Here is a 230,686-nt window from a genome sequence, read left to right on the forward strand (position 1 = left end):
CATTACGCCTACGCCTTTGATGAAAATTTTCCCCGTGCTGTGCAACGTTTTCTTAACGAGTTCCATATCGGTGTAACCATCTTCTTTGTGCTGTCGGGTTTTTTGATAGCCTTCAGGTATTTCGACAGCTTTAAGCTCACCGGCAACTGGTTCAGGCAGTATCTTAAAAACCGTGTGGCGCGTATTTACCCCATGTACTTTTTGCTTACGCTGGGGGCCTTTGTAGCCTACTATTTTACGCACGACCAAAAGGTAACCAACGGATTTGCCAACCCCATCGGGCTGTTTTTTATGCATATCACCTTTCTACGCGGCTTTTTCGACCAGTTAAAGTTTACCGGTATTGCCCAGGGCTGGAGCCTTACGGTTGAAGAGTGCTTTTACTTTTCGGCGCCTTTTATATTTTACTTCGCCCAAAAGTACCGCAAGTTTTATGTGCAGCCGGTGGCCATTACTTTGGCGGGCGTTACGCTGGTGCTGATATTCAGGCACGTTAACTGGTACGGCTTTTTCGGCAACTTTACCTTCATGATGCTGTATACCTTTTTGGGCCGGTGTTTCGAGTTTTTCGCGGGGATACAGCTGGCGCTTATCGTACGCAAAAAAAACCTGACGGGGCAAAGCAAAAGCAAATACACCTACCTGGGTTTCGGGCTGATATTTGTTTGCGTGTGGATCATGAGCCTGCTGCCTATCCCCAAAGGCGAGGTTGCAGGGCTGCACCACCCGCTGGGCATCATCACTAATAACTACCTGCTGGCAGCCGCTATAGCGCTGTTCTTTTACGGCTTGCTTACCGAGACGACCATCCTCAAAAAAATACTATCAAACAAATTTGTCGAGCTGCTGGGCAAAAGCTCGTATATATTTTACCTGATCCATTTGGGCTGGATGTACGATATTTTACACAACGCCTTTAACAAATGGAACGACGATATTTTTGAGCTGTACGATAAATGGGGGAAGGACTGGAACTCGCCCTTCCAGTACGATAACCTGAACGTACTGTACGCCTTTATCATCCTTAACGGGGTATCTATCCTGTTGTTTAAGCTTATAGAGGAGCCACTAAATCATTATATTCGCAGGTCGGATTTTTTGATCAAGAACCAACCACGTAACCCCGAAAACAACTCAGCAGCAATTAAGGCTTAATATGGCTACCAGATATAACAAGATATTTTTTATACTTTTTTGCCTGATAACTTTAACGGGAATAAACCAGGCCTTAGCGCAGGACGACGAGGAAGGTATATCAACCGTACTTACCCCCGCCAATAAAAACGCCATTTTTGACAGCAACGCCAAATACACTTTCGAGGTAAAAAACCCTACGGATGTTGTGCAGGAGGGCACGGTATCGTACCTGATAACCCAGCATGGCAAAAAAATAGGCTCGGGCACGCAAAAAGCCCATATTGGTAAAAAAGCTGCGGAAAAATACACCTTTGAGCTGCCCGCGCTAAAGTCGGGTTTTTACAAGGTGAACTTTATGGTGAACATTAGCGAGTATGACGATACCACGCGCCGTGTTTTCGGCATCAAGCCCGAGGAGATACGATCGAAATACCCCAAACCTGCCGATTTTGACGCCTTCTGGAAAAAAGCTAAGGACGACCTGGCAAAGGTAAAACCAAACTTTAAGGTTACCCCCATGCCCAAAATGAACACCGATAACCGCAAGGTGTATCTTATCGAGATGCAATCGCTGGATAACTACACCATACGGGGATGGATGACGGTGCCCATCAGCAGTAACAAGAACCGCAAGTTTTCCGTATTACTGGGTTTACCGGGTTACCAGGTCAACTTATTGCCTATAACCGGGCTGGACGAGGACCTGGCCATTATCACCCTGAACGTAAGGGGGCAGGGCAACAGCCGCGGGCCAATTGATACCCGCCGCGACGAGTTTATTTTTTACCGTATTGAAGACCGCGACAAATACGTAATGCGCGGCGTGATAATGGATTGCATACGCGCGGTTGATTTTGTGTACGCGCAGCCCAACCTTAAGCACGATAATATACTGGTATCGGGCGGCAGTATGGGCGGGTACCTGGCCATAGCCACAGCAAGCCTTGATAAAAGGGTAAACCTGTGCTCGGCGCAAAACCCTATATTATGTGATGTAAATAATTTAGACGGCGAGGTTACCTGGCCAATAAACGATATCAAAAAATATGTACGTACACAGCCTGGCTTAACCTTTGCAAAGGTGCTTGATAACTTAAACTATTACGACGGGAAGAACTTTGCTGCCAACTTAACCTGCAATACCATTATGGGTATCGGGCTGTTAGACCCTTACGCCCCACCCTATAATGAGTACGGCACGTTTAACATCATCCCCGGCAAAAAAAAACTGCTGGTGTTTAAAGATCTGGGGCACGAAGTAAGCCAGGTGTACAAAGACCTGGAGGGCAGATGGATGCGCGACGCGTTTGCATTATTTTAACTTTAAAAGATGAATTTACCTAAAACTCACTTAAAGTATTTACTAATTGCCATCGGCATCATGATGCTGGCGCCAAACACCAGCCATGCGGGCGGTTTCCCGGTGCGGCCAAAACGGTTGCTGCTATCGCCATCGTTCAGTTATTTTTATGCCGACAGGGGCTGGGATTCGCTGCGCCGCAAAACGCTGTTTCCCGAGGGCGGGCAGTTCGAGTCGCTTGGGTTTTCGTTATATGCCGAGTATGGTTTAAGCAGGCGCTTTACGTTGGTGGCGCTGCTACCCTATGTAAAAAACACTTACGAGGATAACACCGCCAAAACCGTTACCATGGGCTTCACCGATTTGGAAGTGGGCCTGCGCTATTACCTGGCCAACATCAACTACATTTATTACTTTACCATACAGGGCACCTTTGTACAACCCCTGTATACCGACCCCGGCCTGGGCTACAACCAGCAGGGCGCCGAAATTAAGCTGGCCTTTGCAGGCAGCGGCAAGGTGCTGGGTAAAAATTATTATTTTACGTTAGAGAACGGTGTGCGCCAGTACTTTGGTCCCGAAGGGCCCATACAAGACAGGTACACCGGCTCGTTCGGCCTAACGCTCGACAGGAGGTTCCGTCACCAGGTATCGGTATCGTTAGGCGGGTTTTACTCGGCCAGCAGCTTTACCAGGTTTTCGCCCATACAATCCACCAATAAAAATTTCGCGTTCAACCAGGCATCGTTTACTTACGGGTACACGTTCAGCAGGCGGTTCTCGATATTTTTATCGGCGGGCCATTTCATAAACGGCCGCAATACCGGCGATGGCACAACGGCTTCGGCATCGTTCTTATTCAAGCCTTTCAGATAACAGCCATGGTCAGATTACTTTTGATATTCTTCCTTTTCCCGGTTTGCTGCGCCGCGCAAACCGCCGAAAGCTTTATGCAAAGCGGTAACGCAAAGGCAGGCCAAAAAAACTATAACGCCGCCGTTGCCGATTTTACCAAAGCTATACAGCTTGACCCTAAGAACGGCCGCGCTTACTTTTATCGCGCCAACGCCTATAACGACCTGAAGGAGTACCCCATGGCCGTACAGGACTATGACCGCGCTATCGAACTTGACCCTAAAAACCCCTTCGCCTATTTTTATCGCGGCAACGCAAACAACGCGCAGCAAAAATATGCCGACGCCATAGCCGATATTACCAAAGCCATTGCCCTGGCGCCCAATGCGGATATGTACCATTACCGGGCCAATGCCAAAGCCAACCTGGGCGACCACGCCGGCGCGGTTGAAGATTTTACCAAAGCCATTGCGTTAGACCCTAAAGACCCATCTTTGTATGAGTATCGCGGCGTAGCCAAAAGCAACCTGAAGGATAACGAGGGCGCCATTGAAGATTACGACAAAGCGGTAGCGCTCGACCCAAAAAACTCCGACCTGATCTACTACCGGGCCAACTCAAAAGGCAACATCGGCGATTTTAAAGGCGCTATTGCCGATTATACAGCGGCCATAGCCCTGAACCCTAAAAACGCCGAAGCGGTGTTTTACAGGGGCAATGCTTATGGTAACCTCAAAAATTATAAAGCTGCCATTGCCGACTACAAAAGGGTGATTGTACTTAACCCAAAAATGCCAAACCTGTATAAATACCTGGCAAACGCGTTGAGTAACAGCAACGACAAGAAGGGCGCGCTGGAGTATTTTGCGCAAGCTATAAAGCAGGACCCTAACAACTCGGAACTGTACCTGTACGATGGCATGGTACGCCGTAACCTGGATGATAAGGAAGGGGCCATTACGGATTTTGATAAATCGATAGAGCTGAAAGCAAACTCCGATGCCTACCAGAACCGCGCCGACCTTAAACTTGACCGGAAGGACTACGACGGCGCTAAGGAAGATGCTGATAAGGCAATTGAACTGGATGCCAAAAACAGCTACGCCTATATCACCCGTGCCCGTGCCAAACTGGAACTGAAGGACACCGCTACCGCCTTAACCGACCTTAACCTGGGCATAAAAATTAACCCGGGCAACGATTACGCGTATGTAGTGTTGGGGATGATCGCTTACGACCGTAAGGATTATGATACTGCGGTTAAAAATTACAGCAGATCGTTAGAGATACAGCCGGGCAACGTGGAAACCCGCCTGAGGCGCGCCAATACCCGCTTAAAAATTGGTGACAGGCCGGGTGCCTTAGCCGATTTCAAAAAGATAGCTGATATTGGCACCGACGATGATGACTTTTACGCCCGCATGGTAAAAGCCATGATGAAGGCACGCTTTTACAGCGAAAGCCTGCCCATACTAAATGCCTTGATAGCCAAAAACCCCAAAGTAGCTACTTTTTATGTTGGCCGGGGTGCGGCCAAACAAAGTACCGGCGACCTCAACGGCGCTTTATTAGATTATAACGCCGCTTTAAAGCTGGATACGGCATCTGTTGATGCTTACAGTAACCGGGGCAGCGCTAAACTCGATCTGAAAGATTACTCTGGCGCATTGGCTGATGTAAATAAGGCCATAAAAATACACGAGGGTGACGAGGAACCTTACCTGATACGCGCCGCTATACGCATGGCCATGAAGAACTACCAGGGCGCTGTGGATGATTATAACAGCGTTTTGTTTATCGATCTGGACAACAACATTGTATTTGCGAAACGTGGGCTGGCGCGCAGCTTTTTAGGTGATAACGACCGCGCTAACGCCGACTTTAACTACGCCCTTAAGTTTGAGCCAAAGAATGATGAGATATACGCCCTGCGCGGGCAGGCCAGGTTAAACATGAAAGACCCAACAGGCGCCTGCGCCGATTTTAAGCAGGCTATAGCCTTAGGTTCAAAAGAAGCGGCTGCCTTGGCTAAGACGTACTGTAAATAGTTCCTATACCTCGCTATCTATCTTCGCCGTTGTTGGTGTTGTCACCAACAACATTTAAAAGATAGCAGACATGCTTTTAGCTTGGCGGCTTATTGGTGACAACACCAACAAGGGCGAAAATGGTGCAAAAGTAATGGTTTCCGGGCTTGCCGAACCGTTAGCTGCGCGCGCAAGTTTTCGACAGGCTCAGACTTACATAATCGCTTCTCATGTTGGCTTATTGAACCTTAATCGTGCCTACAGGTCTTTGACAAGCTGAGACTGGCATAGTCATTTGTCATGATGAGCTTGTGGAACCACTAACCGCGCGTCGTAATCAACCATGTCATTTTGAATGAACCCGGGCCGGTACTGCGATGGCGCGAAGAGAAATCTTCTACGCCATGCATTTAATTATCCAGAGTTCATTACTCATCTCTTCGATAAGATTTCTCCTCGCTGCGCTCGTTCGAAATGACAGGTGGGGGTGGCCTGAAAAATTAAAAGGCCGGTCATCCTGAACTTGTTTCAGGATCCTGTTGGGCAGGTTGGCTACTTTTCATGTGGGATGCCAAAATAGATTCGGCATTACGGGGTATAATGATGGGTCGCAATGCGCTGTGCCTATAAATTCTTTCCAAACTTTTGGTGGCACCATATTGTCAATACCTAAAAAGTCAACTATCTAATTATCAGGTGTTCACATATGTTCACGGTGGTCATGTGTGCCGAACGTGAACACTTAGCGTATTTAAACCACTCTCTACTCACCTAATTAACCACTCACCATTACCGGTTCCGTACCAGCACGTAGGTGCGGGCTATCTTATCGTGCCAGGCCTGCTTGTGGTCGTCCCATAAAATGGCAAGGTAGCCCACCAGGAAAACGATCTGCGATAGAAATTTGCTGAGGTTACGCACCAGCGCCCGGCCCATACTTAACCTTCGGCCGTCGGTATCTACCACTACCAGGCGGCATATTTTTTTGCCAGGGCTGCCTTGCAGCGGGGTGGCCTCAAAAATGGCGTTGTAAAAGGCAAACACCAAAAAGTTCATGATCGTAACCTGGAAAAAAAGGGGCATATCCTCTTTGGTGAGGGTATTATCTAACATCTTTTTATAAATAGGCGCAGTAATATCACCCGTAACAAGCGACAGCAGGTTGGATACGATCACCGAATCGATAACGTAGGCCAGCAGGCGCCACCAAAAACCGGCCAGGTTATCCTCGGTAGGGAAATAAAAGCCCTGCGCCTCAAAATAGTTGAACAGCTCGGGCAGGTCAGATGCCCGCTGCCAGTCGCTGCCCAGCGGCGATAGCACCATGGTATCCAACTCAAGGTGCATACCCAGCAATTCTTCAAGCGTGTAGGGTCCTTCTTCGCGTTCGTTTATAGATATATAGTAGCCTTCTGTCATGTAAATTTTAAATCCCGATAAATATAACGCTAATTACGAATTCATGGCGTAAACAATAATGTTTACCCCAAATTTGGTATTGTCTTCGGCCAGGAAACGCTTGTTGCGGAAATCGTAATCCCACTCGCAGCCGTAATCCTTACTGCTGTACAATACCCCTATTCGGCCGTTTATTTCAATGGCTTTCAGGTAATCGTGCACCAGGTCGTCCCCCCATCCGTTCAGTTCAAAGGCGGTTGTTGGCGGCCCTTTATCAAACTTAAAGAACGAACTGTACAGCTTGTGGTTATTGGGTATCTTCTTCAGGGCCGTTGGCCCAAACAATGCCGCCATTTGCGCCTCGAATGATTTGGCGAACAGCCCGTCGATATCGTGGTTACAATCGTCGACAAAAACAAAGCCGCCGTTTTGCACATATTTTTTAAAGTTGGCTTTCTCCTTAGCGTCAAACTGCACCAGCTTGTGGCCGCTCAGATAACAAAAAGGGTAATTAAAAATGTCCTCGCTGCTCAGTGGAATCACCTTTTCGGCGGTATCAATGGGGATGGTGGTGTACTCCAGCAAAGAGTTAAGCAGGTTTGACGGCATGCGCTGGTCGGTGTCCCAATCGCCGCTGTGATAGCTTAACCTTGTAAAAGTGAATTTTTGCCCGTATGCCATTTGCCGCCGATCCCGATAGATATCGGGACTAAAATTAAACAAAAATATTGCCCGCTATTATTAATAAACATCACAGGGTGTAAAGTTTTAGATACTTTAGGGTGATTTTCATAAAAAAGCATGGTATTTATTTAAAAGCGTAATATCTTGTGAGAGGAATTACTCACCCCTTTCCCTCTCTGCTTCGCAAAGAGGGTCGGATTAAGGAGAAACCTCTGTACGCGTAGCGACGAGCAGATGATCGGGCGAAGCAAGGACCGGGTGAGGAAATAAAACGCTGATAGGCATATAATTAATAATAAATTGGAACTGACCGAAAAAAATATAACCGCCCTGCTGCAAAAATTACCGGCATTAAAATCCGAGATACAAAAGGTAATTGTTGGGCAGGATGCTATACTGGACGAACTGCTGGTTGCATTTTTGGCCGGAGGGCATTGCCTGCTGGAGGGTGTGCCCGGTCTGGCTAAAACGCTGATCGTTAAAACCATGTCGCAGGCGTTGCACCTGTCATTCAGGCGCATACAGTTTACGCCCGACCTGATGCCTACGGATATCATAGGTACCGAGATACTGGAGGAAGACCATGCCACCGGAAGGCGCTTCTTTAAATTCAATAAGGGCCCGTTGTTTGCCAACATTATACTGGCAGACGAGATAAACCGTACGCCGCCCAAAACGCAGTCGGCCTTGTTGGAAGCGATGCAGGAGTTTGAGGTAACATACGGCGGGCAAACCTACCCATTAGATAAACCTTTCTTTATTTTAGCTACCCAAAACCCCATTGAACAGGCTGGTACATACCCATTGCCCGAAGCACAGCTCGACAGGTTTTTACTGCTGATCAAGATCGGCTACCCTACCCCGGATGAAGAGTTCGCGATATTGAATCGCACCACCGGCAGCCAAAAAGCCGATGTACAGGCGGTTATTACTGCCGACGAAATCATACAGGCCCAGGCGCTGGTAAGGCAGGTAACTATCAATGAAGACCTTACCCGATACGTTAGTGAGGTGATCCGCGCTACCCGGCCCGATACCACAACTACAGCTTACGTAAAAGAATGGGTACGCTGGGGTGCAGGCCCGCGCGCAGGTCAGGCACTTATACTTACCGCTAAAGCGAGGGCATTACTAAAAGGCCGTTATTCGGTGTTGATGGAGGATATCCACGCCATGGCGCCTGCTGTTTTAAGGCACCGTATATTAATGAATTTTAAAGCCGAAGCCGAGGGCATCACATCAGATAAAGTAACTGCCGAACTGCTAAAGGTAACAGAACGTAAAGGCGGCCTATAAACCCGGCCTTATTTGCCACGCGGTTTACCGCAGCCTGTCGGCCGATTTTACCAACTTTTCGTCGCGTTGGATGGCTTTAACCGCGAATATGATGAGTATGATGCTCAGCGAGGTTAAAAACAGGCCTATGCCCATATTCTTGTATTCCAACTGAATTTGGCCAACTACTTTTTTAACGGTTTGGGCCATCCAAAAGCTATAGCCTATAAGCAGCAATATGGCGCTGTAACATAGTGCTATTTGCTGTTTGCGGTTTTTGTATAAAAAGATAACCGCAAAAGGTATCAATGCGGCAATAACAGTAATAATGGTAAGTGCCAAAAATTGCTGTATTTGCTTATCCTGCCCGTTAACAATTTCGTAAACGCCGGTAACCGATACGTTCACCAGTTTACCGTCCACAAAAATGTTATGTGCGAGCGGGAATATGAACAGCCCGAAAAGAACCAGCGAGGCAAACAGCAGGTATATAGATTGGATACGTTGTAGCATGTGAAATTTATAATGTTGCTGCTGCAAATATAACAGATATCGGCAGCTTACAATTTGAACTTTTACAACATTTTTAACCTTTACTACCAAATAACAAACTTAACTTTGCGCTGTGGCCAACATCCAGCGATATTTTATTGAACTAAGTTACGACGGTACCAACTATCACGGCTGGCAGGTGCAGCCAAATGCCGTTACCGTACAGGAGTTATTAGATAAAGCGCTGACAACCCTGCTGCGCCAACCCATAGAAACCATCGGCTGCGGCCGTACAGATACCGGGGTGCATGCGAAGGAGTATTATGCGCATATTGACGTAAAGCCCATAGACCATGGACCATGGACCATAGACAAAAGAAGCCTCAACGCCCTGCTGCCGCATGCTATCGCCGTAAAAAATATCATCCCTGTACACGCCGATGCGCATGCCAGGTTCGACGCTACGCTGCGCTCGTACGCGTACCATATCCACTTCGAAAAAGATCCATTTTTGCACGGTTACTCCTGGCTGCTGCGCGACAGGCCAAATTTGGAACTGATGAACCGGGCGGCGGCAATTATCATGGAATACTCAGATTTTAGCTGTTTTAGTAAAAGTAATACGCAGGTTAAAACCAATAATTGTAAAATTGTAAAAGCGGAATGGGCGGAGACGGAAAACGGCATCGTTTTTCATATCTCTGCCGACAGATTTTTGCGTAACATGGTGCGGGCCATAGTGGGCACGCTGATCATGGTGGGTCGTGGTGAAATGCAGCCGGAGGATATCCGCAACATCATCCAAAGTAAAAGCCGCAGCAACGCGGGCATAAGCGTACCGGCGTGCGGCTTATATTTAACGGAAGTAAAGTATCCTTATATAGCCCCCTAACCCCTGAAGGGGGAACAAATTTGACTAAATAAATGAGTAAAGACAATAAAAAAGATACTTCAAGAACTCCGCCTTCAGGGGGTGGGGGGGCTGCTGTAGTTACAGGTAAAGCGCTCGACTGGAAATTGCTGGGCAGGGTTATGCGCTATGTTAAGCCCTATAACGGCACATTTATTATAGCGGCATTGCTTACCATTTTTTTGGCGGGCATTGCTTTGGTACAACCCATCCTGATCCAAAAAACGCTTGATAAGGAGATATTGGGCAACAACTACAACGGCCTGGTTTTTATGGTTGGGCTGATGATCACCCAGCTGCTTGTCCAAACTGTTGCGCAATATTACCAAACTTATTTAACCAACTCGTTGGGGCAGTCGGTTATTCGCGACCTGAGGATAGATATTTTTAATCACATCACCAGCTTGCGGTTAAAATATTTTGACCGTACACCTATCGGGATGCTGATTACACGTACCGTATCCGACCTGGAGACCATCGCCGATATTTTTTCGGAGGGGCTGATATCCATTATGGGCGATATGCTGCTGGTGTTTGCCGTTATCGGGTACATGCTTTGGCAGGACTGGAAACTGGCGCTCATTACCCTGATACCCATGCCCCTGCTGTTTGCCTCAACCTATGTGTTTAAGGAGGCCATTAAATCGTCCTTTCAGGAAGTGCGTACGCAGGTGGCGCAGCTTAATACCTTTTTGGCCGAGCACATTAGCGGCATCAGCATTATCCAGTATTTTGCGCGCGAGGAGCAGGAGATGCGCAAGTTTAAGGCGGTAAACTTAAAATACCGCGATGCCAACATCCGCTCAAACTGGTACTATTCTATATTTTTCCCGGTGGTAGAAATTTTGTTTGCTATATGCATTGCCCTGCTGGTTTGGTACGGCTGTAAACGCATCCTTAACGATCAGCAAATGCACGCGCTGTCGGCATCGCCTAATGGTATCACTCCAGGCGTTATTACTGGGTTTATTGTGCTGCTCAACATGCTTTTCAGACCAATACGCCAACTGGCTGATAAATTTAACACGCTACAAATGGGTATGGTGGGCGCCGACAGGATATTTAAGGTTTTAGATACCGATGAGGTTGCTATTGACGAAGGTAAGCTTGCGCCGCCGGCCTTAAAGGGTGAAATTGAATTTAATAACGTTTGGTTTGCTTACAATGATGAGAACTGGGTACTAAAGGACATAAACTTTCATATTAAACCCGGCGAAACGCTGGCATTGGTTGGCGCAACCGGGGCGGGCAAATCGTCCACCATCAATATCCTGAACCGCTTTTATGATATTGGACGAGGTGAGGTTAAGGTTGACGGGCACGACATACGCGAGTATAAGGTAGATTACCTGCGTTCGCGGATAGCCACTGTTATACAGGATGTATTTTTGTTTACCGATACCATCGGCAACAACATCAGTCTGAATAACCCGGGCATCACGCGTGAGGAAATTATCGCGGCAGCAAAGGATGTAGGTGCGCACGAATTTATTGAGCGCCTGCCCGGCGGATACGATTATAATGTGATGGAGCGCGGGGCAACCCTTTCGGCAGGGCAGGCGCAACTGATCTCGTTTATCCGCGCGCTGGTTTACAACCCCGCTATTTTGGTACTGGACGAAGCCACGTCATCGGTTGATACCGAAACCGAGCTGCTGATACAAAATGCCATTAACAAACTGATGCAGGGTCGTACGGCTATTGTAATAGCCCACCGCTTATCAACCATACAAAATGCCGACAAGATCATTGTGCTTGACCACGGCGAGATAAAAGAAATGGGCACCCACCAGGAATTGCTGAGGATAGACAACGGCTACTACCGCAAACTATACGACCTGCAATTTAACTCGGCCGGTATAGCAAAGCCCTTGTTATAGTTTAAAGGTTAGATGAAAGTCCTCTCCTTTGGAGAGGATTTAGGTGAGGCTTTCCCGAACGCTCGTTATTTAGATTCCAGTCGGCGGGCGTCATCATCTGATGCGTCGGGTTGATCATCAGCGGGCGGGGTCTTAACCGGCGTTACAGGCTGTTCGCGGTTCTCGTAATACTTCGCTACGTTTTCCTGCTCCGGCTCGTCAGCATGGTATTCCTTATCCCTATTTTTCACTACACTTTTGTGGCCTTCATCGTTAGGTCTATCTGTAGGCGTATCAGATGGCGACGGTTTATCGTGGTTGTTTGCAGGTGTTGTCATGATAGCATAACAGGCAAATCAAAAAATTGTTGATTTGCTTTCGCAGCTCATTAAAATCTTTTTAAATATTTAAAATTCACCAATTCGCCATAAGGTATGTCTGCTATCGTATCCAGGCTAAACCATGGCGAGCCGTTTTGCAGCACCTGTATGTTTTGCGCGGGCATAAAGCTTTGCGCCAGCAGAAACTGCTTTTTATGGGCGGCATTCTCGGTAACATCCATCACTATAAAACAATGCCCGGGCGAGCCACCTTTTATAAAAACGTCACCAGCTTTTATATCGTTAGGGTTGGTAACCGGCTTTAATTCGTTTTGCAGCGATAATGTACCGGCATAAGAGAATACCAGGTTCATATACCGTAAAAAGTTAAGGTAGCTATAATCCTTTTTACCACGCAACACCCACCGCTCGTTAACGTAACGATAACCATTTGCATAGTGGATATAATCGCATTTAAAACCACTGGTAAAGTTAAAGGCGATGGCTTTGTAATTTGCCTGTTGGTACAAGTATTCGGCGCGCAGGCGCATTACGGCATCGGCGCATTGCTGGAGGTCTTGTGGACCTATGCTCATATCAATTACTGCGGCGGTATAAGGGTCGGTACGGGCAATACTGCCGGTGTACGTTCTCGTGTGCGTTCCCGCCGGTTTAAGCCGAAGGGTTTGCAGGTAAGCCCCAAAGCTACCCGGAGCAACAGCAACATGGTTATACCCTGCCGATGGCTTAAAGCGGGTGCGCACGTTGTCCGGGGCAAATGCCATGGGTGCAATTAGTAATACCAGGGCTAAGATATTTTTCATTGTGCTGTTGATTTAACCAGTTGCCGGTAAGGGTTAAAAGGCACCGGCAGCCCATCCTTTATATGGAAGGCAGAAAAGTGCAAATGTGTTGGCGAGCGTTTCTTATAAGCGTTAAACCCTGTACGGCCAACCTCGGCAATTTTTTGGCCTTGCTTTACCTCATCGCCGGGTTGCACAAATATGGCGCGGTTATGGGCGTAGTAGGATATAAAACCTTCGGGGTGATACACCCAGATAAATTTACCACCACGCATAGTACTTGCCGGTTGCCATTGGTTAGTACAAGCTATTACAACGCCATCTGTTACAGCTAATACATCAACTGCTTTGCCCGTTTTGTCATCAATACCGTCCTGATCTTTATCATGTATAAAAATATCATGTGCAGGATGCGCGGTGTGTTTATTGCCATCCAAGTAGTTGTAGCCTTTATCGCTGTAGCCATTGCCATTAGTTCCGCCTATCGCATTGGTTTTATAGCCTTGTAAGGGGAATGTCCAAGGCTCAGAGGTACCGGGAGCATGCATCATTTTACTTAACTGGTTAATAAGCGTTTTAAATTGTTTTGCGGCATCTGCCCGTTTAACGGTGCCGTTTAAAACGCGTGAATTAAGTTCATTAATTTTAATGCAGACAGACCTCGTATCCTGCGCGAATAACGGGGACGTAAATAGAACTGCAATAAATAGCAGCAGCAGCTTTTTCATAATTGGTGACTAAATTTAAGGAAAAGCCGGATGGGATGCAATTCTATTAACACAACCTCAATAATAGTCAATGGAGCCATCTAAATACACAACAGAATTAATTTCAAGGCTCGATAGCGCTAACATGTTAATATTCAGCTAAATGTTAACAAATAATTTACTGCGCATTAACGTTTATAAAATAGTTTATCGCTTATTTTTATAGACCTGTAAAAAGGCCGTACTAAAATAACTCTAAAACTATTTTTATGACCTGGAGAAAATTTAGCGGAGAGGTGATCCAAACACCTATACTGGAAGAAGTTGAAGCTGCCATTGAACGGGAAACCAACCTGGGCAATAAACTAAAAGTTTGTATCGGTACAGATTCGCAGGTGAAAGGCTCGGTTACCGATTTTGCCACTGTTATTGTTTTTATTCGCGAACAGCGGGGCGCATTCATGTTCATCCACCAGGAGCGTACCTCGCAAAAAATGAGCATTAAAGAGCGGATGCTTTACGAAGTGCAAAAGTCTATTGACATTGCCTATAAGCTTTGCGACCTGCTTGACCTTTACGATGTGGGTCTTGAAGTACACGCCGACATCAACACCAACCCTATGTTTAAAAGCAACGCGGCCCTGCACGAGGCTATGGGTTATATATTAAGCATGGGCTTTGTATTTAAAGCCAAGCCCGAAGCCTTCGCAAGCTCGTGCTGTGCCAATAAGATGGTGCAGTAGTCATAGAATAAAGATTGGTGATCAGAGATTAGTTATTGGCAATTTTATTTATGCCGGGCTTTTTCTAACTTGCCTTGCGAAGTGATTAAAGAGTGTCGCTAATCTCTAATCACTAATTAACTAATCACTAAAGAATGTCGCCATTAATAGAAATTACCGATCCCCGGGTATTTGACCCGGCTACGATATTGATTGATGTACGCGCAGGGGCTAATGCGCACGAGCGTTACCTTGCCGGGCACCTGCCCAACGCCATTTTTGCCACGTTGGATGATGATCTGGCCGCACACCCTAAAGACCCTGCCTTTGGCGGCCGGCACCCTTTACCATCATTAAAAGATTTTACAGCCACTTTGGGGCGCTGGGGCGTACGGCCCGATAGCCACGTGGTAGTATACGACGATAAAAGCGCAGCGATGGGCGGCGCGCGACTTTGGTGGATGCTGCGATCAATAGGGCATACAAATGTGCAGGTACTTAACGGCGGCTTAAAGGCCGCTACCGATGAAGGTATTGAACTAAGCACAGATGCTTATGAGCCTGTTGCAGCTACGCCTTACCCGGTACCCCCTGCATACCGCAATACGGTAGATATTGAAGAAGTAAAAGCTGCCGCCAAAGCCGACGACCGCATGGTAATCGACGTACGCGAAGGGCAGCGTTACCTGGGCCATACCGAACCGCTTGACCTGGTGGCAGGGCACATACCCGGCGCGGTTAACCTGTTTTACAGTAACAGCCTATCGCCCGAGGGCAAGTACCTCACATCGCAGGCACTGGCTACCCTGTACAATCAAACTTTTGGCGGTGTAAACCCGGCGAATGTTATTGTGCATTGCGGATCGGGCGTTACAGCCTGCCACACCTTGCTGGGCATGGAACACGCGGGTATTACCGGGCCAAAGCTGTATGTAGGATCGTGGAGCGAGTGGAGCCGCCGGGGCCTGCCAATTGCTACGGAAGCGAACGGACTATAATTAATGGAGCTAACCATATAACAATTACCTACCCAGCCTGTTATCCCCTCGTGAAAACATACGCCTTAAAACTAAAACAGCAAATCCCCATCAGTTTAGATGAGGCCTGGGATTTTTTTTCGTCGCCATTGAACCTGGCAAAGATAACGCCGCCTGATATGCGTTTTGTGGTAACATCTGATTACACCGCCGATACCAAAATGTACCCCGGCATGATCATTACCTACAAAATATCACCGATGCTGGGCATCAAACTAAACTGGATGACAGAAATAACCCACGTGCAGGAAGGTAAGTATTTTGTAGACGAGCAACGTTTTGGCCCCTACGCCCTTTGGCACCACCAGCACCACTTTAAAGAAATACCCGGCGGCGTAGAAATGACCGATATCCTCAACTATGCCATCCCCTACGGCGCTATAGGCCGTTTAACCAATAAGCTGCTTGTTGCCGGTAAGATCAGGAAGATATTTGAATACCGTGTAAAGGCGATAGAAGACCTGTTTGGGAAGATGTAACCCCGTGTTATTGCGTAGCGAAGCGTATCAGATCTTAGTTATAAAAGTAGGAAATAAGCTTATTGAGGGATCCCTTTGCACTTGCAAGGCCGGCTTGATTATCTACAAATCGGCATCCGCACATCTAAAACCATATTTGCATATCCGCATATCAAATTATTATATTTAGGCAATAAATACTGACCCATTTTGAAAAGAAAAGATTTCCTTTACCTTACCGGCATGGGCATAAGTGCTTCCATGCTTAGCAGGTTTACCGCGGCTGGCTCGCCCATTGTGCCCGGTACCCGCATGCGCGATGTTGATGTGGCCATAAAAAAGCGCATGAGCGATGTGGCCCTTAATGCCGCCCGCGCTAAAGGCGCCACTTATACCGATGTGCGCCTGGGCCGCTACCTTAACGAGTACGTGGTTACGCGCGACAAAAATATCGAGAATATTGTTGATACCGAAAGCTACGGTATGGGCATACGCGTTATTGCCAACGGCTGCTGGGGCTTTGCCGCTACCGACAGGCTGGATAACGACAGTATTGCACGCGCGGCCGAAACGGCCGTGGCCATTGCTAAAGAAAACTCGCGCCTGCAAACCGAGCCGGTACAACTGGCCCCGCAAAAGGGCTATGGCGAGGTTAGCTGGAAAACGCCTATAGAGCGCAACGCCTTTGAGGTGCCGATGAAAGAGAAAACCGACCTGCTGCTATCGGTTAACGATGCCGCGTTTAAAAACGGCGCCAACTACGTTAACTCGGTACTGTTTATGGTGAACGAGCAAAAGTATTTCGCGTCGACCGATGGCTCGTACATCGACCAGGACATTCACCGCATCTGGCCGGTGTTCGGCGTTACCAAAATTGACGAAAAGAGCGGCAAGTTTGAAACCCGCAGCTCGTTAAGCGCTCCCCGTGGCATGGGCTACGAGTACCTGGTACCGCGCGAAAACGATAAGATAAAAAGCCAGACCACCCTATACCGCGACCGCTACGATATGCTGGAAGACGCCGGCGCGGCTGCCGTGCAGGCCGCCGAAAAGCTGAAGGCGAAAAGTGTTGAGCCGGGTAAGTACGACCTTGTGCTTGACCCAAGCCACCTGTGGCTTACCATCCACGAATCGGTGGGGCATCCGTCCGAGCTAGACCGCGTGCTGGGCTACGAAGCCAACTTTGCGGGTACAAGCTTCCTTACGCTGGATAAATGGAAAACAGGCAAATTTAACTTTGGCAGCAAGCATGTAAACATTGTGGCCGATAAACTGCAGCCGGGTTCGCTTGGCGCTGTTGGTTACGATGACGAGGGCGTGGGCACCAAACAATGGGATATCATCAAGGACGGCATACTGGTAAATTACCAGGCCATCCGCGACCAGGCGCACATTATCGGCTTAAAAGAGTCGCAGGGGTGCTGCTACGCCCAAAGCTGGCGCGATGTGCAGTTTCAGCGAATGCCAAACATATCGTTACAGCCGGGCAAGGAAACGCTTGCACCTGCCGATATGATCAAAAACGTTGAAAAAGGTATTTACATCATCGGCGACAGTTCGTTCTCGATAGATCAGCAGCGTTACAACTTCCAGTTTAGCGGGCAGCTTTATTACGAGATCAAAAACGGCAAAATTGTGGGCATGCTAAACGATGTGGCCTACCAGGCCAATACCCAGGAGTTTTGGAACGCCTGCGCAGCCGTATGCGATAAAAATGATTACCGCTTAGGCGGGTCGTTCTTTGACGGTAAGGGCCAGCCTATGCAGGCCAGCGCGGTATCGCACGGTTCATCAACAGCCCGTTTTAACGGGGTTAACGTAATTAACACAGCAAGAAAAATATAGATATGGCTATTTTAACAGAAGATGAATGCCGCGCGATACTGAAAAAAGCGCTGAGCTATTCAAAAGCCGACGAGTGTGAAATTAACCTTTACGGGTCGGATTCGGCCAACATCAGGTATGCCCGCAATAACGTATCAACCAGCGGCGCTATCGGCAGCACCGGCATGGTTGTATCATCGGCATACGGTAAAAAACTGGGGGTTATCACTTTAAACGAATACACCGACGAGGCCATACAACATGCTGTAAAACGGTCGGAAGAACTGGCGCAGCTGGCACCCGAAAACCCGGAATACATGCCGTTTTTAGGGCCGCAAACCTACGGTCCGGGCGGCAAAACCTTTATACCGGCAACCGCGGCCTTAACACCTGCGCAGCGCACTGCAATGGTTGAGCAAAGCCTTAACATTGCCAAACAAAACAAACTTACCGCGGCAGGCTTTTTGCAAAGCAGCAGTGGGTTTAGTTCGGTCATGAACTCGAAAGGGTTATTCCTTTACGATACCTCAACCAATGTTAACTTTTCGGCAACACTGCGCACAGCAGACGGACAGGGATCTGGCTATGTAACCAAAGATTATAACGATGTAGCTAAGATGGATGCGGTTGGGTTTACCAAAATTGCCGCGCAAAAAGCGGCCGCGTCAACCGGTGCCAAAGCCCTTGAACCGGGTAAGTACACCGTGATACTGGAACCCGCGGCAGGCATTGTACTGCTTGAGCAACTGTACGGCAGCCTTGACGCCCGCAGCGCCGACGAAGGCCGCAGCTTTTTAAGCAAACCGGGCGGCAAAACACGTCTGGGCGAAAAACTGGTTGACGAACGGGTGAACATTTACTCGGACCCGACCAACCCCGAAGTACCATCGAGCCCCTGGGCTGGCGACGGACAGCCATTGCAAAAAATGAGCTGGATAGAAAAAGGTGTGCTAAAGAATGTAAGCTACTCGCGCTATTGGGCGCAAAAAAAAGGCGTAAAGCCTGTCCCCGGCCCTTCTAATATCATCATGGAGGGCGGCACCCAAAGCCTGGAAGAACTGATAAAAAGTACCGAAAAAGGTATTTTGGTTACCCGCCTTTGGTACATAAGGCCTGTTGACCCCCAAACCTTGCTTTATACCGGCCTTACCCGCGATGGTACTTTTTACATCGAGAACGGGCAGATCAAGTTCCCGATAAAGAACTTCAGGTTTAACGAAAGCCCGGTTATTATGCTGAACAACCTGGATGCCCTTGGCAAAGCAGAACGTACTGTAAGCGGCGAAAGCAGCCAGAGCGCCCTGATACCGCCAATGCGGATAAGGGATTTTACGTTCAGCTCGTTGTCTGACGCGGTGTAGTAAGCATGCATAACAAACATCAGTAACATAGTATAGCGATGGATTTTACCCATCGCTATTTTTTTTCCGTTTAATAGTTAAGATCTCCCACAGTTTTCAAATGACCTCGCCAATACTACCGAATGAGAAATAATAATTATCTTTCCTAAAACTTTAAAGATGTCTTTTGCAAACGGCACACTTATTACAACTCCCAACGGCACAACAGCCATAGAACAATTAAAAATCGGCTATACTGTATCGGCATGGACACCTACAGGTGTAATACCAAAAGCCGTTGTACATAGTCTTGGTGAGACGGGCCACCAGTCGCTTACGCTTATGCAGCTTGGTTTCAACGATGTTACCTTGCTGGTTACCCTGGATCAACCTGTTGTACTGGCAGATAACAGCTTAAAAAAAGCCGGGCAGCTTAACCCGAGTACCGACCACCTTATGGGTACAAACGGCCAGCCGGTAGAGTTGACCTCGCTAAATATGGGGATGTATAACCTTGGCATACATTCCATAATTATTGACACGCCGGCCAAAAGCGGCCAACACCTTATTATAGCTAACGGCATTGTTTGCGGCGATTATTTGATGGAAATAATGCCCTCGACTGATAAGGATTATGATTAGCGCTGGATACAAAACCTTGCACCGGGCCAAACGGTAACCGACGGTATAACTTATCTGGCGTTCAAGTCTTCGACAGGTTCATGACTGACAGATTTTACGCATAACCCATTTTACAAATTAAACATCACCTTAGCCAGCAAAAACCTGCCGGGGATGGTGTACGAGCTGCTGGTAAAGGTATTGGCCGACAGGTACAGCGCGCTGTATGTTTTGGTGTTGAACAGGTTTTGTGCGCTCAGTTCAAAATCCAGCTTTAGCTTATCAAACTTGTACTTCATGGATGCGTCGGCAAAAATGTATTTAAGGTCATTGGCCTGCTGCTGGTGCGTATAATAATGGTCGGCAGCAATGCTAAAGAACAAAGTGTTAAGCGGGTTATAATTTACCGATGCCTGTTGTATCAGCCGCTGAAACTTACTGGCGCCTGCCACAGCCGGCGACTTGCTGGTTGTTTCGTCGTAATTTGCCTTATAGCTAAAGTTTACGGTGCTGCTCACCTTGGTATCAGCACCGGCACTAAACGTTGTAGAAATGGTGTTATAAGGCAATATAATATTGTTTTGTATCTGGTTAAGCTTTGTAGTTTGTACCGATACACCAGCGCTAACGGTGGTGCGCAACCCAAAAATATATTTGCTGACGTTGCCGCTGCCCGTCCATGAATCTACATTATTGTTATATGGCAATACAATACGTTGCTGGATGTTATCGGTTAATATGCTCGATGCGATGTTATTGGCATTGATGTGGCTGTACGACGCATTTACACTAAAAAAGAAAAGGGTAATGGCCTTGCGGTAATTAAAGCCCAGCATGGCGTTTTGCGTTTTGCGCTCGGTAAGGTCGGCGTTATTGGCATACAATGAGCGGTAGTTTTTTAGGATATAGCCGTTATAAACATGCTGTATGTTGCCAATATCGTTACGAAAATTATAACCCGCAGAAATATAGTTCTCAACCCCGGTTTGGTATTTAAGCGATACGCGGGGGTTAAAATATAAACGGGTAAGGTCCTTATCCAGTTTATAATAATTATCGTTATAGCTTATCTGCTGCAGGTTTAGCGGCAGCGATATGCTCATTTTTAATTTATCGCCGGGGACATCAAAACCCGCTTCGGCATATGCTTTACGTCGCTGCCAGCTCAGGTTGTTTACAGCGCTGTCTGACAACAGGTTTACCGAATTATCTGCCTGCGTAACATTTAACGCTGATTGCAGGTCCTGCGATTGCAGGCTGAACCCGGCCTTGTAGGTTTGCGTTAAATAATTACCCGGTACTTTATAACTTATGTAATTATTGGTGAACCAAGTGGGTATATCTACCGTTTGGGTTAGCTGCTTATAAGCTAAGCCGTTGTTAAAGATATCCGGATTAAGGCCGGGGTCTATCACCCGGTTTTCGGGCTCTGTGCTTCGGTTAACGTAGCTGTAAAACTCCAGTATCTTGTTGCTTTTACTGGTTTTCATCAGGTTAAACTCGTTGGATAGGTCCATCAGGTTATCCTTAAAAACCTGGTTAACAAAAGTGCCGTTGGTAGTTAGCGCAGAGTAACCGGTATTACGGCTATAATCGGCAATAAAGTTATTGGTAAGGTAATATTTATCGCGGTTAACATTTGCCGATAGCTGGGTATGCAGAATATCCGGGCGGCGGCGGTTGTTCTGTACTTCTGCGTAGCGGATGGTATCGGTTGGCAGATAATACTCGCTAAACCTGGTGTAGTTTTGCTTCTGACTATCGTGCAGGTACGATATATTGGCCTTTAGCTGTACATCGTTTTTCAAATTTACCAGGTTATTCAAATTTAATATACCTGCCTGGTTAAAGAGGTAGCGGTTGCGCGGCAGGTCGGGGTCGCCGGCGGTGCCTAATGACAATACAGTGTTCGGCTTGTCGTTATCAAGCCTTGACAGGTAGCTGGACAGATTGTGCGATACCAGGTCGTAAGCCACATCGTTACCGGTGTTATTGGCCTTTAAGTAATTTATGGCCTTGTATTTATCCTTAAACATCATGGCGTTAAGGTCGGCATAGTATTTATCGGGCAGGCCTGCACCAACGGTCTCCTGGCCAACTAATTGCAGCTTGGCATCCTTTTTTATAGTGAGGTTTAAAGCTACGTCTTCGCTCACTACCTTATCCTTCAGCATTTTTACCGGCTGGTGGTTTTCCATCACCTGCACCTTATCAACCACTCCCTTAGGGATAGAACTTGTGGCTATATTGTATTTATCATCCAGCAGGTTATCGCCGCCAATATACAGGTTGGATATGGCCTTGCCGTTGTAACTGATCTTGCCGTCTTTAGCCACATCAATACCGGGCAGCTTTTTTATCACATCGCCAATTACCCTATCCTGCGGACTGCTAAAATCTGATACCTTATAATCGGTGGTATCTCCATGCACCCGTAAGCGCGGGTTATTATCCTTCACGGTTACAGCCTTTAACTGGTTTACCGAGTGGGCGAGCTTAAAATTGTAGGTTGCGGCAGCATCGGTAACCGGTTTGGCCTGCCTTGAAAACCCTACGCAGCTTACCTCTATAGCCAGGCCGCTTTTGTTTGCATCGGCAGGTATTTGCAGGGTATAATTGCCCTTGTCATCGCTGCTGGTGTAGGCAACGATAAGGTTACTACTGCTTTTAAGATTTATGCTTGCAAACGATATGGCTTTGCCCAGGCTATCAGTAACCGTACCTTTTAGGCTTTGGGCAAAACCCGCGGCAGAGCACAGCATACAGAAAACGAATGCCGCTCCCAGTCTTTTTAATAAACTCATTTCTTTTCGGGCAGTTCTAACGGGTTATTAATTACCGGCCCGCTGGCCACCTGGAACTTCATGTTGGTATTTACCCCCGGTGCTATACGCATTGTTGTACCCGACGCTGCCATTGCGCTTTGCATAAAGGCGGCGGGATCTTTTTTCATGGCCTCTTTCAGTTTGGTAAATTCCTTTTCGGTGGTTTTTATACCGGTTGATGGCAGCGCGATAATACCCGGATCTTCATTGGCATCTTCCATACCTATCATTTTAACAACCATCCCGCCTGATTGTATGGTGCTGCCATCGCCGGCGCCGGGGGCCGGCTTTTCAAGTTTACTGGCATCATCCATTCCGTCAAATTTGAAAACAACCTGTTTGTTGGTATCGTAAGCTTCAACAATCAAACCGGGCAAGCCGTTCAGTTTCCAGGGGCCGCTGTGAAAAGGCAGGTCGGGGCAAAACCAGGCGGTGTAATCGCGGCCGCCGAAATGGCCCGTCGCCTTCTGGCATTTCAGGCCCGAAAAGCTGGCGGTATCGGCACTAATCTTCCAGTTAATAACGGGCAGCGGCTCTTCTATCAGGTAATTATTTACCAGGCGCTCTTTACGTACCAGCTTTTTTTGCGCCGGGTACATAAAGTACTCGTTATTGGTAATTCCCGGTCCGCCGCGTTTAATATTAATATTGCCGCCTGTGCCGGCGTTTGCTTTTATCTGATCGGCAATTTGCTTACGCATCATGGCATCCTGCATTTTACGGTCGTAGCTTTTGTAGACGCTTGCGTTACGGCCTAAAAACAGCACCATGTTTTCTGTATAAGGTTCATTAGGCTTAAGCGTATCGCGCAGGTGCGAGAATTTATAATGAACTATAGCCTGTGTAGTATCGGGCTTTTGTGCATGGGCTGCGAGCGCGGCAGTGCACATGCATAAGATCAGCGTAAATAATTTTTTCATAAACCGTGATATCTTGTAAGAGGTTGATTAATATGATATCACAAATATAACTAACAGATTAGTCAAATTACGAATACTTCGTAGTATTTAACATTTTTTAACTTATTATGGCTGGGAGAGGTTAAGAGTTGTAGATGTTGTAAAGTTAAATGATGTGACCTTGTTAACCCTGATAAGCTTTGATAACCCTTTACAATCAAAATCAACTATCCAGCCTGTCCTTTATTACTACCGTATCGGCCAGCATATCGTGAAGGCATTGTTGTTTTTGGCTAAAAAAACACATCAGGTAACCTATAAAAAAAGTAGCTGTGGACAGGTATTTACCCAGGTTACGGCCTATGGCCTGTGCAGCAGTAATTTGCTCGCCGTAAAGGTCGCATACACGTATCTTCATCAGTTGCTTGCCAAAGGTGCCACGTGTAGGGGCGGCCTCCATTTTAACGTTATAGATGATCTTACCGATGGGTGTTAATGCCACAATGCCCGCGGTAATGCCAATACGTATAATTTTATTTTCGTCGCCGGGCAGGGCAAGCAGCAATATAAGCAAAACAACCAATGCCGCCATAATAAAAGCCGCGAATACGATAAGCCAGTCGATAATGGCGGCAATGGCGCGCTGGTCAAAGCTGCCGAAGTATTGCATGGGTAATGGCTGCCTGTTAAAACCAAAAAGCTGCCTTAATGCAGCAATTTCATGGGCTTCCTTATAGTCGTCCATGGCGGGGGTTTTCACAAAGTCGCCAGGCCTGATTTTACGTGCTTTTAATTCATCTATGCTGAAAGGGCCATGGGGCTTACCATTAATTACCAGCGTATACTGATCGTTAGCGGTTGGGTATAAAGCATTATTGCCGGATGGTTGCATAGTTTTCAAATTTAAACAATAGCATCCCCATCCGGCAATAAAACAATTAATATTTCACTACTTTAAAATCAGACACGCCGCCTTTAAGGTGTATAAAAATCTTATTAGTAGCCGCGCCAAAACCTTGTGTTTCGTATACGTTATCGCCTTTTTTATCAAACCCATTAAACTCGCTTGATGATAAGCCCGAGTTTGTGGTAATACGGCAGGCGGCGTTTGCAGGCACTTTTATTTCCACTTCGGATACGCCTGTTGAAACCTCTACGTTGGTGTTTGCCACCGGCTGCCCAAGCTTTACATGGAATGATGCCGCGCCGCCGTTGATTACAAAATTGCGTACTTTAAATGGCGACATGTCGAAATCCAGTTCGGTTGCGCCGGCCTTTACATTAATGTCCCATACCGGGTTTACATTCAGTTTAATGGCTGCCGAATTGCCGTTATCGCTATCCCATTGGATATGACCTTTTTTGTCCTTCATATGCAGGGTAAGCACCGGTACGTTACCTTCCATTGTGTGGGTGTATATGTACCTGTTGTAGCGTTCTTTAGTTACTGCCGAAAACAACTCACTGGTCGTATCCTTTAGCGTGTAAAGCGTACCGCCGCCGCTTATATTCAGTTTGGCAGCGGTGGTACCGGGTGTAAAAGGTTCGGTATAAGTGCTGCTGCCTTCAACCTTAACAACGCCTTTGCTGTCGGTGGTATCATCGTCGTCATCATCGTCGTAGTCGCCATTATCTTTGTACCAGCCCTTGTCGTTAAAATGCCAGTTATTGCTAAACGGATAAAACCGGCTTGTAGGCACAAACAATATCAGCGCGAAGCCTAACAGCACAACGCCGATTTTTACGGCGAGCGCCCAGTTACTGCGGTTGTTGGCAAACACCAGGTTTACGCCGCCCATGATCAAAAATATCGGCCAAAAGCGCCACAAGCTGGCCCAATGAAAGTTGATCACATGATAATTATCTAACAGGAACGTGGTTCCTAACAGCACCAGGATAAGGCCCGGTATAATTTTATCGCTTTTCATGGTTATACGGTTGTAGGGTTATCGTTTGATTGTTCGTCGGTTGCTTCAGCCTTGGTTTCGGCGGTAAAATCAGCCTCCTTTTTTTCGGCATGCCAGCCTTCTTTTTCCCAGGGCTGTTTTTTACTGCCAAACAACAGGGTAGCGCCAATGGCTACCAGTATTACCGGCCATAATTTTTCAAAGTCCCAGTCGGGGATAATGTCAAACTCATCCAGCAAAAATATGGCGCCGAGGCCTATCAAGATCATCCCGAACACTACACCCACGTTTGATGACTTTTTTGGTGTATACGGTACAAATGGCTGCCCGGGTATTGGTGGCGGGGGTACGGTATAATCTACATGTACATCTCTGAAACCATGGCCGTAATTGGGGTTATACCCGGGTGTTACGCCCGGCTTAAAGGTTGGGTCGTTGTAGTTGAACGGACGCTTTGGCAGTACTATCCACAGCACAATGTATGGCAGTATGCCAACGCCTTTTAAAAACACGGCCAATACGAATACTACCCGTACAACCGATACGTCTACATTAAAATACTCCGCTAAGCCTGCGCAAACGCCACCTACTGTTTTGTGGCGCTCGTCTCTGTAAAGTTTCTTTTCCATTATCTTTTAGTTTAAGTGCTTGGTTATTATATCTGGCCCGATGCAGGTTTTATGATCAGTTCATCAACATTTGCCCCGGCGCTCATATTCAATATGTTTACAATTGCCGATGCTACATCTCCGGGCAGTACCATTTTGGTTTCATCAACCTCCATCCCCTTCCACGAGTCTGTTAACGTCGACCCCGGGATCACTGCTGTTACCTTTACACCATGTTTCTGCATCTCGAGCCTCATTACCTTATTAAGACCTAAAAGTGCATATTTAGTTACACTATACACACCCGCCTCCGCTATAGGGTTTATAGCCGCTACCGAGCATATATTGAATATATGCCCTTTACCGACAGAAACCATACTTTTACCGAAGAAACGGTATAGTTCGTAGGCGGGCATCAGGTTAGTGTCTATCTGTTTTTGGAAAGAATCTTCGCTGTCTTTAAGTATAGAAACATGCCTGTACATGCCCACATTATTTACAATAATATCGACGAAACCCAGCTTTTTCTCGGTGAATTCGGCAAAATTTCGCAGTTCATCGCGTTTACTGCAGTCGGTTACCATGGTCACTACCGTAATTTGCGGGTTAATATTTTCAAGCTCCTGTTTAAAATCTGTTAAATCTTGCTCGTTCCGAGAACAAATTGACAGGTTTATTCCTTGTTTAGCAAAAGCGATGGCAACGGCACGGCCAATGCCTTTTGTTGCGGCGGTAATAAGGGCGTTTTTCATATATAAATATCCAATTTATTTTGAACGATTTGGAACCGCCAATATAGCTTAATATTAAAAAATGTATTTTTAACCGGATTTCACAGTTTCAAATGTTTCAAAGCTTAGGAAAATATATACTCTTATTACGTTTAAGTTTTAAAAAACCCGAAAAGTTCAGTGTTTACTGGGGCGAGGTTATGCGCGAAATGGTATCGGTGGGCATTGGCTCGCTGGGTATCATCAGCATCATTTCGTTATTTATAGGCGCTGCAACCACCATTCAGGTCGCCTTCCAGCTATCGAGCCCGCTGGTGCCCCGCAGTATTGCGGGCAGCATCTCGCGCGACTCCAATATCCTGGAATTTAGCCCCACTATTTCGTCGCTGGTACTGGCAGGCCGCGTAGGTTCAAACTTCGCATCAAACATTGGCACCATGCGGGTAACCGAGCAGATAGATGCACTGGAGATAATGGGTGTTAACGCGCCGGGCTATTTAATATCGCCTAAAATCATAGCCAGTATAACCATGGTGCCCGTACTGGTAATTATTGCCATATGCCTGGGTATTACCGGCGGTTATATAGCCTGTATCATTACCGGTGATATTACCCCTGCTGATTACCTGATGGGTGTAAATGAAGGTTTTGACGGGCTTACCGTTAGGGTGGCATTGGTTAAGGCGTTTGTTTTCGGGTTCATCATAGCATCTATTTGCTCGTATCAGGGCTTTTACACCAAGGGCGGTGCGCTTGAGGTGGGCCAGTCGGCAACTGCGGGTGTGGTTTACAGTTGTGTTTGGATCCTATTTGCTGACCTTATGATCACCAGTTTAATGCTATGATCGAAATTAAAGATATCTATAAAACTTTTGGCGATAACGAGGTGCTTAAGGGCATCAGCGCCACTTTCCAAACCGGCAAAAACAACCTGATCATAGGCGGCTCGGGGTCGGGTAAAACCACCCTGCTGAAATGTATTGTGGGCCTGCACGAACCCACAAAAGGCGAAGTATTTTTTGAGGGCGACAATTTTACCGAGATGAATTTTACCGAGCGTGTGCCCATACGCACGCAAATAGGCATGCTTTTCCAGAACTCTGCTCTATTTGATAGTATGACGGTTGAGGAGAATATCATGTTCCCGCTAAACCTGTTCACCGATCAATCGATAGCTGAAAAACGCGACCGCGCGAATTTTTGCCTGGAGCGGGTGAACCTAAAGGATACGAACAAACTTTACCCGGCTGAACTATCGGGCGGGATGAAAAAACGTGTAGGGATTGCCCGGGCCATATCCATGCAGCCAAAATTTTTGTTTGTGGACGAGCCAAACTCTGGCCTCGACCCAAAAACTTCTATCCTGATAGATGAACTGATAGACGACCTTACCAAAGAGTATGACATGACCACCGTTGTTGTAACCCACGATATGAACTCGGTAATGGGCATAGGCGACCACATCATCTTTTTACACCAGGGCCAGAAATGGTGGGAAGGCAGCAACAAGGAAATTGCCAAGACCGATAATAAAGAGCTGAACGAGTTTGTATTTGCCAGTAAGTTTATGCAGGCGGCTAAGGACAAGCTGTAGCTTCAGTCGGGAAGTCTGATCTCCCTAAGTCCGCAAGAAGGAAAGCTCAATTAGATTGTGTAAATTTGCGGCTTTATATTGTTCTGACAATTAACTATTAAAACACTTCCGGACTTTCGGTCTTTACCGACTTTCGGACTCAAAAAAACATGATCCAACTGCTTACCCCTACCCACTGGAAAGATTACGAGCTGATAGATTGCGGTGACTTTGAAAAACTGGAAAGGTTTGGCAATACCATACTGATACGCCCCGAGCCCCAGGCTGTTTGGAGCAAAGCCTTAAGCAACGCCGAGTGGCAACGCTTGCACCATATAAAATTTAAGGGCCGCAGCGCAACCGCGGGCGACTGGATAAAGAAAGACCAAAAAACACCCGATCGCTGGCACATCGAATATAAAAACAATGATGTAGCCATCAAATTTCGCCTGGGCTTAACCTCGTTTAAGCACCTGGGCATCTTTCCGGAACAGGCCGTTAACTGGGACTACATATCAGGTAACATCAAAAAATTTAAAACTACGACACCCAGGGTACTTAACCTGTTTGCCTATACGGGTGGCGCATCGCTGATTGCCAAAGCCGCGGGCGCCGATACCACGCATGTGGATTCGATAAAACAAGTGGTTACCTGGGCAAACGAGAACCAGGAATTGTCGGGATTAAAGGATATACGCTGGATGGTTGAGGATGCCCTTAAATTTGTGAAACGCGAGGTAAAACGCGGTAAAACCTACAACGGCATTATATTGGACCCACCAGCTTATGGTAACGGCCCTAACGGCGAAAAATGGAAGTTGGAGGATAACATCAACGAAATGATGAGCGATGTGATACAACTGCTCGACCCCGATGAACATTTCCTGATCCTGAATACCTACTCGCTTGGCTTCTCATCGGTGATCATCGAAAACCTGATCAAAAACGCGTATCCAAAAGTGCAAAATCTCGAAATTGGCGAGCTTTACCTGCAAGCTACTGCGGGCCCTAAATTACCATTAGGGGTATTCGGAAAATTTTATAAAAATAAAAGCTAAGGTCCTATCTATTTTTATCTTTACAAGCATTATATTTAACAAGGCTGAAAAAAGCCGGCACACACACACTCAAATACCCCATTTATCTATGAAATTGAAAAGCGTAGTTTTTTCCGCTCTGTTCGCGGTATGTTCATTAGTATTATTTACGGCCTGCAGCCAAAGCAGCGGCAGCAAAACAGCCGGCAAAAAGGCCGATACCACCGCAAAAGCAACAGGCGAAGAAGCCGACACTGTGAGCGTTGTTAAGTCAAGCTACCCGCCAACCGACAAAGCCAAATATGATGAGCTTTTAAAATTTAATGCCCATACCGATACCAGCGGTCGGTGGCCGGTTAAAAACCAGCCTTACCCATTAGGCGGCGCAATTTTACCTTTTAAAAGGGTAGTGGCTTTTTACGGCAACCTGTACTCGAAAAGGATGGGGATATTGGGAGAATTACCGCCAAACGAAATGCTTGCTAAACTAAAAAGCGAAGTAAAGGCCTGGGAAAAAGCGGATCCTAAAACGCCTGTACAACCCGCGCTGCACTATATTGCTGTAGTTGCTCAGGGCGATGGCGGTAAGGATGGTAAATACCGTTACCGTATGCCATTTAAACAGATAGACAGTGTATTGGCATTGGCTAAAAAAGCGCACGCTATAGTATTTTTAGATGTTCAGGTTGCATTAAGTAATATACAGGCCGAACTGCCCTTATTTGAAAAATATTTGAAAATGCCGCAGGTACATTTTGGCATGGACCCAGAATTTTCGATGAAAGACGGTACCAAACCGGGCAAAAAAATTGGCACTTACGATGCCGCCGATGTAAACTATGTATCAAACTATTTAGCCAATATTGTTAAGAAGAACGGTTTGCCGCCAAAAATTTTAGTTGTACACCGCTTTACAAAAAAGATGGTTACTAACTATAAAAACATTAAACTGCGCCCCGAAGTGCAGATAGTGATGGATATGGACGGCTGGGGCGAACCAGACCTTAAAACCGGCACTTACCGTTACTTTATAAACCAGGAGCCCGTACAGTTTACAGGTTTTAAGCTATTTTACAAAAATGATATTAAGAAAGCGCCCCACCACATGCTGACCCCGCAAGAGGTGTTATCAAGGTACAGCCCTTACCCTATTTATATCCAGTACCAGTAATAAGTCTTAAGTCGAAAGTCTCTAGTCAGAAAGCCTTAAGCAAATAGCTTAGGGCTTTTTTATTGAAAACTAAATCGCATTTTTGACTTTCGACTAAAGACCTCCAACTTAAGACTTTTACAACATGACAAAATGGGGTATTATTGGCTGCGGACGTATAGCGCACAGGTTTATGCAGGGGTTAAGCGCTTTGCCCGGCAATGTACTTGCGGCCTCGCACTCGCGCCGGGCCGAAACGGTTGACGCCTTTGTCGCGCAATACGGTGGCAGGGCCTGCCGCAGCGCGGAAGAGCTTTTAGCAAGTGATATCGACGCGGTTTATATAGCTACACTGCCCGATACCCATGCCGACTATAGTATAAAAGCCATGAATGCCGGTAAACATGTTTTATGCGAAAAACCGGCGACACTAAATCTGCCCCAGCTTAACGAAGTGCTGGCAATAGCCAAAACAACCGGCCTTTTATTTATGGAGGGTATGAAACCGCCCTTTTACCCCGTCTATAAAAAACTGAAAGAACATCTACGACACGATCCGGTTGGGGCGGTGGGCTACGTAAGGGCGGGTTCGTCGGTAGCGGATATTAGCCGCGACCATCCCAACTTTAGTTACGAACTGGCGGGTGGAGCCTTAATGCAAATAGGAATATACGAAGCTTTTTTAGCGATAGACTGGCTTGGCGAAACCGAAGAGGTACAGGCCATGGGCCGCTTTAGCGGCCTGCAGGTTGATATGTTCAGTATATTTCAGACGCGGCACCGGGGCGGTTATGCACAACTTTATGGCGGGTTTGATCTGCATGGCAAGGGCGACGCCCTGATATGCGGCACCCTGGGCCATATCACCATTCACAAAAATTGGTGGAACCCCGCAAAGGCCACTATTGATTACCTTGACGGGCGTGTAGTAGAAATTAACGAACCTTTCACTGCCGCCGGATTGAACTATGAGATAGCACACTTTGTTGATCTGATAAGATCAGGCGCGGTGGAGAGCCCGGTTATTACGCACGATATGTCAAGGCGGATGATCAAGATGATAGATGATGCCAGGGCGATTATAGGCTTAAAATATATTGGGGAATAGCCCCGAACAAAAAAGCCCCGTTCTTGCGAACAGGGCTTCGAATATTTTGAACAGGGTTGTTTAGTGGATACCCATAAATAACCTGCTCCAGCGTATCTTGCCGAAAAAGGATGCATTATCGTCCCAGCTCATCCATATAAACAAGGCCTTGCCTACAATATGGTCTTCGGGTACAAAACCCCAGTAGCGCGAGTCGGCGCTATCATGGCGGTTATCCCCCATCATCCAGTAATAGTTCATTTTAAAGGTGTAGGACGCAGCTTCCTTATCATTAATAAACACCTTACCATTTTCTATCTTTAATTTGTTTCCTTCGTAAACCTCAATGGCGCGGCCGTAAACTGGTAAAGTTAAACTATCCAGTTTTACAGTCCATCCTTTTTTAGGGATAATGATAGGGCCATAATTATCTACGTTCCAGTCAAAATCCTGGTTTTTAGGGTCGAGCTTATACTTAGGGTATGCCGCCGGGAACACCGGGTTAAGTGGATCGGCAATGCCGGGCGGTTTGTAATTTGGGGTTATCGACTTGATGTTAGAATATGTTTTTAACTTCTCGGCGGCGCTTTTGGTCATCGTTGGCGAAGGTACATTTTCGTAGTTAGATACCTCCAGGTCGCTTAATATCTGCGGGTTTATATCTGTGCCGTTGGTAGTAATGGTATAATCGGTTTGCGCGCCCGGCGGGTTTGGAGCGGCCTTCCCATTTACATAAACCTGCGCGTTAATTATTCTTACGGTATCACCCGGTGTACCCTGGCAACGCTTAATATAATTCTCGCGTTTATCCACCGGCCTGTAAAACGGCGAATCGGCCTCCATGGGGTAGTTAAACACCACTACATCGCCTTTTTTAACTTCGCTTAAGCCCGGTAAACGGTAGTATGGCAATTTAATGGCATCCCAATAGGCTTTCGTGCCAATTATAGGCATGGTATGGTGCGCAAACGGGAACGCCAGGGGCGTTATAGGTGTGCGCGCACCGTAGTTTACCTTACTTACAAACAAAAAGTCGCCCACCAAAAGCGAACGTTCCATTGATGGGGTTGGTATGGTGTATGCTTCAATAAAAAGCGTACGGATAAGCGTAGCGGCTATAACAGCAAAAATAATGGCATCGGTCCATTCGCGGGCGGCGCTCTTTTTTTTCTTCGTTTTATCTTTAGATCTATTTTTGTTCCAGAATTTCCAGTTCATCACTTAAATATTGGGCAGCAAATTAGTTATTAAAATCAAACATATCCTCAACAGAATAAAATCCTTTTTTATCCTTTATCCATTCGGCCGCAAGCACCGCTCCCAAAGCAAATCCATTACGGTTATGAGCGGTGTGCTTAAACTCAATGGTATCCACCTCCGAGTCGTAAATAACGGTATGGGTGCCGGGTATGTTCTCTATCCTTAAAGATTCTATAAGCACCTCATCGGCAGCAACCGTTTCATCGTCAGGCTTATCATCGCTTATCAATACGTTCTTCCACTCCTTTTTACTGTCCAGGCTGTCAATAATACCTTCGGCAATTGTAATGGCAGTACCGCTCGGCGAATCGAGCTTTTGTGTATGGTGTATCTCTTCTACCTGCACATCGTAATACGGGTAATTGTTCATTAGCCGCGCAAGCACTTTATTTACATGAAAAAATATATTAACGCCTACGCTGAAATTGGTTGCGTATATAAACGATCCCTTATGATATGCACACTGTTCCTTTATCTGCGCCATTTCGTTATGCCAGCCGGTGGTACCAACCACTATAGGTACACCTGCCTTAAAACAACTTTCGATATTTCCCAAAACGGTTGATGGTGTGCTAAACTCAATGGCTACATCAGCCTTTTGCAGGTTTTCGGTGGTCAGTTCGTCAAGGTTGCCGTAATCTATCTTTAGTACAATCTCATGCTTCCTGTCGTGGGCTATCTTTTCAATTATCTTACCCATTTTGCCGTAACCTAACAATGCAATTTTCATTGGTGTGTGCTTTTACATTTAAAGCGTAAAGGTAAATTTTAAACCCGGAATAAATGCACTGTTAAAATTTGCGGCGTACATGGGCTGCGGTACAAGGGTAGGCGCTACCTTCATCGATAAATTATTATCCACTGTGTACGAGCTGATGAACTTTGCATCGATATAAGCATCGATGGCCTGCACACCCCAAACGGCGATGATACTTAAAATGCTGATCTGAAAGTTTCGCTGGTAACCGCTGGCGGCGTTCTCCAGGTCGGGGTTTGATGCGCCATAATTCACCACATATAAATCGTATTCGCGCTTATACTTAATGTACGATGCATATAAGGGGCTGCCGGGCTCGGGTATGCCACCCGTGCGCGTAATCTTTGCAAGGGCTAAAAATACTTTATAATCGCGCAGGTTAACAATTACTGCGTTACCCAGCATACCAAGGCCCGCGTAAATAAGGGGGACTTTCCACCACCTGTGGTTGTATACCTGCCCCCACCCGGGCACAAAAAGCGACCGCTTTACCGCCAGGCTGGGTTTATGGGTACTATCCGGGTGATACTCTTTCTCTTTTTTGATTTTTGGCGCAAACGAGGTGCGTTTAACGGTATCAATGTTTTTAATAACTGCTGTATCGGGTTTAGGTTTGACGGCAACGGTATCGGGGGTTTGGCCCATTGCAAAAAAGGCAAAGCATACAAATATTACAGTAGTTAAAAGTTGCTTTAACATAGTTTACCAATCCAGCATTTCAAGTATACGGCCCAGATCATCTTCGGATAAGAACGGTATTTCTATCGATCCATTGCCCTGGCTCGTAACTTTAAGCTTAACCCTTGTACTGAATTTTGAAGCGAGGTCATCTTCAACCTTCTGCAATTGGTACGAGAGCGGTTCGGGCTGTTTGCCCTCCTTTTTTACCGGCGCCTTTTGCATTTCCCTTACCATCTCCTCCACTTTGCGTACAGATAGTTCCTGTTTGATGATCTGCTGGTGGATGTAAAGCTGCGCGGCAGGATCTTCAACCGCTAAAAGTGCTTTGGCATGGCCCATAGTTATGGCCCCATCCCGTAACGACGCCTGTATAGCAGGCGGCAATTTCAGCAGCCTTAAGTAATTGGTAACGGTAGACCGGTTTTTACTGACACGATCGCCAAGCTCTTCCTGTTTCAGGCTACACTCATCAATCATGCGCTGAAAGCTAAGGGCTACCTCAATGGCGTTAAGGTTTTCGCGCTGTATATTTTCGATAAGCGCCATCTCCAGCATTTGCTGATCGTTGGCGGTACGCACGTAAGCCGGTATTTGGGTAAGGCCGGCTATTTTTGATGCACGCAGCCTGCGCTCGCCCGATATGAGCTGATAGGCATGCGCGCTAACTTTACGTACGGTGATAGGCTGTATCAATCCCTGCAGTTTTATTGAAGCTGCCAGGTCGGCAAGGGCCTGCTCGTCAAACTCTGTACGGGGCTGAAAAGGGTTAACTTCTATTTCGCTGATCCTGATCTCATTAACCGATCCAAGGCTATCCAGCCCAGAAACTGAGCTTGAATTAACCTTTTCGCCGGCATTGTTGCTTTTGTATGGAAGCACGCTCGGCGAATCGTTTAACAGGGCGCTTAACCCTTTGCCAAGAGCGTTTCTTTTTTCTGTACTCATCTTGTTTAAGCTGTTACCGTGGTTGCCAGTTCCTCGTTGCTAACCAGGCCGTTTTTGCGGATAATTTCGCGGGCGAGGTTTAAATAATTTACGGCACCTTTACAGTTTGCATCATGCATAATCACTGATATACCGAAGCTTGGCGCCTCGCTTAAGCGGGTATTACGTTGTATAATGGTATCAAATACCATATCTTCAAAATGGGTGCGAACCTCGTCAACCACCTGGTTTGAAAGGCGCAGGCGCACATCGTACATGGTTAACAGTATCCCCTCTATCTGCAAAGCTGTGTTTAAGCGCGACTGTACAATTTTAATCGTGTTAAGCAGTTTGCCCAGGCCTTCAAGCGCAAAGTATTCGCATTGTACCGGTATAATTACGGAGTCGGCCGCAGTAAGGGCGTTGATGGTGATCAGTCCGAGCGATGGCGAGCAATCTATAATGATAAAATCGTACTCATCCCGCACGCTTTCTAATACAGCTTTCATTTTATACTCGCGGTTGGGCAGGTTTATCATCTCTATCTCGGCCCCAACCAGGTCTATATGCGCTGGCAGCAGGTCAAGATTTGGTGTTTCGGTTTTTTGGATGGCATCATGGGGATTAATATCGTTTATAATGCACTCGTAGATGCTGTTTTTGATATTGCGCGGATCAAAACCAATACCCGAGGTTGAGTTAGCCTGCGGATCTGCATCTACCAGTAAGGTGCGGTATTCCAGCACGGCTAAGCTTGCGGCAAGGTTTATTGATGATGTGGTTTTTCCAACCCCACCCTTTTGATTGGCTAAAGCAATAATTTTACTCATCTGTGTCTCAAAAATTTATATCTGCGGTTATTACAACGAAAAACAGGAACAGAAATTTCTATGTTTGTATTGTTTTTTATCCGCCGCTAAAGATACGGATTTAAATAATTGAGAAATTAACAGTTTTGCCAACTTACAAACATTGTGGGATTTGGTTTAAGTAGTAATTAGTGAGTGGAGAATAGTCAATAAGGTGGTTAAAACCGCTATTGAACCTGTTCTGAAATTTGTAATTCTAACTGCTCGCCATTCTGCATTCACTACTCACTAATAACATGGTAACTATCATAGCCTCCACAAATCGCCCTAACAGTTCAACGCTTAAACTGGCGCAGTATTATCAAAGGCAACTTGCGGCAAAGGGGATGCAAACTAATTTACTGTCGTTAACGCAGCTGCCGCCCAACCTGATAGAAACTGACCTTTACGGCAAGCGCAGCGAAGCTTTCACCACCATACAAAACCAGATAACAGCTACCGAAAAATTCCTTTTTATCATTCCGGAATATAATGGCAGCTATCCGGGCGTTTTAAAGGTTTTTGTTGACGCGTGCAGCTTTCCTGAAAGCTTTTATGATAAAAAAGCGGCGCTGGTAGGGTTATCGTCGGGCAAGTATGGCAATATCCGGGGCATAGACCATTTTACTGGTGTTTGCCATTATGTTAACCTGCATGTAATGCCTTTAAAGCTCCATATCGCCTCTATCCGTAAGGAAATGGATGAACAGGGCAACCTTACTGCCGAAGATACGCTGCGCTTTACTAACGAGCAAATGGATAAGTTTATCAGGTTTTAAATTAATTGTAGTTGTCAGTGCGATTATTGCATAGTTTATCTATATTCACGCCGCCAATTATCACAAATGAAACCTTACCACTTATTGCTACTAGCAGCTGCCATAGTATGTTCTTTATCCGCTACTGCACAAAGCAACTATAAGCCCGGCTACCTGCTAAACACCAACGGGGATACCACGCGGGGATATATTAATTATCGTGAATGGAGCGAAAATCCCGCAACTATAGAATTCAAAACCGCACTAAATAGCGATAAAAGCAAGATAACCCCTGCAGATGTAACAGGCTTTGAAATAGCGGGCTTAGCCGCTTATAAAACCTATAACGGCCCTGTTTCAACCGATGAGACCAGCGGTGACAGATTGCCCGACAGCCGCGATACCTCGTTTACGAACGGCCAGATCTTTTTAAAGGTGCTTCAAAAAGGCAATATTGTAACACTTTACAGCTACCAGGACCGCATTAAGGCCCGGTACTTTATAAGCGAAGGCAGCCAGGGGCCCACTGAACTTATATACCGCACATATCATTCAACCGACAGGCAGAACAGCAGCATTGAAGAAAATACATATCGAAAACAACTTAGTGTTATAGCCAGTAAGAACAACTTGCTTGATGGTAAATTAAATATATACATACAAAGAAGCGAATATAGTTACCCGGGTATGTTATCAATAGTGAGTAAGCTAAACAATTTTAAAACCGTTAAAGAAGATAACACAACCAAAGCAAATTATTTTTATGCAGGTGCAGGTGTTAATGTAGCTTTATATCAAACACGAAGCGTATACAATAAAGTTGACGGCCAAACGCACACATCGGTATTACCAAGAGTTACCGGCGGTTTCAACTTCTTCATGGATCAAAATACTCAGGCGCTTGCCTTCCGTATCGAGTTGGGAGTGGGCGCAAATAAATACGAATCATATTATCCAAACCTGGTGTCGCCGTCTGATGAGATCGTTTATCATTTTACACAAATAATGTATTCTATTGAGCCAGAGGTGCTTTATAATTTATATAACGCGCAAAATTTTAAGTTTTATTCCGGGTTGGGTTTTCATATGGCATACGCACAGTACGTTGACAAGGGTTTGATACAAAAAAATGGCAGCGATTTTGACCACCAACCCGATGAACTTTTCAGGTTGAATAAGTACTTTACCAGTTTTGCGTTAAAAGCCGGGATCATCATCAATAAAAAGATAGACATATCTGTAGCTTATTTAACTACCAGTGATGTAAACAGCAACAGCGATTTTTTTATAAACAACAATTTCATACAGGCAGGTATAAATTATTCGTTTAAATAAATACTACTGTTTAGCGTTACCGCATCAGCATTACCCACCCCGACCGCGTGGGCGTGTCGTTCTTCAGGTCGATAACATAATAGTAAGTACCTGCAGGCAGGGGGCTCCCATTAAATTTACCGTCCCACGGTTTACTGTAACCCTTGCTTCGAAATACCTGTTTGCCGTCGCGGGTATAAATGGTTATGATGCTCTCGGGATAGGTCTGTAATGCTTCAATATTCCAAATATCGTTCACGCCGTCGTTATTGGGGGTAAAGGCGCTTGGTAACACTAACTTGTTGTAAACCCTTATAAATACGCTGCTTTCGGCAATACCGCAGTCGTTATCCGACGTAACTGTGAGGGTGTACGTTTTATTAACGGGAGGTGTTGCCACGGGCGTTAATGAGTGCGGATCGTCGAGGAAATCGGGTGGTGACCATGTATAGTTCAAGACGCTGCCGCTTGCCTTTCCTTCCAGCGTTACCGATTGCCCCTCAAATATTTTTTTATCTTCACCGGCGTTGGCCACAGGCCGGTCTTTCACTGTTACCAGCACCGTCCGCGTACTAACGCAGCCATTGTTAGCGGTAACGGTAACGGTGTACTGTGTAGACACATCAGGGCTGGCTACAGGGTTAGCAATATTGGGGTTGGATAAGCCGCTTACAGGAAACCAACTGTATGTTTTAGCGTCGGTGGCAAATGCGCTGATGGTGACACCATCGCCGCTGCAAACAGCGGGGTTGGCATTGCTCAATTGTATTACCGGTTTTTGGTTCACGGTAACATCAACGTACCTGAACGTTGAACACCCAGCCGCCGATATTACTTCGACCGTATACCGGCCCTGCATACCCGCGCCTGCATTGGCAAACACCAACGGGTTTTCAGAAGTTTCGGGCAGGTTTGGGCCGGTCCACTTATAAGTTGCACCACCCGCTGCGGTCAAAGTGAACGGATCGCCCTCGCAAACATTTAGGGGTAAAAGCTGGGGAGGATCAGGATATGCCGTTATATCAATAGTCACCGTGTTTGAATATACCCGACAATTTAACGACTGGATATTTCCACCCTCGGCTACCCCAAGCCTGTACTGATAGGTGCCGACCGGCTTACCGGCGGGGAAATCGAGCGTAAGCGACAGGCTTTCTTCGCCCGCCATGTCCTTCCATCCCTGCCCATTATTTAAATTTTGCTGCCATTGGTATTTAGCGTTTGCATAACCCGCAGGCTGTTCGGCTTTTATAGTATACGTTTTTGGGTTACCCGCACACAAATTAGTTTGGGTGACCGATACATCACCGGCAATACCGGCCTTTATTACCGGCCCACATGCCCTGAAAGCGATATCATCGAGCAAAAAGTCGTTACCAGCCCCGCCGGGGGCGTTGTTTACCATTTTTACTACCACTGTGGTTACGCCGGGCGGGGTAGTAAAGTATACCCCATATTTTTCCCACCCATCGGGGTTGCCGGTTGGCGGTATATCTGTAGGGTCCGACTGTTTGATGATCTCGCCGGTAGTTGTTTGTATAATAAAAGTGATCTTTGGTTCGATAAAGCCAAACTGCCCGGCCTTTATCAGGTTTAATATATAAGCCGAAAACTCGTATGTAGTGTTTTCACATAATGCCCCCAGGTTTGTGCCCTCAATGGTTGTTTCCTTGCTAAAAAACTCTTTCCCTGCAACCGCATCAGCATTAATTACCATCATGTAACCGTCGTTGCCTGTATGATCTTTTAATACTTTGTGCCAGGTATCATCGTGGCACCCCGTTTCGGTTTTTGAAATGGAGTATTGTCCGTCGTCGGGGCATGAACCTCCACGGAAAGAATAACCCGTGGTTGGAAACTTCATTTCATTGCCCGAGCCAAAATCAAACGTAAATACAGGGTCGCCTAAACTGCCGGTACATACTTGTGCCCACCCGTGTGTACTACCGAGTAAAAGTGTCAGCATGAAAAAGAGCCTTAGTTTAGTTAGCGGCATAGGGCTGTCGTAAAAACAGTGGGTTGTCAAAAATATAATTTTTAGCCAAGGTATAACGTGTGTTTTATGCTATTAGGTGCTCAAAGTACATTTTATATGTCTGAATAGTTCCCGGAGCGCTTACCGCAGCAGCATAACCCAGCCACCCTGTTTTGGCAGGTTATTTTTAAGATCGATGATATAGTAGTAAACGCCTGCCGGCAAGGCCTTGCCCTGGTAAATGCCATTCCATTGTTTGGCGTCACCAACGGTTCTGAACACCTCTTTCCCCTCCCGTGTGTAAACATACAGCACACTTTCGGGGTAGGTGATCAGCTTATCAATACGCCAGGTATCGTTCATCCCGTCGCCATTAGGTGTAAATGTTGAGGGGATGGTAAGCTTTTTAAACACTCTTACGTACATCTCATCGCTTACTATCCCGCAATTATCAGGCGACTCCACGTGCAGGGTATACGTTCTGCTATCCGGTGGGTCTATCCTTGGGGTAAGCGATGTGGGGTCGTCCATATATTCGGTGGGTGTCCAATAGATATTTATATTCGACCCGCTGGCCGAGCCCTGCAGCTTTATGGGTTCGCCTTCTTTCATTGTCCTGTCGGGGCCTGCATTTGCAACGGGTAACTTTAAAACCGTTACCACAATAGTTCTTTCTTTGGTACAGCCATCGTTACTTATCAAAACATTATATGCAGTGTTATCAGTTGGGCTGGCTACAGGGTTGGGTATATCATCATGATCTAATCCGGCAGATGGTGTCCATTTATATTTAAGCCCCCCGTGTACCCCTAATTGAACTGAAGTGCCCTCGCATATTACGGGCGAGGCATCATCAACGGTTACGGTTAAAGGTTCGCCTACTACCACCCTGGTTTGAGTGGTATATGAGCAGCCATCCCGCGAAATAACAACCCGGTATATGCCTTCGTTGCTTTTAGAGGCACTGGTAGTTACATCTAAAAAATGAGCGTTAGAGTGAGAGCCATCGGGCAGGGTCCAGTAAAAGTCTGTCCCGCCATCAGCATGTATAGATAATATTTCGCCTTGGCAAACAGTGGTTGTATCAGGCAACTTGTAATCAGGGTTTTTAACAACGTTAATCGTTATGGCCTGCGAGAACGTCTGGCAGTTTAACGATGTCCCCGGCGCGCTTAAAGCCCCAACCCGGTACTGGTATTTGCCAACTGCAGGGTTTAAAAAAGTAGTTGATAGGCTCAGGTCTTTATTTGTTGCCCCGTCGATGTTTTTCCATCCGGTGTTATTAAAGTTAAGCTGCCATTGGTAAAGCGGCGAAGCATAGTTATGAACCAATGATTTTAAAACGTATGTTTTTGGCCCGCCGTCCAGACACTGGGTTACAGTTATTGCCGCAGGGCCGGCTACTGTGCCAATACCCACATCTATTACAGGGCCGTAAGCTTTTACAGTAATATCATCTAAAGCAAAATCGTTCCCAACGGTGCCGGTTAAAGCGTTATTGCTTAATTCGATTATAACATCAGAACCATCGTTCGGTGCATTAAAATCAACATAGTACTGTACAAAGCTATCGTCAGGGTCTATAGGGCCTGTTGCATAGGTGCCTAAGATCGCGCCTTTTGATGATTTAACGGTAAATTTAACATCAGCATCAACATACCCATCGGGCCTGGGCATACCTTTATTGATATTATTCAGATAGGCGGCAAATTGGTAGCGTGCGCCTCCGCAAAACTTAGCGCCCCCAATAACGCGGGTATAGTATATCACGGGTTTGCTGTCGCCGTTTACCATCATCAAATAACCAAATGGGCTGCCTCCACTATGGTCAAAATTGATGGTTTTGAAACTATCGCCATAACAATTAGACGAACTGTTCAAGATCAGATATGCACCCGGGTTAGGGCACCTGCCGCCATCACCGCCGTATTTCATTGTGCTGTAATCACCTTTAAGCGCAGGTCCAAGTGGGGTATAGTTAGTACCAAAACCAAAATCTTCATAAAGCACCGGGTCGCCAAGGCTGTTTTGCGCAACAACCCTTGCCGAAAGCAATATCATCAATAGCAGTAAGAGTAGTTTTAACTTATTGGTTAACATTATGCAGCTGGCGTACAACTTATTCAAAAATATATTTTTTTGTCACATAAATGCTTTAATCTTTGTAATAAAGGCGTTTAGGCAATATATCCGCAAAACAAAAGCCATGTGCGCAGGTTATTTCAGCATGCCGATCTTCAGAACATATCTCCTATACATAGCAAGCATTACTCTTTTAGCCGCGAGTTGCAAACAAAAAAAAGTTGACGCCTCTAAAGCTGACGAAATTAACACGCCGGCAAGCCAGGGTGTTAATTTGCCCGCGCCCTACCAAACAAAATCTGTAAGTAATTACAGCAAGGTGATAGGCTGGCCCGCAGGGAAAACACCCATTGCACCCGCAGGCTTCACCGTTAATTTATTTGCCGATACCCTGCGCAACCCGCGTAATATTTATGTGGCGCCCAATGGTGATATTTTCGTATCCGAAGCCAATACTGAAGTTAAGGGCATAAAAAAGATAGGCGCCAAGATCATCGGCGTAGCAGCTTCGCAAAACCTGGGCAAAAGCGCTAACCGCATAACGCTGCTGCGCGATACCAACGCCGACGGCACCCCCGACTTACGCAGGGTGTTTTTGAGTAACCTTAACCAGCCGTTTGGCATGCTGATACTGGGTAACTCCTTTTATGTAGCCAACACCGATGGCTTGTGGAAATACGATTACAAAGCCGGGCAAACTAAAATAACAGCGCCGGGCAAAATGATATTATCGCTGCCTGCCGGCGGGTACAATAACCACTGGACGCGCAACATCCGCGCGAACGCGGCGAGAACTAAAATATATGTTTCGGTAGGCTCAGGCACCAATATAGCCGAGCACGGCATGGATGTGGAAGAGCGCCGCGCTGATGTGCTTGAAATAAACCCCGATGGCAGCGGCGAGCGCGTTTATGCCAGCGGGCTGCGCAACCCTGCCGGGATAGACGTGCAGCCGGGTACCGGCGTGTTATACGCCGTTGTTAACGAACGCGACAAACTGGGCGATGACCTGGTGCCTGATTACCTAACCAGTGTTAAACAAGGCGGCTTTTACGGCTGGCCATGGGCATACTTTGGGCAGCATGAGGACCCACGGCTTGAAGTAAAACGCCCGGATATGGTCAAAAAGGCCATCACGCCCGATGTATCGTTAGGACCGCATACCGCGTCGCTGGGGCTGGTGTTTTATACCGGCAAAATGTTTCCCACTAAGTATGTTAACGGCGCGTTCATTGGTCAGCATGGCTCGTGGAACAGGTCCGTTTTATCGGGTTACAAGGTAGGCTTCGTGCCATTTGTTAATAATAAACCCGCCCCTGCTATGGAGGGTTTTTTAACGGGCTTTGTTGCCAATCTGAAAAAGCGCGAGGTTTACGGCCGACCAGTTGGTGTAGCCGTTGCTAAAGATGGCTCGCTGCTTGTGGCCGACGATGCCAGTAACCGTATATGGCGTGTAAGCGCTAAATAACTATTTGTAATATTTTTAACAAGGATAGCCCGTTACAGTGTAAAGGGCTATTTTTGTTTACTTCGCTGCCTGATATGATCAAATACTGCTTAAGTTTATTTTCAACCCTGATAATTTGCGCAGGGGTTGCCGCGCAAACTAAACCCGCCGTTAAAACCGACACCCTGCTTCACTTAAAGCCAGTTATAGTTAAAGCTTATCTTTCGGAGCAGCCGGTGCTAAGCATACCGGCATCAGTAAGTGTTTTGGGTGTAGCGCAATTAAAGCTGCAGCCCGATAATTCGTTTGTGACCGCGCTGAATACCGTACCGGGCGTACGTGCCGAAGAGCGATCGCCGGGGAGTTATCGTTTGTCTATCCGTGGCAGCTTATTACGATCTCCGTTTGGAGTAAGGGATGTTAAAATCTATTTTGATGAGATACCCCTTACCGATGCTGGTGGCAACACGTATCTTAACACAATTGATATTGGCAACATACGGCATGTGGAAGTTTTAAAAGGGCCGGATGGGAGTCTTTTTGGGGCCAATTCGGGCGGGGTTGTTTTGCTGAACCCGGTAAGGCGCACGGATAGCAATTACTCTTCGGCAGGGATGAACGGCGGCTCGTACGGGTTGTTTCATGAGAAGCTTTCCTTTCAAAATACATACGCTAACAACCGCTTCAACTTTAATCAATCGTACCAAACGTATAATGGCTATCGCCAAAACAGCCGTATGCACCGCACTTACCTACAGGCAGGAGATGCTTACCGCTATGGCCAACAAAGCGAATTGCGTGCGCTGCTAATGTTTGCCGACCTTGATTATCAAACCCCGGGCGGATTAACCCTGGCGCAGATGCAGGCCGATCCGCGCAGCGCAAGACTGCCAACCGCTACCTTGCCGGGTGCTATCCAGCAAAAGATCGGTATAAACACAAAACTGCTTTTGGGCGGACTAATTAACGATGCCCGGCTAACCGGGCGCATCCGTAATGTGCTGGCGATATTTGGCAACCATGTAGATTTTGCGAACCCCTTCATCACCAATTATGAGCAACGCGGTGAAAATACTTACGGGATGCGCACCTACTTTGAATTGGCCGCGATCCCGAAGGAAAATCTTGACTGGAAGCTGAATGTAGGAATGGAATGGCAGCAAACTAATTCGCAGATAAGTAACTATGATAACAACGCCGGTGAAAAGGGCGACGTTCAAAAAATAGACAAGATAAACACCGGGCAGCATTTCTTTTTTGCGCGATATGCGGCTGATATTTTTAAACGCCTGCATGTGGAAGCGGCAGCAAGCCTAAACTATTACGGCTACAAATTCCGCAACCTGGAACCGCTGAACGAGGATACCTTTACCAATCGCGACTTTGATGCGGTGCTGATGCCCCGGCTGGCGCTGTCATACCAGGTAACCAATAACTTTATATGGCGGGGCACCGTTAGCCGCGGATATTCGAGCCCTACCACCGCCGAGGTTAGGCCGACAGATAATATCATTAATACCGGCTTGCAGGCACAGCTTGGCTGGAACTATGAAACCGGCCTGCGCCTGCGCAATAACGATGAAAGCCTTTTGCTGGATGCCTCCGTGTTTTATTATAAGTTAGACAAATCTATCGTCCGCAGGTTGAACCCGGACGAAACCGAATACTATATCAACGCGGGCGGCACAAACCAGGCGGGATTTGAACTGGCCTTTACCGATTGGCTTATCCGTAGTAACAATACCGGTTTTATCCGCGGACTGCAATTTAATACGTCGCTAACCCTTAGTCGCTTTAAATTCAGGGATTACAATGTGGCCGGCGCTAATTATTCGGGCAACCGTTTAACAGGTGTGCCACGAGAAGTAATTGTATCGTCGTTACAAACCTTATTCCCGCAAAACTTTGCGCTGTTTGTGCAGCATAACTACACCTCCTCTATCCCGCTGAACGACGCCAATACGGTTTACGCGGGCAAATATCAACTGCTGCAGGCCAAGGCATCATGGCAGCATCATATCGCCCGCAAAACGCGCTTTGAGCTTTATGCAGGGGCGGATAACCTGCTTAACCAAAAATACAGCCTCGGTAACGACCTGAACGCGGTAGGTAACCGTTATTATAACCCTGCTCCGTTACGCAATTATTTTTTTGGGGTGAATGTGAATTTATAGTCCATGGTCGATGGACGATAGCCCATGGCTTTACGGGTCCTTCCTTATTACCATAATAGTTAAGGCGCGAAGTATAGCGTCTCTACGGCGCTATGTATCTGCCGTATACTGCTAACGGGGCCAGCCGGTTTTCGAACAACACCTGCGGACTATTAAAAAATTGTTTAAAATCTTCTTCGCTTACCTGACCGGGGTAGGGTACGTAGTAATGATCGGCACGGCCGTTGCGCCATGCCATTACGTAGGATGTTTTGTGTTTGGCAATGGTTGGCAGTAAAACTTTCGTCCACCAGTCGGCTTGTGGTATCTGCTCGTAGCCTGTTTCGGGCAGGCACACCAGTTTATGATTTTTAGCGGCTATGGCATCCAGTATCCCTAGACGCATATCCAGCTTTTTTTGATAATCGGGCACGCTGTTGTAACAGTAATTATCAAAGCCAATTAAATCGGCATAATCATCACCCGGATAGCGCAGCATAAAATCAGCCTCGCTATCAAAATCGGCTGCCGAAAACACGATAAGCAGGTTGTGCAGTTTTTTGGTATGCCGCATATAATCAACCGTAAACCGCCACAAGTCTTTAAACTCTTCGGGCGTGCTGGTATTTGCGCACCACCAAAACCAATTGCCCGTAAGCTCATGAAACGGCCTGAACAGAATCGGGATAGCTTCGCCGTTTGGGCCTTTTAAGCCTGCCATGTAATCAGCCCCTTTTTCGAGCCATTTTACATACACATGGTGGTAAGCGCCGCCGGGAAGCAGTTCTTTAACCGTTCGCATACTGGTATCCCAGGCGGTCTTACCGTTGGCGGGGTTATCCATGTGCCAGCAAAAGGTGTTGATACCGCCCCGATCATAAGCCTCGCGCACCAGTTTCTTCTGTAGTTTAAATGGGATACCGTTGATATCCCTTGTGCTGTCGTGCTCTATCTTGGCCAGGTCCCAACCATATAAACCGGGATACGATCCGGTAACTGTTTTTACATCCGAGTGATTAGGCTCATAACACCAGCCTATTCCGTAAGCGGTGTCATCGTGGTGGCCAAATATCGCGCCGGCACCAACCAGGCGTTGCATACTGTAAAACAATTGCCGGGTTTCGTGAGTGGCTTGCTTATCGCAGGGGTTGTATAACTGTGCGTTAGCGGCTCCGCTGCAAATAAACGGCAAAACGAAAGCAACGTAACCAAAAATATTTTTCATATATATTGATATTAATTAATGAGCCTCTTTAAGCCTCACCTAAATCCTCTCCAAAGGAGAGTACTTACCTTGTAAATCATTAAATCTTCTATCCTAAAGCCCTTCTCCTTCGGGAAGTTGGGATGGTTTAATTGGCTCATCCCAACTCAAACTATTATTTGCCTTCGGCGACTAAAAATACACTTCCGCGCGCAGGAACGGTAACAATTATTCCGCCCGCTATGGCAGCAGTGTTGGCAGCAATAGTTTTGTAAGTTACCGGGCCGCCAGATTCGCCCGCCGGGCCGATGCCGTTCACATATACTTTGCGCGAAAATGGCACGTTATCTGCGCCGCCGTTAAGGGTATAGTAATAATATTTATTGCCTGCCGCTAAGTTTTTTATAGTAACAGTGACATTCCTGTCCAGACTTCCTCTGTTTACCAGCACCACTCCTGCCTGGCCCGATTGAAAGGATGAGCCATAACTAAAAATATCCGGGCTGCCCGCTACCGACGAATTTACCATTCTGTCGCCAAAGTACTTCTGGAAAAAATACATATAGTAAAACGCGGGCCGGGCGTTCCAGGCCGGTGCGTTGGGCTCATCGTTACGATTGCTGAACAAACCATGATCGTTGCCATTATCCCAGCTGTTGGCCAGGTCCCAGCGGCTGGCCATACTGTACTGGTTTTTAATGAGCTCACCCAGTGTCATTACCGCATGCACACCCGCCACATTCGATACCATCTGCTTTGAACCTGTCGAAAATATATTCCACTCATCAAGCGCAACGGGTTTTTGCGGCAAGCCCGCCTTTTGCAGCGATGTTTTCACCCAGTTCATCATATCCAAAGTTATGTTTGGCGGGGTAGCCAGTATCACCTCGGGCGTTGAGTTTTGCATGTACGGCGTATAGTAGTTATGCACTACATAAAAATCAGGTGAAGTGCCTGATGTCGCCATGGCGTTACTGTTCCAGTTTTGTATAATGGTTGATGTGTTGCCTTTTTCGTCGGTCTCGGTAGTTACCATGCCTATCTTAATACCGGTGTTACCAACCTCGGCAGCTGCCTTTCGCATCGAATCGGCAAATATCTTAAAATGGATGCCGTAGATGGCGCCGTTTAGTATGGCTGGCTGCCCATCCTTGTTAGCTGCCGGGTTTATGCGGTAGCCCGCCTCCCAGTTGCCATAATTTTCGTTGCCTATTTCCCAATATTTTGTGCGGCCATTATCATAACGTACCCAATCGGCGGCCAAATGCGCAGCGGTTTCGGCAGGTTTATCGCTGGTGCCATATCGCGCGTAGCCATAATTTACGGTGATTAAACCCGTGCTGTTGGTTTGCTGTAATACCTTGTAATAGTTATCCAGAGTAAAGGTCCAATCGGCGGTATTGTTGCCGTACCAATAACCTGCGTCTTTATAGGCGCCGGTGTTATCGGGCAGTTGTGCGGGTGCGTCGTCGGGCGCTTTGTTGCTGCCGTTCCAAAAATAGATATCAGATAAACTGCCGCCCGGGAAACGCAGGATATTCGGCGACAGATCTGTCAGCTGCTGCATTAAAACGGGCTGGTCTACGTACTGCCCCATAAAAGGGTTAGTGTTATTGCCAAACAGGTTTTTTGACACCTTAGTGATTACTTTGCTGATATCAACCGTCACCACAACCGCGCCCGCGGCGGGCTTGGTTACTGTGTTTGAAGATACCGGCGCAGCAAATGTTTTGGGCTGCCAGCCATCCAGGAAAAAGCCCTGCGTTGCGGCGATATCAGGGTTGTTGGGAGCAATTATTTCCCCGTTACCATTATCGCTCCCGTTGTTGTTACTATTGTTATTTTGAGGCGCGCCATCCTTTTTACAAGATTGCAGCAGGGCCAGGGCCACTAATGCGGCCATGCCTGTTTTCAAGAAATGTTTTTTCATTGGTGTTACTGTCTGCTTATTCGTTTAATTAATTCGATACATGCCCTGCTGTTATGATAAGGGCATTTCCAGATACCGGCTTTGTCTTCGGTGTGCATCACACTGCCATCAGCATAAACGCCCCAAAACCATTCGCCGTTCTGAATATCTAATATGTGTTGCTTAACGAAAGCCCAATTTCGGAGCGACAGCTCAAGATATTCCTTGTTGTTACTTATTTGCCAGGTGTTATAAAAGCCTACCATAGCTTCGGCCTGTACCCACCAGTGTTTTTCTTTTATCAGGTGGCCCTCGGCTGGTTCGTACTCGTACCAAAGGCCGCCATCTGTATCTAATCCTTGCTTGGTTGCATCGCTTACTTTGATGCAAACGCTTTTTACTTTTTCTGTTAATTCGTGATGTTCAATAGCTTCGGCTGCTTCCAAAAGCAACCAGGTGGCCTCGATATCATGCCCGTACGACACCGTGTCCCCTTTTTTATTCCAGTCCTCATCAAAAAACAATACCAGGTGGTTGGTCTCACTATCAATGACATGGTCAAGAAAGTTATTTATCAGCGTTTCTATCTGTATTCGCAGTCCTCCATCCGGCCAGATACTATACAGCGTAGTGTAGGCTTCCAACACATGCAGGTGGGTGTTCATGCTCTTTTTCTCGTTGGCATCCTTGGCGCTCAGGCGCAGGTCGGCTATTGGTTGCCACTCTTTTGTAAAGGCTTCCAGATAACCGGTGCGCTGTGTGTCGTAGCTTTTATCTACTAAAACCCTATATAGCTCCACCGCGTAATCTTTTGCTTCGCCTGCGCCGGTTGCTTTAAAATATTCGCTCAGCGCATAAATGGTAAAAGCCGATGCGTAAACCTGCTTTTTGGTATCGAGCGGGTTACCCAGATGGTCAACCGACCAATAAACACCGCCAAACTCAGCATCAATAAAATGATTAATAATGTACTGATAAGCCCTATTGGCCATTGCCAGATAGCGCTTATCGGGATCTAGGTTATACGCAGCCGAAAAGCTCCATAGGATTCGCGCATTCAGCACAGCGCCTTTAGGCGAAGCCGGGATAACATTATTATCGTTATCTATCCTGCCGTAAAAACCGCCGTATTGCTCATCCACCGTGTTGGCCATCCAGTAATTAAGGATGTTGGCCAGCTCGGCAGTAAGTTCCTTTTCATAGGTTGCCTGCTGATCGTTAAAGCTATGCTCCGCCCCCGTTTCCATCACTTATTGTACCGCTAAAAGGCTTTTATTTTTATTGATGATGCTGTTAATAGTATTAACCGATGCCGCCGATCGCAGGCCATCTGCCGGGGTGTTCATCACATAATCCAGCAATTTATCAACCGTTGTGGTAGCCACATGCATGCGTGTATCTGACGATGCGTAGTAAATAAACACCTTTCCGTCCTCGTCCGCTATCCAGCCGTTGCAAAAGGCCACATTCGATACATCCCCAATACGTTCTATACCCTCTGGTGCTAAAAAATAACCGCCGGGCTTATAAATAACCCTGGTCAGGTCGTTCAAGTCGGTCATGAACATATAAAGTGTATAGCGCAAGCCCGCCGCGGTATTACGCACGCCGTGTGCCAGGTGCAACCAGCCTTTAGCCGTTTTTATTGGCGCGGGGCCCTGCCCGTTCTTGGCTTCGTAAACGGTGTGGTATTGCTTATTGTCAATAATAGCCTCATGGTCGATCACGGCATTTTCCATGCTATCGCAGAGGCCAAAACCTATACCGCCGCCTTTACCCGCGCTGATAAAGCCATCCTGCGGGCGGGTGTACAATGCGTATTTGCCATTCACAAACTCGGGATGCAAAACCACGTTACGCTGCTGCGGCGAATTTGTTTGCAGGTCGGCAAGGCGTTCCCATTTAACCAGGTCTTTTGTACGGGCAATGCCGCAGGCGGCTATGGCCATGCTCTGGTCGTGCGCAGGGGCCTCGGGGTCGCGCCTTTCGGTGCAGAACAAGCCGTAGATCCAGCCATCTTCGTGGGCGGTAAGGCGCATATCGTACAGGTTGGTATCAGGCTCTTGGGTTTCAGGCATGGTAATGGGGTGTTCCCAAAACTCAAAATGATCTATCCCGTTAGGGCTTTCCGCTATCGCGAAGAACGATTTACGGTCGGCCCCCTCAACCCTAACCGCCATTACATATTTGCCATTGAACTTAATGGCCCCGGCATTAAATGCCGCGTTAATGCCAAAGCGTTCCATCAGATAGGGGTTGGTATCAGGGTCAAGGTCGTATTTCCAGCACAGGGGCGCGTGCTGCGCGGTAAGTACCGGGTATTTATAACGGTCGAAAACACCGTTGCCCAGCCCGTCAACCTCGTTATTTATATCGATCAGCTTCGCGTATGCTTCCTCTAATCCTGCTAATCTGTCTTTAAATTGCTGTGTCATTTTTTATGTTAGTATTCTTTTAGTTTATCCCACCATGTTCTTTTCAGTATCACCATCATTACCGCCAAAATAGCTACAGTAACTAATAAGGATGTTTTTTGCCATAGTACCAGGTACATAGGCAGTATAGTTAAGCAGCACTGTGCAATAGTGCCTACCACAACGTTGAACATGTTTAACTTAAAATTTTTGTTAGGCTGAAACGATGGGTCGTTTGCTATCGCGATATTTTTAACCGGTTCCCAAAAGCCCCATGGCCTTACGTTGGTGTAAAAAGATTGCAACACGGCCATATCCGTTGCCGGAGCGGCGTACGAACCGATAATTGAGCCCGCCAGCGATACCAGGAACAGCACCGGGAACCAAAACAGTAATTGCCCTTCGGGGATGTAGCCGAACTTTACCAGCAATGAAAATAGCATAGCACATAAGATACCCGCAAGCATACCCCAGAAAAAGCCATTGGCATTAAAGCGCCACCAATGCCATTTAAGCACATTGGAGGCGATGTACCCCCCGTATAGGGCCGATACTATCCATTGCAGTACGCTGTTGATATCTTGTACAAAAAAGCCAAGTATCACACCTACCGCTACCACAATTATCCCAACCACGTAGTTCATGGTGATGATCTTTTTTGTGGATGCCGCGGGGTTTACATATTTAATGTAAATATCATTTACGATGTACGCCTGCGCGGCATTCATGGTGCCGCTAAAGGTGCTCATAAATGCGCCCAGCAAACCGGCAAGCAGCAAGCCAACTAAGCCAACCGGCAAAAAGTTATTGATAACAGCAGGCAATATCCGTTCAAAATCGATATTACCCGTACCATCTGCCAGGTTCATCTGTCGGTAGTATATTAAACCTAAGGCGGTTAAGCTGATGATCAAAGTATAACGGATAGGCAGCAGGATAACGCTTACAAATCCGTTCATTTTGCTGGCCTCTTCGGGCGAGCGGGTCGAAAGGATCTTTTGCATATCATAATTCGGCGCGGGGCCCGCAAGCGCCGCGAAGAACCCCTTAAAGGTCATCATCATAAAAAAGTACGCGAACAGCGAATAACCGTCGCTCTTTATTTTTTGGTTAACCTCGGTGATGATACCCGACCAGTTTAGGCCCAGGTGTTTGCCAAAAAACGGCGTGTACCAGCCGTTGGGTACGTTTAAATGATTACTGCTTAACTGGCCCGCCGCTATAAAGCCTATCCATACGCATGCCACCGTCATAATGCCGTACTTGATCATGTCACCCGTAACAATGCTGTGCATTCCCCCTAAAATGGAGTAAAACATGGCAAAGAGCGTAAAGATGATACCGTAAATATGCGGTACATACTGCGGCGCTACATCAAAGGGGACGTAATCTTTGATCAGATTCCACGGCACAAATATCTCGATGAATTTACCCAGGCCTATAAAGCCGTAGGCCATAAAGCCCAGGCAACTTAACAGCGCAAATGCTATTACTACCAGGTGCGAACTGGTTACGCCTGCGCCGGTTTTTCCAAAGCGGGTTGCAAGCCACTCGGCGCCGGTAGTAGCATTTGAACGGCGCAGCCAACGCGACAGGTACATCATCAAAAATACCTGGTTAAATACCGGCCACAGCCACGGGATCCAGATACTCTTCATGCCATACACAAAGCACAGGCTCACCATCCACATAGTGCCGCTTATATCGAACATATCCGAAGCATCGCTTAAACCCAGTTTATACCAGGGCAGACTTTTGCCGCCAAGCATATAACTGTCTTTATTTTCGCGCGCTTTTTTACGATACCAAAAGCCGATAAAAATGGTGCTGAGCAGGTACAGTACAATAATGGAAATATCTATTAGAGATAATCTCATTGATTAAAGTTTTGTAAATATTGGTGCCTGCTAAAATAGACGATTTAATTACCCCTTATGTAATACTATTTTAACCTTAAATTTATTATTAGGTACTTTTAGTCCCTAAAGTCATATAAAAACGCGGTTACCGGTATAGGTTTCCCGGAACTCCTTTGGTATGCAAAACTTTTTGCGCTTAAAGATGCGGTTAAAGTTGGAGATGTTATTAAAGCCGCATTTGTAGGCTATTTCTGCCACGGTGGTGGTACTGTCTATCAGCATGCGCGAGGCATGGCCAAGCCTTATCTCATTAAGGCTATCGATAAAAGTTTTACCGGTGCGTTTTTTGATGAACCTGCTGAAGGATGCTTCGGGCATATTGGCTATACGGGCTACTTCGGCCAGGCTTACCTGCTTATTGTAGTTTGTATTCATGTACTCGAATACCTTTTCTATCCGCCGGCTGTTGTAGTAAAACTTATCGTTGGTAAAGCTCGGATCCGACAAGGTTTTCATATTGCGCGAGATTGAAAGGTCGTGCAATATGGACAACAACTCTAATACACCATCAAACCCATTCTTTTTATCAAGCGATAACAACCTGTCTTTAAGCGCGATAATGGTTTCAGGCGAAAAGGCTATCCCCCTTTGCGATCGCTCCAGCATGCTCTTTACAAAGCTTAGCTGGTTACGCCGTAAAAATTTTTCATCGAAAAGATCTTTATGAAATTGTATGGTTACTTCGTTTATTGCCTCGCTTTTGCACTGGTGCGTAAACCAGGCATGGTAAAGGTTTGGACCTACAAGCACCAGTTCCAGATCGTCTATAACTTCGATATGCCCGCCTACTACGCGTTTGGCGCCGCCGGCGTTGAGTATAAGATTCAATTCATATTCTTCGTGGTAATGAAGCGGAAAATCGAACTTATTTTTTACACGCGAAAAAATAGTAAAACAATCGCTTGGGGTAAGCGGCGTTATCTCACGCATAACATTATTTGGCATAGTAGTAATTACTGTTTTTGTCCACTAACGAATATTGATACGAATTTAACATTAATTGTATAAATATTTAATTGTTAACACTGTTCCTTTTCCTCACATCAAAAAATACAGTAATGATATTAACCGGCCGGCAGGTGTTGGGCCACCTGCCGGTTCGGTTAAGGTATTACTGGTTTACAATAATCACATCATCAAAATAAAACGTCTCATCCTGGTCGTTAGGGCCTTTAATCCAAAAGCCTATAGTATTAAGGGTATTCCCTGTGCTCCATAACGCGGCGGTGGATACCGGGATCTTGAAGTAGGTCCAAACGTTTGCCGGGATGGTAAGCGGCGTAGTTTCGTCGTTATTGCCATATCCTTTAGGACGTTTATCGGCGGTAAGGTAGAGGGTATAATCCTGCGAGGCGCCTTTAACCCAAAAGCTAAGGTACTGATACTCGGGCTTAGAAGCCAGGCCGGGCCACCAGTTTGAAAACCCATCGGCAGACCAGTTACCTTTTGCGTATGTGGCTGCAAAAGATGAAGTACCGGATTTTGATACCGTGGTAGATATAGTTGCCGGGCCCCATGAGTTGTTAGCCCACCCGTCGGAACCGTAGCCGTCTGTAAATATTTGGTAGGCCATATCCAGGTTCTCAAATACCTGCGTAGTAGTTATAGGGCCGGTAGCATTGGTTATTTCTAACGGCGCCCCGGGTACGGTACTGTTTGCGGGCATCCTGATAACCATCTCTTTTTTGGTTTGCGATACGATGGTTATGTTATCATTAAACCCTTTAAACTTCACCGAGGTAACATCTGCAAGGTTGTTGCCGGTGATGGTAATTTCGGTATTGCCGGTAAAGTTGTAGTTTGATACCGTTGATATTACCGGCAACGCGATAACGTTGAAGTTTACCAATATCTGCTTACCAATTTTATTGGTAATAATGATGTTTTGTTGCCCGCCGTTTGCCGTATCAGGTACGCGGAAGATAAGGGCGTTATCGGTGTTAAAAACCGTATTGAACGGTGCAGGCACACTGCCTTTTTCAAACACTACCGATTGTATTTCGCCGAGGCCGCTCCCCGTAAGCGTTAAAACATCGCCGCCTTTAGCTGAATCGGGCTCAATTTTATCCGCCTTTGGGTTTGATGATGCCGCAGCCGGCTTTTCGTTTTCTTTGGTACAAGATGTGATGACAGATGCCCCCGCAATAAACGCGAACAGTACCATCCATAACTTAAATATATTTTTCATGATCAATAATGATTTATACGTTATCATTTATTTATAATAATCAACAGCCGGTTCAAGTAGTTTAGGATCCTGAACGGTTTCTGACTGCGGGATCGGTAAAAACAACTGCGCTTCAGAATTTAAGGTCGCCTTAAAGCTGGTAAGGTGCCCGTTACCGTCAACCGTGCCACGCTCCTGCGTCGCTATGATCTGCTTTGCTTTAGCAAAACCCTGGCGTTGTATATCAAACCAGTAATCGCCTTCAAAGGCAAACTCCACCTTACGTTCATGTAAAATATCATCCATGGTGATACTGGTTAAGCTGGTTAACCCTGCCCTGTTATGAACCATGTTGAATGCTTTTAGCGCCTGTGCATCAGATGTTGAACCACCGCCTGCCAAAACCGCTTCGGCATAAATAAGCAACACATCGGCATAGCGCAAAATATAGGTAGGCATGCTGGTATGGCCATCAGGCGTAACCGGCTCGTTGGCGCGGTTAGGACCAACTATATATTTCTGAATATTTGAACGTGTGCCGGTAAATATAAAATGGTCATCAGTTTTTCTGCCGGTGGTATCATAAGTAAAACCATTCGGGAAATTATCGTTCACCCATTCGTCTTTATGAAAGCCCTGCTGCATTACCGACCACCCGCGCCTTTTATCGGCGGTTTCGTAACCTGTAGCCGGGTCAAGCATATCAAACGAAGGCACTACTGCCGAGTACCCGTTACCTCCTGTTGGTTTGGGATGCACCAGCGGCTGAGGAGCGGCATAGATAGAGAAACGGTTACCACCGTTCCAGCCCATTGCAGCCAGCCACCTTAACGAGAAGAGGTTCTCTTTATTTTTTACGTTAGCTACTGTTGATGATGTAAACATGGCGTTGTAGTCAGGGTTCAATCCTACTTCGCCTGCACCTGCACCGTTAGCGTAATCAATAACTTGTTTGGCTTTTGCAGCCGCGTTAGGGTAATCTTTAAGATACAGGTACACTTTAGCCATCATACCCAGGGCTGCATATTTTGTTACGCGGCCATCCTGCGCGGCAACTTCGGGCAGGTTATCTGCCGCTGCCTGAAGGTCCTCCAGGGCAAATCGCAACACATCCTTCTGGTGATACTTAGGCACCAGGTAAGCGCCGGGTTTGGTAAGGTCTAAAGGGTTATCAACTATTGGCGCATCGCCAAAAGCACGGCCAATGTAGAAATAGGCGAAACCGCGTATAAAGCGGGCTTCGGCAATGCCCCTGTCAAGGTACGCGGTGTTATCGCCACCGCCAAGCAGATCTTTCTTTGTTTTGAATGTTTGTATCAGTACCGATGCCTGGCCTGCTGCCTTGTAGCACGAGTTCCAGGTGCTTGACACCAGCCCGTCGGTACTTTGGATATTAAAATTGTAAAACGAGTTGTACTGGTCGTTACCTTGTGTACCGGTAACGGTGCCACCCAACAGGTCGCCTACCGATGTAAAAGCTTTGTCGAACCAATCGCCCCAAACAGCATTATATAAAATACCGGTAGCGCCGTTTACCTGCTCGGCATCGTTATAGTAGTTATCTGTTGTAGGCCCGGTGGTTGATGGATGGTTAAGGAAATCCTTTTTACACGCGATACCAAAGCAAGCTATCGCACCCAACAGGAATATTATCTTTCTTTTCATTTTGCTTATTTTTTATAATTAAAACTGAACATTGGTACCAAACGTAAATGTGCGCGGTATCGGGTAGTGGCCGTTATCCACGTTCATAAACCCAACAGTACTGTTTATGGCACCTAACTCAGGGTCGTACCCGGTGTATTTGGTAAAGGTGTACAGGTTTTGTACCGATGCGTAAAGCCTTACCGATGCAATTTTAAGTTTGCTCATGATGCTTTTTGGCAGGTTATAACCCAATGCTACATTCTGTATGCGCAGGTACGATCCGCTCTCGATATACCTGTCAGATATCCTGGTGTTGTTGTTGGTCCACTGGTTATACCTTGGCATATTTGTTTCGGTATTTGTATCCGTGTACCTGTTAAGCACGGTAACCAACTGGTTGTTGTTTGAATTAGACATGGCTTCGGTTTGCCTGCGGGTATAATTAAATATCTGGCCGCCGTAACTGCCGTACAAGAACACCGAAAGGTCCACACCTTTATAGCTAAACGTATTGGTAAAGCCGTAAGTGAATTTCGGGTTAGGGTCGCCTATTACACGTGCGTCCTTATCGTTGATAATGCCATTGCCATCAAGGTCCTTATAACGGATATCACCCAGCCATAACGAACCCGGCGCAACAGTTAAACCTGCCGGAATAGGGCCCGCGGCCAGTTCTTCCTGGCTTTTAAATAAACCATCGGTTACAAAGCCGTAGTAGCTGCCTATAGGACTGCCCGGTGCGGTCAACGATACCAGGTTGCTGGTGCCGTATTCGTTAAATATGCCGGTTAATGTAGCTGTAGGGTTATTTAACCTCACCAGTTTGTTTTTGTAATGGCTAAACGTAAGATTGGTTTTCCAATTGAAATCCTTGTTGCGGATGTTGTACGATGTGATACCGATATCAATACCCGTATTGGTCATTTCGCCGGCATTGGTAATTGGCGACTGGATGTCATTCCAGTTGGTGCCCAAGCCCGAGAACGATGGCAACTGGCTTGCCAAAAGCATATTGGTGGTGATCTTTTTGTAAACATCTACGGTTAATTCGGCTTTGCCGCTTAAGGTAGTAAGGTCGATACCCGCGTTGTATGTTTTTACAGATTCCCAGCCTAGATCTGGGTTAGCCACATTGAACGGAAGGCTGCCCGGGCCAAAAGGCGCGGTGCCAAATAGTTGAATGTTTGATACAAAGGCATTTGCAGAAGTGCTTTGGTTACCTACCTCGCCATAACCTAAGCGCACTTTTAAATAACTTAAGTTTTTAAGGTCTTTCAGGAACTCTTCATTTGTAGCTGTCCACGATGCCGAAACCGCAGGGAAGGTTCCCCACCTTTTGCCGGGCCCAAAGCTTGACGACCCATCGCGGCGGATAGTACCCGATATGGCATACCTGTCGTTAAAGGTATAGCCTGCACGTGCAAAGTACGATTCCATACTCCAGGTGCCTGCACCTGCGCCGATGCCTTGTGTAAGGTCGGCCAAGCCGGCGTTTAATGACGGCAGATTTGCTACCAGTCCGTTACGATTGGCATTGATGTAATCGTAATCCGACCGTTGAACCTCGTGACCCAATGTTGCACTTACGCTATGCTTACCAAATGAGCGGTCAAAATTCAGAAAGTTCTTTACATCCCAATACAAGCTTTGGGTGCGTTGCTCGCGGATGCGGCTCGGCGAAAGGATAACGTCGCCGGTAATGCTGTTTTCCAGGAACGGCTGAAACGCCCGGTCGCTTTCCAGGTTAAAGTTGTAGTTAACCTCGTTACGTAAGGTTAGGCCTTTTATAATTTTCACTTCGGCATACAGCGCGCCTAAAGCTTTGCTATTAGCCGTACGTACATCACGGTTTTGTGCCAATGTAACCGGGTTGTTGGTAAGGTTTATCTGGTATCCGCCCACATTGGCATTGGTAATGTAGTTACCATAAATATCACGCACAGGCGATACCGGCGTATTATACAATACGGTACTGGTAACTGCGTCAAACCCATCGCTTAAGCCGATTTGCTGGCTGCTTTTTGACATGTTGGTTGTTAAACCCGTCTTTAACCAGTTGTTTACCTGGTGATCTATACTCGCCCTTACGGTGTACCTGTCGAACCCGGTTTTAATAAGCGTACCGGTTTGGTTTAAGTAACCGCCACTAAAGTAAAACTGCGTTCTATCGGTGCCGCCCGATACTGATAACTGGTGGCTGGTAACAACGCCACGCTGGTAGATCTCGTCCTGCCAATCGGTTCCGCGGCCTAATACCGATGGATCCCTGAACTCCAGGGTGCTGTCAAGTCCGCTTCCAGGTACCGCACGCACTTCGTTAACCAGCGAGTTACGGTATTCGGCATATTGCCTTAGGTCCATTACCTTCAATTTTTTTGGTATTTCCGAAAAACCTACATAGGCATCGTAATTTAGTTTACTCTGGCCTGCCTTACCGCGTTTGGTATTGATGATAACTACACCGTTTGCACCGCGCGAACCATAAATTGCCTGCGCCGAAGCATCTTTCAAAATATCGATAGATTCGATATCAGATGGACTAAGTGTAGCCAAAACGCTCTGCCCTGTTTGCCCCGAACCGCCGCCCAGGAAATCCTGGTTAAGGCTGTTGTTATTATTGCTGGCAAACTGTACACCATCTATTACATATAATGGCTCGTTTGAACCGGTAGCGCTGGTTATACCACGCACACGTACCGAAACGCCGCCACCAGGCTGGCCGGAGTTATTCATTACAGTTACACCGGCCACCTTGCCCTGTATAGCCTGGTCAACACCGGCAACGGGCAGGTTCTTGATATCCTTTTCGCTAACCGATGAAATAGACGAGGTAATGTCAGCCCGGCGGATGCTGCCGTAGCCAATTACCACCACCTCGTTAAGCGAGGTGTTTGATGCCTTTAATTTAGCATCAATGGTGGTTTGGCCGTTTATGGCGATCTCGCGCGTTTCGAGCCCGACAAATTTGAACACCAGCACCCTTGCCGTTGGCGCAACCGTAATGCTGTACCTGCCGTTAACATCGGTTACGGCAACACCTTTGCCATCTTTAACAGATACGGTAACGCCGGGCAGGGCGCCGCCATCGTCTGTTACTGTTCCTTTGATCACCGTGCCCCCGGTTTGCGCCATGGTTGTAGCGCAAATGAGGAAGGAGGCAAACAGCAATGCTATTCGTAGAATTTTTCCCATAATAAGTAATTAGTTTTTGGTTGGTTTATATTGATTAAATTGGTGTACGTGGTTTATTAATTCGCTTGCCGTAAAGGCCGCGGCAGCTTTACTGCGGCATGTAACAGCACCTGCATTTGTTCAAAAAGTATTTAAAAACTGGTTAATTGGTTTATATAATCGGGCCGCGGCAATTGCTGCCGGTGCATTATTGATTATTCAGGGGTTAAAATTATATGCTATTGAAACCCCTGTTGTGGATATATAGGGGCACAAATGTCAACTCAAATTAAAATACTGATTATCAATAATTTAATTATAATTAAATGCACTTTACAGTTATTAAATTACATATGTGCACCCCACTAGGTAGTCTGTTCACTTTATAAAGTGGTTAAATAGTATTATGCAATAACAGCTTGAGGCGTTAAATTTGCATGAATGCTTTGTATAAGAATGTATCAACCCGCAGGAGCAAGTAAGTTTGGCTAAGACAGTTTGAGATGCTGTCATCCGTTGGGGAAAGCCAACGGCAATGAAGGATAGTTAAGCTTCACTACTTATGGAAGCTGGTAAGAAATATCGAAGACCGAATTTTGAATTTCGAATAATGAAGATACCTTCGCTGTTAGCATTCGATATTAATTCTAACAATATCTACTCAGTAACCCTCTCGCCATAGCGCGACGGGATGGTGTTAAATTCTGCTTTGAAAGTTTTAACAAAGTACTTCTGGCTTTTAAAGCCCACTTTGTGGCATATCTGCGAAATGGTGAGATGACCTGTACCAAGCAGTTGTGCAGCCCGTTTAAGGCGCATTTGCCGAACCAGTTCATTCGGGGTTTTGCCGGTCATTTGCAGGATTTTTTTGTAAAGGGTATACCTGCTAACGCACATTTCGCTGCTCAGTTCTTCTACCGAAAAATTCGGGTTAGAAATATTGTTATCTATCTGCACCAAAACCTTTTTTATGAACACCTCGTCGGGCGAATCAACGTGCATTTCTGTTGGCTTTGCTTCTACCTGTTTCTGATAGGTTTTTCGCATATACTCCTGCTGACTAAGTATATTTTTGATCTTAGACAGCAATATCTCGAAGTTAAAAGGCTTAGTCATATAATCGCTGGCGCCGGTGCCCAGGCCTTTAAGCTGCTGCTCTTCGCCTGCCATGGCGGTAAGCAGTATCACCGGGATGTGCGATGTGCGGGTATCGCTTTTTATTTTTAAGCACAAGTCGATGCCGTTCATTTCGGGCATCGCAATGTCACTTACTACCAGGTTGGGGTGTTGGGCAAGGGCCTTTTGCCAGCCCTTTTTGCCATTTTCGGCCTCTATGATATTAAATGCGTCCTTTAAGTTATCCTTGATATAAAACCGGAAATCGTCATTATCTTCTACCAAAAGCACGGTTGGCTTTTTGCCGTCGCGCAGTTCCCTTGTGGTCACCGTTTTTTGACTATCAATATTCAATATCGCGTCGCCCGCATGCTGCAAAAGTACAGGCGTATCGGTAAATAAGCCTTTATCCAGCGCCTGCAACGGCAGCAAAACTGTAAAACAACTGCCCTGATTAAATTCACTCTCCACGGTTATCTCGCCGCCATGCAGGCGCACAAACTCCCTGGTAATAGATAAGCCTATTCCGCTGCCCTGGTTCAGCATAGAGCCGGGGAGATCGTTCTGGAAAAAGGGTTCAAAGATTCGGTCGAGCTTATCGTTACGAATACCTATTCCTGTGTCTATTACCTTAATTTCTAACTGGTGCTGCAATATATCATCACCGTTTTTAAAGTACATCAACAAGCTTACATGGCCACCCTCGTGCGTAAATTTATAGGCGTTGGAGAGCAGGTTGAACATAATGCGCTCAATTTTATCATGGTCAAAGGTGGTGTGAAACTCATCCACCTCGGCATCAAATACAAACCTTATACCTTTTTGCTCGGCTACATCTGTAAACGAATGCGCCAACTCGCTGACAAAGCCGATGATATCCCCGGGTCTGGTATGCAGCTTTAGTTCCTGGTATTCCATCTTTCGGAAATCGAGCAGTTGGTTAACCAGGTTTAGCAGGCGCTTGGCATTGCGATTTACCAACAAAAGCTGTTTTTGTATATCGGGTTCCTGTGTTTGTTTAATGATCTTATCAACCGGGGCCATAATAAGCGACAACGGCGTGCGGAACTCGTGACTGACATTGGTAAAGAACTTTATCTTCATCAGGTCAAGCTCGTGCAGGCGCTGCGTCTCTTCGCGCTCTTTTTCCAGTAAAAATTGCGCGCGTATCTTCTGGATACCCCTATGCCGCAGGTAAAACAGCGCTCCAACAAATGCCAATGCATATAACAGGTAAGCAACGGTGGTTTTCCACCAGGGGGGTAATATGGTAACGTGCAGGGCTATTTCTTTACTGGCCCAAAAACCCGGGTTTGATGCTCGTACTTTAAAGGTGTAATCCCCGGCGTCTAGGTTGGTGTAAACCACCTTGCGGGTAACGTTATCAGCGGTTATCCAGTTCTTATCAAATCCCTGCATGCTATATTCAAACTTCACCTTATCCGCATCAAAATAATTAAGTGCGGCAAACTCCACCCCAAAAACATTCTCGTTATGTTTCAGCACAACCGAGGTTGTGTTGGCAATGGCATTGGTAAGAATGACCTTTCCGTATACCTTTTCGCCAACGGCAATACTCTTGTTAAACACCTGGAAATCGGTAAAAACCAATGGCGGTACATTCCTGCTGGTGCGCAGGCTCACAGGCTTAAATATGTTAAATCCGTTGCCGCCGCCAAAGATCATTTCTCCGCTGCGGGTTTTATAGGATGCGTTTGCTGTAAACTCACGGCCCTGAAGACCGTCACGCTCGTTATAGTTTATAAACCTGAAGCTTATTTTATTTGCCCCCCGCGTTACAATAATATTTGACAGGCCGTTAGGCGTGCTTGCCCAGATGTTGTGATTGTCATCCTCGCGCAGTTCTATAACCGTATTGTCGGGCAGGCCGTCCTTGTGGGTAATATTAGTAAACTTTTGTTTGATAGGGTCAAGTACACTGATGCCCTCGCGTGTACTGATCCATATCAGCCCGCTGCTATCCTCTAAAATATTATTGGTATTGTTATTTACTACACTATTGGGGTTTTTGTCGTCATGTATATAATGCATGAACTTATTGGTTTTCCTGTTCAGTACATCAACCCCGAACGAGGTAACCACCCACAAGTTTTTGCGCCTATCCTCTAACAGCGCCGCTATATAATTTGAATAAAGCGACTGCTGATCACCCGGTTTCAATCGGTAATGTTTAAAGGTATCTGTTTTACGGTCAAGCAGGTTAAGGCCGCCGGCAAGGGTACCCACCCAAAGGTTATTATCAGAGTCTTCCAGGATTGACCATACACGGTCTTCAGATAAACTACCCGGCTGCGCGTCGTTATGGCGGTAATGTTTAAAAGTTTTGCCGTCAAAGCAGTCAAGGCCTCCAAAATAAGTACCTATCCAAAGCTTTTGCTCATGGTCGAGGCACATGCTTACAATTACATTGTTAGTAAGGCTGGCGGGGTCGGCAGCGTTGTGCAGGTATTTTTTAAAACTGCCATCTTTACGATTAAAATAGACCAATCCGCCGCCATTGGTACCCAGCCACAGGTTACCATACCTGTCTTCAACAAATTTATTCACATCGCTGAAGCTAAGGCTTCCCGGGTCAGACAGGTGATGCGTATAAAGCGGGAATTTGATGATGCTTTCGTGGTAATAGCTAATGCCACGCTTGTAGGTACCTACCCAAATAATGCCTGTATCATCCTTATACAAAAGGATGATGCTGTTTTGCCCTATTGTTTTGGTATCGTCCTCGCGGTTGGTAATGTATTTGATCTTAAAGTCTTGTTTGCTTAACAGGTTCACACCACCGTGGTCGGTGGCTATCCAAATCCTGTTCTTGTCGTCCTGTATCAGGTTCGATACCACATTTGTATTTAACCCATCCGGGCCGTTTCCCTTATCAATATGCTTAAAAACACTTTGATTGGCATTAAGGTAATAAACACCCGATGAATATGTGGGCACAAAAGCCCAGACATCGTCCTGCGCGTCAATAAAAACCCGGTAGCCAGTGTTCAGTCCCGGCGGCAGCGGACTCAATTGTTTTCTATAGTTTACGCGATAATTTACCGGGCTCATACGCTCTAACACACCTTTGTTGTAAACCAGCCAGATATTCCCCTTTGAATCGGATGCAAGGTCAACCACTGCGTTGCTATTTATCGAGCCATTTAAACCCGGCCTATAACTGATACGCGTGGTTTTTTTTGCTGACGGCTGATACCTGTAAAGGCCTGAGCTGGCATTTAAAAACCAAAAATTACCGTTTCGGTCCTTTTTTACGGCCGTGAGCCCCATAGCGGGGACATGTATAGAATTGAGGTATTGCCCTGTATTATGGCTGAACCGGTCTGTTTCCGGGTCGTAGATATTGAAGCCGTTACGGGTCTCTATCCACAGCTTATTATCAGGGCCTTCGGCAATCGTAACTATAAAGTCGTCATTCAGGCTGGTGGTATCACCCTCAATATGTTTGTAAACCTTAAATTTATAGCCATCGTAACGGTTTAGCCCCGAAAGCGTGCCAAACCACATAAAACCCTTGCTATCCTTTAAAATGGTGTTTACCTGGTTATGCGACAGACCATCGGTAATATCTAACCGGGAAAATTGAAACTCGTTAGTTTGCGCATATATATTTGCCGCTGTAAACAGTATTGTAACTGCAAGCACTAATCCCCTGTATTTCCTTCTCGCCTTCACGGTATAATAAATGGTGTATCATAATGCCGCAGCGTACAATACAATGGTTTAATTGGTAGTTGCAATATAAGTGGTGAATCAAAAGTACCCAAATTAAAAAGTACACTATAATACTATTTTTACATTTCTTGATAGCCGCTTAACAATGAAAACGCCTGTTTCGAAAGTATATAAGCAGATATCCGGGCTTTTGACATGATACTTTTATTTCAAATCTGACAAACTTTACAAGGCTTTTGAAAAACGTTTAAAAAGTTCTCGTAACGGCTTTAGCAATTTATTACATTCCGGTGAACATCTTTTAAAACAATTTGGGCTGTAGGTTTATCTATATCTTACTTTAGTTATACCTTTGCCAAATTAATGGATAGCGTAGATAATTCAACCAGGCCCGCCCAATCGCGTATCAAAAAAACGCAGAACAAACTAGCTGCTTTTTTTTTAATGCTGCACAGGGTGTATGCTTTTGTGATGCGTTTTTTTAAAGAAGTGCTTGTGCCCCCTTACGAATTTAAAGAGGTGGTGCGCCAGTGTTACGAAACGGGTGTACGGTCGTTTACATTGATAACGTTAACCGGTTTTATTGTCGGGGTTATATTTACCAAACAAAGCCGCCCGTCGCTCACCGACTTTGGAGCGACATCCTGGCTGCCTTCGCTGGTATCTATCGCCATCATGAAAGCGCTTGCGCCGCTGGTTACCGCGCTTATTGCAGCCGGCAAGGTAGGCTCAAGCATTGGTGCCGAATTGGGATCTATGCGGGTTACCGAGCAGATAGATGCCATGGAAGTATCGGGCACCAAGCCGTTTAAGTTTTTGGTATGCACGCGTGTTATAGCCACAACCATTACTATACCTCTATTAGCTACATATACCGCTTTTATTGCCCTAATAGGCGGGTATTTGAACGTAAGCCAAAACGAGGGCACCAGTTACAGCGTTTTTATGGAGCAGGCTTTCGAGCCTTTAACCTTTATCGATTTTTGGGCGTCGCTTAGTAAGGCCATTATTTTTGGTTTTACCATCGGCATAGTAGGCTGCTACCAAGGGTATAACTCGACAAAAGGCACCGAAGGTGTGGGTAAAGCAGCAAACGGCGCAGTTGTTACGGCCATGTTCCTGGTGTTTATTGAAGAAGTTTTAATTGTACAGATAGCCGGTTGGTTCCGCTAATATCATGAAGAAGGAAAAGGCACATATCGATAAGAACAACACGGTCATCAAGATCAGGGGGGTAGAAAAATCCTTTGCTGACTATGATGTGCTGCGCGGCATAGACCTTGACCTTTACCAGGGCGAGAACCTTGTGGTGCTGGGGCGTTCGGGCACGGGTAAATCGGTATTAATTAAACTCATATCGGGTCTGCTAACCCCTGATGCGGGCACAATTGAGGTTTTGGGTAACGAGGTTACCACCATATCGCAACACGCGCTGGAAGAGCTACGTATACGCATAGGGTTCTCTTTTCAGAACAGCGCCCTTTACGACAGCATGACCGTTCGCAAGAACCTGGAGTTCCCACTGGTGCGTAACCGTAAAGGTATCACCCGTAAAGAAATAAATACCGCGGTTGAAACCGTTTTAGATGCTGTGGGTCTGTCGCAAACCATTAACCAAATGCCGGCAGAACTATCGGGCGGGCAGCGTAAACGCATTGGTATTGCCCGTACGCTGATACTGAACCCGGAAATAATGCTTTATGACGAACCCACTGCAGGGCTCGACCCCATAACCTGTATCGAAATAAACGACCTGATAAACGAGGTGCAGCAGCGGTATCATACTTCGTCTATCATTATTACGCACGACCTTACCTGCGCTAAGATGACCGGCGATCGTATCGCTATGCTTTTGGACGGCCAATTTCAGCGGGTTGGAACTTTTGACGAGGTGTTTGCCACTAAAGACGAGCGGGTAAAACCATTTTATGATTATAATTTTGTACAATAGATATTAGTACCCCATATATGGATACAGCAGAAAATAAAAGATCAATAATAGTAGGCGTTTTCGTCCTGCTTGGCGTGGCCGTGTTTGTAATTGGCGTGCTTACCCTTGGCGGGCAGCAAAAAACATTTGTAAAAAGCATACATATCAGCTCGATATTTAACGATGTATCGGGCTTGAAAAAGGGCAACAATGTTTGGTTCTCGGGCGTTAAAGTGGGCACCATTAAAAACATAAACTTTACAGGTCCGGGCCAGGTTGATGTGGTCATGAGCATTGATGCCAGCACACAGCAATATATACACCGCAACGCCGGCGTACGTATAAGCAGCGACGGTTTGATTGGAAATAAGATAATAGTGATAGATGGCGGCAGCCCGCAGGCACCTGCTGTGCAGGATGGCGACGTATTGCAGTCAGAGAAATTGTTATCAACCGACGATGTAATGAAAACCCTGCAGCAAAATAACCAAAACCTGCTGGCCATTACTACCGATTTTAAGCAGCTGAGTAAACAGATACTGGCCGGAAAAGGTACTGTAGGCACTTTATTGGCCGATAGCAGTATGGGTATGCAGTTGAGGCAAACCATGCGCAACCTGCAGGCAGCCACACAAAACGCGGCCAAAATGTCGGCGCAATTAAACAACTTTAGCAATAAAATGAACACTAAGGGTGGTTTTGCCGATAACGTGCTTACCGATACAGTTACATTTAACCGCATACGCGCGTCGGTTACACGCTTAAAAGAGGCGGCGGATAATGCAACCATCTTAACTGATAACCTTAATAAAGCCAGTAATAAGCTAAACACTACCGATAATGCTATCGGTGTTTTATTGAACGACCCTAAAGCGGCGGTAAAAGTGCAAAGTACTTTAGATTATTTGCACCAAAGCTCGGTTAAACTTAATGACGACCTTGAAGCTGTACAGCATAGCTTCCTGCTTAAAGGCTTCTTCAAGAAAAAAGACAAAGCGAAGCAGGATAGTATCAAGAAAGCAATGTAAAATTTAAAAGCGATGTGAAAACACCGCTTTTTTGTTTACCGTGGCAATTGGTTAACCGCCCACTACCTGTTTAAACCAAACCATCTGAGCTTTTCGCTGTTCCTTCAAAACATCAACAGGAACAGATATGGGCAATTACAGGAAACCGGTTTGGCAAACATTAGGTTTAGGGGCAGTGGCCGGTGTGCGGGCAAGCGCGGCACCTGCAATAGCCAATTATTATAGTAACGGGTATTATTCCAGTCCGTTAAAAATTGTGCGCTTTGCACAATCGCCCATAACCAGTTTAGCCACATCGCTATTCTCTGCGGTAGAGAGAGAAAGAAACCGGTCAGGCAAAAGGACTCAACATATAGATGTACGACAATTAGGTCTTCACATTGCTTCGGGCGCTTTTGCAGGAGCGGCTATCTTTAAGAAAAACAAACAAAGCATGTTCAAAGGAATGCTGATTGGCGGGACAGCCGCGCTGATAACCGGCGTTGCGGGCTTTTACCTGCGTAGGCACGCCAATAAACTTCCGGATACTGCCAGCCAGTTTGTGGGAGCTTTTCAAGACGCGTTTGCATACAGCACCGGTATCGCCTTGGTGAAATAGTTACTCAGTTAACTTGGGTGGCTACCTTTTATCAGGTGGCAACACCTGGTATCTTCTGAAGCAGGTATTCAGGTAGCCGGGCAAACTAAAGTCATCAGCGGTGACCCACCCGATGACTGATTTAACTTAAATTAACATTTAACCGCAGCACAAATATTCTTTAAAGGAGTATAAAATAAATCTGCTAAAGAAATTTTTTTAACCAAATGTTTTTTAATTAGATTTAAAGCGTATTACAAGCCCTAACAAAACATTGATTAAACTTGAAACAGCAGGTAACCCAATCTGAAACTTCATTACCTGTAATAAAGCAACTTAAACATAGTTTATATACTAACTATGCAGCCATGCTATTAGGCTTTTTACAGGAGGCTATAAATGACCCGCCGGCGGCCGAACGCTACCTGGTTGAAGTTTTTAACGATTTACAGCCGTCAGATATAGAACACATTACGGCTCCGGGTGCAAATTCTTTTTGCCGGTTACAGCTATTTACCCGCAAAAAGCTTGCATATATTTATGAAACCGACGGTTTTAAAAGTAACGGTAAGCCCGGTGTTCCTACAACCCTCACCGGCAACAAACTAGTTAATATAATGAGCACAGAGCAGCAGCATGTTTTTTACGGCGTATACTATCAAGGCAAATCTATATCTGCCCTCGCTACTGAATTAAATATGCCTGTAGCAACTGTACGGCAATTATTGAAGGATTCGATCACTCTAATCAGAAATAAACCGCTATGATACAAGAGTATATAAATAGCGGCATATTAGAAGCATATGTATTGGGCTCGGCTTCACCCGAAGAGGTAGACGAACTGTTACATATGAAAGCCGAATACCCTGAGGTGAGCGCTGCCCTGCGCGAACTGGAAACTGATATGGAACGTATTGCCCGGCATATGGCAGTTATACCCCCTCACCGCACCTGGGAGAAAATAGCAGACCATATTGATGAGCTGATGCGCCAAACCAACAAGCCCGCTCAGAATATTGATTCCCAGGGAGATAAATATAAAAATTTCGGCAGGCGCGATAGCGGCGGTCCGCAGTACATTGAGGTAGAAGCCGAATCGAACCACATGAAGGTTCATAAGGTATGGAAGACCATTTTTATAGGGGTATTTATACTTGGCAAGGTGTTTTTGGCCTGCGCCATTTATTTTTACCTGGAAAACCGGCAGGCCCAGCAGCAGCTAAAAGATTTGAAGATCGAGTTGCGGCAACTCAAAAAATGACCGCTTTTTTTAGAAAATTCTTGAAATTTTTAAACTTTTTTGCGGGTTAATTTGAAGTTTTATAAACTTTTTACAGAGCCATAAGTTTTATAAAAGAGGACGCATGAATCATGGAAACTTCACCAAAAAAAACAACACGGTCAAAAAATGAAACCAAACCCTCTGCCGGGGATAAGGAATTGAAAACCGATTTCCCGATGAGTGAAAAGGACGAGGTTAAAAAGGCCGAGCAGCGTACAAATAAACCGGTAAAAAAAACTACTTAAGCTCCAGCATTACCACCGACTTTGCCGGAAGCGTTATCGACAAATTATCTCCAGCTTTTTTTGCCCCTGCGAAATTACGTATCGATAATTTTGAGGGCTGCTGAAACGTGTTTATATCCGTGATATTTTCCGAAGTTAAAACTTGACCGCTAACAGTTGCCCACTTTATATCCGTTAGCTTTGCAGTTACTGTTACCGTTTTGTTCATATCTAAATTAACCAGCGAAATATGCGTCCGGCCGCTTGCGTCCTGCGATGCGGATACGTTAACCGCAGGGATGGTTTTGCCGCCAACCGTATAATCGGGCGATTGCAGCTTAATGGGTAAATATTTGCCATCCTGATGCACTTTATACATATCAAATACATGATAAGTTGGGGTAAGCAGCATTTTGGCTTTATCAGTAAGTATCAGAGCTTGCAATACATTTACCGTTTGGGCCAGTTCGGCCATTTTGATGCGATCGCAATGGTTATTAAATATATTTAGCGTGGTAGCAGCTATGAGCGCGTCGCGCAGGCTGTTTTGCTGATACAAAAAGCCCGGATTGGTATTAGGTTCCGGATCTGTCCACACCCCCCACTCGTCAACTACCAGGGCTACCCGTTTTTCCGGGTCATACTTATCCATAATTGCCGAATGCTTGTTTACCAGCTCCTCCATTTTAAGGCAGTTTAGCATGGTATTAAAATATTCGGCTTCAGTAAATTTAGTGGCCGAGCCTTTTTTGTTCCAGTTACCGGTGGGTACGGTATAGTAATGCAACGATAAGCCCCACATGGTGCCCAATGGGATCCTTTTCATGCACACTTCCGTCCAGTTATAATCGTCGGCGTTGGCGCCGCTGGCTATCTTTTTCAATGGCGAACCAGGATAATCCTTAGCGTATGCCGCATACCTTTTAAACTGATCCGTATAAAATTCAGGGGTCATCGATCCGCCGCACCCCCAGCTTTCGTTCCCTACGCCCCAAAAGCTTACTTTATAAGGCTCGGGATGGCCGTTGCGGGCGCGTAGCTGCGCCACGCTGCTTTTGCTGTCAGAGTTAAGGTACTCTATCCATTTCGACATTTCTTCTACTGTGCCGCTGCCAACATTACCGGCTATGTACGGTTCGCAATTCAGCAGCTTGCACAAGGCTAAAAACTCATGTGTCCCAAAGCTGTTGTCCTCGGTAACGCCGCCCCAGTTGGTATTAACCATTTTAGGCCGTTGCTCGCGCGGGCCAATACCGTCGCGCCAGTGGTACTCGTCAGCAAAACAACCACCCGGCCACCTTAGGTTCGGGATATTTATCTTTTTTAATGCGTTAACCACATCCAGACGGATACGGTCCTGCTTTTTAACCGACAAGCTTTTGTCTACCCAAAAACCACCATAAATACCCCGGCCTAAATGTTCGGCAAACTGCCCGTAAATATGCCGGCTAATGGTGTGCCCGTTATTATTTGCTATAGTTACGCTCGCAGTGCTTTGTGCAACAACTACCGACTGATAAAACACAAATAGTACAAGTAAAAGATTTTTCATACTGGTTATAGCTGTAGCTGGTACATTCATAAACTTAGCGTTTTTTATGCAAAAATCAATAAGGCTCCCATCAGTGACGGCGAGGCTTATTTACACCAGGCAACGGGCTTTTTTTTAAGCCCTTAATAAAGGGCAGCATTCAAAGTATTCACCTATTTTTAAGTACTATACGCCCTTTTAATATAATGTTGTTACATTAGTTGCGCCGGTTTCTGCGGCAGGCAATTCAATTATAAACCTCTGAATATATAAACCATGCTGGTTATACTGTTTTGTATAGTACTGCTCATCCTTTTAGTTAGCTGGGCCAGGCTAAACCCGTTCCTCGCCTTTTTGCTGGTATCCATAGTGGCCGGTTTAATGTTAGGCATCCCCATTAATAAGGTTACCGCATCAGTGCAAAAGGGCATGGGCGATATACTGGGCGGCCTGCTTATTATTATTTGTCTGGGCGCTATGCTGGGTAAACTGGTTGCTGCAAGCGGCGCCGCCCAAAAAATAGCCGAGGTTTTGGTTAACGCCGTGGGGCAAAAATATATACAGTGGGCCTTGGTGGTGGCGGGTTTTATTATCGGCATTCCGTTGTTTTATGGCATTGGCTTTGTGCTGATGGTGCCGCTTATATTTTCGGTAGTATACAAATACAAACTGCCCGCAGTTTTTATAGGCCTGCCCATGATTGCCTCGTTATCGGTTACCCATGGCTTTTTGCCTCCGCACCCTTCGCCGTCGGCATTGGTAGTGCTGTTTCATGCCAATATGGCTACCACGTTTGTTTACGGGCTGCTTATTGCTATCCCCGCGATCATCCTTGCGGGTCCGGTATTCGCGCAGTTCCTGAAAAAGATCCCATCCGAGCCGCTGGCTACCTTCCGCGCCGAAGAAATGCCTGCCGATAAACTGCCCAGCGGCTTTATCAGTTTTTTTACCGCCCTGCTGCCTGTAATGCTCCTGATGCTTACCGCGTTTTTTCCATACATGGGTGTTAAGGATCAGAAAATACTGAACGCCATGGCCTTTTTAGGCGACCCATCCATCGTTATGCTGATAGCCCTTATAGTGGCTACCTATACGCTTGGCATAAAACAAGGCCGCAGCATGAGCACTATTGCCGTTAATTTTACCGATGCTGTTAAAGATATCGCCCTTATCCTGCTTATTATAGCCGGCTCGGGCGCGTTTAAAGAGGTGCTTACCACCAGCGGTGTAAGTAACCAGATAGCCGATAGCCTTAAAAGTTTCAATATGCCGCCGCTGGTTTTAGGATGGGTAATAGCCGCTATAATCCGCATCAGCCTGGGTTCGGCTACCGTAGCGGGATTAACTGCCGCCGGCATTGTTGCCAGCCTGGTTGTTACCGAACATGTAAACCCTAACCTGATGGTGCTGTCTATCGGCGCGGGCAGCCTGGCATTCTCGCATGTTAACGATTCGGGGTTCTGGCTGTTTAAAGAGTATTTTAACCTGAGCATAAAAGATACCTTCCGATCGTGGTCGGTAATGGAAAGCCTGGTATCTGTTATTGGTTTGGCCGGGGTGCTTATCATTAACTTATTTGTATAACATGAGAAAGCTATTATTATCATTAATTATCGCCCTTTGCTGCAGCTTCACCCTTTATGCACAGCAGCCCGAAGGCAAATTCTTTACATCATTTGACGGCACAAAAATTTACTACGAGGTAAAGGGAGATGGCTACCCGGTGATATTGGTGCATGGGTTTACCGGCACCAGCCAGGGATGGAAGCATGGCAGCCTGTACCCTGCCCTGCTTCAGGATGGTTACAAGGTGGTTATACTGGACCAAAGGGGTAACGGTTTGTCTGATAAGCCCCATACCGATGCCGGTTATGCCAATGATGCCGAGGCAAAAGATATAATGGGGCTGGCTACCAGCCTGGGCTTTAAAAAGTATGCCGTGGTGGGTTACTCGCGCGGTTCTATTATCACTTCACGGTTGATGGTGCTTGATAAACGTGTAGATAAAGCTGTTATGGGCGGCATGGGCGCCGATTATACCAACCCGGGGTGGCCAAGAAGAATACATGCTTACAAAGCCCTGATGGGCGATACCACTATACATGATGTGGATGATATGATGGTATGGATACGTAAAAATAATTTTGATACCCTGGCGCTGGCCTTTCAGCAAAAGCACCAGCCCAGCACCAGCAAACAGGAATTTGCAAAAGTTAAAATACCCGTACTGCTTATTGATGGCACGGAAGATAATACCAACGGCGATGTAAGCATCCTGCAAAAAATGATATCACGATCAAAAATAGTGAGCGTACCCGGAAACCATAATACTGCAGCCAATACTATACAATTCGCATCGGCCATCATTAATTTCCTCAAATAAAAGTTTGTGAAATATGCTTAAAAATAGCCTTTGAATAATCGGCTTGTTATTTGCTTTGCATCCATACAAAAGCAAATATTACAATGAAAAAGTTATTAATATACGGCGGCCTGCTACTTTCGTTAACTACCACGGTAAATTTTAACGTGCAGGCGCAGGAGAAAAAAGGCATAAGTAAACAGGGTAAAGGTGCAATAATTGGAGGCGCAGGTGGCGCTGTTGCCGGCGCACTGATAGGTAAAAGCGTTGGCGGCGCGGTTATCGGCGGCGCCATTGGCGCCGGTGGGGGTTACATTATTGGTAACGAAGCCCGCAGGCGGGAACAGAAGAGAAAGCATGCGGCCTGGCTGGAACGCCGGCGCGCCTGGAAACGCGCCCATCCCGGTAAACCTTACCCATATTAATTAAACAACAAACCCGCTGATGCGGGTTTGTTGTTTATAAGGTATGCCGATTCTGATCCTGGCAGGCCGTATAACAACATTGATACATTTTTATGCGTATTAAGCAATAATATTTCATACTAACAGAAATATTTGTGGTATCTTTGAGAGATAGCCTGTTCATGATATCTTAAACATACACAGCCCATCCGATACCGTATTACGTCATTTTTTTTATGGCATAGATACCATTTTCAGATATTTTCAGTTTATTTATTATCATTTATGGTAAAGCGCATTTTAGTATTGGATGACAACCAGGATATCCTCGACATTGTCCATGAAACACTCACCTACGAAAATTTTGAGGTGAAAAGCACAGGCGAAAGCAAAAATGTTATGCCGCTGCTGGAGGATTTTAACCCCAACCTGGTTATACTGGACTACCGCGTGGCGGGTACCAACGGCGGCGAGCTATGCCGCAATATAAAAGCGCACCCTAAATTTAGCAATGTGCCTGTAATTATATTTTCGGCTTACGTTAACCGCGAGGCCGACCTGTATGCCTACGGTTGCGATGCCATCATCAATAAGCCATTTGATTTAACGGAACTGGTTGAGAAGGTGAATAATTTGATCGCGTAATTGGAAATGATCAAGAACAAAAGATAAAAGACTTGCGTACGAGAAAAGCCGGCACAATTGTGCTGGCTTTTCTTTTATCCCTTCGCGCTATTGCAAGCGTAGCATGGCAATCGCCGATAACCATATTGGCTACAAGCATGTCGAATATTGCCCCGTCGCTATCGCTCCTCGCACGGACGGTGGATTAAACCAGTTCGTCATTGCCAAGTACGACGTGATGAAGGTTATTTAAACAAAAAAAGGCCCCTGAAATAGGGGCCTTTTCATTTATATATCGGGTAATTATTTTACCTCTTCAAAATCTACATCTGTTACGTTATCGGCACCGCCTTCGGGTTGGCCACCACCGGCCTGACCTGCGTCGGCACCCGGTTGCTGACCTGCCTCGGCAGATGCTTTGTACATATCTTCAGATGCAGCGGTCCACGCGGCGTTCAGTTCTTCCTGTGCGGGCTCAATAGCTGCAAGGTTTTTAGCCGAGTAAGCTGTTTTCAATTTCTCAAGGCCGGCTTCAATAGCGCCTTTTTTATCGGCAGGTATCTTGTCACCGTACTCTTTCAATTGTTTTTCGGTGCTGAAGATCAGGGCATCAGCAGCGTTCAGTTTTTCAACCTCTTCTTTTGCTTTCCTGTCGGCATCAGCGTTTGCTTCGGCTTCATCCTTCATCTTTTTGATCTCGGCATCGGTTAAACCTGATGACGCTTCGATACGGATCTTCTGCTCTTTGCCGGTAGCTTTATCTTTTGCCGATACATGTAATATACCATTGGCATCGATATCAAAGGTTACCTCTATCTGAGGCACGCCGCGAGGTGCAGGTGGTATACCATCCAGGTGGAAACGGCCTATGGTACGGTTGCCCGATGCCATTGGGCGCTCGCCTTGTAATATATGTATCTCAACTGATGGCTGGCTATCGCTGGCGGTTGAGAAAGTTTCTGATTTTTTGGTTGGGATAGTTGTGTTAGATTCTATCAGTTTGGTCATTACACCACCCATTGTTTCGATACCTAATGAAAGCGGGGTAACATCTAACAGCAACACATCTTTAACCTCGCCGGTTAATACACCACCTTGTATAGCAGCACCAATGGCCACAACTTCATCAGGGTTTACACCTTTGGATGGTGCTTTGCCAAAGAATTTTTGAACAGCATCCTGTATAGCCGGGATACGGGTTGAACCGCCCACCAGTATGATCTCGTCGATATCAGAAGTGCTGTACCCTGCATTTTTCAATGCAGTTTTACAAGGCTCGATAGTACGTTTGATCAGGCTGTCGGCCAGTTGCTCAAATTTTGCGCGGCTCAAAGTTTTAACCAGGTGTTTTGGGCCTTCGGCACCTGCTGTAATATATGGCAGGTTAATTTCGGTTTGTGTAGAGCTTGATAATTCGATCTTCGCTTTCTCGGCCGATTCTTTTAAGCGTTGTAAAGCCATTGGGTCTTTACGCAGGTCAACACCTTCGTCGCTCTTAAATTCATCAGCCATCCAGTCGATAATTACCTGGTCAAAGTCGTCACCACCAAGGTGGGTATCACCATCAGTTGATTTTACTTCGAACACGCCGTCGCCTAACTCCAGTACAGATACGTCATGCGTACCGCCACCGCAGTCAAACACTACAATTTTCATATCCTTGTGTGCTTTGTCTAAGCCGTAGGCAAGCGCAGCAGCAGTAGGCTCGTTTATAATACGGCGAACTTTTAAACCCGCTATCTCGCCGGCTTCTTTTGTTGCCTGGCGCTGTGCATCGTTAAAATAAGCCGGAACGGTAATAACCGCTTCGGTAACTTCGGTACCCAAAAAGTCTTCGGCGGTTTTCTTCATTTTCTGAAGGATCATTGCCGAAATTTCTTGCGGGGTATATTTACGGTCGCCAATTTCAACACGCGGTGTGTTATTGTCGCCCTTAACAACTTTGTATGGCACACGGCCAACTTCATTGGTAACCTCGTTAAACTGGTTACCCATAAAGCGTTTTATAGAATAGATGGTTTTTGTAGGGTTTGTGATGGCCTGGCGCTTTGCAGGGTCGCCCACTTTACGCTCGCCATCGTTAACAAAAGCTACAACGGATGGCGTAGTACGTTTTCCCTCGCTGTTAGCAATAACTACAGGTTCGTTACCTTCCATTACTGCTACGCAGGAGTTTGTTGTTCCTAAGTCAATTCCAATTATTTTAGACATATTATGATTTGTTTTTTCTTGATGATTAAATGCTTACACGCTTATTTATCAATGCCTGTGCCAATATGTATTTGGCAGAAAAAACAGCGGATAGGTGTCAGTTAGCTTACAAACAGTCAGTATGGGTTACTTTACGGTGACATGATGGCAGAAATCGGAGATCAGTTAAAGACCCCGGTTTACGCAAGTGGCCTGCAGCGGTATAGTGCAAATTGATTTTGCGTAATGAACAAGACTTCTCCCTTGATCGCCCGCTTTACATCACAATAGCGCGCGGTGTTCTACTCTGCAGGCTCTATCCAGTTGCCGTCCTCTCTGATGATGCCAATAAGCTCATCAAGGGCATTGGCAGAGTTAATGTTTTTCTTTACCGCTTGCTGCCCCCGATATAGCGTTACTTTATCGGTACCCGATCCTACGTAGCCGTAATCTGCGTCGGCCATTTCGCCCGGTCCGTTTACAATACAGCCCATGATGCCTATCTTCAATCCTTTTAAATGGCTGGTGCGGCTGCGGATCATCTGCGTGGTTACCATCAGGTCGAACAACGTTCGGCCACAGCTTGGGCATGATATATATTCTGTTTTGGAAATACGCGAACGGGTTGCCTGCAATATGCCAAACGCGGTAGAAGTAATAACGCCTGTTGCCACGTGCGGCGCATCTATCCAGATACCATCGCCAAAGCCATCTATCAGCAAAGCGCCTAAGTCGGTAGCAGCGTAAAGTTGCAAATCAGATGTGAGATCAATTTGACTATGGTCTGCCAAAGCATAACTCCTCTTTATGATAACCGGGATATCCAATTCCATTTCCTGTAATTTCAAGAAAAATGCGCGCTGGTCGGCCATCCCGTGGGGCTCATCTGTTTCCAGCACAAAAACCAGCGACTTATCAAGTGGTATCAACCCAAAAGCCTCTGTCTCCAGGTCGGCGTTTGTAATGCGTACCAAATTCAAAGCCGATGTACGGTTAGCATCCGCAGCTATATATTCATGCAAAGTAAATAGCGGGTGGCAAAGTGTTTTATTGGTAAGCTTTTGCCAGGTATTGTAATTATAAAGCTGCTTAAGGTTACCCGGCAAAGTAAATGATGGCAAACTATCGCCCAGGTAAACAAAATCTACCGACTGCTCGGCCATGTTGTACTTATCCAGTAAAGCCGAGTAAATATAACCGGCGTCGTTCATTACCGCCGGATCTTTCAAATTGGCCGCCGACAGGTCTATCACCACCCTCGGCACCATATGCCCGCCTATAAAGGCATTAGCTTCGTAGGTTTCGCGTTTTTCGTATTCGTACGGGGAATGAGCCGAAGGCTGAAAGTCTAAAGCTGAAAGCTTTTTCTCATCTCCTTTCTGCTTTTCGCTTTCTGCTTTCCGCTGAATGTAGCGCTTTACTAACGCAATAGCAACCGGCGCTTCAGCTTCGGGTTCTTCGGTGAGGGAGACCCGAACGGTATCGCCCAGCCCATCTTCCAGTAAAGTGCCTATCCCTACGGCAGATTTTATGCGGCCGTCCTCGCCGTCGCCGGCTTCGGTAACGCCCAGGTGCAAGGGGTAATTCATGCCTTCGGCAACCATGGTTTGTACCAGCAGGCGATAGGCTTGCACCATTACCTGTGGGTTGCTGCTTTTCATGCTCACCACTAAACTGTAATAACCAAGCGTTTCGCACATGCGGATAAACTCCATCGCGCTCTCTACCATACCTTGCGGGGTATCGCCGTAACGGCTCATAATGCGGTCGCTCAGCGAGCCGTGGTTTGTACCTATGCGCATGGCGGTACCGTACTCTTTGCAAATTTTTACCAGCGGCGTAAATTTTTGGAAGATGCGTTCCAGCTCGCCCCGGTATTCCAGGTCGGTATATTCTATTTGGTCAAACTTCTTTTTATCGGCATAGTTACCGGGGTTAACGCGTACTTTTTCTACTATCCGGGCGGCCACTTCGGCAGCATTGGGGGTAAAATGTATATCGGCAACCAGCGGGACGTTATAGCCACGCATTCGCAGTTGTTTTTTTATTTCGGCAAGATTGTTTGCTTCTTTTATGCTGGGCGCGGTAATGCGCACATACTCGCAGCCGGCATCAACCATACGGATGGTCTGCTCCACAGTACCCATGGTATCCATGGTATCGGTCGTGGTCATGCTCTGGATGCGGATAGGGTTACTACCGCCCATTGGTATATCACCGATAGCAACCTCGCGGGTTACAAAACGGGAATATTCGGTCAGTGAGTTACAATAACGGCCTGGCAGCATCTTAACGGCATCAGCATTCATTTGCAGGGGTGGAATTAATAAGATGCAAAAATACGGATTTTGTTGTAAAGCGAATATTAATGATTGCTGTATGCTACTTTATAGTTGTAACTCAATTTCAAATAAGCTAAACCTTTTATCACCGGTATTTGGCGCATCGGCGATAGAAATTCACTACCGATAAATTAAAACGGAACTTATTGTTTAGTACAGACAAAACTAACACCACATTTCCCTATATTGGGTTACAATATAGCTACATGAAAAGAATTATCTGCCCCCTGCTTATACTATGTATATTTCTATCGTGCAAAAGTAAAAACGGAGATAGCGACCAGGATACTACTGCCAACCGCACGCTCGACCAGTCGCAGGCTTTACTTCATCAGTTTAAACCGCTGATAAATGGTGTTTGGGTGAAAAAGGATTACATCAAAAAAGTTAAGAAAAGTAAATCGCCGCTGGAGGCAGTGGAACGGGGCACCGGCATTACCATTATGTATATTGATACTACCCAGCTTAAAGGCGACAGTATAAACGTGCCAGCCGTTATAAACAACCACGAAGGCATGGATGTAACCTTAAGGTTTCAGGCAGGTAAAAACACCACCACTATTGAGCTTGGCGATGACGAATTAAGCTATAAAGTAAAAAATGGAGATACCACGCTTATCATTTATCACTATAATTCTAAAACCAAAGAAACCGCTACCGCACAATATATAAAAGCCATGCAAACCAGGCCAAGCGGAGGTTTAGCCGAAGGCATGAATTACATGATAAACCAGGCTATCCTATCTGGATTTTATGAGGGGACAGATGCCGCAGGTAAAAAGGTAAACGCCAGGTTTTATGACAACGGCAACGTATCTGGACTGCCCGGCTTAACAACTTATTTTGTACAAAATGACCTTATTGCCGACCCGGAGCACAGCCATGACGAGATCATTTTTAATCTAAATGCACCCGGCCAGAAAGTTTATTCGTTTATTATCAATAAAAAAACATTAAGCCTGTACGATAACGCCGAACAAATAAAATCTAACAAACCGTCTTACAGTTTAAAAAAGAAGCGGGATTAATTTATTTGTCCAGATGCTTATAGATGGCTATCAGATCTTCGTCGCCAAACTTGGCGCTGGCTGCTTCAAATGTTTTTAGCGCAGTTTGTCCCAATGGTGTATCTAGACCGATATCCCTCGATAACTGCAGGTCCTTAACTATATTTTTAAGCGTAAAAGCGGCTTTAAAGTTGTTGTTGACAATAGCCTCGCCTTTTAGTTTGCTATAAGGGTTGCCAATGGCAGTATTACTCAAAAGGTTCAGTAAAGTTTCGGGTTCAATGCCGTTGTTTTTTGCCAGGATAACCGCTTCGGCCAACCCCTGGGTATAAAAGCTCAGCAGGGTGTTGATAGCCAGTTTAGCCGCATTGCCTGCGCCTATAGTGCCCACATTTGTTACCATTTTGCCCAGTTTTTCCAATATGGGTTTTACCTGTTCAAAAACATCGTTGTCGCCCCCAGCCATAATAACCAGTTGGGCGGTTTCCGCTTGCTTAACACTGCCAGATACCGGCGCATCAAGCAAATGATTGCCCTGTTGCCCGCACAGTTCAGCCATTTCTTTGTTAATGCCAGGCGATACGGTGCTCATATTAACGATCACTTTATTGCTTACATCAGCCTGTAACAAACCGTTTTCGCCCTCAAATATTTCCCGGATGGCCTTATCATCGGTCACCATAATAATAACTATATCCGTTTGCTGCAGCAACTCCTTTGGGGTTGATGCCGTGCCGGCGCCCTGCTGTATCAATCCGGCTTCTTTATCCTTATGGCGGTTATAAACCGTTAGCGGATAGCCTGCCTTTAACAATTGCTGCGACATGGGGTTGCCCATCAGGCCCAGGCCGATCCAACCTATCTTTGTTGTATTTGTCATGATCTAATTAACATCATTACCCTTCAGAACGTTTTCGTCGAAGTATTTTTTTACCAGCAAATTAATATACCGCTTTAAATACGTCTCGTTCAAAAACACGTTCGACCAGTTATCAAACCGCTCGCACTGTATGCCCAGGTAAAAAAAGTACATGCTTACCCCAAGCGCCGGTAGCAGGCGCATTTCTTCGGCGCTTATTGGCGTTACGGATTGGTAACCGGCTAAAAAGCTTTTTTGCTTACCGTCGCGTTCGGCTTCAACCTTCTCGGTGCTGTGCAACTGCAAAATATAGTAAGCAATATCATAACACAGCCAGCCATTGCCGCAAAAATCAAAATCGAACAGGGTAGCGTTACCCTCTCTGGTGATGTTAAAATTATCGAACCAGATATCCATGTGCGTTACGCCTTTTCTTAATTGGTTGGTGTCGGCTCTGCTGATCTCGTCCAAAAGATATTTTTGCGTTAATGCCATCCATTGAATTTCTTCGGTATCGGCAGGCAAAAATCCTTTTATCTTGTAAAGCGAATCCTGAAGTATAACCTTTGGTGTATAGGTCACTCTTTGCAGTTGCAGGTTCTGCGTAACCTGGTGCATACGCGCCATGGTTTCGCCTACTTTAAAATGCACACCTGCATCAAAATTCAGCAGCTTTTCTCCTTCGGCAAAAGAAAACAGCACACCAAAACGTGTACCTTCGGGCGCGTTCAATTGCTGGATATATGCGTCAGCCTTGTCTTTTACAGGGTAGGAAACTGAAACGCCGGCATCGCGAAGCAAATTCAACAACCTTAGTTCTTCTGTTATTTCCGTATGTCTGCGCCAGCTTAGGCTGTATAATCTAAAAACATATTTGCTACGCCCATCTGTTAGTAAATAACTATGATTGATGCCGGTTTTAAGCAATTTGCAGATAGCGTGCGCAGCAAAGCCATACTTATCTTGCAAAAATAAACCAATATGAGTGGCCGAAAGGATTGAACTGCTAACAGGGAAATTTTCCATGATAAAAGTTTTGGGGCTGCAAAGAAACAAAAACGCCACTGCTTTTTGACAATGGCGTTCGGTATTTTATTTAATAGTGCCCTTTTAAGGAATATATATTTAATATATCATTATCGAAACTATAAATTATACGATGTTCGTGATTTATTCGCCTTGACCATTTACCGGTAAGTTTATGTTTTAATGGTTCTGGCTTACCTATTCCTTCGAATGGAGTTTCTTTCATCGATGAAATTATCTCACTAATCTTCTTTTGCACAACTAAATTCCCGCTTTTCCTCCATTCATCCAAATGGGACAAAGCGGTAGAAGTAAAAATTACTTCCATAAATTATCAGTGTCCAGTTTTGTACCTTTTCCGGCTTTTATTTCTTCCTCGCCTTTAAGTATCATATCTACAAATGCTGGGTCATATTCTTCCTTTTCTTCTTCGAAAGAAATTTTAAAAGCCTTCATGAAAGCTTTTAATGCGTCCGACTGCTCTTGATTTTCAGGATGTACAATTAGCGTTTCCATATTCAAATTTAAGCATTTTTAAGGGATTTTGTTTTTCTAAAAAAATAGCGATGGGTATAAAACCTATCGCTATTTCGAAAGTCTGCAAACTGCAAACCACTTACTGCAAGCTTGCCTATACCGCGTCTGACAGCGAACTGAAGGTAAAGTCGCGTATTTTCATGGGCGGTATCATGTAGCTGCGATAGCTTTCTACGCTGATGCTGCGCTCTGTTTTGCCAAGGGCTTCCAGGTTGTTCAGCATGATCACCGGGCTCTCGTTAAACCTGAAGTTCTTTACCGGGAACATGATCTTGCCGTTCTCGATATAAAATGTGCCGTCGCGGGTAAGCCCGGTTAACAGCAGCGATTGCGGGTCGACCATGCGGATGTACCATAACCTCGAAACCAGGATGCCTTTTTCGGTGCTTTTTATCAGGTCTTCCAGGCTGGCATCGCCCCCTTCCATAATTATGTTGCTTGGGCCGGGCAAAGGTGCTACACCTTTTTTCTGCGCCCAAAAGCGCGAGTACGAAAGATTTTTCACTACGCCCTTGTCAATCCAAACGGTTTTTTCGCGTGGTTGTCCGTCGCCTCCCCAGGTTGAGCCTGGCAGGTCGGGGTTAAAGGGGTCTGAATAGATGGTTACTTTTGGGTCCATCAATTGCTCGCCCAAACGGGTGCCGCCGCCTTTTTTGCTTAAAAAGCTACGGCCTTCTTCGGCGCTGCGCGCATCAAAACGGAACATATTCTCCAGCATATAGGTTGCTGCAACGGGCTCCAGTATCACAGTATATTTACCCGGCTCAATAGCTTTTGCGCCGGCCGAAGCATTGGCTTTCATACAAGCCACGCGCGTTGCTGAGGCGGTATCCAGTTTAGATACATCGGTGAAACCGCGGGCCGCATAGCCAGATATGGTGCCGCCCTCGTTACGGGTAGTAACAGAGAAGGTAACATCACTGCTTTTGTTATAGGCAAATAACCCTTTCGAGTTCATAACCGCGCTAAAACCAGTGGAGTTTTCCAGGAAGCCTGCCGCAAACAGTTTAGCCTGCCTGGTAACCTCTAAGCTTTTACCCACCATTTCGGCACGACTTTCGGGCGTCATGGCGGCGGTATTTGCATTATATGTTATCGCTTCTTTAAAATCGGATGGGCCCAACATCGGCATGTATTCCGAATTTTCGGGGGCCAGCTGCGCCAGCTCCTCCGACCGGCGCACAACACGCTCTAACGAAGCATCGTCAAACTGGTCGATAGTGGCCGAGCCTGCTTTTTTGCCGTAAACAGATGTTACGCTAAGGCCAACTGTGCTGATATCGCCCGCGGTTGAAACCGCGTTAAGCGCGTAACGTACATTCCCGCCTTCGCTGCCGCCAAGGTTTACTTCACACTCCTCCGCTTTTGAATAGCTAAGCACCTTCTTTAATAAAGCCTGTGCTTGTTCTTTAGTATATATAGGCATATGTTATCCGATCTTTCTTTTGGTGTTGATTACGTTAACACCGTTAAACCTTGCTGTTGATGAGCCATGTGATACCGCGCTGCTTTGGCTTGGCTGTCCCTTTCCATCGTTGAACGAGCCTCCTAAACGATAATCGCGGTCGTCGCATACCTGGGTGCACGAGTTCCAGAACTCCTGGGTGTTGGCCTGGTAGGCAACATTATTAAGCATACCTGCAATTTTACCGTCTTTAATCTCGTAAAATAGCTGCCCGCCAAACTGGAAATTGTAGCGCTGCTGGTCGATAGAGAATGAACCGTCGCCAATGATGTAAATACCTTTTTCAACATTTTTGATCATATCATCAACGCTTAGCGCGGCCTTGCCCGGCTGTAATGATACATTAGGCATGCGCTGAAACTGCACATCCTGCCAACTTTGCGCGTAGCAGCACCCCTGCGACTCTTTTAGCCCGATGATATGCGCCTGGTCGCGAATGGCCTGATAATTTACCAGCGTACCTTCTTTGATGATATCCCATTTTTTACAAGCGACGCCTTCGTCATCATAACCCACGGCCCCGAGCGAGCCTACCTGCGTTTTATCGCCAACGATATTTACCTGTTTGCTGCCGAAGTTAAATTTGCCGCTTTTCCATTTATCCAACGTAAGGAAGCTGGTACCGGCAAAGTTGGCCTCGTAACCCAGCACGCGGTCGAGCTCGGTTGGGTGCCCTACCGATTCATGAATGGTCAACCAAAGGTGGCTCGGATCGAGCACCAGATCATATTTACCCGGGTCGACAGACTTTGAGGATATCTTTTCTGCAGCTTGCTTGGTGGCATATTTTATATCCTCCAGCATATCATAGCGCTTTTTATAGCGGGTAGTAATACCGGTTACCTTTTCAGATGCAGAAGGGATCAAGTATTCGTAACCCATACCCATGGGGGAACTTAAAGAGCGGCGTGTTTCAAACGCATTTTGCGCCACATCTCTTTTTGTAACGGTAAAGTTGGGGTAAATACGATGAATATCCTGGTCGATATACGAGCCATCGGTAGATGCAAAATACTTTTGCTCGTTCACCGCAAATATCATGGAGTTTACAAAATCGGCACCGGTTGAAATAGCCGCGGCATTGGCGCCCAGCAGCAGGTCAACCTTCTCCTTAATAGGTACCTCAAAAGCATTTTTTTCGATAGGGGTTTTCCAGCTTACCTCGCCGTAGCCTTTTTGCGGGGCAAGCTGTACCGGTGCGCTGCCTAACTTAGCGTTGGCCTTGGCAACAGCAACTGCGCGTTTAGCAGTTTTGGCAATACCTTCTTTAGTTACCTCGTTTGTAGCGGCAAAACCCCAGCAGCCGTTGGCTATAACGCGGATGCCCACCCCGTACGATTCGGTGTTGGCTACATTTAGCACCCGGTTTTCGCGGGTTATTACAAACTGGTTTAAGTAGCGGCCAATGCGCACATCAGCGTAGCTTGCACCGGCGCCTTTCGCGGCGTTAAGGCCCGCGTCGGCCAACTCTTTTTTAATGCGTACATCAACACCCTCAAGTGCCTGCTGCGCATCAATGTTTTTACCAAAGCCATCTAACGACGGCAGCATCATAGCGCCGGCGCCAAAGCCCGTTAAGTAAATAAAGTCTCTTCTTCTCAAAGTGTATCCTCCAATTGATTTAATAGGCCCGGTCAGCTGGGCGGTATATTACGATAGCTTAGCCTCTACCCATAAAAATGTACAGGCGGCAAGCAATAGGATATAAAAATATATTTTCGGTACATCAATCCGAACTTTTTGATGTATCTGTTTTGTTACAATATCGGTTATTTTGTGTTCGCCCGCGTATTTTTTTGTTGCCGCTACTTTGTCCGCCGCCTGTACTGCTTTCCAATTGTTTTCGGCGTAGGCATACCACGCGCCCAAACGTCCATTCTCTTTCATATTTTGCCATCCCGCTGATGTGGGCCAGTACATGGCATTGTACTCAAAAGGAATATCAGCGTTTTGTACAGATGCCACGGTTTGCCCGTTAATAGCTATAGGTGATGCTTTGCCCCGCGCAACATACAATTGAACAGGGTGGTTAACAAACGGCAACCCGGAAAATTCGACGTTATTTTCCGCCACATTGTCCATACGCGCCGCCTTGCTAAGCAATGCCGACCATAACGCTGTATAATCTTGCTTGCTTCCGGCAAGCATCCAACTGAATGTATTGTTTAATGTAGTGAAAATAATTTTGCCAGAGCCAAACAGGGTGCTGCTTGCCAATACCCCCCCCTGGGTGGTTTTTACCAGCGGCAAAGTGCCGTTCTGATAAACAATATGCGATGGCCCGTAGCTCAGCTTAACGGCGCTCTTTTTACCATCAATAATAAGTTGCGCAGGTGCTGGTTCCTTTCCCGACGGCTTATCCACTACAAACTGTTTTTGCAACCAGGAGGCCTTACCGGCGCTGTCGGAACGAACAATAAGCCCTAAACCTTTATCAGCTACCTGCTGTTTCAGCGCATCGGTTTCACCGGGACTTAAACTGCTGAAAACCGAAAGATCCCCCATAACCACATCAAATTTTTCGAGCATTTGAGTTGATAGCCTGTCAAGGCTCAATTTGGCGATGTTGATGTATTCGCTGTTATACTTATTCTTACTGATGGCGGCGCGCAAGGCTACTGCATAACCATTTTCGGTTAGCCAGTTCTTTAAAAATCTGCTTTCAAAATCCGGCGAAGCCGACAGCATTAATATCTTAAGTGGTTCAGTGGATGTAATTTCCACAGGTATGTAACCTTGTAAGCCTGTATCTGCATGCAATGTAAATACCATTTTCCCGGTTGTTTTAGGAACCGTGCTCAGATTAAATGTAGTTTGCGCTTTTGGGGCCAGCGTTACTGAATCCAAGCCGGTATTCAATCCCCTTAAAACCAGTTTTACTTTTTTTGAAGACGGATTGTTGTAAACACCCTGAACCTGCATTGCGTCGCCTGCTTTCAGGTGGTGGCTCCAACTTATATGGCTAACACCCTCAGGTAAACTTGCCGGGTGGAATATAAATGGCAAGCTGTCCAGGTCCTGCAAACCCGCGCGGCTTAAGCCGTAACCGTAAATATGCAGCTGGCTGTTTCTGCTAAGCTCATCTGTACTGTTTATGAGCTTAGCCCGGGGATATGCTTGTTTAACTTTTACCTCTGTAGTAACGATGTTGGAATCGACGGCGCTCAGGCTGTCGGCATTAAAGCCATCTGTGAGCAAGATGGTTTTATGCTTAGCCATTTTGGCAACATTGCCGGTATAGCCAATGGGCAAGGCAATGCAAGCCAATGCCGCTGCCGCCGCAATTACCGCCAGCATACGCAACGTTAAATTTCGCTTATTAACACGCCTGTACTCCTGCCACGCAAAAACCACAGCCAGCAAAACGCAAAGCGTTAATACGATATATGTCCAGTTGGCCTGCATCAACGGTTGGCTTGTTTTAAATTTTTATAATACTGTTTTGACAAGCCCATATCCGTAGGTTCCTGTCCGGAAGAGGGCAGCTTTTTAAGTGCGCCCAAGGATTTTTGCACAACACTTTCTACGGTATTAACATCGTTAATATTGGCTTTTGAGGATAATAATATCCTGCGCATGGCATTCAATGCCGGCAGGTAAGCGCCCGGCCGGGCAGACGCCTGCATACTTAATTGCTGATCAGCCACTTGCAGCGCACGCCTGTCGGTGGCATTTAATACAGGGTTTAACTTTAACGCCTCCAAAACGTTTACCGCTTTTTTTAGGACTTCCTGTTTATCTGCAGGGGGTTTTATATCCTGCCGGTTTACAGGTTGTATAATTTTATCTAACTCGCCGCTAAGCCGCTTTTCTAATTTCAAAGGGGTAGGTTTATAAGCGGTTTTAGCAACGTACGATCTTGATTTCTGCTGCAGATCTTTGAGCAGGCGCAGCGCTTTATAAGCAAAGGGCAAAGCTGCCTGCGGTTTATAAAGGCGCAATTGCAATTCGGCCTTCCACATTTCGGTAAGTGTGGCTTTCAGCTGGGCCTTTACCTCAGGTTCAAAAAATCCGGCATCTTCGGCGTTATCATGGTCGTCGGTATATTCTTTCAGTATCTTTTTGGCGTTGCTAAAGTCGGCAGGATCCGCCGCTTCATTATCCGGGGTACCAATAGCGTCCTCGCCTTCCTCGCCTAAAAATTTACCATAACGCAGGCGCAATAGTTTTTGATCAATACCCAGGTCGTTACTGCGTGCGTTAAACCGTTCTACGCTGATGCTGTCCTTATCTTTAAGCAATTGCTGCGCATCAATGATGATCTGCCGCTCGCTCCTGAAAAACTCCGGCTTAAGGTTTACCCCCGTAAGCATCCCGTTCATGCTTAGCAATTCGGCGGTATCCTGTAAACTTACGGTATAAACATCGGTACGGCTTAGCTGCTTATGGGTATCCTGGGCTTGCACGTAAAAATAAAGCTCGTCGCCCGGTTCCATGTTCAGAGCGGGCAGGTTAACCAGTTTCTGAACCTCGTATAGCGGACTTTGCGCTTTAAACCCCTGCGGAAACTTTAGCGTATACTCTTTAAACTTAACCCCTTCGCCCCTGCCCTTGGCTACCGTAGCCATGATGGATGCGTTAGTCACACCATATTGATCGGTTATCGTGGCGCTGATATTAATTTTTGGCACCTCGCCCGCGTCTATATAGGTATACTGCTTTGGTGCCTTAATGTGTATTACCGGCGGGTTGTCATTAACCAACTGTACATAATACAACTCGGATAATTTACCGTCGATACTAACCTGGTAAAAGCCGGGTGTGTGCAGAACAGAAGAAGCATACCATTCGGTATGTTTACCTTTACTTCTTAAATTTATTTTTTCCTTGTTATTGAAGATCAATAACCCTTTTTTTATCGCAACGTTAGTTTTGATATGCCACTCAACCCGCGCATCTTGCTCAGCTACCAAATTGAATTTATCCTGCGATCGTTTAACACGGCGGGTGTATGCAGGCGGGGTAACGGTAACTTCCACATCGCTTATTTGCGGTAAAATCACCTCGGGCAATGGGGCCGGGCCGCAAACAGCAACCGCTCGATTTGGCCCGTAAAATATCCTTTCGATATGAAATATTTTGCCCAGCGCCCATATCAGGCCGGTAGCCACCATAAGGGATATAAACGCCATAACCAAACGCCTGGCAAAGGGTTTATGCGATATGTTTAACCCGGCTAAAACAGCTGATGTTTTAGACGATGCAATAACCTGTAAGGGGTTTAGCTGTTGCTGAGGCAGTAGCAGCAATTGACTGCTCTCCTGTAATTCCGGATATTCCTTATTCAAAAAGCTTGCTATTTTTTCGTCGCTCATGTGCCATGGCCGGTTAACCGCCAGCATGATGGCAAGAACCAGTGGGAATGTAATAAATCCCCACACCAACGATGGCGACAACAGATAATACATCAGCGCCCCAACATACAGCGCCGCATATAACGACAGCAGCACATCTTCCAGCACCTGGTAAATTATCCAGCGGCGGCGCAGGCTTTGTATCTTATGTAATCCGCCGTGTTCAGCCATTGTATGCTTGTTTAGTTTTGTAAGATAAGATGCGTTCTGCCATAAACACGCCCATCAAAAGCAGCCAAAAATACCGTGACAAATCTGTACGCTCGCCAGTTATTTGAGGTTCAACCACCTTACTCCGTTTACTGATTTGCGGTTTTATCTGCGCGTTAGTTAATATACGTTTATCATATGCAGCGGGTTGGCTAACCGGGCTATTGTTGATGAGTTTTAATATCAGTCCCGGGAATCCATCAGTCCAAACAAGGTCGGTCCAAAGGGGGTTAAAACGGCTGTAAAAATAGTAAGTGTTAGCTTTACGGCCCAGTATGGGTTTGCCAAAACCATCCTTCCAGATAGTTTCTGTCTGGCTTAACGGTTCTAAGCGTTTTGCCAGCGTGATATGCCCCGGATCTATCCACGAGTTTACATCTACCGGTTTACCCGCCTGGTACCTGAAAATATTTTTACCGCTTTTAGCCCCACCGCTTAATGTGTGCTCAGATAACCAAAACACCCAGTTTTGCCCGCCGGGTATTTTCGCAGCGCTGGCATATTGTTTTACAATGGCTTTTTGCCCGCTGAAGTTAATCGCCGCCAGCAATGCTGCTTTTAAATAATTCGCGTCTACAGTGTGTTTATCCGTGTAAATGGCCATACGTTGCGTGGCAGTGTCCACAGCTACCGGCATTTGGCGTTTATCCTTTAAGCTTACAAAGGGCTGCCCGTTTTGCATGGTAATAGCAATATCGCGGTTGTTCCCGCTTTGCAATACCTGGCCAGTATAAAATGTACCTGCCGGGCTGCTATTGCCAAGAGTTACACGAATAGTCCCGCTATTAGTTAACCATGCCGAGGCTATCCATCGGCTTACCGAATCGGCCGTGGTATAGGTTTGCCAGTGCAGGTTCAGGTCAACCTGCGGTCTGTCGCCCTTAAAATGCCCGGTGCCATTGGGTGTAAATATATAAACCGGCGTTACTCCCGAAAGCCGCCTGTTTAAAGCCTTTATCAAACCCCAGTAGTTGCTTTTGGCGGCGGTGTCTTGTAAGGCCGTATCTGCTAATATGTCATTCAGATCGGCACCTGCAAAACCATTGTTAAAATAATGAAAGCCGTACCCTGCTTTAGTTAACGAATCGATAGCGGGCTTAAATTTTTTGTAGGTTTCTTTAAAGTTTTCCCTGGGGATAAGCAGCCAGCCCTTTTCAATTTTTGCCGAAGCATGCTTTTGCCAAAACGGCGATGCCAGCAGCAAAGCCAGCAGCCCCAGCAGCAGGCAGCGGAGTACCAGCAGCAAGATATCCAGCAGCCTGAAACTGCGGCGGGTACTTTTTGAGGCTTCGGTGATGAGCGATATACTCCCCACCTTAAGCGTTTTGCCGGGGCGCACATTCCACAGGTGGATGATAACGGGAATGCTTAATGCCGCCAGCGCGAAAAACCATATCGGGCTTAAAAACTGCATGCAGACCCTCCCAAACCCACCCCGAAAGGGAGGGCTTTTATTTTTTTATTCAAAGGGCTTACAAATTCCATCACAATCCTTTTTTACGCTGAACTAAAAACTCTTTTAGGGCTTCCTCTAACGGTTGTGCGGTGCTAATCATTTTATAGGCAATTCGCTTACCTGTTAAATTAGTTTTTATAGCTGCCAGGTGTTCCTGCAGTTTTTCGTGATAGACCAGGCCCGCACGTGGGGTGTTTACTTGTATGGTTTCGCCGGTCTCCAGATCTTCAAGGGTAGAAAAGCCCTTAAAATCAAAATCAAGCTCGTTCTGCCCCATCAGATGAAACACAATTATCTCATGTTTTAACGCCGCCAGCGTATTAAGCAACGCATTTATTTCGCCATCGGGCTGGTACATGTCCGTTATAAACACCAGCAGTTCCTTACGTCCCGTACCGGCAAAAAGCTCTTTATAATGTACCGGCTTAGTGAACGTTCCTGCAGGATCAATTTGCTGCAAATGATAAAACATTCGCTGTAAATGCTGCGGATCGGGTTTTGATGGCATCGAAAAAAGAGAACCATTCTGAAACACATTCAACGCGACCGAATCGCCCTGCAAATTAGCCAGGTAGGTTAATGATGCAGCCAGGAATTTGGCATAATCTATCTTTTTTATTCCGTTATCATCATGATTCATAGATGCGCTGGCATCTACCAAAAACCTTACAGAGATACTTGTTTCTATTTCCGATTCGCGGATGTAGTACCTGTCGCTGCGCGCAAACATGCGCCAGTCCAGCCAGCGCAGGTCATCGCCGGGCTGGTAGCTGCGGTACTGGCTAAATTCGAGCCCGGGGCCTTTTACCGTACTTTTATTAAACCCTATCATAAATCCGTCAATAACCGTTTTCGCCAGTAACGGCAAACCCTTAATGGTCATTAACACTTTAGGATCAAGCACTTTATTGCGGATTTTTGATTTGGGATTTATTGCGTCTTTTTAATCAAAACTCAGTAAAGTTGAGTTTGACAAGCCAAGTGCTTTGGTTTGTAGTTGCGGTGAGTAAAAAATGTCCGCGCCTGCTACTGTGCCCTTAAGCCTCCGTAATAAACTTAGTTTTTCCGTATGGATATCCATTCTCAAATATACTTTTTCTTTTCAACCGAACTGTATGACGGGTCTATCATCCTAAAAATTTTACATATCAACCCGGTTGATTGCCAACGGCCGTGCCTCAAATAAACCAATATCATTTTACTCCACTGTAACGCCACCCTTTTTATTGCGCGCTAAACACGGGATATGTACTGCTTACACTAACACGTCAGCCATCGTCGTAAAAACTTATTGATTTTAAGACAATTACGATAAAACACCGTCAAACTTTAGGTTCTATTAGAAATTAAAAAATCAGTATTTGAATTGTAAATTATTAGTTGTACTTTTGCACCCGATTTGGCGATGTAGCCAAATACGTTATTTTAATTCATGAACCCATTTATTCAACTGGGAATCCGTCATGATATTGTTAATGCCATCACTGAGTTAGGATTTGAAAATCCTACACCAATCCAGGAACAGTCAATTCCGGTATTGTTAACAGGCAGCAACGATTTTGTCGGATTAGCCCAAACAGGGACCGGTAAAACAGCTGCTTTTGGACTGCCGCTATTAGAACTGCTCGATTTCGAAGAAAATCATCCGCAGGCGCTTGTTTTATGCCCAACACGTGAACTTTGTTTACAGATCACGAACGACATTAAGAACTACGCCAAAAAAATGAACAACGTACATGTTGTTGCCGTTTATGGCGGTGCCAGCATCCAGGATCAGTTACGCCAGATAAAACGCGGCGTGCAGATAGTTGTTGCCACACCCGGCCGTATGCTCGACATTATTAACCGCAAAGCGATAGACTTTTCGCAGGTTAAGTTTGTAGTATTGGACGAGGCTGATGAGATGCTCAATATGGGCTTCCAGGAAGACATTGACAGTATCTTATCTACCACTCCGGACGAGAAAAAAACATGGCTGTTTTCGGCCACTATGCCTTCTGAAGTTAGAAGGATAGCCAAAAAATACATGGATAACCCGTTTGAGTTAACCATGGGCGAAAAAAATACAGGTAACGCCAATATCGATCACGAGTACTACGTTGTACGTGCCCGTGACAAATATGCGGCCTTTAAACGCATTGTTGATAACAACCCCGAGATATTTGGTATAGTATTTTGCCGTACCAAGATAGAAACTCAGGAAATTGCAGAATCGCTGATAAAAGACGGTTATAATGCCGATGCTTTACACGGCGACCTTTCGCAGCAGCAACGAGACAAGGTAATGAAACGCTACCGCGAACGCAGCCTGCAATTGTTAATTGCTACCGATGTTGCAGCGCGTGGTATTGATGTTAATGATGTTACACACGTTATTAACTACTCGTTGCCTGATGAGATTGAAAACTACACCCACCGCAGCGGCCGTACAGCCCGTGCAGGTAAAACAGGTGTATCTATCGCCATCATCAACAGTAAGGAACTTGGTAAAATTCGCCAGATTGAACGTGTTATTGGTAAAAAGTTTGTAAAAGCCGAAATACCTACAGGTTTTGATGTTTGCGAAAAACAACTTTTTGCATTGGTGCATAAAGTGCACAATGTAACGGTTAATGACGACCAGATAGAGCAATACATCCCGCGTATTATGGATGAGTTTAAAGACCTTGATAAAGAAGAGGTGATTAAACGTTTTGCATCACTTGAGTTTAACCGCTTTTTAGATTATTATAAAAATGCACCAGACCTTAACGCTCCGGCTGATGATTTCCGCAGGGATGGCGAAAGAGGCGAACGCGGCATGCGCGATTCAGGTGGCAAGTCAGAATATACCCGTTTGTTTATCAATTTGGGCAGTGTTGACGAGTTTAACCGCGGCGATCTGCTGGGTTACATTTGCAACAACACCAAAATAAGCGGGCGCACCGTAGGTAAAATTGATGTTAAGGGTGTTTACTCTTTCTTTGAGGTAAACAACAGCGATGTTGACCAGGTGATGAACAACTTTAAAGGCGTCGAGTTTAAGGGCCGCGAGGTTAGGATAGAAGTATCCGGCGAAGGCTCCAGCAGCCCTAGAAGCGGTGGCGACAGGCGCGAAGGCGGTTACCAAAGACGCGAAGGCGGCGGCGGTTACAACCGGGATAGAAATAGTGGTGGCGGACGCCGCGAAGGTGGTTTTAACAGGGACAGGAACAGCGGCGGCGGTTTCCGTGATTTCTCTGGAAGGCCCCGCGAGGAGCGCCCGGAACGCCGCAGAAGATTTTAGTTAGTTAGTTAGTTTCATAGAGCTTTCGGAGTAGTTAACCGAAAGCATAGTTTTAGTTTAGTTTTGTTTACAGAGCCTCTCGTTTGTTTTCATACGGGAGGTTTTTGTTTTACCGGCTAAAGTTCACCACCACAGAGTCGGGGTAAAGCAAGATCAGGTTGCTTTCATCAACTTTTTGTATAACAAATTTTGTATAAGGCTGGTTGCCTTCAAAAGAAGTGAAAATGGTGTCTCCTTTTACAAAATAATCCTCGGCGCTTTGCTCGTCGCCATCCATAATAAATTTTTTACCGGTTATTTTAAGACTGGTGTTGGCATCCTTTGATTTCCAGGTGCCCTGCAGCATGGTGTTCGATTGCTTTTTTTCGCAGGCGGTTATCAGCAATGCCACCGCGAAAAAAATATACGATATTAAAATGTATTTTTTCATTAAGTGCATAAGGTAATAAAAAACGCAGCCGTTAGCTAACGGCTGCGTTTAAATAATATTAGTGGGCAGGTTTATCAACCAGTTTTGCTTTTGGCACATAAATATGGTGCCCCTTTTTATTTACGTAATAATAGTACGAATTTTTATCAATGTAAATGGTTTGGCCCTGTGGGCCTACCTTTGCATCATATTTTTTATCTGCTACGGCCGATGCCCCTTTTGAAGCCACTTCGGCGGTTTTGTTGCCTACGGCATTCGCTGCTTTCTTGGTGGCATGCCATCCCTTTTTAGCGGTGGTGCCAACCTTTTGGCCCAGTGTAGTATCTTTATGTGTTTGCGCATAACCTGCCGATGCAGCAAACATTGCCGCGGCAAACATGGTGGTTTTAAATAGCTTTTTCATCTGCAAAAAATTTTGTTAGTAACTGCAGTAATTAACTCAATTTCTCTGCCAGTTTCTGCATTTCAATAAAAGGTGGGCTTTTCTTGTACAAAATAGCGTAAACGGCCTCGCAAATAGGCATTTCAACCATATATTGCTTATTTACCTGGTGTAGGCAATTTACTGCATAATAACCTTCGGCTATCATGTTCATTTCTAACTGAGCCGATTTTACGGTGTAACCCTTCCCTACCATATTGCCAAAGGTGCGGTTGCGGCTAAACTGCGAGTATGCAGTTACCAGCAGATCGCCCAGGTAAGCCGATTCTTTGATATCTCTGTCTATAGGGTGTACCGCGTTCACAAAGCGTTCCAGTTCGCGTATGGCGTTTGATATCAATACCGACTGGAAGTTATCGCCATACCCTACGCCATGGCAAATACCGCTTGCGACAGCGTAGATGTTTTTTAATACCGCTCCATACTCGGTGCCATAAATATCGTCAGATACAATTGTTTTAATATAACGTGTGTTCAGCATACCGGCAAACTCAGCGGCAAGGCCGGTATCCTGCGACGCGATGGTAAGGTAGGATAGTTTCTCAAGGGCTACCTCTTCGGCATGGCACGGGCCACTGATCACAAGGAAATGGCTAAACGGCACTTCGTAATGTTCGTTTAAAAATTCGCCTATAATTTTATTCTCGTCGGGCACTATACCTTTAATTGCCGATACTACCTTTTTCCCTTTTAGATCGGCGGCGGTGATACTCCGCAGGGCCTCTTTCAGAAAGGCAGCAGGAACGTTTAAAAGTACAAAATCTGCAACCTGTATTATTGCCCTTAGATCGGTAGAAATATGTTGCGCGGGCACCCGTATTTCCACTGAACTTAGATAGTTTGGGTTATGCCCGAATTTATGAATGTGCGCTACAGCTTCACCGTTGCGCATCCACCAAAAAATTTCTTTTTCAATTGCGTTATCGGTAAGCATCTTGATATTAGCGGTGGCCCAGCTTCCGCCACCCACCACGGCAATTTTGTTTTTTTGCTTAAGCATTAAATAGTAAATGTCCCGGCCGGGCAATTGGTTTTCCCGGTGGTACAAATTAATGAAATATTATTTGGATGGTAAAAGGCAAATGCCGGAAGGTAAAAAACCTTGTCACCTGATTGTTTTGGGGATGATGTGATAATCGCCCCGGGGTAACCATGCAAACAAAAAAGGACAAAGGTCTTTCGCCCTTTGTCCTTTGTCTAAAAATGTCTATCTAAAAATTACTTCTTAGCGTCGGTATTAAAAAGTTTAGCTTTATCAACCTTTTCTACCAGCATACCATCTTTTAATGTTTTAGATATAGCTGCGAATGGTGCTGATACCACATCTTCGCCACCTTTAAGGCCGCTTAATATTTGTATATAAGTGTCGTCCTGTATACCGGTAGTTACCTCAACTTGTTTAACCTTATTACCCTGCAAAACAAATACATATTCTTTTGACGGGGCTGCGGAGATAGTGGTTTTCTTGTCGTCGTTCTGTGTATTGCCTTGTGTAGCAGCCGGTTTCTTTTCGTCGCGGGTGGTAACCGATTGAATAGGCACCGATAACGCTTTTACGTGGTTGGTTTGTATATCAACGGTGGCGGTCAACCCCGGGCGGAACGGCGAATGGTTCTCGGCATTTTTCTTCAGCAGGTCTATATAAGATTGCGCTGTTATCCTCACCTTCACGGTAAAATTAGTAACCTGGTCGGCGTTGGTACCTACCACATTTGCCGAGCTCCCTATTTCAATAACCTCACCTGTAAATTTCTTTCCTAAAAACGCGTCGACCTCTATCTGCGATTGATTGCCAATAGCTATGCGGTTAATGTCATTCTCGTTCACATCTACATTCACATCCATTTTGCTCAGGTCAGATATGGTCATGATCTCGGTACCGGCAAACTGTTGGGTACCTAATACACGCTCGCCCTGCTCAATAGATAGTTTCGATACCACGCCATCAACCGGCGCGTAAATGGTGGTTTTGGCCAGGTTATCCTGCGCTTCTTTTACAGATGCCTGCGCCTGCTCTAAGCCAAATTTAGATCCCACAACGTTTTGCCTTGCGGCCTCTAATGATGCCTTTGCGCCTTCGTAATTTGCTTTGGCCTGTTCAAACTCTGCAACAGTTAAAACCTTTTTATCAAAAAGTTCCTTACTGCGTTTGTATATTGATGCCTGGTTAGCAAAGGTAGCCTCGGATTGTTTAAGCATCTGCGAAGAGTTGCCAACGCTTGCCTTTTGGGTATTGTACGAAGCCACGGCACGATCATAACCCGACTTTAAAATGTCCGGACGAATACGGCATAACAATTGGCCTTTTTTCACTACGTCGCCTTCTTTAATAGGCAACTCCACTACCTCGCCCGATACCTCTGGGCTGATTTTAACCTCCACATGCGGTTTAATTTTACCGCTTGCGGATACAGTTTCGTTAATATCGCGGCTCTCTGCTTTTTCAACAGCCACCTGCGTTAGTTGCGGCTTACCTATAATACCGGTTGCTTTGCCAATGATCAGGAGCACGATCAGTACGCCAAGGCTTATCAGAATATATTTAGTAGTTTTTCCCATGATTTCAGGATTGTTTGTGTTTTTAAAGTGTTATAGGATTTCCGAGATAATAGTCAATTACTTTGCTTCTGAACACAACTTCGTATTGTGCCTGTATCAAATCAAATTGCGATTTATTCAAATTAGTAAGCGATGTATTATAGTCAAGCGAGTTTACCAGGCCAACATTGTAGCGCTCTTGTATCACGTTAAAGGCTTCCTTGTTGGCATTGTAAGTTTGCAGCATAGACAGGCGTTTCTTTTCGGCGGCCTGTACATCCAATACTGCCTGTATAATGGTTTTGCTTAAATTATTTTTTGCCAACTGGGTAGATACCTGGGCATTTTCGTAATTGATCTTGGCCTTACGTACTGCGGTACGTGTAAAAAACCGGTTAAATATAGGTATCTGCAAGTTAAAGCCAACCGACTGATTAAGGTTATTACTCAATTGTGTTGCAAATGAAGTAGTACCGCCAAACACCGGGGTTGTTGTAGGCAGGTCTATGGTGGTAGGTACGCCGTTTATATTTCCGTTAACCGTATTAAAACCCTGCACCGTGCCTAACAGCGCTTTGCTGGTGCTGCTATATTGCGTTACTACCGAACCTGACAAACTTAAGGTTGGATAATAGCCGCCTTTGGCAATTTTTATAGCCTGTAAATATGCTTTCTCGCGGGTTTGCGCAAGCACTACATCCGGGTTTATGGCAAGCGCTGTGTTTAAAACATTTTGCGGATCGTAAGCGGTAGCTACACTAAGCTTGCTAATATCGGGTTTTTCAACTTCTATCGGTGTTAGCGGGTCCATCTCCATGTATTGCTTCAATATCAGCAGCGATAAATCCAGCTGATTTTGCGCGGTTGTTAAATTAAGTTCCGCGGTTGATTGCTGGGCCTTTGCCTGGGATAGGTCGGCAAGGGTTTGGTTTCCTGCATCATAACTTTTCTGCGCCCGGTCTAACGCTATTTTCGAGATATCTATTTGTTGTTTAGCCGCGGTTACAAGGTCCTGATTTGTTAAAATGGTTAAATACTGTGTAACAACACTCAATATCAGGTCGTTTTTTATCTTCGCGGTGTTTGATTTATCAGCATCAAGCAACAAACGGTTCTGGATGATTTGGTTACGCAACTGCCCGCCCTGAAAAACTGTTACCTGTGCCGATGCGGAATTGGTATTGTAAAAAAAGCTGCCGTTATTAATGGCCAGGTTAGTTTGGTCGGTAGCACGGCCAAAATTGTACGATCCCTGCGAATTAACAAACAGGTTTGGCAACAAATTATTTTTAGCCTGCCTGTAATCTTCGGTGCTTAGCGCTTCGGTAAGTTTAGCTTGTTTTATAGTTAAGTTGCGATCAAGGGCAAGGTCAATGGCTTTTTGCAGGGTGATAACTTCTTGTGCTTTTACAGTTAAGTTAACTGTTGAAAGTAATGTGAAGCAAGCAATAGTTACTTTTGTGATCTGTAAGTTTAGTTTCATAATTAATGTATACAATTGTAAGTAACTGGTAATTACTTTGCAAGCTCTATTTTTTGGTTAATATTAAACCCCTTTACGTTTTCGCATGTACCTGGTAAAAACTCCGTGGTGGTTAAAAAAACTGTATCCTCAATTAATATGGGGTGCCAAAACGGGTACCCGTCGTATTTATTTGACTTTTGACGACGGCCCTATACCCATTGTTACACCTTTTGTATTAAATATTTTAAAAAGGTACAATGCCAAAGCCACTTTTTTTTGCATTGGTGATAATGTGCGCAAACATCCCGACATTTTTATGCAGGTAAAAAACGATGGCCATGCCATAGGAAATCATACCTATAATCACCTTAAAGGGTGGGCTACTGATAACCAAATATATTTAGAAAATTTTTTGCAGGCTGATAAGATATTAAACACCCCTTTGTTTCGCCCGCCGTACGGTCGTATAAAACGCAGGCAAATAAGTTTATTGAAACAGGCCCGCCCGGATCTGCAGATAGTAATGTGGGACGTACTGAGCGGCGACTTTGATATGAGCCTTAAGCCTGAAGAAGCTTTACAAAATGTGCTGAAGAATGTGCAGGATGGATCAATAGTGCTTTTTCACGATAGTTTAAAAGCGTTCCAAAGGCTGGAGCACACATTGCCCCTGGCACTGGAGCACTGGAGTAAAGCAGGCTATACGTTCGCACCCCTGCCTTCCACTTCAGCCCCTAACCCGGAAAGTTTTTGATAAACCGCCCCAGATAACCTCTGTCAGAGCGCACAATGTGGATGTTTATGGCTGTAAGCGAAGCAATGGCTCCAGAACAAATTCAATTTGCCCGTGTTATCAATACCTGCGTGCTTAATGACATCATAGGTGAGTGAAGCCCTAATAACCGCGCTTTTTAGAACGTGTTAAGGGGACTGATCACTTCCGCCTTATAGTTAACAGGCGGCAGAAATATTATTTAGAACATATCCAAATAACAATTGTACAAAGCCCTGACTGTTAATAAACTTTATATTTTGTAAATTCGCCGCAAGTCAGCCGTCTGGCAGATTTGAATATCTTTTACTACTAAAAATCAAACAATATGGCTTTTGATTTAGACATGATCAAAAAGGTTTATGATCGCTACAGCACCCGTGTGGATGCTGCCCGCAGAGCGACAGGTAAGCCCCTTACTTTAACCGAGAAAATATTATATGCCCACCTTAGTGAAGGTGATGCTAAAAGAGCTTTTGAACGTGGTACCGACTATGTTGACTTTGCACCCGATCGCGTGGCTATGCAGGATGCTACCGCGCAAATGGCATTGTTGCAGTTTATGCAGGCTGGCCGCCCCCAGGTTGCAGTACCCTCAACCGTACACTGCGACCACCTGATACAGGCAAAAGTTGGCGCCGTTGCCGATTTAAATACTGCGGTTGATATTAACCGCGAAGTTTACGACTTCCTGTCATCTGTATCTGATAAATACGGTATCGGTTTCTGGAAAGCCGGCGCCGGTATCATCCACCAGGTTGTTTTAGAGAACTACGCGTTCCCGGGCGGTATGATGATAGGCACCGATAGCCACACCCCTAACGCGGGTGGTTTGGGTATGGTTGCTATTGGTGTTGGTGGCGCCGACGCCTGCGATGTAATGGCCGGTTTGCCATGGGAGCTAAAATTCCCTAAGTTGCTGGGTGTTAAATTAACCGGTAAACTTTCCGGCTGGACATCTGCTAAAGATGTTATCCTGCGCGTTGCGGGTATCCTTACCGTAAAAGGCGGTACAGGTTTTATCGTTGAGTATTTTGGCGAAGGTGCCCGTTCTATGTCGGCCACCGGTAAAGCCACAATTTGTAATATGGGTGCCGAAATTGGCGCTACTACATCTATTTTTGGTTACGATAATAAAGCCGCAGATTACTTACGCGGTACCAAACGCGGTGATATCGCCGATATGGCCGACACTATAGCGCAGCACCTAACCGGCGACGATGAAGTTTACGCAAATCCTGAACAATATTTTGACCAGGTTATCGAAATAAACCTGAGCGAACTGGAGCCGCATGTAAACGGCCCGTTCACCCCGGACCTGGCATGGCCTATATCAAAATTTGCGCAAGCGGTTAAGGAAAACAACTGGCCTGCAATTTTAGAAGTGGGCCTGATAGGTTCATGTACCAACTCGTCATATGAGGATATTACCCGCTCGGCTTCTATCGCCCAGCAGGCTATTGATAAAGAGCTGGTAACCAAAGCTGAATTTACCATTACCCCCGGCTCGGAGCAGGTACGTTACACCGTTGAGCGCGATGGTTATTTAGATACCTTCGCTAAAATGGGCGGCGTAGTATTAGCCAACGCTTGCGGGCCATGTATTGGCCAGTGGGCACGCCACACCGACGACCCAACCCGCAAAAACTCGATCATCACATCGTTTAACCGTAACTTTGCTAAACGCCAGGATGGTAACCCTAATACTCACGCCTTTGTGGCGTCGCCAGAGATTGTTACGGCATTTGCAATTGCCGGCGATCTTACCTTTAATCCGCTTACCGATACCCTGCCGAACAAAAACGGCGAACAGGTAAAATTAGACGAGCCGCAAGGTATTGAAATGCCCGTACGCGGTTACGCTGTTGAGGATGCCGGTTACCAGGCACCTGCAGAAGATGGCAGCCAGGTAGAAGTAAAGGTTGACCCACGCTCATCGCGCTTACAGTTGTTAGAGCCTTTTACCCCCTGGGAAGGGACCGATATCAGCGGCTTAAGGTTATTAATAAAAGCCCGGGGCAAGTGTACTACCGACCATATTTCGATGGCAGGCCCGTGGTTGAAGTTCCGCGGCCATTTGGATAACATATCAAACAATATGCTTATCGGCGCTATCAACTATTTTAACAACACTGCCGATAGCGTTAAAAACCAACTGACCGGCGAATACGGACCAGTACCTGCCACCCAACGCGACTACAAAGCGGCCGGTATAGGAACTGTGGTGGTAGGCGACGAAAACTATGGCGAAGGCTCATCGCGCGAACACGCTGCTATGGAGCCGCGGCACTTAGGTGTACGTGCCATACTGGTAAAATCATTTGCCCGTATCCACGAAACCAACCTTAAAAAACAAGGTATGTTAGGTATTACCTTTGCCGACCCTAACGATTACGAAAAGATACAAGAGGACGATGTTATTGATATTACCGGCTTAACCACCTTTGCCCCGGGTAAACAGTTAACTGTAGTATTGCACCATGCAAACGGCACAACAGAAAGCTTCCCGGTTAACCACACTTATAATGCACAGCAAATAGAGTGGTTTAAGGCCGGCGGCGCGCTGAATATCATCCGCAGGCAAATGGCATCCTAATTTAGATTTGCGAATTAGATTTTAGATTGAGCCTTCCCGATTGGGAAGGCTTTTTGCATATCTGTCCCGCTATAAAAGAGTTGACTTGTGTTATGAGGACGATGTAAAAAAACGAACCTTAATTTATAATGGCTAACCAATTAAGCTGGTTAAACAAGAGTTTAGAGCTGGAGTTTCCCCGGCGAACTACGCTGCATTATTGCCGCGGTACGTCGAAGCTGATCCGCATAAAAATGGCTGATTAGCGCGAGCGTTAAGTTTAAAACCGAAAGGTATTATACTAAAACAGCCTCCCCGTTTGGGAAGGCTGCTCATGATATACTCAGATACTATCTTTAAGCTTCTGTTAAACTTTCACCGGTTACCGTTTCCTTTATTTTCGCTTCCAGTTCTTCCGCTAATTCCGGGTTATCCAATATCAGTTGTTTAACGGCATCGCGGCCCTGGCCTAAACGGGTTTCGCCATAGCTGAACCATGAACCTGCCTTTTTAATGATATTGTATTCAACACCCAGGTCAATGATCTCGCCTGCTTTTGAGATGCCTTCGCCAAACATGATGTCAAATTCGGCAATGCGGAACGGAGGCGCGACTTTGTTTTTAACGATCTTAACCTTAACGCGGTTACCCGACACCTCGTCGGTATCTTTAATTTGCGATATACGGCGAACATCCAAACGCACCGAAGCGTAAAACTTTAAAGCGTTACCACCGGTAGTAGTTTCAGGATTACCAAACATAACGCCGATCTTATCGCGCAGCTGGTTAATAAATATACAGCAACAGCCGGTTTTGCTGATGGTACCGGTTAGCTTACGTAATGCCTGCGACATTAAGCGCGCATGTAGGCCCATTTTAGAATCGCCCATTTCGCCTTCTATCTCGGCTTTTGGCACTAATGCGGCTACAGAGTCGATAACCAATATATCAATAGCGCCCGAGCGGATCAGGTTATCGGCGATCTCTAAAGCCTGTTCGCCATTATCCGGCTGCGATATCAAAAGGTTCTCAACATCAACACCCAGTTTTTTTGCATAAAAGCGATCGAACGCGTGCTCCGCATCAATAAAGGCGGCAATGCCCCCCCTTTTTTGCGATTCGGCTATAGCGTGTATGGCTAAGGTTGTTTTACCAGACGACTCAGGGCCGTATATTTCTATTACCCGGCCTTTTGGCAAGCCGCCTACCCCTAAAGCGATATCAAGCCCCAGCGAGCCGGTAGATATTGCTTCTGTTGCTTCAATAGCGGTATCACCCATTTTCATGATGGTACCCTTGCCATACGACTTTTCCAGCTTATCTAACGTAAGCTGTAATGCTTTCAATTTATCTGCGTTGCTCATCTTAAATTATTGTGAAACAAATATAAAATATTATTTATTAAATTACTAATATTTTTAGTAATTTATTTTTATTTGTCTGGTCCTCTGTAAACTTACTTAACCAACGCCTATCCATCAAATATCTTTATCAACACTTCGCTTTATCAATTCTTTGCTTATGCCATTTAGTAGTTTTCTTTTTTTGGCGTCATTTGCCTTCCTGATCCGGGCAGCCTCGGCCTTTAAGAGTGCCGTTTCAGAATTTAGCTGTTCGTAGTATTTGCAAAACCAGGAGAGGGGGCAAATTTCGCATTTCGGCGTACGGGCCACGCATATATAACGGCCATGCAATATTAGCCAATGGTGGGCCACGCCAAGAGTTTCTTTTGGTAAGTGCTGCATCAGCTGCCGCTCTACGGCCAGCGGGGTAGTTGCCCGGTTGGTAAGCCCAATACGGTTAGCTACCCTAAACACATGCGTATCAACCGCAATGGCAGGTGCATCAAACACTACCGATGCAATTACATTGGCGGTTTTGCGGCCAACGCCCGGCAGCTGTTGCAACTCATCCAGCCCTGATGGTATTTCGCCGCCGAATTTCTCCATCAGCATTTTAGCCATCCCGGCCAGGTGTTTGGCCTTATTGTTTGGATAGCTTACGCTGCGTATATAGTTGAATATCTCGTCGGCATCAGCTGCGGCCAGCGCGGCGGCATCAGGGAAGCGTTTAAACAGCGCCGGTGTAACCTGGTTAATGCGCTTATCGGTACATTGGGCAGATAGGATAACCGCTACAAGCAGTTCGTAAGGGCTGGTGTAATGCAGCTCGGTAACCGCGTTGGGCTGGTTCTTTGAAAAGTATTCTACAAAGTGGCGGTATCGTTCGGCTTTGAGCATTTGTTAGTTCACTGGTTCATTAGTTCAATTGTTCATCGGTGCTTGCTTAAGCGGCCAATCAGCAGTGCAAAACTATTAAACTATCCACCAATAAACTAATGAACCATTAAACAAATGAACCCTTATAAAAATAGAAAGGTTCATAAATCAAGCTGCCGGGGATTATCCGAACTGTTTGATCTATGAACCAGTGTTTTGGCGTAGTACTACTTAGCGCAGGCTTTTTGAATAATCTAAAATGTGGTGTATGGTCTGCAGCTTTGGCTTTTTCTTTAAAAGATCCAAATCAGCGCGGAGGGAGTTATAAAATATCACCTCGTCCGCTTCCAGATTCTCATATACCTCTGATTGTTTCACCTGAGCTTTGTTAGTGACCGCATTAAAAATTGAAGTAAAGGTTTCACCCATAAGCTGTTGTTTGTTTGATTATAAAATTAACGAGAATTATTTATTAATATTTCACAAAGATGAAAATTAAATGAAATTTTTTTTGAAGGTTAATTTTTTGTCCATTATCATGGTTCAAATTAAGAATATTAACTATTTCAATGGAAATTCATCGCAAATTAAACGGTGGTACGTTCGGCTTATTGTTGTAATATCATAAAAAAAGCCGCCCTTATGGGGCAGCTTTATAACAATGATATCTACCGGCATATTATATGCGCGGCTAACTCTTCAATTGATTAAATGATTATAGCGCAGACTTAGTTTTTCAAGCTCATTTCCTTGCTTTGCATCATTTTACGCAGGTTATTCAGCGCATAACGCATACGGCCAAGCGCGGTGTTAATGCTTACATCAGTAACATCAGCAATTTCTTTAAAGCTCATATCGCCAAAGTGGCGCATAATAAGTACCTCTTTCTGCTCTGAGGGCAGTAGTTGTATCAGCGATTTCAAGTCTTTATGCGTTTGCTCACGTACCAGGCGATCTTCCGCGCTTTCATCGTAATGGCCCAGTACTTCAAAAATATCAAAATCATCGCCATTGCTTACCATAGGCGCGCGCTTTTCGCGGCGAAAATGGTCGATAACCAGGTTATGGCCTATACGGGTTACCCAGGGCAAAAACTTCCCCTCTTCGTTATACTTACCGGCCTTTAGCGTATTAATAACCTTAATAAACGTATCCTGAAAAATATCTTCGGCAAGGGCCTCGTCTTTTACAAGTAAATAAATGGAAGTGTAAATTTTTGATTGGTATCGCCTAATCAGCTCAACAAGTCCTGCCTCGTTACCGGCGATGTACAGATGGATTAGATCCTGATCACTTTTCAATTGAAAATCCATAGAAGCTACTAATAAACTAAATTAAATTTTTTGTCGTTATTAAAAGTAGAGTTCTATCTATAGCGTTTCTTTTAGGGTTTAAGAAAAATGTTACCCTCAAATATAATGATCTTAAAAAATAAAAACAAATATTTTTTAGCGGGGTATGTTATGTTCTTCTCGAAAGCCACGTGTCACTAAATTGCAAACTCTTTTATTAATAACTCATTAAGCTCTCGTATTACCAAAACTCATTTGGAAAAAGCTAAATATTTTAGGATTTTTGCATTTCCAAAAAGTTCATGGATAATAGATGATAGTTTATTGCAAACTATTGGTTAGATGCCCGGTTTTATCAAAGGTTTAACCTGTAAGGCAAATTTCTACCATGATCTATGGGCCATGAACGACCAACCAATACTATGATCAAGGAAGCAGAAAAAGATCCGCAGAAAAATATAATTATAAAGGGGGCAAGGGTACACAACCTGAAAAATATGGACGTGGCCATCCCAAAAAATAAGCTGGTGGTTATTACTGGCATGTCGGGGTCCGGCAAATCATCGCTGGCGTTTGACACCTTATATGCCGAGGGACAGCGCCGCTATGTAGAAAGCCTTTCATCATATGCCCGCCAGTTTTTAGGCCGTATGAATAAGCCCGATGTTGATTATATAAAGGGTATAGCACCGGCTATAGCCATTGAGCAAAAGGTTATTACCAGCAATCCACGATCTACTGTTGGTACGAGCACCGAAATATACGATTACCTTAAACTGCTTTTTTCTCGCGTTGGCAAAACTATTTCACCGGTATCGGGCGGGATAGTAAAGAAGGATAGCGTAACCGACGTTATTAATTTTATTACTACCCTGCCTGATGAAACACAGGTAACTATACTGTGCCCGTTGCACCCGCATAACAACCGCAGCATTAAAGAGGAACTGGCCGTTTTGATGCAAAAGGGATTTGTAAGGGTAGAGTACGACGGACGATTATCGCGTATAGAATCACTCTTGGAAGATGAAAGCATCGATAACGCCTCGATTGATACAGGGAAAAAGAAAAGTAAAAAAGACGATGCTGCCGACCACACGCAAACAACCACTGTTGATCCGCATGTGCGCATTGTTATTGACCGTATTACCAAAAATGAGGAAGATGAAACCATTAGCCGGCTGGCTGATAGTATACAAACCGCGTTTTTTGAAGGCAAGGGTGATTGCTTTGTGCGTTACCGCAAACCCGAGGAGGAGGAAGAAACCGAACGTTTCTTTTGCGACCGCTTTGAGCTTGACGGCATCCGCTTTGAAGAACCTACACCAAACTTCTTCAGCTTTAATAACCCTTACGGCGCTTGTAAGCGATGCGAGGGATATGGCAAGATCATCGGTATTGACGAGGACCTGGTTATTCCCGATAAAAGTAAGACTGTTTACGAAGGTGCTATTGCCCCCTGGCGCGGCGAAAAGATGCGCGAGTGGAACGATGTGCTGGTAAAAAACTCCCTGAAGTTTGATTTCCCTATCCACCGGCAGTATAACCAGCTTACCGAAGAACAGCAGCGCCTGCTTTGGACAGGCAATCAATATTTTCGCGGGCTGGATGCTTTCTTCAAGGAAATGGAGGAGCAAACTTATAAGATACAATACCGCGTGCTGCTATCGCGCTACCGCGGCAAAACTACCTGTCCGGAATGTAAGGGTAGCCGCCTGCGCAAAGATGCAACCTATGTAAAAATAGATGGGAAATCTATTACTGATGTGGTATTGATGCCTTTAGATACCGCACTGGAATTTTTCAGCAACCTGCAGCTGAACGAAACCGACCTTAAGATAGGCAAGCGGTTGCTTTTAGAGATCAACAACCGCCTTAGCTTTTTAAATGATGTGGGCCTGGCATACCTAACACTCAACCGTCTGTCAAACACCCTTTCGGGTGGCGAGTCGCAGCGCATTAACCTGGCCACGTCGCTGGGCAGTAGTTTGGTTGGGTCGATATATGTGTTAGATGAGCCAAGCATCGGCCTGCACCCACGTGATACGCAGCGCCTCATAACCGTATTAAGGTCGTTGCGCGATGTGGGGAATACTGTTTTGGTGGTTGAGCACGAAGAAGAGATCATGAAAGCCGCCGACCATATCATAGATATTGGCCCCGAGGCCGGCACGCATGGCGGCAACCTGATATTTACCGGTACTTACGACCAGATCATAGTTGATGACGATAGCCTTACCGGTAAATACTTGAGCGGGCGCGAAGAAATTGCAATCCCTAAAACCCGCCGCAAGTGGAGCGATTTTATCGAGATAAAGGGCGCCCGCGAAAATAACCTGAAACATGCCAATGCCAAGTTCCCGCTGGGTGTACTTACGGTGGTAACAGGTGTATCCGGATCGGGTAAAACCAGCCTGGTAAAACGCATACTGGCCCCCGCCTTGCAAAAAACGCTGGGCAATTACAGCGGCGACCAAAGCGGCGCTTTTGACAGTATTGAAGGCGATTATAATAAAATTGAACAGGTGGAACTGGTTGACCAAAACCCCATTGGCCGTTCGTCGCGCTCTAACCCGGTTACTTATGTCAAAGCCTGGGACGAGATACGTAACCTGTACGCTGCGCTGCCGGCAGCAAAAGCTGCCGGTTTAAAACCATCGGCATTTTCATTTAACGTTGAGGGCGGCCGCTGCGATGTTTGCCAGGGCGAGGGAGAAGTGAAGATAGAGATGCAGTTTATGGCGGATATCTTCCTGACCTGCGAAGCCTGCGGCGGTAAACGCTTCAAGCAGCATATACTGGATGTTACCTACCAGGATAAAAATGTATCGGAAGTACTGGAGATGACTATTGACGAGGCGCTAATATTTTTTGCCAAAGACGCTAAAATATTGGCCAAAATAAAACCACTGGTAGATGTTGGTTTAGGGTATGTACAGTTAGGGCAATCTTCAAACACGCTATCAGGCGGCGAGGCGCAGCGTATCAAGCTGGCATCTTTCCTGGTGAAGGGTAACAATACCCATAAAACACTATTTATATTTGATGAGCCTACAACAGGTCTGCACTTTGCCGATATCAAGAAATTGCTGAAATCATTCGACGCGCTTTTAGATCACGGCAACACCATTATCGTGATAGAACACAATATGGACGTGATCAAATGTGCCGACTGGGTGATCGACATTGGTCCCGAAGGCGGCGACCGCGGCGGTAACGTGGTTTTTGAAGGCACCCCCGAAAATCTCATCAAAGTTGAAGACAGCTATACCGGCAAGTTTTTGAAGGAAAGGTTTTAGTGATCAGATCAGAGGTTGAGAAAGCAAGGAAGGCGATGGAGTTATTCATCGCCTTTTTTATTCCTTAAATATCACCTGCAAAGTATAACCATCGTGTCATGGTAATTGTTGGTAACACGCCTTCCCGACGGCCCGCTGTTAGTACGCAGTAAAATATACCGTAAATACTGTATATGCCTGAGATTTTAATAATCAGAGATTTAACAAAATTAAAATCTCATCATAATGAAGCCCTATCTGAAAAAAATATTGAAAAAACCGGCCATCCTGGCCTTGCTTATTGTGGCGGTAAGCGCGTGCAAAAAAGAAACTGTAATTAAGCCAACGCCTGATCCGGAAGTTAAAACCTCTCCCGTTAAAGGTAAAATAGACGGAAAGGATTTCAATATACCGCAAAGTGGTATCAAAAGCACATTATTCAGCACCCCGGGCGATGGGGTAAAATCCCTGGAGACATCGGCCACGCTGGATGCCAACGGCAACAAGCTTACTTTTTTTATCGACGATTTGAAGAACGGCGCTATCGCCCTAACAAAAAAGTCGGGCACATCGCTTAACCCCGGCACTAAAACCATTAAAGTAAATGCGGGCACATCGCAAACCTATGTGCAGTACTTTAACAGCGGCAATGCTTATTACGCATTGTCGGGTTCTATCACCATCACCATCACCGATACCTATATTACGGTTAAATGGGACATCATGTTTAAGGATGCTGCCAACCATGAGTTCAGCTCATCAGGCGAGTTCACCATTACCTTTGCATCGGTTGTAACAAAACCAAAATCGGAGGTAAAAGACCCCACCCCGGTGGCTGATAAACCAACTATCGAAAACATTGCACCTACAAAAGGCCGTACCGGCGATACCGTGTCCATAACCGGTGTAAATTACAGTTCAACGCCCGCAGATGATCTGGTTAAATTCAATGGCGTAAATGCCGAGATCATATCAGCCACCGCTACCAAACTAATGGTTAAAGTGCCGGCAGGCGGCTCAACGGGCACTGTATCGGTTAAAGTTAAGAACAGCGAGGTTGCCACCGGACCCACGTTTACCTATATACAAGCGGCTACATTTACATCGTTTGCGCCGGCAAGCGCTAAAGCTGGCGATACCATAGTTGTAACAGGAACTAATTTTAGCACGACACCGGCAGACAATGTTGTACACTTTACCGGCCCGCAAAACAACCTGTTCACCGGTACAGTGATAGCTGCAACGGCCACGCAATTACAAGTTGTAGTGCCGCAGGGCGCCGTAACCGGCAAAATATATTTGACGGTTAACAGCGGCACTAAACTAACAAGCGCAACCGACTTTACGCTTGTGGTCCCGTCGCCAACAAACGGATGGACACAAGTAGATCTAACCGTAAGTCCGCAAACAGGGATCATGTCGGCCGCATCGGGTAGCCGAATATTTTTTACAAATGGCAAAACAGGCCGAAACCTGTACTACAGCAGCGACAAGGGTTTAACTTTCAATAATGTATTTAACAGCCTGCCGCTTACAAAAGATACCCTGAAAGTTAACTTTATTGTAGCCGATGGAAACTATTTTTACATAACCACTAACCTGGGCGTTGTAAAAACAGATGGCACAGTGTTCACCAAACTTATCGTAAACCCTAATTTGCCAAACCTGGGCTTTAACGGCATAGTCGCTAAAAGTGATAAGGTGTACCTGCTATCGGGCCAGTCATATTATATATCGCTGAATGGGGGAACCAGTTTCCAGGTAAAAAATGCGAGCTTAGGCGGCGCTACCAGGCTTGACCATATTGCAAGCGATGGAGGCGGTAAATATTTTTACGCCATTGATCCTACCTCCAACAAGTTTTACCGCTCTACCGACCAGGGGCAAACATGGCTGGTTACTACGGGAACTACAGGCACTTACTTTTTAAACGAAGGCTATAAAAATATCCTTTCGGCGCCTGCTTACACCTATGCTATATTCAGCACCAGTGCGCAAATAGCTGATAACCGCCTATATCAATCGCGCGGCCAGGGCGACGTATTTGTTAAGGTAAGTGACGAGCAGGTAAATGTGGTAAAACAATGGGGGGATTATGTGGCCTATGGCGGCACAAGTTTCAGCCTGTCGAACGATGTAGGCAATAGCTATAAAAAGTACACCATACCTCAGGGGGCTACCATTGCCGGTATCGAAAGGGTAGACAACATATTCTTTATTTTCTGCACTACTTCCGGCGGGCAGTCTGTAAAAATATATAAAAGGGCTTTCTAATACTGTATAAAGTACAGGTTAGAATTTTTGTAAGTGTTTTTTTATACGGCCCCTGCAAATGCGGGGGCCGTTGTTTTGGCTGCAATTATTTGCCCCCGGTTTTCCAGTACATGTAGGCTATACCCCCAATCACCAAAATAGCCAGTACAACAAGCCCGGTTATACCTTTGCGTTTATCCTGGCGCATTAACCAAAATAAAAAAGCAACAAGCGGCAGCACAAAAACCGCCCAAAAGATAAGAGAAGGAATGTTCATAATTTTTAGTACATAGTCAATGGTCGATAGACCAGAATGTTGTGTTTATCCGGAAGCAGGTCTATGAACTATCGTCTATAGACTAATCGACTTCCCTACATCGGCATACGTGCCAGCGGAGATACATCCTGCCCGGCAAATTCGCCTTTTAAATATTTATAGTAACCGGCAATGGCTATCATAGCCGCGTTATCGGTACAGTATTCAAATTTTGGTATAAAAACGTTCCAGCCGTGTTCGGCGCCAAGCCGGGTAAGCCCTTCGCGCAACCCGGTATTAGCCGATACACCGCCGGCCAGGGCTATATCTTTAATGTTGTATTCCTTGGCGGCACGTTTTAATTTGTTTAATAAAATAGTAGCGATGCGTTTTTCAACCGATGCGCAAATGTCGTTTATATTTTGCTTTATAAAATCGGGGTTAGCAGCAACGTTATCCCTTATAAAATAAAGGATGGCTGTTTTAAGTCCGCTAAAGCTAAAATCAAAGCCCGGTATCTGCGGCTCGGGGAATTTATAGGCATCAGGGTTACCACTGCGTGCATGCTTATCTATCAATGGGCCGCCCGGATAAGGCAGGCCTAATATTTTACTGGTCTTGTCCATCGCCTCGCCAGCCGCGTCGTCAAGGGTTTGGCCAATCACCTCCATATCGAAGTAGTCTTTTACCAAAACTATTTGCGTATGTCCCCCTGATACGGTAAGGCACAAAAAAGGAAAAGCAGGCTTGTTTGGGCCTATAAAGTGCGCAAGTATGTGCGCCTGCATATGGTTAATATCTATCAATGGCAGGTTTTTGGCAAGCGCGAAGGCCTTAGCGAACGAAACCCCAACCAAAAGTGAGCCTAAAAGCCCGGGGCCGCGCGTAAAAGCTACCGCATCAATATCATTTTTGCTTACTTTTGCGTTTAATAGTGCTTGTTGTACAGCAGGAACAATATTTTGCTGATGAACCCTTGAGGCAAGCTCGGGGACAACGCCGCCGTACGCTTCGTGGATGGTTTGATTGGCAATAACATTGCTTAGTATTTCGCCATCAACACAAACAGCTGCTGAGGTTTCATCACATGAAGATTCTATTCCTAATATTACCGGCACGTTATTAAGTAAAAGTCGAAAGTTAATGTCAAAACACTTATTACTTTAGACTATGGTCATAAATAAATTCAAAAAGTAAAACACTTAGTGCGTTTTTGAATTTTTACTTTTGAATTCTAAATTAAATACAAAGTTATTAAAAAAGTACTCAAAATAGCGTTAAGTATCGTATTGATAATTTTGTTGCTGATAAGCATATTGCTATTGCTTTTTCAGTACAAGCCGGTACAAACATGGGCGGCAAAAAAAGCCACTACTTATTTATCAAAAGAGCTTAACACAAAGGTTGATATAAAAAGCCTTTACATTAAGCCCTTTTCATCAGTAGTATTAGAAGGCCTGTACATTCTGGACAAGCAGCAGGATACCTTGTTAAGCACCCCAAAACTGATGGTAGAGCTTAGCGGCTTTTCGATCTTCAACAGCATCAAAAAAAAGAAGATAGATTTTGCATCCATTCAGCTGGACAACGGCTCTTTTTACCTAAAAAAGTTAAAAGACAGCACAACCAACCTTAAGTTTGTGCTCGATTACTTTAATTCGGGCGATACCACAAAAACAAAAAGCAAACCCTGGACACTTACCTTCGAAAAAATAGCCATTAATAACTTTCACTTCAGGTACAAGAACCACTTAAGGACAGAATTGGTAAAGGGTGTAAACTTTAACGATGTAGATCTTACCCATTTCAGCACCATTATACGAAATATGGATCTGAAAAATCACCTTTTTAAAGCCAGGATAGGTGGTTTAACCCTGCATGAAAAAAGTGGATTCGTTGTACGCAACCTTAATGCTAACGCTACCATCGATACCAACCAGATATTGCTTCAAAACCTTAACGTACAAACAGCGCATTCCAGCGTGAAGAATTTCTTTAAGATGAAATTCAAATCGTTTGATGATTTTGACGATTTTGAAAACAAGGTGAATATGGATGCCGATTTTAAATCGTCGCACCTGTCATCAAAAGACATAGCTTATTTTACCAGCACACTGGATAAAACGACCTTTGAGCTGGGCATAGACGGCCGCGTGCGCGGTATGGTAAGCAACCTGAAAGCCAAAAATCTTACCATTACAGCCGCCCAGGCCACATTTATAAAGGGCGACTTTAACTTAACCGGCCTACCCGATTGGAACAACACTTTTTTGCAGTTAAAGTTCGACCAGATAGCCACCAATAAAAAGGACCTGGACTACTTGTATAGCCACTTTATAGGCAAGCCAAACGCGAAAGTGCCGGATGTAGTGAGCAAATTTGGAAACGTAAATTTCACCGGCAGGTTTACCGGCCTGCAAAACGATTTTGTAGCATTTGGTACTTTTAAAACAAAATTGGGCCGTTTTGACCCGGATATTAACCTAAAAATAAATAAAGCGGGTGTACCGAGTTACAGCGGTAAAATTTCAACCAATAACTTTGACCTTGGCAGCTTGTTAAACGACAATGCACTTGGCCGCACTACGCTAAGGGCCAATATAAGCGGCAGCGGCGACGACCTGAAAAACCTGAATGTACGCGGCGACGCGAAAATTGCCTACCTGCAATTTAAGGGTTATGCTTACAGTAACATAACTACAAACGGCTCTTTTAACCGGAAAACAGCTATAGGCAGGTTAGCAATTAACGATAAAAATATTAAGCTGAACCTGGCAGGCAGTGTTAATTTAAACCCCAAATTGCCTATATACAATTTTACGGGCAGTGTGGGTAACGCGCACCTGCGCCAGCTTAAATTTGTAAAGGATACCATTTCCCTCAGCACCGATATCAGCACCAATTTTTCGGGCAATAACCTGGATAACCTGGACGGACGTATTTTACTTAGCAACACCCGTATAATAGACCCGCGAAACAACTACGTGGTTGATTCGGTTGCCTTAACCGCTGCCGGAAAGGGCGCTGCCAGGGTAATATCGCTGCGCTCTGATCTGGCCGACGGCAGCATTAAAGGCAGTTACGACCTGGCCACCCTGCCGTCATACTTTAAAACCATAGCCAAAAAATATATTCCGTCGTTAAAAACAGCCATTACCCCGCATCAGCCGCAAAATTTTGATTTTAACTTAGCGATAAAAAACATCGACCCGCTGCTGGCCATCTTTATGCCCACCATTAAGGTGCCTGAACAGGGCACTTTTGTAGGTAAGTTTAATTCTACCGAAAAAACAGCCACATTAAACGGCTATATCAAAACCATTAAACTGGGCAAAATAGTGTTTCATGATTTTATTATTGATGAGAGCACGGCTGACGACATGCTAGGCCTAAACGTATCCTTAAACCGTGTTGACCTCACCGACAGCCTGTACATCAAAAACATTAACATTACCAACTTTTTAAAGAACGACAGCCTCAACTTCAACGTAAAGTTATCTGATAAGGATGCCGCCAACCAGTTAGACCTTTACGGACTGGTAGAATTTGGCCGCGACACTACCGCTAAACTGGCAATATTACCATCAGATGTGATACTGGAACGCGAAAACTGGAAGATACAAGAGCAGGTAAAAATACGGCTGCTGGATGGTAAAACCCAGGTATCGGGATTTGAGTTATCAAACGGCGTCCAAAAAGTGCGTATAAACGGTTTTATATCCGACCGCACCGAAGACGAACTGAAAGTAACCTTTGATAAATTTAGTATGGCTACCATTAATCAGCTTACAAAAACATCAGGTGTACTGTTAAAAGGGTCCTTAAATGGCGATGTTACGTTGAGTTCCATCATGAAGAAACCCGGAATGGATGCAAACCTTAATATCGATTCGCTGGCGATGAACAAAACACTGGTGGGCAATGTCAAGATCGTCTCGAACCTTGATAATGCCCATAAGCAGGCCAGGGTAAACTTAAATATAACCAACCGTGGTTTAAAGACCATGAATATCGATGGTGTATACACACTGGCTCAGGAAAACGGCGATAATCTGAACTTCGACATTAAAATGGACCATACCGAAGCCATTATCTTTGAGCCTTTTATAAAAGAGTTGGTATCTGATATTAAAGGCACCGTATCAGCAAATCTGCAGTTATCCGGTTCGCCATCCAAGCCGCAACTTAACGGCGAGGTATCGTTAAATAATACGGGCGTTACTGTTAATTATCTTAAAACAGCGTACAGCGTAAACGAGAAACTGGCGGTAAGCAACAGTGTTATTAAGATTGATAAAATGGTGCTGAAAGACGGCCGTGGAGGCACGGGCGAGGCAAACGGAACGGTTGACCTTAACCAGATATCAAACCCTACGCTTGATATAACTGTACAAGCCCGTAACCTGATGGCGCTTAACACCACTTTTAAGGATAACCACCTTTATTACGGTACGGCCTACGGTAGCGGCACCTTTAGTTTTACGGGGCCCGTAGACAACATGAAGATAGACATCAAGGCGTCAACCGAAGCGGGCACTATATTTAATATTCCGTTAAATACCTCATCTACGGCGGCCGAATATGATTTCATCAGATTTGTGGACCATAACGATACCACTTTAAAAAAGCCAGTTGAAAAAAGCAAGGCATTTAATGGTGTTACGCTAAATTTTGACCTTACTGTTAATGAAAGTACAACCGTACGGATAAGTACAGATTATGGTGTATTAGAGGGTACAGGCCAGGCCCGCAACCTCAAATTGAATATCAACAGCCTGGGCGACTTTGAGATGTTTGGAGCTTTCCTGATCACATCGGGGAAGTTTGAGTTTACCGCGAAGGACTTTATCAGTAAAAACTTTGTGGTGAACGAAGGGGGCACCATTCGCTGGACGGGCAACCCCGCAAATGCCGAGATAAATTTGAAAGCCGTGTATGAAGTGCGTACCAATATTGTACCGTTGTACACCGCTGCCGGCCTGCAAGCGCCGCAGCCTAAGCAGGTACTGGTACAGGCCGAACTGATACTATCCAAATCATTGTTACAGCCTAATATCGATTTTAATTTTAACTTCCCGGTTGACCCATCAATTAAAGATGACCTTAGCACCTATCTGGCCGATAACAATAACCGGAGCCAACAAGCCCTCAGTATTATTGTACGGCGTAGCTTTGCATCGGGCACAGGCAGCAACTTAACCAACCAGGTATTGGGTACCGCCGGAGAAGCAGTGAGCGAATTTGCGTTTAATAAGCTTAACAGTTTTATCTCTCAATCAAACATCAAATATTTCGATTTGAATATACGGTCGTTCAATGATGCGAGCGCGTCACTTAAGTTTTTGAACGACAGGCTTCTTATAAACGGCAGTTTATACTCTAATAGCGGCACAAGCGACCTGTTCAATAATAAAACCAATTTACTGAATACAGACTTCAGGACACTAACCAAAGATTTCGAAATTCAATACCTGATACGAAAGGACGGTAATCTGCGGGCCAGGTACTCGTACCGGGCGTTAAACAGCACCACCCTGAACAGCATTAACGACGCGCTGGGTGTACAATATGTAAATGGTATAGGTTTAGTGTATCAGCGGGATTTTGATACGTTTGGTGAATTTTTGCGTAATATTTTCAGGCAAAGGCGCCGCCGTAACAACGATGCACCTAAAACCCCTTCACCCGTGCCCGCAACAAACATTGCAACACCGGTGCCTTCAAAGCCATCTGAGGACAACAATGCGAATGAGGATACCGAAGGTGATAATTAATGCTCGCGCATGATAGCATGGTCCATTTTATCGCGTTTGGTACGCAGGTAAGCTTCATTATGCGGGTTCGATTCGATCTCTATTGGCAGATTCTCGACCACTTCAAGCCCATATCCTATCAACCCAGCACGCTTTTTTGGATTATTGGTTAACAGGCGCATTTTAGAAATACCCAGGTTACGTAATATTTGCGCGCCTATGCCGTAATCACGCTGATCCATCTGGAAGCCCAGTTTGATATTGGCCTCAACAGTATCCAACCCATTCTCCTGCAAATGGTAGGCTTTAAGCTTATTTACAAGCCCGATACCCCGTCCCTCCTGGTTCATGTAAACCACCACACCTTTGCCTTCCTTACTTATCATTTCCATGGCTTTATGCAGCTGTGGGCCGCAATCGCACCGGCACGATCCAAAGATATCGCCGGTAACGCATGAACTGTGCACCCGCACCAAAACAGGTTCGCCGGGTTGCCATTCACCTTTTACCAGTGCTAAATGATTTTCGCCGGTATCCAACTGCGTATAAGCTATCATGTCAAAATCGCCCCATTGGGTTGGCATTTTTACCGATACCTCTTTGCGCACCAACGACTCGGTGTTCAAACGATACTCGATAAGGTCTTTTATCGAAATTATTTTAAGGTCAAACTCTTTGGCCATCACCAGCAGCTCGGGCAGGCGGGCCATATCGCCATCTTCCTTCATAATCTCGCATATTACGCCGGCAGGTTCAAAGCCGGCCAATACCGAAAGGTCTATAGCGGCCTCGGTATGCCCCGAACGGCGTAAAACTCCGCCATCCTTGGCAATCAGCGGGAAGATATGCCCCGGCCGCCCCAGGTCGGCAGGCCTGGTTGACGGGTCAATTAATGCCAAAGTTGTTTTAGACCGGTCTGTCGCGGATATGCCGGTTGTACAGCCATTACCAAGCAAATCTACCGATACAGTAAAATTCGTTTCGTGCGATGTGGTGTTACGGCTAACCATTGGTTCCAGTTCCAACTCGTGCGCGCGTTGCCTGGTTATAGGCGCACAAACAAGGCCGCGCCCATAACGAACCATAAAGTTGATAGTTTCGGGCGTAGCGTTCCGGGCGGCTGTTAAAAAATCGCCTTCGTTTTCGCGGTCCTCATCATCTACAACAATAATGGTTTTGCCTGCTTTTATAGCTTCTATTGCTTCCGGTATAGTGTTTAACATGTCTGCGTCAGTTTGTAAGAGAGATTGGCTGGTATAGTACAATTGCCGATACAACAAATTTATACGATAATAAGATGAATAAGGTCGGTATTTTGTAAAACTATACGGGCTTGGTTTTACGCAGGTTAAAACGCCTAAAGAAACGTTTATACATATCCGCATCAAAAAGGGCCGAATCGGTAGCTGATTTATACGTAAGAAATACCCCAATAGGCAGTAAAACCGCAATGGCCACCCAGGCCCCTATCAGCGGCGATAAGTCTCCCTCTTTGGCCGATTTTTCGCCAATGGTACCTATAATGTAATATACCAGGAAAAATATCACCGATATAACTACCGGCATACCCAACCCTCCTTTACGTATTATAGCGCCCAAAGGCGCGCCAATTAAAAACAGCACTATGCAGGCAGCGCCAAGGGTAAATTTCTTTTGATACTCCATTATATATCGGCGTATACTTTTTGATGTTTCCTTATGCCTGTCGGCCCGGTTTTTTATCACATCCAATATTTGGTGCACTTCGCTGGAAGCATTGTTTAAAGCGCTGATCTTTTCACTTATGGAGTTCATCTTGATACTATCTGCCGGCAGCACTTTAACCTTTGATTTTTGCGGCATGGTATTATATTTCATATACGCCGCCACCAGCGAATAATTAAGCCTTACATTACTATCCACCTCCCGGTTTGCCGAATCGATATAATGCTGCAACTGGCGCAGGTTCATCATCATCGAGGCGCTCCTGAACTCGTTCTCATCGGTACGCGTCATCTTAAAGCCCGAAAGATCGAATTTTTGCTCGGTTTCTTTAAACCTGAAACGCGTAAGGCGCTTGCGCGGCATGGCGTTACCCTGGTCGCCGGCATCTTCTACATAACGTACCCCATCCTTCAGCTTCAAGATCAGGTACAGGTCATCTTTAGACCGGTACATGAGCCCCGACTTTGCAAACAAAACATCCTGGTTTGTTTCAAGCGCCCCTTTAGAATAGATCATGATATCGTGCAGGGTCTGCCCGTCGGGGTCTTTCTTTTTTACGCGTATGGTGTACCCCGGAAAACGATTGCTAAAAACATTTTCGGGGAGCAGGTCGGCTGATTTTTGCTTGCGGGCATCGTACAGGAGCGAGTAATATTTAAGGTTGGCCACCGGCAGCATATAATCCGAAAACACGAAGGCCGCAACGCTAAGTACCAACACAACAACCATCATGGGGTACATGGCGCGGCGCAGTGATATCCCGGCTGATTTAATGGCAACCAACTCATAATTTTCTCCAAGGCTGCCGTATGTCATGATAGATGAAAGCAGTACGGATAGCGGCAATGCCATAGCCACATTGGTTGCCGAGTTATACATCATCAGCTCAAGAATGATGTACCACTGAAAGCCTTTACCGATAAGATCATCGATGTATTTGAACAAAAACAGCATCAGTAATACAAACATCACTATCAGTAAGGTTACTATAAAAGGCCTTATAAATGATTTAAGTAATAACAAATGTATTTTTTTCATCGGGCAATTGCGTACAGGGATTGAAACGTAAGCGCGCGCAAATAATTGTTATTTACACGCCGGTTTCATCATACAAAATACGGGGAAAATTTAAGCGCCCAGGGTGCTTATCAGGTAATTTATCTGGTTGTCCCAGATAAGCTTACGCTCGGCAATGGTTTCTTCTGTTGCGAAATCGGTAATGCTTAAGGCAACATCATTTGTCAGTTCGTCCTGGATGATCTCCATTTCAAAGTAACATTGGGGCTCGTCGTCAACCCATTTAAATCTAACCAGTTTGTTCTCTTTAACAGCAACCAGCTTGGCATTCTGCTTTTCATCGTCCCAGGTAAAGGTGTAAATCTGGTCGCGAACGCTTACATCATCAGCAAACCATTGTGTTAAGCCATTAGCTTCGTTAAGGAAGGTATATAGTATTCTTGGTGAGGATTTTATCTCGTACTCAAGGTTGAATTTTTTCTTCTCGGACATTGGGGTTCAATCGTTACAAATCAATCAAGGGGGCAAAAGTGAACATTTTTTCTAAAGAAAGCGAATTTCTGCTATATTTGCAAACCTTTTTCAGGAACCATTGAAAACGGCGGGGTAGCTCAGATGGTTAGAGCGTAGGATTCATAACCCTAAGGTCGGCAGTTCGATCCTGCTCCCCGCTACCAAACAGGCGAAAGCGGCAAAATCCAGATTTAATTCTGGTATGCCGCTTTTTTTATTGCTCATAATCTGCTGTAAATAAGCTATATACAAAAACACAAAATTTATTCGAGAAGTTCGACACCCATTAGTTTTTTTACTATAGCCAATGCCGCTTGGGAATAGCAAAAACTGAATCTTCTGTTTTGTGAAGTAATCCCCTGTACGCCATTTAAACGCTATTTTTGACACAAAACCGAGGGCCAAATTAATGCATTGAGTAAGGTTCGACACCCCCATTGAAGATTTCCATAGGACAGCCTCTATTTCCTTCTTTTCTTCCTTGTATTTCGACCCATATTTGCTATAAAGTTCCATGCTTATTTCTTCTTCTATATAACGTTCTTCTAACCTTTCGATCTTTATATTGAGGTCAAATAATCGACTTTCCAATAATCCAAGGTCATCCTGCTGGCCATCGTTCATCTCATTAAATGTGGTCGTCATCTGCCCTTTGATCAGATTCCGTATTTCAACAGGCGCATCTTCCTGTAGCCCAAAATAGTTTAGGATATTAAAAAACGTCTCATTCAATTTGCTGGCGTTTTTATTATTGCAGCAACCGACAGTATTACATTTATAATAGTGGATGCCTTTCTTTTTCGCCAGATAGCCCCGCATTAGCCTGCCGCAATCCTCACAGTATATAAACCGCTTTAAGGGAATCGCAGGATTTTCTTCGACTAGCTTATAACCATGAGCATTTTTATCCAGTAAGCCATTCACCTGTAAAAATAAATCTTTGCTCACCAACTTTTCCTGGTTCCCTTCCACGACACGCCCTTCCAGCATATTGTGTGCCATCAATCCGCAATAAAAAGGGTTACGGAATATTTCAGAAATGCGCTGGTGATTAAGTTTCAACCCTTTTTGTGCTAACCGCTGACGGATCGCTTCGTTACTCAGTTCCTCATCTACTTTCCAAGTAAAAGCCTGCCGGAGCAGTTTTCCTTTCTGATTAACCACGATTTTGCGTTTACCCTCAACCCGGATATTATCATATCCCAGTGGTGGTGCGGTGGGCCAGTCGCCCCGTAATAACATTTCTTTAATACCTGCCGCACATTTTTCCTTGCGTAGCTGGTTATCGAATTCTCCGAAAAGGAATAACATCTTTTGCTGCATCTGCCCGGATGAACTGGAAGTATCTATTGGTTGGGTAACTGAAACGATCTCGATCCCCAATTTACGCAGTTGTCCGCTCAGCCAGATGGAGTTGTCATTGCGCGAGAAACGCTCCAAGCTGTAAACGATTATATAAGAAACCCGCTGTTTGGATTTTTTGACAAAGGCTAACATCGCCGCGAACTCCCGACGTTCATCCGTTTGAGCACTTTCATAGGTACCCCCAAAATCGGCTAGTACCGTATAGCCGTGTCGTTCCGTGTAAATGTTACAGGCCTTGCGCTGGGTATCTAAACTTAGATTTTTATCTGCTTGTTCTTTAGTGCTAACGCGTGTATAAATCACGCAGTTGGTGCCTCTCTTGGTCTGGGCTAATGTCGTACCTTTCGCAAAGGTGTGGAATATTGGATTTTCGACCATAACAATAGAATTTTATGCGATTTGCTATAGTTACAAAATACGCATTTTTCAGGTCAAATCAAAGCTATTTCCGCTTTTCTTTGCGGTATTGCCGGTAAATAATTAAAGTAAACTCCTTAAATGTTCGAATCACCTCAAGTGCCTGTTCATCGGTAAAATTTGCGAACCAGGAACATGACCTGACCTCTTCAATCGTTAGATCATGCCTCCTTTTCGGATTCAAATCAATTAGCTCTTCCACTGTCCTTAATACAGTAATTTTATTTTACTTCGTTGGTTCCGTTTGTAGGAGGGTTCATAAAGGATGTACCCGAAATCGTGGAGATCCCGGATACACCTGTGGTAAGTCGTGCTAGCGGAAATTTTAGCCAATGGCATAATCTCATGCGCAAACGCCTCCATGGGGTTCTGAAACCCATGCGATTGCCAGTATTGCACCAGTGCAGCATAAATGCCTATATGGGTAACACATATTCTTGCATCACGCTGAATTGCTTCAAAGAAGCCTGATATGGGCTGGCACATTTCCACCACCTATATAACTATATGCGGACACTCTGCCTTCGATGCCGTTCTTGCTTTTGTTCTGTAACATTTTGTTCTTTTAAAGTTTCTTTTTTTGTTTGCTGCTGATTTGGCAATTCTTCCTTGCCTTGCTTTTGTTCAGCCGCTTTCGCAATTGCTGCCCTTTGCACTTCCTGCGGCGTCATTTCCACCTTTTGCGCTTGGTCAAAGGCCTGTTTTTCCACCTTGCGAACAATCAGGCTTTGGCCGTTAGCGTCGTAAAAATCCAAACGCATCATGCGTGGATTAGCAACCATTTTCGCAGGTGTTTCCTGCCCATCTCGTAAAAGAATCACATCCACCTTGTTGCCTTTTTCAAGTGGACGGATCATACGACTCCGGTCATATTTTTCTTCCACACCTTTGATCGGGTATTTTTGCAACTCTTTTTCGTGATCCCAAAAAGTAACTTTCGGGTTAAAGTTACCATACCGATCAGCGTTCTTAAAATCTAGCCCCCGCCAAGCCAAATAGGTATCACCCGTGGGTTTCATTCTCACTTCGCCGTTCTCTTCTACCGGCGCCAGTTTGGGCTGCTCGCGGTAAGCCGCGCGTCCGTCCATCATATTATAGCGTTCTTGGAGCGTATAATTATATTCTTTCCCAAAGAAGAATGTTTGCGTTAGGTCTTCCTTGCCCGGTTGTTTCAGGGTCATATCCGCACGGTTAAAGAAAGTCATATCCTTATCCGTTTGATCCCCTTTAGAGAAACGGAGAACAGAATGTATTTCATCCTGCCCAAATTTTCTAACATGCGGCAGTTCAAACTCCGCCAGGTTCTTTTGCATCTTATCGCGCAGGTCTTTGGCGATCTCTTCGCCAAAGCCTAGGTAGAACAGTTGGTTCTTTACATAATCAAAACTTTGCTCGTTCATAATTCATGAAATTTTTAAGATTAATAATTAAACTATCACCGGCGGAAAAAACCGCCGTCGTATTAATGGCTGTTCTTTACTTCGAGGTTATCGCGCAACAGCAAAAGGTGCCCATTTTTGATCTTGCCTTTCACCCGCTTCACCTTCTTACTGAAAAGTCCTTTGGCGGTATTGATCCCCGCAGTAGTTAACTGGGCAGTCATCGAGGGATCGAAACTCATGATATCCATATTCTGCACCCCGGTGCTGGCACCGTCACGGAGCGCATCGCCGGTTATGGCTTCAGGTACGCTGATGCCCTCCAGGCCATCCGTCTGATCAAACACCGTCAGGTCTACGGGGTAAAAGTTATAGCCCACATGAATGCTTTTAATATTCAGTGTGTAGCGCTGGTTGGACAGGTTGCCGCTTCCGTAAATGCGCTGTCCTTTGGCATAAAGCTGCCCGCCCAGCGTCACGGTATCTGTTAACTTTAAACAAATCACCGTCCCCTGTACGATCTTTTGCGTACCATCCACAATGGCGGGTATGGCACGGAACTTTTTAACTCCCGTGGTAGTGCCCGATTTTTCTGCCAAAGCCTTTACGCGTTCCGGGTGCTGGATATCCAGTATCTTTTCCAGCAGGGCATTCATTTGCTTCAGTTCAGGGTCTTCCGTACCGGCGGCTGGTTTAAGCAATGAATCCGATAAAGCGTTCAATTGCTTTTTGGCAGGCTGAGTAACAGGTGACGGCTGCGGCTTATTGATCACCGCCTGCAATTGGCTCAACCGCTGGTTGATCCTGGCTTCATTCTCAGCCGAATTATTATTTCGGCTACCATCATCGTTCCCGTTAAAGGCGGGCTGGTGAGGGGAAAAAGCACCGCCCGGGTAAGCAGCGGGAAAGGATGTCAGGCTATCGGTTTTTACCTGCGCATAAGGATCAGCTTTGCGGAGTTGTTGTTTTTTTAAGGAATCGGCACGGGCCTGATCGTAAAAGCCCATTTTGTCACCGCTCTGATCGCCGGTTAAGATGGCCGATGGCAGCTTCATGCTCAGCCCTTTGCTGGTGGCGGCTTTGGCCTGGTCGCTTTTTCCGCCGCCGAGGGCGATAAACAGGATGGTGGTAAAGCAAAAAACGATGGGTGGCATTGCCAGCAGGATCTTCCTTTTGCGCTGGTCTTTTAAACTGATGTTGTTCATTTTATATGGTTTTAGCGTTAATGATTACTCACGGTTAATACTTTGTTTTCGATCGTGTTCCAATGCTCGATCAGAAAGCCGAGCAGGTTATTATCGCTGCGGCTGACTTCCCGCAGGTCACCTTCGGTGATCAGGCTTTGGCTGACATTGCTGGTCGAGCGGATCAGGTTCAGCGTGGCATAGCAGCGGAAATGATAGGGCGAAGCGCGGGTATCGACCTGCACGCTGTCTACGGTGATACGCTGGCTGATATTCCCGGCAATAATGCCGGAATAGTAGCCGCTGACGGATAAGCTGTCATACACTTTTTTGGCGGAGCCATCAGCGAGGTAGAGCGCTTTGGTCAGGTTGCGCTTGATGACCTTTTCATCCGGATCGAGGGTAAAAAAAGCTTCGTGAAATGCGCGTACGTGGCCGCGGACTTCCATCGGCAGGTAAGCGCTTTTATCTACGGCTACCGCCGACCAGGCGGTATTGCCGGAGACGATATACACCTTGCTTTGCAGGGCGATGGATTTCTGCTTTTCCTGCCAGGCCATAAAGCCGATGGTTACAAAGGCGCCGATCACAATGACGATGGTAAAACCGCGCACATGCTGAAAGGCTGTTTCTAAGTTTTTCATTTTCTTGAACATGGTTCCTATTTTTTTGGCGGGCTGCCCGAGAGCTTACTTTTCTGATAGTGCTGCGTATTGCCCGAAGATTGATGATTCGTTTGCTGATTGTTTTGGGTGTTGCTGCCGCGGTTAAAACTCTGCATCACCGAGCCGCTGAAGTAGCTGACCGCCATGGAAGCCAGCGCGCTGGTTTTACTGAAAAGCGCATGGCCGCCGACGTTCATAATGTAGTTGGCCACGCTGGGTACGGTGAAGTAACCTATGATGCCGATCAGTAAAAAGATCAGGTAAGCCGTGTTTTGGTCACCGAGATCGGGCGCGCCGTTTTGAATACCGATGATCATGTTTTCCTGGATCTTGGCGATGATGGCCCCGAAGATATTAGCAATGGGCAGCCACATAAAGACGTTGACATAGCGCGCCAGCCATTGCTTCAGGCTATGCTGGAAACCCTCGAAAATACTCAGGCCGAAACAGAGCGGGCCGAGAATGGCCAGCACGATCAGCTTGAATGTGCGGATGGTATCGAGGCAAAGCGCTGCTGCCTGAAAGAGCACGTTCAGCACTTCAGCGATAAATTTCCGCGCCCAGTTCTTAATGCTCCAGCCGGAAAAGGCATCGGAGATCGGGTTACTGCTGCCGGCATCGGTAACCGTCCCGTCCGGATGGCTGTACTGGTACCATTTATCAGGGTCTGAATTGGTATCATTGGGCGAAACATCGGCGGCATCGGGTTTACCATTGGCCAGCAAGCGGGCGATAGCCTGATTGCTGTTGGTCACCATACCCTCGGTAGCGGTGACCACCGGCTGCAAGATGCCGTTGATAAGGGACAGCACCAGCGGAAAAGCCGCGATGCAAAATCCGATGGCGAATGGCCGCAATAAGGGATAAACATCTACCGGTTCGGCTGCTGCCATATGCTTCCAGATCCGGGCGCCGATATACCAAAGCGCCGCGAAACCGGCGATCCCCCGTGAAACGCCGATTATCCCCTGGCACAATGGCATCATCTGATCATACAGTTGGGAAAGTATGCCCTGCAAGCCGTGCAGGTCGTCTGCCACACCCTCCGCATGGGAAAATAAAGGCATAAGCATAGCCAGGACGGCTGCGAAAGCCATCTTTAAGATTTTCCTTTTCATGCCTTATTGGGTTATACCGTAAATAGATTGAACACGCTGTTTGTCCGTTATACCCTGCGAACGCTGCCAGCCAATGCGGGCAGCCTGGTCATTAAATTTCCGCAGGTAGCTCAACTGGTTATGGCTTTCCAGGTAAATGCCGTCGATGGCCGTCAGCCTTTCGGCATCACTCATCCGCAGCTTGCTGTCGGTGACGATCATGGACAGGTCGTCCAGGTTTTTCAGGCTCTGGCTGACGAGGTTGTTGTAGACCGTCATCATATAGGCCAGTTCATCGGGGTTGAAATGCCCGCTGCTGTTAAAGCTTCCCGAGGCGTTTTTATACTCGCTGACCAGCTGCGCCTGGTCATTAATGATATCCGTGATGCGCGGGTATTTGCGCACCGCCGGACTAACGAGGTACAGGCCGTCGAGGAAAGCTTCGTGCAGGCTAAAGTTGCCCTGCGCCACATCCTTGACGGCCCCGTAGCCCTTGCTCAGCACGGTGTAGCCGGTGTACATCTGTCCGAGAATATTTTTGAGACTGGCCAGCTTTTGATAATCCAGCACCAATTGCTGGATTACATCGGCTACCGATTGCGCCCGGCTGCTGAGCGGCGTGGCCGCCGCCAGTCCGAGGCTTACTAAAAGGGTTATTGCTATTTTCTTCATCACTGATCTCCTTCACATTTTTTGTTATTGAATACCGTAGAGCTTTTTAAGCTGATCCTTATCCCGTAGGTTGTTCTTGCGCTCTGTCGCTAGTTTCCGGCATTTACCGGTAAATGAACCGGCAAAGGCGAATTTGTCCTTCATGCGTTCATAGATCTTATCCAGCCGGTCCAGCCGTTGGGCATCGGTCAGTTGTAATTTGCCGGGTGTCAGTACATCGGTTAACTCTTCTATATCAAGCCGGCATCTGGCAGTTATGTTGGCCTGGACTTTTTGGAAATAGGCCAGTTCCCCGGCGCTTAACAGCTTTTGTCGCTGTTGCCAGGTCCATTCGTCCGAAAAGAGTTTCAGCGTTTGCGCATTCAGGTCGGCAATCGCTTTGGCTTTGGGATTGTTTTGGATCAGCGGGTTGACCTGTTCCAGCGAATTGAAATAGGCATCGTGCAAATTAAACGTACCGTTTTTTAACTCGTGGGCGGTATTCAATCCGGTTTCGGCGACGTGGTAGCCGGTTTTGATTGCGCTTAAATAAATCTCGTATAGAGCGATCTGTTCGGCCATGAGCTTGCGCTGCTGGCTTTGCTGGCTGAAGAAGCCGCCGAGGAATTGCGCCTGCGCCCTGCTATAAGATAAGCTGGCGAGGGAAAAAAATAAGAGGGTTTTTATCGTTGTTTTCATATCGATGGTGTTTACTGTTTCCGCTTACTGGATGCCATAAAGTTGTTTGACTTGCTGCCTGTCCTGCGCATCTTTAGCACGCAGCAGGCTTAAACCGGCGTTCTGCCGGTTGAACTGGCGCAGGTGGTCCAGATTGGTTTGCATGGCCCTGGCAGCCTGCCCGATCTTTTGCAGTCGTTCGGCATCATCCATTTGGGTGCTGAGGTCGCTGACGACCATTAACAGCTGATCGAGGTTTTGCAGGCTTTCCTGCAGAATGCCATTATAGATAGTGCCCATATAGCCGAGTTCAGCCGCTGAGAAATGGGCATCCCGTCCGAACAGGGCACTGGCCTGCTGGTATTCGCTGACGAGTTGCTTTTGCTTGCTGATCACACCTTTGACGGCATCGTAATTGGCGATCAGGCCGCGCACCTGATTGAGTTCCTGGTAATAACCGGCATACAGGTCTTTTTCCTTACCCAGCCAGCCGGAGATATTGTTCAGGCTGCTGAGGTGCAGGGAGTTTTCCAGTTGCTGTTCGGCGTTCTGCAATGCAATGGTTTGATTCTGCAGTTGCTGCACCTTCAGATCGATGGCGACGATCACTTTTTTGATTACACCGGTGATCAGGCTGACGCCGGGTATTTGCGCCTGCGCACGGTTCCCGGTGAGGGAAAAAAACAGTGCGATGGTTGTTAGAATTACTATTTTAAATTTCGTTTTCATGGTTATGCGGCTTTTGAGTTTCGTTTTTCAGCGACCAGGGCTTTGATGCCCGCTTCGATGCTGCCGTGTTTTTCGGCATATTTCAGCACTTTCACCCGTTCGCGTCCTTCCGTGGTAAAAGCATAGTATTCTTCGGGGCAGAGTTCATTTTTGTAGACCTTCATGACCTGCCCGCCGATATCGATGAAGATCTCCCGGTTATCCTTGTTGACCGACAGCAAAATGGTTTTGCTTTTGTCGGAAAGTCCCAAAGCGTCCTGCAGCTTGCCGAACTTGCCCTGGAATTTGCGCATGTCCATCAGGATCTTGATATCGGCATTGTTGATGATTGCATCTTTGATCACCGGTGAATTAATGAGGTCATCCAGTTCCTGGGTGATCACGATGGGAATGCCGTTAAACTTGCGGATGGTCTTAAAGGCGTAGCGCAGGAACTCGGCCATGCCGCTTTTGGCGATGGCCTTCCAGGCTTCATCGATCGTCAGCACTTTGCGCAGGCCCGGCAGCTTGCGCATTTTGGAAATAAATAACTCAGTGATAATGAGCGTACAGACCGGGAAGAGGATGGGATGGTCTTTGATCTGATCCAGTTCAAATACCACAAAGGGCTGGCTCAGCAGCTCCAGGTTTTCCGTGGCGTTCAGCAGGAAATCAAATTCGCCGCCCTTATAGTAAGGCCGCAGCACATACAGGAAATTATCCATATCAAAATCACGTTCCTTCACCCGGTGGCTTTGCAGCACCTGGCGGTAGTCCGCTTCAAGGTAATCGTAGAAAGAATTGAAGCCGGGGAATAAGCGGTTATTTTTTGCTAAATGCTCATAATAACCTTGCAGGGCATTGGATAAAGCCACATATTCCGCACGGTTAAAGGTCTCGTTCTCGCCTTTCCATAAGGATACCAGCAGGGCTTTTAAACTTTCTTTCTTCTCGGTATCCAGCACATCGCCTTTGCCTAAATAAAAAGGGTTGAATTTGATCGGGTTGTGTTCTTTATAGGTAAAGTAGTAGCCACCCAAAAGGCCGCACAGGCCCTTGTAACTGCCGCCGATATCCACTGTCACGCAATGCGCGCCCTGGTCATAAAGCGAGCGCAGGATATGATTGACGGTCATGGACTTGCCGCCGCCGGAAGTACCGCAAACGAGCGTACCCATATTGCTGGTGATGCCGTTGTGACGCGGCGCATCGTAAAGATCGGCATAAACGGGTTTGGCATTCAGCCGGTCGCAAAAACGGATGCCCTCTCCCGGCGGGTCGCTGCGGTAATTGCTTTCGAGATTCAGGAAGCAGGCCGCCTGTTCGGCAAAGGTGTCAAAGGTGTCGTTGAGCGGGAAGTCCCCACCATTGCCGGGGATGCCCGCCCACCAGATCTGCGCCGCCCCGTCGGTTTCGGGTTTACCGGCGGCATCCATGGCGGCCAATGCGGAAACGACTTTGTTACCGCTTTCTTTGAGTTTATTTTCATCCGCCGACCAGATCATGACGTTGCAATGCGCTTTGACAGGCAGCCGTTGCTGGCTGATGGCTTCGTTCAGGAAATCATTGGTCGCCTCCAAAGAGATAGCATTTTCGCGCGAATAAGCGGACAACGATTGCAGGCGCAGCCTTTTTTTCTCCAGCTGGCGCAGGGTGGCCTGGGCATCGCCGATCAATATATATTGGTTGTAGATATGGCTGCAATCCAGCAGCAAGCCTAAGCCCGCTGCGAAGCTTACGGGAAAACGGGTTTGGTCCGTAGAGTAGGCATCATAGGTCAGGCGGGAGCCGCATTGCGCGGGCAATTGTTCCGCATCGCCCAGGGTGTAAACCGCCAGTTGCTGGCTGCCGATGCGGATGCTGTCGGAAAGGCTGATATCCTTAATGAGCAATTGGCCGTCATCTTCGGAAACGAAGCAATAGCGCTCGATCAGCCCGGTCTTTTTGAGCTGACTTTGCAGGTCAGCCGAGGTTAAGCGCGTCAGGGTCATCAAACGCGTATCTTCCAGCAGCCGTTTGAATTGGGTACAGGTATCTAAAAACTCCTGGCGGGCCTGCGCCTGCAGTGTTTCTTTTGGCACTAAGGTTGGCCGCAGCAAGGTCGAAAACAGGGAACTGCTTTTTGAGCGGCCAGCCGGTTTTTTGGTGAAGTACAGCAGGCAGTCATGTTGCAAAAACAGGCGTCCGGCAAAGTGATGATTAGCCGCAGCCGACAAAAAGCTATGTTTTTTTTCTTCATCAGTCTTTACGCTTTGGCGGGTAAACCAGTCCTGTTTATGCAGTACGCTGTCTTTGGGCAGCACCCGGATGGCTTTCACCCAGGCCTGGTGCATGTTTTCATAATCCTCATCGGACAGGGTAAATATCTCGGGCAATTGTACCCGGTAGGCCACGGTATATTCACCCTGCTTGGACAGGATGCAGTCATGTTCAATGCCCAGGATGGGCAGTATGTTTTTTAATTCTTTTTCCATTTGCACAGTTCTCTTTCACGTTAATCTTTGGTTGGCGGGGAAAACCTTATTAAAATCTCGGCCGGTGCCTCGGCTTTACCTTTTGCGCGTTTTCCTGGTGCGCCTGCCGCAGGGCTTCTTTGTTACGCTGGATCAGGGCCGGAATATGGGTTTCACTGAGCGGGATGACCTCAGCTTTCAGGTTCTTTTGGATCGGGTGGCGGCGCAGAACTTCCCGTTCATCCATACCATAGATGCGGGCGGTAGCCACCGGGTCCAGACCCAACTCATTGGGGATTTTTAGTTTGATCACACCCTCGGGAAACTCCAGCATTTTGGGGTCGAGATCAACCACCTGTTTCATGACGGGATGATAATAGGCTTCGTAGTTCCAGCCGTCGTTCGTCAGCTCAAAGCTTTTCAGGCTGATGACCGGGAAGAAATATTTGGTGTTACGCAGCTCCTGCAGTTGCAGGTCAATGGTAAATGCTTCACCGGCCAGGTCGATCTGCGGTAAGATGCCTTCCCGGCGTTGCGTTAAAGCTTCCTGATCTACGATGACCTCGAAGTCCCGCATGGTTTGCAGCTTTTCAACGGGGATGCCGTATTTCTCGGACATACCTTCGGGATCGAGCCATACCAATTGGTCGATTATGAGCGGTTCTGATCTTTCCGGGTCAGTGCTTACGGTCTGTTTTTCAGGATCCCAGGCCAGCAAATAATGGTCGCCCATATCGGTCATGTCCCGGATAAAGGAGATCTCATGTTCGGGCTTGTTAGTTTGCCGTAACACCTGCTGATCGATATCGATCACAAAGCTGAGCTTTACAAAATGGATGATCTTTGGCTCCAGTTTATTTTTCATGGTTGATGCTGTTAAAAGTGAATTGCTGGAAGAAGCGGCGGCTATAGGATTTCAATACTTTGGGGAGTCGCTTTTTTGCGGCGGCCTTCATCAAGCCGTGTTCACCGTATTTGCGGCTCAGGCTGAAGATTTTGATACTGCCGTACGCGGCGGCGCTGCCCGTCACGGAAAGGCAAATGATCGTTCCGGCACCGAGGATGTATAGGGTGGCAAACACGATCAGCAGCCCCATGACCAGCCCGGCGAAAAACCAGATGTATTGCGCCCGCAAGCCGCGAAACTCGATGCTTTTGTTAATGCCTTTGTTGATGGTATAGATGCTGTTATTCATGGTGCTTTGTTGTTAAATTGCTGGTGAGGAAAAAAATAAGAGGGGTGTTATGTCGGTGTGAAGCGCTCGACGCTGGCGATGGTATCATGGATAGCGCCGCCGTGACTGAAAAGGGCCAGCCGCTCCAGACAGAAGCCGCGATTGCGGCCCATGACGATGGAATGGTAGCCAAAGGTGATGACCAGTCCGCCGGGTAACAGGCAATTAGGGATGGCATCCTTCAATTGCCGGAAAGGGCTGCACACCATACCCTCATAGAGTTCCATGGACTTGCGGTAAGCATAGGGCGGGTCCAGCAGAATGGTGTTAAACCGCTCACCTGGCCAGTCGCGCAGGAAAGCCAAAGCATCCTGATGGTAATCGGCGGGCATGGCCGGGTTAAGGTCGTTGCGGGTTTCGTCGAGCGCCAATTTGGTTTCACCGGCAAAGAGATTAAGCACGCGGCCTTCGCAGAAGCGTTCTGTCCACTCCCTGATGGCTTTCACCGAAAAGGTATAGCGATGCATCGGGCAGCGGATATGATCGAAGTGCAGCGTTTTCATAAGCGCACCCCCTTTGTTTTTTTCACAGCCTGCTCGTTTTGCTGGGCTGGCAGCTGGTAGATCATGCCCTTTAAAAGCGTCGCTTTATTACCGGCATCTACTTCCGACAGGCTGACTACTTTGGCTTCGCCTGTAGTGAGGTTATTTTTTACCTCACTAGCCGGAGTGATGGTTTCCTCCTGATCGCCACCGTTTTGCGCCTGCTGTTTGGCTTTAATATTTTGCGCGATCTCCCGTTCGAGTTTGGTCAGCCCGCTTTTCATGTCCCGCAGTTCGGCATCCCGTTCAAAGGGTTTTCCGACCAGCGCTTCCAGTTGCGGTATCTGTTCGTTCAATTCGGCCAGATGGGTTTTCAGCCTTTCTTCCTGGCTTTCCGCTTTATCCAGCGCATTGAGGTAATAGCGAGCGGCCGTTTTGGGGTTATCTACATTGGGGACACCGGAACTGTAAATGTATTTGCCGTTGGTTTCGGGCCGCGTTGCATACAGCACATTATAGTAGCTGGCGGGTTTATCGAAGTCAAAACTGCCCGCATGGCGCTCGATCATCAGGTCAAAACCATAAAGCGTCCCCAATTTAGCGGTTCCGGTCAGTCCTTTTTCAGGGAGCCAGTTGCGGTATTTGGAAACCAGGAATTTGCCGATAGCCACCGGATCGGCGCTATTGAGTTTGTCTAAACGGATGGGATTAGCCTTACTGCCGTCCTTTTCCATTTTTAGGTTCGCCCGGTAGACTTGAAGGTCGGCCTGCAGGATCTCCAGTTCACGGCCGGTTTGGCTTTGTTCCTTACGTTTGTCTTCCAACAGATAGCGGGAACGGCTGCCTTCCCTGTAGTGGGCGGTCTTTAGGCTTTCCAGCGCGGCGATCTTTTTCTCCAGCTTTGATTTTTTCAGCAGGCTGGTATCGCCGGAAAGGATAGCGATATATTCAGAAAAATTCATCCCGCTGTTTTCATCCACCGAGCCTTCGTCAATACTGCGCACGTTGAGTTCGCAGTTCTTCATCTGACTGATAAAGGTTTGCTTGTTTTTCAGCAGGTTGAACTTGTAATTGTCCAGCGACTGTTCCACCGCATAGATAAAATTCAGCACTTTGTTGCCGTAATGCTGTTTAGCCAGGGTGTTGCCCTGCCTTGCGCCACGGCCGTTGCGTTGTTCCAACTCTGATGGCTTCCAGGGGATATCCAGGTGGTGCATGGCGATGACGCGCTGCTGCACATTGAGGCCGGTACCTGCTTTTTCGGTACTGCCGATGAGGACCCGGATCTCGCCCCGATTCATTTTTCTGAACAGTTCGGGCTTTTGCTTATCCGTCCAGTTATGGATAAAAGTGATCTCAGCGGCTTTCACCTGTAGATCGTTGACCAGCTTATCCTTCAGCGCATCATACAGGTTAAACTCGCCGGGTTTTGGTGTGCCGATATCGCAAAAGACGACCTGGGTGCCCCGGTGCGGCGTGCTTTCGTGGTAAAGTTCAGCCAGCTGGCGCGCGCAGGTGTTTACCTTATTGTCCGGGTGGTCACCATAAGCCGGGTCGATCAGGCGCATATCTGCCGCCATCTTCTTGGCGTAGTTGGTGGCGATCAGCATCCGCCCTTTATCTTCTTCCTCCGACAGCGGCGGGCGGCCGATCAGCGTGGCATCGCCGGTTTCGGCAAAGCGCATGAGGCGCATAATGAAATCGCTTTGCTGCTCGCTGGGTTTGATATTGATCAGCCGCTCATCCAGTTCCGGTTTGTCCAGCGCGATATGTTTGGCCGTTTTATAGTCCGTGATCTCGTTATAGAACAGCGCCAGTTCCGGCACCTTGATAAAATGACGGAAGCGCTCTTTGCTGATGATCTGGTTGGTCACCGAGAACTCAAAGTCGGTGGTCTTTTTGGCGAATACCGCAGCCCAGCCATCGAAGTTGGCGATGAACTGCCGTTCCATTTCTTTTGGCCGCAGGTATTTAAAGATCAGGAACATCTCCGTCAGCGAATTGGAGATAGGTGTTCCGCTCAAAAAGGTAACGCACAGGTCGCTGTCAAAACGCTGTTGCAGGGTGCGGATAGCAAAAGACATATTCAGCGCCTTTTGGCTGCCCAGCGTATTGCCCAAACCAGCCACGCGGTCATGCCGGGTGGAAAAGGTCAGGTTTTTGAACTTATGCGATTCATCAATGAACAGGTGATCGACCCCCATTTCCTTAAAGGTGATGCCGCTGTCCTTTTTCTCATTGATCTCCTGCTGCAGGGTTTGCAGCTTAACCTCCAGGTTGGTCTTGCGCAATTCCAGCCCTTTAAGTACCCGCCGGGTGACCTCACCGCCTTCGGCGATCAGCGTATTTAAGTTTTCGGTAACATCGGCCAGCTCGCGGGCGAAGATCTGCGCCTGCACTTCCGGCGATTGCGGGATGCGGCCGAACTGGTCATGCGTCAGGATGATACAGTCCCAGTGATTGTTCTTGATCTCGTGGAAGATACGCAGGCGCTTATCCGGTGTGAAATCGTTTTGGCCGGGAAAGAGGATGCGGGCATCGGGATAAGCCTTGCGGTAAGTTTCCGCGATCTGGTTGACATTGGCCTTCAGCGCCAGGATCATCGGTTTCTGCACAATGCCAAGGCGCTTCATTTCATGACCCGCGACGATCATGGTCAGGGTTTTACCCAGGCCCACTTCGTGATCGATCAGCCCGCCCCGGTTTTGCAGGATGCGCCAAACCGCATTTTTCTGTGAACTGTACAGGTCATCAATACCCAGCGCCTTTTTATCCAGGCCGGGGAAGCGCAGGTGGTCGCCGCTGAACTCCCGCAGCACGTAACAGTTAAAGGTGCGGTTATACAGACCGGTAATAGCGGTTTTTTCCTGGTCGGGCAATTCATGCAGCCAGTTGGTAAAGCCGTTACGGATCTGCTCGATCTTTTCATGGGCCAGTTGGATGGCTTCGTTATCGGGATAGCGTTTGGTGCTGTCGCCCGTTTTTACCTCGTAGCTGAAATAGGGAGTGGTATTTTCCAGCGCATGCTCCAACAGCGTGTAGCCGTAGGTGGTGCGGGTGCCCTCCGCCGGACGGATCGCGAACTCTTTGGTGATCTTCAGGTTGGTGCCGTCAACAGCCACCTTGAACTGGTCGCTGGACGGCAGGTAAGTGATCGTTACCGGCAGGTCAAAAAAGCTGCTGGCAAAGCGCTCGTAATAGCGGTTCGGGAACCAACGTTCGCCTAAGTTGAAGTCCAATAATTCAAAGGGGATCAGTTCCGGCTGCGCTTTTTCAATCGCGTTAAGGCTGCGTTGGATCTCCGGGTCATTCGGCTGCACAGCGGTTATCCTGCGCGCAGTTTCCAGCTTTTCCACCACGTTTCCGCTCAGGTAAGCATCACGGGTTTCCCATTCCCGGCTGGCCGGGTCCATAAAAATATGGCTATGCAGGCTGATGACGGATTCTTCGGCGCTCAGGCCGGTCGCACCACTGATAAATTCAATATCCACTTTCCCACGGTCATTCAGGCAGCGGGCCAGCGCGGAAACCGGGTCATCCGTTTTAAATACCTCTGTTTGCTGAAAAACCGGCCCGTTTAAAATATCGGCAGCGCGGTAATCGGTACCCTCGCGGGTTTCCAGCGAGGCCAGCATTTTAAAGCCGTCCTTTTCATCGGCCAGGATCAGGCGGCGGTTGGCCGGGCGGTTCAGTTCCCCGTATTGCTGTTTGAAATCGGTATAGGCCCGGTTCAGTTGTTCCCGCAGTGCCGGAAACGCCCTTAAGGCTTCGGCTTCTTTAGCATATATTTCATAATAGCCGTCGCGCAGGCGCAGGTAGGCGCGGTAAAACAGTGCATCCTTTTGATTGGCCAGCGGCTCGAAGACCGCACGGTTGCGGTCGGGTTCCAGGTTTTTGATGGTACCCGCCTTCAGGCCTTCTGTGACCAGGCTGCCTTCCGCGTGGTGTGGCAAAAGCCCCCGGAACCAAATGATCTCCTGCCTTTCAAACTGGAATAAGCCTTTAAGGCTTTGATCGCCTTCGAAAAAGAACTCATGGCCATATTTGCCCAGGTTTTCGCGGAGTGCAGCCACTTCGCGGCTGAACTGGTTACCGCTGAGCCAGGCCGATGGCACCTGGATCTCCTGCACGGTGGAAATCAGCTTGTAAGCGTATTGCTTGCCTTGCTGCAATTTGGCGGTGACCAGCAGGACGCATTCCTGCTGCGCGTTGTCGCGGGTTTTGACCGTGCCGATAGAGCGGACGGTTTCCGCAATGACCGCCGCCCGGTCGATATCGGTGAGGTAATCCATCGCCCGGTTAACCGTTTCAGCCGGCTGGCTGTCGAACAGGCCGAGTTGCACGGAAACGGCTACCGCTTTGCTTTCAGGCATCGGCAGGTAGGTCAAGCGCGGCAGCTCGTCAGGCTCGATGTTTTGGCCGGTACCGAATTGTTGTACTAGTTTTTGCGCCTGTGCAAAGGCTTCGCGGTTGAACCAGTTACTTAGCCCGTCACTGATCGTTTCTTCGATCTTGTCGGTAATGCCGCTGAGTTCAGCGGTTTGCCAGTGGGCTTCATGCGCCTGCCCGTACTGGTCTTTGCCGGGACGGATGGTATCAGCGGCGATGGCATAGGCCTTTACCGTTTGCAGGTATTCGTTGATATGATATTCGCCAAATTCATTGCGCTGCAAAGCGGTATTCAGCAGCATTTGCTCATCGATGGTTAGTTCTGTTTTGCCGGTATGCTTTTGCATGATCAGCAAGTGGCTGGGCGCATAGGTATTGGCATTATCCAGCATCAGGTTATCCGGCAGTACGGTCAGGCTCAGGAAATCGGCGCGGTTAAACAAATGCTCGCGTGCGGCTTTATTGGTTGGCGCATTTAGGAAAGCGTCGCTGGTCATAAAAGCCAGGATGCCGCCCTCGGCCAGTTTGTCCAGCCCTTTGGCGAAAAAATAACTGTGAATCTTACTGTTCAGGCTTTTCTCCGGATAGGCCGGGTCAAAGACGGCGATATTGCCAAATGGCACATTGCTCGTGATCAGGTCGTAACATCCGTTCTCGCTGTTGTCGGTTTTCTCCAGCGCTTTGATCTGCACCTCAATGGGCAGGGCGAAGTTGGAAGCCAGCGCGGTCAGCACTTTGCCGGTGAGGATATCCTTTTCAACGGCGGTAACCTGCCGGATATCCGGAAAAGCCCGGGCGGCTTCACTGATAAAGATGCCGGCCCCACTGCTGGGTTCGTAGATACGCTGCGGACGGATGCCGTGGGCGTCCAGCACGCGGTACAGCGTTTGCGGTACAAAGGCTGGTGTGTAAAAGGCGGTGTTCACGCTGTTGCGGATGGAATCCATAGCCGCCTGGTAATCCGCCTCGCTCAATGCTTCCCGGAGCAAAGCATGCAATTCCATCATGGACGGGTACAGCCGCAGGTCGTTTTTGGAAGCGTTCTGCTTTTTCCATTCTTCCAAGGGGGCATCAGGAAACAGCACCGCCTTCAGGCCTCCGAAGCCGGCATAAGCGCGCAGTGTTTCCACCTGCTTTTCGTCCGGTTGGTCACCGGGACGAAAAGCAAGCGCGATGCGGATCGCTTCGATATTGGTGCGGAGTTGCTGTAACGCGTTGAATGCCATGAGTTGTTGCTTCGGTGCTGTCCTTTTCTTGCTGTTTGCTTTTATCTTTCAGTTTACCTTTCCAGGTATTCGGCGATCATGCCCATGACCGCGTGTTTCAGTTCGGCGCTTTCTTCGTTTTCCTCGCCAAGGGCGAATACCTCGAAAATGGGTTCGCAGGCACCGATCAGGTTGATGAGTTCATAGGTCAGGATGCCGCTGCTGAGCATGCGCTTATAGTCCGTTTCAAACTCGGCTTCCAGCAGTTCGCGCATATAATTGAAGCGCGAGGGCCGCAGGTCGCGGGTGAGTTCTTCGAGGCAGAGCGCTTCAATGACATAGGCGGGGCGCTTTTCTTCCTGGAGCTGCGCCAAGAGGTCGCTGACAGATTCTACCTTTTGTTGCAGGTAATGCTCCAGCCGGTGTTCTTCCTGCAGGGCGATGAGCAGGTCGGTATGGTTATGCAGCAGGTAGTTATGCAGCTGTTTGATGAGTTGTGTTTTCATAGCTGCGGCGTTTAGATCCCGAAGAATGATTTGATAATGGTGGCGACGACCACCAGGAAGATGCAGGAACCAAACCAGGCGGCGGCAACCTTGGAAGTATCCTGATCGCCGGAGTTCCATTTCTGGTAAACCTTGACGGCTCCGATCAGGCCGACGATGGCCCCGATGGCGTACATCAGGTTGGTACCACTTTCAAAATAACCCCTGACCTGGGTGTTGGCCTGCTGGATGCCGGCATTGCCGTCCTGGGCTTTGACCTGCAGGATTTGGATAATAAGCAGGGACGCGACGGCCCCTGCTTTAACGATGTTCTTGCTGCACTTTTTCATTTTCACGTATCGTTTGTTTTTAAATTCTTTCTCGCTTTTAGCTTTTTTCAGGCATGGCTTTCCCATACCCGCTCCCGGGGTTACCGGGAGGGGCTGGAAAACTGCTGCCGCCGTTTCCCCTCTTTCGGATCATCCTCGCGGGCGCTTACGCCGGGACGTTCGGTCAGCAAATAATTTGTTGGTGATTTCTTCCGTTACCCGTCCCGATTGGATTCGGGACGGGCCGGAAGCGGCAGGCCTGCTAACGCTCCCACCACTGATCCACTTCTTCTTCGGTCAGCAGGGCGGTGCCGGTATTTTCGCATTCGGCGACGATGAGGTGGCTGATGGCCGCTTTTTCAGCATCGCTGAATGTTTGGGGTTCTTGTAGTAGTTGTTGGAGTTGGGGTATCAATAGTGCCGGGGCAAAAGGCTGGTCGGCGGCGTGTTCGATGACGGCTTTGAGTTTCAGGCTGATGATATCAAGCGCGGTGGGTGGCTCTTGGCTTTCCCGTTCGTCAGGGATTTCCTGATAGGGTTGATGAGCGGCTAAATCATTCTTGTTAGCGGCTGGTACGGCGGTAGCGTTGTCCGCTTCACCGTTGTAATTGCGCAGGGCTTGCAGGCCGTCGTCATTGGCGTTGCCGCTGAACCGGTCTTTGAGTTGTTGCAGTTCGGGTTGGTAGCATCGCAGGATGACGACCGCGTAATAAATTAGGGCGGCGATCAATGCTGCGGTCAGATATTGGTGCCAGGTAATTGGGTGAAGTAAATGATTCATTGCTTTGCGTTTTATAATTACGTTTTGTTGAGACAAAGTTGCCGGAATAGGCAAAGCGCATAAACTTCAACTTGCGGCTGCAGCCTTGTTGCAGGTTTTGAAGCCTGTTGGATATCAGTTCGTTAAAATTCATTTGCCTTTAAAAAAAATTTTGTTGGGTTTGATTTTTGGCAGGTTGGCCCCAAAAATTGCTGGTGAAAAAAAAACAATGCCAGAAACAAAAAAAGCCTCCGGTTAGGGAGGCTGTATGATGGTGAGGTAAGGTTCGGCTAATATTCCTTGATCTTGCTGATAAGGGCTTCGAGCGTTTCAATAGCAACGGCTTTATCGCTCATTTCCATTTTATAGGTGCTACTGCGGGCGCTTTTCCAGGAAAAATTTGCAAAACGCTCGGTGGATAGAAAAGGGACGATACTTTTAAGCACTTGGCTGAATGACCGGGTAACGACCAATTTAATATCATCGGCTGCTTTAAGAATGATCGCGATCTGATCAACGCTGAGCCGGCAGAGCACTTTAAGCAGCGGATTTTTTTCCGGATCTGCTGCGGGTGGTTCGGTTAGATAGTTTTGATAACGGTGGTGTATGCTTTGAAAAAGTTCGTTGAGCTTGTCCAGCAACAGCTGCCCGGTTTCACGGAGTTCGCCCCCGGCAGGATATTGTGCCAGGTTGATCTGCGCCTGTTGCTGGAGCAGGCGGATAGATTGATCATAATGGCCGGCGACGACTTTGATATGCTCACCGGAATAAAGGCAGAAAGCCTGGTTTTTCAGCAGGTCGCTGATCTGGTTAAATTCGTTGGGCAGGCGCTCACGGATAGCGGCGAGTTCTGCCGATGAAATGTCTTGATTTTTTTCGGGGTTTAAGGTAACAGCGGCCAGTTCATCCAGCCAGTAAAAGGGATAGGTGTTTTCATCGTTTCTGTTTTCAATCATTAGCACTGTTTTTAGTAAGTCCTGTTTAGCCGGTTCACGGGCGACAACTTTCACTCAACAGGATATGCGTAAGCTTACACCATAGGCAATGATTTTCGTTCGTTTCTTTCTTTAATGGTCCGCAAAGGACTGCGCTGTTTTAACCAAAGGTGAACGTCAAGTCGGTTGAAAACAATAGGGAGTACTCCTAAAAGTGCTGAATCAGGAAGTGTCCCAAACGGATCAGCTATAGAACTTTACGACTAGCTCCACTTTATTTTTGACGCCGGTCTTGCTGTAAATACTGCGCAGGTGCGCATCAATGGTTTTTTCGGAAATAAACAATATCTCAGCGGCAGAACGGTAAGTGTGCCCTTCGAGCATTAAGCGCAAAACTTCCATTTCGCGTTCCGATAATTGATACAAGGCGCAGTTCTTCAAAAACGTCGCTTCTTTATCCAATACAGCTTTCAGTTCACGCTGCCGGCGTTCCGTCCGGCTGCGCCTAACCAGCTTGATATTCAGGATCAACAACACAACAACCGTCAATCCCACCATGATCCATAGTAGTAACATATTTTTCAGGAAGTAGAAGGTAAATAATTGCTAGGGGAGAAAAGCAATAGTGCGGGTTTCCTTATAGATGCCTTTTGAAGGTACTGGTATACCCTTGGAGAACATCAAACAAGTACGCCCGCACTTCTGCGGGCATTGCACTTGCTCTTGGATCTCCTTTTTTAAAATTACCAGTTTCTCAAAAGACCAAAAGATCGTGAATGCTATAATAGCTGATATGTCTAAAAGACTTTGCTGTTTCTTATTTCAAATTTTGCCATAAAGGTAGAAAATTTAAGGTTAAACTTAATTAAACCAGGCCACCGGCCTTTTCGGCCGCCTCGAAAGCCCAATCAATGATCTGACCGATTGTCCGCCAGAGCGCCTCATGCTCTTCGTCTACAGTGATATCTACGCTGGCCACCTTACTGCCGTTCGTCGTCGCATGCAGAACCACATAATAGATACCGCCCAACAGCAAGCACACCACACTTCGAAAACTTACGCCCGTGCCTTCAAAGAATTTATCCGTCCGCACCAGCAGTTTTTCGCCCTCCAGCTCGCGTGAATCCGAAATATGCCGGAGCAAAGACAAATTCTCATTGATCTGCCACTGAATGATCTTCTGCATCTCCTTATGGTTCTTGAAGAAGCGGTAGTTCTCGCGCATCAGTTCTACAAACAGTTGCCTGATCTCCACCCGGCCTGATAGCTCATTCAACTTGAACCGTTCAAAAAATGGCGGCCAGTAATCCTTTTCCATGATAAAAGCTTTTTTCAAATTCTGGATATTTCCGAAATAATAGCGGACCAGGTTCTTATCGCGGTCCAAATGCCGGGCGATGTTATTGACCCGTACGCCGGTGAAGCCCTGCTTTTCTAAGATCTCACCGATCGCATCAATGAGCCGTCGGCGCATCTTGTCCGGGTCCCGTATCTTATGTTCCTTCTTTCTTGTCATAGGCATATTCCTCTCTTTTGTTTAGTTTCAACTTACTGTTCACCCATTCCCAGGCATTCAGCACTTGGTCGAGGTCTTCTCGCGTATGCGTCGCCATCAAACTTTGCCGTACCCTCGCGTCTTTCTTCGACACCGCCGGGTAACCGATCTGATTGGCATAAACTCCGGCTTCCAGCAACAATTTGGTGGCTTCCGCCGCCACCAGCGGATCACCGGTCTTCACCGGGATGATCGCCGATTGCGTATTACCCACATCCAAGCCTAATTCCACCAGCCCGTTCCGGAAATAGGTCACATTCTCCCATAGCTGCAACATCCATTGCGGTTCACTATCCACCAACCTGATCGCTACCGGGATACAAGCCGCGGCCGGCGGCAGTGTCGCCGAAAAGATATGCTGGCGCGAATGGAACTTGAGGTACTCCACCAACTCTGGTTTGGCCACCACATAGCCACCCACATGCGCAAAGGTCTTGCTGAATGAACCCGTAATGATGTCCACCTCCTGCAACAGGTCATACAACTCCAGCACCCCGCGACCACGCTCACCGATCACACCCGTACCATGCGCATCATCGACCACAATCATGGCATTATATAATTTGCACAAAGCGATGATCCTGTCAAGCGGTGCTAAATCCCCATCCTGGGAATAGACCCCGTCGACTACCACCAGGCGCGTACGGTATTTATCTTCCGAATTGCGCAGCACATGCTCCAGTGCCATCAGGTCATTATGCGGAAAAGTCTTTACGTTCGTCAGCAAACCACCTTCCTGCACACTCGCATGGATCGCCGAATCAAAAATTGCCAAGTCATCCTTTTTCAGCAGGCATTGCAGCATCGCTGAATTGGCAGTATAGCCAGTGGTAAAGACCAGCGCGCTTTCCCAGCCTAAGAAGGCCGCGATCTCCCGCTCGATCTCCGCGTGGAAATCATAATGACCACCAATCGCCGGGGATGCCCCGGCACCGGTGCCATACTTTTCAATAGCAGCAATCGCAGCCGCCTTGACCTTCGGATGCTGCGTGAAGCCCAGGTAATCATTGGAAACCAAGCTGACATAATCCCGCTTCGAACCCCAATCCAACCGCAGTTCCACCCGCGGGCCGCAGCCCGAAAACGCCATCTGCCGGTAATTCCAGTGACCGCGTGAACGCCAGTCCGCCACATAAGCCGACCATTCCGCCGCCCGTTCATAAGGACCCATACCCGGTATGTTCTCAAAGTCCTTGAAAGTTTTATTGATCAAATTGTCCATGTAAATAAAATTGGTTTAGGTCGAAGTTACCGGACAAAAGCGCCCCTTGTGGGGAATTAAGGGATCACTTTAATTTTTATTTAATATTTTTCGTCTTGAAATAAAAATAGCCCGCCGCGCTTACGGCGGGCATCTTCTCATTTGGTATTAACTATTATTTACTGATCTCATTTTTTACGAAAATGAAAAAACGATAAAGAACGAAGCGAAATGTTTTTTCAGTAATGGCGTCCTCCCCCCCGGGGGAGCAGGATCGCCAAAACGCGCCCCTAACCAAAGAGCTTCTTGCTTAACGAAGTCGTTCATGGATGCTGTAATTCATTAATTTGATATCCGGGCTCCAATAACCGGGCTTGGCTTGCTCTTTCTCAAACAAGGCGGTGCTTAAATATTTTTGGTTGTTGTCAGCGAAAACGGTCACCACAACCGCAGGGTGACCTAAAGCTTGCTGCACTTTGATGGCACCTAATAAATTGGCGCCGGAGGATATGCCGACCCCCAGGCCCAGTTCCTTGCCTAATCTTTGCGCCATGATGATGGCGTCGCCATCATTGACCTGTATGACTTTGTCCAGGGCTTTTAAGTTGACGATCGCGGGTATGAACTCATCGCTGATGCCCTGGATCCGGTGGGAACCTACCTTATGCCCGGTGGTCAGGGTCGGGCTTTCGGCAGGTTCCAGCGGATGGATTTTCAGATCGGGGTAGATACTTTTCAGGTAGCCGCCCGCGCCCATAACGGTGCCGCCGGTACCGACGCCGGCCACAAAGGCCTGCGGTTTAAGTTTCAACAGCAATAATTGCCGGTCGATCTCGCGGCCGGTCGTCCGTTCATGCGCCTCGACATTATATCGGTTCCGGAACTGCCGGGGCAGAAACACCCGGTCGTAATGACTCATCGCCTCGGCCTGTTTGATGCTGCCCAGAAAACCGCCCTCGGCAGCACTGATCAATTGCACCTCGGCACCATAAGCCCGAATCAATTCAGAACGTTCACGGCTCAGCCAGTCGGGCATGATGATCCGCACCGGGTGTCCCAAAGCCGACCCGATGGCCGCCAGGGCGATCCCGGTATTGCCGGAACTCGCCTCCACGATCTGGTCGCCTGGCTGTATGGCACCCGTTTCATAAGCCTTTTCCAGCAGATATAAAGCCATACGGTCCTTGATGCTGCCCGTCAGATTGCCCTGCTCACACTTGACCAGGATCTGCTGCTGCGGGCCGCCCTGATAGCTGTAGGACACGGCGATCATCGGGCTGTTGCCGACCGCCTGCCAGAGATTGGCGAGTCTTTCCCGATTTGCCTTTAGCATAGTTCCTTTTGGTTTAAATGTGCCAGCATGTCGGCGGTCATCGTTTCCAGGTTATAAGTTTCCTGCCAGCCCCAATCGCGTCGCGCGTTTTGATCATCGATATGTTTCGGCCAATTGTCCGCGATGGCTTGGCGGAAATCCGGGCAATAGTTCATTTCGAATCCGGGCAGGTGCCCGCCGATTTCGTCGGCGAGCTCCACAGGTGAGAAACTCATGGCGGCGATATTATAAGCCGAACGAATATGAATATTTGCTGGCGGAGCATCCATTAATGCCAGCGTTGCGTTGACGGCATCCGGCATATACATCATCGGCAGGGTCGTCTCTTTATTCAGAAAGCATTCATAGCCGCCGCGTTGGATGGCCTGATGAAATATGTCTACAGCATAATCTGTCGTGCCGCCGCCGGGTTTGGTCCGGTGACTGATCAGCCCAGGGTACCGCAGGCTCCGCACATCCAGCCCGTATCTCTCAAAGTAATATTGACACCAGTTTTCACCGGCTGCCTTGCTGATGCCGTAAACCGTCGAGGGCTTGATGTCGCAATGCTTATCAAATACCGCAATACTGCTTGGCCAAAACAGCTGCTGGACTTTATGATCTTTCGCCACCTCCAATACATTCAGCAAACCCTGCATATTAATTTCCCAGGCCCTGGCCGGGTTTTGTTCGGCGGTAGCCGATAAAACTGCCGCCAGGTGATAGATATGCTTGATACCGCGGTGAGCGACGATATAAGCCAGCTTTTTCTTATTCAGGACGTCTAATTGAAGGTACAAACCATCGCGCTGGGATGTATCGGTCGCAGGATGAATATCCGCAGCGATCACGTTCTTCCAGCCGTGCTTTTTGCGTAGCGCGCGGGTGAGTTCGCTCCCTAACTGCCCGCAGGCACCGATCACCAAAATCGTTAGTTTCATAACCTGAATTTCCTCATTTTTCAACATCGACCAGCCATTTGTTGATCTTTATGCATTATGCCTATTCAGCGAGCTTTATTAGGCATAATGCCTATATCGGCAGCGGTCCTTGTATCTTGGCCTCCTTCATGACAAACGCGCTGTCCGTATGCGCTACGTTGGGCAGGCTATTGATTTGCCCCATCAGAAAGGTGAAATAGGCTTGTGGTGTTCTGGCAGCCACGAGCAAGATAAAATTCCAGTCGCCCGAGACATGGAAACAAGCCTGCACCTCGGTCATTGTACAAGCCTGTTCTTCAAATTCGGTCAGCAAAAGCGTGGTTTGCTTTTCGAGTTTGACATGCGTTACGACCAGTACCGGCCAGCCGGCCTTTTCTCTGTCTAATAGAGCCGCAAAACCACGGATCACACGCGATTCGAGCAACTTTTCGAGCCGAAGGGAAACGGGGGTCCGCGACAAATTCACCCGCTTGGATAACTCCAAAGTTTCAATTCGCCCCTCACGCTGCAATACATTTAAAATACTTTTATCGATCTCGTCTAGTTTCCCGTTGTTCATATGCAGTAGTCGTTACATACTCTATTTTATATCGTCGTCCGTTAGGTTATCATTGGAAGGGTCGTAAACCAGCTTCCTTTTTTTTCCCTTAGCATTAATGATAGACCATTCGTTTCCTTCCATCAGAACCGCCCGGTTATCGCCCTGATGTTGGTTCACATCCAGCGCGAGTACCTTTCCGTTATAATATAAACCGATGTTTTTGGCTAAGATGGTATGGCCGACGATGATTCGATTGCAAGCATATAATTGTAGCGTGCTGTCCACTTGGCTCGTGCTTGCACGAGGCTGCATAAAAAATCCCCTGTACCAGAATGGTGCAGTGTTACCGGCAAAAACAGGCAGCAGGGTTTCGTCTGTTATCTGCGCACGTTTATTTGCCACCGAGTAAAAAGGACGGCTTCGGTCGTTTAATTGCTGAAGGGGCATTCTAAGATCATTTATCGGCGAGGATACGCCTCCATGCAAGATTAGCAGATCGCCGATTTTTTCCATCAAATTCTTGCTCCTCAGCCAGCGCCCAAGTTCCATGTCTGCGCCGAATAAGCCAGTACAGTCGGTCTTTAGCAGCCAGGCGCTTTTAAAATATTTTGCGTCCGTGTAACGATGGTCGCCTGACAAATTCATGATGTCGTGATTACCTAAAATAACGTGGACTTTACCACCTTGTGCTTTGGCCTCGTCTTCCAGTTTGTAGAGGAGCCAAAGTTCGGGTATGACGTCTTTGCCACGGTCAAAAAGATCACCGGCGATCACTAGACTGCCATTGCCGAATGTCCATTGATAATCTTTGTTCATGACCTTGGCTGCTAGCAACAACTCCCTGAAAGGCTTAAATTCGCCTTCGATGTCGGAGATAAGGAATAACTTACCGCTGGCCGGGTAGACGGCAGGAGCATTGGCAATAGAAGATTGCAATTTAACTTGGAATGCGAATTTTGGCTCTCCTTCAGGGACCACGTCCAAGACAATATTCGCCTGCTGTTCAAAAGAGTGTTTTTTAACCACTGGTTTTAACAAATCCTCCTCCTTAATGATTGTGGTAACAATAACCTGATCTCCGTGGTAACTAACATAAGGTCCATCTACGACTTGTTGTCCAAGCACCGTAATACTTGAAGCCCCTAGAAAAATTACAAAGCATAAGCGCCTTTGATGATTACTTACTCGCATATTTTTCAGCTAATTTTAAAGCTTCATAAGCATTAACCACACCGCCATATTTACTTAGCTCAGCAAACTGAATAGGTACCTGTTGACCGCCCTTTGTTACAAAAACATGGTGCGGAAATGGGACAACTGTTTTGCAAATAATTTCTTTGACTTGAACCGCATTTAGTTTTGGATAATATTCCCGGATCAGGGCCGCTAAACCAGACACGACAGGTGCTGCCATACTGGTTCCGTCAAAGCGTTCATACTTTGAGCCAGGGACGGCAGATAGTATCTGAACGCCTGGAGCAAATACATCTACGGTGTTTTTGCCATAGTTGGAAAATGGGGCTTTTAGTTGCCGGTCAGCATAAATCCCGGATGCGCCAACTTCTAACCAGGCTTGGGCTGTTCCGCTGCCATCGGCGTAGACCGCATTTGGAAAATTTGGGGTATGGTCAAGATCTTCATTTCCGTTGCCAGCTGCATGAATGATTAATACATCATGCGCCATGGCATATTTCACGGCATCATCTACCACACTTTTATAAGGGCTGAGACCTTTTCCGAAACTCATATTAATCACTTTAGCACCGTTATCTACGGCATAACGTATACCGTTGGCCACATCCTTATCCCGTTCATCACCTATTGGCACGACCCTGACGATCATTAATTGAACATAGTCTGCAACACCGTTGATCCCGATGCCATTATCTCGCACCGCTCCGATAATACCCGCCACATGGGTGCCATGGGTGGCCTCCGGTACGTAAACGACCGGCGTGCCATAGCTCCTTTCCGTTGGATTTTCATAATGATCACCAACGATGTACCGCGGATCAAAGTCCAGATTATAATCGTGCGCCAGTTGGCCTTCAGCGTGTTCCAGATCGCGTTCAGCCCGCTCGCGAATATGCTTAACCATATCCGGATCAGTTTTCGAAGCATTAACCATCACTGCCAGCACCTGGGTTTGGGTATCATTATCAGGCTTATATTTTTCGAGTTGCTGCAGGGAAGGCTTCGCTGTATTCAGTTTTCTTAGAATCACATCGAACACCCGCATGAAGTTATGGATATTGTCCACCGGTGCATGCGCTAGCGTTCTTAGGCTATCCAACATGAGTTTATCCCGAAGCCAAGCCTGATAAACGGCTTTGTCGGTCCCGCTAAGTTTGCCCAAATCCAAACCATTAAAATGTCGGGCACGCGCAGCAACCTGCCGGGTCAATTCCAAATTATCATAAAGTACGTTTCCTATAGCCGAACCGATAAAACTCCAGCCATTAATGTCATCCACATAACCGTTGCGGTCATTATCCTTGCCATCACGGCGCTCTTTGGGATTGCGCCAGAGTATTGCTTTCAAATCTTCATGACTTGTATCCGTACCCGCATCAATGACCGCGACGATCACAGCTTTCGGCTTTTTGCCCAGAAGCAGTTCCTGGTAAGTCTTTTCCGTACTAATTCCAAAAACGCTATCCTTTTGTAAGTCTAAATTTTGCCAGTTCGGCTTTTGCGCTACTGCGAATACCGAAAAAAATAAACAAAGCGTGCCTAAAGCAATACCTTTTAGGTATCGATTATTAATATTCATATGTTCAGAAATCTTTGTTTAACGTTATTTGGTAAGGGATCGTAAATAATCGACGACTGCGGTTTGTTTATTCTTCTCCGCGTAGCTTAATGGCGTTTCCCCCTCAAATTGTTTCAGGCTGCCATGATAATGATAGTTTTTATTAGCCCCTTTTGCGAGTAACGTTTTGAGCATTTCCAACCTGCCGTATTTAGCAGCGAACATGATCGGCGGAAAATAGTCTCCGCAAACCTTATTCAAATCAGCCCCTTTTTCTATTAACAATTGGAAACAGTTATTCGCATTCAAGCGGATCGTTTCAGCTAAAAGAGTGTATTTTTCTAAATAACAAGCATTGATATTATTGTTGGTTATTAGCGTGCTGAGTTGCTCAGCATCATCTTGACCAATGGCTTGCAACTCAACTGGTACTTCCTGGCCGAAACCGTAATTTGCAATTAGCAGGAAAAACAGAATATTAAAAATCTTTTTCATAATGCTTAATGGATTTAACTGGTTTCGATATTGCGAAATGCAGTATTGGAACCACATATTAATTTAATTTTTAGCTAACGCTTTATTGATTTTTTCAATCAGATCCTTCCCTCCATCCGTGCGACAATCAATCGGATTCTCAAATAACTTTCCATCCTTGTCGATGATTTTGAGCGTAGGCGCGCCACTAACTTGTAATTGTTTTACCAAATGGTCATTCCAACCACGGCCGCCAGTATATAAATTGAGCGATTCTGAACTGCTGTAGGTGCCCCTTTTTACGCTGCTTTGCCACATAGTTTTATTTTGGTCAGTCGAAATACTAACAAACATGACTTTGTCATTGGAAGTAAATTGGTTTTCAACCTTTTTAAGGTAAGGTAACAGTTGGACACAATTCCCGCAGCCAGTAAACCAAAAGTCCAATACTAATACTTTCCCTTTGAAATCATTTGAAGTATATAACCGGCCCGATGTATCCGACAAATTAGAAAAAGAGACTTTTGCGCCGGGAGTGTTTTGTCGAAGTTTAGATACCCAGTTTTTAAAATCAGGAGTAGTGATAAACGCAATCGATTGATCGATCCAATTACTTAAAGCTCCAGTCGTGTCCCCTCTATATTTATTCAGAAAGAAAATTAAGAGTTTCTCTCTAGCGATACCACGAAAATCATTTAAAATATAGCTAAAGAAATTGCCCTTTGAAAAAGGAATATTTTTTAAAACACAATCAGCTTGAAATTTAACATATATATAATTCGTGAAATTTTGGCTCAAACTGACATCCTTATCTTTATCGGTCGATGCTAAAAGATATTTTTTCCAAATAGCCGAATATCCCGTTGGCACCGCCTTTTCATACCAATCTTTTAAAAAATGAATGGCATGATACTTAGTAACTAAAGGAAAATTATCAACATCGGCCAGGATTGTTCGATATGACTTGTCTTTCGACATGCTCTGGCCAACAAGGTAATTATGCATTTGAACGGATAATGAATCAACTGACTTAAAAAATGGTATGAAACTATCATATTCGGTTAGGCTATTAGAGTGATTTTGTAAAAACTGTAACTCCATTTTATTTAATACCGCCTGAACATTATACTTCTTCGCGCCTTTACCGGTAAATATTAATAGTCCATCGCTATTTGTAATATTTATTTGATCTCCCGGCCGTATTAGAAAAAATTGCGGGTCAAAAGATGGATAAATCAGACGTATGTAGGTTTGGTTGCCATAGGCTGAACATTTAAACGACAACGACTTATTAGTAACTTTAATGGTATCTACCTTTTTTATAACATCCGCAAATCTGTAACCATATTTATATATTTCGACCTTTATAGTATCAATATCCTTCAGGAATGTTAATCTTCCACTAATTGAGACGTTTGTAGATTGGCCTTTAACCAAGATAACTTGGGCCCAAAAGCCAAGAATTAAAAAAAATCTTTTCATATATCTATGTTTTATTATCGAGCGTTTTGTTGTATACCAGTTAGTTGAATTTCCTGATCAGGGATTAGTAGTGCATAACGCAAATCGTTCGCCGGTAAGCTATAAGTCACACCAAGATTTGTCCTAGTCAATGTTTTCGCAAATTTTGGATCGATATTCAGTCTGCGCAAATCATACCACCTTAAACCACGGCATACCAATTCCTTATCTCTTTCGTTAAGAATTTGCTGTAAGGCATCATCGGCTGTCGCCGCAGTGTAAGGCAAAAAAGTCCCAGTTTTCCACCTTTTTATTAGCAGCGTATTAAGATCAGTCATAGCTGCAGTTGTATTGCCCGCCCTAGCATAACATTCTGCACGGATCAAATAAAGCTCATCAGTAGCTATACCTTTATATAACGTACCCAAGTTAATTTCGTAAGTGCCGCTAAAGTACCTTCGTCCACCTGATACGCTATACAAAATACTTTTGCGAAGATCATTATCAGTATATGATGCGTATAATGCGGGGTCAACAACCTTTCTCGAACCTAACATGACTATATAAAAATTAAACGCGTCCATATGAAAAACATCTTCTGCTAAATATGACGTGGATATTTGAAATCCGGGTACTAAGGTGTTATAATCGGTTAAAACGTTGAACTTATTTAGAAAAGAATTTGCAGCATCAAGCGCTTCATGAAATCTGCCTAAACTTAAATTAACCCTTGCCAAAAGACCGTATGCTGCAATAATAGTTGGTTGGGTATTATATGGTGTACTTGTAGGCAATAATTGACTGCTTTCTTGCAGATCATTAAGAATTTGGTCATAACACTGCTGCTGGGTGGCCCGATCTGCTTTTGCGTTTATATCTGACGTCAGTCGTAACGGTACACCAAGATCGCTACCCGCACTGGATGATTTGTAGGGCATGGTAAATAGCTGCATCAAACTGAAATAAGCTTTTGCCCGAAAAAAAAGTGCAGTACCTTTTATCTGGTTATACAAAGCGTTTTGAGACTGTCCATCAGCTACCTTTGGTAAATAATATAAAACCGTGTTCGCATAAAAAATCTGCTGATACGGATCCCTCCATTCAGGCACATCACTGATGGCGGACCAAACTCTGCCTGCCCAACTGTAAGCATTTTGAGATTCTTTATTGAAGCCTGAAAAAAATGCGTCAGTTGTGCTAAATCGTTCTCCCGCAACAATGTCATAACCTGGTTCGATCGCATTAAAAATTCTTTCATTTTGTAATAAAAGTTTTAAATCATTTAATGATTTTGGAACGGCCAACTGTATATTAGGCACAGCGGCAAGAAAAGCGTCTTCCTTTTTACATGCGACTTGAAACAAACACATGGTAAATAAGGCTATCATAGTCAAAAGTTTAATTGTTTTTTTCATAATGTAATTCGTCAAAAATTCATTTTAAGTCCAAAAGCGATCGTGCGGGGAAGCGGCAGGGACGAAGAACCCAAAAGATCAGGGTCTAAACGATCGTGATTCGCCCTCCATAAAACACCTACATTGTTGATATAACTATATAGCTGTAGATTAGATATGCCTTTTAAAAATGTTATGTTTTTTATATTGTAACTCAAACTTATATCCTGCAATCGGATATGGTCGCCCTTGTCAACCAATGCTGACGAGAACTTGTAAAAATATTCCCTATTTGGATCAAAGTTATTTATAGTCGCGGGCATCGACGGTACATTCGTGCTTAGTTCATCGCCTGGCTTCGTCCATCGTTTGGTATAATCGATATTTTGGGGTACGGTAAGACCGCCATAGTTAACCGACGAACGCCTAAAAAAATAATTAAATTTATAGATGATATTTATAGATAAATTTAGCGGGCCATAAGACAAGTTATTACGCAGAGAACCAAATGTGGTTGGTGTTGCTGAGCCGTTAAAAACCAGGTTATCCACATTCCCACTATTAATAATACCAGCGTAGTCGGTGCTAAGTTTGTCATTTAAATACCCTTGTGGATCACCTGTATCATGCGTAAGTCCTCCCCATTTAAAACTATAAATGGAATACACAGGCTTGCCAACTATAGGGTTTAATATGCCACCATCATAAAGGTTTGATCCTGCACTCAATATCTGTTTATCATATTTTGTTATTTTGGTAATCGTGTGGCTAAAAATCACGTTGGTTGACCAACTTAATCGCGCTGTTCGAACGGCATTAATATTGAATTGCACGTCTAATCCACTCCCTGCTATACTCGCGGTATTTCCAAAAAAATCATAAAGGCCTGTGGATGGAACCAAAGGCGAGTTGCCAAAAAGATCGACCCCTTTTTTTAGATAGTATTCTATACTCCCAGACAGTATATTATTTTTAGATCGGAAGTCCCACCCCAAATTGATCATTCGGTCCTTTTCCCAGCGCAGGGACGGATTGCCGGGATTGGCGATATCGTTATAAGTAATACCAGATATGTAACTATTGCTGCCAGTTGAGAATGTCGTAACCGCTGTTGCGGACGTATTTAAATTACCATTATAGCCATATGTAATCCGAAATTTAGAGTAGGGCAACCATTTGAAATCATAAAATTTCTCCTTGCTCAAATCCCAAGAAAAACCGATAGAGTAAAGTGGTACTGCTTTTTGATTAGTATTTACGCCGAAAAGGTTTGATTTGTCAATACGTCCGCTCAATATGATACCATATCGTTCATCGTAAGTATAAGAGCCATTCGCAAAATAGGAAAGATAGTGGTTAATCCCCCCTCCAAAATATGCTGCATTAGGTATTTTTTGTATAGATGATTGAGGAGTAGTTACAAAAGACGAAGTAAAATCGACACTTTGAAAGGCACCTGTGCTCTTATCATAACCGTATATCGTATTATAACGATTGGTAGCAGAAACTGTCGAATTAAGTTCACCGCCCAATAATCCACTTATGATATGTTTTGAATTAATATTACCTGTATAGTTTAGTTGAAAACGATATTTGTTTGCGCTGATATCGTCGGTTTCCTGATTGGAAATTCCGCCAATCGGAATCGGATATGTGTTAGAAGAAGAAAAATTGGTGTACTGGTTGATCAAATTTCGAGCATAGTAACTGGATGTGCTGTAATAATTTTCTGCACTTACTTTTTGCTGTTCATGCTGATATTTGAAGCTGAAATTTAGTCCATCGAAAAAATTATAGTTTAGGCCAGCATTGATCTTCGTTTCCAATACTTTCTGTGTATTATCGGCATTGTTTATTTCGTCCAAAGGCCGATATTGCCAATCTAAAAAGCCTTTTTGGGCCAAGGGGTCGCTGATCCAGGCAAGATTATAACTATGTACGATTGGTAGCGCGGCTCCATTTTTATCCACTAATCGTGCATAAGGATAGAGCGGGGCCACATCGCCATTGTTCAAGGTGCCCGCTAAAGCATTGGCCTGTGTATTGGTTTGATAAAGATTCAGTCCAACGTTCAATGTAAGATTTTTTGTCGGATAAAAATTTTGTTCGGATGATAGACTAATGCGGCTATTTTGGTCGCCCATAGTGTTTGACAGATTGTGATCATATCCAGCCGAGAAAAAATAATCATTGGTAACGCCACCACCCCTGAAATTCAAAGAATACTGTTGATTAACTGACTTGCGATACAAATATTTCTCTATGTCATTCCTGATATCATTATTTTCCAAAATACCAATTTGGGTGTCCGCTTGTTGTTGCGAAATTTTGCCTGAACGCTGGTCTGCTAGAATCTGTACGACAGGTGAAATCCAAGGATAGCTCGGGTCAGACAGCCTGCCATCGTAGAATCCTTGACTAAATAATGATTTCTCTACGCCTATATAATCTTTTGAATCTAAGAAGTTGGGGCTATAAAATACATTAGGACGATCACCAATAGTCAAGTTGGCGTTAGCTTCTACAGACATTTTCTGATTACGCTTGCCTTTTTTTGTGGTGATTACTATCACGCCGTTACCTGAGCGGACACCCCATATACTGGCTGCGGCTGCATCTTTCAATACCGTTATGTTTTCGATATCATTTGGATTGATATTGTTTATATTTCCTTCAAATGGAAAGTTGTCTACCACAATTAATGGATCGGTATTAGAAAATATAGTGGAATAACCACGAATAGTTAAAGGCGACCCAGGTTGATTGCGGTTAAATAATAACCCTGGAACGACGCCTTCTAATCGATCAAGAACGTTACCACTAACTCTGCGATTAAATAATTCGTTGTCTAACTTCGAGAATGAACCAGTGGCGCGTTCCAACGGCACATTTTGATAACCGGTACTTACAACCACTTCCTTTAGGCCAGAAGTTAATGGCATTAATCGAACAGTAATAAAAGCTTGATTTTCAGATACCCGAAATTCATACACTTTAAAACCGATAAAGGATACGGAAATCCAGTCATCAGGTTGGGCGGCGATTGAAAACTCACCCCTGTCATTTGTTAAAGTAGCCTTGCTCGATCCTTTAATGGCCACTGTCGCCCCAATAAGCGGCGTGCCGACAGAATCAACAACGCGCCCGTTAACGGTTACGGGGACCACTGATTGCCTTTCTTTATCAGTCAATGTTTGATCCTTTAATTTTAATACGATCGTATTGTTGACGATGGCATAGTCAAAGGGCTGGCCGGCAAACGCGCTTTTTAGAGCCTGTTCTAAGGAGGCGTTTTTCAATTGTACATCTACGGGCTGAGCGGCTTGGAGCCATTCCTGGTTATAAAAGAAGGAATAGCCGGTCTGTTTCTTGATCTCGTTGATGACCTTTTCCAGCGGGGCTTTGCGTTCAGACAGGGTGATCTTTTGCGCAAGCGCTGTCGCACTGACCTGGATGCAGAATGCCAGAAGGATAAACGCAGTGAATTTCATACACAGGAGCGTTTGGTGGTTTAACAATAGTTTGCAGTGTTTGCAAAGAGCGTTTAATTGCATAGTTTTGCAATGGTTAGGGTTAAAGAATTAATACAGTTCGTCAAATTGTCTGATTCGGCCTGATCATTGCCGGTCCCGATTCGTAGTCGGTCCGGCTTTTTTATGGCCGTTACTTTCCATCCCTGGTGCAGTAACTTGTTATTGAGTAGTTATTTTATCATAGGCTGCTTTATTGGTAAACAATGATCTTTTTGCCATCCACGGAGAATTGCACCCCGCTATAGGCTAATATTTTTAATACATCGGATAGTTTGGATGTTCTTGGCATGTCACCGCCGAAATGATACGGCCTGCCGCTGCCTTGGTAGACCACTTCCAGATCATACCATCGGCTGATTTGTTTCATGATCGTGGGCAGCGTGGTGTTATTGGTAAATAGGAACAGGTCATTCTTCCAGGCGACCACTTCCTGCGTGTTTACATCATTTAAAATATTAAGTTTGCCATCTAACTGAACGGCCTGTTGTCCCGGTTTTAATAGTTTGCCAGCCACTTTGATGCTGCCTTCCAATAATGTGGTCTTCAGACCAGGCTCATCATCAAAAGCATTCACGTTAAAGTGCGTTCCGATATCTTCTATGGTCTGGCCCTTGGCCAGTACAAAAAATGGCTTGGCAGCATTATGTACGACTTCAAAGTAAACTTGTCCCGTTACTTCCACTTTGCGGTCCTTGCCTGAAAAAGCGGCCGGATAACGGATAGAAGAAGCCGCGTCCAGGACAGCGAGTGTACCATCCGCCAGCGTGATGGCATGCTTACCGCCCCCGCGCGGAACGGTATATGTATTATAAGTTAATGGCTGATCATTGTTACTGGCCGCATAGACGATACCGCCATTAGCAGTTTTAGAAATACTGGTCGACCCTTGCTGTGCGATCGTGCCGTTCTTAGCTGCGCTTACCACGATCTGCTGACCATTCCCTAAGGTCAAGATCGCTTTATTACCTGGCAAGGCATCATTTTTAAAAGTGCCTGGTTTCAGTTGGACAACTTGCTGTGGCGACAGGGTTTGATGCAATACAAAATAACCACCAACCGAACAAGCGATAATAATAGAAGCCGCCGCCGCGATCCGCGGCCACAGTAACCTGACTGATTTCTTTATGACTTTCTTCCATATATCGCGCTTTATTTGCTCGAGATCGGGATTCGTTTCGGGCAGTCCTTCTTCGGCAGCCATATTCTGATACCAGCTATTTACGATAGCCGATTCCTCGTCACTTAGGGATCCTTCCAAATACCGCGCTAATAAATCTTCTGCTTCCTGCTCGTTCATATCTGAATTAATTTCTGCTTATTAACTATCTAACAGGCTGTCAATACCAAAGGAGTAGTGACCTGCAAATTATTTTTTAAAGCTGTGAATTTTCTTTTTTAATGAGACACTTTTTTCACTTTTAATGAGACAATATTAGAGTAAGATGTTGAACATTGCTGACCTCTATTATTAACACAATTATTTATAACTCCTTTTTATTAAGTTTGTGTAGTTGATTGTTCAATAGTATGGAATACACTGAATTAAACCACCTGGAAAACAGGGAACCTGTGGTGGCGGAGATCTATGAAAAACTGATCGAAGAGCTTCACAAGTTCGGCCCGGTGAAGATAGAACCTAAAAAGACCAGCATCCATTTGGGCAACCGTTTTGGGTTTGCCGGTGTTTATGCGCAAAAAAAAGCGATCAACCTGGAAGTACACCTGAACCACCGGTTAAATAGCACACGGGTCAGTAAAGTCGAGCAAGCTTCGGCGAACCGTTTCCATCATACGATCAAACTCAATGCACCTGGCGAAGTGGATGATGAGTTACTGGGTTGGTTGCGGGAAGCTTATGACCTGAAAAAGTAGTAACATGAACAATATTACAAAAGGCCTCATCGCCGGTATCATCTTTGGCATAGTATCTATCCTTCCCATGCTTGCCATGAAATTCGGGGACAAAACAGCTGCAATGACGGCATCCTTTATCAGCCGTTTCGCCATCGGCTTTATCATCTTTAACATGCAACTTCCTATGCATGGTTGGCTCAAAGGGGCTTTAATAGGAATTGTTTTGAGTTTACCGGATGCGTTGGTCACCAAAAAATACGCCCCGATAATCGGTCTTGGACTAATCGGTGGAATTGTCTGCGGCATCTTTGCTGGTTAGTAAAATCGTACCGTCTCATCAAACACGGAAAAAGTGTCTCATTAAAAAAGAAAATTCACAAAAGCGAGATGTATGAAAATGATTTCTTTCACAGCAATATACTGTGAAATCAAACATTTATAAGAATTCAGTATGCTTATTGCACTCGGTTTAGCCAAAGCAAGGTGGCCATCACGCTAAGTAACATAGTTGAAGTTAACCCTGCGCGCAGCCTTCGAAGAGCGACAACCAGGTGCTTTTTAACAGTGGCTTCTGAGATATTTACAACTTCAGCGATTTCCTTATTGCTCAGGTAGGATTTTTTACTTAACTCAAAAACCTCCCGCATTTTCGGTGGAAGCGCCGCAATTTCACGCTCAATAAGCTCAGTCATTTCTTTAGCCCGTATCGAGTCATCTGCCTGTGCTTCATTGCGGTCAAAATAGGCGCGCAGGGACTGCAAATATTTATGCTTTACCTGCTCCCTGTAAAATATATTGATTACACGGAACCGAATCGCCTGAAAGAGATAAGCGGCTAGAGTAGTGTGAAAAGTCAGCGTCCCCATTTTATCCAGAACGGAAGAAAAAATATCCTGGACAAGATCGGCCGCTTCATCATCGTTTTTCAGCATTCTCCTGGCATGATTGTATAAGGCCAGCCAGTAGCGGTTATAGACCTCTTCAAACGCGCGCTTATCGTACTGGTTGATTTTATCGACCAGTTCGGTATCTGTTAGCTGCGAGTAGTTGATGGTCATGATTTGCTAAACCAAAAATACTCAATCCTCTACAGATTTCAAATTATTATGATAAGCAGCATTCGTGTGCCCAGATTTCCGGATCACTTCTTTCCGTAGCTGAATAGGCATTTCCTTGTTCTAAGTCTTGTCGGTTTGAGCTAAAGTAGATAATAGCGCAAGTATGTTTCTATTAAGTATTGTTTGTCAGCGGTTGTCTTGCGACCACTTCTTCTTTCTTAGCACATCCGCTGCTTTGTCCACTGCCCATTCGTTGAGGTCGGCATGGGTTGCATACTGGAACCGTCGGTCTTCGTACCGCTTTCCGTCAGCGCTGATCGCTTCATGGGTATATTTTTCACCGGTAGGGTCATTATCCAGAAACAGAAATACCTTATCATGAAGTGCCAAAAAATCTTGTGTCTCTTTGCGGCGCATCAGGTGGGCACAGTGCAGGATTACGTAGTTACTGTGCGGCGGGTTATTTTTGTGCAGGGTCATAAAGGTGAGAAAATCAAAAAAGCCTTCAAAGACTCGCACCATTGTAGCGCAGTTATTGATCGTAGTGATCTGCTTGTTCTCAGCTGCCTTCATATAGGGGCTGCGGATCTCGAAGCGCCCGCTGTCGTTCCGGAAACCAATACCATAGTAATTCTTGCCCTTAATGTTAAAGTTCACTTCACGGCAATAATGGCTGGCTATCTCCAGGTCTATATTTCTCAACTGGAGATAACAAAGTAAGGCTGCTGATTGAAGCATGGAATCTTTAAATACCTTGACTTTTAGCGGTTCCGGCATTGGTTCCAGTCTTAGGTCGGCGCTGCGGATATAGGCTGCAGGCCTGATCTCCTGGTTATTCAGCTGTCTTACGGCTTCTTTGATGTCAATATTCCGGTACGCCATGATAAAGTCCAGAAATGATTTCCGCTTCAGTTCTATACCGAAATCAGTCCACTTATTCCTGGAGCGCTCGATCCGGAAAGAAGGATGGTTCTCGTCTCGCAATGGCGACAGGTAATAATGAAAATCACCTACAACGCGCACCGGGTTAATGCCAATACTTGCAAGGTAGGACACCATTTCAATGTCATTAAGTTCAGCACACCTCATATATTTTTCTTAGCAACCGTCGTCTGTTTGTGGCGTTTTCTGCCACAAAGTTAGGGAGTGAATCTAAATTAAAACAATCAATGTATATTTATAGCTGTCCTCGCTAATGGAACTTAACTGTATTGCGCGTTGAAACCAGGCATCGGCCGCTTAGTTTAACCGTTATGCAGCAGATAAGGCGTAGTATGCTGTGGCTTATCGTAAATCATTAATTTAAAAATGTATATGGAGGCACCGTTCGGCACCGAAAATCTTGACCTTGACTTGAAAGGCCGTTTACAAAGTTATCTGCCTGTGCTATTTGATTTTCTTAGCGTCCGGGATTTTGACTCTGCGCAATGGCTTAAATTGGAAAGTAATTTTAAACAGCGCTATTTGCAGCGAAAAGCTGATTTTGAAGCAAATAACAACTACTTACTGGTTAAACGCAACTTCTTTGATCTGATCACTGGTAAGCTTCGTGACGAGCGGGCTGCAGTTATTTTTTTTGATTTGGTAAAAAAACTGCTGGAAGAGCTGGCAGACCGGTTTACCGGCGAAGAAAAGAAGCAGGTCATCCCAACGCTGTATAATTTAATGATCGCTGACGATGAGAAGTTCCTGAATTTCCTGGGCGAGCTACTGGTATTGAATGCGGTGACTAAAGGCGGCAATTTCCGCCTGATAGAAGTAGAGTCGACAATTGTCGGCGATCTCTCAGCTGATTTTTTGTTCGAGCGAACAAGTGACGGCGGCAAGGAACTGATCGAAGTGACTAATATTCATATCGATGAAAAAAACACCCGGTTGGACGAACGCTTATCCAGCCAGTATGCCCGGAAGTTTCAGAAGAAAACAAGAGGTGCGGCAATTTTTAATAAATTTCTTCTGGTCCCAGTAATCTGGGCACCATATACCGATTTACGAAGGATACTAGACCTATATCAAGGCGGTACTATGGCACAAAACCCCGAAGTTTTGGAACCAGTGGCCTATATCGCCTTAACCATGCCCGATGGCGGCATAGTTTATCAGTTTGGCAGCCTGTCTACCTTGCTGCGGCAACCAGCCTGATCTGTCGTCAGTCTACGATCTTACTGATCAGGAAATCTAAGAGTTTTTTAAGCCGCGTAAAATTATAATTGGCGTGATCGCCAGCCCTTAGGTCCATAAATTTGTCAAAATACTTCTCCTTGTTTTCCAGTGCTCCCTGGTATTCCTTGGCCATGCTGTTAAAGCTAGACCAGCGGACAAAGGGCTTGTCCTGAATTTTGTAGGCATGGTCGAGGTACATCTCAATGGCTACAGCCCTTTTATTGACGTCCTGTATCGCTGTGCCAGTTGGACCAAGCGTTTCAAAGCTGCTAAACTCCGGCATATCGGGCATAGCGAATTTCTTAAAATTGACCGGATGAGCTACACCTTGCAGTTTTTGCAGGTTGCCGTGTCCTTCCGAATCGTTATCAAAAAGAAAAATGATCGGACGGCTGGTACCTACCTTGCATAAGCCTTTAAAAAACTTGGATAGCTCACCTGCGCTACCGAAGGGATAATTATCTTTCATGTCGATGAAGTCAAAAAAGTCGGCGACGTTCGGCTTTAATATTTCTATCGCTTTCTTGATGACCAGCCCGTCCGTGGAGCCTTCGGTGACGATCAGGAACTTTTGATTGATTTCTAAGCCATCACCAAGCGGTTCCACGCGCCGCCATTGAACTGGCAAATGTGCATTTTTGGGGTTATGGGCAATCGCGGCCAGCAGGATGTAAGGATCGATTTGCTCGAAGACATAGGGTTCCACTCCTTTAAATTTGTCCAGATATTGCTTTAGCGGATCGAATTGCGGCAAGGTCAGGATGCGCCGGGTGAATAATTCGCCCAGATCAGCGTCACCTTCATGTTCTACCCAATCGATTTGATCGACATCGATAGCGGCAAGCATATCAATAATTTTCTTTGCGCTAAGCTGTTTAAGGGCTTTCGTTTCATAGGGAAAGGTCAGAAAATAGTCTTCCAGCTTGGTGGGCAGCTTGGCAAAGGAATAGCCCAAAAGGTCAAGCCGCTCGCGTACGGCTTCCATGGATTTACTGTAGCCGGGCGCGGGCTTGCTGATTATAGTTCCATCTTTATCATCAAAGTAGTAGGGTATATCAATCTTATCATTCGCGCTGAACAGCACGGAATGATCCTGGCGGCCAATGGCGTTTCGCAGCCATTCGATCTCCAGCTTTCCTACGCCTAATGCTAAATATTCGTCTTCCATCGCTGAGCTTTTGAGGACGCAAAGGTAGGCAATTAAGGAGCTTTAAATCGTCTGGCCTTTAATAAAACAGGCGAGCAGCAGTAAATGATACAGCTACGGATACCTTTTGCAATTAAACAAATATCGCCGCAACGCTATAAAAGTTATGGCAGACATTTTTATCAGGCTTTACTTTGCGCAAATTCAGGTATCTAAAGGGATGATGATACTGTTTTGTAAATAAATATTTCAGTGAAACTGCAAACAATCGTTGTGTAGAATGCCTAGCCCCGGCTACACAGAAAAGCTAATTGAACTATTTTCAATTCATAGCTCGGATGCCGTTAAGCCGGTTCACCGCTATTCCGCGCGCTCCGCGCACCCCATACCGGCTCACCCGCTTAACGGTAGAAGCAACAGCCGCCGTGTGGTTACGCTTCGCCGGCGCAGGCGGCTAAAGCCATCTCTGCGCCGACCAACACAGCGGCAGTTGCTGTTTAATTTTTATTGAGCTAAGTTAAAATGATCTCAATCCGGAGCTTACTCTCCAAAGGTATGTTTGTTTTGTCCTGAAAAATTATTATCTTATTGTATGGAATGTATTTTTTGCGGCAAGGAAAACACAGCTAAATCTATTGAGCACATTGTATCGGAATCATTAGGCAATACGGTGTACCTGATGGAGCGGAGCCGCGTTTGTGATGAGTGTAACCGCCGTTTTGGGAAGTTCGAGCGGGAGGCGCTGAGCAGCACTATCTTTTTGATGGAGCGAGCGCGAATGGGCATTCCTAACAAGAAAGGTAATGCTGCGCAAGGTCAGCTGGGTGGCTTCGGCATTCAGGGGAATAAAGACCTGGTTAAAAATCTGGTTACGCTTACTGGTTTGAAAGAAGAGGATATTGTTGACTGGAAACCTGAAAGCCAAACGTTCACACTCAAGCTGCCAACATTTGAAAAAAACGAAGTGGCAGTTTCCAAAACTTTATTGAAGATCGGCTTGGAGGCATTATTTACCTCAAAAAAGCAAGTCTATAAAAAGTATGATTTTAAAGAGCTTCGGCAGTTTTTGGATAATACCAATCAGGCGGAATGGCCACTCGTGGTATCGGCTCCGGCGCATGGTAAATTCGAAAGTATCCCCATCAATTACCATAAGTTTGAGCTGGCTAAAACCCGTTGCCACTTGCTTTACCAGGAAGCGGATCAGCAGACACTTTTGTTCAGGTTCAGTTATGGCGGTATCGCTATGACTATTAATTTATTGGGGCGAGATTTAAATTGGCTGGAGCATTACCAGGCCCCAGCCGGCCATGAAACCATTTACCCTGCACATTTCCGGGCAAAGCTTACTAGGCTTTTGGCACAGCGGGACTAATACTTAAATTAATACTCGATTTTCAGATAGCTGATAGGCATTTTCACCTGGTCAAAAATAAAATCGACGATCTCCTGCTCATTATCAAAACCGGCGTTGGCACCAGCGATAATCAGTTCTATTTTTTTTTGATAGCGCTCTCTGGCACGGAAAGCATAGCCGAGTATCTGGCCAAGGCCATTAATGATACAGCCAGAGGCATAGCGGTCGCTTTTGATCTCATATAGGATGATTTTTTGAGGTAGCTCCACTAAGATGTCCACCCAATCGAGTTCCATATTAACGCAACCTTTCCCATACTTATCGCATAGCTGTTCATATAAAGCAGTTTGTATTTCATTATGAAACTGACTGGCGGTATATGCTTCATGTCCCCTTCGATTTTGCGGGCCGGTACCTTTGCGGGTTACGCCCCGTCTGCCACTAGCCGGCCTTCTTGGTTTTTTTACTTTATCAATCTTTATCCGGTGTTCGGTATACAGATCACGCATATACTCCACGACCGTTTTATCAAATGGCTTCCGTGCCATCAAAAATTGCTGCATTTGATAATAGGGTGTATGGTAGCTGGCATTCATCCCCATTCGGTTAACGATCTGTATCAAATTCAACTTGGAAAAGATGGGGATCAGCCGGTTGTCAGAGTAAAGGAATGCAATTTTCCAGCGAAACATTGATCTTAGCCTGAAGTGCTCTATGGCTTCAAAATCCCCTGTGGCCGCCAGGTTTGCGATTTGCTGTACTTCGCTGATCACCTGCTCAAAAGCTATATGTGCATTGAGGCTTTGGTCGTTGTAATGACGAACCCATGTATAATTATCGTCTGATTTGGTGCCCTTTGGTTTTTTGTCCTTATTCAGCCGCTTATAAATTCCAAATTTAGTCGAATTACTTCCTTTGATGCTTCCTAATGCCCGCGTTTTTGTTTCTACGTACTGGCAAAATGTTTCTTTGTCCCCCGTGTCATTATATTGCCGTAATGTAATGCCGGCTAACCGATCTATCGGCCATTCGGTCAGGAATTTTTGCAGCATTTCTTCGTCCTCAAAACGCGAGCTTACTTTTTCAAATTTCATATTTGTGATGATTAAGGTTAATATATGACAGCAAGGAGCAAAAGTTTTAAAATTAGTTAAACTTTGCTCATTAAAAATGGCCTGCCGTTTCGGGCAGGCCATAAAATAGCTACTGATATTTCATTTGGATTGAAGCCCTTTCATTTTTTCGCTAAGTTCCGTTAACCCAGCCTTCTTTAAGCAGTCATCGGCAAAGGTCTTCAATTCCCCGAGGTGATCCGGTGGCACCAAGGCCAATAATTCCTGCGCTTGCCCGCCTTCCTTACTAAGACCGCTCTCGATTACACTGCTCAAAAGTAAAACCGCTTTGCGGCTGACTTTGATATCGATCTTAACCGCTTCATTCATCCCCGGACTGCATAATAAGGTCTCATAGACCTTACCTAAAACATTCATCGCCATACACTCTTCTTTAATGATTAATAATGGATGCAAAGGTATGCGGCCGTTGTGAAACAATCCTCATTAAAATATGGGGAGGGTCAATCGCCGCTTGCTTTACGGTCGAAATAATCTTTGATCTCTTTATGAAATGGTGAAAAATAGCGCATACGAACTTGTAAATCCTGTTCGTTAACCTCAAAATCGCCGCGATGCATTTCCAGTCCACGATAAATGTAAACATATTCAAATTCATCATTTTCGTCTATCTCATATTCTATCACTCCACGTATAACAAAGTTCTTCGGATCTTCTTTATCAAAAAGACCGAACTGCATATAGCCGCCCACATCAGGTATATCATCCCTGCAAATATCCCGTAGCACACGCAGTATTTCCGATGAAGTGTTCAGATCTTCTTCCTCTATCTTTTCAATCGCGCGATCCTGTCCTGACCCCATATAAAATATTTCCTCCGGATCTGCTAATACACGGTCAATAGAGGGTTCAAATTCTCCCGGAGCATCGCCTGTATATAATTTTAAATTATAAGCTGCCACCTCTTTTAAAAGAGGACAATAACCTGCAATTAAAAATTCTGTTTCCGGGTCCCAATCATAGCCTTCTTTGAATTCCCTGCTTACCCTTGTAAACAGCTTGGCGATAAATTTTACAATATTTTCCAGCGATAATTCCGTGACTCCCGGCAAAAACTGAAGATGCTTTAACATCTCGGCAAAATGATCGCGGATAATAACCGAGCTGAACGTCCGGCCGCTAAAACAAAACCCCAGCGTCTGCTCGTAAGCGAATTCGCTTTTACCGTCCTGATCTACGGGTGTTTCAATTTTGACAGGCAGATCCATGACCTTGATCAGGGTATCAATATACTCGTCAGCATGGCCTCCCCGTGAATCGGATGCGATATTTATTCTGCCATTTTGAGTCCAGGCTAGGCAAAGTGTCATAATAATAGTTTTGATAAAGATAATTAGTAGCTGGCAAATACATCTCGATCCTCATCAAAATATGGGGAGGATAGGTAAATATGAAATAGCCGTTTTACTTTTGGGCTCTGAATGTGAAAGGGATGTGTGATGGAGGAATTTGGAAAGACAGGATTTTCGTTGGGCCTGATCAGGGGAATGGATATGGTGGCGTACCTGGAACGGCTGGGCCATGTGCCGGTGGCGATCAAAAAAAACGGGACAGATTACTGGTATTTATCACCGCTGCGAAATGAAAGAGACGCCAGTTTTCATATTAATTTATTAACCAATGAATGGTATGACTTCGCGCTGGCTGCGGGCGGTAACCCATTGGACTTTTGCCTGCGCTATTACGGCTATTCGATCCAGGAATTACTGGTGAAATTTAGTGATGATAGCACTGCCCATCAAGTGCCTGTTTTTGACGCTGGCTTATATGAATGGCGGCCGGGCACCAATAGTAAAGTGTTGGTTACCGGTGTCCGGCCATTGTACGCTTACCCGCTCAAAAACTATCTACACGAGCGCTCGATCCCAGTGGCGGTAGCGGATGGTTTTTGTTCGGAGATCGCCTACCAGATCGGCAGCCATTCCTACTACGGCATCGGTTTTAAAAATGATGCAGGCGGCTATGAGATCCGCAACAAAAACTACAAGCAGAGCAGTTCGCCGAAAGATATTACAACGCTGAGTTTTGGCGCCCGTTCTGTAGATGTTTTCGAGGGCTTTTTCGATTTCCTTTCCTGGCAGACTTTGCATCCTTATGTGGAACCTGGCAGTACTGATTTCGTGGTGCTGAACGGTGCTGGCTTATTTGACCGGGCGCTACCTTTTCTGGAGCAGCATGAGACCGTCCAGCTTTGGCTGGACCGGGATGTGACGGGTATGGCTTATACGCAATACGCCTTATCGCTGGGTTCGCGGTACCGGGATAAAAGCGAGTTTTATTGCCAGCATAAGGATTTAAACGACTGGCTGGTACACAAGGGCGAAGTGCCAAAGTCGCAGCTGAAGCCGGCATTAGGATTACGGCCGGCGGGCTGAAATATCGATGTTTATTAGTTATGTTTTTCCCCTCATCAGCATGGGGGTTAGATTGCCTTGTGCGCAATCGGCCAGATGTACAGTTGTTTAACAACAACTGAAATCTGGCCGCCCCCTCCGAAGTCGGGGGCGGTTGGGTCAGTGCAGGCTTGTGGTAGAGGCTGGATATTTTGAGGTATTATGATTTGACTTTGATAGGGATAAGTGATGGAGGAAAAGAAAACGGGCCGGGTCAGGCTTATCGGCCTGCGGCTAACGGGTGATGAATATACCTTATTAGACAACTGCTGGAAAAAAAGCACGGCGGGCAAACTGAGCGAGTATGTGCGGCGGGTGCTGTTTGGCAAGACGATGACAGTCTATACCCGCAACCAATCGCTGGATGATTTGATAGCGGAAATGATCCTGCTGCGAAAGGAACTGAACGCCATCGGCGTGAATTTTAACCAGGCGGTTCACCGCCTGCATACGCTGGATCATTTGCCGCAATTGCAGGGATGGTTGCGGCGGTTCGAGCAGGATAAGGACGTGTTTTTTAGCAAGGCCGAAGAGATCAGGTTAAAGATCAATTCCATCAGTGCGCAATGGTTGCAGTAATGCATTCGTCGAGCAGTTTACGCAACTGCTTAAACTATAATGAGCAGAAGGTAAAGACCGGCCATGCAAAGTGCCTGGAGGCGGGCTATTACCCGATGGATGCGGCAGATATGAGCGTTTACCAGAAGCTGGCACGGCTCGAAAAGCTAACCGAATTGAACCAGCGGACCAGGGTTAACAGCGTTCATTTTTCTTTGAATTTTCATCCTTCAGAAAACCCGTCGGAGGAGTTGCTGAAGGAAATATCTGCGGTGTTTTTGGAGAAGATCGGCTTTGCCGGGCAGCCTTATTTATTGTACCAGCATTTCGATGCGGGACACCCGCATATCCATCTGGTAACGACGAATATTAAACCGGATGGGAAAGCGATCAACCTGAACAACATGGGCCGGAACCAGGCACAGGTCGCCCGTAAGGAAATCGAAATCGCCTACGGTTTGATACAAGCGGACAAGCAGCAGGAACGGGAAGTTAATCACCTCAAACCGGTCAATGTCCAGCGGGCTTTATACGGTAAAATGGAAACAAAACGGGCGATTGCAGGAGTGCTTAATACAGTGATTAAAAATTACAAATTCAGCTCCCTTCCCCAATTAAATGCGGTGCTGGGTTTATACCATATTACGGCCGATACCGGTAGCGAAGGTTCGCGCATCAGGGCGCATGATGGCCTGGTTTACCGGGTGCTGGACGAGCGGGGGAATAAGGTAGGTGTACCGATCAAGGCGAGTGACTTTTTTGACAGGCCGACACTGAAAAAATTGCAGGAAAAGTTTGTGCAGAAGGAAACGGAGAAGTCGCCTGAACACCGGTCCAGGATAAAGACTGCGGTGGATCTGGCGTTGCTGCGCGGTGGAACGGACCTGCCTGGTTTAGCAGAAGCTCTAAAAAAATCGGGGATAGATCTCGTCATCCGTCAGAATGCAGATGGATTGATCTATGGGATTACTTACGTGGACCACGTCAAGAAGACTGTTTTTAATGGCAGCGAATTGGGTAAGGATTACAGTGCCAAAGCCGTGTTGGAACGCTGTGCAAAAACGGCGGCCGATGAGGGGAAAAAGCAAAACGGGGAAGCGGAAAAATTGGGGCAAGGCAGGGCGGTCAAACATGGGTGGCAAAGCGTAAACACGGCTCAAAATTTTACTAGCGAGGGAAAGAATATAATGGTGCCGGGTGTCGTCGAAACGCTGCTGGAACCGGGTGAACAGCCGGATGTGATGGACTGGCAGTTGAAGCGAAAGAAACGAAAAAAGAAGCGGCAGTATTTGCCGCCAGTATAGGTGCGCGAGGCATAAATGTGTAAGGATTGTGTAATTGATTTAGGGAGGAGGATAAGATGCAGACGGGAGAAAATGATCAGGCGATGCGCAAGATTCTGGATATGACCAGGGTGATCAGTATGGTGGTTTTAGGGCTTCATTTTTATGAAGTGTGTTATGGGGCTTTTGTCGGCTGGCACTGGGTGTCGCCGCTGACGGACAGGCTGCTGAGAAACATCGTGCGAACGGGTTTATTCAGCAATTTTTATAAGGCAAAGCTAATCGCTTTAGGCTTTCTCGCCATTGCGCTGATCGGAGTGAAGGGGAAGAAAGATGACAAGCAGCATTATAAAACGGCCTTGCTTTACATGGTGGTGGGTTTATTGCTGTTCTTCATCAGCTATTTGGTATTGCTTATGGGGGGAAAGGTGCAGCTGGTAGCTTCCCTGTACATGGGTGTTACCGGATTAGGCTACCTGTTGTTCTTGAGCGGCGGCACGATGGTTTCCCGGATCATCCGCGATAAGTTAAGCGGCGATATTTTTAACCGTGATCAGGAGACGTTCCCGCAGGAGGAGCGCCTGGTCGAAAACGAGTATTCAGTGAACCTGCCGGCGCGTTATGTGCTGAAGGGCAAGGTTCGTAATTCTTACATCAACTATATCAATATGTTCCGGGCGCTCCTTGTATTGGGATCGCCCGGATCGTAAGGTCGGGCAAAAGCTATTTTATTATCCGGCATGTGATCACGCAGCATATCCGGAAGGGATTTGCCATGTTCGTCTATGACTTTAAAATGCCGGATCTGGCGGTCATTGCTTACAATACCTGGCTGAAATATAAGGGCAACTACAAGGTCGCGCCCAAGTTCTTTTCGATCAATTTTGATGACTTATCGCGGAGCAGTCGCTGTAACCCTTTAGACCCATCGGCCATGCTTGACCTGACGGATGCAGTGGAATCAGCGCGGACAATTCTATTGGGGTTGAACCGTGAATGGATCAAGCGGCAGGGTGATTTCTTTGTGGAAAGCCCGATCAACTTTTTAACGGCGATCATCTGGTACCTGCGCAAGTATAAAGACGGTGAGTTTTGTACGCTGCCGCATGTGATCGAGCTAATGCAGGTGGAGTATGATAAATTATTTACCATCCTGCGCACGGAGCAGGAAATTGACGTGCTGATCAACCCATTTGTAAGCGCCTTTATGCGGGATGCGGTGGAGCAGCTGGAGGGGCAGATCGCCTCGGCCAAGATCACGATGGCACGCATCGCTTCGCCGCAATTGTACTATGTGCTATCAGGTAACGAGTTTACACTGGACATTAATGATCCAGCAGCACCGAAGATCGTTTGCATGGGCAACAACCCTCAGAAGATACAGATCTATGGCGCGGTGTTATCGCTGTTCACCAACCGGCTATTGAAGATCATCAATCAGAAAAATAAATTGAAGTGCAGCCTGGTGTTTGATGAGTTTCCAACGCTCACGACGGATATCATACCCACCATTAGTACTGGCCGTAGTAATTTAATTTCTACCTGTTTGGGGATACAGGATGCCAGCCAGCTGCGTAAGGATTATGGCAAAGAGCAAGCCGATGTAATCATGAATATTACCGGTAATATGGCAGTCGGCCAGGTGTCCGGCGACACAGCTAAGTATGTATCGGAAAAGATTGGCCGGATCATGCAGGACCGCGAAAGCTTATCCATTAACCGGACTGATACTTCCATTAGCCGTTCGAAGCAGCTAGAAGCTGCGGTGCCGGCCTCCCGCATTTCAGCTTTGAGTTCCGGCGAGTTTGTGGGTATGGTTGCCGATAACCCCGACGAGAAGATCGAATTAAAGGCTTTTCATTGCGAGATCATTAATGACCATGAGGCACTAAAAAAAGAGATTGATGGCTACCAGGAACTGCCGGTAGTGCGGCAGATCAATAGTGGGATTGTGCAGCGGAATTATTTACAGATCAAGCAGGATGTGCAGGAGATTATTCAGCTGGAGTATGAGCGCCTGCTCAGCGATCCCTCGCTTTCGCATCTTATTATAAAGAAGCAATCCTAGCTGCGCTGGTTCCAGGAATCGACATAAGCCGCGATGTCTTCAGCTATAACGGTAAGGTCTTTCTTTTGGACAGCAACCTGCGAGGCCAGCTGCGGGGTGGATATATTTCGCTGAAGATCTTTTAAGCTCACGATATAGATGTCATCCTCATCGCTAAAAGGACTAGGGTCTTCTGCAATGATAAATACTTCCTGCGGATCCTCATCTTCCAGCGGACATGCTATTCTGCATATCTGGCCGGCGCGGCTGGGAGTAATTGCGTGCTGCTTCATGCTCAAATGTACAGAAAAGCAGGCGGTATATTGGCAGACTATGAGTGACAAATGCTACTAAATCTGGCTATGGCTGATACCAAGCGTAAAACCGAGATTGCGAATTGATGCTACCGAAACTTGTCATAGTCCGGGTCATTAAAAGGGGCCATATGATATTGAGCCGTCAGCTCATGTATTTCCCTTAGGGATGCCGATAGGCTGGTAAAGAAAGTCGGATCAGCCTTCACGTATTTTACAGTATATAGCGCGGTTAGATAGCAGTAATGAAAGGAATCGCTTAGCAGGCGCAGGTAGTGGGCTACACTAACGTCGGCCTTTTCTTTTTCTGATCTTGACTCGCGCTCCCGAATCATATTAATGCCGATCTCATCGCCGTGAGCCACATGGCTTGACATTCTATAGGTATGTGTGACGAATTCTATCGATTCCAGTGCAGTGCCCTTATGTTTTGATGACAGATGCCGTACAATTTCACTGAAGGACCATTTCTGCTCCAGCTGCTTCCGAATTGTTTTATTCCATTTATTTCTTAGGCGCTGCTCTTCCTCTGCGGAAAGCACCTGGGGGGAGTACGCTAGCTTATAAAGCTTCTCCTCGCCCGTATGCTTAAGATTTTTCTGCGCCTGATCTGAAAGCTTTAGTGTATGGATTTCAGATAGCGCATACCAGAATTCGTGCAGCAGCATAGGTCGCTCGCTTTCCTCCGCGTCTGCGATGAAAGCAAATTTAACCAAAGTTTCCAGCGCGGATCTGACGATAATATCCGCATCCCACAGCAGGTCGCCCTGTGTCAGGACCGTCACGGCGCTAACTCTGTCTATAATATATTCAATCAGCGGGAAAACCTCCCTTAGCTGCTCGCCGTGCGGCTTAATAATTTCAAAAAGCTTTTTGTTGCAGGTGTCTATTGCCCCGAAATATGCTCCGGTTACAATTGCCTTATCCTTTTGCCAGTCCATTTTTCTAAAATAGAATTTTTTATGCTAAATCCACCCTGGCTAATGACTGGAGTCGTGATGTAAGACACGCTTTCAAGGGGCGCATTATTGATCCCTGAGTAATGCCAAGGGAACAATTTCGGATAGCGCTTGTAATAAGCATATGACATCATCATTTCCAAAGGGCAGCCGGAGCTATAATATGTCCCGCATCAAAAGTACTGACACCAGACCGGAAATGCTGGTTAGAAGATACCTGTTTGCTCAGGGGCTCAGGTATAGGCTGCATGATCGGCGGCTGCCGGGTAAGCCGGATATCGTGCTGCCAAAGTACAAAACGGTGATCCATATTCATGGCTGCTTCTGGCATAGCCATGCCGGCTGTGTGCTCAATAGGCTGCCGAAGTCAAAGCCGGAATACTGGATACCCAAACTTCAGGGTAATGCCAATAGGGATGCGGAAAACAGCGTGCGGCTAAAATCTCTTGGCTGGCGTACCTTAACCGTCTGGGAATGCGAGCTAAAGCCAAAAGTGATAGCAGATACGCTGGCTTCGCTGCTTAGGCAGATAAACTCATAAGCTCCCCTATGTATTCCGGAGCATTAGCGCTGTAAATTTCACAAATGAGATATTTTATCTATATCTTCATATATTATATGCTTAAACTTTATCCGAAAGAGCTTAAAGAAAAATTCACATCTGTTCTGTCTGAGACGTCTGATTTTGAGTTTCAGGAAGGCAACCCATTTTTTATAAGGCTCTCGGGTAAGCCTTACCTTATTTTTTTAAAAAATCTATCACCTGCTTATTTTAAGGGCAGCCCAGACATTACTCGTATTCAGCTCCCATACATGGAGATCTTTAATCAGGCGCTTCCTGCCGAAGCGGCTCTCATAGTTTTGGGCTATGACAGTGAGAATGATGTCTATGTAAGCTGGAGTCCCGCAAAATTGCGTCAGCGGATCAATACCAAAAATAATGTCTCTTTGTATGCAAGAACAACCGTTCAGCAGGCCGCAGTATCGGGTGGCTTTAAAATTGGCTCATTAAATACGGGGGAGACATTTGCCGCATTTGAGCGGAGGGCATTGCCTGACTTCTTTCAGAATATTGAAAAGCTCTTTCCCCAAGACAGCGCTAAGCCTGATCTATTTGAGCAGAAGATATCGTCTCCTGAAATCATAGCCGAAATTTCAGACCCTGCCATCATTGCTCAGATATTGCCCCTTCTTCAGGAAAGCAAAATATTGGAGGCTGCCACGGCATGCTATGACTACTATGGCATCATCTACGTAAATATGCGCATTAAGGACTGGCTGACCGTAGCAAAGAACATGTACGCTAAGCTCATCGAGCAATAATTATAGTGACTGAAAAAGGGCTGACTTTAATGCACCGGGCGTAGCGGGCCTGATACCGGTTAGATCACAGTCATAGCGAACGCTCCTAATTTGCACTGGAATGTGCTGAGGATGAATTCTCGGGATATCTTCTCCCCTAAAGAATGCGCAGCTATCAATTCCCTGTCTGTAGTCGAAATACACCTCGCCCGCTCGCTCCAGATCACTTCCAAGGATAATTCCAATTTTCTCTTTTAGCTGAAAGATTTTCGATGGATCATTGATCTTTTCTGCTATACTGCTCGATAAGTCGAGTATACTTTTACCCGTACTGGTTTCTATCGCGAAGATTGAGGCTATCAGCAGCGCTGAGCTTTTATTGGGTATAAGCTGATCAGCCGAAAAGCTATGCACCCGCCTACCGGAAGAGGTGCTTTTGACCTCAATTTTATCAGCGCCATCATTAAAATCAAATTTATCAGAATTTGATCGGTGCCAGGCTGACAATAGCAGTGATGGATTGCTGGCCCGCTCAATAACCAGCAGCTCGGCCCAAAGCCCCTGCAGGGTCTTAAGCGGTGGCGACGAAAGAGAGGTAAATAGCTTTATCAGGCTCTGGATATGCAGACTGAGATCCTTCTGGCTAAAGCCCTCAGGAAGGTTTGACAGCATCAGATAGGTGATATCCAGAAAATACTGAATAATTTCTGCTGAGCCGGCTTTTAGCTCAATAATAGTATAGTTGCTGATCTGATGCCTACGCTGATCAACGATCAGCTCACAGGGCTTGTTGAACTTTATGCTAAGCATGTCCAGAAGGTAATCACGCTGCGCGGCATCCTTATTCGTCTGGCGGCACTGAATAAAAAAGATTGGCAGATGGGACGCGGAAAGCCCCAGCCGATGACTGTCCAGTCCTGGAATAGCCGCCACATTAAATCCTTCAACTGAATTTTCGCCGGCTGCCGCTAGCGCCCGAAATTGATCTGCAAGATAAGCCATAGGGTTAAGCTGGGTTGCCAACAAAGCTGTGTGCCAGCGCCTCGGGATAATAGATACCCAAGGTATATATCACCTGATTACCCCACGCCGAATCATGCTTTAGCTTGATCTTATGAATCTGAATGCATAAAAAGTCCCGGAACATAATGCCCTTATCACCAGGATATTCCTCTATCCCAGAGGGAGACCGGCCAGAAAATATATTGTTGATCCTAAGCTTTCCGCCTTCCTCCACAAGCGAGCGCTCGCGTCCGGTGGCTACATCAAAAGCCATATCAAAAATATAGGCTTCCTTAAGATCCGTGGTTTCCGCAATATGCTTTAAATACTGGATAGTTGAAGATTTCCTCAGTGTATCCGGAACATTGGCAATCTTAAAATCCTTCAGAAAGCTGATGACGTCATCGATAGGAAGCTTGATATATCTATGATTTCTATCGGCGGTGCCATATTCATGAAAGGGCGTAAAGCTATGCTGCCGCTTGAAATTCTCAATAAAGCTAATGTTCTCCTCAATATGCTGCAGTGCATTAAGCTGTCTCCAGCCCTTGAGCTTTGATTTCACAACATCCTTGGTTAGGATATTCCCTCTGGTCGGATTCATTGAGCTGCTAAGAATAAGCACCTGCTCGAATTCCTCCAGGGTCTTACTTGCCAGTTCCCTGCGCATGATTTCCTCATGATCGACATATTCGACGTATTCATCTATAGAGCTTTGAGGAAGAAATACGCGGCAGGACTCCAGGTAGTTTCTTTTATAGCCAAAGAACCTGCACCGCTGCTGTATCGTGTCAGCATTTGCCTTTCCGATTGTATAGCGAGGCATGTAGGAGACAGCAAGCCCCTCAACAGTGTAGCCGCGATTTAGCATTTCCGCACCGATCAGGATATGCGCGGACGCGTTGCTCCAATTAATTTCACTGTTCTTTTTTGCGCTGCTAATCACCAGCTCGATGTTGTAATCCAGCACCACCTCACTTACATTCTCTATAACATCCTCAAAGGAGGGCGGTTCGGCTATTAATTTTATTGCTTCGGGATATAAGTATTTGAACTCTCTGATCAGTTCTTTTCGGCTTGGATCATTCACAGGGAGCCGCAGGCGATCCAGCCAGCTGCCGAGATAAGTCTTAACCCACTTATAAAATTTTCTGCTGGCATCCTGCTCACGGTCAGCATGTACAAGCATAGACAGAAAGCTCTCTTTTTCCTGAATATACACTACAATAGCAACACTCATCAGGAACAGCTGAAGCGCATCAACAAGGCTCTGCGGACATTCATCTAGGTTATTTCGCTTAAAATGGTAAACCTCATCTCGCGGGATATGCAGGACTAGTCCCAGGTTTTCCTTAAAGAACGTCTTCCCACCAGTATAGCTGTTCCCTGGCGTGAGCAGCACATGAAACTTAGGGGACAGCAGATCCATGATATTAATAAGGAGCGGTGCCTGCGGCGTAGCAGTGTACTGAATATAGGTGTGGTTTGGAATATGGTTCCTAAGATTCATGATACTGGAGTAGGTGGTGCTAAACTCGTCATCTTCCCAGTCCTCAGCCTTGCTATTCTTCCTGGCGTAGGTATTAAGGCTCGCCTGATCGGCCTCATCATCAATAATAAGAACACCGTCGGCTCCCAAGCTTCCGCTTACTTCGGCCGTCTGAAATATTTTGGTAAGCTCGGTAATGTGCTTGTAGTGCTTTAGCACAGTGATCAGTATTACAGGACGCTGGCTTTGGCTAAGCGCACCCTTGATCATGGTTTCTGCATCATCCGCTATGCTTGGACTTTGAAACACTTTATAACTTCGGCGATTTTTTGACTCAATCAATAAGTCTTTTTTTAGCCGCTTTGTGGTCTGCTCCAGCAGGTTATTCTTAATACCGGCAAAATAAATGATAATTCGGAACCCATTATCTGCGGCGAGAGCCGTCAATGTGGTAAAGGACATTGTCTTACCGCTTTGCACATAGCCTATGACAATGCCCGTCAGGCTACCAGGCTGGCCATTGGGATTATTGCAGCTGGACAGGATCTGAACGGTTTCGGCCAGCAGCGTATCTCGCTCCTCACTGGTAAGCTTATCGTTACTGCTAAGCAGGCTGCTGGTCTGGCTGCCGATTTTTATCTCAAAGCCATTTGCGTGCTGCGGTACGATCTTTAATGTCTCTGCCATGCTATAGGTTTCTTAAAAAGTTGTTAAAGTTTGTTCTGACATTGCCGGCGCCCTTTGTGCCCTGCGAGGAGGCATAGATCTCGGCAATGACCAGGGATTTGATAATATGAATTACTGGCTTATAGTCCTCATCGGTTCGAAACAGCTCAAAGCGCTTAAAAAAGGGATGACTGAGATTGATCCTATATACCGCCGATTTGCTGAATGTGCCATTGTCTTCTATAGAAAGCGAGTATAGATTAGAGATTGAAGGCTCGTTGATCAGCTCCATTTTGAGGTGATAGGTCTCATCCTTAACGGGAATGGTAAATGAGAGGCTATCAATAACCTTCGTCCGAAGTTCCAGCTTAGTATTATTATCATCAATATCCTTATTCCCAATTTCCTGAAGCGATACCACTATCTTTTCCTCTATCGGCTTTTCTGCATTTTCCTGATTAAGCGAGGTGACCAGTGATTTGGCAACCTTCTCCGTGTTTTCCTTGGGCTTAGGCTTGCGAAATTCATCGCCCTGCTTAAGCAGATTAAATGACTTGCTGGATAGCTCTATCTTGAGTGCATCCATTAAGGCCTCGATCTCACTGGTCTCCTGAAAGCTGCCCTTGTTAAAGCTAACATCAAACCCCTCCAGCTCGAGTTCCCCAAACAGCCGCTTATGCCTGGGGGACCCTATCTGGCCGCAGATCACTTTTGGGCGATACTTTTCATCGTGACTTCCTTCTATCACCCGTCCGCGGCGAAAAAGCGAAAATCCATTATGCTCCGTTGTTGATAGCTCATTCAGCAGCGCTACAAATCCCTTAGCACTGTATTTGCCCATTGTGAAGCTGATGTCTTTTTTCCATAGCAGGCTTCGGCCCTCTGGATCAGTTGTTGGGGGCGCGTTAAGTATCTCAGGGTCCTTATAGTTCAGTGCCTCTGTGTTGATTCTTAGCAATAATTGTCCGGAGCGAATATATTTTCTATAGATGCTGGCGAGATGATTTTTGAGCTTGGTCATCTGAAATGCAGAAGGCGCATTAGCAGTAAGGCCGCGAAGCATGATCTCAGTATAATGATCCGCGGCGCTTTTTGGGGTAGTGATCACATCAAGCACCTCGCTTTCATCAGCCAGGACTTGCTGAAGGTCAAAGGTGACCAGGCGCTCCTCGCTTTCTCCCAGCGCAGCCGATCTGACCGTCCACACCTCAGAAAGCCATATGGAGGCTGTCTTCATACCCATGCCGAATTCATGCAGGCCGGTATTATCCAGGGGAATATTAGCCGGCTCAAATGCTCTTGGAAAATTCTCCTGATTAATTCCCCCCGCATTATCAAAGATGCGAATATAGCTTTGCTCCCAGTTGATATCTATATCAACCATAAATTGATAGTCATCACCATGCACCGCAATTAGCGCAGTTTTGTTATTCTCATAGCTCTGAACAGCATTATCCACATATTCACCTATCGCATACCACACTTTGTTCTGCAGATTCCGAAACACGCTGTAGGTGCCGGGCTTGAATTTGATGGAAACGGAGTTTATAGCCATTATTGAATCAGTTTTTGCGCAATTTTGGAAACTACCCTGACATTGACCGCATTACCTAGTGCCTTGAAAGCCTTTGCGATAGTCGGCGGAAGCTCCTTTAGATTTTCCATGCATTGTATTTTTGCTGCCTCTTTCCTGGTCATATACCTATCCATCCACGGGAAGATAGGAATCTGAGTTGTGGTTAGAACGAGCGCAGGTGAATATGTCGGCATTTTAACACGCAGCCCCGATGGCCTAAACTGAATAATCTTGTCATTGATCGTTAGAGCAGTCTTAGTGCCACAATTCCATTCGAATTTCTGGTGGCTGTTCTCAAAGCTTTTAATCTTTGGTATCCAATCATCAAGCCATTCCTTATGCTTTTCGTAGAACGCGCGGTTACTTCTAATATACGATTTTTTCCAATCAGGAAAGTCGGTCTGATCTTTCTTGGTATCTGCCTGTGCGTAAATTGGCAGGCAGCTTAGCGCATCATCCATGGAATGACCCTCGATGGGCTCGCCAAATTTCCCTTTATATTTCATCAGCTCCGATTTCTCCTGCTTAATGGGAGCGCGGCCTTCAAAGGGATATGTAGCGCCAAATTCCATTGCCCAGACTGGAAAGCTCGGCGCTTCTTCCGGGGTAAGATGATCTAAGAATTCCTGCCAAACAGCGATATGGTTCTTTGTGGCCGGACGAAGCGTCATGTAGTCATCGTCATCCTCAATGATAATATCCTTGATACTGATTTCCTTTACTTCTTTTTCGGGAAATGTAAAATAGGATAGTCCACCTTTTTTCTTTAATCTGCAGACAATGTACATCCTCAGCCGGTGCTGGGCAATGCCAAAATGATGCGGAGACATAACCTGCTCCTTAACGTCATATAGCACTGAAAGCAGGCCGTGTATCTTAGTCCAGGTATTGCCTTCATCATGGCCTTTCAGATTGGGAACGTTCTCCAGCAGAATATACTCGGGCTTATGATAATTAACGATTTCCATGATCTTATAAAAAAGATTGCCATTTGTTGGATCTTCCAGGCCAAGCTGGAAACCGGCCTTCGAGAACGGCTGGCAGGGAAATCCAGCACACAGGATCTGATGCGCGGGTATGGACTTGACGTCCACCGAATTGATATCGCCTGCTATGTCCGTATCATGATTTTTCTTGTAGAGATCGCGCAGTTCCGGATTAAGCTCGCTGGCAAAGACACATTCATGTCCCAATTCAGCCAGAGCGAGATGGAACCCGCCCAGTCCCGCGAACAGATCGATAAATTTTAACTTATTTGTTTTATAAAGCTCTGACATTAAGGAAAAAGGTTAAGCCGCCTAAATTATTAGCGCCCGAATATACTAATATTTTTAGTAAATGAAAGTGCGATGCATAAAAATTGCTAGCGGCAATGATTGCGCTTCCACTATCAAGCCACTGGACACAAAAATCCTGACTACAATATGCTGTAGAAATTGGAAGCGATGGGAGCTGATTAGGTATAAGCACGATAGATTATAGGCTAGGCTGACAAATATAAAATGTTTGATAAATATATTTCATATTCTATGATTATCTATAATAACTTGGCTTTATAGTTTTATATATTTAGTGCTTATTAATCTGATTTTAAATTAAATGCCTGTAAACGACTGGTCTGATAATGAAGTTGAGCTAATTGTGGCCGACTATTTTTCAATGCTTCAGGACGAGCTGCGCGGTATAAAGATTAATAAGACCCAGCACCGTGAGGCTTTAATACCCTTACTGAACGGTCGGCCAAGAGGGTCTGTCGAATTTAAGCACCAGAATATTAGCGCGGTGATGGTTGAAATGGGATTGCCATTTATTCGTGGCTATAAGCCGCTTTATAATGCGCAAAAAACTAAAATAAGAGCGGCCATTCAACACTATATGGAGCACAGCCCCACAGCCGAGGACACATTTTTACAGTTTTCAGACGACGTTAGCCAGCCGCTAGCCTCAGCGGACTTTGATAGCTGGATCGTACCGCCGCCTGTGCTACGCCCCATGCCTGAGAAGAAGGATCGGATGGCAAGGCCGGTAAAAATAAACTACCTGGAGCGTGAGCAAAGAAACTCGGCGCTGGGCATGAAAGGCGAGGAATTGGTGGTGGCTTATGAGCGGCACAGGCTTATCAGCTCTGGAAAGGAGGCGCTCGCTGATCGAGTCGAATGGTGCTCAAGGGAGCAGGGCGACGGACTGGGCTTCGACATTCTTTCGTGTGAGCTCAGCGGGAAGGATAGATATATTGAAGTTAAGACAACTAAGCTTTCACGGGAAACCCCGTTCTTTTTTACTGCAAATGAGCTAAGCTTCTCAATAGCTCGACAGGACAGCTTTCATCTTTATAGGGTCTTCGACTACAGTGATCGGCCGCGCATTTTTATGCTAGGCGGCCGCTATGATCATTTTTGCCATATAGAGCCAGTGCAATATTTGGGCAGGTTCTAATGTCGGGGCTCCGTTTACAGTTGCTGCTTGAGGATTAAATTATTGGCACGTCAGCGATCCATAAATATACTCCATTTAATTGCCAGCGCAAGCGGAGAAAGCAGCCCAATTCCATTTTTTATTTTTAGTGTATGGCCGCAAAAATCCTCATAGGAGGTATTTTTCAAAATTGGGCTAATATGAATAGCCAGTGTGGATGGCTCTATACCTAGGAGATCCGCGTCAAAAAGAGCATGCAGATCCTTTCTTAGTAAAAGGCCATTGCTCAGATGATTATCATCAATGCCCCTGTAGGGGCAGATATGGCTTGCGTCTATTGCTTCCGGAATAGCACAGCCCGATATCATGCATTTCATGCCATGCCGCTCAATAAGCAGCTGCCTGAATTTACCCTGCTCAGGCCGGATGGCGCTTTTCAAAAGCCGGTAATCCCTGCTATCCGTAAGCGAAGGCGCATAAGGTATTATAACACTGTCAGGAATGGGAGTCTCCGTAAGTAACCGAAACATTGGAAAATGGTGATCTAGCACAGTCATGTCAGCAGACTGAATAGAATAATAGGCATTATAGCTGTTGTAATATTTCGCTAGGACACCTGCTGGAACACGTTCGCTGATACGGATATAATCCGCTGAGTATATTGCCTTGGATTGGCTTACGGATATGGTGCTAACAATGGGAGTGCTAAACTCATGCTTATTCTTGCAGCGAAACTCCGGCAGGGCTTTTTTTCGCGCAGCAAGGCGCTTAGTCCCGCACACCGGACATGCGTATTGCTTTTTGGGTATATTATGCTGTACCGTTATTCTTTCGATCGTTGCAATACCAGCAACGTGCTTTTTATTGACAATAATAGCTAGGTCGCCTTCCCTAACTCTATTATGATTAATAACTGTATTATCGTAAACGTAGGCAAGCTCAGGCTCGTCAGCGTAGCCCTCATTACCGCCAAAAGAGCGCTCCTCCTCAAATGATTTAAATACCCAAAGTGTTTTTTGCTCCATAAATTATGATAGGCCCGGTTTGAACAAAGTTCAACATTCAATTAAGTGTAAATCTACACGAAATATTAAATATCAAAAAGTGGGCTTTTAAGATAGAATCACTTGTAATTAATATATTTTAATATCTTAGCTATTATAAACCTGCTCACTTTGTCATTCTATGCATAGCAATTTTTCTATTTATATGCGGCCGCAGACCAGCGTACATCAAATTTCAGCTTCAGCGATTTTTGTACCTTCATCGAACTTAACTTCATTATACTCGTGTTAATATGCCAGATACCGAAGAGTTAATACCCAGTGCGGATTTTCCCGGAAGAGGAAAGCGCAAGCCGCAGATCAATATCCCATTAGACATCATCTCGCTTGATACGGCAAATCCGCGTCTCGCTAAGCAAAGAGATGCGATAGAGGATATAGATATTCTACGAACACTTTATACGGAGTACGACCTCGAGGAACTCGCCATGTCTATGGCAGCGAACGGGTATTTCGATGAGGAGCCGATCATTGTTGTGCCGAAGTCACTTCCTGAAGGGTATGAAATTGATGAGGACAAGTCTCCAGATGAGATTCAGGAGGAGCTAAAGGCATTTATCGAAAGCGGCACCATAAGCTTTATCGTGGTTGAAGGCAATCGCAGGATAGGAACAGCAAAGATCCTGACAAGCGAGGAAATTAGAAATACACTGAATATCCGTGGCGCTGTATTTTCAACACCGGCTAATCCAGCAATAGTTGATGATCTCCGAACTATCCCCGCCATTGTTTATGCGGATCGTAATAAAGTATCGCCATATCTGGGTGTCAGGCATATCTCGGGACTGCTAAAATGGGATGCATATGCGAAAGCTGCATATATCGCTCAGAATATTGAGCAAAGTGTGCAGGCGGGGGCCAGCTACAGTGAAAGCATTACCAAATTACAATCCCATCTGCCCGATCGCAGCGATATTATAAAGAAACAGTACCTGTGCTATCGCGTACTTGCAGAGGCGGAGCGGAAACTGCAATATGATACAGCGGAAATTAAAGACCGCTTTTCCCTGATCACGGTTGCCCTTAATTCACCGGCGATTAGAAGCTACATCGGTGTTGCCAGCTATAGAGATGCGGATTTTGACCACGATATAGTGCCAGATGATCACATCGACGAACTGCGTGATGTGCTGACCTGGATCTACGGCAATGGAGATATAGAACCGATCCTTACGGATTCACGCCTTATAACATCCAGGCTCGCGCCGGTGCTGGCAAGCGCTGCTGCAACCGCATACCTTAAAGCGAATAACAATCTAAACGATGCATACGAGCGCAGTGATGGCGAAAAGAATTATGTACTGAAAAAGCTTGCAAATGCAAGCAGAGATATTCGGTTTGCCGCCCGGTATGTCCAAGCCTATAGAACTGACGAGCAATATGTGCAGGCAATTGATGAGACGCTATTATTAATTACGGAACTAAAAGCTGCATGCGAAAATGATTGAGCTACAGGATACCGCTTCAGTGTTAAGAATGGCGGATTGGGTTGAATTAAATGTCATGTTCACCTCTACGCCTTTGTCTAAGGCTAAGATTAGCTCACTTATAAATGCGAGTGGTGATACCGATATAGCTGAACTGGAGGAAGGCGATTTAGCTGCCGACGGCGCTGAGGAAGAAGGCGATGCTGGTGAGGAGAGTAATAATGAAGTCGGTGATTATGAGTTGTTCGATAGCATATTGCAAGAGCTGGATCGCAGGCGAAAGCTATATGGCGATCATCCGCCTTATACGATAGAGAATAACGTGGTACTGCCTGGATTATCCTGGCTGGACGCTCCAGAGCTTTTTATGTGCCTACTATTTGCGTATTGGGGAGCCTGGAATAAGCATTCAGCAACAAAGCTTTTTGAGCGGCTATCAAATGAGGTAATCATCTCCTATTTAGGCGGGCAGGCGGTTACGCTAGGATTCCCAAATCCAGAGAATCTTTCGGATCAGCTTGACGCGCTTGCAGCGCTTCTATTTGAACGACGAGGCAACAGAAACCCGGAGTTTACAGATAAGGATCGCGGCGTGGACGTGGTCGGCTGGAAATCATTTAATGATAGCAGAAACGGACAGATTGTGGTTTTAATGCAGTGCGCCGCTGGAAGAACTTGGGAAAATAAAAAGCAGATACCTCTGCCAGCGTGGTCTCAGTATATTAACTGGAATTATACTACCACACTCCAAAGTATGAGTGTAACTGAAATTATCACTTCGGCGCGATGGCAAAATCGAATCGATGAATATGGTATTCTTTTCGATCGTGCAAGAATATTTCAATATTTATATAGGCCAGGTTATCCAACAAATCAGCCCTTGAGAGACGAAATTTTAGATTGGTGTACCCAGCAGGTATAACAGTTGTGGAACGCTAATAGCACCTGTAAGATAAAATTACGTCTACAATTATTTTTTTGATAGCACTACTCCTGCAGATTTCCTTTCCTGATACTAATTGTAACTAGATACTCCAAGAATATTGGGTTAAAGTAACAGTAATATCTGCGTCGTCATCTAATGCTAATTAAACTGGCTTGTTTATGATACGTCGTAATGGTGAAAAGTGTGTTTTAGGATCTGTAGGTCTCGTTGAAACCGATCATCTGTTCCGACTCGCACGCTGGTTTCGCGGTCAGGCAGACCAAAGTAATCCGGAGCAAACTAACCATCTTGATTTTTTAGCTGTGCTTTAGCAACAAACATTGTTCCTGGTAAGACTATCCAGTTGAGCTAATGGCTAATACGACTTTAAGCATGAGTAAAATCAGACAAGTACTAAGAATGTATGACCAGGGACGAAGCAAGCAATTTATCGCCCTGCACCTAAATGTAGCACGCAACACCGTAAAGAAATACCTGGCCGCCTATGACGCCGGCGGCTTTAGCTTCAAGGAGATCAACGCTTTGAATGATAAGGAGCTGGAGGACTTTTTTGGTAAAGCCCGAGAGCGGGAACGAGGTCCTAGCCAGCGTATGCAGTCGCTGCTGCGCTGCTTTCCCCATGTAGATAAAGAGCTTAAGCGCACCGGAATGACTCGTAAAATTCTTTGGGAAGCTTATAAAACAGAGTTTCCTGATGGTTACGCTTATACACAATTCTGCGACTATTATGTGAGCTGGAAAGGCCGGGTAAATCCTACGATGCACCTAGATCATAAGGTCGGAGATAAATTATTTGTAGACTTTGCCGGTGAAAAGCTAAGCTATATAGATAAGGAAACCGGCGAAGAGATCGCTGTCGAAGTGTTTGTGGCCATACTGGCCGCCAGCCAGCTGACGTACGTAGAGGCGGTTCACAGCCAGCAGAAAGAGGACTTTATTACAGGCTGTGAGAACACGATGCATTACATCGGCGGGGTTCCGCAGGCTCTGGTGCCAGATAACCTGAAGGCGGCAGTGACTAAAAGCAACCGCTATGAGCCTACTCTGAATGAAACTTTTCTAGACTTCGCCAATCACTACGGTACCACGGTTTTGCCTGCCAGGGCTTATCGGCCGCGTGATAAGGCTTTAGTGGAAGGCGCGGTAAAAATCATGTACAGGCGCTTATATGTGCCTATACGCCAGAAAACCTTTTTCTCCCTGAAAGCGCTGAATATAGCTATCCGGGAGATACTGGATGAGCATAATAACCAGCCCATGAAAGGCCGTAATTACAGCCGCAGGATGCAGTTTGAAGAGATCGAGCGGGAGACGCTTGATCCGCTACCGGTACAGCGCTACGAGTTCAAAAAGATTTTTCATGCTACGGTGATGAAAAACAGCCATGTCTGCTTAGGGCCTGATAAGCATTACTACAGTGTACCGATCCGCCTGATCGGTAAAAAGATAAAGATTCTGTATTCCGGCTCTACGGTAGAGATTTTTTCCAACTACGACCGCGTTGCTGTCCACAAGCGCAGCAAAACACCTTACCAGCATTCCACCCAGCAGGAGCACCTGGCACATACACACCGCTATTCCAATGAAAGAACACCTGAAAAGTTCCTGGAGGAAGCGGCTGCCTACGGTGAAGATGTTCGCTTATACATCGTTAAGATCCTGGAACGCAAGCAGCATCCTGAGCAAATCCGCAAGTCCTGTGAGGGTATCTTAAGCCTAGGTAAAAAGGCCGGTGCAGAGCGTCTGACCAATGCCTGCAGAAAGGCGATGGACTATGGGGTCTATACCTACAAAAACATTCAATCCATCCTGGAGAACAACATGGACAGCTATAAGGAGAGCAGCATCTTTGCTGATGAGCTCCCCATGCCTGCCCACGATAACATTCGTGGAGAAGAATATTACAAGTAACCTTTACAATCATAAACATGAATACAACTACATTAGAGAAACTTCGTAAACTGAAGTTCACAGGCATGTACAATGCCTTTAAAGCTAATCTGGAGAATGGTAAGTCTGAGGAATATACCACTGATCAGCTACTGGCCTTGCTGGTAGATGCCGAATACGATTACCGGATGAACAAACGGATAGAGAGCCTAATTTTCAACGCCAGGTTCCGCTATAAGGCTTCTATTGAGGAGATGAACTACCATCCCGAAAGAAACATCGATAGGAACTTTGTCCAGCGCCTGGCAGACTGTACTTTTATTGCCCGGGCAGAGAACATCCTAATTACCGGATCTACCGGCTGCGGCAAGAGTTACCTGGCAACTGCATTAGGTATAAATGCATGTGAAAAAGGCTACAGAGCCTTGTATATGAGTATTACGAAATTATTCCCTAAGCTAAAGATGGCTAAGGCTGACGGCACGTATATTAAGGAAATCGCTAAGATCGAAAGAATGAACCTGGTGATCTTTGATGATTTCGGAATACATCCCCTGGATGCGCAAAGCCGTGCTATCCTGATGGAAATTATTGAAGACATTCATGGAAAGACTTCAATGATCTTTACTTCACAGCTACCAGTTAATAAATGGTTTGAAGTAATTGGGGAAAGAACGATTGCAGATGCTATACTGGACAGAGTTACTCCGGAAGCTCATCGAATCGAGATCGAGGGAGAATCCATGCGCAAGCGAAGGAGTAGGAAATCTGAATACGAATATGAATAGAAAAAGTAATTTATCTTGTATAATCAGTATTTCAGTATGATCGGGGAAGGAACAGCATCTCAATATCAAACTTTCTTTTTAATTAAAATAGAGCGATATTTAAGGTCCCGTAAAAATGGAAAATTGAGTGGAGAATTAAAATTTGGGGTGTTTTGGAGGTTCCGCTGAAATTGACCACCTGATTCCGATTTAAAGTGACCACCCATTCCGGATTCAAAGTGAGCAGGGTATTCCGGATCAAACTGACCACCCCGTTTTTGTAACTACGCTTTAGATACTGCTTGTGCTGTTTAGAAGCGTGATATGGCGACCCGATGAAAAAGTTAATCGGGAGCCTGATCGCGTAAGGGAAATGGTCCTGTAAAGCCGCTATTAAAGCGATGGACGATGATTACCGAAAGAGATATGCGGTAACTACCCAGGTGTTTCAAGCTTCTAAGAAAAAGCATGAGCGCCACCAGACCAATTGGGAAAAGGTAAATAAGCTATCTTTGTTTTATGCTGCTAAAGCATCTGCTGCATTTCTTTGCCAGCAAAATAGGTGGTCAGTTTGCCACGGAATAGGGTGTAACATATCTCCGAAACACCCAACCACAGCAGCAACAAAAACAAGCGCTCAATACCATAATCTATAGTTAATATAATTAACTATAGATTATGAAAGAGGTAACTGACTATTGCGCCTAGGATAGCTGCTGATGCAAAACTCATTAGCGTTCCCACTAATATATATTCGGTCTTTTTTTGCGCGCGCTCTTCTGCATCGCCAAAGCGCAGAATAGATTTAGCTGCCATCAAAAACCCCAATGCCGTATATTGATTGGTAATGATGAAAGTAAGTATCAATACCCTTTCACAGCGACCGATCCATATACCGGCTTTATCTAAGCCTGCTGTGTCCATTCCGGCTTCTTTTTGCCATTTGCCAGTGGCAATCCCGATAGCTATGCCTAATGGCCCTGTTACCAGGTAGTAAGCGATTATTAATATCCAAAAATGTGTCGAGTTTAAGTACTTGGGTATCCAGGTAAGTACCGTGTTGGCATCAAAATAAAATATGGTCCAAACAGCGACTATTACAAATACATGAAGTAATTGATCGGCAAGGAAGTATGCAAATGTATGAGAACGATGGCTCTTCCAGATATCGATTAATAAGTGACTTACCATGACAATCAAAGGCAGATACCAGTGATTCCAGTCCCATAAAAACAGGTACGTTAGCACTGTTACTACCAGTATGTGATAGTACATTTCCGGAGCTTTCTCCTTTTTGACATTCTTAGCTTTAACCCATTTTGTTGGCTGTAACAAGAAATCACTTAGCAGATGTGCTAATAGCAAACGTAATAATAGGGTTAGTTCCATTACAGATATTGCTTTTCCAATTCTTTGCTAATATAGTTAATTCCTTTTTCTACTTCTTTCCATCTTGCGGCTCGCAGACTAAATGCAACTGCGGGTTGGGTCATTTTTAGCTTTTTGGCTACCTGCTCCTGGGTATTATCATCCTTTTCCAGAAATTGAAAAATAGTCTCCGCCTGTGTTCGTGTCCAGCTCCTGATGATCGAGTTCATGAACATCAGTAACATTTCAAAGACCTCGTTACTTTTTTCGTCGGCAGTAGTTAGCCTTATAATATCATCCTTATTTAATTGGTCAAACTTCCTCCCCGATAGATGAAATGCTTCTCCATCTGAATCCAGTACATTCTTACCCTCGTAAGCGACTCCTCCAATACCGATAGATAACCGGGTGCCTAACGGAACACGAGGGTCTGTGGCAGCCCTTCTTCCCGAACTAAAGCGATCTGAATTAAGTTTAAACCAGCATATCAATTGAATACATCTTTTTAACACCTGGCTAATATCATCTATGATTAGCTGGTAGCTATCTCCTCTAAATACCTGGGCATCCTTCGTATTCTTGACCATAGTTTTCATCAGTTGTTCCGTCTCAACAACTAATTTGCTACGTCTTTCACTCGAAAGCTTAGTAAAGTTCTTAATATCTCCTGTTACTACAGCATATATTTTCATACCTAATGTATCTCCTGTTACTAAGTTATAAGTAATTTTGCTTATATCATAGAATTATAAGTGATTTTACTTATAATAGGTATATATAAGCCAATATGCTTATATCTCTTATCTTTATCTACATACTCTCTAGTACCAGTATTATAATGTAAAGCATGTAATCTTGCCTATTATTTTAGGCATATAACTACAACATCAATATCTTGGATGTTAGCCCGCATCTACAATATTGACTAACAAAACATTGTATTCAAAAATGGGAAGTTTTATCAATTATATTTTTAGCGTTTATAACCGCCTCTACATCAGCAACAAAAGTCGACCCATCGCGTGTTCCTTCTACTGATAAAAGCCTGCTACGAATTATCGTAGCAGGCTTTTTTTGTTAATACTATTATTTACCTAAGAGCGATACGCGTTACGCATGAACCCAGTTTGCAAATACCAAATAAAAATAAAGACCCGATAGTGACATCCATTTAATAGAAATAGGAAACCGCATAGTTAAGTTTGATATGTATGCTTAACGACAGTGTACACTGAACTTCACATTTATATTCAGCGAGTTACTGGGTGCATCATAAATAGCTGTACCAGTGATGCCGTTATGCGAGGGGAAATCGAAATTGCGCGCAGCCATAGTAAAGAGGGCTGATTCATACCATTCAAAACTATTATAGGTGTACATGTAATACTGGTCGCCGGCAAATAGTCGGATGTGATAGCTGCCGCCACCGCCTGTTATACCCGTACCAAATGCATATTTGATAACACCTTTGCTTACATATATGTATGTCCATGGGTTTTGGTTGATCTTTGCAGCGCCGGCATCGTAAAGAAAGAACCACCCCGAAGGCAGCAAGTTGATAGCTTTGTTACTGCAATGACCTTGAATATTGAAGTTTACGTTAACAAATGTAGGATTGGCCGGTGGGGTACCGAATGTAAGATCGATGGCGCCCTGGCTGCATGGATTGAATAACTGACTCTGGGCAAGTATAGGTAGGCCGGGGTTAAGATAAAGGTTAAAACCACTTATCACTACTTTGCATTGCTCAATGTTTGGTACAGAAGGGAAAACGACCACGTCTCCATCGTGCACATATTCGCCATGGGCGCCCGCCAGGTATTGATTGTTTGGCGTACAAATGGTAACGTCGTAAATACCGCTGTTACCGGCGCCGCAATGTATACGTACAGTTAACGGGCTAAAACAAGTGCCGTAGGGGCGTCCGGTTATTGCCCAGCTCCAATCGAGGTTAAAACAGCAAAGGTGTGAAGTTTCAAAAATGGCCATCAGGTTACCAGATCCATCTGCTGTTATAGTTACGTCGCCTTCGCTTTTCCATTGCCCGGTTTCTTCAGTGAGGCTCCATAATGGTACAGTGTCTCCGGCTTTAACATCTTTACCGGTAACAAAATTTGTGGTATGTGGGTCAAGCTTCATCGTTACTTTTAATGGTTTTGAAAAATGCCTTACCTGGGTGCCCCCGGCTGTCATTTTAATGGATAGCAGGCCCGCCGATACAAAGTTGATCGGGTATCCCCCGTTTACCTGTTTCCCGGTTGCATCTACCACGTTTGTAGGGCTGAAGCCGCCCGGAAAAGCCCCGTATGAGGTTGCAGAGGTGGCGCTGTAATTAACAATGTTTGATGACAACTGACCCGTATTTACAGGCATATTGTTCTGGTCGAGCATTTGGGTGCCGGGCTGTATATTTATTTGCGCGGTCTCTACCATGCCGGCGCCCGCCTGCAAATTCAGCGTGGCACCGTTTGAAACACCGTTTGACAATGGCGATACCGCCGTAAGCACAGCCGTACCTTTGGGCGGATGAGCATACTCGATAGCACCGATATCCACAATGGTTGCCGTATCTTTCGTAATGGTAATGGTTTGCACCAGCGGTGCAAAACCCGGTATCTGCGCCGAAACATTAAAAGTTACTGGCGAAGTTGCCGATGGTGAAGCCTCGCGTAACAACGACAATGGCAGGAAACCATGCGAGGCTTTAAAACCAGAAGTAGCGCCGCCGTCCATTTGTACCAGTGCGGCATCTTTACCGGTTATTTCTACGTCAAAGTCCTGCGGCTGGTTCATTGAATTTACATTCGCATTGGCGAAATGCACTAATACCGGCGCCTTTGTAAGCGAGCTTTCGTTCACGTTTAGCTTTATGTCTTCATTTGGTTTCTTGCAACCCCCTACCGATAGTATAAGTAAGGTTACTGTAAGCAACACCGCGATAGAGGATAACCCTATAATTATCCTTCGCGATATTTCCTGATCTTTGTATTTTGTATGTGTTTTCATTTGTGATAGTTTATTTAAGCCTGAAATTAAAATTGACCTGAACAACCGGCAGCCAGCGGTAGCCGCTCATATTTTTGTTAAATTGTTTAGCGTTATCGTCATTATCAGATAAAAGCTGTGTACCGGTAAATGACGTGGCGGGACTTGACAGATAGTAACTGCCAATATCTAAATTGACGTTAAAAATCTTGTCGGGAAAATCCCTGAATAGCGCGACACCCAGGTAGGGCGCCAGTCCCTTCCAATCGGCATTGGCATATACGGCGCCCAATTGATCTTTGGTTACCGATCTGTTACCTATATCGTATCCGCGGGTTGGCGATATTATTACATTGGCGTTTCCCTTTATCAGGTATGATGCCCCGCCTACTATCCGGATACTTTGCGTTGCGAATGGTGAATAATCAGCCAGTAAATGCAAGTTGGAAAAGCGTGAGGTAAGTTGGCCATGTACCTTGAACGAGGAGAAGTGAAAATTACGACCGGCATTCACCGGGATTATTCCAAAGCCTACCCGACCCGACAGCCTGGGCAAAAATCCGTATTTAATATCTGCACCTATACCCTGGCTGCCCAACAGCAATTGTACAGACACGGGCGAAACAAAACCGGGCGTCACCTGGTCATTTTTCAGCGCGCCCCTGTAAAGTTCGTCCTGTTCCCGGAGATTCAAGGCATGCCTGTTGTAAGTTATCTGCGCTGCGCTTTGTTGAGCAAGCACCGTAAGGCAAAACAGCATTGCGGCGAGTGTGGTAATTAGCTTTTTCATCGGCAATAGGTTCGGTTTTGTGTATGGCGACTGTGTTAATTGTTGGTAACACAATGTTATGTCGCCTCGCTAAGCCACACAATACAAAGCAGTTTGTATTTTTTATGGAGGTGATAAAGTTTAACTTTACATTATTGAAAGATGGAAACCTCTATCGCCCAAAAGATATCAGTTATCATAGCAGATGACCACACCCTTTTTATAAACGGGCTTCGTATGTTATTGGAAAATGAGCCGGATATCCAGATCATAGCTATCGCCGGCAATGGGCGCGAACTATTAAGTATACTGCACACCCACACACCCCAGGTAATACTGCTCGATATTAACATGCCGGGTATCAATGGTTTTGAAGCGCTTAAAAAAATAAAAGATTGCTATCCAAAAATCAAGGTGATCATGCTTTCTACATACAATGAAGAATACCTGATCGAAAAAGCTAAGAGCTGCGGAGCTGATGGCTACGTTTTTAAAAATGCCGAGAAAGATGAATTACTTGATCTGATCCAGTCGGTCTCCCAGGGACGGGTGTCTTTCCCTAATAAAATACCCACGGTAAATTCAACATTTGATGAACCAGACCCATTTTTAAAACAATTTCAACTCACAAAAAGAGAGTTGGAACTACTACAATTCATTAAGCAGGACTATACAAACCGGCAAATGGCCGATCATCTTAACTTAAGTATTTATACTGTCGAGACCCACCGTAAGAACATTATGCAAAAGCTGAGTTTGAAAACCCCCGTTGAGTTGACCAAGTTTATACTGCAGTATAATCTGTAACACCGCTACGCAGGTACATAAACAGAAACCAGCGTGCCCTGACCTATTTTAGAAGATAGCTCGACTTTCCCTTTCAAAAACATTATACGCGATCGCAGGTTATTAAGGCCCATCCCCTGGTATGTTTCGGGGCGGGCGGCGTCAAATCCTTTTCCGTTGTCTTCAATGGTTAAACTGATATTGCCTTGCTCATCTTTTATCAATGATATATCAATCCGGCTGGCACTGGCATGTTTCATTACATTATGTAAGCTTTCCTGCAACACCCGGTACAAAATAATTTCAACTGTATCATTAAATGGCTGATCAAACCCTTTGCAAAAAAAATTGATAGTAATTGTCTCGTTTTCGATGTTAGATATAAATTGTTTAATAACCGTGGCCAGGCCGGTTTCATTAAGCGCCCACGGCATCATATTATGCGATATGGTTCTTACCTCCCTGAAACCTTCGTCAACCAGGCTGATCGCCTTCTCTAACCGTTTTTGCTGTTCATCATTTACAAAAGGCATCTCGTTTGCAATAGCTCTCAGGCTCATCTTGGCAGCAGTCATAGTTTGACTTACGCCATCATGAAGGTCCTGGGCTATCCGTTTCCGTTCGCTCTCTTCAGTAGCAATAATAGCCTGCATGGCAATATTGCGTTGCCTTAAACGTGTTTGTTTATAATATATATAGCCTGTTAAAAACATCAGCATGGCAATAACAGATATACCGGCCACCCAGTAGTTACGCTTGGTAATTTCAAATTGTTGCCGCAGCACCTGATCTTCGCGCTGCGTAATCTCATACTTGGTTTGCAACTCGTCCATTGTTTTTGAAATATGGTTGCCGCCCGGGGCACTCAATGCTATGCGCTTCTTTAAATAAACCAGCGCCTGACGGTGGTTCCCCACCTGCTCATAAAGGTCTGTTAACTCGTTCAGCACACTACCCTGCATCTCTGTATAATATATGTTAGTAGCATATTGCAAACACTTCTGCAATGCTTCCAGTGCCTGGCTGTATTGCTGCTTACTTTTACATAATATGCCCAGGTTAAAATAATTTATGGTAAGCGCCAAAGTATCGTTAATAGCTTTTTTTGTGTCGATGGCCTTTAAAATGTCCTCTACCGAACTCGTCTTGTGCCTCATCCCTTCCATCACGTCACCAATAAAGTCGCGGCTATAAGCTTCAGATGTATTTTTCTTTGTTCTTTCAACAAGGTCTAACGAGTCGCTGATATCGTAAGCCCGTCTGAAATAATTTAAAGCATTCTGGTAATCGCGCCTAGCTTCATACAGTTCACCTATTTTATTAAGGGCAGCCATGGGCAGGCGCCGCGGCCCCGTTACAGGTGCATATAGAATTGCCTTGTTATAAAGCTCTATCGCTTTATCGTAATTCTTTTGCAGGGCGTAGACTTTTGCCAGCTCCGCATAATTGTAAGGCAAAACATTTTCTTTAAGAGATTTGTCAGAAACATTGGCTGCAGCGTCATAATAATATGCCGCCGAATCATAACGTCTTATAAAATAATAGGCCTTACCTATGCTCACCGACAATAGGGAAACTGCAGGCTTATTGCCCGACCTTACAGCAAGGCGGAGCCCGGGTTTTGCAATGGTTAGTACATTGTTAGCGTTTTTTACAGACGGATGCCCGGAACCCTTTATAGCAGCGTTTAGCCGCTTTTGAACCGGCGCATTGCCCAGCACAATTTTATTTAAACTATCAATATTTTGACCTAAACATTCAACCGCAGTTAAAAACAGGAAAAAACAAAAGAGATATTTCATACCCGGATAGTGGTTCCCTGTTAAAGATAATAATTATAAAATGATCCTATCAAATATACTCGCGCCACTCCATGCCCGCCGCCTGCCATCCTAAACTAGAGGGCGGCGTGCCCAGGCGGCGTATTATTAAAGATCAAATAGCTGCAGTTGAATAATAACTATTATCATCGCAGTTGTTATGGCCAAAAAAAGAAATAGGTTTTGCTTTTGTCTGGCACAAACAATTTCGGGTACCCTGCCACTATCTTTAAGCTTTTTGTACCGATGCAGGGACAGGCGCGACAATACCATAAAAACAACAGGGACAGCATAGGTTAAATACTCCAGATATTTCATAATATTTTAATTTGAAATAGACATTAAAGACTACGCAACCCAACGCACGGATAACTTAGTCAACTGTTTTTCAGACAGAACAATTTTAGTGAGCGCGGAAAGAGCAGGCAATACAAAGTGATTGGTATTTTTTGAGCGATGATAAAAGTGTAGCTTTACTAATGATCTGATAGCTCAGAAATGGCCGCTACGGATACATGAATTAATTTGCCACTATTACCTGTTAAAAAGAAGAGTTTGCTATAGTACTGAACCGATGCATTACAGACCAAAAACATTTGCTATGATCGCTTTTTTAAGCCTCGCCTGTTCGGGTTCTGTATACGCACAAAGTACATTTGAACGTAAATTGCAGACAGGCTTGGATTCACTATTAAGCCAGGGCACTACCAAAAATTTGAGAGATGAACTTTTGCCCAATGATATACTACAAAACCTGATATCACCCTCGGGCTGGGGCGGTTTTGGTACATACATATTTGGAGGCATAGGCGGAGTTTACCCTCAAGCCTATACAAAAACAGGTGATCTGATAACATTTGCAGGATTCTGTATCGGAGATCCTCAAAAGATTGTAAACGTTGCTGTTGGGATCAACTCTGCGGACGTTTCAACAAGCAGTGATTTTTCTGGAAATATTGTGGTAAGCAGGCAGATATTTACAGGCAGCAGCATCGCTGTTGGCGGCTTACAGTTATTTGCAAGCAAAATTCAGTCCGATGCGCCGGGGTCAACCTTTTATTTTGCTTTTAGCCATGCCATACAAAGCTTGCCCTCTGCAACGCCGGGCGGCTCAAAACTTACTTATACCATCGGCATTGGCAACGGGCGCTTTTATCATAAAAGTCCGGATGATATAAAAGCGGGCAGAGGCGCGCACGGGACAGCAATATTTGGAAGTATATCCTACGAACTGATAAAAAAAGTTAATTTTATTACTGAATGGTCAGGTATAAATTTGGGCTTCTCGCTTGGTATCAAACCGCTACATAGCCCTTTGGCTATTGGTATAGGTATAGACAATGTAACAAGATATTCATCAAATAAACCAAATTCTACATTCAGTATAAGTTATCCGCTTTCTGTAAACAGATAGAGATGAAAACAACATCCCCCCGCATAGCAACAAACAGAAACAGGCGGCCCGCATTGCTGCCTGTGCTTATCTTGCTGTTGCTGGCCATTACGGGTTCTGTAACCCCCGCTTTAGCCCAGCGTGGTAATTTATCAGACTGGCGTGTACCGCCGCCTTTGCCACCTGGCACTATAACAAAAGGCACCACCACCGGCAAAAGCGGGACAGAGCAACCTGTCTCACTGATCCTGATCGATATCCCCGGCGTGGCATTGCCATTAGTATCGCCGGTAAAATCGCCTGCGTTAGCTGCAATATCAAGCGTATCACCTGCAGCCGATAAGCCCGACCAGCCGGCGGCCACCAGCACTATAGCTGCTTCGGCAGAAATCCCGCTACCTGTTGCACCGGATATGCCACCGTTGCCCCAGCTAAGCTTACAGGACGCGGCGGTGCCGGCTACAATAGAAGTACCAATGCCGGAAGAGCCTCAAATGCCGCCTGCGCCAAAACAGCCGGTATCATCTGGTGCAAATTCCACGCAGCGGGCGGTTTTATTGATGCCTGACATAATAACCCCCAGCCCGCTGTCGCTGCCTGCCGGCAATGGCCTTATCCCGTGGCCCATTCCTGATGACCCCATCATACAAGTGTTTTATTATCAGTATAGTACCCAACAAAAACACTAAGGATGAGAGCCGCGCTAATAAAATCAAACTGGCTGCTGATTATTCTGTTAGCTTATATCAGTAACACCGCGTGCGCACAGGTGAGGTTCAAAAAGGGGGATGAATTTCAACGACAGGTACTCACCAGATCTAACTGCGTAATGCAACGAGGCGGGCAAAGCCTGCACGTGAGCTCGTCTTCCATTGTGGCAAAAACCTATAAGGTAACCGATGCTTCTGAAAACGGGGCCACCATGATCATCACAACAGACAAACTGACAGACACTATTAATGCTATGGACCAGACCATGATATATCATTCAGAAAAACCAGCCGATCCGGCCTCGGATATCCAGGTAAACCTGCAGAAAATAGCAAAAACATCCCCTACAATTACGGTAAATAACAAAGGCGAAATATTTAATGTAAAACGCGCCGCTACTGTGAATGATACACTGTTATCATTTACCGGCTTACAACTTGAGCGCCTTGTACCCGGGGCGATGTTACAATTCATGGCCAACTTCGCTGTTAACCCTTCGCTAAAAAAAGGCTATTCATGGACAGATAATACACCATCCAAAACAACCACATATACTGTATACGCCGTTAACGGGCGAACTATCACCATCACCTATAAGACTTCCATCCTTGGCCAAAACTTAAATAGCAGGATCAATGGCTCAATATTGATAGACAATAACACCGGCATCATATTGAAACGATATTCGCAAAGTGTATCTACCGGGTACGAGATAGTGAATGGTATAGTTTACACGGCAACCCGCCGTACAGCCGTTACAGAAGTAAATCTTAAAAAATAAGATTGAACAATGTCTAAATGACCTAAAGGTCATTCTTCAAAAACGCGACGAGCAGATCAACCGCGCGGCTACGGTGGCTGATGCGGTTTTTTTCGTCCATGCTCATTTCTGCGAAGGTAATATCATAACCATCGGGCTGAAAGATAGGGTCGTAACCAAAGCCGGCAGTGCCGCTGCGTTCCTTTCGGATGCTACCTTCCACCACTCCTTCAAAAAAATACTCGGCACCATTCCACATCAAAGAAATTACCGTACGAAACCTCGCGCTACGATCGGTAAGCCCGTGCAGTTTTTTTAGCACTTTGTCGATATTGGCCTCATGGTTGCCATGGGTTCCGGCATAACGCGCCGAGTATATCCCCGGCTGGTTGCCAAGTGCATTTATCTCCAGCCCGCTGTCGTCGCCAAAGCAATTAAGTTTATACCGATCATAGATGTAATGGCTTTTTAAAGATGCATTCTCGTTGAACGTTGAACCGGTTTCGGCAATATCATCGTAGCAGCCAATATCATTAAGGCTCAGTAATTTTATTTTATTACCGGCCATAGCCTGCACTTCTTCTAATTTATGGGTGTTATTTGTTGCAAAAACCAGTTGCTCCATTTTACAATTTTTTCATGTGTTCCCAAAAGGTCTTCTTATTCTCGTTACTGCTCATCATTTCGTCAAAGCTGAAGCTATACAGCACATGCGTTTTTTTTCCCTGAAGGGGTTGGTTAAATGGCAGTGTGCCTATGCCTGCCGGCAACGAATCTTTGCCCATTATAACCAGCCTGGTTGGGGCAAAGCAGGCGGCAAGGTCAGTAAGGTTAACGGCGGCGTAGGCATTTACATTTAATATGGCTACATCATCAAGTAATAATTCTTTGCGTTTTAATATGTTCTCCAACGCGGCAAGATGGTCGGGGGCAATATGCTCCTGGGTGGGATAATTAACCAGTATTAAAAAATTCTTTTTATTCTTTCCCAGATAATTAAACCCGCGACCGCTCGTTTGCTGTGTATGTGGCTTAGGTTCCTGCATGGCTTTAACAACAGGGGTGCCGGGCTCTGTAACTTGTTCTTTAATGGGGTTAGCTTCGGGGGCGGGCGTTTCGGCTACTGTTATTATCTCAGGAATCCCGGTAGAAGCAGGCGTTACCGCCATACGGGCAGGGTTTCCACCCTTATCTTTATCCAGCAGGTAAATTTCATCCTGCATTATAAAACGGAAGGCCTGCGGATTGTCAATTTTCATATTTAACATATTTTAACCAAAAATACCTATTCCTGTTGAAGCATTATAAGCATATTCGTAGTACGGCTTAATTATACATTTATTATTAATAAATTTTACCGAAATTTGCAATTTACCGGATAACTATCCGTGATATTAGTTTAACAATTACATGAGAAAAATCGGACTGTCCATCTTCACTTCTTTTATATTTCTGTCATTCGCTCAGGCCCAGGTACACACCCTTGATAAAATTGCTGCTGTTGTGGGCAGTGGTATCATTCTGCAATCAGACATCGAGCTGCAATATGCGCAATACCTGGTAAGCGGCCAGCAACCCAACCCAAGCATTAAATGCCTAATACTGCAAAACCAACTGACCCAAAAACTGCTTGCGCAACAAGCTGTTATTGATAGCGTACAGGTAAAAGATGAAGAAGTTGACAGTGAGGTTGACCGCCGTATGCGCAGTTTTATACAGCGTGCGGGCAGCCAGGATAAGTTAGAACAGTTTTTGGGCCGTTCGGTAATTCAATACAAAGATGAGCTTCGCCCGGATATTAAGGAGTCGCTTATTGCGCAGCGTATGCGCTCACAGATCACCGAAAAGGTGAATACAACACCACAGGACGTGAAGGACTATTTTGAAAAACTGTCTAAAGACAGCCTGCCAACTTATAATAAAGAGGTTGAGGTTGGCGAGATCGTATTTCAGCCAAAATTAAATAAGGAAGAAAAAGAATTTTATAAACAAAAGGCCGAAGAGTTAAGGGCACGGGTAAAAAAAGGTGAAGACTTTGCTAACCTGGCCAGGTTGTATTCGCAAGACCCGGGCTCTGCGCCTGAGGGCGGCGACCTTGGATTTTTTGACCGCACGGTAATGGTAAAGGAATTTACCGCTCAGGCTTTTAAGTTAAAAACAGGCGAGATATCCCCGGTGTTTGAAACCGAGCATGGGTTTCACTTTTTACAGGTGATAGAACGCCGCGGAGAGCAGGTGCATGTGCGCCACATACTGGTTATACCGGCTGTTACACAGGCAAGCTTAAACAGGGCGAAGGCTACTGCCGACAGCGTTTATAATTTGATGATTAAAGCAAAAAACTTTGATTTTTCGAGTGCGGCAGCCTATTACTCTGACGACAAAGAAACCAAATATAATGGCGGAATGCTGCTGAACGCCGAGAACGTTCAAACACGCTCAACCTATATCCCTACAGATAAACTGGATCCGCAGGTTGCGCTGATAACCGATACCATGAAGGTGGGATCTGTTTCAAAACCGGCGTTATTCAACGACCCGCAAACCGGTAAGCAAAGCTATAAAATACTGTATTTAAAATCGGTGACTAACGCCCATAAAGCCAACCTTGAGCAGGATTTTGCTAAACTAAAGGAAGATGCCACTAACCAAAAGCTTTCGCGCACCATATCCGAATGGTTTGCAAAACGCCGTAAGGAAACCTTTATAAAAATAGATCCTGAATACCAGGGGTGCCCGCCGCTAAAAGGATGGGTATCCGACGAAACAACAGCGCAAGCCAAAACCGAATAAAATATGCAATACCGCTCGGATGTTGAGGCTGCTGATGCACTGCAGAACGCTTATGGACAAATCCGTGCCGAAATAAGTAAAGTTATTGTTGGCCAGGACGAAGTAATCAAGTTTGTACTGATATCTATATTCAGCAACGGGCATTGCCTGCTTGTTGGTGTACCCGGCCTGGCAAAAACCCTACTGGTGCAAACTGTTGCACAAGTTTTAGACCTCGACTTTAAGCGGATACAATTCACCCCCGACCTGATGCCATCTGACATTATAGGCTCGGAGATATTGGGCGAAGACCGTAACTTTAAATTTATACGCGGGCCGGTGTTCTCGAACATTATACTTGCCGATGAAATAAACCGCACGCCGCCAAAAACGCAGGCAGCTTTATTAGAAGCCATGCAGGAGAAATGCGTTACAGCCGCCGGCGTTACCCACAAGCTTGCCAAACCTTTTTTTGTACTGGCTACGCAAAACCCGATTGAGCAGGAGGGCACTTACCCGCTTCCCGAAGCGCAATTAGACCGCTTTATGTTTAATGTGGCGTTAAATTACCCCTCGTTTGCAGAAGAATTGCAGGTAGTAAAAAACACCACCAGCACATCGCAGGTTAGCGTTAACAAGCAATTAAACGCTGAACAGATCATTTATTTTCAGCAACTGGTACGCAATATACCGGTTAGCGATAATGTTTTGGAATATGCGGTTAAGCTGGTTTCAAAAACACGCCCCGACAGCGAGTTTGCAAGCCCGCAGATAAAGCGTTTGCTAAACTGGGGGGCAGGCCCGCGCGCGTCGCAATTTTTAATACTGGGGGCCAAATGCCACGCGGTGCTTAACGGTAAATATTCGCCGGATATTGAGGATGTGCAAGCTGTGGCAAAACCTATATTAAGCCACCGTATAGTACGCAGCTATCACGCCGAAGCCGAAGGGCTATCTGCAAATGATATTATAGAACAGCTGTTTTAACCCTGATAGTAAATCCCAAATTTTGAGCTCTAAATCCTAAAAGAGGGAACTCCTTTCTTACCTCCTAAATTTTTATAGGGCCTGGGTTAAATCCGACATCGAATATCCGGCTCCGAAATTGAAGTTAATTTTCAACGGTGGAGAACACCTCGAGTAACATATTCCACCTAAAGTTGGCGTCTATTTCCCAGATACGCACATAGTTGTAATTGTTAACGATATTCCCTTTTTTTATACGGGCGGTACCATAGGTGTATGCCAGGTCGTTACTGGTTGAACGGCCTACATTCACCGTTTCGGCTGATATGCTGATGCCTTCGTTATCTAAAAACTTCAATATTTTATCTGTACCCGTAATAGGTTCAAAACCGGGGAAGTAATATCGCGCCTCGGCGCTTAAAAATTCTTTATATGCCGCCAATGTCGACAGCGAAAGCGAGTGGTTAAAGGTTTTGTCCGTAGCGGTTAATATATTCTTACCCGCAAACGGGTCTTTGCTCGCAGTTTTTTGCTTGGTAAGATCAGGCTCCTTAAAATCTATCACGGCGTCGCGCTCCGGTTCGGGATGCTGAATGCCCAGGTCTATCAGCAGTTTAAATTTACCATCAGTATCTAAACGCCATACCGAAACGTAATCGCCATAAACCTTATCCTCCTCGTTTTTACCATTTTGGTAAACATAAGGCCCGGCTGTAAAGCCAAGGTCCCCGTTGGCAGATATGCGCGCAAATTTTGGCTGCCAGCTAAGCTTGCCCGGTTGCTTATCAATACTATTATAAAACTCGGTTATTTTAACAGCGTTAGGCCTGAAAACAATACCCTCTACATCAGCAACTGCCAAAAAGCCGTCCTTTATGCCTTTACGCTCAACTAATTTATTAAAATTCTCTTCGGCGTTCACAACGGAGCCAACCTCGACCCTTGTTTGCGACATGGCCGAAAAACTGAATCCTGATAATATAATAGCAGCTAATAATGTTCTTTTCATAATGGTGATAGTATTGTTTTGGTTGGGCAATTTAATATTATTTTAACTGAAACATAAAGCGTGCCCGGGCTAAATTGTTTTAAATTCTTATCCATCCGCCCCGCACCTATTCCCTTACAATAAGGTAATGATGGTTATATCCGTATCCAATCGGTAGTGCCTTGTTTGTTATCGTTTAACTGAAACCCGATATTTTTTAGCCCTTCCCTTATCTTATCTGATGTTGCATAGTCCTTGTTTGCTTTGGCTTCGTTACGCAGCTTTATGATCAGCTTCATCAGGTCATCAGTGGCTCCGCTATCGCTATCTTCATGCTTAAGGCCTAAAACATCAAAAAAGAAATCGTTATACGTTTTCTTCATCCTTTTAAATGTTTCTTCTGATATCGAGCCAACCTTTTTGACGTTACCCGAAAAGGTGTTGATCCATTTAGACAGATTGTTCAATGCTTCTAACGTCTTAGGCGAATTAAAATTGTCGTTCATACTGCGATAGCAATCTTCGCAGAAATTAATAATTGCCTGCTCTGCTTCTTCATCCTTTGTATCGTTATCCGCATACTGCAATACAGCCAGCTTTTTAGCCGTTTCGGCAAGCTTTTTATAGAATATCTCTGCGGCCTCTATGGCTTCGTTACTAAAATCAACGGTGCTGCGGTAACTGGCCTGCATAAAAAAGAACCTTACCGTCATGGGGCTGTAGCCTTTTTTTAACAAAGGATGCGCGCCTAAGAACAATTCGTGCGGCAAAAAGCTGTTGCCTAACGATTTTGACATTTTTTGCCCGTTAGTAGTAAGCATATTGGTATGCAGCCAGTACGATGCCGGATTTTTGCCGCAGCAAGCTACATTTTGAGCTATCTCGTTAGTATGGTGGGTAGGCATAAGGTCGATACCGCCACCATGAATATCAAACTGCTGCCCCAGGTACTTGTTGCTCATGGCCGAGCACTCTAAATGCCAACCGGGAAAACCCATGCCCCATGGCGATGGCCACTTCATTAAATGCTCGGGCTTGGCTTTTATCCACAACGCAAAATCAAGCTTACCGTGTTTCTCATTCTGTCCGCCCAGGCTGCGGGTATTGTTCAGCATGTCTTCCAGCTTCCGGCCATTTAATATTCCGTAATCCTGGGTTTGATTATATTTCTCTACATCAAAATAAACCGATCCGTCAACTTCATAGGCATACCCTTTTGCCAGGATGTCCTTTACAAGTTCTATCTGTTCAATAATATGCCCGGTGGCTGTAGGCTCTATACTTGGGGGCAGGGCGTTAAATACCTCCATTACATGATGAAAATCAACCGTGTACTTTTGTACAATTTCCATCGGTTCCAACTGGGCTATTTTGGCCTTTTTCGAAACTTTGTCTTCCCCTTCGTCGCTATCGCCTTCCAGGTGGCCTGCATCTGTAATATTGCGTACATAACGCACTTTGTAGCCAAGGTGTAAAAGATATCTGAAGATAAGGTCGAAGCTGATAAAAGTACGGCAGTTGCCTATATGCACATCGCTATATACGGTAGGTCCGCAAACATACATGCCCACGTGGCCTGCATTAAGCGGGATAAACTCCTCTTTTTTACGTGTTAAAGTGTTGTAAACAAATAATTTTTGTTCCATGTGCGCAAACTTACAATTTTAGATGTGGAGTTTAATTTGGATGGCGTTATTTTAATACCAGGACAGTGCTTAAAGGATAATGGTCTGACAATTTTTTTTCGATGATCTTGTATTCCCACACATCAAACTGCGGGCTGGCCATTACATAATCTATCTGGTAATTTGGGAAAGCGCCATTGTAGGTGCGCCCCAGCCCCGCCCCCTTAAAACGGAAGGCATTTTTTAACCCTTTAGCCATTTGGTTTACCGCAAAGGATGAGGGGGTGTCATTAAAATCTCCCGATATGATATACGGATAGGGACACTTTTTTGCGTGGTCTTTAATAATAAATACCTGCTCGGCGCGCTTTTGAAAAGCTGTTTTCAATTTCCAGCCAACGCGTTTGGTTGCACCGATATCTGTTTTTCCTTTTGACGACAGGTTGCCAAGGTACTTATAATCCTGGGGGTCGAAACGGATGGATTGAAGATGAACGCTGTACATGCGAAACACCCCGCCATCCTTTTCCACATCAACAAATACACACTGGTTACCGCTGCTTTTTGCCGCCAGCTGCACAAGCCCGTAAGCCTTTATAGGATATTTAGAGAATATAGCCATGCCAATAGCTTCTCCGGCGCTGGTCATGGTAGGCTCAAAATAATAGTTTTTAGCCCGCATTATCCGCATAACCGAGTCTATCATATCGTATTGCCCTTTTTTACGGGTAAAAAACTCCTGTATGCCGATAATATCCGGTTGCTCCTGACCTACCAGGTCCAGGATCTCGTGTTTGGTCGAGATATCGTTTTTTTCGCCGTAACGCTTAAAATTATGCACATTGTACGTCATTAAACGCAATTGCTTTTGTGGGGTTGTCTGGCTTGCACCCGCAGGCAGCCGCATGCCAATATTACTGTTTAAAACATTCCAGCCAATAAGTATGGTTATAAGCGATAAGCCAATGTACCAGCTTTTACGAACAAGCCAGTAAAGCATCATCAGCACGTTTACCAAAAGCATGGGCGGGTAAGCCAGGCCAAAAAAAGCGATAGGCCAAAACTTTCGCGGATCAACGTAGGGCGCCAGGTAGCTTAGCAGCAAGGCAAGGCACAGCAAGTAATTTATCCACAGAAAAACTTTATCAATAAAGGGTAATTTGCTTTTTTTAGCCTTCATTGTTGTTGCTTGCTCTAAAAAGTGTTTCTTTTTCCTGTTTGCTAAGGCTATCGTAACCGTTCACCGAGATCTTATCCAGTATACGGTCAATTTCTTCCTGTTTAGGCGCACCGCCCGACCTTCGCTGGTTACCATTATGGCTAACCACCTTCATTTTAGGTTTGGGTTTGAATAGCTTATTGATACCGCCCAACCAATCGCTGCCGCGCTGCAGCTGCTTTATGTAGATAAAACCAAATAACGCACCGCCAAGATGCGCGATTTCGCCGCCGGCATTGGCGCCGGCAATGCCCAAAAAATCAATTATAACATAAAATACCGCTATCCATTTTAATTTTACGGGCCCAATTAAAATTAACGATATTGTGTAATTGGGCAGCAGGGTTGCTGTGGCAATAATAATGGCCATTACACTTGCAGACGCACCAACCAAAGGCCCGCCGGCCGCCGCATTTATGCTGGTAAAAGCCGGAAGAATATTATAGCAGGCAATAAACAATAATCCGCCCGAAAGCCCCCCGAGTATATATAGGCCAATGGTACGTTTATTGCCCAGATACTCTTCAAATATCTGCCCCATCCAATACAGCCATAGCATGTTAAACAGAATATGCAGCACCCCTGCATGCATAAACATGTAGGTGAAGGGTGTCCAGAAACGATAGAGCAACTTGGGCAGGTAAGCGGGCAGTAACAAATATTCGTTGCTTAACGCTAAAATAGCGCTGTTACCAAAACCTCTGAATAACTGTTCAACAACTGCGCTGATGTTGATCAGCAAAAACATAAACACATTTATCCCGATAAGCAGGCTGATTTTATTACCAGACCTTAAGAGCTTATACTGAATATCTTTCCAAAGGGTGTTCATGATAGTTATAATATACTTACTAAACGGCCTTTAATAAAAATTGTTGGGGCGCCTTATCTTCCAAATTTTTATCAGCAAAAAGCCAAACAAGGCCCCGCCAAGATGGGCGAAGTGTGCTACATTATCGCCGGCAAAACGGCCTACCCCGGAGAATAATTCAATAGCAACATAACCAATAACAACATACTTTGCCTTAACGGGTATAGGGATGAACATGATCAGCATTTCCATATTTGGAAAAAGCATGCCGAAACCAACTAAAATGCCAAATACAGCACCCGATGCCCCTAACATGGGTATGTGATATAAAATATAAAGGGCTTGCGCCTGCTCTTGCCCGCCGCCAAACATAAAATAAGAGCTTTCCAGTTCGGGGTGCGGTATGGTAACAGCTCCGGCTATTGCATAAACCTGCATGGCCTGCACTACCATATACAATACAAAACCGCCTATACCGGTTATAAAATAGTAATTGAAGAACTTTTTAGAGCCTAAAGTATACTCGAGCATTGGCCCAAACATAACCAGCGCGAACATATTGAAAAATATATGCGAGAACCCGCCATGCATAAACATATAAGTAATTACCTGCCACGGACGGAATAATGGTGAATTAGGGTAATAAACAGCAAGCAACTGATCAAGGTTCACCAGTCTTCCTAACGCATATGTGGCAATAAAAAATATAATATTTATGATCAACAGGTTTTTTACAACCGGGGGCATATTGGCAAAAGGTGACTGCATTTTATATGGTATAATGGTTTAAGCGTTATTATTTTTCAAATCGTTCTGCTAATTCGGTAAGCGTAAAGGTACTAATTACAGGCTTGCCATTTAGCGCCAGGTTTGGCATCTGGCAGGCAAAAAGCTGATCTACCAGTTGGTTCATTTCTTCCATTGATAGCTTTACGCCCGCTTTTAGCGCGGCGTTACGTGCCAGCGATCGGGCAAGGTTATCGCGCTTATCCAACTTTAAAATCGAAAGGTTGTTTTTAAACCCTTCCAGCAATTGTTCAAGCATCTGGTGTTCGCTGGCATCACGTATATCTGCCGGTATACCTTCTACCACAACGGTATTGCGACCAAACTCGCGAATATCAAACCCAAGCGCGCGTATATCAGGTAACAGTTCTTTCAATAACTCAAAATCGCTGCTGTTTAGTGTAACCGACTGCGGAAATAAACTCTGCTGACTAACCCCGCTGTGGTTTTGTAGTTGCTGCAAAAAACGCTCGTACAAGATACGCTCATGCGCCGCTTGCTGGTTTATCAGCATAAAGCCTGATTTTATCTGCGACAGGATAAACCTGTTATGCACCTGAAAAAATTGCTTCTCGCTGCTTTTTGTAATTTCCTGCTCGTTAACCGGGATGCTTTTTTCCTCGTGCATCTGGTGCTGCAGGGCGTCTTCCTTCTTGCTTATCTCGTAAAGGGTATCCCAGTTACGTGGTATGGCGGTGTGGTGGTTATTGGTGTCGCGCAAAAATGGTATCTCGCGTTCGCTTGCTTTTTTTTCGTTGGCAAAAGGATTAAAATCCGGGTTGAACGCAATACTTGGCTGCACTATTTCCTCAAAGGGTTTTGGGGTAATGAGGTGGCCGATGCTGTTCTCCTGGTCAAAATCAAGGGTAGGGGTGATATTATATTTCCCCAGCGACCGTTTTACCGCCGAGCGTATGATGGCATAAATGGATTTCTCGTCCTGGTATTTTATTTCGGTTTTTGTTGGGTGTACGTTGATATCAATCTTCGCCGGGTCGATATCTATAAAAAGTACATAGAGCGGATAGGTTTCGTCGGGCAGCAACTCCTGGAACGCCGTAAGCACCGCATGGTTCAGGTAAGCATCTTTAATAAAACGGTTATTCACAAAAAAGAACTGCTCACCACGTGTTTTACGTGCAAACTCGGGCTTGCCTACAAAACCACGCAAGTTTATGATAGTGGTTTCTTCTTCTACCGGCACCAGGCGCTGGTTGTAATTATTACCAAACAAGTGCACAATGCGCTGTTTAAGGGCCGATGCCGGCAAGTGGTACACCTCCTGCCCGTCGTGGTGCAGGGTTAAAAACACCTGCGGGTTTGCCAGCGCCACACGTTGAAACTCGTCGATAATATGGCGCATTTCAACCGGGTTGCTTTTTAAAAAGTTACGGCGTGCAGGGGTATTGTAAAAAAGATTTTTGATACAAAGGGATGTACCGAAGTTAGCCGAGCAAGCTTCCTGGCTTATCACTTCCGAGCCTTCAATTATGATGCAGGTACCCAATTCATCCTCGTGGCGGCGCGTTTTCAGTTCTACCTGGGCAATAGCCGCTATCGAAGCCATAGCCTCGCCCCTGAAGCCCATGGTACGTATGGCAAAAAGGTCTTCGGCCTTGCGTATCTTGGATGTGGCATGGCGCTCAAAACACATGCGCGCGTCTGTAAGGCTCATACCGCAGCCATTATCTATAACCTGTATTAGTGATTTGCCCGCATCCTTTAATATCAGCTGGATCTTATCAGCACCGGCATCTATCGCGTTCTCTATCAATTCCTTTACTGCTGATGCCGGGCGCTGTACCACTTCGCCCGCGGCTATCTGGTTGGCAACGGCATCCGGTAAAAGCTGAATTATATCTGGCATTAAAAAATTTCCCTTCTGTGTTTGGCCTCACCCTGCCCCCTCCAAGGGAGAGGGTTAAAAAAGGTCAAGCCCCTTTCCTTTCGAAGAGGGGTTTGGATGAGGCTTTAGTCTACTCCTTTTTCAGACGCTAAATTAAAAATTTGATTGCATAACTTTATTGTTTGGCTGGTTTAACCGAAGATAATTACCAAACAATAGCAATTTAAATATCCGATGCCATAACTTTACCGTTACATACTTGTATATCCTGTATAGGTTGACAATATTTACACCCTACCCGCTTTTATAAATATGAAGAAACTATGGCCTGTGCTGCTTTTGCTGATGGCGGCATGCAAACAAAAAGAATACAACGCCGACCTGCTTGTAAAAAATGCTCTTGTATACACCGTCGACAGCACCTTTAGCACCGCCAATGCCTTTGTAGTAAGCAGTGGTAAAATAGTGGCGGTGGGGGATATTGACACCATCGAAAAAAAATACATGGCCCGGCAGGTTGTTGATGCGGGTGGCAAAGCAGTATATCCTGGTTTTATTGACGCACACGCACACTTTTACGAGTACGGTTTGGGCCTGCAGGACGTAAAACTCGTTGGTCTTAAAAGCTGGCAGGCTATATTAGATACGGTAAACAATTACGCACGGCACAACACTGAGGGCTGGATAATTGGTAATGGCTGGGACCAAAATATCTGGCTTAACAAAGCCTTCCCTAACAAAGCAAAACTCGATTCGCTGTTCCCGGTACGGCCGGTATTACTAAGCCGTATTGACGGGCACGCTGCCATTGCCAACCAGGCGGCATTAAATATAGCAGGTATTAAACCCGGCCAAAAAATTATCGGAGGCACCATAGAAACCGTGAACGGCAAGCTTACCGGCATGCTGATAGATAATGCTGTAGGCATTGTTACCCGCAAGATACCTGCACCAACTGAACAGATAACCCAGGCCGCGTTACTGGACGCGCAGCAAAACTGTTTTGCCGTTGGATTAACCACGGTTGACGATTGCGGCCTGCCTTATACCATGGTGAGCACCATAGCCGCCCTGCAGCACAAAGGCGCGCTAAAGATGCGCATGTATGTAATGCTTGCCGATCAGCCCGAAAATTATGACTACCTTTTTAAACGTGGCGCATATAAAACTCCCGGCCTTAACGTACGCGCGTTTAAGGTTTATGCCGATGGTGCATTAGGCTCAAGGGGGGCCTGTTTGTTAAAACCTTATGCCGACTCGGCAAAATGGAACGGCTTTTTACTAAGCACTAAAGCACATTTTGAAGAGGTTGCCAAAAAGATAGCGGCGCATGGCTTCCAGATGGCTACACATGCTATCGGCGACTCGGCCAACCGCGTTATGCTAAAAATATACGCCGAAAACTTGAGGGGTAAAAATGATAAACGCTGGCGGATAGAGCACGCGCAGATCGTATCGCCCGAGGATGTTAAACTTTTCGGCGATAATAATATCATCCCCTCGGTGCAACCTACGCATGCTACATCTGATATGGTATGGGCGGCAAAACGCCTTGGCAACCAGCGGTTGAAAAGCAGCGGCTATATTTATAAGACATTATTAAAACAAAACGGCTGGATGCCTTTAGGTACCGATTTCCCGGTTGAAAACATAAACCCCATGTATACGTTTTATGCAGCAACCGAGCGTAAAGACCTTAAAGGCTTACCGCCAGACGGTTTTCAAACGGATAATGCCCTTAGCCGGGCAGAAGCCCTCAGAGGTATTACCCTATGGGCAGCTAAGGCAAATTTCGAGGAACATGAGAAGGGCAGTATCGAAGTTGGTAAATACGCAGATTTTGTGATACTTGATCAGGATATCATGAAGGTTAAAGGCAGTGCGCTGCCAAATGTTAAAGTATTAAAAACGTATATAAATGGTGTTAAGGTTTATGAGAAAAAATAGGCGGAATGTTTGCCTGCTGCTGCTATCCGGGTTTGTACTTTTTAACAGCGCTTGTGCGCAAAACCCGCCGCTTACAGGTAAAGCCTATGTAAAAGAAGAGCTATCGGTTGCGCAGGCCACCGTTTTACTCAACAACGACAAAAACCTTATTCCGCTGCAAAATCTGGATAATAATAAAATAGCGAGCATACGTTTTTCGGGCATCTACGGGGCTGGCTTTGATAGTTTGCTAAACAAATATACCCGGGTCGACCTGATCAACGGCCTGGATTATTTAAGCGTAAAAACCCTTGATAACCTGTCGCAGGACACCAAATTTTATAACACACTTATCGTTCAGCTTAGTGATGCGGAGGTTAATAATCCGCAGATCATCGCATTTATTAACGACAACCAAAAAATAAAGAACGTTATCGTATCGCTTATCGGGAACGGTAACTCGCTGAAAAAATTAAATAATATCAGCTCGCCTATCGTGTGGTCGGCACGGGTATCGCAGGTAGCGGCTTATTTTGGTGCGCAGGCTATTTTTGGAGGTGTTGCCATTACCCAGCGCTTAACCCAAACCTACACCCCAAAATACATAGCCCATTCGGGCTTTTTAACAGCTAAAACCCGACTGCAATATACAGTGCCCGAAGATGCCGGTATCAACGCGGATAACCTGAAAGCCATAGATGATATTGCCAGCGAAGCCATCAGTAGCCGTGCAACACCCGGCTGTGTAGTGTTGGTAGCTAAAGATGGCAAAGTGATATTTAACAAGGCGTATGGCTATCATACTTACGAGAACGCCATCCCCGAAAGGATAACCGATATTTTTGATGTAGCATCTATGACAAAAATATCGGCAACCACTATGGAGGCGATGCAGCTTTACGATGCCGGTAAACTCAATCTCGATTCAACCCTTGGCACATACCTGCCCATAACGCGCAACACCAATAAAAAAACCTTAACCGTACGCGAGATATTGCTGCACCAGGCAGGGTTGATTCCGGATATCCAAACATTTGAGGTGGTGAAGCCTACCGACCACAGTACCGACTCTTCGGCCGCTTTCCCCACCAAGGTGAACGACAATTACTACCTGCGCAAAAATTATTTTGACGATGTAATGCTGCCTGCCGCATTGCGCTCGGCGGTAAAAACGCGTGGCCAGTATGTTTACAGCGATGTAAGCATGATATTTATGCAGCAAATAGCAGAAACCATTACCGCTACACCCCTGAATAAATACGTGCAGGATAAACTTTACAACCCCCTTGGAATGCAAACAGCGGGTTTTTTACCGCTTTACCGCTTCCCTGCCGACCGCATACCACCAACAGAGGATGATAAAAAAGACAGGAAGACACTAATAGACGGGTATGTGCACGACCCTACCGCAGCCCTGATGGGAGGCGTTGCCGGGCATGCGGGTTTATTTGCCAGCGCCAATGATATTGCCATACTTTACCAGATGACGCTTAACCGCGGCACTTATGGCGGGGTTCAATACATAAAACCGGAAACGGTAGACTTATGGACATCCAAGCAATCGGCAGTAAGTCGCCGCGGGCTGGGTTTCGACCGTTGGGACCCGATAGCCGACAGGCATTATCCGTCAAAATTAGCATCAGATCTGTCCTACGGGCATACGGGTTTTACGGGCACATGCGTTTGGGTAGATCCTAAATACAACCTGGTTTACGTGTTCTTGTCCAACCGGGTACACCCAAATGTGGGTAACAAACTGGGTAGTTTAAACATCCGCCCGCGCATCCAGGATGCGGTTTATGAAGCGATACAGAAAGGTATGTAACCCTATTATAAAAAAGGAGCGGCAATTGCGGCTTCTTTTTTATGTTACCGATAGCTTATATAAACAAAGTTTGTCACTGGCGCTGACCAAATCGGGTGAACGAAGAAAATATTTATTTGTGGGGCGTTAATGAAAGATATCCATTACAACTGCCTGATCGCTTTACAACTAAAAATTAAAAAGGCTAAGGGATATGATAAAAATGGTATTACCCAAAACGCTTGTACCTGTAATGTATTAGTTATTATTGTATAGATAAATGCTGTTAAATAATACGCTAAAAAAACAATATTTAAAATTATCGAATAAAGCCATAAAGCTTTTCTGTGCGCAAACTCTTCGTACTTAATTTGTAAAAAGTACAAAAATTGAGCAATTAGTCCAGCCCCCACCAGTAACGTCCAGGCTCTGTCCCATATCCCCGCCTGCCCCCAACTCAATATTAACATGATCAAACCCCCAAAAGCGATTATTGATGGCAATAAATTAATTCTAAATAATAACTGCGCTATCTTTTTAGGGTCGCGATTGCTCAACGCTAACATCTTAATCAATCCACTCAAACTTAGTATAAGGTACCAGCGCCTCCGGCACTTTAATACCTTTATCCGTTTGGTTATTTTCTAATAGGGTAGCTACAATACGCGGCAGAGCTAAGGCACTGCCATTAAGGGTATGTGCTAATTGTGTTTTGCCTTCGGCGTTGCGGAAACGCAGCTTAAGCCTATTGCTCTGGAAGGTTTCGAAATTTGATACTGACGATACTTCCAGCCAGCGTTGCTGCGCGGCGCTCCAGGTTTCCATATCGTAGGTTAAGGCGCTGCCAAAACCCATATCACCGCCGCAAAGGCGCAATACACGGTACGGTAAGCCCAGTTTTTGCAGCAGGCCCTGTACATGGGCGCTCATATCTTCCAATACATCGTATGATCTATCAGGATGTACCACCTGTACAATTTCCACCTTATCAAACTGGTGCAGGCGGTTCAGACCGCGCACGTGTGCGCCATAAGAACCGGCTTCGCGGCGGAAACAAGGTGTGTGCCCGCAGTTTTTAACAGGCAGCTCTTCACCTTTTAAGATCACATCGCGATACATATTGGTAATGGGCACTTCGGCGGTTGGGATAAGGTAAAGGTTATCTATACCCACATAATACATCTGCCCCTCTTTATCCGGCAGTTGGCTGGTACCAAAACCCGATGCTTCGTTCACCATCAATGGCACACTTACTTCGCTATAGCCTGCTTTTTCGGCCTCGTCAATAAAAAAATTAATAAGCGCGCGCTGTAGTTTTGCACCTTTATTTTTATAAACAGGGAAACCGGCGCCTGTAATTTTAACCCCCAATTCAAAATCAATCAGGTTATATTTTGCGGCCAGTTCCCAATGAGGCAGGGCATTGGCAGGTAATTCAGGTTTATTGCCATTCTCCAGCACCACTTCGTTCTCTTCAGGCGTGAGGCCTTTAGGCACAGACGCATGGGGCAGGTTGGGCAATAAAATAATTTTTTGATACAGGCTCTCTTCAATAGTGGCAAGCTGCTCATCTAGTCTTTTGATATTTTCCTTGGCGTTGCCGGTGTTGGCCTTAAGTTGTTCCGCTTCCGCTTTTTTACCCGCGCGCATCAGTTCGCCAATTTGTTTGGCACCCTGATTTGCTGCCGCTTTGGCTTCTTCGCTTTCGCGCTGCGCTGCCAGCCGTTCATTATCCAAACGGATAATTTCATCAACCAATTCTGGCTGTTTAAAATTTTTTACGGCCAAACGCTCTAAAACCTGTTCCCTGTTATCGCGGATATAACTAACTTGCAGCATTGATTTTATTTTAAAAGGCAAATATAACAGTTTGCAGTTTGCCGTAGGCAGTTTACAGCTTTTTTGTAAATGGTAACCGTATGGCGCTGCTAACTGCGAACCAAAAACTGCGAACTGAATGCCCGGTAAACTTTATTTAGTACCCACCCCAATTGGCAACCTGGAAGATATGACCTTTAGGGCCATCCGCGTTTTAAAAGAGGCCGACCTGATATTGGCCGAGGATACGCGCACCTCTGCCCCTATGCTGAAGCATTTCGACATACAGAACAAGGTGTTCGCTCATCATCAGTATAACGAACATCAAAGCAGTAACGAGATCATTAAATTTTTGCTGATGGGCCAGAATATCGCGCTGATAAGTGACGCCGGTACACCTGCCATATCCGACCCAGGGTTTTTCCTGGTGCGCGAGGCGTTAAAATTTAATATCCCGGTAGAGTGCCTGCCCGGCGCAACGGCTTTTGTGCCCGCGCTGGTAAACTCAGGCTTCCCTACAGATAAGTTTTGCTTTGAGGGTTTTTTGCCGCTGAAAAAAGGGCGCCAAACCCGCTATAAATTACTGGCTGCAGAAGAACGCACTATTATACTTTACGAGTCGCCCCACCGTTTATTGAAGACGCTGGATGAGATGATCACCTTTTTTGGAGCCGACCGCCAGCTGTCCGTATCGCGCGAGCTTACCAAAATGTTTGAAGAAACTGTACGGGGCACGGTTGCCGAGGTGAAAACCTATTTTGAAACCCACCCGTTAAAAGGCGAATTTGTGATGTGTATTGCTGGTGCCGCACCTGCCGGGGGTAAGAAAAAGAAATATGCAGAGGAGGAGGAAGATTAAAAGCCTCATCTGCCCTCTCCAAACCGGAGGGTTCTAACACGTGATTGCGAGGGACGAAGCAATCTCTTCCGCCGTTGTTGGTGTTGTCACCAACAACTTTTAGGACTGATTGACGGTATGGTTTAATTACACAGCGGCTTGTTGGTGACAACCAACAAGGGCGAGTACATGTCCTAAAGAGATTGCTTCGTACCTCGCAATGACGTATTATTAAATAGTAAATGAAAAAAAACCTGTTACTCTCCATATTCTCCGGCTTGCTGCTATGGGTGGCCTGGCCGCCTACGCCATACACCACCTTTTTGCTTTTCGCAGGATTGGTGCCTATGCTGATGGCAATGGAAAATATTATTAAGGCTGACGTTAAAGGCAAGGGTAAAAAGATCTTCAATACCACCTTTCTTGGTTTTTTCATCTGGAATACGCTTTGTATTTACTGGGTTTATAATTCGTTAAAGGTGGTAGGCCCTGTTGTAGCCGTACCCATAACGTTGATACCTTACGCGCTGGGCCCGCTGCTAATGGCAACTGCGTGCTGGCTATATTACAGGGCGCGGCTTATTACAACACGGCCGATAGCGTTGGCAGCGCTGGTATGTTTTTGGATAGGTTACGAATACCTGCACCAAAGCTGGGACCTTAACTTCCCGTGGATGACGCTGGGCAATGGCTTTGCCACATCGCATAAATGGATACAATGGTACGAGTATACCGGCGTTTACGGCGGCACCGTTTGGGTGTGGACTATAAATATCCTGCTGTTTTTGCTTTACATAGGCCTGCGCGAGGGGCAAGCCTTACAAACCCGAAAAAAGCTTATCATCACCTTTGTTTTGGGACTGATACTGCCCTTAAGTTTTTCCCTGTATAAATATTACAACTACAAGGAGCAGCCTAACCCCTCTAACATAGTAGTAGTACAGCCCAATATCGACCCGTATGAAAAGGAAGGCACTATACCGGTGCAAGAGCAGATAGCAACGCTTACCCATCTGTCCGATTCCATCGGTCAGCAAAACACCGAATTTTTTATCTGGCCCGAAACCGCCATTCCGCAGGAAATAAACGAAGACCGCATTTACGCCGATAATTCGTATATGCAGGTAAGGCATTTTCTTTCAAAATACAAAAACGGTAATGTTTTAACCGGGGGCGAAACTTATAAAATGTATAATAAAAGGGCTACCTCAACCGCGGCCCCTATGCCTGATGGCGCGATGTTTTACGATAGATTCAGCACGGCTATCAATATCGAAAATTCGTCTAAAGTGCAGTTTTATCATAAATCGAGATTGGTCCCCGGAGCGGAATCATTACCTTTTGGCAATACGCTATCGTTCCTGAAACCTGTATTTGAGCATTTGGGCGGTGCAACCGGCGCTTATGGCATGCAAACCGAGCCCGGGGTATTTTACTCGCAAAGCGGAATAGGTGTAACACCTGTTATCTGCTACGAATCTATCTGGGGCGGGTGGATCGCAAAATCGATAAAACAAGGTTCACAATTTATTGCTGTTATCACCAATGACGGCTGGTGGGAAAATACCTCGGGTAAAGACCAGCACCTGGATTATGCCAAACTGCGCGCCATCGAAACCCGGCGGTGGGTTTGCCGCTCTGCTAACACCGGCATCTCGGCATTTATTAACCAGCGCGGTGATATTGTGCAGCAAAGCAAGTGGTGGGTGCGTACCGCGCTTAAACAGGACATCAACCTCAATTCGGATATTACGTTTTATGTTGAGTACGGCGATTACCTGCCTAAGGCGGCAAGCATATTAGCCGTGCTGGGTATATTCCTGATTGGTATCAAAAAAGGGTTTAAACACTAACAAAATGTTCACGTTCGACGCACGTGAACACCGTGAACACATGTGAACGCTTTATTATCAGTGCTTTATGTTTTTCACTACTGACAAGATAGCGTCACCATCTTTATCAATTATAGTAGTGTGTTATAACTGCTTATAGGTAAGCACCACCAGCTGGCCTATCTGTTTCACACTCTCCAACTGTAGTTTTTGGCTCTTTTTTAAAAGGTTAAATGACGATTTGCCGCCGGCCAAAATTGCGGGGTTAATTGCCAGGCGGTACTCGTCAACCAGGCCGCTATCTAATAACGAGGCTACAAATTTAGCGCCGCCAAAGGTCATGATATCCTTTCCGGGTTGCTCTTTCAGCTTTTCAACTTCAGCGGCTAAGTCGCCGTTGTTAATAGTGGTATTGTCCCAACCTGCATCCTTAAGCGTTTTCGAAAAAACAATGTGCGGGGTTTTATCTGCAATTTTTGCATATTTAACTTCGTTGGCAGGAGCCCCGGGATCAACAAGCTGCTTTTTCCAATGGCTGCTGTAGTCGGTCCACATGCCCGAACCTAATATAAAAAGGTCAACCTTGTTCAGGCTTTCAAACAGGTCGTCCCATTCCTGGTCATTGTCAACCTGCATCCAGCTCATATCGCCATTTGGCCCTTCTACGTAACCATCCAGCGAAATGCTCGCCGATAAAATTAACTTTCTCATAATTACCTCCGTTAGTATATAAGCAAAGTTGTGCCTTTTTGGTTTGGTATTGCGGGTGTGAAGACGACAGATGATAGGGGGATTAACGACTGTAACTTTGGCAGTTGTTAGTCTTGTCACCATAGGGCTCGGAAGAATTAAAATACCGCTCAATTCCAAATTTTGGCTAAAGCCTTATAAACTTTTCTTTGTAGCCCGTTGGCTTAAGCCAACGGCAATGATAAATAACAGCTTACTTTCGACAGCTTTTAGTCATTGCCGTCCCATGTATGGGACGGATGAGAAAGCCAGAAATGGGCTTTAGCCAAATCTTCGTCTTCCGGACACACAAAAGGGAGGGGTTTAGTCAAGCGGATTAACCCCTCCCTGCTATGCACATCCATGCGCACCCCTCCCAAGGGAGGGAATTAATTTTACTCCGTAGTTTCCGCCGTTGTTGGTGTTGTCACCAACAACTTTTAGGATAGCTACTTGCAAGGTTGGATGAATAGCGGCTTGTTGGTGACAACACCAACAAGGGCATAACCAGAACGGCAAAAAGAGGGATAAGTGCGATTCCCTCCCAACGGGAGGGTGCAGGGAGGGGTTTAATCAAGCGGATTACCCCTGCCTGCCTGCGCACATCCATCCGCACCCCTCCCAAGGGAGGGAATTATAATTTACTCCGGCCGTTTCCGCTGTTGTTATGACAATATTAACAAGGGCTTCAAAAATAAAGAAAGGCCTGTGCGATTACCTCCTTCTTTTATTACGGACAGCTCAGATGCAGACACAACAATCGTGTAAATTATAAAGAGTAGTGAAGCCTATCCCCTTTTCAAAATAAACTCCAGCAGGTCAACTATCGGTTGGCGGATGATCTTGCCTACATGCACACCATTCTGATCGCAAACGGCTTTTAGTTCATCGGCAAATACATAAGCTATCGACCCCACAAAATGGCACTTAAATTTATCGTACTGCGGGTACGATTTGATGTTGGTATCAACAAATTCCTGCAGGCCGCGTTTGATCAGGTCCTGCGCATAAACAGTGGACCTGACGGGCGATAAAAATTTCGAGAACGATGCGAGGTAAGAGTTTGCCCGGGGTTTCTGGTATACGTTTGTGATAACGTCCTCTTTGGTAAGGTGGTACGCTTCTTTAAATTTGGCATGTATATCATCGGCCATATTGCCATACAGGTAATCGGTTACCAGTGCCTTGCCAAACCACGTACCCGAGCCTTCGTCACCAAGGGCGTAGCCCAGGCCATGCTGCCCGTCGTGTATATCCTCACCATCAAAGAAAGAAATGTTTGAGCCGGTGCCCAATACGCAGCATATCCCTTTTTCGTGACCGCAGGTGGCGTAAGCGGATGCCAACAGGTCGCTATCAACACTTACATACGCGCCCGGAAACAAGCTGCTGATGGCGTTTGACACGATCTCGTGCCTGTCGGGGCTGGAGCAGCCCGCGCCAAAAAAGTATATTTCGCTTATATCAGGGGCCATGGCTATCATACTCGGCACCTGGTCCTGCAGTATCCTGGCAATTTCTTTTTCTGTTAAAAAATAGGGGTTAAGTCCGGCCGATTTGAACGCCAGGTTCGGTTCGCCGGGGATAGATAAAAGCCAGTCTGTTTTTGATGATCCGCTATCTGCTACTAATATCATGTATAAAGTTCCTCAAGCGCCTGGTGGGTTAGCGGTTTATGAACAAAACGGGCCACGTATTTATTGCTTTTTGAGTTGTTCATGTCGGTTGGATCGAGCGATGACGAAAGCATAAATATTTTCACAACTTCTTTGTTGTCAAGCTCAAGCGACTCGTACTCCTGTAAAAATTCAAAGCCCGACATAATGGGCATGCGTATATCCAGGAAAATCGCGTCGGGCTTTACCGTACCATCACGAAGGGCGTTTATAGCCTCCTGCGGCGATTGTATTACAATTATGTTATCTGCGAAGTTGCCGCTCTCCAAAATCTTGCGCGTAACAAAGTTGTCAATATAATTGTCATCGATGAGCAGGCATGTATTAAAGTGAACAGGCATTGTTCAAAAATAATCTTTTAATACAATTAAATATATATTATTGAATATTTATACTGTTAGTTATCTGTTGCAGTGTTACTTCGGCCATTTTAGACTGGTATTGCGCCGAAAAAAACTTTGATTGCGCATCCAGGTAGTTTCTTTGCGCTTCGCGGATCTCTAACTGGGTGATGTTGCCAATTTTATATTTTTCCAAAGAAATTTCGAGATTTTTACGGGCTAATTCAACGCTGGATTGCCCTATTCTTACCAGATCCAGCCCCGAAAGGTAGGCAACATAAAAATTACTTATCTGCGCTTCTACATCAAGCCTTATTTGCTTGGTATTGATATCGGCATTAGCTATCTGCAATTTTGCATTACGCTCGCGGCGCCATTGGTTAAGCCCGTCGAAGATATTGATAGATGCCGTTAAGCCATAGGCCAGGCCGTGGGCGTTCTGGCTAAGCGTAAAGCCCGCCGGTGTTTTACTGTTGCTGAACGTATAGCCCGATGTTAAACCAATAACCGGATAGCGGGCCGATTTTACCTGCCTTAGGTTGATCTCGGCCAGGCGCTTATTTATTTGTGAAGCCAGTATATCGGCATTTTGCGCCTGCGCCTTGGCCAGTATATCGCCCAGTACCAGGTTGCTGTTCACAACTATGGTGTCACCTACGCTAAAATCTGTTTGCAGATCGCGCACCAGCAGTTGGTTAAGCTGTATTTTGGTTGTTTTAAACTGTTGCAGCTGGGTTATCAGGTTGGCGGTATCGGTATTCAGGTTAACCTGCGCGTTGTAAACATCCAGCTTTGATACCCTGCCGACCGTAAACTTATCGTTTGAATAGCGCAGCTGCGTTCGGGATATATCAATTGCCCCGCGCAATGCCTTTATCTGCTCGTTCTGGCTGATCAGGCTGTAGAAAGTGGTTATAACGTTGGCCACCGTATTTTGAATGGTATCCTGCAAGCGCAAGGCGCCGAGCTTATCCAGCTCCTTTAGCATGTCGTAGTTGGCAAACATAGCAAAGCCGTCAAAGATCGTCCAGTTAAGGTTAACCCCGTAATTGTTGTTGCTATTGTTGGCAGTTAAATTATTTACGGTACCATCGTTGCGGGTTTGCTTAATTTTCTGGTTGCTTTTGTTGAGCGTGGCATCGCCGGTTACCAATGGCAAAAAGCCGGCGTTGCCTAAAGTGACGTTATTGCTGGCTATAGCCGCGTTATTTTGCGACAGCTTGATATTATAATTATTCTGCAAAGCTATTTCAACAGCATCTTTCAGCGTAAGCAAAGGCGCATTCTGTGCTTTGACCATGACTGTAAAGGCAGTAGCGCAAAAAATCAAGCAAATTATTTTTTTAATATTCATCTTGCTTAAAGTTTTTCAATAATTAAAGGCGGCTTTGTTTCTGAAACGGCTTCATCTTCGGGTTCATGGTCGGGGTCGCGGCGTGTTTTTGATGCAAATACCATGTACATGGTTGGTATAACATATAATGTTAATACCAGCGAAAACAACATACCGCCAATAATTACGATACCTAACGATACACGGCTTTTAGCCCCCGCGCCAAGGGCCAGCGCAATAGGCACAGACCCTAATACCACGGCAAGGCTTGTCATTAAAATGGGCCTTAAACGCGATGTTGCGGCTTCTACAACAGCATCGTATTTATTAAGGCCTGCCTCCATACGCTGGTTGGCAAACTCCACTATCAATATACCATTTTTTGTTACCAGCCCTACAAGGGTAATAATACCTATCTGGCTAAATATGTTAAATGTCTGATCGAACAGCCAAAGGGATATGAAGGCCCCCGATATGGCCAGCGGTACGGTTAGCATCACAATAAACGGGTCTACAAAGCTTTCAAACTGCGCGGCAAGCACCAGGTATATCAGCAATAGCGCAAATAAGAAGGCGAACGCAATATTCGACGATCCTTCGGCAAAATCGCGCGACGGGCCTGTAAGCGAGGTGCTAAAGGTATCGTCAAGCAGCTGTTTAGATATGCGGTTCATTTCGGCAATACCATCGCCCACGGTTTGCCCCGGCGCAAGGCCTGCCTGTACCGTTGCCGACTTAAACCTGTTAAAGTGATATATAGATGGCGGACTGGCGCTTTCGGTTACCTTAACTACGTTATCCAGCTGTACCAGGTTGCCCTTACTGCTCCGCACGTAAACCGATTTAAGATCGAGCGGCTGATCGCGGTTAGCCCTGTCAACCTGTGCAATTACCTGGTACTGCTTACCGTTGATCAGGAAATAATCTAACCGGCCGCCGCTGTAATAAAGCTGCAGGGTTTGCGCAATGTCATCTACAGAAACGCCCAGGTCTCGTGCGCGGTCGCGGTCGGTTATCACCCTCAATTCGGGTTTGGTAAATTTCAAATTAACATCCGTACCCTGGAAGACGGGGCTTTTTGATACTTCGGCAAAAAAATCGGGCAGCACCTTACGTATCTTTTCAAAATCCTGGTTTTGTATAACAAACTGTACCGGCAGCGATGTACGCGCGCCGCTACCGCCACCGCTTATGGTTTGCTCCTGCACCACAATGGCACGTGCATCGGGCATACGGCTAAGCTTTTTATTCAGCCAGTCGGCAATATCCTGCTGGCTGCGCTCACGCTCATCGGGTGGAACGAGCCCTATACGGCCAAAACCCGAGTTGGCCGAACCACCGCCGCCCCATGAAGGGGACACGATCTCGAGGTTAACATTGGCCTCGGGTATCGAATCGGCTACCAGGTTGGCAACTTTATCCATGTAGCGGGTCATGTACTCGTAAGTGGCGCCTTCAGAGCCGGTTACCGAATAGCGGAGCAGGCTGCGGTCGTCAAGCGGGGCCAGCTCTGACGGGGTTATTTTAAACAACACCCCGGTAAGCAGCAATGAGCCGCCAAGTATCACAAACGACACCCACTTTTTCTTCATGAAGTTAACCAGCGTTTCGGTATAGCCGTTGGTCATGTTCACAAAAAAGGGCTCGGTCATCTCATAAAACTTCGATTTCTTTTGACTTTTGCGGATAAGCTTTACGTTGAGCATAGGTGTTAACGATAGCGACACAAACGCCGATATTAACACCGCCCCGGCTACCACTACGGCAAATTCGCGAAACAACCTGCCGGTAAAGCCTTGTAAAAATATGATGGGTAAAAATACCGCGGCCAGGGTAACCGAGGTGGATACTACCGCAAAAAATATCTCGGCCGACCCTTCGAACGCCGCTTTGCGGATAGCCATGCCGGCCTCTACCTTTTTGTAGATATTTTCGGTAACCACAATACCATCATCTACCACAAGCCCCGTGGCCAGCACTATACCCAGCAGTGTTAAAATATTGATGGAGAAACCAAATACGTACATGATAAAGAATGCGCCGATCAGCGATACCGGTATATCTATCAGCGGGCGAAAAGCGATGAGCCAATCCCTGAAGAACAGGTAAATGATAATGACCACCAGTATGAACGATATCAGCAGGGTTTCCTTTACCTCGGTAATGGAGTTGTTAATAAACCTTGTATTATCCAAAGCTACCTTTACAGAAATATCGGGCGGCAGGTCCTTCTTGATCTGCTCCAGCCGCTTATAAAAATCTTTGGCTATTTGCACGTAATTGGCACCCGGCTGGGGCACTACCGCCAGGCCGACCATAGGCACGCCCGACTCTTTTAACGATGTTTCTTCATTGGCAGATCCTAACACAGCGTAACCCACATCATCAAGCCTTATCACCCGGTTACTATCGGCACGAATGATCAGGTTATTAAAATCTTTTTCGCTGGTTAATTTACCAAGCGCACGGATGGTTATTTCGGTATTGTTACCTTCAATTTTACCTGCCGGCAGTTCCACGTTCTCGCGGGATAAAGCGGCGCCTATATCGGTAGCGGTAAGCCCCAGGGCCGACAGTTTATTAGGGTCTATCCATAAACGCATGGCGTACTGGCGCTGGCCCTGTATGTTGATGGCGCTTACCCCCGGGATGGTTTGCAAGCCTTCCTGCAAAACGTTCTCGGCATAATCATTTACCTGGGTTATGTTACGGGTGGTACTGCTAACGGTAAGCGTAATAATGTTATCGGCGCTGGCATCGGCCTTATTTACCACCGGCGGGGCATTAATATCCTGCGGCAGCTGGCGCTGTGCCTGTCCCACTTTATCGCGCACATCGTTGGCGGCGGTTTCCAGGTCGGCATCCAGTTCAAATTCAATGGTGATATTACTTGACCCTACCGAACTTGTTGATGATATATTACGGATACCAGGCACACCATTTATCGCTTTCTCCAGCGGCTCGGTGATCTGCGATTCGATAACATCTGAGTTGGCGCCCGAGTAGCTGGTTGATACCGATATGATGGGCGGATCTACCGAAGGAAAATCGCGCACGCCTAAAAATTTATAGCCAATAACCCCAAATACAACTATCACAACAGACATAACTGTTGCCAATACGGGCCTTTTTATACTTACCGAGGATAAACTCATATGGGTTACTTGATAACTTTAAGGATCTTTAATGGAGATTTAGGCCGAATTTGTATCAGGCCGGATACCACGATACTATCCCCTGCCTTTAACCCCTCAATGATCTGGATCTTGGTATCGGTACGCAGGTCTGTTTTCACATTTTGGGCAACGGCTATACCGTTTTTATAAAGATATACCTTGCTGCTCTTCAGATCCGGGATAACGCACTCGGTAGGCACCATAATGGTTTTGGGTATCTGGTCGAGCGTTAGGTTGATCTTGGCGAAAGAGCCTGCCCTAAGTATATTTTTAGGGTTGGGTGCCTTGGCCCTGACCGTAATGGTGCGCGAGTTGGCATCCAATGCGGGCTCAATGGCATATACCGTAGCGTTGAATGTTTCCCTTGAGCTTTCAACCGTAAAGGTAACCTTGCTCCCTTTGCCAATGATAGGCAGGTAACGCTCGGGCACCGAAAAGGTGACCTTAGCCGGGTCGATATTTACCAGGGTGGCAATTGGCGTTGAAGGCGACAAGTATCCGCCCGGGCTTACATTCCTTAAACCAATAACGCCCGAGAACGGCGCACGGATCTCTGTACGGGCAATTTGCGCCCTGATAACATCAGCCTGTGCCTTCATCGAATTTAATGACGACAGCGAAGTTTCATACTCCTCTTTGCTTACCGCCTCTTTTTCTAATAATATTTTGTTGCGGTTATTGATATCCCGGGCAAGCACCATCTGCGCCTGGTTTTGCTGTAACGAGGCCTGCAGATCCTGGTTGTAAACCTTCACCAGTAACTGGCCCTTGTTAACATGCTCGCCCTCGGTAAAGTATATTCCGGTAATGTTGCCCGCCGTTTGGCTTATCAGGTTAACCTTTTCGTTGGCATCAATAGTACCGGTAATATCTATCTGGTTGCTTAAAGTGGTATCTTTTACCACCATCACATTAACAGTTACAGGGCCGTTCTTTTTTTTACCCTTACCGGCCGTTGCCGCGCTGTTTTGTTTAGCCTTTTTACTAAAAAACTTATTATAAACTAAAAATGCAACAAGCAGTGCCAGCAATGTGTATATAACGTATTTTGTTTTCATATAAGCTTGTTGGTACGGTATTGTTTATCCCTTAATTATTACTTGTTAGTGTTTATATGGCTGATGCCGCTATATAAATATAGATGTTTACACATGGATGCAGCACAATTATTGCTTTATGTGCCTGCTTTCTCTTACGAGTTTGCAATATTAACGGCTTAAAAATCAAATTGATTGCATGTATCAACCATTTTACAACGGCAGCTGTTTTTGCCGGTTTAATTAAAAACATAAATTTTATAACTTGCCACATGAAAAAATTTCAACTATCAGCACTGGTTTATTTAATATTGTTTTTTATGAGTACTACACCCGGCAACGCAGCTGGAATAGCTAAAATTTCATATACCGTTAGCTTTCCGGAAGCGCAGGCCCATTATGTAGACGTAGAAATGAATATTACAGGCCTTGCACAGCCCTCGCTCGAGGTTAAAATGCCCGTTTGGGCGCCCGGCTCGTACCTGGTAAGGGAGTTTGCCAAAAATATTGAATCGCTAAGCGTTTTTGCTAATGGCAAACCCGTGCCGGCTCCCAAGATCAACAAAAATACCTGGCGGATAAATACCGCGGGGCATTCGTCGGTAACGGTAAAATACAAAGTTTACGCCTTCGAGCTATCGGTACGCACCAGCTTTATCGATGTATCGCACGCTTTCCTGTCAACCACCGGGATCTTCCTGTTCCCTAAAGGTATGCTGAACCAGCCCTCTACCATTACCATAAAACCTTATAAAGACTGGAACAAGGTATCTACCAGTTTAGAGATGGTTAAGGGGGGTGTATTTACGCGCACCGCACCAAACTATGATATCCTGTACGATTCGCCGCTTGAAATAGGCACCCAGGATGTGTTTGATTTTGACGTTGACGGCACCCATTACGAAGTGGCCATGTATGGCGGCGGTAACTACGACAAAGAACGCCTTAAGGTGGATATGGCGAAAATCATCCGCGCGGAGGCAGCTATATATGGCGAAAACCCAAATAAGCATTACACTTTTATAGTGCATAACAAGCAGCGTAACGGCGGTGGTTTAGAACACCTTAGCTCTACTGTATTAGGCGCCTCGCGCGATCAGTATGGTAACGAGCGCGGCTACCGCGGCTTTTTAGGCCTGGTTGCGCACGAGCATTTTCACTTATGGAATGTAAAGCGCCTTCGCCCGATAGCTTTAGGCCCGTTTGATTACGATAACGAAAATTATACCACCAACCTGTGGATAGCCGAAGGATTTACCGCCTATTACCAGAACCTTGCTTTACGCTATGCCGATCTTACAAACGCCGAGGGCTTTTTAGGCGACATGGCCGGTGATATCAATACGGTGGAGAACCAGCCCGGCACCAAGGTGCAGCCGCTGGCCGAATCAAGCTTTGATGCCTGGATAAAGGGCTATCGCCCTAACGAAAACTCGTATAACACCGGCATATCCTATTACGACAAAGGAGCGGTAGTGGGCATGTTGTTAGACCTGGCGATCATCAACGGCAGCAACGGCAAATACAGCTTAAATGATGTAATGCGTTATATGTATAACACCTATTACAAAACAAAAAAACGCGGTTATACCGATGCTGAGTTTAAAGCCGGATTTGAAAAATTCGCAGGCAGCAACCTTGATGATTTTTACGCCAAATATATAAACGGTTTAGCACCGATTGATTACAATAAATACCTTGGATATGCAGGCTATAAACTGGTGGACGCACTTGCCGAAACCAATGAGCCTACTTTAGGCGTATTTACAAATCAACGCAATATCATCAGCACCGTAATACGCGATGGCGCGGGCTGGGTTGACGGTTTAAACGTTGGCGACCAGATAACTCATATTGACGACACCCCGGTTACCGACCTTGCCGCTGCAATTAAGGACAAAAAGGTAGGCGATAAAATTGTGGTAACTGTTAGCCGCGATGGGCAGGGCTATAAAATACCGGTTACTTTAAAACGTAACACCGCCGTTAAATACAGCATTACCGAACTGCCAAACCCTACACCACAGCAACTTGCAGTGCGGAAAAAATGGTTAAAAATGTAAAAGTTTGAATCCTCATCTCAGGCCCCCTGTATGTAAAAGTATAGGGGGCTTTTTATTGTCTTGTCGCCAGCCGGTTTATGAACGGGTCAAAAAATTATAAAACATTTTTAACGCACTTGTTATTATTACAACAAGTCTTAAAAATGTTAATTATGAATTCATTACTTTATATTATAGCTGTAATACTGGTAATTTGCTGGGCAATCGGCTTTTTTCTTTCCGCTGTAGGCAGCCTTATACACCTGCTTTTAGTTATTGCTGTAATTGCCGTTATCCTTGCCATCATACGCAGGCCTACAGCCATATAATATCAATTAAGCGCAAAACTTTCCGTTCCGTTACAACTACTGATATGAAAATACCCTTTACCCCACAACTGCTTGGCGACCTGATAGAAAAAGGATACACCCACGTACTGGCCAGCACCGTGGCTGACGGGCACACCAACCTGGTGCTGAAACCTGTGCGGGAAAAGCCGAAGCTAAATAACCTGCCCGGCGGTTACGAGACCTTCTATAAAATAACCCGCGAACCTATGCAGATGGCCTGCGGTGTGGAAGATGTAATTATTGAAGTTGATTACGCTACGCTTAACCAGCAAATAACCGGCGAAGATGTTTTTGAGGACAGCTACTTTAGGATGAGCGAAGATTTTTTCAGGCAGGTGCTGGATAGCCTTGAGGATTACGCGGTGTTTACCACCGACAAAAATGGCGATGTTAATAGCTGGAACAGTGGGGCCGAACGGGTTTTAGGTTATACCGAAAATGAAGCTATGGGGTTATGCGCCGATGTTTTTTTCACCCCCGAAGATGTTGCCAAAGGCGCGCCCGCCCACGAACTTGGAACAGCCCTAAATGATGGCCGCGCTATTGACGAGCGTTATCACGTACGTAAAAATGGTTCGCGTTTTTGGGGAAGCGGCCTGGTTTTCCCGCTGTTTGATGAAGAAGGACATCACCGCGGCTTCACTAAGATTATGCGCAACCTGCGCGAGCAGGAACAGGCCAAAGCCGAAGGCTCCGATCTTTAACTAAAAAGCCAGGCTGTATAACAGCCCGGCCGTTTTAAACTATACTGACTTTACTTATTTAATATTAATCTTTTTCTTTTTTGTTGTTATAAGTATAACTCCATTCTCACCATTTTTACCGTAAAGGCTTATTGCTGATCTATCCTTTAAAATCGTTATACTTTCTATTTCGTTAGCCGGCAGTACCGACATCTCCTCCTGTTTAATTATTTTGCCGTTAAGCACATATAATGGTACAGTGCCATAGCCGTTACGTACCTTTATCAACGGTGTTACCTGGTTGGTATCCAAAGCGTTATCAGGCGCGGCAGAAGGTACATAACCTGTTTTTGTTTCTTTTTCATCATCAACCGCCAACGAAAAATTTATAGGCAGGCTATACGCAACCCTAACCGTATGGCCGTTTTGCAGGCCGGGCCTCCAGGCCGGGCTAAGGTTCATTACCCTAAGCGCCTCTTTATCAATATCGGGGCTTACACCTCTTATCACCCGTATTCCACTTAACGATCCATCCTTCTCTACCACAAAGGTTACGATGACCCTGCCCTGAATATTCGCATCCCGCGCCGGTTTAGGATATTTAACGTTTTTGCCCAGCCACTCGCTGAAAGCCTTGTCGCCTCCGGGGAAAACCGGCGATTGTTCAACCGCGGTAAACACCTGGCTGCCCTCGCTGCTTGCCGGCTCGCCTGTTGATGTTAGTTTATTGCCCAGGGAAAAAGTAATAGGCACAGTATACTGTACGCGCACTTTTCTGCCGTTCTGTACCCCCGGTATCCATTTCGGCGATGTTTTTAGCACTCTTACTGCTTCTTCATCGGTGCCGCTGCCTACACCCCGTAACACTTTTATATCGCTTAACGACCCATCAGTTTCAACCACGAAATTTACAATTACGCGACCCTCAACCTTATTTTTGCGTGCCTCGGAAGGATATTTAAGATTTTTACTTAGGAAACGGCTAAAAGCTGCCTGACCACCGGGAAATCCTGGTGAATGCTCTACCGCGGTAAAAACCTGCGTCTTACTTTCCTTCGGAATAGTATCAACAGGCAATTTATCCGTCTTTGGGTCGAATGTAATTATGGTGGTTTTGTAAGTGGTATCTGCCAATACGGCTTTGGCAGGACTGGCAAATACCTCCGCGGCTTTGTCGTGTATGGTTTCAACAGCCCTGCTATTGCTTATGGTTGCCGACGATAATATCAGCATTAATATAAATAACGGGGCCGATAAGCCATATTTAATCAGTTTTATGCGCTGCGATCTGTTTTTTTGTAACATCATAATTCGCTTTTTTAAAAGGCTATGGTTAAAAAAAGGCGTAACCAAGCTGTGTGTGGTGGTATCAAAGGTTTGGCTTAGCAGCAGCAAAGCGTAATCTGCCTTATTAGTGCCTGCCTTAAGCGTATGCATATCGGCTATATACTCGTGCACATGTTTTATAGCAAAGCGGTACAGGTACACCACGGGGTTAAACCAATTGATGATCATTACCGCTTCTATGATCAGCACATCAGCCGAATGGAACTGCCGGGCATGAACCATTTCGTGGTTTTGTATCACATCCTTACCGTTTATGCCTTCGTTAACTTTTATCTTGTTAAAAAACGAGTAAGATGCCGAGGGCGCCGGGTCTTTAATTATCCGCCTTAAAACTATCAGCTGCACTGTTAATTTTATGGCTAAGAATATTACACCGGCGGCATATAATAGCAGCAACACCTGGCCTATGGTAACCGGGTTATCTTTTATAGGCGTTATATCTGTTATGGTGACGGCGTTGCCTCCGTAAATGGTGTACTGCACTTGCTGCGTAATAAATAAGCTTTTAACCCACTCGCTTTGTATAAGGGGGATAAAAAACGAAAGTATAGCC

At 45.9% G+C, this 230,686-nt stretch carries 191 protein-coding genes and 1 tRNA gene (2 of these 192 cut by a window edge); 70 read left to right on the plus strand and 122 right to left on the minus strand.

Going from position 1 to position 230,686, the window contains the following annotated elements; translation table 11 throughout:
• The 4 genes in view from HDC91_RS12795 to HDC91_RS12810 are tightly spaced (at most 9 nt apart) and all read left to right on the plus strand, a layout consistent with a single transcriptional unit that may run on beyond the window.
• Positions 1–1,155, plus strand: partial view of an acyltransferase gene (locus tag HDC91_RS12795; RefSeq protein WP_183552747.1) — the 3' portion only. It extends 81 nt beyond the left edge of the window; 1,155 of the gene's 1,236 nt are visible here — the last part of the coding sequence; its start codon lies beyond the left edge, outside the window; its stop codon occupies positions 1,153–1,155.
• Between the two features lies 1 nt (position 1,156).
• On the plus strand, positions 1,157–2,458 hold the full coding sequence (locus HDC91_RS12800) for an acetylxylan esterase (RefSeq protein WP_183552749.1): 1,302 nt from the start codon (positions 1,157–1,159) through the stop codon (positions 2,456–2,458).
• Between the two features lie 9 nt (positions 2,459–2,467).
• Complete coding sequence (locus HDC91_RS12805) at positions 2,468–3,313, plus strand: hypothetical protein (protein WP_183552751.1); 846 nt, start codon at positions 2,468–2,470, stop codon at positions 3,311–3,313.
• A 5-nt stretch (positions 3,314–3,318) separates the two neighbouring features.
• A complete protein-coding gene (locus HDC91_RS12810; RefSeq protein WP_183552760.1) occupies positions 3,319–5,340 on the plus strand; it encodes a tetratricopeptide repeat protein in 2,022 nt (673 codons plus the stop codon).
• Positions 5,341–6,108: 768 nt separating this feature from the next.
• On the opposite strand, the gene HDC91_RS12815 is transcribed toward HDC91_RS12810, so the two are convergent.
• Entirely contained in the window at positions 6,109–6,738 is a 630-nt protein-coding gene (locus HDC91_RS12815; RefSeq protein WP_183552762.1) for an RDD family protein, read from the minus strand.
• A 33-nt stretch (positions 6,739–6,771) separates the two neighbouring features.
• Positions 6,772–7,398 (minus strand): DUF4159 domain-containing protein, encoded by a 627-nt coding sequence (locus HDC91_RS12820; RefSeq protein WP_183552764.1) that lies wholly within the window; start codon positions 7,396–7,398, stop codon positions 6,772–6,774.
• 303 nt (positions 7,399–7,701) lie between these two features.
• Between HDC91_RS12820 and HDC91_RS12825 the strand changes: the two genes are divergently transcribed.
• Positions 7,702–8,697, plus strand: a complete 996-nt coding sequence (locus HDC91_RS12825) for a MoxR family ATPase (RefSeq protein WP_183552766.1) — start codon at positions 7,702–7,704, stop codon at positions 8,695–8,697.
• Positions 8,698–8,721: 24 nt separating this feature from the next.
• Here the strand turns inward: HDC91_RS12825 and HDC91_RS12830 are convergent, their stop codons facing one another.
• Positions 8,722–9,189: a DUF4293 domain-containing protein gene (locus HDC91_RS12830; protein ID WP_183552768.1), complete on the minus strand. Its 468-nt coding sequence runs from the start codon at positions 9,187–9,189 to the stop codon at positions 8,722–8,724.
• A gap of 112 nt (positions 9,190–9,301) precedes the next feature.
• On the opposite strand from HDC91_RS12830, the gene truA reads away from it, so the two are divergent.
• Together truA and HDC91_RS12840 are read left to right on the plus strand one after the other, a co-directional pair.
• Positions 9,302–10,060, plus strand: a complete 759-nt coding sequence (truA, locus tag HDC91_RS12835; RefSeq protein WP_183552770.1) for a tRNA pseudouridine(38-40) synthase TruA — start codon at positions 9,302–9,304, stop codon at positions 10,058–10,060.
• Between the two features lie 140 nt (positions 10,061–10,200).
• Positions 10,201–11,958, plus strand: coding sequence for an ABC transporter ATP-binding protein (locus HDC91_RS12840; protein WP_255476738.1), 1,758 nt, complete (start codon positions 10,201–10,203; stop codon positions 11,956–11,958).
• 65 nt (positions 11,959–12,023) lie between these two features.
• On the opposite strand, the gene HDC91_RS12845 is transcribed toward HDC91_RS12840, so the two are convergent.
• The 3 genes from HDC91_RS12845 to HDC91_RS12855 are packed head-to-tail and all read right to left on the minus strand — an operon-like array spanning position 12,024 to position 13,788.
• Positions 12,024–12,275 (minus strand): hypothetical protein, encoded by a 252-nt coding sequence (locus HDC91_RS12845; protein WP_162430660.1) that lies wholly within the window; start codon positions 12,273–12,275, stop codon positions 12,024–12,026.
• A 50-nt stretch (positions 12,276–12,325) separates the two neighbouring features.
• Entirely contained in the window at positions 12,326–13,081 is a 756-nt protein-coding gene (locus HDC91_RS12850) for a DUF4846 domain-containing protein (protein ID WP_183552774.1), read from the minus strand.
• Entirely contained in the window at positions 13,078–13,788 is a 711-nt protein-coding gene (locus HDC91_RS12855) for a M23 family metallopeptidase (protein ID WP_183552776.1), read from the minus strand. Before HDC91_RS12855 ends, HDC91_RS12850 begins: the two co-directional genes overlap by 4 nt.
• A gap of 248 nt (positions 13,789–14,036) precedes the next feature.
• Here HDC91_RS12855 and HDC91_RS12860 point away from each other — a divergent pair, with 248 nt between their 5' ends.
• The 6 genes from HDC91_RS12860 to HDC91_RS12885 all read left to right on the plus strand — a co-directional run bounded on the left by HDC91_RS12860 (position 14,037) and on the right by HDC91_RS12885 (position 19,790).
• Complete coding sequence (locus tag HDC91_RS12860) at positions 14,037–14,510, plus strand: ribonuclease H-like YkuK family protein (RefSeq protein WP_129877731.1); 474 nt, start codon at positions 14,037–14,039, stop codon at positions 14,508–14,510.
• Positions 14,511–14,644: 134 nt separating this feature from the next.
• Positions 14,645–15,487: a sulfurtransferase gene (locus HDC91_RS12865; RefSeq protein WP_183552777.1), complete on the plus strand. Its 843-nt coding sequence runs from the start codon at positions 14,645–14,647 to the stop codon at positions 15,485–15,487.
• A 50-nt stretch (positions 15,488–15,537) separates the two neighbouring features.
• Positions 15,538–16,005, plus strand: a complete 468-nt coding sequence (locus HDC91_RS12870) for an SRPBCC family protein (protein ID WP_183552779.1) — start codon at positions 15,538–15,540, stop codon at positions 16,003–16,005.
• Positions 16,006–16,194: 189 nt separating this feature from the next.
• Positions 16,195–17,829: a TldD/PmbA family protein gene (locus HDC91_RS12875; RefSeq protein WP_183552781.1), complete on the plus strand. Its 1,635-nt coding sequence runs from the start codon at positions 16,195–16,197 to the stop codon at positions 17,827–17,829.
• 2 nt (positions 17,830–17,831) lie between these two features.
• Positions 17,832–19,169 carry a TldD/PmbA family protein gene (locus tag HDC91_RS12880; RefSeq protein WP_183552783.1) on the plus strand — a complete coding sequence of 446 codons (1,338 nt, stop codon included), beginning with the start codon at positions 17,832–17,834 and terminating at the stop codon, positions 19,167–19,169.
• A 159-nt stretch (positions 19,170–19,328) separates the two neighbouring features.
• The gene (locus HDC91_RS12885; protein ID WP_183552785.1) at positions 19,329–19,790 is read left to right on the plus strand and encodes a hypothetical protein; all 462 of its coding nucleotides are present in this window, start codon (positions 19,329–19,331) and stop codon (positions 19,788–19,790) included.
• A 110-nt stretch (positions 19,791–19,900) separates the two neighbouring features.
• Here HDC91_RS12885 and HDC91_RS12890 read toward each other — a convergent pair whose 3' ends face one another.
• The 6 genes from HDC91_RS12890 to HDC91_RS12915 form a co-directional block, all read right to left on the minus strand.
• Entirely contained in the window at positions 19,901–22,573 is a 2,673-nt protein-coding gene (locus tag HDC91_RS12890; protein ID WP_183552788.1) for a TonB-dependent receptor, read from the minus strand.
• A complete protein-coding gene (locus HDC91_RS12895; RefSeq protein WP_183552790.1) occupies positions 22,570–23,514 on the minus strand; it encodes a GLPGLI family protein in 945 nt (314 codons plus the stop codon). Before HDC91_RS12895 ends, HDC91_RS12890 begins: the two co-directional genes overlap by 4 nt.
• 202 nt (positions 23,515–23,716) lie before the next feature.
• Positions 23,717–24,385 (minus strand): RDD family protein, encoded by a 669-nt coding sequence (locus tag HDC91_RS12900; protein ID WP_183552792.1) that lies wholly within the window; start codon positions 24,383–24,385, stop codon positions 23,717–23,719.
• A gap of 46 nt (positions 24,386–24,431) precedes the next feature.
• A complete protein-coding gene (locus tag HDC91_RS12905) occupies positions 24,432–25,421 on the minus strand; it encodes a LiaI-LiaF-like domain-containing protein (protein WP_183552794.1) in 990 nt (329 codons plus the stop codon).
• Positions 25,422–25,423: 2 nt separating this feature from the next.
• Positions 25,424–26,029: a PspC domain-containing protein gene (locus HDC91_RS12910; RefSeq protein WP_183552796.1), complete on the minus strand. Its 606-nt coding sequence runs from the start codon at positions 26,027–26,029 to the stop codon at positions 25,424–25,426.
• A gap of 26 nt (positions 26,030–26,055) precedes the next feature.
• Positions 26,056–26,760 (minus strand): SDR family oxidoreductase, encoded by a 705-nt coding sequence (locus HDC91_RS12915; protein ID WP_183552798.1) that lies wholly within the window; start codon positions 26,758–26,760, stop codon positions 26,056–26,058.
• A 92-nt stretch (positions 26,761–26,852) separates the two neighbouring features.
• On the opposite strand from HDC91_RS12915, the gene HDC91_RS12920 reads away from it, so the two are divergent.
• The 5 genes from HDC91_RS12920 to HDC91_RS12940 all read left to right on the plus strand — a co-directional run bounded on the left by HDC91_RS12920 (position 26,853) and on the right by HDC91_RS12940 (position 31,607).
• Entirely contained in the window at positions 26,853–27,584 is a 732-nt protein-coding gene (locus HDC91_RS12920) for an ABC transporter permease (protein WP_162430646.1), read from the plus strand.
• Positions 27,581–28,333 (plus strand): ABC transporter ATP-binding protein, encoded by a 753-nt coding sequence (locus tag HDC91_RS12925; protein ID WP_183552800.1) that lies wholly within the window; start codon positions 27,581–27,583, stop codon positions 28,331–28,333. Before HDC91_RS12920 ends, HDC91_RS12925 begins: the two co-directional genes overlap by 4 nt.
• Before the next feature lie 149 nt (positions 28,334–28,482).
• Positions 28,483–29,370 (plus strand): class I SAM-dependent methyltransferase, encoded by an 888-nt coding sequence (locus HDC91_RS12930; RefSeq protein ID WP_183552802.1) that lies wholly within the window; start codon positions 28,483–28,485, stop codon positions 29,368–29,370.
• An 88-nt stretch (positions 29,371–29,458) separates the two neighbouring features.
• Entirely contained in the window at positions 29,459–30,520 is a 1,062-nt protein-coding gene (locus HDC91_RS12935) for a hypothetical protein (protein ID WP_183552804.1), read from the plus strand.
• 124 nt (positions 30,521–30,644) lie between these two features.
• On the plus strand, positions 30,645–31,607 hold the full coding sequence (locus HDC91_RS12940) for a Gfo/Idh/MocA family protein (RefSeq protein WP_183552806.1): 963 nt from the start codon (positions 30,645–30,647) through the stop codon (positions 31,605–31,607).
• A gap of 60 nt (positions 31,608–31,667) precedes the next feature.
• Here HDC91_RS12940 and lepB read toward each other — a convergent pair whose 3' ends face one another.
• Genes lepB through HDC91_RS12965 form a run of 5 tightly spaced genes read right to left on the minus strand, consistent with a single transcriptional unit; the run spans position 31,668 to position 36,038 of the window.
• Positions 31,668–32,804 carry a signal peptidase I gene (gene lepB / locus HDC91_RS12945; protein WP_183552808.1) on the minus strand — a complete coding sequence of 379 codons (1,137 nt, stop codon included), beginning with the start codon at positions 32,802–32,804 and terminating at the stop codon, positions 31,668–31,670.
• Between the two features lie 22 nt (positions 32,805–32,826).
• Positions 32,827–33,576, minus strand: coding sequence for a 4-hydroxy-tetrahydrodipicolinate reductase (gene dapB, locus HDC91_RS12950; protein ID WP_183552810.1), 750 nt, complete (start codon positions 33,574–33,576; stop codon positions 32,827–32,829).
• Between the two features lie 18 nt (positions 33,577–33,594).
• Positions 33,595–34,302 carry a DUF5683 domain-containing protein gene (locus HDC91_RS12955; RefSeq protein ID WP_183552812.1) on the minus strand — a complete coding sequence of 236 codons (708 nt, stop codon included), beginning with the start codon at positions 34,300–34,302 and terminating at the stop codon, positions 33,595–33,597.
• Between the two features lie 3 nt (positions 34,303–34,305).
• Complete coding sequence (locus HDC91_RS12960; RefSeq protein ID WP_183552814.1) at positions 34,306–35,229, minus strand: ParB/RepB/Spo0J family partition protein; 924 nt, start codon at positions 35,227–35,229, stop codon at positions 34,306–34,308.
• A 5-nt stretch (positions 35,230–35,234) separates the two neighbouring features.
• Complete coding sequence (locus HDC91_RS12965; RefSeq protein WP_162430637.1) at positions 35,235–36,038, minus strand: ParA family protein; 804 nt, start codon at positions 36,036–36,038, stop codon at positions 35,235–35,237.
• A 275-nt stretch (positions 36,039–36,313) separates the two neighbouring features.
• On the opposite strand from HDC91_RS12965, the gene HDC91_RS12970 reads away from it, so the two are divergent.
• Positions 36,314–36,835: an NADPH-dependent FMN reductase gene (locus tag HDC91_RS12970; RefSeq protein ID WP_183552815.1), complete on the plus strand. Its 522-nt coding sequence runs from the start codon at positions 36,314–36,316 to the stop codon at positions 36,833–36,835.
• Between the two features lie 66 nt (positions 36,836–36,901).
• Positions 36,902–38,149 (plus strand): hypothetical protein, encoded by a 1,248-nt coding sequence (locus HDC91_RS12975; protein ID WP_183552817.1) that lies wholly within the window; start codon positions 36,902–36,904, stop codon positions 38,147–38,149.
• A gap of 16 nt (positions 38,150–38,165) precedes the next feature.
• Here the strand turns inward: HDC91_RS12975 and HDC91_RS12980 are convergent, their stop codons facing one another.
• On the minus strand, positions 38,166–40,094 hold the full coding sequence (locus HDC91_RS12980; RefSeq protein ID WP_183552819.1) for a gliding motility-associated C-terminal domain-containing protein: 1,929 nt from the start codon (positions 40,092–40,094) through the stop codon (positions 38,166–38,168).
• Positions 40,095–40,244: 150 nt separating this feature from the next.
• Positions 40,245–42,203 carry a gliding motility-associated C-terminal domain-containing protein gene (locus HDC91_RS12985; protein WP_183552822.1) on the minus strand — a complete coding sequence of 653 codons (1,959 nt, stop codon included), beginning with the start codon at positions 42,201–42,203 and terminating at the stop codon, positions 40,245–40,247.
• A 127-nt stretch (positions 42,204–42,330) separates the two neighbouring features.
• Between HDC91_RS12985 and HDC91_RS12990 the strand changes: the two genes are divergently transcribed.
• Positions 42,331–43,653: a sorbosone dehydrogenase family protein gene (locus HDC91_RS12990; RefSeq protein WP_183552824.1), complete on the plus strand. Its 1,323-nt coding sequence runs from the start codon at positions 42,331–42,333 to the stop codon at positions 43,651–43,653.
• Positions 43,654–43,727: 74 nt separating this feature from the next.
• On the plus strand, positions 43,728–45,806 hold the full coding sequence (locus HDC91_RS12995; protein WP_183552826.1) for a TonB-dependent receptor: 2,079 nt from the start codon (positions 43,728–43,730) through the stop codon (positions 45,804–45,806).
• 82 nt (positions 45,807–45,888) lie between these two features.
• On the opposite strand, the gene HDC91_RS13000 is transcribed toward HDC91_RS12995, so the two are convergent.
• The 10 genes from HDC91_RS13000 to HDC91_RS13045 form a co-directional block, all read right to left on the minus strand.
• Positions 45,889–47,010 carry a glycoside hydrolase family 26 protein gene (locus HDC91_RS13000; RefSeq protein ID WP_183552827.1) on the minus strand — a complete coding sequence of 374 codons (1,122 nt, stop codon included), beginning with the start codon at positions 47,008–47,010 and terminating at the stop codon, positions 45,889–45,891.
• 154 nt (positions 47,011–47,164) lie between these two features.
• A complete protein-coding gene (locus tag HDC91_RS13005) occupies positions 47,165–48,919 on the minus strand; it encodes an alpha-L-arabinofuranosidase (protein WP_183552830.1) in 1,755 nt (584 codons plus the stop codon).
• A 5-nt stretch (positions 48,920–48,924) separates the two neighbouring features.
• On the minus strand, positions 48,925–50,145 hold the full coding sequence (locus HDC91_RS13010; protein WP_183552832.1) for an AGE family epimerase/isomerase: 1,221 nt from the start codon (positions 50,143–50,145) through the stop codon (positions 48,925–48,927).
• Between the two features lie 3 nt (positions 50,146–50,148).
• On the minus strand, positions 50,149–51,333 hold the full coding sequence (locus HDC91_RS13015) for a glycosidase (protein WP_183552833.1): 1,185 nt from the start codon (positions 51,331–51,333) through the stop codon (positions 50,149–50,151).
• Between the two features lie 8 nt (positions 51,334–51,341).
• Positions 51,342–53,189 (minus strand): sodium:solute symporter family protein, encoded by a 1,848-nt coding sequence (locus tag HDC91_RS13020; RefSeq protein ID WP_183552835.1) that lies wholly within the window; start codon positions 53,187–53,189, stop codon positions 51,342–51,344.
• A gap of 111 nt (positions 53,190–53,300) precedes the next feature.
• Entirely contained in the window at positions 53,301–54,176 is an 876-nt protein-coding gene (locus tag HDC91_RS13025) for an AraC family transcriptional regulator (protein ID WP_162430624.1), read from the minus strand.
• Positions 54,177–54,342: 166 nt separating this feature from the next.
• Positions 54,343–55,419, minus strand: a complete 1,077-nt coding sequence (locus tag HDC91_RS13030; RefSeq protein WP_183552837.1) for an IPT/TIG domain-containing protein — start codon at positions 55,417–55,419, stop codon at positions 54,343–54,345.
• 27 nt (positions 55,420–55,446) lie between these two features.
• Entirely contained in the window at positions 55,447–57,063 is a 1,617-nt protein-coding gene (locus HDC91_RS13035; RefSeq protein WP_183552839.1) for a RagB/SusD family nutrient uptake outer membrane protein, read from the minus strand.
• Positions 57,064–57,081: 18 nt separating this feature from the next.
• Entirely contained in the window at positions 57,082–60,237 is a 3,156-nt protein-coding gene (locus tag HDC91_RS13040) for a TonB-dependent receptor (protein WP_255476723.1), read from the minus strand.
• Between the two features lie 636 nt (positions 60,238–60,873).
• A complete protein-coding gene (locus HDC91_RS13045; protein ID WP_183552841.1) occupies positions 60,874–65,028 on the minus strand; it encodes a two-component regulator propeller domain-containing protein in 4,155 nt (1,384 codons plus the stop codon).
• Between the two features lie 363 nt (positions 65,029–65,391).
• Between HDC91_RS13045 and HDC91_RS13050 the strand changes: the two genes are divergently transcribed.
• From HDC91_RS13050 to HDC91_RS13080, 7 genes are all read left to right on the plus strand, one after another.
• Positions 65,392–66,201, plus strand: coding sequence for an ABC transporter permease (locus tag HDC91_RS13050; protein WP_183552843.1), 810 nt, complete (start codon positions 65,392–65,394; stop codon positions 66,199–66,201).
• A gap of 4 nt (positions 66,202–66,205) precedes the next feature.
• On the plus strand, positions 66,206–66,979 hold the full coding sequence (locus tag HDC91_RS13055) for an ABC transporter ATP-binding protein (RefSeq protein ID WP_183552845.1): 774 nt from the start codon (positions 66,206–66,208) through the stop codon (positions 66,977–66,979).
• 17 nt (positions 66,980–66,996) lie between these two features.
• Positions 66,997–67,986: an MlaD family protein gene (locus HDC91_RS13060; RefSeq protein WP_162430618.1), complete on the plus strand. Its 990-nt coding sequence runs from the start codon at positions 66,997–66,999 to the stop codon at positions 67,984–67,986.
• Between the two features lie 127 nt (positions 67,987–68,113).
• Positions 68,114–68,584 (plus strand): hypothetical protein, encoded by a 471-nt coding sequence (locus HDC91_RS13065; RefSeq protein WP_183552847.1) that lies wholly within the window; start codon positions 68,114–68,116, stop codon positions 68,582–68,584.
• 263 nt (positions 68,585–68,847) lie between these two features.
• Positions 68,848–69,330, plus strand: a complete 483-nt coding sequence (locus HDC91_RS13070) for a sigma-70 family RNA polymerase sigma factor (protein ID WP_183552849.1) — start codon at positions 68,848–68,850, stop codon at positions 69,328–69,330.
• The gene (locus tag HDC91_RS13075) at positions 69,327–69,824 is read left to right on the plus strand and encodes a hypothetical protein (protein ID WP_183552851.1); all 498 of its coding nucleotides are present in this window, start codon (positions 69,327–69,329) and stop codon (positions 69,822–69,824) included. The genes HDC91_RS13070 and HDC91_RS13075 overlap by 4 nt, the downstream gene beginning before the upstream one ends.
• A gap of 110 nt (positions 69,825–69,934) precedes the next feature.
• Positions 69,935–70,090: a hypothetical protein gene (locus HDC91_RS13080; RefSeq protein WP_183552853.1), complete on the plus strand. Its 156-nt coding sequence runs from the start codon at positions 69,935–69,937 to the stop codon at positions 70,088–70,090.
• On the opposite strand, the gene HDC91_RS13085 is transcribed toward HDC91_RS13080, so the two are convergent.
• Positions 70,083–71,621: an alpha-N-arabinofuranosidase gene (locus HDC91_RS13085; protein WP_183552855.1), complete on the minus strand. Its 1,539-nt coding sequence runs from the start codon at positions 71,619–71,621 to the stop codon at positions 70,083–70,085. The genes HDC91_RS13080 and HDC91_RS13085 overlap by 8 nt on opposite strands.
• A gap of 255 nt (positions 71,622–71,876) precedes the next feature.
• Between HDC91_RS13085 and HDC91_RS13090 the strand changes: the two genes are divergently transcribed.
• The 4 genes from HDC91_RS13090 to HDC91_RS13105 all read left to right on the plus strand — a co-directional run bounded on the left by HDC91_RS13090 (position 71,877) and on the right by HDC91_RS13105 (position 75,011).
• Positions 71,877–73,184, plus strand: a complete 1,308-nt coding sequence (locus HDC91_RS13090; protein WP_183552857.1) for a gluconate:H+ symporter — start codon at positions 71,877–71,879, stop codon at positions 73,182–73,184.
• A gap of 1 nt (position 73,185) precedes the next feature.
• Positions 73,186–73,983, plus strand: coding sequence for an alpha/beta fold hydrolase (locus HDC91_RS13095; RefSeq protein ID WP_183552859.1), 798 nt, complete (start codon positions 73,186–73,188; stop codon positions 73,981–73,983).
• Between the two features lie 83 nt (positions 73,984–74,066).
• Positions 74,067–74,387: a hypothetical protein gene (locus HDC91_RS13100; protein ID WP_183552861.1), complete on the plus strand. Its 321-nt coding sequence runs from the start codon at positions 74,067–74,069 to the stop codon at positions 74,385–74,387.
• A gap of 264 nt (positions 74,388–74,651) precedes the next feature.
• Entirely contained in the window at positions 74,652–75,011 is a 360-nt protein-coding gene (locus HDC91_RS13105) for a response regulator (protein ID WP_183552863.1), read from the plus strand.
• A gap of 282 nt (positions 75,012–75,293) precedes the next feature.
• Here the strand turns inward: HDC91_RS13105 and dnaK are convergent, their stop codons facing one another.
• Complete coding sequence (gene dnaK / locus HDC91_RS13110) at positions 75,294–77,201, minus strand: molecular chaperone DnaK (RefSeq protein ID WP_183552870.1); 1,908 nt, start codon at positions 77,199–77,201, stop codon at positions 75,294–75,296.
• A 281-nt stretch (positions 77,202–77,482) separates the two neighbouring features.
• On the minus strand, positions 77,483–79,489 hold the full coding sequence (ispG, locus tag HDC91_RS13115; protein ID WP_183552880.1) for a (E)-4-hydroxy-3-methylbut-2-enyl-diphosphate synthase: 2,007 nt from the start codon (positions 79,487–79,489) through the stop codon (positions 77,483–77,485).
• A 239-nt stretch (positions 79,490–79,728) separates the two neighbouring features.
• Here ispG and HDC91_RS13120 point away from each other — a divergent pair, with 239 nt between their 5' ends.
• Positions 79,729–80,550 carry a hypothetical protein gene (locus HDC91_RS13120; protein ID WP_183552882.1) on the plus strand — a complete coding sequence of 274 codons (822 nt, stop codon included), beginning with the start codon at positions 79,729–79,731 and terminating at the stop codon, positions 80,548–80,550.
• A 1-nt stretch (position 80,551) separates the two neighbouring features.
• Here HDC91_RS13120 and HDC91_RS13125 read toward each other — a convergent pair whose 3' ends face one another.
• The 10 genes from HDC91_RS13125 to HDC91_RS13170 all read right to left on the minus strand — a co-directional run bounded on the left by HDC91_RS13125 (position 80,552) and on the right by HDC91_RS13170 (position 92,340).
• Positions 80,552–81,409, minus strand: a complete 858-nt coding sequence (locus tag HDC91_RS13125; RefSeq protein ID WP_183552884.1) for an NAD(P)-dependent oxidoreductase — start codon at positions 81,407–81,409, stop codon at positions 80,552–80,554.
• Between the two features lie 3 nt (positions 81,410–81,412).
• The gene (locus HDC91_RS13130) at positions 81,413–82,414 is read right to left on the minus strand and encodes a phosphotransferase (protein ID WP_183552886.1); all 1,002 of its coding nucleotides are present in this window, start codon (positions 82,412–82,414) and stop codon (positions 81,413–81,415) included.
• Positions 82,415–82,484: 70 nt separating this feature from the next.
• A complete protein-coding gene (locus tag HDC91_RS13135; protein WP_183552888.1) occupies positions 82,485–82,742 on the minus strand; it encodes a Txe/YoeB family addiction module toxin in 258 nt (85 codons plus the stop codon).
• Complete coding sequence (locus HDC91_RS13140; RefSeq protein WP_183552890.1) at positions 82,733–82,930, minus strand: DUF2683 family protein; 198 nt, start codon at positions 82,928–82,930, stop codon at positions 82,733–82,735. The genes HDC91_RS13135 and HDC91_RS13140 overlap by 10 nt, the downstream gene beginning before the upstream one ends.
• A 115-nt stretch (positions 82,931–83,045) precedes the next feature.
• Positions 83,046–84,377, minus strand: a complete 1,332-nt coding sequence (locus tag HDC91_RS13145; RefSeq protein WP_183552892.1) for a TldD/PmbA family protein — start codon at positions 84,375–84,377, stop codon at positions 83,046–83,048.
• A 3-nt stretch (positions 84,378–84,380) separates the two neighbouring features.
• Positions 84,381–86,018 carry a TldD/PmbA family protein gene (locus HDC91_RS13150; protein ID WP_183552894.1) on the minus strand — a complete coding sequence of 546 codons (1,638 nt, stop codon included), beginning with the start codon at positions 86,016–86,018 and terminating at the stop codon, positions 84,381–84,383.
• A gap of 48 nt (positions 86,019–86,066) precedes the next feature.
• A complete protein-coding gene (locus HDC91_RS13155) occupies positions 86,067–87,821 on the minus strand; it encodes a hypothetical protein (protein WP_183552896.1) in 1,755 nt (584 codons plus the stop codon).
• The gene (locus HDC91_RS13160; RefSeq protein WP_183552898.1) at positions 87,821–89,941 is read right to left on the minus strand and encodes a DUF4175 family protein; all 2,121 of its coding nucleotides are present in this window, start codon (positions 89,939–89,941) and stop codon (positions 87,821–87,823) included. The genes HDC91_RS13155 and HDC91_RS13160 overlap by 1 nt, the downstream gene beginning before the upstream one ends.
• The gene (locus HDC91_RS13165; RefSeq protein WP_183552899.1) at positions 89,934–91,394 is read right to left on the minus strand and encodes a BatA domain-containing protein; all 1,461 of its coding nucleotides are present in this window, start codon (positions 91,392–91,394) and stop codon (positions 89,934–89,936) included. Before HDC91_RS13165 ends, HDC91_RS13160 begins: the two co-directional genes overlap by 8 nt.
• A gap of 70 nt (positions 91,395–91,464) precedes the next feature.
• On the minus strand, positions 91,465–92,340 hold the full coding sequence (locus HDC91_RS13170; RefSeq protein ID WP_370576835.1) for a DUF58 domain-containing protein: 876 nt from the start codon (positions 92,338–92,340) through the stop codon (positions 91,465–91,467).
• A 528-nt stretch (positions 92,341–92,868) separates the two neighbouring features.
• On the opposite strand from HDC91_RS13170, the gene HDC91_RS13175 reads away from it, so the two are divergent.
• Positions 92,869–94,701, plus strand: coding sequence for a DEAD/DEAH box helicase (locus tag HDC91_RS13175; RefSeq protein ID WP_183552901.1), 1,833 nt, complete (start codon positions 92,869–92,871; stop codon positions 94,699–94,701).
• 109 nt (positions 94,702–94,810) lie between these two features.
• Here the strand turns inward: HDC91_RS13175 and HDC91_RS13180 are convergent, their stop codons facing one another.
• The 5 genes from HDC91_RS13180 to HDC91_RS13200 all read right to left on the minus strand — a co-directional run bounded on the left by HDC91_RS13180 (position 94,811) and on the right by HDC91_RS13200 (position 99,594).
• Positions 94,811–95,131 (minus strand): hypothetical protein, encoded by a 321-nt coding sequence (locus tag HDC91_RS13180; RefSeq protein WP_183552903.1) that lies wholly within the window; start codon positions 95,129–95,131, stop codon positions 94,811–94,813.
• A 58-nt stretch (positions 95,132–95,189) separates the two neighbouring features.
• Entirely contained in the window at positions 95,190–95,534 is a 345-nt protein-coding gene (locus tag HDC91_RS13185) for a hypothetical protein (protein WP_221262185.1), read from the minus strand.
• Positions 95,535–95,565: 31 nt separating this feature from the next.
• Positions 95,566–96,573: an NAD(P)H-dependent glycerol-3-phosphate dehydrogenase gene (locus HDC91_RS13190; RefSeq protein ID WP_183552905.1), complete on the minus strand. Its 1,008-nt coding sequence runs from the start codon at positions 96,571–96,573 to the stop codon at positions 95,566–95,568.
• Positions 96,574–96,791: 218 nt separating this feature from the next.
• Positions 96,792–98,132 carry an efflux RND transporter periplasmic adaptor subunit gene (locus HDC91_RS13195; RefSeq protein ID WP_183552907.1) on the minus strand — a complete coding sequence of 447 codons (1,341 nt, stop codon included), beginning with the start codon at positions 98,130–98,132 and terminating at the stop codon, positions 96,792–96,794.
• 22 nt (positions 98,133–98,154) lie between these two features.
• Positions 98,155–99,594, minus strand: coding sequence for a TolC family protein (locus tag HDC91_RS13200; RefSeq protein WP_183552909.1), 1,440 nt, complete (start codon positions 99,592–99,594; stop codon positions 98,155–98,157).
• Between the two features lie 85 nt (positions 99,595–99,679).
• On the opposite strand from HDC91_RS13200, the gene HDC91_RS13205 reads away from it, so the two are divergent.
• Entirely contained in the window at positions 99,680–100,330 is a 651-nt protein-coding gene (locus HDC91_RS13205) for a polysaccharide deacetylase family protein (protein WP_183552911.1), read from the plus strand.
• Between the two features lie 346 nt (positions 100,331–100,676).
• Positions 100,677–102,944: an aconitate hydratase gene (locus HDC91_RS13210; RefSeq protein ID WP_183552913.1), complete on the plus strand. Its 2,268-nt coding sequence runs from the start codon at positions 100,677–100,679 to the stop codon at positions 102,942–102,944.
• Between the two features lie 335 nt (positions 102,945–103,279).
• Here the strand turns inward: HDC91_RS13210 and recA are convergent, their stop codons facing one another.
• From recA to HDC91_RS13230, 4 genes are all read right to left on the minus strand, one after another.
• Entirely contained in the window at positions 103,280–104,287 is a 1,008-nt protein-coding gene (recA, locus tag HDC91_RS13215; protein WP_162430589.1) for a recombinase RecA, read from the minus strand.
• A 114-nt stretch (positions 104,288–104,401) separates the two neighbouring features.
• Positions 104,402–105,163 (minus strand): endonuclease III, encoded by a 762-nt coding sequence (nth, locus tag HDC91_RS13220; RefSeq protein ID WP_183552915.1) that lies wholly within the window; start codon positions 105,161–105,163, stop codon positions 104,402–104,404.
• Between the two features lie 210 nt (positions 105,164–105,373).
• Positions 105,374–105,571 (minus strand): hypothetical protein, encoded by a 198-nt coding sequence (locus HDC91_RS13225; RefSeq protein ID WP_162430587.1) that lies wholly within the window; start codon positions 105,569–105,571, stop codon positions 105,374–105,376.
• A gap of 299 nt (positions 105,572–105,870) precedes the next feature.
• On the minus strand, positions 105,871–106,455 hold the full coding sequence (locus tag HDC91_RS13230; protein ID WP_129877749.1) for an RNA polymerase sigma factor: 585 nt from the start codon (positions 106,453–106,455) through the stop codon (positions 105,871–105,873).
• A gap of 401 nt (positions 106,456–106,856) precedes the next feature.
• Here HDC91_RS13230 and uvrA point away from each other — a divergent pair, with 401 nt between their 5' ends.
• Both uvrA and HDC91_RS13240 read left to right on the plus strand, forming a co-directional pair.
• Positions 106,857–109,730: an excinuclease ABC subunit UvrA gene (gene uvrA / locus HDC91_RS13235; protein WP_183552917.1), complete on the plus strand. Its 2,874-nt coding sequence runs from the start codon at positions 106,857–106,859 to the stop codon at positions 109,728–109,730.
• A 225-nt stretch (positions 109,731–109,955) separates the two neighbouring features.
• Positions 109,956–111,983 carry an IPT/TIG domain-containing protein gene (locus HDC91_RS13240; protein WP_183552920.1) on the plus strand — a complete coding sequence of 676 codons (2,028 nt, stop codon included), beginning with the start codon at positions 109,956–109,958 and terminating at the stop codon, positions 111,981–111,983.
• 85 nt (positions 111,984–112,068) lie between these two features.
• Here the strand turns inward: HDC91_RS13240 and HDC91_RS13245 are convergent, their stop codons facing one another.
• The gene (locus HDC91_RS13245; protein ID WP_183552922.1) at positions 112,069–112,239 is read right to left on the minus strand and encodes a hypothetical protein; all 171 of its coding nucleotides are present in this window, start codon (positions 112,237–112,239) and stop codon (positions 112,069–112,071) included.
• A gap of 95 nt (positions 112,240–112,334) precedes the next feature.
• Entirely contained in the window at positions 112,335–113,336 is a 1,002-nt protein-coding gene (gene tsaD, locus HDC91_RS13250; RefSeq protein ID WP_183552924.1) for a tRNA (adenosine(37)-N6)-threonylcarbamoyltransferase complex transferase subunit TsaD, read from the minus strand.
• A gap of 183 nt (positions 113,337–113,519) precedes the next feature.
• Here tsaD and HDC91_RS13255 point away from each other — a divergent pair, with 183 nt between their 5' ends.
• A complete protein-coding gene (locus HDC91_RS13255) occupies positions 113,520–117,992 on the plus strand; it encodes a translocation/assembly module TamB domain-containing protein (RefSeq protein WP_183552931.1) in 4,473 nt (1,490 codons plus the stop codon).
• On the opposite strand, the gene HDC91_RS13260 is transcribed toward HDC91_RS13255, so the two are convergent.
• The 3 genes from HDC91_RS13260 to HDC91_RS13270 form a co-directional block, all read right to left on the minus strand.
• Positions 117,989–119,194: a bifunctional 3,4-dihydroxy-2-butanone-4-phosphate synthase/GTP cyclohydrolase II gene (locus HDC91_RS13260; protein WP_162430581.1), complete on the minus strand. Its 1,206-nt coding sequence runs from the start codon at positions 119,192–119,194 to the stop codon at positions 117,989–117,991. The two genes, HDC91_RS13255 and HDC91_RS13260, sit on opposite strands and share 4 nt — an antisense overlap.
• Before the next feature lie 100 nt (positions 119,195–119,294).
• Positions 119,295–120,713 (minus strand): LptF/LptG family permease, encoded by a 1,419-nt coding sequence (locus HDC91_RS13265; RefSeq protein WP_183552933.1) that lies wholly within the window; start codon positions 120,711–120,713, stop codon positions 119,295–119,297.
• Between the two features lie 90 nt (positions 120,714–120,803).
• Positions 120,804–121,184 carry an START-like domain-containing protein gene (locus HDC91_RS13270; protein ID WP_162430579.1) on the minus strand — a complete coding sequence of 127 codons (381 nt, stop codon included), beginning with the start codon at positions 121,182–121,184 and terminating at the stop codon, positions 120,804–120,806.
• A 108-nt stretch (positions 121,185–121,292) separates the two neighbouring features.
• Between HDC91_RS13270 and HDC91_RS13275 the strand changes: the two genes are divergently transcribed.
• Positions 121,293–121,369, plus strand: a tRNA-Met gene (locus tag HDC91_RS13275).
• On the opposite strand, the gene HDC91_RS20190 is transcribed toward HDC91_RS13275, so the two are convergent.
• From HDC91_RS20190 to HDC91_RS13425, 30 genes are all read right to left on the minus strand, one after another.
• Positions 121,326–122,948: a recombinase family protein gene (locus HDC91_RS20190; RefSeq protein ID WP_370576841.1), complete on the minus strand. Its 1,623-nt coding sequence runs from the start codon at positions 122,946–122,948 to the stop codon at positions 121,326–121,328. The two genes, HDC91_RS13275 and HDC91_RS20190, sit on opposite strands and share 44 nt — an antisense overlap.
• Positions 122,949–123,490: 542 nt before the next feature.
• On the minus strand, positions 123,491–124,387 hold the full coding sequence (locus HDC91_RS13285) for a hypothetical protein (protein ID WP_183552935.1): 897 nt from the start codon (positions 124,385–124,387) through the stop codon (positions 123,491–123,493).
• A 62-nt stretch (positions 124,388–124,449) separates the two neighbouring features.
• Entirely contained in the window at positions 124,450–125,571 is a 1,122-nt protein-coding gene (gene traM / locus HDC91_RS13290; protein WP_183552937.1) for a conjugative transposon protein TraM, read from the minus strand.
• Positions 125,572–125,588: 17 nt separating this feature from the next.
• Positions 125,589–126,206 (minus strand): conjugative transposon protein TraK, encoded by a 618-nt coding sequence (gene traK / locus HDC91_RS13295; protein ID WP_183552939.1) that lies wholly within the window; start codon positions 126,204–126,206, stop codon positions 125,589–125,591.
• Between the two features lie 5 nt (positions 126,207–126,211).
• Entirely contained in the window at positions 126,212–127,333 is a 1,122-nt protein-coding gene (traJ, locus tag HDC91_RS13300) for a conjugative transposon protein TraJ (RefSeq protein ID WP_183552941.1), read from the minus strand.
• Between the two features lie 3 nt (positions 127,334–127,336).
• On the minus strand, positions 127,337–127,984 hold the full coding sequence (locus HDC91_RS13305; RefSeq protein ID WP_183552943.1) for a TerB family tellurite resistance protein: 648 nt from the start codon (positions 127,982–127,984) through the stop codon (positions 127,337–127,339).
• Between the two features lie 24 nt (positions 127,985–128,008).
• Complete coding sequence (locus HDC91_RS13310) at positions 128,009–128,662, minus strand: hypothetical protein (RefSeq protein WP_183552945.1); 654 nt, start codon at positions 128,660–128,662, stop codon at positions 128,009–128,011.
• Positions 128,663–128,686: 24 nt separating this feature from the next.
• Entirely contained in the window at positions 128,687–129,370 is a 684-nt protein-coding gene (locus tag HDC91_RS13315) for a conjugal transfer protein TraI (RefSeq protein WP_255476724.1), read from the minus strand.
• Between the two features lie 2 nt (positions 129,371–129,372).
• Positions 129,373–131,823, minus strand: coding sequence for a TraG family conjugative transposon ATPase (locus tag HDC91_RS13320; RefSeq protein WP_183552947.1), 2,451 nt, complete (start codon positions 131,821–131,823; stop codon positions 129,373–129,375).
• Between the two features lie 49 nt (positions 131,824–131,872).
• On the minus strand, positions 131,873–132,667 hold the full coding sequence (locus HDC91_RS13325) for a hypothetical protein (protein ID WP_183552949.1): 795 nt from the start codon (positions 132,665–132,667) through the stop codon (positions 131,873–131,875).
• Positions 132,657–132,998 carry a DUF4133 domain-containing protein gene (locus tag HDC91_RS13330; protein WP_183552951.1) on the minus strand — a complete coding sequence of 114 codons (342 nt, stop codon included), beginning with the start codon at positions 132,996–132,998 and terminating at the stop codon, positions 132,657–132,659. Before HDC91_RS13330 ends, HDC91_RS13325 begins: the two co-directional genes overlap by 11 nt.
• A 47-nt stretch (positions 132,999–133,045) precedes the next feature.
• On the minus strand, positions 133,046–133,540 hold the full coding sequence (locus HDC91_RS13335; RefSeq protein ID WP_183552953.1) for a hypothetical protein: 495 nt from the start codon (positions 133,538–133,540) through the stop codon (positions 133,046–133,048).
• On the minus strand, positions 133,537–139,134 hold the full coding sequence (locus HDC91_RS13340) for an SNF2-related protein (RefSeq protein WP_183552955.1): 5,598 nt from the start codon (positions 139,132–139,134) through the stop codon (positions 133,537–133,539). Before HDC91_RS13340 ends, HDC91_RS13335 begins: the two co-directional genes overlap by 4 nt.
• A 53-nt stretch (positions 139,135–139,187) precedes the next feature.
• A complete protein-coding gene (locus HDC91_RS13345; RefSeq protein WP_183552957.1) occupies positions 139,188–139,619 on the minus strand; it encodes a DUF1896 family protein in 432 nt (143 codons plus the stop codon).
• An 11-nt stretch (positions 139,620–139,630) separates the two neighbouring features.
• Positions 139,631–139,948 (minus strand): DUF4134 domain-containing protein, encoded by a 318-nt coding sequence (locus HDC91_RS13350; protein WP_183553499.1) that lies wholly within the window; start codon positions 139,946–139,948, stop codon positions 139,631–139,633.
• A gap of 241 nt (positions 139,949–140,189) precedes the next feature.
• The gene (locus tag HDC91_RS13355; RefSeq protein WP_183552959.1) at positions 140,190–140,708 is read right to left on the minus strand and encodes a hypothetical protein; all 519 of its coding nucleotides are present in this window, start codon (positions 140,706–140,708) and stop codon (positions 140,190–140,192) included.
• A gap of 269 nt (positions 140,709–140,977) precedes the next feature.
• Positions 140,978–141,643, minus strand: coding sequence for a hypothetical protein (locus HDC91_RS13360; RefSeq protein WP_183552961.1), 666 nt, complete (start codon positions 141,641–141,643; stop codon positions 140,978–140,980).
• 222 nt (positions 141,644–141,865) lie between these two features.
• The gene (locus HDC91_RS13365) at positions 141,866–142,198 is read right to left on the minus strand and encodes a response regulator transcription factor (protein WP_183552963.1); all 333 of its coding nucleotides are present in this window, start codon (positions 142,196–142,198) and stop codon (positions 141,866–141,868) included.
• Between the two features lie 289 nt (positions 142,199–142,487).
• On the minus strand, positions 142,488–143,138 hold the full coding sequence (locus HDC91_RS13370; protein WP_183552965.1) for a TetR/AcrR family transcriptional regulator: 651 nt from the start codon (positions 143,136–143,138) through the stop codon (positions 142,488–142,490).
• The gene (locus HDC91_RS13375; protein WP_183552967.1) at positions 143,116–144,399 is read right to left on the minus strand and encodes an aminotransferase class I/II-fold pyridoxal phosphate-dependent enzyme; all 1,284 of its coding nucleotides are present in this window, start codon (positions 144,397–144,399) and stop codon (positions 143,116–143,118) included. The genes HDC91_RS13370 and HDC91_RS13375 overlap by 23 nt, the downstream gene beginning before the upstream one ends.
• 289 nt (positions 144,400–144,688) lie before the next feature.
• The gene (locus HDC91_RS13380; protein WP_183552969.1) at positions 144,689–145,711 is read right to left on the minus strand and encodes a PLP-dependent cysteine synthase family protein; all 1,023 of its coding nucleotides are present in this window, start codon (positions 145,709–145,711) and stop codon (positions 144,689–144,691) included.
• Complete coding sequence (locus HDC91_RS13385) at positions 145,705–146,631, minus strand: NAD-dependent epimerase/dehydratase family protein (RefSeq protein WP_183553501.1); 927 nt, start codon at positions 146,629–146,631, stop codon at positions 145,705–145,707. Before HDC91_RS13385 ends, HDC91_RS13380 begins: the two co-directional genes overlap by 7 nt.
• 91 nt (positions 146,632–146,722) lie before the next feature.
• Positions 146,723–147,190: an Lrp/AsnC family transcriptional regulator gene (locus tag HDC91_RS13390; RefSeq protein WP_183552971.1), complete on the minus strand. Its 468-nt coding sequence runs from the start codon at positions 147,188–147,190 to the stop codon at positions 146,723–146,725.
• A gap of 21 nt (positions 147,191–147,211) precedes the next feature.
• Positions 147,212–148,363, minus strand: a complete 1,152-nt coding sequence (locus HDC91_RS13395; RefSeq protein ID WP_183552973.1) for a metallophosphoesterase — start codon at positions 148,361–148,363, stop codon at positions 147,212–147,214.
• Positions 148,350–149,945, minus strand: coding sequence for a S8 family peptidase (locus HDC91_RS13400; protein ID WP_183552975.1), 1,596 nt, complete (start codon positions 149,943–149,945; stop codon positions 148,350–148,352). Before HDC91_RS13400 ends, HDC91_RS13395 begins: the two co-directional genes overlap by 14 nt.
• A gap of 24 nt (positions 149,946–149,969) precedes the next feature.
• Positions 149,970–150,419, minus strand: coding sequence for an ankyrin repeat domain-containing protein (locus HDC91_RS13405; RefSeq protein WP_183552977.1), 450 nt, complete (start codon positions 150,417–150,419; stop codon positions 149,970–149,972).
• 63 nt (positions 150,420–150,482) lie between these two features.
• Positions 150,483–151,880, minus strand: coding sequence for a TlpA disulfide reductase family protein (locus tag HDC91_RS13410; protein WP_183552979.1), 1,398 nt, complete (start codon positions 151,878–151,880; stop codon positions 150,483–150,485).
• A gap of 14 nt (positions 151,881–151,894) precedes the next feature.
• Complete coding sequence (locus HDC91_RS13415; protein WP_183552981.1) at positions 151,895–153,247, minus strand: RagB/SusD family nutrient uptake outer membrane protein; 1,353 nt, start codon at positions 153,245–153,247, stop codon at positions 151,895–151,897.
• Positions 153,248–153,285: 38 nt separating this feature from the next.
• Positions 153,286–156,744, minus strand: a complete 3,459-nt coding sequence (locus HDC91_RS13420; protein WP_183552983.1) for a SusC/RagA family TonB-linked outer membrane protein — start codon at positions 156,742–156,744, stop codon at positions 153,286–153,288.
• 232 nt (positions 156,745–156,976) lie between these two features.
• Positions 156,977–158,083 (minus strand): FecR family protein, encoded by a 1,107-nt coding sequence (locus HDC91_RS13425; RefSeq protein WP_183552985.1) that lies wholly within the window; start codon positions 158,081–158,083, stop codon positions 156,977–156,979.
• A 230-nt stretch (positions 158,084–158,313) separates the two neighbouring features.
• Between HDC91_RS13425 and HDC91_RS13430 the strand changes: the two genes are divergently transcribed.
• Entirely contained in the window at positions 158,314–158,658 is a 345-nt protein-coding gene (locus tag HDC91_RS13430) for a DUF5655 domain-containing protein (protein ID WP_183552987.1), read from the plus strand.
• A 4-nt stretch (positions 158,659–158,662) separates the two neighbouring features.
• Positions 158,663–158,959, plus strand: coding sequence for a hypothetical protein (locus HDC91_RS13435; RefSeq protein ID WP_183552989.1), 297 nt, complete (start codon positions 158,663–158,665; stop codon positions 158,957–158,959).
• Positions 158,960–159,095: 136 nt separating this feature from the next.
• Here the strand turns inward: HDC91_RS13435 and HDC91_RS13440 are convergent, their stop codons facing one another.
• Together HDC91_RS13440 and HDC91_RS13445 are read right to left on the minus strand one after the other, a co-directional pair.
• Positions 159,096–159,698 carry an RNA polymerase sigma factor gene (locus HDC91_RS13440; protein WP_183552991.1) on the minus strand — a complete coding sequence of 201 codons (603 nt, stop codon included), beginning with the start codon at positions 159,696–159,698 and terminating at the stop codon, positions 159,096–159,098.
• A 186-nt stretch (positions 159,699–159,884) separates the two neighbouring features.
• On the minus strand, positions 159,885–160,757 hold the full coding sequence (locus tag HDC91_RS13445; protein WP_183552993.1) for a toprim domain-containing protein: 873 nt from the start codon (positions 160,755–160,757) through the stop codon (positions 159,885–159,887).
• A 255-nt stretch (positions 160,758–161,012) separates the two neighbouring features.
• On the opposite strand from HDC91_RS13445, the gene HDC91_RS13450 reads away from it, so the two are divergent.
• Positions 161,013–161,840 carry a hypothetical protein gene (locus tag HDC91_RS13450; RefSeq protein ID WP_183552995.1) on the plus strand — a complete coding sequence of 276 codons (828 nt, stop codon included), beginning with the start codon at positions 161,013–161,015 and terminating at the stop codon, positions 161,838–161,840.
• A gap of 7 nt (positions 161,841–161,847) precedes the next feature.
• Here HDC91_RS13450 and HDC91_RS13455 read toward each other — a convergent pair whose 3' ends face one another.
• On the minus strand, positions 161,848–163,029 hold the full coding sequence (locus HDC91_RS13455; RefSeq protein WP_183552997.1) for a HEPN/Toprim-associated domain-containing protein: 1,182 nt from the start codon (positions 163,027–163,029) through the stop codon (positions 161,848–161,850).
• Between the two features lie 571 nt (positions 163,030–163,600).
• Between HDC91_RS13455 and HDC91_RS13460 the strand changes: the two genes are divergently transcribed.
• Positions 163,601–164,383, plus strand: coding sequence for an HNH endonuclease (locus HDC91_RS13460; protein WP_183552999.1), 783 nt, complete (start codon positions 163,601–163,603; stop codon positions 164,381–164,383).
• An 8-nt stretch (positions 164,384–164,391) separates the two neighbouring features.
• Here the strand turns inward: HDC91_RS13460 and HDC91_RS13465 are convergent, their stop codons facing one another.
• From HDC91_RS13465 to HDC91_RS13475, 3 genes are all read right to left on the minus strand, one after another.
• Positions 164,392–165,459 (minus strand): hypothetical protein, encoded by a 1,068-nt coding sequence (locus tag HDC91_RS13465; RefSeq protein WP_183553001.1) that lies wholly within the window; start codon positions 165,457–165,459, stop codon positions 164,392–164,394.
• A gap of 120 nt (positions 165,460–165,579) precedes the next feature.
• A complete protein-coding gene (locus HDC91_RS13470; protein ID WP_255476725.1) occupies positions 165,580–165,894 on the minus strand; it encodes a hypothetical protein in 315 nt (104 codons plus the stop codon).
• Between the two features lie 47 nt (positions 165,895–165,941).
• The gene (locus HDC91_RS13475; RefSeq protein WP_183553003.1) at positions 165,942–166,808 is read right to left on the minus strand and encodes a hypothetical protein; all 867 of its coding nucleotides are present in this window, start codon (positions 166,806–166,808) and stop codon (positions 165,942–165,944) included.
• A gap of 129 nt (positions 166,809–166,937) precedes the next feature.
• On the opposite strand from HDC91_RS13475, the gene HDC91_RS13480 reads away from it, so the two are divergent.
• From HDC91_RS13480 to HDC91_RS13495, 5 genes are all read left to right on the plus strand, one after another.
• Positions 166,938–167,873, plus strand: a complete 936-nt coding sequence (locus HDC91_RS13480; protein WP_183553005.1) for a toprim domain-containing protein — start codon at positions 166,938–166,940, stop codon at positions 167,871–167,873.
• A gap of 207 nt (positions 167,874–168,080) precedes the next feature.
• On the plus strand, positions 168,081–168,470 hold the full coding sequence (locus tag HDC91_RS13485; protein ID WP_183553007.1) for a plasmid mobilization relaxosome protein MobC: 390 nt from the start codon (positions 168,081–168,083) through the stop codon (positions 168,468–168,470).
• Positions 168,458–169,753: a relaxase/mobilization nuclease domain-containing protein gene (locus HDC91_RS13490; protein ID WP_183553015.1), complete on the plus strand. Its 1,296-nt coding sequence runs from the start codon at positions 168,458–168,460 to the stop codon at positions 169,751–169,753. The genes HDC91_RS13485 and HDC91_RS13490 overlap by 13 nt, the downstream gene beginning before the upstream one ends.
• A 56-nt stretch (positions 169,754–169,809) precedes the next feature.
• On the plus strand, positions 169,810–170,442 hold the full coding sequence (locus HDC91_RS20195) for a YWFCY domain-containing protein (protein WP_370576837.1): 633 nt from the start codon (positions 169,810–169,812) through the stop codon (positions 170,440–170,442).
• 32 nt (positions 170,443–170,474) lie between these two features.
• On the plus strand, positions 170,475–171,800 hold the full coding sequence (locus tag HDC91_RS13495; protein WP_370576838.1) for a type IV secretory system conjugative DNA transfer family protein: 1,326 nt from the start codon (positions 170,475–170,477) through the stop codon (positions 171,798–171,800).
• Here HDC91_RS13495 and HDC91_RS13500 read toward each other — a convergent pair.
• Both HDC91_RS13500 and HDC91_RS13505 read right to left on the minus strand, forming a co-directional pair.
• Positions 171,797–172,072 (minus strand): hypothetical protein, encoded by a 276-nt coding sequence (locus HDC91_RS13500; protein ID WP_183553017.1) that lies wholly within the window; start codon positions 172,070–172,072, stop codon positions 171,797–171,799. The genes HDC91_RS13495 and HDC91_RS13500 overlap by 4 nt on opposite strands.
• A gap of 110 nt (positions 172,073–172,182) precedes the next feature.
• Positions 172,183–173,034: a DUF5677 domain-containing protein gene (locus HDC91_RS13505; RefSeq protein WP_183553019.1), complete on the minus strand. Its 852-nt coding sequence runs from the start codon at positions 173,032–173,034 to the stop codon at positions 172,183–172,185.
• Between the two features lie 142 nt (positions 173,035–173,176).
• Between HDC91_RS13505 and HDC91_RS13510 the strand changes: the two genes are divergently transcribed.
• Positions 173,177–173,593: a very short patch repair endonuclease gene (locus HDC91_RS13510; protein WP_183553027.1), complete on the plus strand. Its 417-nt coding sequence runs from the start codon at positions 173,177–173,179 to the stop codon at positions 173,591–173,593.
• Positions 173,594–173,670: 77 nt separating this feature from the next.
• Positions 173,671–174,375 carry a hypothetical protein gene (locus tag HDC91_RS13515; protein WP_183553029.1) on the plus strand — a complete coding sequence of 235 codons (705 nt, stop codon included), beginning with the start codon at positions 173,671–173,673 and terminating at the stop codon, positions 174,373–174,375.
• Here the strand turns inward: HDC91_RS13515 and HDC91_RS13520 are convergent, their stop codons facing one another.
• Genes HDC91_RS13520 through HDC91_RS13535 form a run of 4 tightly spaced genes read right to left on the minus strand, consistent with a single transcriptional unit; the run spans position 174,376 to position 180,364 of the window.
• Positions 174,376–175,356, minus strand: a complete 981-nt coding sequence (locus tag HDC91_RS13520) for a PD-(D/E)XK motif protein (RefSeq protein WP_183553031.1) — start codon at positions 175,354–175,356, stop codon at positions 174,376–174,378. It lies immediately after the preceding gene.
• Positions 175,357–175,360: 4 nt separating this feature from the next.
• Positions 175,361–177,532: a Z1 domain-containing protein gene (locus tag HDC91_RS13525; protein ID WP_183553033.1), complete on the minus strand. Its 2,172-nt coding sequence runs from the start codon at positions 177,530–177,532 to the stop codon at positions 175,361–175,363.
• A 1-nt stretch (position 177,533) separates the two neighbouring features.
• The gene (locus HDC91_RS13530; RefSeq protein ID WP_183553035.1) at positions 177,534–179,066 is read right to left on the minus strand and encodes an ATP-binding protein; all 1,533 of its coding nucleotides are present in this window, start codon (positions 179,064–179,066) and stop codon (positions 177,534–177,536) included.
• Positions 179,066–180,364 carry a DNA cytosine methyltransferase gene (locus HDC91_RS13535; protein ID WP_183553036.1) on the minus strand — a complete coding sequence of 433 codons (1,299 nt, stop codon included), beginning with the start codon at positions 180,362–180,364 and terminating at the stop codon, positions 179,066–179,068. Before HDC91_RS13535 ends, HDC91_RS13530 begins: the two co-directional genes overlap by 1 nt.
• Positions 180,365–180,686: 322 nt before the next feature.
• On the opposite strand from HDC91_RS13535, the gene HDC91_RS13540 reads away from it, so the two are divergent.
• Positions 180,687–181,523 (plus strand): DUF3883 domain-containing protein, encoded by an 837-nt coding sequence (locus HDC91_RS13540; protein ID WP_183553038.1) that lies wholly within the window; start codon positions 180,687–180,689, stop codon positions 181,521–181,523.
• A 50-nt stretch (positions 181,524–181,573) separates the two neighbouring features.
• Here HDC91_RS13540 and HDC91_RS13545 read toward each other — a convergent pair whose 3' ends face one another.
• Positions 181,574–182,527, minus strand: a complete 954-nt coding sequence (locus HDC91_RS13545; RefSeq protein WP_183553040.1) for an HNH endonuclease — start codon at positions 182,525–182,527, stop codon at positions 181,574–181,576.
• A 272-nt stretch (positions 182,528–182,799) separates the two neighbouring features.
• Between HDC91_RS13545 and HDC91_RS13550 the strand changes: the two genes are divergently transcribed.
• From HDC91_RS13550 to istB, 4 genes are all read left to right on the plus strand, one after another.
• Positions 182,800–184,014, plus strand: a complete 1,215-nt coding sequence (locus tag HDC91_RS13550; RefSeq protein WP_183553042.1) for a hypothetical protein — start codon at positions 182,800–182,802, stop codon at positions 184,012–184,014.
• Positions 184,007–184,915 carry a hypothetical protein gene (locus HDC91_RS13555; RefSeq protein WP_183553043.1) on the plus strand — a complete coding sequence of 303 codons (909 nt, stop codon included), beginning with the start codon at positions 184,007–184,009 and terminating at the stop codon, positions 184,913–184,915. The genes HDC91_RS13550 and HDC91_RS13555 overlap by 8 nt, the downstream gene beginning before the upstream one ends.
• Positions 184,916–185,311: 396 nt before the next feature.
• Entirely contained in the window at positions 185,312–186,850 is a 1,539-nt protein-coding gene (gene istA / locus HDC91_RS13560) for an IS21 family transposase (RefSeq protein WP_255476726.1), read from the plus strand.
• A gap of 17 nt (positions 186,851–186,867) precedes the next feature.
• Positions 186,868–187,617 (plus strand): IS21-like element helper ATPase IstB, encoded by a 750-nt coding sequence (gene istB, locus HDC91_RS13565; protein WP_183553047.1) that lies wholly within the window; start codon positions 186,868–186,870, stop codon positions 187,615–187,617.
• Between the two features lie 648 nt (positions 187,618–188,265).
• On the opposite strand, the gene HDC91_RS13570 is transcribed toward istB, so the two are convergent.
• From HDC91_RS13570 to HDC91_RS13585, 4 genes are all read right to left on the minus strand, one after another.
• Positions 188,266–188,985, minus strand: coding sequence for a DUF3307 domain-containing protein (locus HDC91_RS13570; protein WP_183553049.1), 720 nt, complete (start codon positions 188,983–188,985; stop codon positions 188,266–188,268).
• Positions 188,985–189,551, minus strand: a complete 567-nt coding sequence (locus tag HDC91_RS13575) for a hypothetical protein (RefSeq protein WP_183553051.1) — start codon at positions 189,549–189,551, stop codon at positions 188,985–188,987. Before HDC91_RS13575 ends, HDC91_RS13570 begins: the two co-directional genes overlap by 1 nt.
• A gap of 628 nt (positions 189,552–190,179) precedes the next feature.
• Positions 190,180–191,970 carry a hypothetical protein gene (locus HDC91_RS13580; RefSeq protein ID WP_183553053.1) on the minus strand — a complete coding sequence of 597 codons (1,791 nt, stop codon included), beginning with the start codon at positions 191,968–191,970 and terminating at the stop codon, positions 190,180–190,182.
• 10 nt (positions 191,971–191,980) lie between these two features.
• Positions 191,981–192,739, minus strand: coding sequence for a hypothetical protein (locus HDC91_RS13585; protein ID WP_183553055.1), 759 nt, complete (start codon positions 192,737–192,739; stop codon positions 191,981–191,983).
• A gap of 141 nt (positions 192,740–192,880) precedes the next feature.
• Here HDC91_RS13585 and HDC91_RS13590 point away from each other — a divergent pair, with 141 nt between their 5' ends.
• Positions 192,881–193,525, plus strand: coding sequence for a response regulator transcription factor (locus tag HDC91_RS13590; protein ID WP_183553057.1), 645 nt, complete (start codon positions 192,881–192,883; stop codon positions 193,523–193,525).
• 5 nt (positions 193,526–193,530) lie between these two features.
• Here the strand turns inward: HDC91_RS13590 and HDC91_RS13595 are convergent, their stop codons facing one another.
• Together HDC91_RS13595 and HDC91_RS13600 are read right to left on the minus strand one after the other, a co-directional pair.
• Positions 193,531–195,306 (minus strand): tetratricopeptide repeat protein, encoded by a 1,776-nt coding sequence (locus HDC91_RS13595; RefSeq protein WP_183553059.1) that lies wholly within the window; start codon positions 195,304–195,306, stop codon positions 193,531–193,533.
• 126 nt (positions 195,307–195,432) lie between these two features.
• Positions 195,433–195,642, minus strand: a complete 210-nt coding sequence (locus HDC91_RS13600; RefSeq protein ID WP_183553061.1) for a hypothetical protein — start codon at positions 195,640–195,642, stop codon at positions 195,433–195,435.
• 283 nt (positions 195,643–195,925) lie between these two features.
• On the opposite strand from HDC91_RS13600, the gene HDC91_RS13605 reads away from it, so the two are divergent.
• From HDC91_RS13605 to HDC91_RS13615, 3 genes are read left to right on the plus strand one after another with little or no spacing between them, the layout of a single operon-like run.
• The gene (locus tag HDC91_RS13605) at positions 195,926–196,738 is read left to right on the plus strand and encodes a hypothetical protein (protein ID WP_183553063.1); all 813 of its coding nucleotides are present in this window, start codon (positions 195,926–195,928) and stop codon (positions 196,736–196,738) included.
• A 2-nt stretch (positions 196,739–196,740) separates the two neighbouring features.
• The gene (locus HDC91_RS13610) at positions 196,741–197,406 is read left to right on the plus strand and encodes a hypothetical protein (protein ID WP_183553065.1); all 666 of its coding nucleotides are present in this window, start codon (positions 196,741–196,743) and stop codon (positions 197,404–197,406) included.
• 2 nt (positions 197,407–197,408) lie between these two features.
• Positions 197,409–198,209 carry a hypothetical protein gene (locus tag HDC91_RS13615; protein WP_183553066.1) on the plus strand — a complete coding sequence of 267 codons (801 nt, stop codon included), beginning with the start codon at positions 197,409–197,411 and terminating at the stop codon, positions 198,207–198,209.
• Between the two features lie 22 nt (positions 198,210–198,231).
• On the opposite strand, the gene HDC91_RS13620 is transcribed toward HDC91_RS13615, so the two are convergent.
• The gene (locus tag HDC91_RS13620; RefSeq protein WP_183553068.1) at positions 198,232–198,813 is read right to left on the minus strand and encodes a non-canonical purine NTP diphosphatase; all 582 of its coding nucleotides are present in this window, start codon (positions 198,811–198,813) and stop codon (positions 198,232–198,234) included.
• A 1-nt stretch (position 198,814) separates the two neighbouring features.
• On the minus strand, positions 198,815–199,447 hold the full coding sequence (locus tag HDC91_RS13625) for a hypothetical protein (protein ID WP_183553070.1): 633 nt from the start codon (positions 199,445–199,447) through the stop codon (positions 198,815–198,817).
• A gap of 151 nt (positions 199,448–199,598) precedes the next feature.
• Between HDC91_RS13625 and HDC91_RS13630 the strand changes: the two genes are divergently transcribed.
• Together HDC91_RS13630 and HDC91_RS13635 are read left to right on the plus strand one after the other, a co-directional pair.
• The gene (locus tag HDC91_RS13630) at positions 199,599–200,981 is read left to right on the plus strand and encodes a peptidylprolyl isomerase (protein WP_183553071.1); all 1,383 of its coding nucleotides are present in this window, start codon (positions 199,599–199,601) and stop codon (positions 200,979–200,981) included.
• A gap of 3 nt (positions 200,982–200,984) precedes the next feature.
• Positions 200,985–201,947 carry a MoxR family ATPase gene (locus tag HDC91_RS13635; RefSeq protein WP_183553073.1) on the plus strand — a complete coding sequence of 321 codons (963 nt, stop codon included), beginning with the start codon at positions 200,985–200,987 and terminating at the stop codon, positions 201,945–201,947.
• A gap of 124 nt (positions 201,948–202,071) precedes the next feature.
• Here HDC91_RS13635 and HDC91_RS13640 read toward each other — a convergent pair whose 3' ends face one another.
• The 6 genes from HDC91_RS13640 to mutL all read right to left on the minus strand — a co-directional run bounded on the left by HDC91_RS13640 (position 202,072) and on the right by mutL (position 209,222).
• Positions 202,072–202,935 (minus strand): DUF4440 domain-containing protein, encoded by an 864-nt coding sequence (locus tag HDC91_RS13640; protein ID WP_183553076.1) that lies wholly within the window; start codon positions 202,933–202,935, stop codon positions 202,072–202,074.
• 134 nt (positions 202,936–203,069) lie between these two features.
• On the minus strand, positions 203,070–204,560 hold the full coding sequence (cysS, locus tag HDC91_RS13645; protein WP_183553078.1) for a cysteine--tRNA ligase: 1,491 nt from the start codon (positions 204,558–204,560) through the stop codon (positions 203,070–203,072).
• A 46-nt stretch (positions 204,561–204,606) separates the two neighbouring features.
• Positions 204,607–205,719 (minus strand): endonuclease/exonuclease/phosphatase family protein, encoded by a 1,113-nt coding sequence (locus HDC91_RS13650; RefSeq protein WP_183553080.1) that lies wholly within the window; start codon positions 205,717–205,719, stop codon positions 204,607–204,609.
• The gene (locus HDC91_RS13655) at positions 205,709–206,590 is read right to left on the minus strand and encodes a rhomboid family intramembrane serine protease (protein WP_162430560.1); all 882 of its coding nucleotides are present in this window, start codon (positions 206,588–206,590) and stop codon (positions 205,709–205,711) included. The genes HDC91_RS13650 and HDC91_RS13655 overlap by 11 nt, the downstream gene beginning before the upstream one ends.
• 30 nt (positions 206,591–206,620) lie before the next feature.
• Positions 206,621–207,337, minus strand: a complete 717-nt coding sequence (locus HDC91_RS13660; RefSeq protein ID WP_183553082.1) for a rhomboid family intramembrane serine protease — start codon at positions 207,335–207,337, stop codon at positions 206,621–206,623.
• 28 nt (positions 207,338–207,365) lie between these two features.
• Complete coding sequence (mutL, locus tag HDC91_RS13665) at positions 207,366–209,222, minus strand: DNA mismatch repair endonuclease MutL (protein WP_183553084.1); 1,857 nt, start codon at positions 209,220–209,222, stop codon at positions 207,366–207,368.
• 291 nt (positions 209,223–209,513) lie between these two features.
• Here mutL and HDC91_RS13670 point away from each other — a divergent pair, with 291 nt between their 5' ends.
• Positions 209,514–211,148 carry an amidohydrolase gene (locus tag HDC91_RS13670; RefSeq protein WP_183553086.1) on the plus strand — a complete coding sequence of 545 codons (1,635 nt, stop codon included), beginning with the start codon at positions 209,514–209,516 and terminating at the stop codon, positions 211,146–211,148.
• Positions 211,135–212,952: a serine hydrolase gene (locus HDC91_RS13675; protein ID WP_183553088.1), complete on the plus strand. Its 1,818-nt coding sequence runs from the start codon at positions 211,135–211,137 to the stop codon at positions 212,950–212,952. The genes HDC91_RS13670 and HDC91_RS13675 overlap by 14 nt, the downstream gene beginning before the upstream one ends.
• Positions 212,953–213,095: 143 nt before the next feature.
• Here the strand turns inward: HDC91_RS13675 and HDC91_RS13680 are convergent, their stop codons facing one another.
• Positions 213,096–213,515 (minus strand): hypothetical protein, encoded by a 420-nt coding sequence (locus HDC91_RS13680; protein ID WP_221262186.1) that lies wholly within the window; start codon positions 213,513–213,515, stop codon positions 213,096–213,098.
• Complete coding sequence (gene serS, locus HDC91_RS13685) at positions 213,499–214,770, minus strand: serine--tRNA ligase (RefSeq protein ID WP_183553107.1); 1,272 nt, start codon at positions 214,768–214,770, stop codon at positions 213,499–213,501. Before serS ends, HDC91_RS13680 begins: the two co-directional genes overlap by 17 nt.
• A 118-nt stretch (positions 214,771–214,888) precedes the next feature.
• Here serS and rsmI point away from each other — a divergent pair, with 118 nt between their 5' ends.
• Together rsmI and lnt are read left to right on the plus strand one after the other, a co-directional pair.
• Positions 214,889–215,608, plus strand: coding sequence for a 16S rRNA (cytidine(1402)-2'-O)-methyltransferase (gene rsmI, locus HDC91_RS13690; protein WP_183553109.1), 720 nt, complete (start codon positions 214,889–214,891; stop codon positions 215,606–215,608).
• Between the two features lie 221 nt (positions 215,609–215,829).
• A complete protein-coding gene (gene lnt, locus HDC91_RS13695; protein WP_183553111.1) occupies positions 215,830–217,440 on the plus strand; it encodes an apolipoprotein N-acyltransferase in 1,611 nt (536 codons plus the stop codon).
• A 123-nt stretch (positions 217,441–217,563) separates the two neighbouring features.
• Here lnt and HDC91_RS13700 read toward each other — a convergent pair whose 3' ends face one another.
• From HDC91_RS13700 to HDC91_RS13725, 6 genes are all read right to left on the minus strand, one after another.
• Positions 217,564–218,130, minus strand: coding sequence for a dihydrofolate reductase family protein (locus HDC91_RS13700; RefSeq protein ID WP_183553113.1), 567 nt, complete (start codon positions 218,128–218,130; stop codon positions 217,564–217,566).
• A gap of 806 nt (positions 218,131–218,936) precedes the next feature.
• Entirely contained in the window at positions 218,937–219,785 is an 849-nt protein-coding gene (locus tag HDC91_RS13705) for an N-acetylglucosamine kinase (RefSeq protein ID WP_183553115.1), read from the minus strand.
• Positions 219,782–220,165, minus strand: coding sequence for a response regulator (locus HDC91_RS13710; protein WP_183553117.1), 384 nt, complete (start codon positions 220,163–220,165; stop codon positions 219,782–219,784). Before HDC91_RS13710 ends, HDC91_RS13705 begins: the two co-directional genes overlap by 4 nt.
• A 37-nt stretch (positions 220,166–220,202) precedes the next feature.
• Positions 220,203–221,465, minus strand: coding sequence for a TolC family protein (locus HDC91_RS13715; RefSeq protein ID WP_255476727.1), 1,263 nt, complete (start codon positions 221,463–221,465; stop codon positions 220,203–220,205).
• 59 nt (positions 221,466–221,524) lie between these two features.
• Entirely contained in the window at positions 221,525–224,653 is a 3,129-nt protein-coding gene (locus HDC91_RS13720; protein ID WP_183553121.1) for an efflux RND transporter permease subunit, read from the minus strand.
• A 5-nt stretch (positions 224,654–224,658) separates the two neighbouring features.
• Positions 224,659–225,732: an efflux RND transporter periplasmic adaptor subunit gene (locus HDC91_RS13725; protein ID WP_162430548.1), complete on the minus strand. Its 1,074-nt coding sequence runs from the start codon at positions 225,730–225,732 to the stop codon at positions 224,659–224,661.
• 251 nt (positions 225,733–225,983) lie between these two features.
• Between HDC91_RS13725 and HDC91_RS13730 the strand changes: the two genes are divergently transcribed.
• The 3 genes from HDC91_RS13730 to HDC91_RS13740 all read left to right on the plus strand — a co-directional run bounded on the left by HDC91_RS13730 (position 225,984) and on the right by HDC91_RS13740 (position 228,807).
• On the plus strand, positions 225,984–227,774 hold the full coding sequence (locus HDC91_RS13730; RefSeq protein ID WP_183553123.1) for a M61 family metallopeptidase: 1,791 nt from the start codon (positions 225,984–225,986) through the stop codon (positions 227,772–227,774).
• A gap of 152 nt (positions 227,775–227,926) precedes the next feature.
• On the plus strand, positions 227,927–228,082 hold the full coding sequence (locus HDC91_RS13735; protein WP_162430546.1) for a lmo0937 family membrane protein: 156 nt from the start codon (positions 227,927–227,929) through the stop codon (positions 228,080–228,082).
• A 44-nt stretch (positions 228,083–228,126) separates the two neighbouring features.
• Positions 228,127–228,807 carry a PAS domain S-box protein gene (locus HDC91_RS13740; RefSeq protein WP_183553124.1) on the plus strand — a complete coding sequence of 227 codons (681 nt, stop codon included), beginning with the start codon at positions 228,127–228,129 and terminating at the stop codon, positions 228,805–228,807.
• A 54-nt stretch (positions 228,808–228,861) separates the two neighbouring features.
• Here the strand turns inward: HDC91_RS13740 and HDC91_RS13745 are convergent, their stop codons facing one another.
• A protein-coding gene (locus HDC91_RS13745) for a M56 family metallopeptidase (RefSeq protein WP_183553126.1) crosses the window boundary here: on the minus strand, positions 228,862–230,686 show its 3' portion. The gene runs 122 nt beyond the window's last position; only the last 1,825 of its 1,947 coding nucleotides appear in the window; its start codon lies beyond the right edge, outside the window — the gene reads right to left on this strand; it ends in the stop codon at positions 228,862–228,864.

Origin of the sequence: Mucilaginibacter sp. AK015 (assembly GCF_014200785.1) — a bacterium.
Taxonomy (GTDB): Bacteria; Bacteroidota; Bacteroidia; order Sphingobacteriales; family Sphingobacteriaceae; genus Mucilaginibacter.

What these genes read in the sequence shown, in the direction of transcription:
- HDC91_RS12800 (WP_183552749.1), top strand. Translation starts at nt 1,157, where the DNA reads ATGGCTACCAGATATAACAAGATATTTTTTATACTTTTTTGCCTGATA.
- HDC91_RS12805 (WP_183552751.1), top strand. Translation starts at nt 2,468, where the DNA reads ATGAATTTACCTAAAACTCACTTAAAGTATTTACTAATTGCCATCGGC.
- HDC91_RS12810 (WP_183552760.1), top strand. Translation starts at nt 3,319, where the DNA reads ATGGTCAGATTACTTTTGATATTCTTCCTTTTCCCGGTTTGCTGCGCC.
- HDC91_RS12815 (WP_183552762.1), bottom strand. Translation starts at nt 6,738, where the DNA reads ATGACAGAAGGCTACTATATATCTATAAACGAACGCGAAGAAGGACCC.
- HDC91_RS12820 (WP_183552764.1), bottom strand. Translation starts at nt 7,398, where the DNA reads ATGGCATACGGGCAAAAATTCACTTTTACAAGGTTAAGCTATCACAGC.
- HDC91_RS12830 (WP_183552768.1), bottom strand. Translation starts at nt 9,189, where the DNA reads ATGCTACAACGTATCCAATCTATATACCTGCTGTTTGCCTCGCTGGTT.
- HDC91_RS12840 (WP_255476738.1), top strand. Translation starts at nt 10,201, where the DNA reads ATGCGCTATGTTAAGCCCTATAACGGCACATTTATTATAGCGGCATTG.
- HDC91_RS12845 (WP_162430660.1), bottom strand. Translation starts at nt 12,275, where the DNA reads ATGACAACACCTGCAAACAACCACGATAAACCGTCGCCATCTGATACG.
- HDC91_RS12850 (WP_183552774.1), bottom strand. Translation starts at nt 13,081, where the DNA reads ATGAAAAATATCTTAGCCCTGGTATTACTAATTGCACCCATGGCATTT.
- HDC91_RS12855 (WP_183552776.1), bottom strand. Translation starts at nt 13,788, where the DNA reads ATGAAAAAGCTGCTGCTGCTATTTATTGCAGTTCTATTTACGTCCCCG.
- HDC91_RS12860 (WP_129877731.1), top strand. Translation starts at nt 14,037, where the DNA reads ATGACCTGGAGAAAATTTAGCGGAGAGGTGATCCAAACACCTATACTG.
- HDC91_RS12865 (WP_183552777.1), top strand. Translation starts at nt 14,645, where the DNA reads ATGTCGCCATTAATAGAAATTACCGATCCCCGGGTATTTGACCCGGCT.
- HDC91_RS12880 (WP_183552783.1), top strand. Translation starts at nt 17,832, where the DNA reads ATGGCTATTTTAACAGAAGATGAATGCCGCGCGATACTGAAAAAAGCG.
- HDC91_RS12885 (WP_183552785.1), top strand. Translation starts at nt 19,329, where the DNA reads ATGTCTTTTGCAAACGGCACACTTATTACAACTCCCAACGGCACAACA.
- HDC91_RS12890 (WP_183552788.1), bottom strand. Translation starts at nt 22,573, where the DNA reads ATGAGTTTATTAAAAAGACTGGGAGCGGCATTCGTTTTCTGTATGCTG.
- HDC91_RS12895 (WP_183552790.1), bottom strand. Translation starts at nt 23,514, where the DNA reads ATGAAAAAATTATTTACGCTGATCTTATGCATGTGCACTGCCGCGCTC.
- HDC91_RS12900 (WP_183552792.1), bottom strand. Translation starts at nt 24,385, where the DNA reads ATGCAACCATCCGGCAATAATGCTTTATACCCAACCGCTAACGATCAG.
- HDC91_RS12905 (WP_183552794.1), bottom strand. Translation starts at nt 25,421, where the DNA reads ATGAAAAGCGATAAAATTATACCGGGCCTTATCCTGGTGCTGTTAGGA.
- HDC91_RS12910 (WP_183552796.1), bottom strand. Translation starts at nt 26,029, where the DNA reads ATGGAAAAGAAACTTTACAGAGACGAGCGCCACAAAACAGTAGGTGGC.
- HDC91_RS12915 (WP_183552798.1), bottom strand. Translation starts at nt 26,760, where the DNA reads ATGAAAAACGCCCTTATTACCGCCGCAACAAAAGGCATTGGCCGTGCC.
- HDC91_RS12920 (WP_162430646.1), top strand. Translation starts at nt 26,853, where the DNA reads ATGTTTCAAAGCTTAGGAAAATATATACTCTTATTACGTTTAAGTTTT.
- HDC91_RS12925 (WP_183552800.1), top strand. Translation starts at nt 27,581, where the DNA reads ATGATCGAAATTAAAGATATCTATAAAACTTTTGGCGATAACGAGGTG.
- HDC91_RS12930 (WP_183552802.1), top strand. Translation starts at nt 28,483, where the DNA reads ATGATCCAACTGCTTACCCCTACCCACTGGAAAGATTACGAGCTGATA.
- HDC91_RS12935 (WP_183552804.1), top strand. Translation starts at nt 29,459, where the DNA reads ATGAAATTGAAAAGCGTAGTTTTTTCCGCTCTGTTCGCGGTATGTTCA.
- HDC91_RS12940 (WP_183552806.1), top strand. Translation starts at nt 30,645, where the DNA reads ATGACAAAATGGGGTATTATTGGCTGCGGACGTATAGCGCACAGGTTT.
- lepB (WP_183552808.1), bottom strand. Translation starts at nt 32,804, where the DNA reads ATGAACTGGAAATTCTGGAACAAAAATAGATCTAAAGATAAAACGAAG.
- dapB (WP_183552810.1), bottom strand. Translation starts at nt 33,576, where the DNA reads ATGAAAATTGCATTGTTAGGTTACGGCAAAATGGGTAAGATAATTGAA.
- HDC91_RS12955 (WP_183552812.1), bottom strand. Translation starts at nt 34,302, where the DNA reads ATGTTAAAGCAACTTTTAACTACTGTAATATTTGTATGCTTTGCCTTT.
- HDC91_RS12960 (WP_183552814.1), bottom strand. Translation starts at nt 35,229, where the DNA reads ATGAGTACAGAAAAAAGAAACGCTCTTGGCAAAGGGTTAAGCGCCCTG.
- HDC91_RS12965 (WP_162430637.1), bottom strand. Translation starts at nt 36,038, where the DNA reads ATGAGTAAAATTATTGCTTTAGCCAATCAAAAGGGTGGGGTTGGAAAA.
- HDC91_RS12970 (WP_183552815.1), top strand. Translation starts at nt 36,314, where the DNA reads ATGGTAACTATCATAGCCTCCACAAATCGCCCTAACAGTTCAACGCTT.
- HDC91_RS12975 (WP_183552817.1), top strand. Translation starts at nt 36,902, where the DNA reads ATGAAACCTTACCACTTATTGCTACTAGCAGCTGCCATAGTATGTTCT.
- HDC91_RS12980 (WP_183552819.1), bottom strand. Translation starts at nt 40,094, where the DNA reads ATGCTGACACTTTTACTCGGTAGTACACACGGGTGGGCACAAGTATGT.
- HDC91_RS12985 (WP_183552822.1), bottom strand. Translation starts at nt 42,203, where the DNA reads ATGTTAACCAATAAGTTAAAACTACTCTTACTGCTATTGATGATATTG.
- HDC91_RS12990 (WP_183552824.1), top strand. Translation starts at nt 42,331, where the DNA reads ATGCCGATCTTCAGAACATATCTCCTATACATAGCAAGCATTACTCTT.
- HDC91_RS12995 (WP_183552826.1), top strand. Translation starts at nt 43,728, where the DNA reads ATGATCAAATACTGCTTAAGTTTATTTTCAACCCTGATAATTTGCGCA.
- HDC91_RS13000 (WP_183552827.1), bottom strand. Translation starts at nt 47,010, where the DNA reads ATGAAAAATATTTTTGGTTACGTTGCTTTCGTTTTGCCGTTTATTTGC.
- HDC91_RS13005 (WP_183552830.1), bottom strand. Translation starts at nt 48,919, where the DNA reads ATGAAAAAACATTTCTTGAAAACAGGCATGGCCGCATTAGTGGCCCTG.
- HDC91_RS13010 (WP_183552832.1), bottom strand. Translation starts at nt 50,145, where the DNA reads ATGGAAACGGGGGCGGAGCATAGCTTTAACGATCAGCAGGCAACCTAT.
- HDC91_RS13015 (WP_183552833.1), bottom strand. Translation starts at nt 51,333, where the DNA reads ATGACACAGCAATTTAAAGACAGATTAGCAGGATTAGAGGAAGCATAC.
- HDC91_RS13020 (WP_183552835.1), bottom strand. Translation starts at nt 53,189, where the DNA reads ATGAGATTATCTCTAATAGATATTTCCATTATTGTACTGTACCTGCTC.
- HDC91_RS13025 (WP_162430624.1), bottom strand. Translation starts at nt 54,176, where the DNA reads ATGCCAAATAATGTTATGCGTGAGATAACGCCGCTTACCCCAAGCGAT.
- HDC91_RS13030 (WP_183552837.1), bottom strand. Translation starts at nt 55,419, where the DNA reads ATGAAAAATATATTTAAGTTATGGATGGTACTGTTCGCGTTTATTGCG.
- HDC91_RS13035 (WP_183552839.1), bottom strand. Translation starts at nt 57,063, where the DNA reads ATGAAAAGAAAGATAATATTCCTGTTGGGTGCGATAGCTTGCTTTGGT.
- HDC91_RS13040 (WP_255476723.1), bottom strand. Translation starts at nt 60,237, where the DNA reads ATGGGAAAAATTCTACGAATAGCATTGCTGTTTGCCTCCTTCCTCATT.
- HDC91_RS13050 (WP_183552843.1), top strand. Translation starts at nt 65,392, where the DNA reads ATGGATAGCGTAGATAATTCAACCAGGCCCGCCCAATCGCGTATCAAA.
- HDC91_RS13055 (WP_183552845.1), top strand. Translation starts at nt 66,206, where the DNA reads ATGAAGAAGGAAAAGGCACATATCGATAAGAACAACACGGTCATCAAG.
- HDC91_RS13060 (WP_162430618.1), top strand. Translation starts at nt 66,997, where the DNA reads ATGGATACAGCAGAAAATAAAAGATCAATAATAGTAGGCGTTTTCGTC.
- HDC91_RS13065 (WP_183552847.1), top strand. Translation starts at nt 68,114, where the DNA reads ATGGGCAATTACAGGAAACCGGTTTGGCAAACATTAGGTTTAGGGGCA.
- HDC91_RS13075 (WP_183552851.1), top strand. Translation starts at nt 69,327, where the DNA reads ATGATACAAGAGTATATAAATAGCGGCATATTAGAAGCATATGTATTG.
- HDC91_RS13080 (WP_183552853.1), top strand. Translation starts at nt 69,935, where the DNA reads ATGGAAACTTCACCAAAAAAAACAACACGGTCAAAAAATGAAACCAAA.
- HDC91_RS13085 (WP_183552855.1), bottom strand. Translation starts at nt 71,621, where the DNA reads ATGAAAAATCTTTTACTTGTACTATTTGTGTTTTATCAGTCGGTAGTT.
- HDC91_RS13090 (WP_183552857.1), top strand. Translation starts at nt 71,877, where the DNA reads ATGCTGGTTATACTGTTTTGTATAGTACTGCTCATCCTTTTAGTTAGC.
- HDC91_RS13095 (WP_183552859.1), top strand. Translation starts at nt 73,186, where the DNA reads ATGAGAAAGCTATTATTATCATTAATTATCGCCCTTTGCTGCAGCTTC.
- HDC91_RS13100 (WP_183552861.1), top strand. Translation starts at nt 74,067, where the DNA reads ATGAAAAAGTTATTAATATACGGCGGCCTGCTACTTTCGTTAACTACC.
- HDC91_RS13105 (WP_183552863.1), top strand. Translation starts at nt 74,652, where the DNA reads ATGGTAAAGCGCATTTTAGTATTGGATGACAACCAGGATATCCTCGAC.
- dnaK (WP_183552870.1), bottom strand. Translation starts at nt 77,201, where the DNA reads ATGTCTAAAATAATTGGAATTGACTTAGGAACAACAAACTCCTGCGTA.
- ispG (WP_183552880.1), bottom strand. Translation starts at nt 79,489, where the DNA reads ATGAATGCTGATGCCGTTAAGATGCTGCCAGGCCGTTATTGTAACTCA.
- HDC91_RS13120 (WP_183552882.1), top strand. Translation starts at nt 79,729, where the DNA reads ATGAAAAGAATTATCTGCCCCCTGCTTATACTATGTATATTTCTATCG.
- HDC91_RS13125 (WP_183552884.1), bottom strand. Translation starts at nt 81,409, where the DNA reads ATGACAAATACAACAAAGATAGGTTGGATCGGCCTGGGCCTGATGGGC.
- HDC91_RS13130 (WP_183552886.1), bottom strand. Translation starts at nt 82,414, where the DNA reads ATGGAAAATTTCCCTGTTAGCAGTTCAATCCTTTCGGCCACTCATATT.
- HDC91_RS13135 (WP_183552888.1), bottom strand. Translation starts at nt 82,742, where the DNA reads ATGGAAGTAATTTTTACTTCTACCGCTTTGTCCCATTTGGATGAATGG.
- HDC91_RS13140 (WP_183552890.1), bottom strand. Translation starts at nt 82,930, where the DNA reads ATGGAAACGCTAATTGTACATCCTGAAAATCAAGAGCAGTCGGACGCA.
- HDC91_RS13145 (WP_183552892.1), bottom strand. Translation starts at nt 84,377, where the DNA reads ATGCCTATATATACTAAAGAACAAGCACAGGCTTTATTAAAGAAGGTG.
- HDC91_RS13155 (WP_183552896.1), bottom strand. Translation starts at nt 87,821, where the DNA reads ATGCAGGCCAACTGGACATATATCGTATTAACGCTTTGCGTTTTGCTG.
- HDC91_RS13160 (WP_183552898.1), bottom strand. Translation starts at nt 89,941, where the DNA reads ATGGCTGAACACGGCGGATTACATAAGATACAAAGCCTGCGCCGCCGC.
- HDC91_RS13165 (WP_183552899.1), bottom strand. Translation starts at nt 91,394, where the DNA reads ATGCAGTTTTTAAGCCCGATATGGTTTTTCGCGCTGGCGGCATTAAGC.
- HDC91_RS13175 (WP_183552901.1), top strand. Translation starts at nt 92,869, where the DNA reads ATGAACCCATTTATTCAACTGGGAATCCGTCATGATATTGTTAATGCC.
- HDC91_RS13180 (WP_183552903.1), bottom strand. Translation starts at nt 95,131, where the DNA reads ATGAAAAAATACATTTTAATATCGTATATTTTTTTCGCGGTGGCATTG.
- HDC91_RS13185 (WP_221262185.1), bottom strand. Translation starts at nt 95,534, where the DNA reads ATGAAAAAGCTATTTAAAACCACCATGTTTGCCGCGGCAATGTTTGCT.
- HDC91_RS13190 (WP_183552905.1), bottom strand. Translation starts at nt 96,573, where the DNA reads ATGCTTAAGCAAAAAAACAAAATTGCCGTGGTGGGTGGCGGAAGCTGG.
- HDC91_RS13195 (WP_183552907.1), bottom strand. Translation starts at nt 98,132, where the DNA reads ATGGGAAAAACTACTAAATATATTCTGATAAGCCTTGGCGTACTGATC.
- HDC91_RS13200 (WP_183552909.1), bottom strand. Translation starts at nt 99,594, where the DNA reads ATGAAACTAAACTTACAGATCACAAAAGTAACTATTGCTTGCTTCACA.
- HDC91_RS13205 (WP_183552911.1), top strand. Translation starts at nt 99,680, where the DNA reads ATGTACCTGGTAAAAACTCCGTGGTGGTTAAAAAAACTGTATCCTCAA.
- HDC91_RS13210 (WP_183552913.1), top strand. Translation starts at nt 100,677, where the DNA reads ATGGCTTTTGATTTAGACATGATCAAAAAGGTTTATGATCGCTACAGC.
- recA (WP_162430589.1), bottom strand. Translation starts at nt 104,287, where the DNA reads ATGAGCAACGCAGATAAATTGAAAGCATTACAGCTTACGTTAGATAAG.
- nth (WP_183552915.1), bottom strand. Translation starts at nt 105,163, where the DNA reads ATGCTCAAAGCCGAACGATACCGCCACTTTGTAGAATACTTTTCAAAG.
- HDC91_RS13225 (WP_162430587.1), bottom strand. Translation starts at nt 105,571, where the DNA reads ATGGGTGAAACCTTTACTTCAATTTTTAATGCGGTCACTAACAAAGCT.
- HDC91_RS13230 (WP_129877749.1), bottom strand. Translation starts at nt 106,455, where the DNA reads ATGGATTTTCAATTGAAAAGTGATCAGGATCTAATCCATCTGTACATC.
- uvrA (WP_183552917.1), top strand. Translation starts at nt 106,857, where the DNA reads ATGATCAAGGAAGCAGAAAAAGATCCGCAGAAAAATATAATTATAAAG.
- HDC91_RS13240 (WP_183552920.1), top strand. Translation starts at nt 109,956, where the DNA reads ATGAAGCCCTATCTGAAAAAAATATTGAAAAAACCGGCCATCCTGGCC.
- HDC91_RS13245 (WP_183552922.1), bottom strand. Translation starts at nt 112,239, where the DNA reads ATGAACATTCCTTCTCTTATCTTTTGGGCGGTTTTTGTGCTGCCGCTT.
- HDC91_RS13260 (WP_162430581.1), bottom strand. Translation starts at nt 119,194, where the DNA reads ATGTTAAACACTATACCGGAAGCAATAGAAGCTATAAAAGCAGGCAAA.
- HDC91_RS13265 (WP_183552933.1), bottom strand. Translation starts at nt 120,713, where the DNA reads ATGAAAAAAATACATTTGTTATTACTTAAATCATTTATAAGGCCTTTT.
- HDC91_RS13270 (WP_162430579.1), bottom strand. Translation starts at nt 121,184, where the DNA reads ATGTCCGAGAAGAAAAAATTCAACCTTGAGTACGAGATAAAATCCTCA.
- HDC91_RS20190 (WP_370576841.1), bottom strand. Translation starts at nt 122,948, where the DNA reads ATGGTCGAAAATCCAATATTCCACACCTTTGCGAAAGGTACGACATTA.
- HDC91_RS13285 (WP_183552935.1), bottom strand. Translation starts at nt 124,387, where the DNA reads ATGAACGAGCAAAGTTTTGATTATGTAAAGAACCAACTGTTCTACCTA.
- traM (WP_183552937.1), bottom strand. Translation starts at nt 125,571, where the DNA reads ATGAACAACATCAGTTTAAAAGACCAGCGCAAAAGGAAGATCCTGCTG.
- traK (WP_183552939.1), bottom strand. Translation starts at nt 126,206, where the DNA reads ATGTTCAAGAAAATGAAAAACTTAGAAACAGCCTTTCAGCATGTGCGC.
- traJ (WP_183552941.1), bottom strand. Translation starts at nt 127,333, where the DNA reads ATGAAAAGGAAAATCTTAAAGATGGCTTTCGCAGCCGTCCTGGCTATG.
- HDC91_RS13305 (WP_183552943.1), bottom strand. Translation starts at nt 127,984, where the DNA reads ATGAAGAAAATAGCAATAACCCTTTTAGTAAGCCTCGGACTGGCGGCG.
- HDC91_RS13310 (WP_183552945.1), bottom strand. Translation starts at nt 128,662, where the DNA reads ATGAAAACAACGATAAAAACCCTCTTATTTTTTTCCCTCGCCAGCTTA.
- HDC91_RS13315 (WP_255476724.1), bottom strand. Translation starts at nt 129,370, where the DNA reads ATGAAAACGAAATTTAAAATAGTAATTCTAACAACCATCGCACTGTTT.
- HDC91_RS13320 (WP_183552947.1), bottom strand. Translation starts at nt 131,823, where the DNA reads ATGGAAAAAGAATTAAAAAACATACTGCCCATCCTGGGCATTGAACAT.
- HDC91_RS13325 (WP_183552949.1), bottom strand. Translation starts at nt 132,667, where the DNA reads ATGAAAAATAAACTGGAGCCAAAGATCATCCATTTTGTAAAGCTCAGC.
- HDC91_RS13330 (WP_183552951.1), bottom strand. Translation starts at nt 132,998, where the DNA reads ATGAATAACAGCATCTATACCATCAACAAAGGCATTAACAAAAGCATC.
- HDC91_RS13335 (WP_183552953.1), bottom strand. Translation starts at nt 133,540, where the DNA reads ATGAAAACGCTGCACTTCGATCATATCCGCTGCCCGATGCATCGCTAT.
- HDC91_RS13340 (WP_183552955.1), bottom strand. Translation starts at nt 139,134, where the DNA reads ATGGCATTCAACGCGTTACAGCAACTCCGCACCAATATCGAAGCGATC.
- HDC91_RS13345 (WP_183552957.1), bottom strand. Translation starts at nt 139,619, where the DNA reads ATGAAAACACAACTCATCAAACAGCTGCATAACTACCTGCTGCATAAC.
- HDC91_RS13350 (WP_183553499.1), bottom strand. Translation starts at nt 139,948, where the DNA reads ATGAAAAAGTGCAGCAAGAACATCGTTAAAGCAGGGGCCGTCGCGTCC.
- HDC91_RS13355 (WP_183552959.1), bottom strand. Translation starts at nt 140,708, where the DNA reads ATGAATCATTTACTTCACCCAATTACCTGGCACCAATATCTGACCGCA.
- HDC91_RS13360 (WP_183552961.1), bottom strand. Translation starts at nt 141,643, where the DNA reads ATGATTGAAAACAGAAACGATGAAAACACCTATCCCTTTTACTGGCTG.
- HDC91_RS13365 (WP_183552963.1), bottom strand. Translation starts at nt 142,198, where the DNA reads ATGTTACTACTATGGATCATGGTGGGATTGACGGTTGTTGTGTTGTTG.
- HDC91_RS13370 (WP_183552965.1), bottom strand. Translation starts at nt 143,138, where the DNA reads ATGACAAGAAAGAAGGAACATAAGATACGGGACCCGGACAAGATGCGC.
- HDC91_RS13375 (WP_183552967.1), bottom strand. Translation starts at nt 144,399, where the DNA reads ATGGACAATTTGATCAATAAAACTTTCAAGGACTTTGAGAACATACCG.
- HDC91_RS13380 (WP_183552969.1), bottom strand. Translation starts at nt 145,711, where the DNA reads ATGCTAAAGGCAAATCGGGAAAGACTCGCCAATCTCTGGCAGGCGGTC.
- HDC91_RS13385 (WP_183553501.1), bottom strand. Translation starts at nt 146,631, where the DNA reads ATGAAACTAACGATTTTGGTGATCGGTGCCTGCGGGCAGTTAGGGAGC.
- HDC91_RS13390 (WP_183552971.1), bottom strand. Translation starts at nt 147,190, where the DNA reads ATGAACAACGGGAAACTAGACGAGATCGATAAAAGTATTTTAAATGTA.
- HDC91_RS13395 (WP_183552973.1), bottom strand. Translation starts at nt 148,363, where the DNA reads ATGCGAGTAAGTAATCATCAAAGGCGCTTATGCTTTGTAATTTTTCTA.
- HDC91_RS13400 (WP_183552975.1), bottom strand. Translation starts at nt 149,945, where the DNA reads ATGAATATTAATAATCGATACCTAAAAGGTATTGCTTTAGGCACGCTT.
- HDC91_RS13405 (WP_183552977.1), bottom strand. Translation starts at nt 150,419, where the DNA reads ATGAAAAAGATTTTTAATATTCTGTTTTTCCTGCTAATTGCAAATTAC.
- HDC91_RS13410 (WP_183552979.1), bottom strand. Translation starts at nt 151,880, where the DNA reads ATGAAAAGATTTTTTTTAATTCTTGGCTTTTGGGCCCAAGTTATCTTG.
- HDC91_RS13415 (WP_183552981.1), bottom strand. Translation starts at nt 153,247, where the DNA reads ATGATAGCCTTATTTACCATGTGTTTGTTTCAAGTCGCATGTAAAAAG.
- HDC91_RS13420 (WP_183552983.1), bottom strand. Translation starts at nt 156,744, where the DNA reads ATGAAATTCACTGCGTTTATCCTTCTGGCATTCTGCATCCAGGTCAGT.
- HDC91_RS13425 (WP_183552985.1), bottom strand. Translation starts at nt 158,083, where the DNA reads ATGAACGAGCAGGAAGCAGAAGATTTATTAGCGCGGTATTTGGAAGGA.
- HDC91_RS13430 (WP_183552987.1), top strand. Translation starts at nt 158,314, where the DNA reads ATGGAATACACTGAATTAAACCACCTGGAAAACAGGGAACCTGTGGTG.
- HDC91_RS13435 (WP_183552989.1), top strand. Translation starts at nt 158,663, where the DNA reads ATGAACAATATTACAAAAGGCCTCATCGCCGGTATCATCTTTGGCATA.
- HDC91_RS13440 (WP_183552991.1), bottom strand. Translation starts at nt 159,698, where the DNA reads ATGACCATCAACTACTCGCAGCTAACAGATACCGAACTGGTCGATAAA.
- HDC91_RS13445 (WP_183552993.1), bottom strand. Translation starts at nt 160,757, where the DNA reads ATGGTGTCCTACCTTGCAAGTATTGGCATTAACCCGGTGCGCGTTGTA.
- HDC91_RS13450 (WP_183552995.1), top strand. Translation starts at nt 161,013, where the DNA reads ATGGAGGCACCGTTCGGCACCGAAAATCTTGACCTTGACTTGAAAGGC.
- HDC91_RS13455 (WP_183552997.1), bottom strand. Translation starts at nt 163,029, where the DNA reads ATGGAAGACGAATATTTAGCATTAGGCGTAGGAAAGCTGGAGATCGAA.
- HDC91_RS13460 (WP_183552999.1), top strand. Translation starts at nt 163,601, where the DNA reads ATGGAATGTATTTTTTGCGGCAAGGAAAACACAGCTAAATCTATTGAG.
- HDC91_RS13465 (WP_183553001.1), bottom strand. Translation starts at nt 165,459, where the DNA reads ATGAAATTTGAAAAAGTAAGCTCGCGTTTTGAGGACGAAGAAATGCTG.
- HDC91_RS13475 (WP_183553003.1), bottom strand. Translation starts at nt 166,808, where the DNA reads ATGACACTTTGCCTAGCCTGGACTCAAAATGGCAGAATAAATATCGCA.
- HDC91_RS13480 (WP_183553005.1), top strand. Translation starts at nt 166,938, where the DNA reads ATGGAGGAATTTGGAAAGACAGGATTTTCGTTGGGCCTGATCAGGGGA.
- HDC91_RS13485 (WP_183553007.1), top strand. Translation starts at nt 168,081, where the DNA reads ATGGAGGAAAAGAAAACGGGCCGGGTCAGGCTTATCGGCCTGCGGCTA.
- HDC91_RS13490 (WP_183553015.1), top strand. Translation starts at nt 168,458, where the DNA reads ATGGTTGCAGTAATGCATTCGTCGAGCAGTTTACGCAACTGCTTAAAC.
- HDC91_RS20195 (WP_370576837.1), top strand. Translation starts at nt 169,810, where the DNA reads ATGCAGACGGGAGAAAATGATCAGGCGATGCGCAAGATTCTGGATATG.
- HDC91_RS13500 (WP_183553017.1), bottom strand. Translation starts at nt 172,072, where the DNA reads ATGAAGCAGCACGCAATTACTCCCAGCCGCGCCGGCCAGATATGCAGA.
- HDC91_RS13505 (WP_183553019.1), bottom strand. Translation starts at nt 173,034, where the DNA reads ATGGACTGGCAAAAGGATAAGGCAATTGTAACCGGAGCATATTTCGGG.
- HDC91_RS13510 (WP_183553027.1), top strand. Translation starts at nt 173,177, where the DNA reads ATGACATCATCATTTCCAAAGGGCAGCCGGAGCTATAATATGTCCCGC.
- HDC91_RS13515 (WP_183553029.1), top strand. Translation starts at nt 173,671, where the DNA reads ATGCTTAAACTTTATCCGAAAGAGCTTAAAGAAAAATTCACATCTGTT.
- HDC91_RS13520 (WP_183553031.1), bottom strand. Translation starts at nt 175,356, where the DNA reads ATGGCTTATCTTGCAGATCAATTTCGGGCGCTAGCGGCAGCCGGCGAA.
- HDC91_RS13525 (WP_183553033.1), bottom strand. Translation starts at nt 177,532, where the DNA reads ATGGCAGAGACATTAAAGATCGTACCGCAGCACGCAAATGGCTTTGAG.
- HDC91_RS13530 (WP_183553035.1), bottom strand. Translation starts at nt 179,066, where the DNA reads ATGGCTATAAACTCCGTTTCCATCAAATTCAAGCCCGGCACCTACAGC.
- HDC91_RS13535 (WP_183553036.1), bottom strand. Translation starts at nt 180,364, where the DNA reads ATGTCAGAGCTTTATAAAACAAATAAGTTAAAATTTATCGATCTGTTC.
- HDC91_RS13540 (WP_183553038.1), top strand. Translation starts at nt 180,687, where the DNA reads ATGCCTGTAAACGACTGGTCTGATAATGAAGTTGAGCTAATTGTGGCC.
- HDC91_RS13545 (WP_183553040.1), bottom strand. Translation starts at nt 182,527, where the DNA reads ATGGAGCAAAAAACACTTTGGGTATTTAAATCATTTGAGGAGGAGCGC.
- HDC91_RS13550 (WP_183553042.1), top strand. Translation starts at nt 182,800, where the DNA reads ATGCCAGATACCGAAGAGTTAATACCCAGTGCGGATTTTCCCGGAAGA.
- HDC91_RS13555 (WP_183553043.1), top strand. Translation starts at nt 184,007, where the DNA reads ATGATTGAGCTACAGGATACCGCTTCAGTGTTAAGAATGGCGGATTGG.
- istA (WP_255476726.1), top strand. Translation starts at nt 185,312, where the DNA reads ATGAGTAAAATCAGACAAGTACTAAGAATGTATGACCAGGGACGAAGC.
- istB (WP_183553047.1), top strand. Translation starts at nt 186,868, where the DNA reads ATGAATACAACTACATTAGAGAAACTTCGTAAACTGAAGTTCACAGGC.
- HDC91_RS13570 (WP_183553049.1), bottom strand. Translation starts at nt 188,985, where the DNA reads ATGGAACTAACCCTATTATTACGTTTGCTATTAGCACATCTGCTAAGT.
- HDC91_RS13575 (WP_183553051.1), bottom strand. Translation starts at nt 189,551, where the DNA reads ATGGTCAAGAATACGAAGGATGCCCAGGTATTTAGAGGAGATAGCTAC.
- HDC91_RS13580 (WP_183553053.1), bottom strand. Translation starts at nt 191,970, where the DNA reads ATGAAAACACATACAAAATACAAAGATCAGGAAATATCGCGAAGGATA.
- HDC91_RS13585 (WP_183553055.1), bottom strand. Translation starts at nt 192,739, where the DNA reads ATGAAAAAGCTAATTACCACACTCGCCGCAATGCTGTTTTGCCTTACG.
- HDC91_RS13590 (WP_183553057.1), top strand. Translation starts at nt 192,881, where the DNA reads ATGGAAACCTCTATCGCCCAAAAGATATCAGTTATCATAGCAGATGAC.
- HDC91_RS13595 (WP_183553059.1), bottom strand. Translation starts at nt 195,306, where the DNA reads ATGAAATATCTCTTTTGTTTTTTCCTGTTTTTAACTGCGGTTGAATGT.
- HDC91_RS13600 (WP_183553061.1), bottom strand. Translation starts at nt 195,642, where the DNA reads ATGAAATATCTGGAGTATTTAACCTATGCTGTCCCTGTTGTTTTTATG.
- HDC91_RS13605 (WP_183553063.1), top strand. Translation starts at nt 195,926, where the DNA reads ATGATCGCTTTTTTAAGCCTCGCCTGTTCGGGTTCTGTATACGCACAA.
- HDC91_RS13610 (WP_183553065.1), top strand. Translation starts at nt 196,741, where the DNA reads ATGAAAACAACATCCCCCCGCATAGCAACAAACAGAAACAGGCGGCCC.
- HDC91_RS13615 (WP_183553066.1), top strand. Translation starts at nt 197,409, where the DNA reads ATGAGAGCCGCGCTAATAAAATCAAACTGGCTGCTGATTATTCTGTTA.
- HDC91_RS13620 (WP_183553068.1), bottom strand. Translation starts at nt 198,813, where the DNA reads ATGGAGCAACTGGTTTTTGCAACAAATAACACCCATAAATTAGAAGAA.
- HDC91_RS13625 (WP_183553070.1), bottom strand. Translation starts at nt 199,447, where the DNA reads ATGAAAATTGACAATCCGCAGGCCTTCCGTTTTATAATGCAGGATGAA.
- HDC91_RS13630 (WP_183553071.1), top strand. Translation starts at nt 199,599, where the DNA reads ATGAGAAAAATCGGACTGTCCATCTTCACTTCTTTTATATTTCTGTCA.
- HDC91_RS13635 (WP_183553073.1), top strand. Translation starts at nt 200,985, where the DNA reads ATGCAATACCGCTCGGATGTTGAGGCTGCTGATGCACTGCAGAACGCT.
- HDC91_RS13640 (WP_183553076.1), bottom strand. Translation starts at nt 202,935, where the DNA reads ATGAAAAGAACATTATTAGCTGCTATTATATTATCAGGATTCAGTTTT.
- cysS (WP_183553078.1), bottom strand. Translation starts at nt 204,560, where the DNA reads ATGGAACAAAAATTATTTGTTTACAACACTTTAACACGTAAAAAAGAG.
- HDC91_RS13650 (WP_183553080.1), bottom strand. Translation starts at nt 205,719, where the DNA reads ATGAAGGCTAAAAAAAGCAAATTACCCTTTATTGATAAAGTTTTTCTG.
- HDC91_RS13655 (WP_162430560.1), bottom strand. Translation starts at nt 206,590, where the DNA reads ATGAACACCCTTTGGAAAGATATTCAGTATAAGCTCTTAAGGTCTGGT.
- HDC91_RS13660 (WP_183553082.1), bottom strand. Translation starts at nt 207,337, where the DNA reads ATGCAGTCACCTTTTGCCAATATGCCCCCGGTTGTAAAAAACCTGTTG.
- mutL (WP_183553084.1), bottom strand. Translation starts at nt 209,222, where the DNA reads ATGCCAGATATAATTCAGCTTTTACCGGATGCCGTTGCCAACCAGATA.
- HDC91_RS13670 (WP_183553086.1), top strand. Translation starts at nt 209,514, where the DNA reads ATGAAGAAACTATGGCCTGTGCTGCTTTTGCTGATGGCGGCATGCAAA.
- HDC91_RS13675 (WP_183553088.1), top strand. Translation starts at nt 211,135, where the DNA reads ATGAGAAAAAATAGGCGGAATGTTTGCCTGCTGCTGCTATCCGGGTTT.
- serS (WP_183553107.1), bottom strand. Translation starts at nt 214,770, where the DNA reads ATGCTGCAAGTTAGTTATATCCGCGATAACAGGGAACAGGTTTTAGAG.
- rsmI (WP_183553109.1), top strand. Translation starts at nt 214,889, where the DNA reads ATGCCCGGTAAACTTTATTTAGTACCCACCCCAATTGGCAACCTGGAA.
- lnt (WP_183553111.1), top strand. Translation starts at nt 215,830, where the DNA reads ATGAAAAAAAACCTGTTACTCTCCATATTCTCCGGCTTGCTGCTATGG.
- HDC91_RS13700 (WP_183553113.1), bottom strand. Translation starts at nt 218,130, where the DNA reads ATGAGAAAGTTAATTTTATCGGCGAGCATTTCGCTGGATGGTTACGTA.
- HDC91_RS13705 (WP_183553115.1), bottom strand. Translation starts at nt 219,785, where the DNA reads ATGATATTAGTAGCAGATAGCGGATCATCAAAAACAGACTGGCTTTTA.
- HDC91_RS13710 (WP_183553117.1), bottom strand. Translation starts at nt 220,165, where the DNA reads ATGCCTGTTCACTTTAATACATGCCTGCTCATCGATGACAATTATATT.
- HDC91_RS13715 (WP_255476727.1), bottom strand. Translation starts at nt 221,465, where the DNA reads ATGGTCAAAGCACAGAATGCGCCTTTGCTTACGCTGAAAGATGCTGTT.
- HDC91_RS13720 (WP_183553121.1), bottom strand. Translation starts at nt 224,653, where the DNA reads ATGAGTTTATCCTCGGTAAGTATAAAAAGGCCCGTATTGGCAACAGTT.
- HDC91_RS13725 (WP_162430548.1), bottom strand. Translation starts at nt 225,732, where the DNA reads ATGAAAACAAAATACGTTATATACACATTGCTGGCACTGCTTGTTGCA.
- HDC91_RS13730 (WP_183553123.1), top strand. Translation starts at nt 225,984, where the DNA reads ATGAAAAAATTTCAACTATCAGCACTGGTTTATTTAATATTGTTTTTT.
- HDC91_RS13735 (WP_162430546.1), top strand. Translation starts at nt 227,927, where the DNA reads ATGAATTCATTACTTTATATTATAGCTGTAATACTGGTAATTTGCTGG.
- HDC91_RS13740 (WP_183553124.1), top strand. Translation starts at nt 228,127, where the DNA reads ATGAAAATACCCTTTACCCCACAACTGCTTGGCGACCTGATAGAAAAA.